The organism is Chryseobacterium sp. CBSDS_008, from assembly GCF_049959325.1.
In the GTDB taxonomy this organism is placed as follows: Bacteria; Bacteroidota; Bacteroidia; order Flavobacteriales; family Weeksellaceae; genus Chryseobacterium.
Genome location: NZ_CP188202.1, coordinates 3,803,551 through 4,034,236, shown reverse-complemented (window position 1 = coordinate 4,034,236; position 230,686 = coordinate 3,803,551). Strand labels below are relative to the sequence as shown.

The 230,686-nt window shown below is 37.5% G+C and carries 194 protein-coding genes, 7 tRNA genes, 9 rRNA genes and 2 pseudogenes (2 of these 212 running past the window's edge); 94 read left to right on the top strand and 118 right to left on the bottom strand.

Translation table 11 applies throughout. The features are described 5' to 3' along the window. The 18 genes from ACP3T3_RS18295 to ACP3T3_RS18210 all read left to right on the top strand — a co-directional run. Nucleotides 1-57, top strand: partial view of an NADH-quinone oxidoreductase subunit B gene (locus tag ACP3T3_RS18295; protein WP_002983540.1) — the 3' portion only. Its footprint begins 504 nt before the window's first position; the window shows 57 of its 561 coding nt (coding positions 505-561); the start codon falls outside the window, past its left edge; it ends in the stop codon at nucleotides 55-57. Nucleotides 58-63: 6 nt separating this feature from the next. Further along, complete coding sequence (locus tag ACP3T3_RS18290) at nucleotides 64-558, top strand: NADH-quinone oxidoreductase subunit C (protein WP_292013792.1); 495 nt, start codon at nucleotides 64-66, stop codon at nucleotides 556-558. 78 nt (nucleotides 559-636) lie between these two features. After that, nucleotides 637-1,860: an NADH dehydrogenase (quinone) subunit D gene (nuoD, locus tag ACP3T3_RS18285; protein WP_047096007.1), complete on the top strand. Its 1,224-nt coding sequence runs from the start codon at nucleotides 637-639 to the stop codon at nucleotides 1,858-1,860. A 106-nt stretch (nucleotides 1,861-1,966) separates the two neighbouring features. Next, nucleotides 1,967-2,476 (top strand): complex I 24 kDa subunit family protein, encoded by a 510-nt coding sequence (gene nuoE, locus ACP3T3_RS18280; RefSeq protein WP_062675585.1) that lies wholly within the window; start codon nucleotides 1,967-1,969, stop codon nucleotides 2,474-2,476. Nucleotides 2,477-2,578: 102 nt separating this feature from the next. Then, nucleotides 2,579-3,937 (top strand): NADH-quinone oxidoreductase subunit NuoF, encoded by a 1,359-nt coding sequence (nuoF, locus tag ACP3T3_RS18275; protein ID WP_426477192.1) that lies wholly within the window; start codon nucleotides 2,579-2,581, stop codon nucleotides 3,935-3,937. 5 nt (nucleotides 3,938-3,942) lie between these two features. Further along, a complete protein-coding gene (locus tag ACP3T3_RS18270; protein WP_426477191.1) occupies nucleotides 3,943-4,818 on the top strand; it encodes a hypothetical protein in 876 nt (291 codons plus the stop codon). Between the two features lie 41 nt (nucleotides 4,819-4,859). Next, nucleotides 4,860-5,858, top strand: a complete 999-nt coding sequence (locus ACP3T3_RS18265) for a 2Fe-2S iron-sulfur cluster-binding protein (protein ID WP_426477190.1) — start codon at nucleotides 4,860-4,862, stop codon at nucleotides 5,856-5,858. 92 nt (nucleotides 5,859-5,950) lie between these two features. Next, nucleotides 5,951-7,015 carry an NADH-quinone oxidoreductase subunit NuoH gene (gene nuoH / locus ACP3T3_RS18260; RefSeq protein ID WP_426477189.1) on the top strand — a complete coding sequence of 355 codons (1,065 nt, stop codon included), beginning with the start codon at nucleotides 5,951-5,953 and terminating at the stop codon, nucleotides 7,013-7,015. A gap of 124 nt (nucleotides 7,016-7,139) precedes the next feature. Then, on the top strand, nucleotides 7,140-7,697 hold the full coding sequence (locus ACP3T3_RS18255; RefSeq protein ID WP_040996950.1) for a NuoI/complex I 23 kDa subunit family protein: 558 nt from the start codon (nucleotides 7,140-7,142) through the stop codon (nucleotides 7,695-7,697). After that, nucleotides 7,697-8,194, top strand: coding sequence for an NADH-quinone oxidoreductase subunit J family protein (locus ACP3T3_RS18250; RefSeq protein WP_426477188.1), 498 nt, complete (start codon nucleotides 7,697-7,699; stop codon nucleotides 8,192-8,194). The genes ACP3T3_RS18255 and ACP3T3_RS18250 overlap by 1 nt, the downstream gene beginning before the upstream one ends. 4 nt (nucleotides 8,195-8,198) lie before the next feature. Continuing rightward, nucleotides 8,199-8,528 carry an NADH-quinone oxidoreductase subunit NuoK gene (nuoK, locus tag ACP3T3_RS18245; protein ID WP_002983557.1) on the top strand — a complete coding sequence of 110 codons (330 nt, stop codon included), beginning with the start codon at nucleotides 8,199-8,201 and terminating at the stop codon, nucleotides 8,526-8,528. 2 nt (nucleotides 8,529-8,530) lie between these two features. Next, nucleotides 8,531-10,444: an NADH-quinone oxidoreductase subunit L gene (gene nuoL / locus ACP3T3_RS18240; RefSeq protein ID WP_426477187.1), complete on the top strand. Its 1,914-nt coding sequence runs from the start codon at nucleotides 8,531-8,533 to the stop codon at nucleotides 10,442-10,444. After that, a complete protein-coding gene (locus ACP3T3_RS18235; RefSeq protein WP_426477186.1) occupies nucleotides 10,444-11,937 on the top strand; it encodes a complex I subunit 4 family protein in 1,494 nt (497 codons plus the stop codon). The genes nuoL and ACP3T3_RS18235 overlap by 1 nt, the downstream gene beginning before the upstream one ends. Before the next feature lie 158 nt (nucleotides 11,938-12,095). Next, nucleotides 12,096-13,475: an NADH-quinone oxidoreductase subunit N gene (locus ACP3T3_RS18230; RefSeq protein ID WP_426477185.1), complete on the top strand. Its 1,380-nt coding sequence runs from the start codon at nucleotides 12,096-12,098 to the stop codon at nucleotides 13,473-13,475. A 156-nt stretch (nucleotides 13,476-13,631) separates the two neighbouring features. Continuing rightward, nucleotides 13,632-14,213 carry a hypothetical protein gene (locus tag ACP3T3_RS18225; RefSeq protein WP_426477184.1) on the top strand — a complete coding sequence of 194 codons (582 nt, stop codon included), beginning with the start codon at nucleotides 13,632-13,634 and terminating at the stop codon, nucleotides 14,211-14,213. Between the two features lie 42 nt (nucleotides 14,214-14,255). Beyond that, nucleotides 14,256-15,371, top strand: a complete 1,116-nt coding sequence (locus ACP3T3_RS18220) for an SH3 domain-containing protein (protein ID WP_426477183.1) — start codon at nucleotides 14,256-14,258, stop codon at nucleotides 15,369-15,371. A 395-nt stretch (nucleotides 15,372-15,766) separates the two neighbouring features. Continuing rightward, nucleotides 15,767-18,232, top strand: coding sequence for a TonB-dependent receptor plug domain-containing protein (locus ACP3T3_RS18215; RefSeq protein WP_426477182.1), 2,466 nt, complete (start codon nucleotides 15,767-15,769; stop codon nucleotides 18,230-18,232). Between the two features lie 252 nt (nucleotides 18,233-18,484). Next, complete coding sequence (locus ACP3T3_RS18210; protein ID WP_426477181.1) at nucleotides 18,485-20,797, top strand: GAF domain-containing protein; 2,313 nt, start codon at nucleotides 18,485-18,487, stop codon at nucleotides 20,795-20,797. Between the two features lie 106 nt (nucleotides 20,798-20,903). Here the strand turns inward: ACP3T3_RS18210 and ACP3T3_RS18205 are convergent, their stop codons facing one another. The 3 genes from ACP3T3_RS18205 to ACP3T3_RS18195 are packed head-to-tail and all read right to left on the bottom strand — an operon-like array spanning nucleotide 20,904 to nucleotide 23,341. Then, nucleotides 20,904-21,413 carry a hypothetical protein gene (locus tag ACP3T3_RS18205; RefSeq protein ID WP_426477180.1) on the bottom strand — a complete coding sequence of 170 codons (510 nt, stop codon included), beginning with the start codon at nucleotides 21,411-21,413 and terminating at the stop codon, nucleotides 20,904-20,906. Further along, nucleotides 21,413-21,817, bottom strand: a complete 405-nt coding sequence (locus ACP3T3_RS18200; protein ID WP_426477179.1) for a hypothetical protein — start codon at nucleotides 21,815-21,817, stop codon at nucleotides 21,413-21,415. The genes ACP3T3_RS18205 and ACP3T3_RS18200 overlap by 1 nt, the downstream gene beginning before the upstream one ends. A 6-nt stretch (nucleotides 21,818-21,823) precedes the next feature. Then, nucleotides 21,824-23,341 (bottom strand): hypothetical protein, encoded by a 1,518-nt coding sequence (locus ACP3T3_RS18195; RefSeq protein ID WP_426477178.1) that lies wholly within the window; start codon nucleotides 23,339-23,341, stop codon nucleotides 21,824-21,826. Between the two features lie 127 nt (nucleotides 23,342-23,468). Between ACP3T3_RS18195 and ACP3T3_RS18190 the strand changes: the two genes are divergently transcribed. Continuing rightward, nucleotides 23,469-23,702, top strand: coding sequence for a helix-turn-helix domain-containing protein (locus ACP3T3_RS18190; RefSeq protein ID WP_426477177.1), 234 nt, complete (start codon nucleotides 23,469-23,471; stop codon nucleotides 23,700-23,702). 25 nt (nucleotides 23,703-23,727) lie between these two features. Here the strand turns inward: ACP3T3_RS18190 and ACP3T3_RS18185 are convergent, their stop codons facing one another. From ACP3T3_RS18185 to ACP3T3_RS18175, 3 genes are all read right to left on the bottom strand, one after another. Beyond that, complete coding sequence (locus ACP3T3_RS18185; protein WP_426477176.1) at nucleotides 23,728-23,955, bottom strand: bestrophin family ion channel; 228 nt, start codon at nucleotides 23,953-23,955, stop codon at nucleotides 23,728-23,730. Between the two features lie 109 nt (nucleotides 23,956-24,064). Further along, nucleotides 24,065-24,559: a bestrophin family ion channel gene (locus tag ACP3T3_RS18180; RefSeq protein WP_426477175.1), complete on the bottom strand. Its 495-nt coding sequence runs from the start codon at nucleotides 24,557-24,559 to the stop codon at nucleotides 24,065-24,067. Nucleotides 24,560-24,619: 60 nt separating this feature from the next. Continuing rightward, nucleotides 24,620-25,795 carry a Pycsar system effector family protein gene (locus ACP3T3_RS18175; protein ID WP_426477174.1) on the bottom strand — a complete coding sequence of 392 codons (1,176 nt, stop codon included), beginning with the start codon at nucleotides 25,793-25,795 and terminating at the stop codon, nucleotides 24,620-24,622. 26 nt (nucleotides 25,796-25,821) lie between these two features. Between ACP3T3_RS18175 and ACP3T3_RS18170 the strand changes: the two genes are divergently transcribed. From ACP3T3_RS18170 to ACP3T3_RS18160, 3 genes are all read left to right on the top strand, one after another. After that, entirely contained in the window at nucleotides 25,822-29,538 is a 3,717-nt protein-coding gene (locus ACP3T3_RS18170; RefSeq protein ID WP_426477173.1) for a metallophosphoesterase, read from the top strand. Nucleotides 29,539-29,951: 413 nt separating this feature from the next. Then, nucleotides 29,952-30,665: a hypothetical protein gene (locus ACP3T3_RS18165; protein ID WP_426477172.1), complete on the top strand. Its 714-nt coding sequence runs from the start codon at nucleotides 29,952-29,954 to the stop codon at nucleotides 30,663-30,665. Nucleotides 30,666-30,743: 78 nt separating this feature from the next. Continuing rightward, on the top strand, nucleotides 30,744-31,457 hold the full coding sequence (locus ACP3T3_RS18160; protein WP_426477171.1) for a hypothetical protein: 714 nt from the start codon (nucleotides 30,744-30,746) through the stop codon (nucleotides 31,455-31,457). Nucleotides 31,458-31,536: 79 nt separating this feature from the next. On the opposite strand, the gene ACP3T3_RS18155 is transcribed toward ACP3T3_RS18160, so the two are convergent. The 6 genes from ACP3T3_RS18155 to ruvX all read right to left on the bottom strand — a co-directional run bounded on the left by ACP3T3_RS18155 (nucleotide 31,537) and on the right by ruvX (nucleotide 35,927). Beyond that, entirely contained in the window at nucleotides 31,537-32,349 is an 813-nt protein-coding gene (locus tag ACP3T3_RS18155) for a hypothetical protein (RefSeq protein WP_426477170.1), read from the bottom strand. Nucleotides 32,350-32,378: 29 nt separating this feature from the next. After that, a complete protein-coding gene (locus ACP3T3_RS18150) occupies nucleotides 32,379-33,251 on the bottom strand; it encodes an SdiA-regulated domain-containing protein (RefSeq protein ID WP_426477169.1) in 873 nt (290 codons plus the stop codon). 55 nt (nucleotides 33,252-33,306) lie between these two features. Further along, nucleotides 33,307-34,074, bottom strand: coding sequence for a nucleoside triphosphate pyrophosphohydrolase (gene mazG, locus ACP3T3_RS18145; RefSeq protein ID WP_426477168.1), 768 nt, complete (start codon nucleotides 34,072-34,074; stop codon nucleotides 33,307-33,309). Between the two features lie 235 nt (nucleotides 34,075-34,309). Next, a complete protein-coding gene (locus ACP3T3_RS18140) occupies nucleotides 34,310-34,867 on the bottom strand; it encodes a DUF5606 domain-containing protein (RefSeq protein WP_426477167.1) in 558 nt (185 codons plus the stop codon). A gap of 74 nt (nucleotides 34,868-34,941) precedes the next feature. Next, nucleotides 34,942-35,514, bottom strand: a complete 573-nt coding sequence (def, locus tag ACP3T3_RS18135) for a peptide deformylase (protein ID WP_426477166.1) — start codon at nucleotides 35,512-35,514, stop codon at nucleotides 34,942-34,944. Continuing rightward, a complete protein-coding gene (gene ruvX / locus ACP3T3_RS18130; protein WP_426477165.1) occupies nucleotides 35,511-35,927 on the bottom strand; it encodes a Holliday junction resolvase RuvX in 417 nt (138 codons plus the stop codon). The genes def and ruvX overlap by 4 nt, the downstream gene beginning before the upstream one ends. A 115-nt stretch (nucleotides 35,928-36,042) precedes the next feature. Here ruvX and ACP3T3_RS18125 point away from each other — a divergent pair, with 115 nt between their 5' ends. Both ACP3T3_RS18125 and ACP3T3_RS18120 read left to right on the top strand, forming a co-directional pair. Further along, complete coding sequence (locus tag ACP3T3_RS18125; RefSeq protein ID WP_426477164.1) at nucleotides 36,043-36,519, top strand: SixA phosphatase family protein; 477 nt, start codon at nucleotides 36,043-36,045, stop codon at nucleotides 36,517-36,519. Continuing rightward, a complete protein-coding gene (locus tag ACP3T3_RS18120) occupies nucleotides 36,500-37,393 on the top strand; it encodes an archaemetzincin (protein WP_426477163.1) in 894 nt (297 codons plus the stop codon). The genes ACP3T3_RS18125 and ACP3T3_RS18120 overlap by 20 nt, the downstream gene beginning before the upstream one ends. A 308-nt stretch (nucleotides 37,394-37,701) precedes the next feature. Here ACP3T3_RS18120 and ACP3T3_RS18115 read toward each other — a convergent pair whose 3' ends face one another. After that, the gene (locus tag ACP3T3_RS18115; protein WP_426477162.1) at nucleotides 37,702-39,246 is read right to left on the bottom strand and encodes a serine hydrolase; all 1,545 of its coding nucleotides are present in this window, start codon (nucleotides 39,244-39,246) and stop codon (nucleotides 37,702-37,704) included. Between the two features lie 87 nt (nucleotides 39,247-39,333). On the opposite strand from ACP3T3_RS18115, the gene ACP3T3_RS18110 reads away from it, so the two are divergent. The 6 genes from ACP3T3_RS18110 to ACP3T3_RS18085 all read left to right on the top strand — a co-directional run bounded on the left by ACP3T3_RS18110 (nucleotide 39,334) and on the right by ACP3T3_RS18085 (nucleotide 42,791). Next, nucleotides 39,334-39,798, top strand: a complete 465-nt coding sequence (locus tag ACP3T3_RS18110) for a hypothetical protein (RefSeq protein ID WP_426477161.1) — start codon at nucleotides 39,334-39,336, stop codon at nucleotides 39,796-39,798. A gap of 57 nt (nucleotides 39,799-39,855) precedes the next feature. Beyond that, the gene (locus ACP3T3_RS18105) at nucleotides 39,856-40,305 is read left to right on the top strand and encodes a hypothetical protein (RefSeq protein WP_426477160.1); all 450 of its coding nucleotides are present in this window, start codon (nucleotides 39,856-39,858) and stop codon (nucleotides 40,303-40,305) included. After that, on the top strand, nucleotides 40,305-40,802 hold the full coding sequence (locus ACP3T3_RS18100; protein ID WP_426477159.1) for a metallophosphoesterase family protein: 498 nt from the start codon (nucleotides 40,305-40,307) through the stop codon (nucleotides 40,800-40,802). The genes ACP3T3_RS18105 and ACP3T3_RS18100 overlap by 1 nt, the downstream gene beginning before the upstream one ends. Before the next feature lie 102 nt (nucleotides 40,803-40,904). Continuing rightward, nucleotides 40,905-41,399 (top strand): Smr/MutS family protein, encoded by a 495-nt coding sequence (locus ACP3T3_RS18095; protein ID WP_426477158.1) that lies wholly within the window; start codon nucleotides 40,905-40,907, stop codon nucleotides 41,397-41,399. Between the two features lie 18 nt (nucleotides 41,400-41,417). After that, a complete protein-coding gene (locus tag ACP3T3_RS18090; RefSeq protein ID WP_426477157.1) occupies nucleotides 41,418-42,134 on the top strand; it encodes a DUF3822 family protein in 717 nt (238 codons plus the stop codon). Between the two features lie 84 nt (nucleotides 42,135-42,218). Continuing rightward, entirely contained in the window at nucleotides 42,219-42,791 is a 573-nt protein-coding gene (locus tag ACP3T3_RS18085) for an RsmD family RNA methyltransferase (RefSeq protein WP_426477156.1), read from the top strand. On the opposite strand, the gene ACP3T3_RS18080 is transcribed toward ACP3T3_RS18085, so the two are convergent. After that, on the bottom strand, nucleotides 42,788-43,135 hold the full coding sequence (locus tag ACP3T3_RS18080; RefSeq protein WP_426477155.1) for a winged helix-turn-helix transcriptional regulator: 348 nt from the start codon (nucleotides 43,133-43,135) through the stop codon (nucleotides 42,788-42,790). The genes ACP3T3_RS18085 and ACP3T3_RS18080 overlap by 4 nt on opposite strands. An 85-nt stretch (nucleotides 43,136-43,220) precedes the next feature. Between ACP3T3_RS18080 and ACP3T3_RS18075 the strand changes: the two genes are divergently transcribed. Beyond that, complete coding sequence (locus tag ACP3T3_RS18075; RefSeq protein WP_426477154.1) at nucleotides 43,221-43,820, top strand: nitroreductase family protein; 600 nt, start codon at nucleotides 43,221-43,223, stop codon at nucleotides 43,818-43,820. Between the two features lie 261 nt (nucleotides 43,821-44,081). Here the strand turns inward: ACP3T3_RS18075 and murI are convergent, their stop codons facing one another. The 5 genes from murI to ACP3T3_RS18050 form a co-directional block, all read right to left on the bottom strand. Beyond that, nucleotides 44,082-44,912, bottom strand: a complete 831-nt coding sequence (murI, locus tag ACP3T3_RS18070) for a glutamate racemase (RefSeq protein WP_426477153.1) — start codon at nucleotides 44,910-44,912, stop codon at nucleotides 44,082-44,084. Between the two features lie 61 nt (nucleotides 44,913-44,973). Continuing rightward, nucleotides 44,974-46,098: a radical SAM family heme chaperone HemW gene (hemW, locus tag ACP3T3_RS18065; protein ID WP_426477152.1), complete on the bottom strand. Its 1,125-nt coding sequence runs from the start codon at nucleotides 46,096-46,098 to the stop codon at nucleotides 44,974-44,976. Nucleotides 46,099-46,149: 51 nt separating this feature from the next. Then, nucleotides 46,150-47,100: a PorP/SprF family type IX secretion system membrane protein gene (locus ACP3T3_RS18060; protein WP_232722017.1), complete on the bottom strand. Its 951-nt coding sequence runs from the start codon at nucleotides 47,098-47,100 to the stop codon at nucleotides 46,150-46,152. Nucleotides 47,101-47,151: 51 nt separating this feature from the next. Beyond that, nucleotides 47,152-48,225 carry an RluA family pseudouridine synthase gene (locus tag ACP3T3_RS18055; protein WP_426477151.1) on the bottom strand — a complete coding sequence of 358 codons (1,074 nt, stop codon included), beginning with the start codon at nucleotides 48,223-48,225 and terminating at the stop codon, nucleotides 47,152-47,154. 73 nt (nucleotides 48,226-48,298) lie between these two features. Next, nucleotides 48,299-49,387, bottom strand: coding sequence for a PASTA domain-containing protein (locus ACP3T3_RS18050; RefSeq protein WP_426477150.1), 1,089 nt, complete (start codon nucleotides 49,385-49,387; stop codon nucleotides 48,299-48,301). A gap of 156 nt (nucleotides 49,388-49,543) precedes the next feature. Between ACP3T3_RS18050 and ACP3T3_RS18045 the strand changes: the two genes are divergently transcribed. From ACP3T3_RS18045 to ACP3T3_RS18030, 4 genes are all read left to right on the top strand, one after another. Beyond that, the gene (locus tag ACP3T3_RS18045; RefSeq protein ID WP_426477149.1) at nucleotides 49,544-50,527 is read left to right on the top strand and encodes a D-alanine--D-alanine ligase; all 984 of its coding nucleotides are present in this window, start codon (nucleotides 49,544-49,546) and stop codon (nucleotides 50,525-50,527) included. An 82-nt stretch (nucleotides 50,528-50,609) separates the two neighbouring features. Continuing rightward, nucleotides 50,610-51,074, top strand: a complete 465-nt coding sequence (coaD, locus tag ACP3T3_RS18040) for a pantetheine-phosphate adenylyltransferase (RefSeq protein WP_002983612.1) — start codon at nucleotides 50,610-50,612, stop codon at nucleotides 51,072-51,074. A 110-nt stretch (nucleotides 51,075-51,184) separates the two neighbouring features. Further along, nucleotides 51,185-51,820 (top strand): trimeric intracellular cation channel family protein, encoded by a 636-nt coding sequence (locus ACP3T3_RS18035; protein WP_413960411.1) that lies wholly within the window; start codon nucleotides 51,185-51,187, stop codon nucleotides 51,818-51,820. A 4-nt stretch (nucleotides 51,821-51,824) separates the two neighbouring features. Then, a complete protein-coding gene (locus tag ACP3T3_RS18030) occupies nucleotides 51,825-52,100 on the top strand; it encodes a hypothetical protein (protein ID WP_426477148.1) in 276 nt (91 codons plus the stop codon). A gap of 296 nt (nucleotides 52,101-52,396) precedes the next feature. Here ACP3T3_RS18030 and ACP3T3_RS18025 read toward each other — a convergent pair whose 3' ends face one another. Then, the gene (locus ACP3T3_RS18025) at nucleotides 52,397-52,966 is read right to left on the bottom strand and encodes a DUF2892 domain-containing protein (protein WP_426477147.1); all 570 of its coding nucleotides are present in this window, start codon (nucleotides 52,964-52,966) and stop codon (nucleotides 52,397-52,399) included. A gap of 75 nt (nucleotides 52,967-53,041) precedes the next feature. Beyond that, the gene (locus ACP3T3_RS18020; protein WP_426477146.1) at nucleotides 53,042-53,536 is read right to left on the bottom strand and encodes a dihydrofolate reductase; all 495 of its coding nucleotides are present in this window, start codon (nucleotides 53,534-53,536) and stop codon (nucleotides 53,042-53,044) included. A gap of 73 nt (nucleotides 53,537-53,609) precedes the next feature. On the opposite strand from ACP3T3_RS18020, the gene ACP3T3_RS18015 reads away from it, so the two are divergent. The 5 genes from ACP3T3_RS18015 (at nucleotide 53,610) to ACP3T3_RS17995 (ending at nucleotide 58,173) form a co-directional block, all read left to right on the top strand. Beyond that, nucleotides 53,610-54,215: a LemA family protein gene (locus ACP3T3_RS18015; RefSeq protein ID WP_066690947.1), complete on the top strand. Its 606-nt coding sequence runs from the start codon at nucleotides 53,610-53,612 to the stop codon at nucleotides 54,213-54,215. 2 nt (nucleotides 54,216-54,217) lie between these two features. Further along, nucleotides 54,218-54,646, top strand: a complete 429-nt coding sequence (locus ACP3T3_RS18010) for a TPM domain-containing protein (RefSeq protein WP_426477145.1) — start codon at nucleotides 54,218-54,220, stop codon at nucleotides 54,644-54,646. Further along, nucleotides 54,627-55,439: a TPM domain-containing protein gene (locus ACP3T3_RS18005; RefSeq protein WP_426477144.1), complete on the top strand. Its 813-nt coding sequence runs from the start codon at nucleotides 54,627-54,629 to the stop codon at nucleotides 55,437-55,439. Before ACP3T3_RS18010 ends, ACP3T3_RS18005 begins: the two co-directional genes overlap by 20 nt. 319 nt (nucleotides 55,440-55,758) lie before the next feature. Continuing rightward, nucleotides 55,759-56,280 (top strand): NAD(P)H-dependent oxidoreductase, encoded by a 522-nt coding sequence (locus ACP3T3_RS18000; RefSeq protein ID WP_426477143.1) that lies wholly within the window; start codon nucleotides 55,759-55,761, stop codon nucleotides 56,278-56,280. A 3-nt stretch (nucleotides 56,281-56,283) separates the two neighbouring features. Beyond that, on the top strand, nucleotides 56,284-58,173 hold the full coding sequence (locus tag ACP3T3_RS17995) for a monovalent cation:proton antiporter-2 (CPA2) family protein (protein WP_426477142.1): 1,890 nt from the start codon (nucleotides 56,284-56,286) through the stop codon (nucleotides 58,171-58,173). Nucleotide 58,174: 1 nt separating this feature from the next. On the opposite strand, the gene ACP3T3_RS17990 is transcribed toward ACP3T3_RS17995, so the two are convergent. Next, nucleotides 58,175-58,990 carry a GIN domain-containing protein gene (locus ACP3T3_RS17990; protein WP_426477141.1) on the bottom strand — a complete coding sequence of 272 codons (816 nt, stop codon included), beginning with the start codon at nucleotides 58,988-58,990 and terminating at the stop codon, nucleotides 58,175-58,177. Nucleotides 58,991-59,237: 247 nt separating this feature from the next. On the opposite strand from ACP3T3_RS17990, the gene ACP3T3_RS17985 reads away from it, so the two are divergent. Both ACP3T3_RS17985 and ACP3T3_RS17980 read left to right on the top strand, forming a co-directional pair. Next, nucleotides 59,238-61,379 carry a M3 family metallopeptidase gene (locus tag ACP3T3_RS17985; protein WP_426477140.1) on the top strand — a complete coding sequence of 714 codons (2,142 nt, stop codon included), beginning with the start codon at nucleotides 59,238-59,240 and terminating at the stop codon, nucleotides 61,377-61,379. A 232-nt stretch (nucleotides 61,380-61,611) separates the two neighbouring features. Beyond that, on the top strand, nucleotides 61,612-61,989 hold the full coding sequence (locus tag ACP3T3_RS17980; protein ID WP_426477139.1) for a YchJ family protein: 378 nt from the start codon (nucleotides 61,612-61,614) through the stop codon (nucleotides 61,987-61,989). Nucleotides 61,990-62,158: 169 nt separating this feature from the next. On the opposite strand, the gene ACP3T3_RS17975 is transcribed toward ACP3T3_RS17980, so the two are convergent. Both ACP3T3_RS17975 and ACP3T3_RS17970 read right to left on the bottom strand, forming a co-directional pair. Continuing rightward, nucleotides 62,159-62,659 (bottom strand): FKBP-type peptidyl-prolyl cis-trans isomerase, encoded by a 501-nt coding sequence (locus tag ACP3T3_RS17975; RefSeq protein WP_426477138.1) that lies wholly within the window; start codon nucleotides 62,657-62,659, stop codon nucleotides 62,159-62,161. A gap of 181 nt (nucleotides 62,660-62,840) precedes the next feature. Next, nucleotides 62,841-63,089 (bottom strand): VF530 family DNA-binding protein, encoded by a 249-nt coding sequence (locus tag ACP3T3_RS17970; protein WP_426477137.1) that lies wholly within the window; start codon nucleotides 63,087-63,089, stop codon nucleotides 62,841-62,843. A 121-nt stretch (nucleotides 63,090-63,210) separates the two neighbouring features. Between ACP3T3_RS17970 and ACP3T3_RS17965 the strand changes: the two genes are divergently transcribed. The 3 genes from ACP3T3_RS17965 to ACP3T3_RS17955 all read left to right on the top strand — a co-directional run bounded on the left by ACP3T3_RS17965 (nucleotide 63,211) and on the right by ACP3T3_RS17955 (nucleotide 67,799). Then, a complete protein-coding gene (locus tag ACP3T3_RS17965; RefSeq protein ID WP_426477136.1) occupies nucleotides 63,211-63,363 on the top strand; it encodes a hypothetical protein in 153 nt (50 codons plus the stop codon). A 191-nt stretch (nucleotides 63,364-63,554) separates the two neighbouring features. Next, nucleotides 63,555-64,760, top strand: coding sequence for a metallophosphoesterase family protein (locus ACP3T3_RS17960; protein WP_426477135.1), 1,206 nt, complete (start codon nucleotides 63,555-63,557; stop codon nucleotides 64,758-64,760). 3 nt (nucleotides 64,761-64,763) lie between these two features. Continuing rightward, nucleotides 64,764-67,799 (top strand): AAA family ATPase, encoded by a 3,036-nt coding sequence (locus ACP3T3_RS17955; RefSeq protein WP_426477134.1) that lies wholly within the window; start codon nucleotides 64,764-64,766, stop codon nucleotides 67,797-67,799. Nucleotides 67,800-67,877: 78 nt separating this feature from the next. Here ACP3T3_RS17955 and ACP3T3_RS17950 read toward each other — a convergent pair whose 3' ends face one another. Both ACP3T3_RS17950 and ACP3T3_RS17945 read right to left on the bottom strand, forming a co-directional pair. Next, a complete protein-coding gene (locus ACP3T3_RS17950; protein ID WP_426477133.1) occupies nucleotides 67,878-68,903 on the bottom strand; it encodes an LLM class flavin-dependent oxidoreductase in 1,026 nt (341 codons plus the stop codon). 226 nt (nucleotides 68,904-69,129) lie between these two features. Then, nucleotides 69,130-71,268 carry a DPP IV N-terminal domain-containing protein gene (locus tag ACP3T3_RS17945; RefSeq protein WP_426477132.1) on the bottom strand — a complete coding sequence of 713 codons (2,139 nt, stop codon included), beginning with the start codon at nucleotides 71,266-71,268 and terminating at the stop codon, nucleotides 69,130-69,132. 339 nt (nucleotides 71,269-71,607) lie between these two features. Between ACP3T3_RS17945 and ACP3T3_RS17940 the strand changes: the two genes are divergently transcribed. Beyond that, a complete protein-coding gene (locus tag ACP3T3_RS17940; RefSeq protein WP_426477131.1) occupies nucleotides 71,608-72,120 on the top strand; it encodes a YceI family protein in 513 nt (170 codons plus the stop codon). A gap of 79 nt (nucleotides 72,121-72,199) precedes the next feature. After that, nucleotides 72,200-73,027, top strand: a complete 828-nt coding sequence (ygiD, locus tag ACP3T3_RS17935; protein WP_426477130.1) for a 4,5-DOPA dioxygenase extradiol — start codon at nucleotides 72,200-72,202, stop codon at nucleotides 73,025-73,027. A 69-nt stretch (nucleotides 73,028-73,096) separates the two neighbouring features. Here ygiD and ACP3T3_RS17930 read toward each other — a convergent pair whose 3' ends face one another. From ACP3T3_RS17930 to hutH, 3 genes are all read right to left on the bottom strand, one after another. Next, entirely contained in the window at nucleotides 73,097-74,578 is a 1,482-nt protein-coding gene (locus tag ACP3T3_RS17930; protein WP_426477129.1) for a S8 family peptidase, read from the bottom strand. A 91-nt stretch (nucleotides 74,579-74,669) separates the two neighbouring features. Continuing rightward, nucleotides 74,670-75,116 (bottom strand): GNAT family N-acetyltransferase, encoded by a 447-nt coding sequence (locus tag ACP3T3_RS17925; RefSeq protein ID WP_426477128.1) that lies wholly within the window; start codon nucleotides 75,114-75,116, stop codon nucleotides 74,670-74,672. Nucleotides 75,117-75,208: 92 nt separating this feature from the next. Then, complete coding sequence (hutH, locus tag ACP3T3_RS17920) at nucleotides 75,209-76,696, bottom strand: histidine ammonia-lyase (RefSeq protein ID WP_426477127.1); 1,488 nt, start codon at nucleotides 76,694-76,696, stop codon at nucleotides 75,209-75,211. 130 nt (nucleotides 76,697-76,826) lie between these two features. Between hutH and ACP3T3_RS17915 the strand changes: the two genes are divergently transcribed. Both ACP3T3_RS17915 and uvrC read left to right on the top strand, forming a co-directional pair. Further along, nucleotides 76,827-77,588, top strand: a complete 762-nt coding sequence (locus tag ACP3T3_RS17915) for a hypothetical protein (protein ID WP_426477126.1) — start codon at nucleotides 76,827-76,829, stop codon at nucleotides 77,586-77,588. Between the two features lie 84 nt (nucleotides 77,589-77,672). After that, a complete protein-coding gene (gene uvrC, locus ACP3T3_RS17910; protein ID WP_426477125.1) occupies nucleotides 77,673-79,466 on the top strand; it encodes an excinuclease ABC subunit UvrC in 1,794 nt (597 codons plus the stop codon). Nucleotides 79,467-79,854: 388 nt separating this feature from the next. Here uvrC and ACP3T3_RS17905 read toward each other — a convergent pair whose 3' ends face one another. Genes ACP3T3_RS17905 through ACP3T3_RS17895 form a run of 3 tightly spaced genes read right to left on the bottom strand, consistent with a single transcriptional unit; the run spans nucleotide 79,855 to nucleotide 82,584 of the window. Next, nucleotides 79,855-80,598: a hypothetical protein gene (locus tag ACP3T3_RS17905; protein ID WP_426477124.1), complete on the bottom strand. Its 744-nt coding sequence runs from the start codon at nucleotides 80,596-80,598 to the stop codon at nucleotides 79,855-79,857. A gap of 11 nt (nucleotides 80,599-80,609) precedes the next feature. Continuing rightward, complete coding sequence (locus tag ACP3T3_RS17900) at nucleotides 80,610-81,692, bottom strand: PorV/PorQ family protein (RefSeq protein WP_426477123.1); 1,083 nt, start codon at nucleotides 81,690-81,692, stop codon at nucleotides 80,610-80,612. Between the two features lie 13 nt (nucleotides 81,693-81,705). After that, nucleotides 81,706-82,584: a DMT family transporter gene (locus ACP3T3_RS17895; protein ID WP_426477122.1), complete on the bottom strand. Its 879-nt coding sequence runs from the start codon at nucleotides 82,582-82,584 to the stop codon at nucleotides 81,706-81,708. Nucleotides 82,585-82,968: 384 nt separating this feature from the next. Between ACP3T3_RS17895 and ACP3T3_RS17890 the strand changes: the two genes are divergently transcribed. Continuing rightward, complete coding sequence (locus ACP3T3_RS17890; RefSeq protein ID WP_426477121.1) at nucleotides 82,969-84,597, top strand: acyl-CoA carboxylase subunit beta; 1,629 nt, start codon at nucleotides 82,969-82,971, stop codon at nucleotides 84,595-84,597. Nucleotides 84,598-85,367: 770 nt separating this feature from the next. Here ACP3T3_RS17890 and rrf (ACP3T3_RS17885) read toward each other — a convergent pair. The 12 genes from rrf (ACP3T3_RS17885) to ACP3T3_RS17830 all read right to left on the bottom strand — a co-directional run bounded on the left by rrf (ACP3T3_RS17885) (nucleotide 85,368) and on the right by ACP3T3_RS17830 (nucleotide 104,163). Further along, a 5S ribosomal RNA gene (gene rrf / locus ACP3T3_RS17885) occupies nucleotides 85,368-85,475 on the bottom strand. A 156-nt stretch (nucleotides 85,476-85,631) separates the two neighbouring features. Next, a 23S ribosomal RNA gene (locus tag ACP3T3_RS17880) occupies nucleotides 85,632-88,389 on the bottom strand. A gap of 153 nt (nucleotides 88,390-88,542) precedes the next feature. After that, nucleotides 88,543-88,616 (bottom strand) — tRNA-Ala (locus ACP3T3_RS17875). A gap of 91 nt (nucleotides 88,617-88,707) precedes the next feature. After that, nucleotides 88,708-88,781: transfer RNA gene (locus ACP3T3_RS17870), tRNA-Ile, on the bottom strand. 218 nt (nucleotides 88,782-88,999) lie between these two features. Beyond that, nucleotides 89,000-90,516 (bottom strand): 16S ribosomal RNA (locus ACP3T3_RS17865). The 16S, 23S and 5S rRNA genes sit together here with 2 tRNA genes alongside, the layout of an rRNA operon. A 1,410-nt stretch (nucleotides 90,517-91,926) precedes the next feature. Beyond that, on the bottom strand, nucleotides 91,927-92,286 hold the full coding sequence (locus ACP3T3_RS17860) for a VanZ family protein (RefSeq protein WP_426477120.1): 360 nt from the start codon (nucleotides 92,284-92,286) through the stop codon (nucleotides 91,927-91,929). Next, nucleotides 92,279-92,656, bottom strand: coding sequence for a glycine cleavage system protein GcvH (gene gcvH / locus ACP3T3_RS17855; protein ID WP_426477119.1), 378 nt, complete (start codon nucleotides 92,654-92,656; stop codon nucleotides 92,279-92,281). The genes ACP3T3_RS17860 and gcvH overlap by 8 nt, the downstream gene beginning before the upstream one ends. Nucleotides 92,657-92,762: 106 nt before the next feature. Further along, entirely contained in the window at nucleotides 92,763-99,794 is a 7,032-nt protein-coding gene (sprA, locus tag ACP3T3_RS17850; protein WP_426479985.1) for a cell surface protein SprA, read from the bottom strand. A 57-nt stretch (nucleotides 99,795-99,851) separates the two neighbouring features. After that, on the bottom strand, nucleotides 99,852-100,436 hold the full coding sequence (ruvA, locus tag ACP3T3_RS17845; RefSeq protein WP_426477118.1) for a Holliday junction branch migration protein RuvA: 585 nt from the start codon (nucleotides 100,434-100,436) through the stop codon (nucleotides 99,852-99,854). A 221-nt stretch (nucleotides 100,437-100,657) separates the two neighbouring features. Then, nucleotides 100,658-102,946, bottom strand: a complete 2,289-nt coding sequence (locus ACP3T3_RS17840; protein ID WP_426477117.1) for an NADP-dependent malic enzyme — start codon at nucleotides 102,944-102,946, stop codon at nucleotides 100,658-100,660. A 16-nt stretch (nucleotides 102,947-102,962) separates the two neighbouring features. Continuing rightward, on the bottom strand, nucleotides 102,963-103,814 hold the full coding sequence (locus tag ACP3T3_RS17835; protein WP_426477116.1) for a BadF/BadG/BcrA/BcrD ATPase family protein: 852 nt from the start codon (nucleotides 103,812-103,814) through the stop codon (nucleotides 102,963-102,965). Nucleotides 103,815-103,899: 85 nt separating this feature from the next. Next, nucleotides 103,900-104,163, bottom strand: a complete 264-nt coding sequence (locus tag ACP3T3_RS17830) for a hypothetical protein (protein WP_047429245.1) — start codon at nucleotides 104,161-104,163, stop codon at nucleotides 103,900-103,902. Nucleotides 104,164-104,520: 357 nt separating this feature from the next. Between ACP3T3_RS17830 and ACP3T3_RS17825 the strand changes: the two genes are divergently transcribed. The 7 genes from ACP3T3_RS17825 (at nucleotide 104,521) to ACP3T3_RS17795 (ending at nucleotide 114,544) form a co-directional block, all read left to right on the top strand. Next, nucleotides 104,521-104,979: a GtrA family protein gene (locus tag ACP3T3_RS17825; RefSeq protein ID WP_426477115.1), complete on the top strand. Its 459-nt coding sequence runs from the start codon at nucleotides 104,521-104,523 to the stop codon at nucleotides 104,977-104,979. A gap of 3 nt (nucleotides 104,980-104,982) precedes the next feature. After that, complete coding sequence (locus tag ACP3T3_RS17820; protein WP_426477114.1) at nucleotides 104,983-105,720, top strand: lysophospholipid acyltransferase family protein; 738 nt, start codon at nucleotides 104,983-104,985, stop codon at nucleotides 105,718-105,720. A 30-nt stretch (nucleotides 105,721-105,750) separates the two neighbouring features. Beyond that, complete coding sequence (locus ACP3T3_RS17815; protein WP_426477113.1) at nucleotides 105,751-107,196, top strand: MFS transporter; 1,446 nt, start codon at nucleotides 105,751-105,753, stop codon at nucleotides 107,194-107,196. A gap of 94 nt (nucleotides 107,197-107,290) precedes the next feature. Continuing rightward, nucleotides 107,291-108,247 (top strand): DUF3810 domain-containing protein, encoded by a 957-nt coding sequence (locus ACP3T3_RS17810; RefSeq protein ID WP_426477112.1) that lies wholly within the window; start codon nucleotides 107,291-107,293, stop codon nucleotides 108,245-108,247. A gap of 787 nt (nucleotides 108,248-109,034) precedes the next feature. Then, entirely contained in the window at nucleotides 109,035-110,549 is a 1,515-nt protein-coding gene (locus tag ACP3T3_RS17805) for a vitamin K epoxide reductase family protein (protein WP_426477111.1), read from the top strand. Between the two features lie 189 nt (nucleotides 110,550-110,738). After that, complete coding sequence (locus ACP3T3_RS17800; RefSeq protein WP_426477110.1) at nucleotides 110,739-112,934, top strand: peptidase domain-containing ABC transporter; 2,196 nt, start codon at nucleotides 110,739-110,741, stop codon at nucleotides 112,932-112,934. A 311-nt stretch (nucleotides 112,935-113,245) separates the two neighbouring features. Next, complete coding sequence (locus ACP3T3_RS17795; RefSeq protein WP_426477109.1) at nucleotides 113,246-114,544, top strand: HlyD family secretion protein; 1,299 nt, start codon at nucleotides 113,246-113,248, stop codon at nucleotides 114,542-114,544. 269 nt (nucleotides 114,545-114,813) lie between these two features. Here ACP3T3_RS17795 and ACP3T3_RS17790 read toward each other — a convergent pair. From ACP3T3_RS17790 to greA, 7 genes are all read right to left on the bottom strand, one after another. Then, nucleotides 114,814-114,887, bottom strand: a tRNA-Met gene (locus ACP3T3_RS17790). Between the two features lie 44 nt (nucleotides 114,888-114,931). Beyond that, the gene (locus tag ACP3T3_RS17785) at nucleotides 114,932-116,224 is read right to left on the bottom strand and encodes a TlpA family protein disulfide reductase (protein ID WP_426477108.1); all 1,293 of its coding nucleotides are present in this window, start codon (nucleotides 116,222-116,224) and stop codon (nucleotides 114,932-114,934) included. Between the two features lie 61 nt (nucleotides 116,225-116,285). After that, complete coding sequence (locus ACP3T3_RS17780; RefSeq protein ID WP_426477107.1) at nucleotides 116,286-116,498, bottom strand: signal peptidase; 213 nt, start codon at nucleotides 116,496-116,498, stop codon at nucleotides 116,286-116,288. Nucleotides 116,499-116,503: 5 nt separating this feature from the next. Then, nucleotides 116,504-118,474: a T9SS type A sorting domain-containing protein gene (locus ACP3T3_RS17775; RefSeq protein WP_426477106.1), complete on the bottom strand. Its 1,971-nt coding sequence runs from the start codon at nucleotides 118,472-118,474 to the stop codon at nucleotides 116,504-116,506. Between the two features lie 74 nt (nucleotides 118,475-118,548). Continuing rightward, a complete protein-coding gene (gene clpX / locus ACP3T3_RS17770; RefSeq protein ID WP_426477105.1) occupies nucleotides 118,549-119,736 on the bottom strand; it encodes an ATP-dependent Clp protease ATP-binding subunit ClpX in 1,188 nt (395 codons plus the stop codon). 66 nt (nucleotides 119,737-119,802) lie between these two features. Further along, entirely contained in the window at nucleotides 119,803-120,192 is a 390-nt protein-coding gene (locus tag ACP3T3_RS17765) for an HIT family protein (RefSeq protein ID WP_426477104.1), read from the bottom strand. 54 nt (nucleotides 120,193-120,246) lie between these two features. Beyond that, entirely contained in the window at nucleotides 120,247-120,717 is a 471-nt protein-coding gene (greA, locus tag ACP3T3_RS17760) for a transcription elongation factor GreA (RefSeq protein ID WP_426477103.1), read from the bottom strand. A gap of 109 nt (nucleotides 120,718-120,826) precedes the next feature. Here greA and ACP3T3_RS17755 point away from each other — a divergent pair, with 109 nt between their 5' ends. The 4 genes from ACP3T3_RS17755 (at nucleotide 120,827) to ACP3T3_RS17740 (ending at nucleotide 124,228) form a co-directional block, all read left to right on the top strand. Next, nucleotides 120,827-121,282 (top strand): hypothetical protein, encoded by a 456-nt coding sequence (locus ACP3T3_RS17755; protein ID WP_426477102.1) that lies wholly within the window; start codon nucleotides 120,827-120,829, stop codon nucleotides 121,280-121,282. 8 nt (nucleotides 121,283-121,290) lie between these two features. Further along, nucleotides 121,291-121,740, top strand: coding sequence for a D-aminoacyl-tRNA deacylase (dtd, locus tag ACP3T3_RS17750; RefSeq protein ID WP_426477101.1), 450 nt, complete (start codon nucleotides 121,291-121,293; stop codon nucleotides 121,738-121,740). Between the two features lie 7 nt (nucleotides 121,741-121,747). After that, nucleotides 121,748-122,350 (top strand): hypothetical protein, encoded by a 603-nt coding sequence (locus ACP3T3_RS17745; protein ID WP_426477100.1) that lies wholly within the window; start codon nucleotides 121,748-121,750, stop codon nucleotides 122,348-122,350. Nucleotides 122,351-122,569: 219 nt separating this feature from the next. Further along, nucleotides 122,570-124,228 (top strand): S8 family peptidase, encoded by a 1,659-nt coding sequence (locus ACP3T3_RS17740; protein WP_426477099.1) that lies wholly within the window; start codon nucleotides 122,570-122,572, stop codon nucleotides 124,226-124,228. Nucleotides 124,229-124,321: 93 nt separating this feature from the next. Here ACP3T3_RS17740 and ACP3T3_RS17735 read toward each other — a convergent pair whose 3' ends face one another. The 11 genes from ACP3T3_RS17735 to ACP3T3_RS17685 form a co-directional block, all read right to left on the bottom strand. Further along, nucleotides 124,322-124,834: a hypothetical protein gene (locus tag ACP3T3_RS17735; RefSeq protein ID WP_426477098.1), complete on the bottom strand. Its 513-nt coding sequence runs from the start codon at nucleotides 124,832-124,834 to the stop codon at nucleotides 124,322-124,324. Nucleotides 124,835-124,895: 61 nt separating this feature from the next. Beyond that, nucleotides 124,896-125,435, bottom strand: coding sequence for a hypothetical protein (locus ACP3T3_RS17730; protein WP_426477097.1), 540 nt, complete (start codon nucleotides 125,433-125,435; stop codon nucleotides 124,896-124,898). Between the two features lie 169 nt (nucleotides 125,436-125,604). Beyond that, a complete protein-coding gene (locus tag ACP3T3_RS17725; protein ID WP_426477096.1) occupies nucleotides 125,605-126,591 on the bottom strand; it encodes a DUF4153 domain-containing protein in 987 nt (328 codons plus the stop codon). Then, complete coding sequence (locus tag ACP3T3_RS17720) at nucleotides 126,564-126,974, bottom strand: hypothetical protein (protein WP_426477095.1); 411 nt, start codon at nucleotides 126,972-126,974, stop codon at nucleotides 126,564-126,566. The genes ACP3T3_RS17725 and ACP3T3_RS17720 overlap by 28 nt, the downstream gene beginning before the upstream one ends. A gap of 368 nt (nucleotides 126,975-127,342) precedes the next feature. Next, complete coding sequence (locus tag ACP3T3_RS17715) at nucleotides 127,343-127,828, bottom strand: Coq4 family protein (RefSeq protein WP_426477094.1); 486 nt, start codon at nucleotides 127,826-127,828, stop codon at nucleotides 127,343-127,345. A 10-nt stretch (nucleotides 127,829-127,838) separates the two neighbouring features. Next, on the bottom strand, nucleotides 127,839-128,165 hold the full coding sequence (locus ACP3T3_RS17710; RefSeq protein WP_426477093.1) for a hypothetical protein: 327 nt from the start codon (nucleotides 128,163-128,165) through the stop codon (nucleotides 127,839-127,841). A 5-nt stretch (nucleotides 128,166-128,170) separates the two neighbouring features. After that, nucleotides 128,171-129,010 carry a metallophosphoesterase gene (locus ACP3T3_RS17705; protein ID WP_426477092.1) on the bottom strand — a complete coding sequence of 280 codons (840 nt, stop codon included), beginning with the start codon at nucleotides 129,008-129,010 and terminating at the stop codon, nucleotides 128,171-128,173. Between the two features lie 19 nt (nucleotides 129,011-129,029). Further along, nucleotides 129,030-129,320: a hypothetical protein gene (locus ACP3T3_RS17700; protein ID WP_426477091.1), complete on the bottom strand. Its 291-nt coding sequence runs from the start codon at nucleotides 129,318-129,320 to the stop codon at nucleotides 129,030-129,032. Between the two features lie 65 nt (nucleotides 129,321-129,385). Beyond that, the gene (locus ACP3T3_RS17695) at nucleotides 129,386-129,676 is read right to left on the bottom strand and encodes a winged helix-turn-helix domain-containing protein (RefSeq protein ID WP_426477090.1); all 291 of its coding nucleotides are present in this window, start codon (nucleotides 129,674-129,676) and stop codon (nucleotides 129,386-129,388) included. Between the two features lie 91 nt (nucleotides 129,677-129,767). Beyond that, nucleotides 129,768-130,385, bottom strand: coding sequence for a hypothetical protein (locus tag ACP3T3_RS17690; RefSeq protein ID WP_426477089.1), 618 nt, complete (start codon nucleotides 130,383-130,385; stop codon nucleotides 129,768-129,770). A gap of 216 nt (nucleotides 130,386-130,601) precedes the next feature. Then, nucleotides 130,602-131,366, bottom strand: a complete 765-nt coding sequence (locus ACP3T3_RS17685; protein ID WP_426477088.1) for an enoyl-CoA hydratase/isomerase family protein — start codon at nucleotides 131,364-131,366, stop codon at nucleotides 130,602-130,604. A 255-nt stretch (nucleotides 131,367-131,621) separates the two neighbouring features. Between ACP3T3_RS17685 and ACP3T3_RS17680 the strand changes: the two genes are divergently transcribed. Together ACP3T3_RS17680 and ACP3T3_RS17675 are read left to right on the top strand one after the other, a co-directional pair. Then, the gene (locus ACP3T3_RS17680) at nucleotides 131,622-132,173 is read left to right on the top strand and encodes a phage tail protein (protein ID WP_426477087.1); all 552 of its coding nucleotides are present in this window, start codon (nucleotides 131,622-131,624) and stop codon (nucleotides 132,171-132,173) included. A gap of 37 nt (nucleotides 132,174-132,210) precedes the next feature. After that, the gene (locus tag ACP3T3_RS17675) at nucleotides 132,211-133,032 is read left to right on the top strand and encodes a T9SS type A sorting domain-containing protein (protein WP_426477086.1); all 822 of its coding nucleotides are present in this window, start codon (nucleotides 132,211-132,213) and stop codon (nucleotides 133,030-133,032) included. A gap of 87 nt (nucleotides 133,033-133,119) precedes the next feature. On the opposite strand, the gene ACP3T3_RS17670 is transcribed toward ACP3T3_RS17675, so the two are convergent. The 20 genes from ACP3T3_RS17670 to ACP3T3_RS17575 form a co-directional block, all read right to left on the bottom strand. After that, the gene (locus ACP3T3_RS17670) at nucleotides 133,120-133,806 is read right to left on the bottom strand and encodes an SMUG2 DNA glycosylase family protein (protein ID WP_426477085.1); all 687 of its coding nucleotides are present in this window, start codon (nucleotides 133,804-133,806) and stop codon (nucleotides 133,120-133,122) included. A 2-nt stretch (nucleotides 133,807-133,808) separates the two neighbouring features. After that, nucleotides 133,809-134,579 (bottom strand): DUF4241 domain-containing protein, encoded by a 771-nt coding sequence (locus tag ACP3T3_RS17665; RefSeq protein ID WP_426477084.1) that lies wholly within the window; start codon nucleotides 134,577-134,579, stop codon nucleotides 133,809-133,811. A 150-nt stretch (nucleotides 134,580-134,729) separates the two neighbouring features. After that, the gene (locus tag ACP3T3_RS17660; protein ID WP_426477083.1) at nucleotides 134,730-134,891 is read right to left on the bottom strand and encodes a bacteriocin-like protein; all 162 of its coding nucleotides are present in this window, start codon (nucleotides 134,889-134,891) and stop codon (nucleotides 134,730-134,732) included. 174 nt (nucleotides 134,892-135,065) lie between these two features. After that, nucleotides 135,066-137,561: a phenylacetic acid degradation bifunctional protein PaaZ gene (paaZ, locus tag ACP3T3_RS17655; protein ID WP_426477082.1), complete on the bottom strand. Its 2,496-nt coding sequence runs from the start codon at nucleotides 137,559-137,561 to the stop codon at nucleotides 135,066-135,068. 103 nt (nucleotides 137,562-137,664) lie between these two features. Continuing rightward, complete coding sequence (locus ACP3T3_RS17650) at nucleotides 137,665-138,492, bottom strand: alpha/beta hydrolase (RefSeq protein WP_426477081.1); 828 nt, start codon at nucleotides 138,490-138,492, stop codon at nucleotides 137,665-137,667. Nucleotides 138,493-138,551: 59 nt separating this feature from the next. Continuing rightward, nucleotides 138,552-139,130, bottom strand: a complete 579-nt coding sequence (locus ACP3T3_RS17645) for a transposase (RefSeq protein WP_426477080.1) — start codon at nucleotides 139,128-139,130, stop codon at nucleotides 138,552-138,554. Between the two features lie 88 nt (nucleotides 139,131-139,218). Then, nucleotides 139,219-139,812 (bottom strand): transferase hexapeptide repeat family protein, encoded by a 594-nt coding sequence (locus tag ACP3T3_RS17640; protein WP_426477079.1) that lies wholly within the window; start codon nucleotides 139,810-139,812, stop codon nucleotides 139,219-139,221. A 96-nt stretch (nucleotides 139,813-139,908) separates the two neighbouring features. After that, on the bottom strand, nucleotides 139,909-141,114 hold the full coding sequence (pcaF, locus tag ACP3T3_RS17635) for a 3-oxoadipyl-CoA thiolase (protein WP_426477078.1): 1,206 nt from the start codon (nucleotides 141,112-141,114) through the stop codon (nucleotides 139,909-139,911). A gap of 52 nt (nucleotides 141,115-141,166) precedes the next feature. After that, the gene (locus ACP3T3_RS17630) at nucleotides 141,167-141,862 is read right to left on the bottom strand and encodes a DUF6624 domain-containing protein (RefSeq protein ID WP_426477077.1); all 696 of its coding nucleotides are present in this window, start codon (nucleotides 141,860-141,862) and stop codon (nucleotides 141,167-141,169) included. Nucleotides 141,863-141,891: 29 nt separating this feature from the next. Then, complete coding sequence (locus tag ACP3T3_RS17625; RefSeq protein WP_426477076.1) at nucleotides 141,892-142,305, bottom strand: PaaI family thioesterase; 414 nt, start codon at nucleotides 142,303-142,305, stop codon at nucleotides 141,892-141,894. Between the two features lie 9 nt (nucleotides 142,306-142,314). Then, a complete protein-coding gene (locus ACP3T3_RS17620; protein WP_426477075.1) occupies nucleotides 142,315-142,623 on the bottom strand; it encodes a hypothetical protein in 309 nt (102 codons plus the stop codon). Nucleotides 142,624-142,712: 89 nt separating this feature from the next. Next, entirely contained in the window at nucleotides 142,713-143,846 is a 1,134-nt protein-coding gene (locus ACP3T3_RS17615; protein ID WP_426477074.1) for a 3-hydroxyacyl-CoA dehydrogenase NAD-binding domain-containing protein, read from the bottom strand. 93 nt (nucleotides 143,847-143,939) lie between these two features. Beyond that, the gene (locus tag ACP3T3_RS17610; protein ID WP_426477073.1) at nucleotides 143,940-144,740 is read right to left on the bottom strand and encodes an enoyl-CoA hydratase/isomerase family protein; all 801 of its coding nucleotides are present in this window, start codon (nucleotides 144,738-144,740) and stop codon (nucleotides 143,940-143,942) included. 127 nt (nucleotides 144,741-144,867) lie between these two features. Next, nucleotides 144,868-145,332, bottom strand: coding sequence for a 1,2-phenylacetyl-CoA epoxidase subunit PaaD (gene paaD / locus ACP3T3_RS17605; protein ID WP_426477072.1), 465 nt, complete (start codon nucleotides 145,330-145,332; stop codon nucleotides 144,868-144,870). An 82-nt stretch (nucleotides 145,333-145,414) separates the two neighbouring features. After that, complete coding sequence (gene paaC / locus ACP3T3_RS17600) at nucleotides 145,415-146,164, bottom strand: 1,2-phenylacetyl-CoA epoxidase subunit PaaC (protein ID WP_426477071.1); 750 nt, start codon at nucleotides 146,162-146,164, stop codon at nucleotides 145,415-145,417. A 90-nt stretch (nucleotides 146,165-146,254) separates the two neighbouring features. Beyond that, nucleotides 146,255-146,536: a 1,2-phenylacetyl-CoA epoxidase subunit PaaB gene (gene paaB / locus ACP3T3_RS17595; protein ID WP_002981782.1), complete on the bottom strand. Its 282-nt coding sequence runs from the start codon at nucleotides 146,534-146,536 to the stop codon at nucleotides 146,255-146,257. Between the two features lie 111 nt (nucleotides 146,537-146,647). Beyond that, nucleotides 146,648-147,586, bottom strand: a complete 939-nt coding sequence (gene paaA, locus ACP3T3_RS17590) for a 1,2-phenylacetyl-CoA epoxidase subunit PaaA (RefSeq protein WP_426477070.1) — start codon at nucleotides 147,584-147,586, stop codon at nucleotides 146,648-146,650. Nucleotides 147,587-147,701: 115 nt separating this feature from the next. After that, complete coding sequence (locus tag ACP3T3_RS17585) at nucleotides 147,702-148,787, bottom strand: 2Fe-2S iron-sulfur cluster-binding protein (RefSeq protein WP_426477069.1); 1,086 nt, start codon at nucleotides 148,785-148,787, stop codon at nucleotides 147,702-147,704. After that, entirely contained in the window at nucleotides 148,787-150,103 is a 1,317-nt protein-coding gene (locus ACP3T3_RS17580; protein WP_426477068.1) for a phenylacetate--CoA ligase family protein, read from the bottom strand. The genes ACP3T3_RS17585 and ACP3T3_RS17580 overlap by 1 nt, the downstream gene beginning before the upstream one ends. 241 nt (nucleotides 150,104-150,344) lie before the next feature. Further along, complete coding sequence (locus ACP3T3_RS17575) at nucleotides 150,345-150,923, bottom strand: TetR/AcrR family transcriptional regulator (protein WP_426477067.1); 579 nt, start codon at nucleotides 150,921-150,923, stop codon at nucleotides 150,345-150,347. A 367-nt stretch (nucleotides 150,924-151,290) separates the two neighbouring features. Here ACP3T3_RS17575 and clpB point away from each other — a divergent pair, with 367 nt between their 5' ends. The 8 genes from clpB to ACP3T3_RS17535 all read left to right on the top strand — a co-directional run bounded on the left by clpB (nucleotide 151,291) and on the right by ACP3T3_RS17535 (nucleotide 159,867). Continuing rightward, a complete protein-coding gene (gene clpB / locus ACP3T3_RS17570; RefSeq protein WP_426477066.1) occupies nucleotides 151,291-153,885 on the top strand; it encodes an ATP-dependent chaperone ClpB in 2,595 nt (864 codons plus the stop codon). A 136-nt stretch (nucleotides 153,886-154,021) separates the two neighbouring features. Beyond that, complete coding sequence (locus ACP3T3_RS17565; RefSeq protein WP_426477065.1) at nucleotides 154,022-154,174, top strand: hypothetical protein; 153 nt, start codon at nucleotides 154,022-154,024, stop codon at nucleotides 154,172-154,174. Nucleotides 154,175-154,371: 197 nt separating this feature from the next. Next, nucleotides 154,372-154,914, top strand: coding sequence for a hypothetical protein (locus tag ACP3T3_RS17560; RefSeq protein WP_426477064.1), 543 nt, complete (start codon nucleotides 154,372-154,374; stop codon nucleotides 154,912-154,914). Between the two features lie 28 nt (nucleotides 154,915-154,942). After that, nucleotides 154,943-155,587, top strand: coding sequence for a hypothetical protein (locus ACP3T3_RS17555; RefSeq protein WP_426477063.1), 645 nt, complete (start codon nucleotides 154,943-154,945; stop codon nucleotides 155,585-155,587). A gap of 32 nt (nucleotides 155,588-155,619) precedes the next feature. Further along, a complete protein-coding gene (locus ACP3T3_RS17550) occupies nucleotides 155,620-156,351 on the top strand; it encodes a sensor histidine kinase (protein WP_426477062.1) in 732 nt (243 codons plus the stop codon). Continuing rightward, on the top strand, nucleotides 156,348-156,989 hold the full coding sequence (locus ACP3T3_RS17545; RefSeq protein WP_426477061.1) for a response regulator transcription factor: 642 nt from the start codon (nucleotides 156,348-156,350) through the stop codon (nucleotides 156,987-156,989). The genes ACP3T3_RS17550 and ACP3T3_RS17545 overlap by 4 nt, the downstream gene beginning before the upstream one ends. Before the next feature lie 249 nt (nucleotides 156,990-157,238). Beyond that, nucleotides 157,239-158,243: a zinc metalloprotease gene (locus tag ACP3T3_RS17540; RefSeq protein WP_426477060.1), complete on the top strand. Its 1,005-nt coding sequence runs from the start codon at nucleotides 157,239-157,241 to the stop codon at nucleotides 158,241-158,243. A gap of 235 nt (nucleotides 158,244-158,478) precedes the next feature. Further along, nucleotides 158,479-159,867 (top strand): phosphatase PAP2 family protein, encoded by a 1,389-nt coding sequence (locus ACP3T3_RS17535; RefSeq protein WP_426477059.1) that lies wholly within the window; start codon nucleotides 158,479-158,481, stop codon nucleotides 159,865-159,867. 35 nt (nucleotides 159,868-159,902) lie between these two features. On the opposite strand, the gene ACP3T3_RS17530 is transcribed toward ACP3T3_RS17535, so the two are convergent. Continuing rightward, nucleotides 159,903-161,768 (bottom strand): M1 family metallopeptidase, encoded by a 1,866-nt coding sequence (locus ACP3T3_RS17530; protein ID WP_426477058.1) that lies wholly within the window; start codon nucleotides 161,766-161,768, stop codon nucleotides 159,903-159,905. A 106-nt stretch (nucleotides 161,769-161,874) separates the two neighbouring features. Beyond that, entirely contained in the window at nucleotides 161,875-164,244 is a 2,370-nt protein-coding gene (locus ACP3T3_RS17525) for an outer membrane beta-barrel protein (RefSeq protein ID WP_426477057.1), read from the bottom strand. 245 nt (nucleotides 164,245-164,489) lie between these two features. Between ACP3T3_RS17525 and ACP3T3_RS17520 the strand changes: the two genes are divergently transcribed. Together ACP3T3_RS17520 and ACP3T3_RS17515 are read left to right on the top strand one after the other, a co-directional pair. Continuing rightward, nucleotides 164,490-165,812, top strand: a complete 1,323-nt coding sequence (locus ACP3T3_RS17520; RefSeq protein ID WP_426477056.1) for a sensor histidine kinase — start codon at nucleotides 164,490-164,492, stop codon at nucleotides 165,810-165,812. Beyond that, nucleotides 165,802-166,488, top strand: coding sequence for a response regulator transcription factor (locus ACP3T3_RS17515; RefSeq protein WP_426477055.1), 687 nt, complete (start codon nucleotides 165,802-165,804; stop codon nucleotides 166,486-166,488). Before ACP3T3_RS17520 ends, ACP3T3_RS17515 begins: the two co-directional genes overlap by 11 nt. Before the next feature lie 3 nt (nucleotides 166,489-166,491). Here ACP3T3_RS17515 and ACP3T3_RS17510 read toward each other — a convergent pair whose 3' ends face one another. The 4 genes from ACP3T3_RS17510 to ACP3T3_RS17495 all read right to left on the bottom strand — a co-directional run bounded on the left by ACP3T3_RS17510 (nucleotide 166,492) and on the right by ACP3T3_RS17495 (nucleotide 171,186). Then, the gene (locus ACP3T3_RS17510; RefSeq protein WP_426477054.1) at nucleotides 166,492-167,319 is read right to left on the bottom strand and encodes an endonuclease/exonuclease/phosphatase family protein; all 828 of its coding nucleotides are present in this window, start codon (nucleotides 167,317-167,319) and stop codon (nucleotides 166,492-166,494) included. A gap of 376 nt (nucleotides 167,320-167,695) precedes the next feature. Then, entirely contained in the window at nucleotides 167,696-169,636 is a 1,941-nt protein-coding gene (locus tag ACP3T3_RS17505; RefSeq protein ID WP_426477053.1) for a M1 family metallopeptidase, read from the bottom strand. A gap of 82 nt (nucleotides 169,637-169,718) precedes the next feature. Further along, nucleotides 169,719-170,600, bottom strand: a complete 882-nt coding sequence (locus ACP3T3_RS17500) for an SDR family oxidoreductase (protein ID WP_426477052.1) — start codon at nucleotides 170,598-170,600, stop codon at nucleotides 169,719-169,721. A gap of 175 nt (nucleotides 170,601-170,775) precedes the next feature. Next, the gene (locus ACP3T3_RS17495) at nucleotides 170,776-171,186 is read right to left on the bottom strand and encodes a DUF1573 domain-containing protein (protein WP_426477051.1); all 411 of its coding nucleotides are present in this window, start codon (nucleotides 171,184-171,186) and stop codon (nucleotides 170,776-170,778) included. 149 nt (nucleotides 171,187-171,335) lie between these two features. Between ACP3T3_RS17495 and ACP3T3_RS17490 the strand changes: the two genes are divergently transcribed. From ACP3T3_RS17490 to ACP3T3_RS17480, 3 genes and pseudogenes are all read left to right on the top strand, one after another. Beyond that, on the top strand, nucleotides 171,336-172,589 hold the full coding sequence (locus tag ACP3T3_RS17490; RefSeq protein WP_426477050.1) for a sensor histidine kinase: 1,254 nt from the start codon (nucleotides 171,336-171,338) through the stop codon (nucleotides 172,587-172,589). An 11-nt stretch (nucleotides 172,590-172,600) separates the two neighbouring features. Further along, complete coding sequence (locus tag ACP3T3_RS17485; protein WP_426477049.1) at nucleotides 172,601-173,284, top strand: response regulator transcription factor; 684 nt, start codon at nucleotides 172,601-172,603, stop codon at nucleotides 173,282-173,284. A 76-nt stretch (nucleotides 173,285-173,360) separates the two neighbouring features. Further along, a pseudogene (locus tag ACP3T3_RS17480) lies at nucleotides 173,361-175,659 on the top strand (GH92 family glycosyl hydrolase). A 146-nt stretch (nucleotides 175,660-175,805) separates the two neighbouring features. On the opposite strand, the gene ACP3T3_RS17475 reads toward ACP3T3_RS17480, so the two are convergent. Next, complete coding sequence (locus ACP3T3_RS17475; protein WP_426477048.1) at nucleotides 175,806-176,753, bottom strand: tetratricopeptide repeat protein; 948 nt, start codon at nucleotides 176,751-176,753, stop codon at nucleotides 175,806-175,808. Nucleotides 176,754-177,087: 334 nt separating this feature from the next. Continuing rightward, nucleotides 177,088-178,425: a dihydroorotase gene (locus tag ACP3T3_RS17470; RefSeq protein ID WP_426477047.1), complete on the bottom strand. Its 1,338-nt coding sequence runs from the start codon at nucleotides 178,423-178,425 to the stop codon at nucleotides 177,088-177,090. A 101-nt stretch (nucleotides 178,426-178,526) separates the two neighbouring features. Here ACP3T3_RS17470 and ACP3T3_RS17465 point away from each other — a divergent pair, with 101 nt between their 5' ends. The 8 genes from ACP3T3_RS17465 to ribA all read left to right on the top strand — a co-directional run bounded on the left by ACP3T3_RS17465 (nucleotide 178,527) and on the right by ribA (nucleotide 185,572). Next, nucleotides 178,527-179,954: an oligosaccharide flippase family protein gene (locus tag ACP3T3_RS17465; RefSeq protein ID WP_426477046.1), complete on the top strand. Its 1,428-nt coding sequence runs from the start codon at nucleotides 178,527-178,529 to the stop codon at nucleotides 179,952-179,954. 148 nt (nucleotides 179,955-180,102) lie between these two features. Beyond that, complete coding sequence (locus ACP3T3_RS17460; RefSeq protein WP_426477045.1) at nucleotides 180,103-181,119, top strand: sugar phosphate nucleotidyltransferase; 1,017 nt, start codon at nucleotides 180,103-180,105, stop codon at nucleotides 181,117-181,119. Between the two features lie 105 nt (nucleotides 181,120-181,224). Beyond that, a complete protein-coding gene (locus tag ACP3T3_RS17455; RefSeq protein WP_426477044.1) occupies nucleotides 181,225-182,070 on the top strand; it encodes a DUF4292 domain-containing protein in 846 nt (281 codons plus the stop codon). Then, nucleotides 182,067-183,629: a peptidoglycan DD-metalloendopeptidase family protein gene (locus tag ACP3T3_RS17450; RefSeq protein ID WP_426477043.1), complete on the top strand. Its 1,563-nt coding sequence runs from the start codon at nucleotides 182,067-182,069 to the stop codon at nucleotides 183,627-183,629. The genes ACP3T3_RS17455 and ACP3T3_RS17450 overlap by 4 nt, the downstream gene beginning before the upstream one ends. Before the next feature lie 31 nt (nucleotides 183,630-183,660). Then, nucleotides 183,661-183,873: a twin-arginine translocase TatA/TatE family subunit gene (locus ACP3T3_RS17445; protein ID WP_426477042.1), complete on the top strand. Its 213-nt coding sequence runs from the start codon at nucleotides 183,661-183,663 to the stop codon at nucleotides 183,871-183,873. A gap of 14 nt (nucleotides 183,874-183,887) precedes the next feature. Beyond that, nucleotides 183,888-184,502: a DUF4254 domain-containing protein gene (locus tag ACP3T3_RS17440; protein WP_426477041.1), complete on the top strand. Its 615-nt coding sequence runs from the start codon at nucleotides 183,888-183,890 to the stop codon at nucleotides 184,500-184,502. Next, on the top strand, nucleotides 184,499-184,957 hold the full coding sequence (locus tag ACP3T3_RS17435; protein WP_426477040.1) for a hypothetical protein: 459 nt from the start codon (nucleotides 184,499-184,501) through the stop codon (nucleotides 184,955-184,957). The genes ACP3T3_RS17440 and ACP3T3_RS17435 overlap by 4 nt, the downstream gene beginning before the upstream one ends. Before the next feature lie 18 nt (nucleotides 184,958-184,975). Next, nucleotides 184,976-185,572: a GTP cyclohydrolase II gene (gene ribA, locus ACP3T3_RS17430; protein WP_426477039.1), complete on the top strand. Its 597-nt coding sequence runs from the start codon at nucleotides 184,976-184,978 to the stop codon at nucleotides 185,570-185,572. Between the two features lie 220 nt (nucleotides 185,573-185,792). On the opposite strand, the gene ACP3T3_RS17425 is transcribed toward ribA, so the two are convergent. Continuing rightward, complete coding sequence (locus ACP3T3_RS17425; protein WP_426477038.1) at nucleotides 185,793-186,341, bottom strand: hypothetical protein; 549 nt, start codon at nucleotides 186,339-186,341, stop codon at nucleotides 185,793-185,795. A gap of 114 nt (nucleotides 186,342-186,455) precedes the next feature. Here ACP3T3_RS17425 and ACP3T3_RS17420 point away from each other — a divergent pair, with 114 nt between their 5' ends. The 5 genes from ACP3T3_RS17420 to ACP3T3_RS17400 all read left to right on the top strand — a co-directional run bounded on the left by ACP3T3_RS17420 (nucleotide 186,456) and on the right by ACP3T3_RS17400 (nucleotide 191,437). Then, nucleotides 186,456-188,180: a glycoside hydrolase family 3 protein gene (locus tag ACP3T3_RS17420; protein WP_426477037.1), complete on the top strand. Its 1,725-nt coding sequence runs from the start codon at nucleotides 186,456-186,458 to the stop codon at nucleotides 188,178-188,180. A gap of 4 nt (nucleotides 188,181-188,184) precedes the next feature. Continuing rightward, nucleotides 188,185-189,333: an N-acetyl-alpha-D-glucosaminyl L-malate synthase BshA gene (gene bshA / locus ACP3T3_RS17415; RefSeq protein WP_426477036.1), complete on the top strand. Its 1,149-nt coding sequence runs from the start codon at nucleotides 188,185-188,187 to the stop codon at nucleotides 189,331-189,333. 28 nt (nucleotides 189,334-189,361) lie between these two features. Beyond that, the gene (locus tag ACP3T3_RS17410; RefSeq protein ID WP_426477035.1) at nucleotides 189,362-190,618 is read left to right on the top strand and encodes a DUF2851 family protein; all 1,257 of its coding nucleotides are present in this window, start codon (nucleotides 189,362-189,364) and stop codon (nucleotides 190,616-190,618) included. Nucleotides 190,619-190,699: 81 nt separating this feature from the next. Beyond that, nucleotides 190,700-190,921, top strand: a complete 222-nt coding sequence (locus ACP3T3_RS17405) for a PspC family transcriptional regulator (protein ID WP_027373948.1) — start codon at nucleotides 190,700-190,702, stop codon at nucleotides 190,919-190,921. Between the two features lie 3 nt (nucleotides 190,922-190,924). Further along, nucleotides 190,925-191,437 (top strand): GNAT family N-acetyltransferase, encoded by a 513-nt coding sequence (locus ACP3T3_RS17400; RefSeq protein ID WP_426477034.1) that lies wholly within the window; start codon nucleotides 190,925-190,927, stop codon nucleotides 191,435-191,437. 250 nt (nucleotides 191,438-191,687) lie between these two features. Here ACP3T3_RS17400 and ACP3T3_RS17395 read toward each other — a convergent pair whose 3' ends face one another. From ACP3T3_RS17395 to ACP3T3_RS17380, 4 genes are all read right to left on the bottom strand, one after another. Next, a complete protein-coding gene (locus tag ACP3T3_RS17395) occupies nucleotides 191,688-192,422 on the bottom strand; it encodes an SIMPL domain-containing protein (protein ID WP_426477033.1) in 735 nt (244 codons plus the stop codon). 84 nt (nucleotides 192,423-192,506) lie between these two features. Beyond that, complete coding sequence (locus ACP3T3_RS17390) at nucleotides 192,507-193,289, bottom strand: carboxypeptidase-like regulatory domain-containing protein (RefSeq protein ID WP_426477032.1); 783 nt, start codon at nucleotides 193,287-193,289, stop codon at nucleotides 192,507-192,509. Between the two features lie 41 nt (nucleotides 193,290-193,330). After that, nucleotides 193,331-194,149, bottom strand: coding sequence for a hypothetical protein (locus ACP3T3_RS17385; RefSeq protein WP_426477031.1), 819 nt, complete (start codon nucleotides 194,147-194,149; stop codon nucleotides 193,331-193,333). Further along, entirely contained in the window at nucleotides 194,150-194,896 is a 747-nt protein-coding gene (locus ACP3T3_RS17380) for a hypothetical protein (RefSeq protein ID WP_426477030.1), read from the bottom strand. 181 nt (nucleotides 194,897-195,077) lie between these two features. Here ACP3T3_RS17380 and ACP3T3_RS17375 point away from each other — a divergent pair, with 181 nt between their 5' ends. Both ACP3T3_RS17375 and ACP3T3_RS17370 read left to right on the top strand, forming a co-directional pair. Then, the gene (locus tag ACP3T3_RS17375; protein WP_426477029.1) at nucleotides 195,078-198,218 is read left to right on the top strand and encodes a UvrD-helicase domain-containing protein; all 3,141 of its coding nucleotides are present in this window, start codon (nucleotides 195,078-195,080) and stop codon (nucleotides 198,216-198,218) included. A gap of 136 nt (nucleotides 198,219-198,354) precedes the next feature. Beyond that, on the top strand, nucleotides 198,355-198,570 hold the full coding sequence (locus ACP3T3_RS17370; RefSeq protein ID WP_426477028.1) for a hypothetical protein: 216 nt from the start codon (nucleotides 198,355-198,357) through the stop codon (nucleotides 198,568-198,570). A gap of 81 nt (nucleotides 198,571-198,651) precedes the next feature. Here the strand turns inward: ACP3T3_RS17370 and ACP3T3_RS17365 are convergent, their stop codons facing one another. The 10 genes from ACP3T3_RS17365 to ACP3T3_RS17320 form a co-directional block, all read right to left on the bottom strand. Continuing rightward, on the bottom strand, nucleotides 198,652-199,161 hold the full coding sequence (locus tag ACP3T3_RS17365) for a ferritin (RefSeq protein WP_426477027.1): 510 nt from the start codon (nucleotides 199,159-199,161) through the stop codon (nucleotides 198,652-198,654). 126 nt (nucleotides 199,162-199,287) lie between these two features. Beyond that, a complete protein-coding gene (locus tag ACP3T3_RS17360; RefSeq protein ID WP_426477026.1) occupies nucleotides 199,288-199,737 on the bottom strand; it encodes a hypothetical protein in 450 nt (149 codons plus the stop codon). A gap of 186 nt (nucleotides 199,738-199,923) precedes the next feature. Then, entirely contained in the window at nucleotides 199,924-200,925 is a 1,002-nt protein-coding gene (locus ACP3T3_RS17355; RefSeq protein WP_426477025.1) for a hypothetical protein, read from the bottom strand. 139 nt (nucleotides 200,926-201,064) lie between these two features. Continuing rightward, entirely contained in the window at nucleotides 201,065-203,716 is a 2,652-nt protein-coding gene (locus tag ACP3T3_RS17350) for a 4-alpha-glucanotransferase (RefSeq protein ID WP_426477024.1), read from the bottom strand. Between the two features lie 126 nt (nucleotides 203,717-203,842). Next, nucleotides 203,843-205,009 carry a T9SS type A sorting domain-containing protein gene (locus ACP3T3_RS17345; protein ID WP_426477023.1) on the bottom strand — a complete coding sequence of 389 codons (1,167 nt, stop codon included), beginning with the start codon at nucleotides 205,007-205,009 and terminating at the stop codon, nucleotides 203,843-203,845. Between the two features lie 462 nt (nucleotides 205,010-205,471). Next, a 5S ribosomal RNA gene (gene rrf, locus ACP3T3_RS17340) occupies nucleotides 205,472-205,579 on the bottom strand. A gap of 156 nt (nucleotides 205,580-205,735) precedes the next feature. Further along, nucleotides 205,736-208,493: ribosomal RNA gene (locus tag ACP3T3_RS17335) — 23S ribosomal RNA — on the bottom strand. Between the two features lie 153 nt (nucleotides 208,494-208,646). After that, nucleotides 208,647-208,720, bottom strand: a tRNA-Ala gene (locus ACP3T3_RS17330). Between the two features lie 91 nt (nucleotides 208,721-208,811). Continuing rightward, a tRNA-Ile gene (locus tag ACP3T3_RS17325) sits at nucleotides 208,812-208,885 on the bottom strand. Nucleotides 208,886-209,103: 218 nt separating this feature from the next. Further along, nucleotides 209,104-210,620 (bottom strand): 16S ribosomal RNA (locus tag ACP3T3_RS17320). A gap of 872 nt (nucleotides 210,621-211,492) precedes the next feature. Between ACP3T3_RS17320 and ACP3T3_RS17315 the strand changes: the two genes are divergently transcribed. Continuing rightward, on the top strand, nucleotides 211,493-212,080 hold the full coding sequence (locus ACP3T3_RS17315; RefSeq protein ID WP_426479984.1) for an ISL3 family transposase: 588 nt from the start codon (nucleotides 211,493-211,495) through the stop codon (nucleotides 212,078-212,080). Nucleotides 212,081-212,562: 482 nt separating this feature from the next. On the opposite strand, the gene rrf (ACP3T3_RS17310) is transcribed toward ACP3T3_RS17315, so the two are convergent. From rrf (ACP3T3_RS17310) to folE, 9 genes and pseudogenes are all read right to left on the bottom strand, one after another. After that, nucleotides 212,563-212,670: ribosomal RNA gene (gene rrf, locus ACP3T3_RS17310) — 5S ribosomal RNA — on the bottom strand. A gap of 156 nt (nucleotides 212,671-212,826) precedes the next feature. Then, nucleotides 212,827-215,584 (bottom strand): 23S ribosomal RNA (locus ACP3T3_RS17305). Nucleotides 215,585-215,737: 153 nt separating this feature from the next. Beyond that, nucleotides 215,738-215,811: transfer RNA gene (locus ACP3T3_RS17300), tRNA-Ala, on the bottom strand. 91 nt (nucleotides 215,812-215,902) lie between these two features. After that, a tRNA-Ile gene (locus tag ACP3T3_RS17295) sits at nucleotides 215,903-215,976 on the bottom strand. Between the two features lie 218 nt (nucleotides 215,977-216,194). After that, a 16S ribosomal RNA gene (locus ACP3T3_RS17290) occupies nucleotides 216,195-217,711 on the bottom strand. A gap of 653 nt (nucleotides 217,712-218,364) precedes the next feature. Continuing rightward, nucleotides 218,365-219,117 (bottom strand): annotated as a pseudogene (locus ACP3T3_RS17285) (IS982 family transposase); the annotation flags it as partial. 798 nt (nucleotides 219,118-219,915) lie between these two features. Then, a complete protein-coding gene (cysS, locus tag ACP3T3_RS17280; protein WP_426477022.1) occupies nucleotides 219,916-221,382 on the bottom strand; it encodes a cysteine--tRNA ligase in 1,467 nt (488 codons plus the stop codon). A gap of 124 nt (nucleotides 221,383-221,506) precedes the next feature. Next, entirely contained in the window at nucleotides 221,507-221,938 is a 432-nt protein-coding gene (locus ACP3T3_RS17275) for a DinB family protein (RefSeq protein ID WP_426477021.1), read from the bottom strand. A 3-nt stretch (nucleotides 221,939-221,941) separates the two neighbouring features. Next, complete coding sequence (gene folE, locus ACP3T3_RS17270) at nucleotides 221,942-222,610, bottom strand: GTP cyclohydrolase I FolE (RefSeq protein ID WP_047376638.1); 669 nt, start codon at nucleotides 222,608-222,610, stop codon at nucleotides 221,942-221,944. A 101-nt stretch (nucleotides 222,611-222,711) separates the two neighbouring features. Here folE and ACP3T3_RS17265 point away from each other — a divergent pair, with 101 nt between their 5' ends. After that, on the top strand, nucleotides 222,712-223,863 hold the full coding sequence (locus ACP3T3_RS17265; RefSeq protein ID WP_426477020.1) for a hypothetical protein: 1,152 nt from the start codon (nucleotides 222,712-222,714) through the stop codon (nucleotides 223,861-223,863). A gap of 84 nt (nucleotides 223,864-223,947) precedes the next feature. After that, on the top strand, nucleotides 223,948-224,628 hold the full coding sequence (locus ACP3T3_RS17260) for a hypothetical protein (protein WP_426477019.1): 681 nt from the start codon (nucleotides 223,948-223,950) through the stop codon (nucleotides 224,626-224,628). 596 nt (nucleotides 224,629-225,224) lie between these two features. On the opposite strand, the gene ACP3T3_RS17255 is transcribed toward ACP3T3_RS17260, so the two are convergent. The 4 genes from ACP3T3_RS17255 to ACP3T3_RS17240 form a co-directional block, all read right to left on the bottom strand. Next, nucleotides 225,225-225,908, bottom strand: a complete 684-nt coding sequence (locus tag ACP3T3_RS17255; protein ID WP_426477018.1) for a hypothetical protein — start codon at nucleotides 225,906-225,908, stop codon at nucleotides 225,225-225,227. Between the two features lie 255 nt (nucleotides 225,909-226,163). Next, complete coding sequence (gene metF / locus ACP3T3_RS17250) at nucleotides 226,164-227,123, bottom strand: methylenetetrahydrofolate reductase [NAD(P)H] (RefSeq protein WP_426477017.1); 960 nt, start codon at nucleotides 227,121-227,123, stop codon at nucleotides 226,164-226,166. Nucleotides 227,124-227,130: 7 nt separating this feature from the next. Next, nucleotides 227,131-229,791 (bottom strand): methionine synthase, encoded by a 2,661-nt coding sequence (gene metH / locus ACP3T3_RS17245; RefSeq protein WP_426477016.1) that lies wholly within the window; start codon nucleotides 229,789-229,791, stop codon nucleotides 227,131-227,133. A gap of 1 nt (nucleotide 229,792) precedes the next feature. Next, nucleotides 229,793-230,686 carry the 3' portion of a fatty acid desaturase family protein gene (locus ACP3T3_RS17240; RefSeq protein WP_426477015.1) on the bottom strand. It continues 198 nt past the right edge of the window, so only the last 894 of its 1,092 coding nucleotides appear in the window; its start codon lies off the right edge, out of view — the gene reads right to left on this strand; its stop codon occupies nucleotides 229,793-229,795.

Genomic DNA, 230,686 nt, shown 5'->3' with positions numbered 1-230,686 from the left:
AGAAGAGATATGCCTGAATATCAGAAGTTATTAGATTCTTACAACATAAGCAACTAAACGGAAATGACAAACGAATTTGTATTAGAAGCCATCACAAGAGAATTTCCGGAATCTGTTATTTCAAGCTCAGAGCCTTATGGAATGCTAACGATTGAGGTGAAGAAAGAAGATATTAAGAAGATCATTCACTATCTGAAAGATTCATCACTGGAATTCAATTTCCTTACCGATATCTGTGGTATTCATTATCCTGAATTCCCTGAGAAGGAAATTGGTGTTGTATACCATTTGCATAATATGATGGCCAATTTCAGATTACGACTGAAAATCTTCATGTCCAGAGAAAATATTGAGGTAGATTCTCTTACGGATCTGTATGCCGGAGCAAACTGGATGGAAAGAGAAACGTATGATTTCTATGGGATTAAATTTAAAGGACATCCGGATCTTAGACCTATCCTGAATATGGAAGATCTTGGATATCACCCAATGTTGAAGGAATATCGACTTGAAGATGGGACAAGAACCGACAAGAACGATAGCATGTTCGGAAGATAAAAAATAAAATATAAATGATAAATGATGATAGATAAATGATTATCGATTATCAACTATCAATTATCAATTATAATACTTATGAAAGATAACTCATTATCTAATATACTAAACCAGTACGAAAGTAAGGAACAGATTGACGGACAATTATATACCCTGAATCTGGGACCTACCCACCCTGCTACCCACGGGATTTTCCAGAATATCTTAACGATGGACGGAGAAAGAATTCTGCATGCAGAGCAAACGGTAGGATATATCCACAGAGCATTTGAGAAAATTTCTGAAAGAAGAAACTACTCTCAGATCACTACCCTTACAGACCGTATGAATTACTGTTCTGCACCAATCAATAACCTAGGTTGGCATATGACAGTAGAGAAGCTGATTGGCGTAAAGGTTCCAAAACGTGTAGACTATATGCGCGTTATCCTGATGGAGCTGGCAAGAATCGGTGACCACCTGATCTGTAACGGGGTAACCGGGATGGACTCGGGAGCCATTACAGGTCTTACGTATATGTTCATCGAAAGAGAACGTATTTATGATATGTATGAGCAGATCTGCGGCGCCAGAATGACAACCAATATGGGAAGAATCGGAGGTTTTGAAAGAGATTTCACGCCTAAGTTTCATGAACTGTTAAAAGATTTCTTAAAAACATTCCCGCCAAGATTCAAAGAATTCTGTACTTTACTGGAAAGAAACAGAATTTTCATGGACAGAACGATTGGTACCGGAGCTATCTCTGCCGAAAGAGCTTTAAGTTACGGTTTCACAGGTCCAAACTTACGTGCAGCAGGTGTAGATTACGATGTAAGAGTTGCACAGCCTTATTCTTCATACGAAGATTTTGACTTCATTATTCCTGTAGGAACTTCAGGAGATACTTACGACCGTTTCATGGTTCGTCAGCAGGAAATCTGGGAATCAATCAAAATTATCAAACAAGCATACGAAAACCTTCCGGAAGGACCATTCCATGCGGATGTTCCTGATTTCTATCTTCCTGAAAAGGCAGATGTATATCAGAAAATGGAAGCATTAATCTACCATTTCAAAATTGTAATGGGAGAAACTGATGTACCGAAAGGAGAAGTTTACCACGCTGTAGAAGGTGGAAATGGAGAATTAGGTTTCTATCTTGTGAGTGACGGAGGAAGAAGTCCTTACAGACTTCACTTCAGAAGACCATGCTTCATCTACTATCAGGCATATCCTGAAATGATTACAGGTTCTGTAATTTCAGATGCCATTGTAACGATGTGCAGTATGAATATTATTGCGGGAGAATTAGATGCATAAAAAAGAAGATGTCAGACGTCAGATTTCAGATGTCAGACTCTTCGCTTTATACTTAAATTTAAAAATCTGATGTCTGAAATCTGACATCTGAAATCTTAGATAAAAAATGAGCGAAACAATAGCTTTTAAACCGGAAAGTTTAGCACAGGTACATAAAATTATCGCAAGATATCCTGAAGGAAGACAGAAATCTGCTCTTCTCCCTGTACTTCACCTGGCACAGAAAGAATTCGGAGGATGGTTAGATGTTCCTGTGATGGATTATGTTGCCGGATTATTAAGTATCCAGCCGATCGAAGTATATGAAGTGGCTACTTTCTATACGATGTTTAATATGAAGCCGGTAGGTAAATATGTTTTGGAAGTTTGCAGAACAGGACCTTGTATGGTGTGTGGAAGCGAAAAAATTCTGGATCATATCAGAACCAAGCTGAATATTAAGGATGGGGAAACTACTGAAGATGGTATGTTCACATTAAAGCCTGCTGAATGTCTTGGAGCATGCGGATATGCACCCATGATGCAGCTGGGGAAATTCTTTCATGAAAATTTAACGATAGAAAAAGTAGATGAAATCCTTGATCTTTGCAGACAGGGACAAGTTGCTTTGGACTAATAGAAATTTTAAATTCTACATTTTAGATTTTAAATTATTCACTTAACGTTTAATCATAATTAATGCAAGACGCCAAAAGCCAATTGCAATAAGCAAATAACAATGAGTAAAAAACTTTTACTTAAAGACGCACATATAGAAGGTATTCGCTACTTTGAAACATACCGTAAACAGGGAGGTTACACAGCTGCTGAAAAAGCCTTGAAAATGACTCCTGACGAAATTCTTGAAGAAGTAAAGGCTTCAGGACTAAGAGGTCGTGGTGGAGCTGGATTCCCAACAGGAATGAAATGGAGCTTTTTGGCGAAACCCGAAGGCGTTCCAAGACACCTTGTTGTGAATGCGGATGAATCTGAGCCCGGAACATTCAAGGACAGATATCTGATGGAGTTCCTTCCTCATTTATTGATCGAAGGAATGCTGATTTCTTCTTACTGTTTAGGTTCCAATACTTCTTACATCTACATCCGTGGAGAGTATTCATGGATTCCTGATATTTTGGAAGAAGCGATTGAAGAAGCCAAAGCAGCAGGGTTTTTAGGTAAAAATATTTTAGGAACCGGTTTCGATTGTGAAATCTATGTACAGAGAGGTGGTGGAGCATACATCTGCGGTGAAGAAACCGCATTGCTTGAATCCCTTGAAGGAAAAAGAGGTAACCCAAGGTTAAAACCGCCATTCCCGGCTGTAAAAGGTCTTTGGGAAAGGCCAACGGTAGTAAATAACGTTGAATCTATTGCGGCAATTGTTCCAATTATTGATATTACAGGTGCTGAATATGCTAAAATCGGAGTGGGAAGATCTACAGGGACAAAATTGATTTCTGCTTGTGGAAATATCAACAAACCTGGTGTATACGAAATCGACATGACGATCACCGTAGAGGAATTTATCTACTCTGATGAATATTGCGGTGGTATTAAAGACGGAAAAAAATTAAAGGCTTGTATTCCCGGAGGAAGTTCTGTTCCTATTGTTCCAGCTAATCTATTGCTGAGAACGGTGAACGGAGAGCCAAGATATATGAACTATGAGTCATTGGCAGACGGTGGTTTTGCTACCGGAACAATGATGGGTTCAGGAGGTTTCATCGTTTTGGATGAAGACCAGTGTATTGTAGAACACACTATGACTTTAGCGAGATTCTACAATCACGAAAGCTGTGGACAATGTACACCTTGCCGTGAAGGAACAGGATGGATGTACAAGATTTTAAAGAAAATTGAGAAAGGAGAAGGAAAAATGGAAGATATCGATCTTCTTTGGGATATCCAGAGAAAAATCGAAGGAAATACGATTTGTCCATTGGGTGATGCAGCAGCCTGGCCAGTTGCCGCAGCGATCCGCCACTTCAGAGATGAATTTGAGTGGCATGTGAAAAACCCGGAGTTATCTCAGACACAAAATTATGGATTGGCACATTACGCAGATCCTATTCCGGCTGTAGAAAAGAACGCATAAGTGAAATGAAAAAATTGTTGGTTGTCGGCTTAATGATGTCGAGTTTTGTTTTCGGACAAAACAAAGAAAAGGATTCTTTAATAGATAGAAGTTCAGATAAAGGAGCATTAGTTTCAAGGAAGAAACCTGAGCCTTTAAGCAAAAAAGGGCAGATGTTCGTTTTCTTTGGATGGAACAGAGCAGCGTTCAGTAATTCAGATATCCGTTTTACAGGAAATGGCTACGACTTTCAGCTGAATAATGTATCTGCGCAGGACAGACCTACCAAATTTGGTATCGTTTATATCAATCCGGGATGGTTTACTGTAGTGCAGTATAACTTCAGAGCGGGTTATTTTATCAAAGATAATTTAGCACTTGTTTTGGGAATAGACCACATGAAATATGTGATGAACCAGAACCAGACGGTTAATTTCAAAGGCCATATTTCAGATCCTGAATATGCAGCAATGGTACAGAACGGACAGGTAAACCTGACAGACGAGAAGTTCCTTACTTTTGAACATACAGACGGACTTAATTATGAAAACTTAGGTCTTGAAAGATATCAGAATCTTATCAACAAGAAAAATGTTGATTTGGTTTGGTCTTACGGAGCCGGTATCGGATTTATGTTCCCGAAAAGTAATGTAAAGCTTTTTGGTAACGAAAGAAGTGACCGTTTTCACGTTGCAGGTCTGGGAACCGACCTTAGAGCCAGTCTTAACCTTGTTCTTTGGGATCATGTGATGGTGAGATTAGAAGGTAAAGCGGGTTATATCAACATGTGGGATATTAAGACAACATTGAATAACAAGCCGGACAAAGCCCAACAGGATTTCGTTTTCGGACAGGTCCTTGCAGGAATCGGATATACATTTAATACTAAGAAATATAAATAACAAAGCCTATTGCTTAATGCATAAAGCTTAAAGCATACAATATGAGCGAAGAAGTTAAAAAATTCAAAATAACTATAGACGGACAGACTACCGAAGTTATGCCTGGTACTTCTATCCTTGAAGCGGCAAGACAAATCGGTGGGAAATCTGTACCTCCTGCTATGTGCTATTACAGCAAACTAGAAACCAGCGGAGGAAGATGCAGAACTTGTCTGGTAGAAGTTTCTAAAGGGTCTGAAGCAGATCCTCGTCCTATGCCAAAATTGGTAGCAAGCTGCAGAACTAATGTAATGGATGGGATGGAAGTAAAAAACCTTACTTCTGAGAAAGCTCAGGAAGGAAGAAAAGCGGTTACCGAATTCCTGTTGGTAAACCACCCGCTGGACTGCCCTATCTGTGACCAGGCCGGAGAATGTCATCTTCAGGACTTAGGATATGAGCATGGTGTGGAAAACACAAGAACAGAATTCGAAAGAAATACGTACGAAGCTGATGATCTTGGACCGAACATCAAACTGAACATGAACCGTTGTATTCTTTGTGCAAGATGCGTACTGACAGCTAACCAGCTTACAGAAACAAGAGAACACGGTATTCTTTTCAGAGGAGATCACGCTGAAATTTCAACGTATTTAAATAAAGCTCTAGACAATGACTTTATCGGAAATGTTATCGATGTGTGTCCTGTTGGAGCATTAACAGACAGAACAGCCCGTTTTGCCAGCAGAGTATGGTTTACAAAACCTATGAATGCTACTTGCAAATGTGATAAATGTTCCGGAAAAGCAGTAGTATGGTTTAAAGGAGATGAAATCGTAAGAGTTACTGCAAGAAAAGACCAGTGGGGTGAAGTAGAAGAATTCATCTGCGATACGTGCCGTTTCGAAAGAAAAGCGTTATCAGACTGGAACATCGAAGGTCCTAGACATATCGACAGACACTCTGTAATTTCATTGAACCACTACGAAAAACCTAAGGATGAGCTAAGAGTTTTAGACAATCCGATGGCTAAAGAAATCAGTGAAAAAGACGAAAAATAATCAATAAGACATCAGATTTCAGATACCAGACTTCAGACAATAAATTTTAAATCTGATATCTAGCGTCTGACATCTTAATATCTAAATAAAAAATGGATTTACTTACATTTAAACTTATACTTGTACTAGCACTTTTCCTGCTATCACTTACGATTGCAGCCTACTCTACCTGGGCAGAAAGAAAAGTAGCCTCTATCATGCAGGATAGAATTGGTCCCAACAGAGCAGGACCTTTCGGATTGCTGCAGCCTCTTGCTGACGGTGGAAAGTTTTTCTTTAAAGAAGACTTTACGCCTGCCAATGCAGAAAGATTCCTTTTCGTATTAGGACCAGCTTTGGTAATGTTTATTTCATTGATTACGGGAGCTGTTATTCCTTGGGGTAAAAGTTTAAATATTGCAGGTACTTCTTTTGATCTTCAGGTGGCAAACATTGACGTTGGTGTACTTTTCATCATCGGTATGGCTTCCATTGGGGTTTACGGAATTATGATCGGAGGTTGGGCTTCCAATAACAAATATTCATTACTAGGTGCTATCCGTGCTTCTTCTCAGATGATTTCTTATGAATTGGCGATGGGATTAGCACTTCTTTCTATCATTATGATGACAGGAAGTTTAGATTTAAAAGAAATTACTGAAAGTCAGACTACCGGGAAATTATGGGGCGTTATTCCTTGGGTTTCCGGTTTGAACTGGAATATTTTCTACCAGCCTATCGCTTTCCTTGTTTTCTTTGTAGCCGCTTTAGCAGAAACCAACAGACACCCGTTCGATTTACCTGAGTGTGAATCTGAACTGGTAACGGGATACTCTACAGAATATTCTTCCATGAAGTTAGGGTTATATATGTTCGGGGAATACGTGAACATGTTTATTTCCAATGCTTTCATGGTCGTTCTTTTCTTCGGAGGATACAACTATCCTGGTATTGAGTGGGTAACTCAGAACTGGGGTGAAAATGCTGCAGGAATCATCAGTATTGGTGCGTTCTTACTTAAAACAATCATTGGAATTCTGATCTTTATGTGGATCAGATGGACACTCCCAAGATTCAGATATGACCAGTTAATGCACTTAGGATGGAAAACATTAATCCCAATGGCATTGGTAAACCTATTAATTACAGGAGCTGTAATTTTAGCGTTTGGAAATTAAACTATCTAAACCTAACAGGTTTTAAAAACCTGTTAGGTTTGTGTAAATATTGAATATTAAAAATTAAGATAACAGACAAGATTAGTCTAAAATCTGGTGTCTAACATCTAATATCTATAATTAAATGAAATTAACTAACAGATCAAAAGTTGTTTCCAATAAAGAAATGACCCTTGCTGAAAAAATCTACCTTCCTGCCATCTTTACAGGGATGGGGATTACATTTAAGCATGCTGTAAGAACCGTGATAAAGGGTGCTCCCGCAGTATATTCGTATCCGGAAGTACAGAAGCCAAGAACCACCATCTGGAGAGGCCAGCACGTTTTGAAAAGAGACGAAGAAGGCAGAGAAAGATGTACAGCTTGCGGACTGTGTGCGGTAGCTTGTCCTGCAGAAGCCATTACGATGACTGCTGCTGAAAGAACAAAAGAGGAAAAAGGTCTTTACAGGGAAGAAAAATACGCTTCAGTATATGAAATCAATATGTTGAGATGTATTTTCTGCGGTATGTGTGAAGAAGCCTGTCCTAAATCTGCCATCTATCTTACAGACAGATTGGTGGACGTGGAAACCAACAGAGGTTCTTTCATTTACGGAAAAGATAAATTAGTTGAAAAAATAAATGAAAGGATTGATATCACGACAAGACAATCCGAGAAACAAAAAAATGCGGTAAAATAATGGATCAGTTTTTATTTTTCTTGGTGGCGTTTTTAGCAGTGGCAAGTGCAGTTTATTTTGTATTTGCAAAAAATCCTTTATATGCTATTTTGTCATTAATTGTTACGATGTTTTCAATTGCCGGAATGTACATTCTCTTAAATGCACAGTTCCTTGCAATTATCCAGATTATAGTGTATGCAGGTGCCATTATGGTACTTTTCCTTTACATCTTAATGATGCTTAACCTTAATAAAGGAGACGAAAGTAAGAAGAACAATACTTTAAAGTTTGTTGGAGTTTTTACTGCAGGTATTCTTTTAGTAGGTGTTTTAGGTGTTTTCAGAGGAGTAAGGGAAAACCATATTGTGGTTGATAATGTAGACAGAAGTATTGGTCTTACGAAAAATCTGGGTAGACTTTTGTTTAATGAATATGTTTTACCGTTTGAGCTTGCTTCCATCCTAATTCTGGCAGGTATTGTAGGCGCGGTATTAATCGGTAAAAAAGATTTATAAAATTATGGGAGAAGTAAATACATTTATACAAAGCATCCCTTTGGACTACTTCATCATTCTTTCATCAGTATTGTTCTGCCTGGGAGTAATGGGAGTATTGCTTAGAAAAAATGCTATTGTGATTCTGGGCTGTGTAGAGCTTATGCTGAATTCTGTAAACCTTTTATTGGCAGCTTTTTCAGCGTATAAAGGCAACGGCGACGGACAGCTTTTAGTTTTCTTCATTATGGTGGTAGCAGCTGCTGAAGTAGCGGTAGGTCTGGCAATTATTGCGATGCTATATAGAAACACCCGTTCTGTAGATGTGAGTATATTTAATAAATTAAGAGGATAAGAATGGAGAATCTAGTATATGCAATAGTACTTTTACCACTTTTAGGGTTTCTTATTAACGGTTTATTCGGGAAAAATCTTCCAAAAATATTGGTAGGATCTTTAGCTACAGCAATGGTTTTCGGATCTTTCTGTATTGCTGTAAGTCTTTTCATGAATTTCAATTCTGAAAGCCAGCCTGTAATCGTAAAAGCTTTTGAATGGTTTAGAGTAAATGGAGTTCAAATCAATTTTGGATTCCAGATTGATCAGCTTTCTTTAATGATGGTGATGATCATCACGGGTATCGGTTCATTGATCCACTTATACTCTATCGGATATATGAGTCATGATAAAGGATTTTATAAGTTTTTTACTTATCTGAACCTTTTCATCTTCTCCATGTTACTTTTAGTAATGGGAAGCAACTACCTTATCTTATTCATCGGATGGGAAGGTGTAGGTCTTTGTTCTTACCTGTTGATCGGATTCTGGTATACCAACGAAGAATACGGTAAAGCAGCAAGAAAAGCTTTCATCATGAACAGAATTGGTGACCTTGCGTTATTGATCGGTATTTTCATGATTGCTTCTCAGACCAATGCTGTAGATTATCTTTCTGTAGCAGAAAACGCTTCAAAATTTGAATTGGACGGAACAGTGATTATCTTTATCACAGCGAGTTTATTCATCGGTGCTACCGGTAAATCTGCTCAGGTTCCATTATATACATGGTTACCGGATGCGATGGCCGGGCCAACTCCTGTATCAGCCTTGATCCACGCGGCAACGATGGTAACGGCAGGGATCTATCTGGTAGTAAGATCAAACTTCTTATTTACTTTAGCCCCTACCGTGCAGGGAGGAATTTTATTCATCGGATTCTTAACAGCTGCATTGGCAGGATTCTATGCACTACGTCAGAACGACATCAAAAAAGTATTGGCATACTCTACTGTTTCACAACTTGGATTTATGTTCATCGCTTTAGGTCTTGGAGCCTATACTACAGCGATGTTCCACGTAATGACGCATGCATTCTTTAAAGCATTACTATTCTTAGGTGCAGGTTCTGTAATCCACGCTATGAGCAACGAGCAGGATATGCGTTTCATGGGAGGTCTTAAAAAATACATTCCTCTTACCCACGCTACATTCCTTATCGGAACATTAGCCATCTCAGGTTTCCCTTTACTATCAGGGATGATCTCTAAAGACGAAATTTTAGTAGCAGCTTTCGCTAAAAACCCTGTTTACTGGGTAATCTTATTTGTTTTAGCGGCAATGACTGCAACCTATATGTTCAGACTATACTATCTTACATTCCATGGAGAATTCAGAGGTACAGAAGAACAGAAACACCACTTACATGAAAGCCCGTCTAATATGACATTACCATTGATCGTATTGGCTGTTCTTTCTGTAATCGGAGGTTTTATCAACCTGCCACACTTCATCGGCCACGGGCATTATGCCAAACTGATGGAATGGTTAAAGCCTGTTCTTACAGAACAAAGCTACAGCCAGATGGAAGCTACTCTTTCAGGAGTACCTTTCAATACTGAAATGATATTATTAGCAGCAACAATCCTGATGTTCTTCTCTGTTTGGTTTATCGTTAGAAACACTTACGTAAAAAAGAAAAAGATGGCTGTTGCGGAAGAAAGCTATACCGGATGGGAAAAGCTTTCTGCTAAGAAACTATATGTTGACGAACTTTACAACGCATTGATTGTAAAAACTGTTGAAGGATTAGGACGCGGAGGAAAAATGTTTGATAAGGGTATCTTGGACCGTTTTGTAAACTTTGTAGGTGATGGTGCTGAAGACAGCGGAAAAGCTATGAAGCGTGTACAGAACGGAAATGTAGAGACATATATCCTTATCATGTCTTTAGCGGTGGGAATTATACTGATTGTTAACTTTATATTACAATAATGTCTGGTTTATTATTAACATTATTACTATTACCTCTAGTAGGTTCGGGAATAGTTTTTGCATGGAAAAATAGTTCCAGCAAATATTTGGCGCTTGGAATTGCATTGGTACAGATGCTCCTTACCTTCTATATGCTTTCGGATTTCAATTTTGGACCGACAGTAGACAGTAAGCTTCAGTACGAAATCACTTATCCTTGGTCTCAATTTATTAAAAGTTCTCTTCATTTCGGTGTTGACGGGATGAGCATGCTTCTTTTATTATTGACCAATATTCTGGCTCCAATCATTATTTTATCTTCTTTCAACGAAAATGTAAACTACAGAAATACATTCTACGGATTGATTCTGCTGATGCAGTTTGGTCTTGTAGGAGTGTTCACTTCTTTAGACGGATTGTTATTCTATATTTTCTGGGAAGTAACTTTGATTCCAATTTGGTTCATTGCCGGACTTTGGGGACAGGAGAATAAAAGGTTTGAATTCACTACGAAATTCTTCGTATATACATTCGTAGGATCATTATTTATGTTAGCCGGATTGATCTATGTGTACAATCACTCTGCATCATTCGCTTTAACTGATCTATACAATGCACAACTGAACGAAACACAACAGACTGTGGTATTCTGGTTTATTTTCTTTGCTTTTGCAGTGAAATTACCGGTATTCCCTTTCCATACATGGCAGCCTGACACGTATACCTACTCTCCTACTCAGGGATCCATGTTATTATCAGGGATCATGCTGAAAATGGCAGTATATGGTGTAATGCGTTATCTGCTTCCAATTACTCCCCTTCCGATAGCAGGAATTTCCGGGCAGATCGTAATTATTCTTGCCATTGTAGGAATTGTTCACGGTGCTTTGATTGCGATCATCCAGACGGATATGAAGAGAATCATTGCGTATTCATCTTTCTCTCACGTAGGATTGATGGTAGCCGGGATCTTCGCTTCTGCAGTAGTTACTCTTAGAGGAACTTTCAATGTGGAGGGAGCTGAAGGAGCATTGGTACAGACTTTTGCCCACGGTATCAACGTAGTAGGATTATTCTACTGTTGTGATATCTTATACAAGAGATTTAAATCAAGAGACATCAGACAAATGGGTGGTTTAGCTAAAGTAGCGCCTAAGTTTGCTGTATTGTTCCTGATCATTATATTAGGTTCAATGGGAGTTCCATTGACCAATGGATTCATCGGGGAATTTATTTTGTTGAAATCAGTTTATGATTTTAACGGAACAGCAGCGATAATTGCTGGTCTTACGGTAATTCTCTGTGCGGTGTATTTATTGAGATTCTACGGAAAAGCAATGTTTGGAGAAGGAGATGAAGCCGTTTTAAGTACAGCAAAAGATTTATCAGGTGTAGAGTTTTCTGTATTGGCAAGTTTAGCGGTTTTTGTGATTTTACTTGGTATTTTCCCACAACCGGTAATTGACATGGTGAGTAGTTCGGTGAAGTTTATCTACACGGCGATGGCCAACTAAAAATTAAAAGATTTAAAAATTAAAAAATTAAGAGGTTAGAGAAGAGTAAAAGATAAGAGGCAAAGAAATTAAAGACGGGAAACTAAACCTGAAACTTTAAACCCTAAACTTTGAACCTTGTACTTTAAACTTCAAATCTCACATCTCAAATCTATATTATGAGTGTTTTAATTATTGTTTTCCTAACGGCAGTTATTGCGTTATTTTCAGGAGTTTTTGAACAAGGAAAATTCGCAAGATACATTGGGATTTTGGGATTAATCATTGCATTGTATGTAAGTTTTATGCCGGAATGCTCGTTCTTCGACCATTACAAGCATATGTACGAATACAGTGACAATACTGCATTATTCACTAAAATAGCAATTGTAACAACTTTATTATTATTCTTCCTGGGAGGTTTTGCATTCAGCAATCACAGAAGCCACCAGTCAGAATTATATGCATTGATGCTATTTGCATTATGCGGAGGGATCATCCTTTTCGGATATCAGAACTTAGTGACGATGTTCCTGGGTGTTGAAATCCTTTCGATTCCATTATATGTAATGGCCGGAGCCAACAAAACTGATCTGAGATCCAACGAAGCTTCTATTAAATATTTCCTGATGGGTGCCTTTGCAACAGGTTTTCTACTGTTCGGTATTGCTTTCATCTACGGAAGTGCAGGAAGTTTTGATCTTTACAAGATTCATGATTTTGGAGTAGCCAATTCAGGGAATGTAATGTTCATCTTAGGAGTATTACTGATTCTTTGTGCATTGGCATTCAAAGTGGCTTTAGCCCCTTTCCACATGTGGAGCCCTGACGTGTATGCAGGTTCTCCTTCATTAATCACAGCTTTCATGGCGAGTGTGGTAAAAATCTCAGGATTCTTTGCCCTGTTCAGATTGATGACGCTCGGTTTCACTGGAGTAACTCATGAATGGATCAATGTTTTAGGAGTATTCCTAATCATTACTTTACTTTTGGCAAACGTTATGGGTCTTGCCCAGACGAACGCAAAAAGAATGCTGGCTTACTCTTCAGTTTCCCACGCAGGATACATCGGATTGGTGTTCTTCGGAATGACAAGCCTTTCTACGTATAACCTGGCGTTCTATTTATTTGCTTATTCTTTATCTACAGTAGGCGTTTTCATGTGTCTGATCTGGGTAGAGAAATTAAAGAGAGAAACTTCTTTCGGAGCCTTCAAAGGATTGGCGAAAACTGAACCTTTATTAGCAACAGTGGCAACGATCTCTATGCTTTCAATGGCTGGAGTTCCGCTAACAGCTGGTTTCATGGGGAAATTTGCTCTATTCTCCCAGGCCATGAATGGTGCCGCTTTCTTAGTATTGGTAGCTGTGTTAGGTTCTGCCTTATCTATCGCTTACTATTTAAGACTGATTATTGCCATGTTCTTCTTTAAAGAATCAACATTCAAATCATCAGAAAAAGTAACACTTACTTACAACATCATTGCAGTAGTTGTTATTGCCTTGATCATCATCCTCGGAGTTTTCCCGGATCTGTTTGCAAGAATGTTCGGATTATAAACGACCTTATAATAAATGATATTAAAAACCTTCCAGCTGACTGGAAGGTTTTTTTGTTAAGTACAATCATATTATTTTTTTTATCACTCATAGTAGAATTACTACAATTTATCTTTTCAAAATTTTATAGATTTACATTATGTGAAAAAAAAATTGATGATGAAAAAAGATTTTATCAAATATAAAGTCAAGCCAGATGATAGTCTCAGCTCTATTACATTTCGTATGAATATGAACAAATACGATCTAAAGGAGTTTCATAATCAAAACTGCGGGAAGATGGATAAGTTGTGGTTTGAAAGCCTGAAGGGAGTCGAATTTATTTTGATACCTACAGCCTATATATCTAAAGAAGAACAAGAGGACCAATTACAAAAAAGACTTCCCTTTGCCCAAGATTTAGCTTCATTTCATGCTGATGAATATAATATCACAGAAAATATACAGCAACTCAATAAAAGTGAACTAGAATTTAATTATAACGTTAATATTGAAATAGAACAGAAAGCAGCCCAGATTATTGCCAAAACGAGACAGAAAAATTTCAAAAAAAACAACTGCACACCGGATGATAAAGTAACCTCACTTGCGCTAGCTTGTATGGAAGCTGTCTCTCCTATTCCATTTATCATATCACCTCATGGAAAAATATCTTCATTTGCCGATCATAAAACTTTAGTACAAAAATTTAAAGATAATGAAACTTTAGAAAAGCTATTAATATCCTTTGGAAATTAGCTTGTAATATATAATAAAAGTGAAGCAATAACAAAAACACATATGAGAAAAGGGATTTTACTATTTATTCTATTTATTTTGTTGATTCATTGTTCTGAAAAGACACAACAAAATAAAGCTCCTTATAACTTGGTTGAAGAAGGTGATAATACTAAATTCAATTATGACAATCTTTCTCCGGATATTATTAATTATGGAGCTAAATCTTTAGAAAACCTCAAATATAAATTTCCTGATTCTGAATTATTTTCCAAAAGGATATCAGAAGTGTACGGGGTAAATATTGATGAATATACCAATAGGATTGTCGCTCTGAGAATGTCAGATTTTCCGGAAGTTGCAATAAAAAGTAAAGCGTATATATTAATACAGGATAGCGATTCTGATGCTAAATATTCTATCACACCGGATATTTTATATCACTATAATAAATTTATTTTTCATAAAGATAATACAGCGTTAAAAATCCTGAAAATGAGAGATCCTTATCTTACAAAAGATTTGGTTTTATATTACGGATATAATGAAGATAAAGATCTTGTAAGCTTTGCTTTCAAAGATTTCGATTTTTCAAACATAACATCTTTCCACGAATTAATCTTCGGAAGAAAAAATAAAAATCAACAATTTGTACTTAGAAACGGTATAGTAAATGATATTGAACAGATTGTTTATAAAGGCAAAACCAAAGAGATGCTTTCTGAAGCTAAGGAAGGAAACGGATATGATTCGTTGGGCGAAATTCTCAATATGATGTATAAAAATCAACTCGACTATGAAGAATGTGATAAAAGTATTGCTTTTTTATGTGAGAAGTCATTAAATGTAGGTGATATTGGAGATGTTCAGAGGTTTATCAATAAAAATAAAGGCTTTATTAAAAAGTTAGAACACAACAATTTTTATGGTAATGAAAGATTAAAAGTTTTTTGTGAAAACTTAGAAATATTCAATGGTCCGGATGACAATAAAATAATAAATGATCCCGATGGATATACCAATCTGAGAAAAGATAAAAATACCACTTCTGAAGTTCTACAAAAAATAAGATCAGGAGAACAGGTAAAAGTTTTAGATCAAAGCGGAGATTGGTGGCTTGTGGAAACAAAGGATGGCAAACAAGGGTATGTACATAAAAGCAGAATAAAGAATGAATAAATGCTATAAAATATATTACGAATAGTATCGTTTAGACAATTTCTTTTTTGGTATATTGTCGAAATATAAAAATGATACCCAATATATTAAACCTTCCAGCTGACTGGAAGGTTTTTTATTTTTGAATGCATACAAGTCATACTATAATTCACATCAATAAGACCTTTTGGAAAATCATTATTCTATACATTGAAAAAAAATTAATCAAAACAGACAATACCTAAAAATTATCAATTATCCATTATTAATTTATTAAAATTAAAAACAAAATAAACAATAACCGATTCTAAGACAAAATAAATATTAAAAAAAGTTAAAATACACAATATAAAGCAGTAAAATTATCAATACATTTGTTTTCAATTTCGAACTAAACACAAACAAAAACACTTACAATGATGAAGACAAACAGCAACATTGCTGCTGCATTCTTATTATGCACTATGGGCTTATTGCAGGCGCAGGAAAAAGATTCAATAACCTCAAAAAAACTGGATGAAGTCGTAATGGTAGGAACCAGAACGGCACCGAGATCAAGCATTTCTACTCCCCTTCCGATTGATAATATAGATGCTGCGGTCATTCAGTCATCGGGACACAGCTCAGTAAGCCAGGCTCTGCAGTATAGAATTCCATCTTTTAATTCTACCAGCGCGGCTGTGCAGGATGCCACCTCATTACTGGACCCTTTTGAAATCCGGAATATGGGATCATCAAGAACATTAGTATTGGTTAATGGGAAAAGAAAAAATCAGTCATCGTTAATTTTTACACAGAATACTATTGGTAAAGGAGAAACTGGTGCTGATTTATCAGCCATTCCTTCTATTGCAATTAAAAAAATAGAAATTCTGAGAGATGGGGCCTCTGCCCAATATGGTTCTGATGCTATTGCCGGCGTTATTAATATCATATTAAAAGATAAAATAAACTTCACAGAAGCAAACGCTAATCTGGGATTATATTCAAAAGGAGACGGCTTTACCCAAAATTTTAATGTTATTACAGGATCAACATTCAAAAACGGAGGTTTTGTGACTCTTTCGTCCAACCTCCAAAATAATGATTATGCCTATAGAAACGGAAAAGTAAACCCTTATTGGGAAGCACAGACATTTGGTGCCAGCCAAAATGAAGTAGACTCTTATCTGGCTAAATATCCTGATGCACAAAATAAAAATGCATATCCTAAAAAGAGCAGCATAAGTTTCCTGGTAAATGCTTCAGTTCCGGTATCTGAAAGATCTAATCTATATGCCAATGCTTCATTTGCGGCCAAAAAAGTAAGCAGCTTTGCCAACCACAGAACACCTTACTGGGTCAATCCGGCCAACGTACTGAATTCACCGGAAGGCTTCACTCCCACATTTATAGGCGATCTCACAGACTATGGAGCCACACTGGGATACAAAACAAAAACAGAGAGTGAATGGAATATAGATCTTAGCGCCACATTTGGAGGAAATAAAATTCTGTATACAGTCGGAAATACATTCAATGCCGCTTTAGGGGCATCCAGTCCTATTAATTTCAAGCCCGGAGGGTTCAGATTCAGCAACATTGTTGGAAATATTGATGTCTCCAAAAGACTGTCAGAACATATTGCCCTTGCATTCGGTACTGAAGCGAGAAGGGAAGAGTATGAGATTTATGCAGGTGATCCGGCTTCTTACTATCAGACAGGATCTATTTCTTTCCCGGGATCATCTCCTGAAAATTCAGGAATCTTTTCGAGATATAATATTGGGGTATATGCAGATGCAGCCTTTGATATTTCTGAAGCCACAACCTTTAATACCACTTCACGTTTTGAAAATTACAGCGATTTCGGAAATGCACTGGTATGGAAATTCAGTGCAAGACAAAATATTATCGGAAAAAAACTGGTTGCCAGAGGCTCTGTTTCTACCGGTTTCCGGGCTCCCTCTTTACAACAGGTATACCTTTCTACCATTCAGAATGTATTTACCAATGGTAACATCGCTGCGGAAGGGTTATTTAATAATGTAGGAAAAGAAGCTAAAGCAGTAGGTATCCCAACGCTGGAGGCAGAAAAATCGCTCAATTTTACCTTAGGATTGGGAATTCAACCCAATAAGAATTTCTCAGTGACCCTGGACGGGTATCTGATCAATGTGTACGACAGAATTCTGCTAAGTTCCAGGATGAGCGATAAAGCGACCATATTGGATCCATTAAGCAATATCGGGGTAAGCAACGTAACTGCAGCAAGTTTTTTTATAAATGGGGTAGACACAAGAACGATAGGACTGGATCTTGTAGCCAATTACAGAAATATAAAATTAGGCGGTGGCAAACTTGCCTTAAACCTCTCCATGAATATGAATCATTCTAAAATAATGAAAAATTCAGATAAGCTGGCCGGACTTAATCTTTCTGCCCCATTCAACAGAACAGAAGAAGCGTTGACCACCACTTCAAGACCTTCCCTGAAGGCAGTTTTCGGTCTGGATTATGCAATCCAGAAATGGAATATCTCTCTTAATAATACGTTATTTGGCAAAGCTACTTTTGCAAACAGCGGTATGCCGGGAGCCAACCTCGCCTGGAATGATCCCAATGCCGGATCACAATCTTATCTGAGATTTAAACCAAGAATGACTACAGATATTACCATTAATTATAACATCAACAGTAAAAATACAATCAATATCGGAGTTCTTAATGTTTTCAATGTTGTACCGAAATGGGAACTACGCAATCTGCCGGCAGATAAATCATACGACGAAGTTTATAATACGGTTACCTTCAACGGGAGATACCAGCAATCCAGTTATGATGCCCAGCATTTCAGCATCTTTGGAACCCAGTTTATACTTGGCTATAACATTAAATTCTAATATTATCCACATTTTTAATTACAAAGCTTCCTGTAACCCAGAGGAGGCTTTTAATTTTTAAAACTGTCCTGCTATTTTAAAAACATTCAGATATATTCATAAAAACAAACGGAGATTCACTAAATTCAATATACTTTTTAATAATTTCACTATAAAACAAAAATAAAACGAAAGAAAAGGTTATTTTCAACAATTAATAACAAATTTATAAATAGTGTTTTTTTCATAACTTTACTGTAAATTTTTCAGCTCTTGGCTAATCTCTATAAAAAAGACTCTCCCTTTCAGGTTTATATATCATTCAAAAAATATTTGGATGTCCTGGAGCACATCCGCTATAATGACAGGCTGGAATACAGGGTAAACTATGCAGAGTCATTGATTGAGAGCACCAGAAATTTTAAAGAGCTCCGGGAAGGCTTTCAGGACACTGCTCTTCTCGAAAAATATGAAGACCTCATCAGACTGCTTCTTGCTGATCTTTTTCCAACCGGGCTTACTAAAAATGAGATAAAAGCGGCAAGCATTCCTCTTTCCAATATCACATTCAATTATACGGAAAGGTTTAAAGATATTCTGAAAGATGCAGGAAAAGACTTCGAAATTGAACTGAGAAATATTTCAGATAATGAATTCTATGTGTTCTGCTGTTGTCTGATTCTTCAAAGCTACTTCAAAAAAGATATTAAAAGTACGCTTCCGTTTTATTATGACATTCCCAATAAACAGGGAATCATGAAGCATTATAAGATTACCGTCAATTCAGACTTTACAGAGATTATCCCTACAGAGGACGCCAAAATGCCATCTGATGATATTCTGGATATGCTCCTGGAAAACCTGGATGATTTTAAACTGTGGAAAAAATATTTCCCTTCCCAATCCTGGATATTGAGAGGGTTCACCATTATTTCACTGGTAGACTGTACTTCTGAGGTGGCACTTTCTGATCTGAAATCAAGTATGATTGAAATTGATCCTGAAGATTTGAATCCCAATGAAAACCTGACTGAAATCTTTAAATCCTATTTTGATGTCCCGGAACTCAGCTTTGGCCTGATGACCTTCAACAAAAAGGAACAGAAGCTGGATAAACTCCCGATTTATGAGAGTCTTCTCACCAATCATATCCTTGACTTCTGGATCAACGCCTTTGATGAAGATACCCGTAAAACCACTTTTAATAATTTAAATCATAATTCAAAGCCGGTGGTTGTTTCCAATGTAAACAATCTGGATGAGAATGTCAAAAAACTCCCTTCCTTTAGCATTTTAAAGGATAATAACGTGAATAGTTTCATGGTAATTCCAATCATGAAAGAAGGTGAGCTTCTTGCGATCATGGAGTTTACTTCTCCTATTGCCGGCAGTTTCAATGGATTAAAACTTAAAAAACTGGAGTTTTTCACCGATATGGTCCTATTCTCTCTGAACAGGTTTTATTTTGAGAAAAATTATCAGATAGAAGCCATTATCCAGCGTGAATACACAACCATCCATGACAGCGTGGTCTGGAAGTTCAGAAATGAAGCTGAAAAATATTTCACGGCATCCCTCGGAAAGAAAATATATACTTTAAAGCAGATTGCATTTAAAAACCTTACCCCTTTGTTTGGGGTTTCAGATATCCGTTCTTCTTCGGAAAAACGTTTTAATCTGATGCTGCAGGATCTTAATCAGCAGATTGAATCACTGAATGAAATTTTAACGCTCACCAATTCGGATTCAGAAAAGTTTCTGCTCGCATTGGATGTTTTTGAAAATGAGCTCAACAATGAGATTAAAGCTGATACTGAGCAGCGTTTCCAGCGGGTGTTAAGAGAAGAAATCCATCCTTTTTTACAGGGAAAACTGGAAATCAGGACCTCCAGAGAAATAAAGTCGAAGATCAAAGATTATTTTTCACACCTATTTACACCTACCGACCTGTTTTATCATCACAGAAAAAACCTGGATGATTCTATTACGCTGGTCAACAGGAAACTGGCGGATATGCTGGACGAAAGCCAGATAAAAGCACAGGAAATTTTCCCGCATTATTACGAAAGATTTAAATCTGACGGCGTGGAGCACAATCTGTATATTGGCCCTACCATTGCACCTGAACTGCATTATACCTCGAAAGTTGTCCACAAACTGAGATACTGGCAGCTGAAAACCATCTGTCAGATGGAACTTGATTTCCAGTCATTTAAAAAGGATCTTCCTGTACAGCTGGATATCGCGTCACTGATTTTTGTGTATAACGAAAAAATAGACATCCGTTTCAGGATGGATGAAAAACGTTTTGATGTAGACGGAGCTTACAATTCCTATTATGAAATTATTAAAAAACGTCTGGATAAAGCCCACGTGAAAGATTCTTCAGAACGCATCACAGCCCCCGGAAAAATCACCATCGTCTATTTCGGAATGGAAAACCAGAAGGAATACTTAGATTATATTTCCAAACTTCAGAAAAAAGGAGTTTTACAACATGACGTAGAATTCTTAAAAGTAGAGGATCTTCAGGGAATTACAGGGTTATTGGCACTGAGGGTTTCTTTTACCCTTCCGCAGGAATAAAAAATCCGGAATATACATCCCGGATGATTATTTATCGTTTCTCTTCAATAAAAATACTGATTTCAAATTCCTGTTTTACAGGATATTTATAAACTTTAGCAGAATACTAGTTGTCAAGTTCTTTTGATTGAAGTAAACGTTCTATTTCTTTCTTTGAAGCTTCATCTATATACCTTATGAAATCAATTTTTTCAATAGTATTTTGTTTTCCTATTGTAACGCGAACTCTGTTTTCTCCTTTCTGTGCATTGGCCTGAACCTTAAATTTTTCAAATAAGATTTTGCGGAAATTGTCTATTCCTGTCTTCAAACCTGCATAATTAGGTTCAAATAGCTCTATATCATCAATACAGTCCCCACTTATTTTCTGGCATTTTTCCAGGGATGTTACAGCTTCTGATTTTAATGAATCAATTGCTTTTCTTTCTTCTGATGTAGGTGGAAGTATTTTTATATTCTCTAATGTTGAAATATAATGAACTAATGGTTCTAATTTTACAGAGTGTAACGTATCATTTTTAATAACTTTTCTAGTATGTGCTACTCCTTTAATCTCTTTTGAAGATACTTTGGATAGAAAAAGAATTGAGTAAATCAACGTTAATTTCTTCATCATTAACGATATACTTTTATCCCTTTTATGATTTTACTTCCATAAAAATTTCTTTCTTCATTGGTGAATAAGGCATTATTTAATTCTTGGAAATATCTGGTTTCATGTCTTAAAATTGGAGTTTCCCATTCTATTGATAAAGTAACTACATTATGAAAAGAAGCTTCTTCACAAAAATTAAAATCAGTTGAAAAATTATAATATTTAGTTTTAAAATTTGGGACAGGCCAAACCGTTTTAGGTTGAATTTGTGTCATATCATTTAATAGCTTAGAAAAAGGCTTCCCAATATAACTTGTTTTATTAACTTCAAATTGCTTTAAATAATTCAACGTATCTAGTTGAGCAAAACTTTTAATGAATAGACAAAAAGTAATCATTAATAATATTTTTGATATTTTTTTCATTGGTAATTATTTTAAATTGCAGTCTATTGTTTCTTTATATATTATTTTTGTTGGGTCTGTTGGATCAGGTAATTCTTTCACATAAATTGGGTTAAAATTACCCGAACTGTCTTTTTTACTTATACCAATTCCCATTCCATATTTTCCTATTACAAAAGCTGTTGCAAGTTCCATTGATTCTTCATCAGATTTTTTTGAAACACTAAAAAAATAATTATATACTAAATTAAAGTCTTTTCCAATACTCATTGATGCATTCCAGTTTTGACTTGTCATATCAAAATAAGTAAGCTCGGGATAAGTTGTTGTAAAATTAGCAAAAGCCGTAGGATTTGTGATCGTATATACGTAAGTTGCTCCTGTATAAGCCCCATTAGTATAGTAATAATTAAAATTAGGATTAATATTATGAACTTTCCAAAACCAATAAACGTCTCCAGGGGAAGCTACATCATAAGTTACTGATGTGTGGTTATGTATACCTCCTTCCACAACAAAATCAGGATTTGTTGCAGGCATTGGTACACTAGCCCCAGAAGAGCTTCCTAAAATGATACTTGAAACTTTATAAATACCTGAAGGATTTTTACCAAAAGTAAAAGCTTTTTCAACAGTTGAAGTAGAAATACCTGACTTCATTGTATTATTTTGTAAATCAACTACAGATTCATTTAAAAGGGTTTTTGCTTTTGCATTTTCAGTAATAATTTTTTTACAAGGTCCACTAGGAAGCGGTAAATTTGGTATTGTAGGCGTACCATTATTATTTCCGCCTGATCCTCCAAAAGGTCCACCACCCCCACCGGTTCCATCATCGCCCAATTCTGTAGTAGCTGGGAGTGCTTTACATCTATGAATAACTACTGTTACCCGTGTGGAAGGCTGATCTGCTTTACAGGGACCTCCTTGTGTTTTTGGAAGCTCTCCATTGAAATGCTGTCCTTCACTGCAGGAAGTATAATAGGATTCTTCTACCCATTCACAGGAGATATCTGACTTCTCGACTAATCCACCATTGTAAGTTCCCGGATTAAGTTCTTCTACGGTCAGTTTTCCTTTTGTATCCACAGAGCCTCCATTGGCCAGAATTTGTTTTTCCTGTAGGGTAAAGTGATAAGTAATTAAAAGTTCTTTGTAAGTCCCATCAGGAAGTAGACTTAGCACAAGGTTTTCCAAAGGTGCATCCTCAGCAGCATTATCCCTTGTAAGATGAAAAGTATAACTGTGAACATTAGGCCCTCGTTCTATGTAAATCACATCATCTGTATTTACAGAAACCCCATTACTGTACTTCACAGCTTTCCCTGAAACATAGGTTTCTAATGTTTTAAATTTCTCATTGACTTTTTTTAGCTCAGGAATAAGATTAGTCTTGTGCTTACTTTCATCCAGTGAAATTCTTTTGTAAGTATACCGGAGAGCATTCCTGTCATTAGGATTCTCCTGCTGATCTGGGAAATAATCATTCCTGCAGGACCATAAAGTAGCAAATAGGGCTATCAATAAAGACAACCGGAGACTCATTTTTCTCTCATGTGTTTTTAATTTTTTGGGTGTTCAAATATATAAATTTTTCACAAACGTAAGAATAAAATTTAAAGTAGGCAAATTTGCCTACTTTAAATTTATAGTAAACCACAACCTTTGCTATGTGAAAGATTCGGATCAAATAATACTGAAGAAAATTGGTGAGCGTCTCCAAGAGGCTCGTCTGCAAAAAAATCTTACACAAAAAGAACTTGCTTTCATGGTAGATGTAGAAATTTCTCAAATTACAAGGATAGAAAGAGGAGTTATCAATACATCTGTTCTCAGTCTTATGAGAATTACAGATGCTCTTGAAATTTCAATAAGCGATTTTTTGAAAGATTTAGAAAAATCTTAATTCACAAAATAAGTATCAGGCTTCTTCAATTCACCTTGCGGAATTTCGGCCTGTTCAAAATAGAAAATTCAATAGTACGGCAGATGCTGTTCAGGGCAAGGTCATTTTCTTCCTCACCAAAAGGCTCAGCAATCTCCTGAATAATAGCATCAAGAGCAATAAAAGTGTAGCTGATCAGTAGAACAATTAAAGGCATCATCCATCCCAAAGAATCTACCAGCCCAAAAGGAAGCCAGAAGCAGTATAAATACACCGTACGATGCAAAAGAACGCTGTAAGCAAAAGGCAGCGGAGTGTTATAATTCTCTCACAGCCACCGGAAATATTAGAAAACTGATTCAGCTGATGATCCATAGAAGTCATCACAATAGTATCAATGTTTCCTTTTTTATTCTGTTCATTAAGCCAGTCGGCGATAAATCCAAGAATAATACTGGGAATAATTTTTTATGTTTCACCTGTTCCAATTGTTCAGGAGAAAGCAGTCTTTCAAGATGCTCTGTCCCAGTTTTATCCCTCAACTGAAAGTTCAGCGACCAGGAAAATGCAGAGATCAGCTTAATGATGTTCTGTTTTTCTTCCGAAGCTCCCGGAGAAGAATCATTCACTAATGATAAGATTTGTCTCGTCAAAGATCTCGTTTCAATCACAAGTAATCCCCAAAGTTTCCGTCCTTCCCAAAAACGGTCATAGCTCGCCGAATTACAGAAACCCATAAATATGGCAAGTGCCAGTCCTATCAATGTAAAAATTGTAGGATTAAGATGCACTTTATAATCAAAAATTCTCCCTTTGAAAAAATAAATAGCCAAAGAGAGAGCTGAACAACAATTTTCTTTAATACAGAGCCTCTCCATATAAATAACATTTTCAGCCAATTCGTTCGCTATCTGACTATCATTTGTATATATTTATAATTAAAGACTAAGAAAAGCTACCCCGAATGACAGAACGGAAATAATAATCCCGGCCATAAAAATCTTATAGGTAATGGATAAAAGCCTGTACTTCCTGTTAAGAACTTTCCCCAGGTAATACAAATCTTTCACCATAGAATCATAGATATAATCCCTGTCTTTGATCAGGTCTTTCATGGCATTATGATAGTCGTCAAACAACATCTGCTGAAAGTTACCGAAGAACAGCAGGTTTACTTTTCTGTTCACAATATCCTGAGAGGTAAATGTGGTTTTCGTCACATTCGGCTTGGTGGATAAAATTGCAAATATGATCGTCAGTACACTGGACAGCAGCAATATGAAACTGGGAAGAATCAGATGCGAATTTTTAGGAGCATCCAGCTTTGGAACCAGTACCGAAAGACAGACAGAAATAATAATTGCGTTTACAGATAAAAGAATATTGGCTTTGCTGTCTGCAATATCACTCAGTCTCGTATGGTTATTCAGCGTTACCCTGAATAAGGTATCCACACTTCTGTCTGATTTTTCTTTCTCCTTTTTGCTCTCTGGATTATCTTTTTTATTGTCTTTCTTCTCTTCCTCTTTTTCCAATTTCTTTTCGATCTTTTTAATGTTTTTCTTTTTCAAAGGTTCCCAGTTTTCTTTGGCATAATCCGTGTAAAAAGTGTGCTTATTCTTAAGCATGTCGAGATTTCCGGCATTCCATTCTTCATTGGAAAAACATCGAACATTGGTCAGTTCCCATTCTTTCCTCAACGCATCAGAAATATCACTGTAATCATGACCTGCAAAATGGCTGAAGTCAGCATCCTTTACAATTTTTTCCAGTAAATTCTGAGGCTCATAATGTATTTTCGTAGCGAGAATCAGCTTTTCAATATCTGCAATATAGTTTTCCGGATAATTTTCCTTGTGCAGAAAGTCTTTCATCACCTCTACACTACGCTCCTCATGATTCAGAGCACATTCTATATACCCTGTATCATGAAACCACAATGCAACGAGTACTTTCTCCTGATCCTCCTCAGAAACAGGGGTATTTTTCATAATTTCCTCCGCCTTATTAACAGTATAGGCAGTATGGATAAAATTATGATAAAAATATACCGAAGATAACTTATCTTTGAATAAGATTTCAACATAATTTTTAGCTTTGTGTAGAATGCTCATTCCTGAATTTTTGTTAATGTAAATTTATGAATTTATCCTTTAAAACTCATCTAAAAAATACTTCTATTGTTCTTAGAACAGTAATGTCAGCAGGAGTCCTTTATTCCTGTGCTACATATAACGTACAAAAGAGCAAAAACTTATTTGAAGTAAAAAATTCCGAAATAAAGTCAGAAAATGATTTTAAGCTTTTTCTGATTGGAGATGCAGGAAATGCGGATGAACCTCAGGCACAAAAAACGCTGGATTTACTGAAAAGTAAGCTGGATTCTGCCGACAGTAATTCTATGCTGATCTTTCTGGGAGATAATATTTATCCTAACGGAATGCCCAAAGAAACAGATAAAGAGTATGCTCCGGCAAAACAGAAACTGGAAAACCAGCTTGCTATAACCAAAAATTTCAAAGGAAAAACGCTTGTCATTCCCGGTAATCACGACTGGTACAACGGACTGGAAGGATTGAACACCCAGGAAGAACTGGTAAAAAAGTATCTTGACGACAAAAAAGCTTTTCTCCCCAAAAACGGCTGTCCTATTGATGATATCAATGTTTCTAAAGACATCAAACTTATTGCTATCGATACAGAATGGGTGATTGCCAACTGGGATAATTATCCGGGAATCAACAAAAACTGCAATATAAAAACCCGTGAAGATTTCTTCACAGAGTTTAAAGATCTTGTCATTAAAAATCAGGGTAAAAAAATAATTGTTGCGTTACACCACCCTATCATCAGCAGCGGAACCCATGCAGGCTTTAATTCTGCAAAATCTCACCTCTTTCCTTTAAAAAGTAAAGTTCCTGTTCCGGGAGTTGCCAGTATCATCAATATATTAAGAAGTTCCTCCGGCGCCAGCCCTGAAGATATTAATAACCAACATTATGCAGACCTTGCCGACAGGCTGAAAAGTATTGTTCAGGATAAGGAAAATATTATTTTCGTATCCGGACATGATCATAACCTGCAATACCATGAAGACGGTAACCTGAGACAGATCATCAGTGGTGCAGGTTCCAAAACAGATCCGTCCACGATCGTAGAACAAACTGACTTTTCCTATGGAGGAAGCGGCTTTGCCGTTTTAAATTTCAGAAAAGATGAAAGTACGGATGTTGAATATTTTTCAACTAAAGATACCCAGCTTAAAAAACTGACTCATATTTCGGTGATTTCCAAACCTGATGTATTTGTCAATAATTTCCCTAATTCTTTTCCGCCTACATTCTCTTCAACCATTTATCCGGTACAGCTTACTGAAAAAAGGAAATTTTACCGCTGGCTTTGGGGAGATCATTACAGAAGATATTACGGAATCCCTATTGAAGCGCCGACAGCCAATCTTTCAGAATTAAACGGAGGGTATATTCCTTTCAGAGAAGGTGGAGGAAACCAATCCAACAGCTTACGGCTGAAGTCTGCAGACGGACAGGAATTTGTGATGCGTGGAGTGAAAAAAAGTGCAATCCGCTTTCTGAACAATATGGCTTTCCAGAAAAGTACCCTGGGAGAAGAGCTTGCAGATACATTCCCTGAAAAATTCCTGCTGGACTTTTATACAACCAATCATCCGTTTACTCCATTTACTATTGGAAATATGTCGGAGAAACTGGGTATTTTCCACAGTAATCCAAAACTGTACTATATCCCCAAACAACAGGCCCTGGGAAGATATAACGAAAACTACGGAGATGAAATGTATATGATTGAGGAACGTTTTTCTTCAGATCCGAAAACGTTGGCTTATCTTGGCAATGCAACAGATATCGTTTCTACGGATGATGTATTAAAAAACCTCAATAAAAGTAATAAATATTCTGTTGACAGGGAGTCGTACATCAGAGCAAGGTTATTTGATATGCTTATCGGCGACTGGGACAGACATTCAGACCAATGGAAATGGGCACAATATGAAGAAGGTGACAAGGTCATCTATAAACCGATCCCGAAAGACAGAGACCAGGCATTCAGTAAATATGACGGAGCCGCATTCAGACTTATTATGAATGTTCCGGCCATCCGCCATATGAAAACCTTTACAGAAGACATCAGCAGCGTGAAATGGCTTGCCATGGAACCTTATCCGATGGATCTGGTCTTTTTAAAAAGTGCAGACCAGAGCGAATGGGAAACCCAGGCAAAATATATTCAGGAACACCTGACTGATGCAGATATTGATGATGCTTTCCATAATCTTCCTAAAGAAGTGCAGGATGACACCGTTGCTGAAATTCAGAGAAAGCTGAAAATCAGGAAAACAAAACTTCAAAGCTATGCAGCACAGTATTATGATGTACTCCAGAAAAAAGTTCCACTGGCAGGAACAGTAAATCCGGATAAGTTTGTCATCACCAAGAACGGCCATTCCGTGCTGGTACAGCAATATAAGCTGGATAAAAATAAAGATAAAAATGAACTGGTTTTTGAAAAGACCTATCATGATTCAAAAACAAAAGAATTATGGATCTACGGACTGGAAGATGATGACATCTATGAAGTAACAGGAACAGGGAACCCAAAGATGAATATCAGACTGATCGGAGGTTATAATCATGACACCTACACAGTTGGAGACGGAAGAAAGGTGAAGATTTATGATTTTAAATCTCAGAAAAATACTTATAACGCCGGCAATGCAACCAGGAATATCACTGATGATTATGATACTAACAGCTATAATTATAAACACCCTAAATATAATTCCGTTGCAGGATATCCAAATCTGGATTATAACCCGGATGACGGTGTTATTGTAGGAGTTCTGGCCAATTATACAGTGAATAACTTCATCCGCGATCCTTTTACTCAAAGACACAGCTTAAAAGCTAACTTTTATACAGCTACTGCAGGATTCAGTCTTACGTATAAAGGAATATTTAAAAAGGCAATCTCTGGTTGGGATATTAACCTTGATGCATTTTATACAACACCGAGATTCTCTCAAAACTTCTTCGGACTTTCCAATGAAAGTGAATATGATAAAGAAAATACAGAAAGAGAATACAACAGAGCCCGAATTTCCAAGTTTAATTTTGCTCCTTCCATCTCTCAGAAGAGCTGGATGAACCTCAGCCATCAGTTTCAGTTGACTTTTGAAGATAATAAAGTACAGAGAAAAGCTGACCGGTTCATCAACCAGTCACCGGACGTAAGGCCAGGCGTATTTAACAGCCAGCAGTTTGTGGGAGCCAATTATACATTTGGGTATAAAAATGCTGATAATACAGCCTTTCCTACTCTTGGACTGGAATTTATGCTTAATGCCGACTGGAAAGCCACGCTTTCTGATTTTAATAAGAACTTCGTGACTGTAAAAGGGAAATTGGCCGTTGACCACAGAATTGATAAAAAAGGAAAATTTGTATTTGCCAATTCCAGCAATGTCATGTGGATCAATAACAATAATTTTGAATTTTATCAGGCGGCATCCATCGGCGGCAATAACGGAATGAGGGCTTTCAGAAATGAAAGATTCGCCGGAAGGTCTTATTTTACCAATAACTCGGAAATCAGATGGGACTTTGGAAGGATAAGAAATAATATAGCTCCTGCTAACATGGGAATTCTCATCGGATATGATATCGGCCGTGTATGGAATGACAACGAAAATTCCAGAAAATGGCATCAGTCTGCCGGTGCCGGTGTATGGCTGAGTATTGTAGAAATGATGTCTGCCAGGTTGAATTATTTCTATGGTTCAGACGGTGGAAGAATTTCTGCCGGAGTGGGCATGAAGTTTTAAACTTTCCTATTCAAAAGAAACTATCTTTCGTTGTTATAATTAACGTTAAGATTTCAGAGCAAATATAAAACACTGTGAACAGTTTATTAAATTTTCGACTTACATTTTTACTGATAAAAACAAATATGGCTTTTAAATAAAAGCCATACTTTCAGCTATATAAAACAAGGCTATACATAGCTCAATCATTTATCACTTCTGTAAACAATGATCAGGTAGATATATATCTACAAAAAAATAAAAAAATCACAAAACAGGGATATTTAAAAAATATAATTAATCTACATAATTATTTCAAGTTTTCTTAATCCATATGAATCATCGTATTCACTCTATTATATTCACTTTTTTGCAAATCCAAGGTTATAAAAAATAAATAATTTTGTTGTCTAAAAACAACAAATATTTATTCTATGAGAAAAGAATTATTACTGACATTGTTTCTGATCATGTCATTTTTAGTCAATGCACAGGTGGGGATATTAACACCTACTCCCCAGAGAACACTGCACGTCAACGGTTCTTTACAACTGGTAAAAGAATTAAATGTAGGAGGATCTGAAAGTGTGCAGGGTACCGCAGGTAAGGACGGGGAGTTTTTAAGTTCCAACGGAGCCGGTGCAGCGCCCACCTGGAGAACGATAGAATCCCAAAGTTTTTTAAAGATGGTTTTTACGGGACAAAAAAACAATATCTCACCCAGTACAGGCAGCTATACCGGAAGCAACAGTGCATCAGACTATGAAGCACAGACCAAAAACTATATCTATAATATCGTTAATAAAATAGATAACAATTATATTTCCTACGATGCCAATACAGGGATATTTACTGCTAACAGAGCCGGATATTATAATATTTCAACTTATCTGTCATATAACTTAAGCTTAAACGGAACCAATCAGACGGCAGGAACAGCAATATCCAGAATTCAGAGCAGTTCAGATATGAGTGATTATATTTCAGCAATATCCACAGGACACGGAGAAAGGACAGACGGTATATATCACCAGTTGACAGGCATAAAATTTCTTAATTCCGGCGAAACCTTTTCTCTGAGATGTGTTTATACCCAGAATTTCAGATTAGCCTCAGGAAATATCAGTATTTCTTATCTGGTTCCTTAAAAATTATTACGATTCTTCACAGCTAATAATATTGAAAACAGAAATACTTACCACAATCAATAACAAATTCTCTTTCCAATGAAAAAAAAATTATTACTCCCATTGTTTCTAATCATGTCATTCTTAGTCAATGCACAAGTGGGGATCTTAACACCTACTCCCCAGAGAACACTGCACGTCAACGGCTCACTGCAAGTCGTAAAAGAACTGAATGTAGGAGGTTCTGACAGTGTACAGGGCACTGCAGGTAAAGATGGTGAGTTTTTAAGTTCCAACGGAGCCGGTGCAGCGCCTATCTGGAGAACGATAGAATCTCAAAATTTTTTAAAAGTAGTCTTTGTAGCCAATAAGGATAATATGTCACCAAGTACCGGCAGCTATACAGGAAGCCATTTAACCGGGACTTTTGAAAATTTTGCCCAAAATTTTATGTATAATATCGTCAACAAAATAGATAATAATTATATTTCCTATGATGCCAATACAGGGATATTTACGGTTAACAAAACCGGTTTCTATAATATAGCAACCTATTTCACATATGACCTAAGCCTCAACGGAACTAATGAAACAGCAGGAACAGCAACATCACAAATTCAGAGAGAGGCTGATACCCAAAACTTAATTTCAGCAGTATCAACAGGATACGGAGAAAGAACAACACAAATATATCATCAGCTTACAGGCATACAGCTTTTTAATACCGGGGAGACATTCAGGCTAAGATGTAAATACACCCAGGATTTCAGACTGTCAAAAGGTAATATCAGTATCTCCTATCTTACTCAGTAAACAATACCACCGTCAATCACTTCAATAATTCATCTATTTAAAAACCCTACAGAGAAATCTGCAGGGTTTATTTGGTATGTTATGGAAATGGAAAGTATAGTAATACCTGGCCATTCTGATCATAATTATAAGTCCATGTGGATTTGGATATTCCCGGCTGCGGAGGTATACCGGTATCAGGATAATCAGCATATTCTGTCACTGATTCCTTAGCTCTAAAATTATTTTTTGATAAACTCTTTTCATAAAAATCATCATTAATCAGAAATAATTTTTTAAATGGATTTTTAGCATTGTCAAAATCTGAATACACAGTAGTTGTGAACTGTTTATCCTTACCAGTGGCCTTTTCTAATGTTTCACTTTTAGAAAGATTACTATTTCCATCAAAATAATATGTTGTAAAAAACTCCTGATAACCACGCTTAGTATATACACTTATTGTATTGGATCCATACGTATAGGTTCTTGTCATCTCCAGTTCGGCAAAAGTTCCATTCTTATAATACTTTTCAGCCTTAACAGGTCTGTTATTTTCCATCAGATAAGAAATTGTTCTATACCCGGAAGTCGTTTCCGATTCAAGATAATCTATTTGTAAGTTATTGTTTGTATAAGTTAACTGAGTAACTACATCAGGATAAAAAACTTGGGTATTTGCTGTTACCAAATAGTTCCTTCCACGCATTTTCTGTAAACGTCCGTTTTCATAGAAAAACTGATAATATTTTTCCGGACTGCGTAGTGTTGTGCGCTGATCCATCTCAAAAATGTATCCTTTATCAGGCTGTAAATCTTCAGTTTGATTTTCATTTACAGTTATAGATTCATCATTAGTACTACTGCAAGAGGAAAAGCCTAGCACCAACAGGATATACAATATGTTTTTCATAGTTATTTAATCGGCTGTAAAGATAAAACTTATAATGAAAAACTGTACACATTTTCCCCTTCATCCTTCCCCTTCTCATCTGCAATCATTACTGTTTTATCATCAAGAAAAACAATAGCTTCCTTCTGGGAATTATGATTTAATGGAATTTTCTGAATTTTTGCTAAATTAAAATTATCAGCCGTAAATCCGGTAAGAACGTGAACATTTTTATGGGTTAACAAAACAATTTTATCTTTTGTATTGTTGATGGTGGCAGATGTAATAGCAGCATCATTATATCCGCCCTGAAGTTTTAATGTTCCTATTAATTTTGCTTCAAAATCCCCTTCTTTATTAGGCACCTGGAATACAAGAAAAGTTCCGTCAAAACCTTTACTCCTGTTTTTGGTGAATAAATAGAAATTCCCGTCCATTTCCACAAAAGCTTCACAGTCATACAACAGATATGATTTTTTGGGAGGAAACTCAGTCTGCCCCTGGTAATGAAACTTTGTAGTCTGAACAACTTTGGTAACGGTTTGTCTGCTGTCTTTCAAATCCGTTTTTAAAATAGCCAGATCCTGTCTGTTATTATCATTATTTCCAAAATCTCCGATATAAATATTTCCCTGAGCATCTGATATGATGTCTTCCCAGTCTGTATTTTCGGCATTTTCTACCGGTATTTTTGCCAGCATATCACCTTTATCACTCAATCCGTATATTGCACTTTTATTTCCTCTGTCTTCTATCACCCAGATTGTCTTCTTATCATTTGCCAGAGTAATTCCGGAAACTTCCTTCAACTTTTTGGGTAAAGAAAACTGGAGTTTCAATTCGTTTTCATTAGCAGGAGAATTCTGAGCTTTTGGATTACAGCTCAATAGAAGCAAAGCAGGGAATATAAGGAAACGTAACATATCTATTTTTATTTTTTAAACTGAATATAAAAAGCATTAATTGTTCAATCGGGAACTATAAAAGTTTTTTTGCCTTTTCCCAGAGAACATCCATTTCTTCCAGAGACATATCTGCCAGTTTCAAATCCTGTTCTTCGGCAAGCCCTTCCATTTTTTGAAATCTTGAAATAAACTTCAGATTGGTTCTTTCCAACGCAGAATCCGGGTTTATTCCTGAAATCCTTGCATAATTAATCAGCGAGAAAAATACATCACCCAGTTCCTGTTCTTTCTTATCCAGATCCGTCTCGGCATGGAACTCCTGAATCTCTTCATCTACTTTTTTCCAGGCATCTTCCGCATTATGAAATTCAAAACCGATTCCTTTTACCTTATCCTGAATTCTGTAGGCTTTTACCAAACTCGGCAGACTTTTAGGAACTCCGCCCAAAATAGATTTGTTCCCTTCTTTTAATTTTAATTTTTCCCAGTTTTGTTTCACTTCCTCTTCATCTTTCACTTCGGTATCTCCATAGATGTGAGGATGACGGAAAATGAGCTTTTCATTAAGAGAATTGATTACATCCGCGATATCAAAGCTTTCTTTTTCAGAACCTATTTTAGCGTAAAAAACCAGGTGAAGCAGGACATCGCCCAACTCTTTTTTTATTTCCTGTAAATCTTCCTGTAAAATAGCATCTGAAAGCTCATACGTCTCTTCCAGGGTAAGGTGCCGGAGTGACTGGAATGTCTGTTTCTGATCCCACGGACATTTTTCACGCAGATCATCCATAATATCCAATAGTCTTCCGAAGGCTTCCAGTTTCTCCTGTTTTGTATTCATAAATAATGGGAAATTCAATATTATACAAATGTAAGGGTTATTCAGGCATCATTACAAACGTTGGGAATAAAAGTTACGGAATGCAGAATCCAAATAGATTAGGTAATTAAACCTAACAGGTTTTCGAAACCTGTTAGGTTTTAGGATATAAACTCGCTATTACCTGCTGCCTGAAAACAAAAAGCCTTGTCCGTAATTTCCGGACAAGGCTTTGTATTTTTAATTCAAAAATGAATTATCCTTGTTTTCTGTGTGTGCTTTTCGGAGCTGATTTTGCAGCTGAAGTAGCTTTTACTTTCGGCGCAGCTGGTTTTTCTGCTTTTGGAGCTTTTTTAGCTTCTTTTTCAATGCTTACTTCTTCTGCAGCTGGTTCACCGTCTAAAGTTTCAGGTTCTGCTTTTACAAAGCTTTCAGGAGTAATATATCCAGCCTTATGAAGAATGTTGTACCACTGAGCCAGTTTCTTGATATCAGAAGCGTATACTCTTTCTGTATCATAGTTAGGAAGCGATGCCAGCATGAAGTCTTTCAGCTCAGCATCAGAAGATTTGTGAGAAATTGTTTCCTTATAATCGTTGTTTTTAGCAATATTTTCAAATACTTCAAACAAAGGAACTTCTTTCTCGAATGTAAACATGGCAATATTATCCAATAAACTTACCTGGCTTGAGTTTCCAATGCTTACTTTTTTCTTGTTGGTAACATCTTCAATGATAAATCCGTTTCTTAATTGAGAAACTAATTTGAAAAGTCCTGGTTTTCCAGAAATTGAAATTATTTTTTCTAACAGCATAATTTTATTTTTTGTAAATTCTGCAATCAGCACTAGCTTTTTGCTTTATATTATTCTTTTAATCCTTATTTAAATTATTTTGGAAATCTCATTTTGTAACCGATGTTTACGTCACCCTGAGAAATTTTTGTCAGCTTACCTTTTACCAGTTTCTTCTTCAGAGCGCTCAGGTGGTCGGTAAACAGAATTCCTTCAATGTGGTCATATTCATGTTGAATTACGCGGGCTCTAATATCGGAAAAAGTTTCTGTATGTTTCACAAAATTTTCGTCATAATATTCAATAACGATTGTTCCTTTTCTTTTTACATCTTCTCTTACATCCGGAATAGAAAGACAGCCCTCATTGAACTTCCATTCTTCACCTGATTCTTCAAGAATCTGGGCATTGATAAATACTTTTCTGAATTCTGCCAGCTCATCTTTGATATCTTCATAATCCTCATCTTCTGCAAGAGGTGTCACGTCTATGACAAACAGACGGATATCCAAACCAATCTGAGGCGCAGCAAGACCTATGCCATTTGCGCTGTACATAGTTTCGAACATGTTATCTATCAGTTCCTGTAATTCGGGATAGTCTTTGTCTATATCTTTTCCCACTTTTCTCAAAACAGGATCCCCAAAAGCTCTTATCGGTAAAATCATCTTAATCTTTGTTCTAAAAAATTCTGCAATATGATGGTTGCACTTACTTTATCTATTAATCCTTTTTCCTGCCTCTTTTTCTTACTTTTTCCACTTTGGGAAATAAAAAACGAAGCCATTTTGGAAGTAAATCTTTCATCAAAACGGTGAACTGCAATATCCGAAAATTCTTTTTTAAATTCTTCTATGAATTTTAAAATATCAGTTTCCACTTCTGAAACATTTCCTTTCAAATCTATGGGAAGCCCAATCACCACTTCATCCACCTTGTTTTCATTGAAATATTTTTTCAAAAATTCCATTAAAGAACGGTTCTCTACAGTCTCCAGTCCGCTGGCTATAATCTGCATATCATCTGTTGCAGCGATACCACAACGAGCCTTTCCGTAGTCTATTGCAAGGATTTGTCCCATAAGTCTGCAAATTTAGTAAAATTTACTGATTTTATTCATAACGCAGTTTTTTTATATAAATCATGTTTTATTCCATTATTTTTTTTATAATTTTAATCTTCCAAAAAACAATTATATGAAGAAACTCATCCTCGTAAGACATGCAAAAAGCGACTGGCCGGAGGAAACGGAGGACTTTGACAGACCTTTGGCAGACAAAGGTCTGGAGGATGCTATGCACATGTCCAGATTCCTTAAAAACAATAATATTTCCATTGATCATTTTGTATCAAGTCCCGCAGTGCGCGCACTGAATACCTGTAAAATTTTTAATCAGGCTTATCAGCTGAACTGTTCCACTGATGAAAAATTGTACAATCCTTCGGAAAGAAGTTTTGAATCTGTAATTTATGACCTGGATGACAACCTGAAGTCCGTTGCTTTCTTCTCTCACAATAATGGAATTTCCAATTTTGCCAATTCCATTTCTGAAGATATTTTCCATTTCCCAACCTGTGGAGTGGCCGGTTTTGAAGTAGACTGTGAATCCTGGTCCGAATTTGATGGTGCTAAAAAGAAACTGCTGTTCTTTTATGAGCCCGGGAAAATATAACTTTACTTTCTCATTTTTTTATGCTGCAATAATTACCCTTCTTTTCTCATGCCAGAAACAGAAGAATACTTACTATGAGTCTATCGCAAAGAATGACATAAAGCTTTCCTCTTCACCGAAACCCGGAAGCTGGCGCTATAATCATGATGAACATTTCCAGATATTTGAAGATTTTCAGAAGTTAAAAAAAATAAAACCCAAACCTGGAAAAAACACCATTTATCTTCAACCCATCGGAAAGTTTGATGAACTTCAGAAAAAAGAAATAGCACTTACCAAAGAGTACTTAAAAATATATTTCCAGCTGGAAACAAAAATACTGCCAGCTCTACCCAATACTATCTTTCCTAAAAAGGTGAAAAGAATTTCAAAAGAAGGGCAGGAACAGATTCTGGCAGGATACGTACTGGACAGCATTCTGATCAAAAGAAAACCTAAAGATGCTGTAGTATTGATGGGAATTACAGAGAAAGATCTTTTCCCCAAACCGGAATGGAATTATGTTTTCGGACTGGCTTCTTATGAAGATGGTGTGGGAGTAACATCGATGTACAGATTTGCAAATGGTCATTTAACCGATTCAAATTTCAATGAGAGCCTTTTAAGACTAGTAAAAATAAGTTCACATGAAATTGGGCATATGTTCGGGATCAGCCACTGCCTGAATGCCAACTGTGTCATGAATGGAACCAATTCTTTACCGGAAACCGATGATCACCCGGCCAGGGCCTGCTCACTCTGCCAAAGAAAATTGAATTCAAGCATCCATTATGATCATAAGAAAAGACTTCTTGAATTAAAAAATTTCTTTGAAAAACAGCACCTTAATACAGAACTTACTTTAGTAAATCAGGATCTGAATCTTGTACAATAAATAAACTAACTTTTCTTTTACCGACTGCATATTCCCCTCCACCGGAGGGGTGGCGAAAATTCAAAGAATTTTTGACGGGGTGGTTACTTTCGGCTAAAGCCATTATCACTCTAAACATGAAAAAACGAACTTCCTTCGTCTCCGCTCAGGATGATAGCCCGTTCCTATTGAATTATATCAGTTTTAATTTTCAATTATCATTAAAATTAGTGTTATTTGTGAACAGATTAGTGCCATTCGTGGTTAACCAACAAAAAAGAACGGACCAAAGCCCGTTCTTCATAGAATATCTTTTATGCTTTCGCTTTTTACTTCTTCTTCAAATCCAGATCATCAAAATCAAAACTGAAATCCGTCACATCAGAAATAGGCTTCAATTTTGCAGATTCTGCTTTTCCGTTTTCATCATAGCTGAAAATAATGTAGGCGTCTGCATCATAGCTTCTGTCGTCCCATTTAATAATAAAGGAATTATTGGAGTAAGGAAGCAATTCCCCTTTTAATCTTGGAGAGTTTTTACATGAAATTCTGTACGTATTTCCCTGCTGCACAATTTCTACATCACCAAACCAAACGTCATTATAGGTTCCCGTAAATTGCTCTGCTTTTGGCTGAAGAGATTTTTCTTTTTTGAAGGCTTCAGATTTTGCAAAGGCCTCTTTCTTCTGCTTGTTGAACTCAGCCTCCATTTTAGACATTCTGTCGCCATATGTTTTCAGCCAGTTTCTGTCTGCTACCCCAAGGTAAGAATCTTTCACGGTATTGGTAATAGTATTGAAAGCTGCTCCGGACTGCTGGTTTGTCAATACTACAATTCCCAGTTTCATATCCGGAATTAAAGTAAACTGTGTAACCGTTCCTATCAATCCACCAGTATGCTGTATTTGTTTATGTCCTTTAACATCGCTTAAAAACCATCCTAAACCGTATCCGTAAAAGCTTGTATCATATGGGTTTTTTGCTGCCACTTTGTCTGGAATCTGAAGGCTCCAAAGTTGTTGAACATTCTTATCAGAAACCAGTTTTTCCCCGTCTTTTGTGGTGAAGTTATTCAATAAACATTCTGCCCAGGTTGTCATATCCTTGATATTACTCATGATTCCTCCTGCAGCATTCCCTGTCTCATTCCAGTCATGAGGAACAGCAATTGCTTTTCCATCTACCGGAGCGTGTGCGTCAATTTTGTTTGCTGTAGCTTTTGCTCTGTTGTAGCTTCCGAAACTTGAAGTCATACCTACAGGCTTCATTATTCTCTGTTCAATAAATTCTGCCCAGCTTAATCCTGAAACTCTGTGAATCACCTCTCCGGCTACAATAAACATGATATTGTTATAATCCAATTTTGTTCTGAAAGGATTTTCCGGTTTCAGGTATCTCACATTATGAACAATATCATTAACAGTTAAGTTTCCTCCTTCAGGAAAGAACATAAGATCTCCCTGCCCTAGTCCTAATCCGGCTCTGTGTGTAATAAGATCTTTGATCGTTACATTTTGAGAAACGTAAGGATCATACATTTGAAATTCAGGAATATATTTTGAAACTTTATCATCCCAATTCAGTTTTCCTTCATCTGCTAAGATGGCTAATGCTGTACACGTAAAACCTTTAGAATTGGAAGCAATCCCCACCAATGTATTATCATCCATAGGTTCTTTAGTAGTAAGAGAACGTACACCCAAACCTTTGGAATAGATCGTTTTCCCATCTTTTACAATTCCTACTGACATTCCCGGCACATCAAAGGTTTTCAGGGTATTTTGGATCAGCTCGTCCAGTTTTTTTTCTTCAACCTGCGCATTGGCCAATCCTACGGTCAAAAGAAAAATGAAAAAAGAAAGTTTCTGTTTCATTGTTTATTTTAATTTTCCCAAATTTACTAAATATTAACGATGCTCATTTTAGCTATGTTAAAACTTTACAATAAATCAGTTGTATTCATGAAAAAGCCTATTTGTATCTGTATTTTCTCTTTTTTCGCTATCAGTGGTATCAAAGCCCAGGACAGAACTGCCAACCCTTTGCTTTTACAAACCTGGAATCTCAGTAAAATGGACACTTATATTTATACCTATGAGAAACAGGATGGATTTGAAGCAAGAAGAGAAGGAATCAGATTTCAGAAAAATGGAAAAATAACAGGAAATCTCATTAAATCTACCTTAAGATATGATGCTTTGGAAGAACCTGTGACTAAAAATGAAAAGCCAGACCGTTACATTGGCAGCTGGAAAAAAGCTTCAGATTCTACGGTGACTTTAATATTCCCTTCCAATACCAATATGACCGGTACTTTTATTATTTCAAAGCTTACGGAGAATCAGCTGAAATTAAAAAAGGTTTTCAGTGCAGATATAGAGAAGAAAATGGATTCTATCCGAAAAACAAAAAATATTACTGACTAAGATCTCATATGAATTGATGAAAGCTTCTTTATATTTGCAGTCTTAAAAAAAGTAAAAATGGTAGTAAACAGATTATTGACTTTCTTCTTATTGATCATAAGCTGTAATTTATATTTTTCCCAGGACGTAACCATTAAGGATGATAAAGTTTTGTTGGATGGAAAGCAGATCCTGAAGGCTGAAAAAATCAATATAGCCCAGTATTCATTTTTCTCCATGAAAAATGATGAGGAAATTCTTCTTTACCGGTATATAGACAATGAAACTCCAAGCTATGTAAGTGATGATTATTTTATCCTGAATTTCCTGCCTGAAAAAACGAAAGTAGAATCAACCGATATTGCCAAAATTGCCAATTTTATGAATTCTAAAAAAGGAATGGAAAAGCTGGTAAAATGGTTATTAAAAGAAAGAGTAATCAATCATGACGGAGAACTAAATCCCGACCGTGTAGCCGTATTCAAAGATAAATACCACGAAAATATCACCGAAAGAACCCTTAGATAATGACAAAGATCCTTCTCCTTTCCGACTCTCATTCTTACATAGATGACAGAATTCTGGAATATGCTTCTCAGGCCGATGAAATATGGCATTGCGGAGATTTTGGAAGCCTGGATGTGATTGAACAGCTGGAAAAAATAAAACCTCTGAAGGGTGTTTACGGAAACATTGATAATGCTAAAATTCAGGCAGAATTTCCGGAAGTCAACCGTTTCTTATGTGAAAAGCTGGAAGTTCTGATGATCCACATTGGAGGTTATCCGGGAAGATATACCCCACTTACTAAGAAAGAAATTACAGAAAAAGCTCCGAAATTGTTTATTTCAGGGCATTCTCATATTTTGAAAGCCATGTATGATGAGAAAAACAGTCTCCTTCATCTGAATCCCGGTGCCTGTGGAAAACAGGGCTGGCATAAAGTAAGAACCATGATGCGGTTTGTAGTAGATGGTGAGGAAATCAAAGATCTGGAAGTGATTGAACTCGGACCGAGAGTTTGATGAGTGAGAGGTGTAAGAGTTGGAGGGTTGGAGAGTTTGTTTTCTATACGTTTTACTTTTTACCTTTGCACAAATAATGGGTTCAGACAATTCTTAAAAAATATGAAGATTGGCGATAAGGTTTCGGTGGTAGATGAAGATTTAAGCGGAGTAATTACTTCCGTGAAGGGAAATATTGTCGTTTTTAAAGATGAATATGGCTTTACCCATCAATATCTTAAAGAAAAGCTGGTTCCGAAAGATACAGAGCTCTATGAAAATATAAGGATTATAAGAAAAGCAGAGCCTAAAAAAGTAATTTCTAAGAAACATCAGAAAAATCATTTGGTTTTAGACCTGCATTTTCATAATTTGGTGAAGAATCCCAATGACTATGACAGCTTTGAAAGATTGTTTATCCAAAAGGAAAAACTGATTGAAGTGATTGAGTTTTGCAGAAGAAACAACCTGAAGAGACTGGAAATTGTTCATGGCATTGGTGACGGGACTTTACAGAGGATGGTTCGCGACGTATTGGAAAGCCAGGTCAATATTGATTTTTATAATAAGGAAATACTTCACCATCAATCGGGTGCGGTAATGGTAGAATTTCACTAAATTTGCAGGAATTGAAATATGAACGTACTTAATTTACTTTTTACCAAAGACGGATTGATCTATCAGATTGTTAAAAACAAAAACATTCTGGAAGAAAAGTCTTATTTCGTTACTGAAGAGACACCAGCCAATCTTATTGAGCAAAAGCTGGATGAAGTTCTTATTAAGCAGCGCTATGACGAGATCCAGGTGATTTCCGCATTTAATCATTTCACCCTGATGCCGGAAGGTTTTTCTGAGCATGAAGCAGGGTTTGACCTGATTGCCTTCAACGCTCCTGCCGACAGAGAGAAGGAAGAGCTGATGCTTTCTATCAATAAAAAATTCAATATCCAGTTTTATTATACTTTCCCGAAAAACTATTATAAGAAAATAAAAGAGCTGGCAATTCCTGTTCATTTTAATTTCTCAGGAGAAAAATTTTTAAGTTCTATCAATAATAAAACCACCAAAGAAATTCACATCAATCTTTATCATAATCAGTGTGAGTTTTTTGCGATTGATAACAAAAAAATCATTCTTTATAACAACCTGGATGTCAATTCTGAAGTAGATTTTCTTTACTTCGTCATGTTTACATTAAGCAAGATCGGTTTCGGAATCAATGAAACCAGCTTTTACGCTTATGGAGAAACTACGGAAAATGAAACCTTCATTTCCGAACTTCAGAAATTTGTTAAAAACCTGAAAATCGTTTTTGACAATATTCCAAACAAGAATTTTATACTTAACTAGGTTGCAGGCTGCAGGGATTAGGAGTTAGTTCCCAGACACAGTCACCTGCCACCTATAATCTACAACCTAAACCCTAACAAAAATATGTTCAGAATCATATCAGGCAAATGGAAAGCCAAAAAAATTGCCGCTCCTAAAAACTTTGATGTAAGACCTACCACCGATTTTGCGAAAGAGGCTTTATTCAGTATTCTGGAAAACAAATACGACATGCAGTCGATTTCCGTGCTTGATCTTTTTGCCGGTATTGGCTCTATTACTCTTGAATTTGCTTCCAGAGGATGCCAGAATATTACTTCTGTGGAAATGAATCCAAAACATACTGCATTTATCAATACTACGGCTTCTGAGCTTGACATGGCACTTCAGATCAATGTGCAGAGAGGTGATGTATTTGACTGGCTTAAAAAATTCAGAAATAAAAAATCTTTTGAGATCGTTTTCTCTGATGCTCCATTCGAAATGGAAGAGAAAAAGTACCACGAGCTGATCTCTTTGGTTTTAAACAACAAATACCTGAAAGAAAACGGAGCTCTTATTGTGGAACACCAAAGCCGTATGAAGCTGGATCATCCCAATTTAATAGATACCCGAAAATACGGAAACGTAAGTTTCAGTTTTTTTGAACCGAATAAAGAAAATAATCAGGAACTTTAATTCCTGATTATTTTTTTGGAGATGACCGGAGCTTTTTCACCCCATTTTGTAATTGCTTCCAGAACAGGCAATAACGTTTTTCCAAAGTCTGTCAATTCATATTCCACCACTAAAGGAGGTTTTTCTGTAAAAACCTTTCTGTCAACAATTCCATCCTCTTCCAATTGTTTTAGCTGTAAACTCAATGTCCTTTCTGTAATCGTAGGAATTGATTTTCTTAATTCGTTATACCTTTTAGCTCCGCCAATAAGGTGGTGCAAAATTACTGCTTTCCATTTCCCTCCTATAAATTTCATGGTGACACTGGTGCAGCAGGGATAGGATTTATTATCTATTGTATACATTTTTTATACTATCATTTTTTACCGTTATTGCAAAGTTAGTGAACTTAAATTACTTTTGTAACTATAAAAATGATAGTATAAAATTATGAACTTTTTAGATCAAATGAAAAACAGGTATACTGTAAAAAAGTATAACCCACAGGGAAAAATCAGTGAAGAACAAATTGCAGCACTTCAGGAGATTTTAAATTTAAGTCCATCATCAATTAACAGCCAGCCGTGGAATTTTATTTTCGTAAATGATCCGGAACTGAAAAAGCAATTGGGTGACAAATCTTACTTTAATAAGGAAAAAGTGTTGGACAGCAGTCACATCATTGTTTTTCAGGTGATCAAAAATATTGAAAATTTTGAAAAGCAAATTGAAGAAAACCTTCCGGAAGGTTCTGTTAATTATTACCGCACGATGGTAAAACCTAAAGGAGAAGAGGCTATAAAATCATGGCTGGGACATCAGGTATATTTGTCATTAGGAGTATTGTTGTCTGCCTGTGCAGCAATGGGAATAGATTCTACCCCAATGGAAGGCATTGAACCTGAAGGATATGATGCGGTCCTGAATAATGAAAAATATGAGACCTTATTTGCAGTAGCCATCGGGGAAAGAGATGAAGCAGATGCCAATCAGCCTAAATTTAATCCGAAGAAAAGACTGAATGCTGAAAAGGTAATTGTGGAGGCATGATTTAAACACAAACTTCACGATCTCTTTTATAACAAACACAAATGGAGTTAAACATTATTTCCCCACAGATTTCACAGAGGACACAGATTTTTACTCATCTTTTAATTCTAAAAGCATCTTATCTGTGGAATTTGTGAAATCTGCGGGCACTAAATGAAGCATAAGGTTTTATCGAAAATAAATCTTTGTGCCACAAAAACTTGATTTCCTAATGACAAAATTTAATAAAAAAAAGTCTGCTCCGGATAGCAGACTTTTGGTTTATAATACTTTCAATTCCAAATCAATTGTTTTTCCGAAGAATTTCTTAGAGATTTTTTCAAAATTTTTGGTAAGGTCTGAAAGATAGAAATGATAATTCGGTTTGTGGTTGTTATCATTTAAAAGGTTGTACTTATCCAGGATAATCTTCAGATGATTGGCTACAATATTCGGAGAATCAATGACACGGACTCTGTTTCCATAATACTGCTTGATTTCATCTATTAAAAGAGGATAATGGGTACAGCCCAAAATCAGGGTCTCAATATTTTTTAATTTACTGTTACTTAAATAATTATAAATAATAGCATGGGTGATCGGATGGTTTTTAAATCCTTCTTCAATGGCAGGCACCAGCAATGGCGTTGCCAGCTCATCCACTTTGATCCATTTATTATGCTTTCGGATGCTTTTTTTATATAATCCTGAATTTACTGTTGCTTTGGTAGCAATAACCCCTACATTATTATGGATTTCATAAGATACTTTTTCAGCAACAGGATTGATAACGTCTATGACAGGAACCTTTCCTGCAACAGATTGCATCACTTCGTTCAAAGCATTAGCTGTGGCTGTATTACAGGCAATTACAATGGCTTTACAGTTCTGCTCCAGCAGAAAATTGGTGATCTTTGTAGAATATTCAATAATCGCTTCCCTGGATTTTTCTCCGTAAGGAAGGTGCTTGGTATCCCCAAAATAGATCAGATCTTCGTTGGGAAGAAGTCTTTTGATTTCTTTCGCAACGGTAAGACCTCCTACCCCGCTGTCGAAAATTCCGATAGGCTGGCTTGGTGAAAGATGTGAATAATCTTGTTTCTTAGTTTTCAAATGAACTGAAATTTTATACAAAAATAGTGAATTTTATGGCATATCTGTATACATATAAACATTATACAATAAACAAATCCGAAGCAATTCCATCTGCCATAAACCAATGTTTTTCAGGAATTTTTAAATGGTTATTTTCAATCATTAAAATACCTTCTTCTATTTTTGGTTTGAGTGCTGCTTGAAAGTGCTCCAGTTCTCTATCTGAGAATTTATTTTTTAGACTTTCAATATCTACTCCCCAAATGGTACGCAAGCCAATCATAATCATTTCATTAAACTGATCTTCCTTGGAAAGAATTTCTTCCTCTTTGGCTAATAATTGAGCATTAAGCTTTTTGATGTATTGCTGATTGTTGGCTACGTTCCAGCTTCTGACATCAAATCCGTTATAAGAATGCGCCGAAGGCCCTATTCCAAGATATTCATTGTATTTCCAATAGGCGGAATTATGGCGTGAATAGAAGCCGGGTTTTGCAAAATTGGAGACTTCATAATGTTCAAAACCGTTGTCTTTTAAAAAGTCTGACAAATAGTAGAACTCCCTGTTCTGCTCTTCTTCTTTGGGGCTTTTTACTTTTCCTTTTGAAATCCAGCTTTCCAAAGCTGTTTTGGGTTCTACCGTTAATGCATATGATGAAATATGAGGAACTTCAAGCGCTATTGTTTTATGTAAATTTTCTTTCCATATCTCCAGACTGGAAGTCGGTGAACCGTAGATCAGATCAATACTCAGGTTTTCAAAACCGAAATCCTGAGCCCTTTTGATGGAGCTTTCTGCCTCAGAAGCACTGTGAGCCCGGTTCATCAGTTTTAAATCTTCCTCAAAAAAGCTTTGAGTACCAATAGACAGCCTGTTTACCGGTGTTCCCGACAGCTGTTTTAAAAAATTTTTATCCAGATCATCCGGATTGGCTTCCAGTGTAATTTCAATATCTTTTTCAAAGCTGAAATACCTCAAGACTTCGTCTATTAAAGAACTGATCTCATCTACAGAAAGAATGGACGGAGTTCCTCCTCCAAAATACAAAGATTTCAGGTTTCTGTTCTGCAATTCATCTTTTCTAAGCAGTATTTCTGTTTTCATCGCACGAAGCATTTCATCCTTGAAATTCAGGGATGTTGAAAAATGGAAATTACAGTAACTGCATTTTTGTTTACAGAACGGAATGTGAATATATATCATAAAAAAAGCTCTGAAATTTTTCAGAGCTCAAATTTATTTAAATTAAATTGATTAGTATCTAAATCCTCTAACATTAATAAAGTTGTCGAAGTTATATCCCAGCCCGATCATGAAGCTGTTTCCACCATAGCTCTGGATATCAGACAATCCCAGGTTATAAGTAGCTCCGATCATGAATTTGTTGAATCTTACTTTTACAATTGGAGAGATACTCAGGTTCTGATTGTCAAATCTGTTCTGAACCGTTCTGTAGCTTACCCCGAAAGAGAATGCGTTGATATCATTAGAGAATGTCGCCATAAGGTTCCAGTCGATCATTCTTGTTGAGTTTGTATTAAGGTTGATCAATGCTGACGGTGCAATTGTAATATTATCAGCAATGTTCCAGTTATATCCTAAGTTTAAGAAGAATTTAATTGGAGAAGGCTCATAGTTGTTTACGATAGAAGCATCATTACTTAATGCGATATCATTGACGGAAACCCCTCCGAATAAACCTCTGTAGGTTGCAGCCAAACCGAAGTTGGCATACACCATGAAAATGTTACTTTCTTCACCTCTTAATAACGGGTCACCTCCTTCTTCAGTATTGATTTTTGAATAATCAAAATTCATGTTATAGAAGTTAACACTTGTACCGAAAGAGAACTGGTCTTTTCTGTCTCCTTCACTACTTAGCGGAATAAAATATGAAGCACCAGCCGTGATACCGCCAGCAGAGATAGGTCCGTTACTGTCTCTGAACACGGAAATACCAGCACCTACTCTATCAAAGATATTCGCATTAATCCCGATTGACTGAACATTAGGAGAATTACTGAATTTTGAAAATTGTTGTTGATAATTGGCGTTGAGCTGTACGTAATCTGTTTTTCCGTATTGAGCTGGGTTGAACAGGAACTCACCATCCAAAAGATATTGCTGATAGTATGGTAGTGATTCTTGTGCTTTGTATGCATTTGACAAAAGAGCTAAACATACGATAGCATATAGTTTTCTCATAACAAATCTTGATTTCAATTCAACAAATATAAAAAAATTCTCAATATATTTTTAGTTTTCTAAATAATTTCTCCATTTTTTTACAGCATCCGCCATATCTTTGGGCATTGGGCTCTCAAAATATAATTCCTTCTTTGTCGTCGGGTGTATAAATCCGAGGGTATGTGCATGAAGTGCATGTCTTGGCAAAATTTCAAACACATTTTTAATAAATTGTTTGTATTTCGGAAGATTCACCCCTCTTAAAGGAGTATGTCCTTCATATCTTTCATCATTAAATAAAGTATGTCCTATATGTCTGAAGTGTGCTCTGATCTGATGTGTTCTTCCTGTCTCAAGCTTACATTCCACCCAGGTCATATATTTGAATCTTTCCAGAACCTTATAATGGGTCACAGCATGCTTCCCCTGGCTGCCATCTTCATATACAGACATCTGCATTCTGTTTTTAGGATGCCTCCCGATATGGCCTTTTATTGTACCTTCTTCATCCTTAATATTTCCCCAGACAAAAGCCCAGTACAGTCTTTTGGTAGTTCGGTTAAAGAACTGTTTGGCAAGAAAGCTCAATGCATATTCATTCTTGGCAATCACCAGCAGTCCTGATGTATCCTTATCAATCCTGTGAACAAGCCCTACCCTGTCAAGATCAGATTTCTCGCCGTTCTTTTCAAAATGATATGCCAATGCATTCACCAGTGTTCCATCCCAGTTTCCGAATCCAGGATGTACCACCATTCCGGGTTCCTTATCAACAACAACAAGGTCATCATCTTCATAAATGATATTCACAGGGATATCCTGGGGAATAATGACATTCTCCCTCGGAGGATGGGTAAGCAGTACGGAGATCTGATCTCCCGGCTTTACCCGGTAGTTCTGCTTTACCGGAGCTCCGTTCACAATCACGTTTCCGGCTCTGCAGGTTTGTGAAATTTTATTTCTTGAAGAATTCTGCCTGTAGATTAAAAGGAACTTATCAATTCTTAACGGCTCCTGTTTGCTGTCCACAGTGATATTAAGATGTTCATATAATCCTTTATTTTCCTCATCAATATCAATATTTTCAATACTGTTGGAATCTAATAATTCTTCATCTAAAAAATCTTCGTTATCTTCTGACATTGTTTTATATTTTTTACACAAAAGGCCTCAACATTTTGCAGTTGAAGCCTGTATTTTTGATATTAATCTGATCTTATTCTACGACAACCTTCTTAGCTTTTGGCTTTTGAGCAGGCTGTTGTGTAGTTGTTGCAGCCGGTTTGGCTGTACTTCCTGCAGCAGGCGTTGTAGTAGAAGTTTTAGGCTTCTCTGCACCCTGACCTGCAGGTTTAGAAGTTGCAGTCTGGGTTTTTGGGGTCTCAGTTTTCGGAACTTCAGGTTTCGGAGTTTCCCTTTTAGGGGCAGGAGCCGGTACTATCGGAGCCTCATAACTTGGCTCACTGTGTACTTCTTCATATCGTACCGGAGGAAGTGAAGTATCCACTTTCATGCGATAGATAGAATTCAGCTGTTCTACTTTAGCTCTCAGCTCTGCCGGAGTTTTCTTACTTGCCCAAAGGTCAATCTGCATTCCCTGATCACGAACATCTCCCGAAGCAGGATCCTGATAATAAATAATATCAGACTCATCCTTACCGCCGTCTTCATATTCTACCAATCCTACTTCAAACATACTCTTGGTAATAACTGCTCTCGCCTCTTTTACGGTAAGGCCTACTACATTAGGAATAGAAATATTTCTCATCGGGCCGGAACCTACCACTACGTCAATTGTAGAGAACCTTGGTAAACGGGTTCCCGGGTTTACAGCATTTCCTTTATATAATATTCTTAAAAGGGCATCTTTCTGAATACTAGGTTCATAAATTGTATCCCCGATTTTAAGACCTACCTGGTCCAATCTCTGGAAAGCCAGACCGGAATACTTATTAATAACATTAGGAACCGCAATCGGAGCCCATGTTCTCGGATTTACTTTAAGCGTTACAGTTCTTCCGTCTTTTACACGGGAACCGGGTGCAGGATACACCTGCAACACCTGGAATGGCCTGTATTTAGGATCATAATTGGCACTGTCCACTTCATATTCCAATCCTGTATCGTCTAATATTTTAACGGCATCATGTACCGATTTATTTACAATATTGGGAACAGGAATTTCCTGACCGTGATTAGTATGATATTCCAGCCAGCGAAATGTGAGCCATACTAACCCAACGAAAACACCGATGGCTACTACTAAATTCAGTAAAACTTTCCAATTGAAAAGTGATTTAAGCATACTTAAAAATACTTTAATTATAACCGCAAATATAGCTAATAATTTTAGAATGGACTTTTTATTTAACACAATTCATTTTTGATTTTAAAATTTGCCGGTTTGCCATATTTCATTGCATAAAATGATTAAATTTGCCTTAATTGATACTATATGGTTATGAACAAAAAAAGTGTTGCCGTAGTAATGGGAGGCTATTCTGATGAATATGTTGTTTCTTTAAAAAGCGGACAATTGATCTATGATTCTCTGGACAGAAATCTCTATGAAGTATATAAAGTGGTAATCCTTAAAGATGAATGGTATTTTTTAGGAGAAAATGATAAAAAATATGAGATCAACAGAGGTGATTTTTCTGTGACGTTAGATAATGGAGAAACCTTACAGTTTGATGTCTGTTTCAATATTATTCACGGAACTCCGGGAGAAAATGGAATTCTTCAGGCATACTGGGATGCAATAGGTCAAAAATATACAGGCTGTGGTTTTTATCAGAGCGCTCTTACATTCAATAAAAAAGATACACTGGCTGTACTTTCAAAATACGGAATTCCTTCTGCGAAAAGTATTTATCTGAGAAAAGGGGAAACCATCAATGTGGATGCCATTGTATCAGAACTCAAGCTTCCACTGTTCGTAAAACCCAACCAGTCGGGATCTTCTTTGGGAATTTCAAAAGTGAAAGAAAAATCTGAACTGATTGCTGCTGCTGAAATCGCATTCAAAGAAGATGATGAAATCCTGATAGAAAGTTTCTTAGACGGAATGGAAGTTTCTGTAGGTGTTATTGATTTTAAAGGAGAGACCATTGTTTTAGGAATCACTGAAATTGTTCCCACCAATGAGTTTTTCGATTACGAGGCCAAATATGAAGGCGCATCCGAAGAAATTACACCCGCAAGAATTGATGCGGAAACTACAAAAAGAGTGGAAGAAATTGCCAAAAGAGCATACAATTCATTAGGAATGAGTGGCTTTTCACGAAGTGAGTTTATTTTGATGGACGGAATTCCTTACATGCTGGAAATGAATACCAACCCTGGATTCTCGCCAGCAAGTATCCTTCCTCAACAGGCAAAACATTATGGAATTTCCATTATGGATCTTTGTGGAAATGAAGTTGAAAAAGCACTGAATAAATAATAGAGAAGTTAGAAGTTAGATATAAAATAAATCTATAACTTTTAACGGGTAATTTACAATTCAAAATCATAACCCGTACAACATGAAAATTGCTGTTTTCCCAGGGTCTTTTGACCCGATTACACTAGGACATTACGACATCATAGAAAGAGCGGCTCCGCTATTTGATAAACTCATCATTGCTATCGGCCAGAACTCCCAGAAAAAATACATGTTCCCTCTTGAAAAAAGAATGGAATTCATACAAAATTCAGTAGCAGAATTTCCCAATGTAGAAGTAGATTATTTTGAAGGACTTACCGTTGACTACTGCTTCGAAAAAAATGCACAGTACATCATCAGAGGACTTAGGAACCCCGCCGATTTCGAGTTTGAAAAAGCAATCGCCCATACAAACCGGACTTTGGCTCATAAGAAACTGGAAACCGTTTTTTTATTAACCTCATCCGGAAAATCTTTCATTAGCAGCAGTATTGTAAGAGAGATTATTAACCATGGGGGTGAATATGAACTATTGGTTCCGGAATCCGTGAGAGTGGAGCGATAAAAAAATATAATTGATGAGCGATAAATGATAATTGATATAATGGCCAAGAATTTGCTTAAGCAGAAATCATTCATCAATTATCATTTATCAACAATCATTTATAATTATATATGCACGAACAGTTTAATTTTGCCATAGAAGTCCTTGGGACCATTGCCTTTTCCATGTCGGGAAGTTTTGCAGCAATGCAGAAACGGCTTGATCCTTTCGGGGTACTTATTATTGCATTTGTAACTTCTGTAGGAGGAGGAACTGTAAGAGACCTGTTACTTGATATTCCTGTATTCTGGATGCATGATATCCTGATGTGTACCCTGATTCTGGTTACCAGCATTTTTTCAATGATATTCAAATCTCTTGAGAAAAATTTTAAAGTAACTTTATTTATTTTCGACAGCTTCGGGCTTGGCCTATTTACCATTATCGGAGTTCAGAAAGGATTGAATGCAGGAATCCATCCTATGATCTGTATCGCATTGGGAACAATTACGGGCTGTTTCGGAGGGATTATCCGGGATATATTGCTCAACAGAATTCCTTTGATTTTCAGAAAGGAAATTTATGCCACAGCATGTATCGTTGGAGGAGCAGTATTCTTATTGATGACCAAATACTCTCTCCTTTCCTACACATTTGTACAGATTCTCACTATCCTCCTTATTGTCGCTATACGAACACTTGCTGTAAAATACCATTGGCAGATGCCTAAATTTTATGGCTATGACCATAACAATTCGGAAATGTAAATTCGTGAAAAAACCATTTTTTATCATTCTTTTACTTTCTTTATTCTCCTGCAAACATGAGAGTAAATTTGATCTGCATAAAGACATTTATCATTTTTCAGACAAGATGGAAAACGGAGATACTGTCAAAATAATAACTGATCTTTCAGCCTGCATGTTCTTCGCATCTGAGACATATACTTTTACCAAACAGAATGACACTCTGTTTCTTGAGAAGTACTCTGAAGTATCATCTCATAGTAAAAGAACACAAACATTACCTAAAGAATCTACAAAGTAAAAGCAAGCGATCCTCTATCTTTTGAAAGTTATCTTAAATTCCTGAATAAAGAAGATAAACCGCATGAGAAAGGAGATTTCCCGTTGGTCACTGTAATGTATAAAAAACAGAGTTGTAAATTTTATGATGATGGGCTCCGAGATAAATTTATAAAGCATGATAGCTTGTTTGCCGTAAAGGAAAACATTTACCCAAAAGATACTTTTTTTAAACAGGAAGCACCTCCACCTCCTCCCATCATAAAAAACAAAAAGTCCTGAAAATTCAGGGCTTTATATATTGTATGTTCAGGTTGATTAGAAGAATTTCCCTCTGTTTCTCATATTAGGATTGTGCATATGCTTCTGCATGGTCGGCATCTTCAGCTGTTCTTTCATCATTTTGATCTGATCAGTCATCATTCCTGCACTGTCTAATCTTTTTGCTTCTTCAAGCAGCTTCTGGCCTTCCTGCTTTCTTCCTTTAGAAATAGCTGCTGCTGCAAGATTTAAAGTAGCCATTGCTCTGTCATGCTTCATATTCAAACCATATTCCAGCGCTTTCTTCATGAAAGGTTCTACTTTTGCAGGATGGTCCTGAGCTTGAGTCAATCCTGATAAATAGTGGTAATATCCGTATTGAGTCTTATGAAGCTGGCCTTTATAATCTGTAATTTTTGATAACCATTCTCCGGCTTTCTCCATATTCTGTTTTCTCAATTGCCAGAATGCCAGCAAGATATATTCATTCTTAAAAAATAGTAAGATCGGAAATGCAGCCAAAAGGAAGATAACAATACCCCAGCCCAGATTTCTTGTGAAAATCATCATACAAAGTCCTGCCAGGATAAGAAGTGCTGCTATTGCAATTTTTATGTATTTATTCATTATTAAATTTTAGAAGTGCAAAGATAAATAAATTAGAGATTAGAAGCTAGAAGTTAGAGGTTAGAATTCCTGTAACTATTCGCTCTTTATTCTTTCAAACGTCTGGAAACAGAAATCATAGCCGTTTTTTTCATCTTTTTCATGGCAGATTTCGTTTGTCATTTTCCAGGTGTTAGGATCTATTTTCGGGAAGAATGTATCCGCTTCAAGATCTGCTTTCACCAAAGTAACCTCCAGTTTGTCTACTAGATCCATAGTCTGCTCATAGATGTTTCCGCCACCGATAACGAAAACTTCTTCATCAATTTTTTTTGCAAATTTCAATGCTTCCTTGATGCTTCCTACAATAAGAATTCCTTCTTCAAACCAGTCTTTCTTTCTTGAAACAACAATGTTGGTACGGTTTGGAAGAGGCTTTCCGATACTTTCGTATGTTTTTCTTCCCATAATAATCGGATGTCCTGAAGTAATATCTTTAAAATGTTTCAAATCTTTTGGAAGATGCCAAAGCAACTGATTTTCAAAACCAATTTCATTTTTCTCTCCCATTGCCACCACTATTGTTGTCATTCAAATAATTTTTTACAAAATTAGCACATAATTTGTATATTTGGTTAGCACAAAAAATTTAAAAAAATAAACTATGAAAAATAAAGGATGTCTGGGTGCAGGAACCATTGGTATTGCCCTTCTTATTATTGTTGCCGTACTGTTCTTCTGGGGAAAAAGCGGATATAACAGTTTTGTCAACAAAGAACAGACTGTAAACGCAAAATGGTCCAATGTAGAGACTGTATATCAGAAAAGAGCCAATCTTATTCCGAATCTGGAAAGAACCGTAAAATCGTATTCAAAATTTGAACAGGAAACGTTGACCCAGGTTGTGGAAGCACGTTCCAAAGCAACTTCTATCAATATTGATCCTACGAATATGACTGAAGCAGATTTGGCCAAATTCCAGGCGGCACAGGGAGAATTATCCGGAGCGTTGAGCAGATTGATGGCCGTGGTGGAATCTTATCCCAACTTAAAAGCAGACCAGCAGTATATCAACTTCCAGAGAGAATACACTGCTATAGAAAACAGTATCAGAACTGAAACTGTTTATTATAATGATGCTGCAAAGGATTACAATACTTCCATCAAAACTTTCCCGAATAATATTCTGGCGAATTTTACCAATTTTAAAGAAAAACCTTATTTCAAAGCTGATGCAGGAGCTCAGAAAGCCCCTGAAGTATTCAAATAATAATGGGTAATTTCCTAACAAATCAACAAATCGCTTCCCTTGTGGAAGCGATTCAGTCTGCGGAAGATCATTCTACGGGAGAGATCAGGGTACATATTGATTCCAATACAGAAAACCGCGATGCCAAAACTGCATTTGAAGTTTTCAAAAAACTCGGTATGGACAAAACCGCTGCCAGAAATGCGGTGCTTTTCCATGTCAATTTCGAGCAGAAATATCTTACCATTATCGGAGATATCGGAATCCATGAAAAAGTAAAACAGTCGTACTGGGATCATCTTCACGATTATATCACTGCTGAATTTGCCAAAGGAAATTATTATCAGGCACTGAAAAGTGCTATCCTGGAAACAGGACTTGAACTCAAAAAACATTTTCCTGTAGAAGGAGAAAATCCAAACCAACTCCCAAATGAAATTACGTTCTCTTAAAATAGTATTTTCATTTTTATTGCTCTGCTTTTACACTTTTGTATCAGCACAATATACTATTCCCGAAAAACCTGCAGTGCTGTATCCTGTTTTTGATGAAGCCGGATTGCTTTCCCAGCAGGAAAAAGATGCGCTTAATAATAAGCTGATCAAGTTTGCAGATTCTACCTCAACGGAGATTGAAGTAGTGATCATCCGCTCCACCAAAGGAGAAGATGTAAATTTTCTGGCAACCATGTTTGGTGAGAAATGGAAAATCGGGAAAAAAGGAGTGGATAATGGAGTGGTTTTTCTTGTTGCAACAGAAGACAGAACAATGTCTATCCAGCAGGGACGTGCTGTAGAACAATACCTTACCGCTTCAGTAGCAGGACAGATCCTGGATTATATCGTCACCCCTAATTTTAAGAAAGGACTTTGGTATGAGGGGATCAATGGAGGAACCTCAGCTATTATGGAAGCTGTTCAGGGGAAATTCAAACCTGTGGCAACAACGGCTCCTTCCGGTAACGGGAGTGCTTTTAAAGTTCTTATCATAGCTTTTATTATTTTCATCATTATTGCGATCCTTTTTGGTAACAGAGGTGGCGGACGTGGCGGAAATAATGACGACGACGATGATGTGATCATTACCCGAAGAGGACGCAGAAATTATCCTGGCGGTTTCTTCCCATTCCCCGGCAGCTTCGGCGGCGGCGGCTTTGGTGGTGGAAGTTCCGGCGGCGGTGGCGGATTCGGGGGCTTCGGCGGCGGCGGAAGCTTCGGCGGTGGTGGTGCTTCCGGAGGATGGTAGTTCTAGGGATTAAAAATCTATGGTAAAAATAGAAATCTTAAGACTACTTTTTAATCTGTTAATATTCTTTAATCTTCTCTATACTCATTTTTTCAACTCATTTCTAAAAACAAATTTAGTATTGAGCTCTTATCATTTTTTCATTAATATTATCTTCAATATTGAATGTTTTGTTTTTTTATTTAAATGATAAAAAAAACCAATGTTATTCACTTAATATTAACAATAAATTCAATTTTACATATTAAAAAAATAATAAAAGCGTTAAAAAACTCCCTTTTAGTCAATATTTTTTATTATATTTACTGAAAACAGGATAATGAAGAAGACGCTGGTAATATTTGCACACCCTTACCTGGAGCACTCCAATTCGAATGTAGAGCTTATCAATTTCTACGTTCGCCACCAGCATTATACCTTAAGAGATCTTTATGAAGAATATCCTGACTTTCATATAGCCGCTTTCAGAGAAAGAAAACGTCTTAAAAATTATAACCGGTTTATTTTCCAGTTTCCTCTGATATGGTTCGGAATGCCTCCACTTCTCAGATTATGGATTGATGAAGTTTTTGACAGAGACTGGCTCAAAGAAGGTGAACACAATCCACTGGAAGGAAAAGAGGTCTATATTCTGATAACCACCGGTGGAAAAGAACGGTCTTTCAGCAAAACAGGGACCTATCAATATACCATAGAAGAACTGATCAGCGGACTGATTGTTTCCTTAAGGGTTTTCAAAGCAGATATCAGGCACATCAAAATCGTGTACGAAGCCAATAAATTGTCTAAAAAAGAAATCATTTTACATAAAAAAGAATTTACAGAACTCCTCAATCAATAGCTTATGGAATCCAGCTTAGCGATGAATACATTAATTTTTCTGGGTGTAGCCATTATTATGGTTCCATTGGCCAGGAAATTAGGATTGAGCTCTGTGATCGGTTATATTTTGGGTGGCATCATTATAGGTCCGTATGTACTCAGGCTTACAGGAAAAAATGTAGATGACATCATGCATGCTAGTGAATTTGGAGTCATCATGCTGTTATTCCTGGTAGGGCTGGAACTGGAACCCCGGAAGTTCTGGGAAATGCGGAAAAAAATAATGGGTCTGGGACTTTCTCAGATGGCACTGACTATTCTTTTACTTTTCCTTGTGTTTATAAGTGTGGGCTGGAGGCTGGACAAAGCCATTACTATTGCCATGTGTTTCGCCCTATCCTCCACAGCAATTGTTCTGCAGACCCTGCAGGAAAATAACAATCTCAAAACTACAGCCGGAGAGGCCTCATTTTCTACCCTTTTGTTCCAGGACATCTCGGTGATTCCTATTTTGGCCATCCTTCCTATTGTAGCCAATTATAAAGCCAAGGCTCATGATAATGAGATTCAGATTCTGATCCAAAAGCTGCCGGAATGGCTTCAGGCCGGAACTGTAATCTTCGGAGTGGCATTGCTTATTTTACTGGGCAGATATATTTTTGTACCCTTCCTGCGCTATGTTTCAAAGTCGGGAATGACAGAACTTTTAACTGCCTCTTCTCTATTCCTCGTTATTGGGGTTTCAGAGCTGATGGTGGTTATCGGCCTTTCCCCTGCATTGGGGGCTTTCCTTGCGGGCGTAATGCTTGCCAACAGTGAATTCCGTCACGAGCTGGAAGCACAGATCAATCCGTTCAAAGGACTTTTATTAGCTGTCTTTTTTGTCAGTGTAGGATCAACCATCAACTTTAACGTTATTCAGAAAGATCCGTTATTTCTCTTCAGTACTGTTTTTGCTGTGCTGGCCGTAAAGTTTTCGGTTTTATACGCCATCGGGAAATTTTTCAGGATAGATACTTCTCAGAGTCTTTTTTATGCATTTGCGCTTTCTCAGGTGGGAGAGTTTGCATTTGTCCTGCTTAATTATGCATCCGATCTATATTTGTTAGGCCCCGAAATGAATGCCCAAATGATGGCTGTTACAGCAATTACAATGTGTATCACTCCTGTTCTTCTTATTATCAACGATAGATTTATTACTCCGAAATTCATTAAAGAAATTCCTGAAGAGGAGCATGATTTTAATATCCTGGGAAGTGATGTCATCCAAAAAAAAATCATTATTGTAGGTTTTGGACACTTCGGAAGTACAGTGGGACGTCTTTTAAAAGCCAATAAAATTCCCGCTACGGTCCTGGACCGGGACTCTGATCGGGTAAAACTGCTCAGAAGCTACGGCTTTAAAGTATATTATGGTGATGCTACCAGAATCCCCATTTTAAGAGCTGCGGGAATTGAAGATGCTGAAATTCTGGTTTTATGCCTGGATGATCCGGATGATAATAAGTTTATTGCAGAACTTGTGCGTGAGCACTATCCTGATGTGAAAATTTTTGTAAGAGCTAAAAACAGGATTGATGCCTATGATTATCTTAACACCGGCATTAATCATATTTACCGTGAAACATTAGGAACAGCGGTTGATATGGCCGTGGATGTGCTTCATGAAACGGGAATGAGAAAATATGCGGCAAGGCGTCTCGGGCAAAGATTTATGGCTATTGACAAGGCATCCATCAGAAAGCTGGCCAAAATGAAGGAAAATGATGATGATATTGCATTGTTTACTACAAAAGAAATCCTCCAGCGTGAGGAGGAATTATTAGCTTACGATAATCTTAATTTTGATAATAAAAACTGGGAAGGCTCCTCATCCGCTGATGAAGAAGATGAGGATGAATCCCAGGATTAGTTTATTGGATGTTTACGCTTCCACCGCTGCTTTCATCTTTTATTACGCTCTTAAGCTCTCCTTTTTTCGAGATATCCACGCTTCCGCCGGATGAAGCACCTGCATTCACACTGGAAACAGCGCTTATATGAATACTTGCTCCACTGGAAGCATCTGCTTCTACATTATCAGCGATAACTCCTTTCGCTGAAACACTGCTTCCTGAAGAAGCACTTACATCTACCTTCTTGGCTTTTCCTGAAAGATCAAGAGTTGATCCCGATGAAGATTCAATATCAAGGTTTACGGCCCATATTTTACCATCGAAGCTGCTGCTGCTGCTTATATTGATATCCATATCATTAGCTTCAAGATCTCCGGAAATACTTCCTGCACTTGATGCTTCGATATCTGTTTTTTCCTGGGTAAATTTATCTTTGATGATGATTCTTGCTGCTGAATCAGCCAGAAGTTTCTTAAAATCTTTCGCATAAATCTTCGCTGTCACTTTGGAGATATTCATCACCCTGATCCCCGGCTTATAATGAATATGCAGTTTTCCACCATCATTTTCTACAAGAATTTCATTGATGATACTTTGAGGAGCTGAGATTTCCACTCTTTCTGTTTCAGATTTTATGATTTCTGCCTCAATTGCCTGTGAAACCTGAATTTCATCAAACTCGCCGTTGAATTCTTTATGCTGCATCGGGCCGGTTTCTTTGCTTACTACTTTTTCTACCCAATCACTTGTATCTCTGTTTCTGTTCTCATGTTTATCATTACATGAGCCTAATGCTACTAAGGCTGAAAAAATAAATAAAGTCCTTGTTTTCATGCTTATTTCTTTTGTTAATTATTTTGTTTAATTAAATAACAACTAATTTATAAAAAATATTACATTTACATTTGAAAATACTGCAATTGTCTGCTATACAGATTTTTCAGAAAGACTTTTCCGGATATGCAGTACTCAACGTATTCATTAAAAAAACTCACAAGATGGTTTAAAGAAATACGTCCGCTAAAATAGATCCTATGATGCAAGTTTTTAATATCTTTATGCTTTAATAACAACTATATTTATGAAGAATATTTCATCGGTATTATTAATTTCTGCCTTGGCGTTCAATCAATCCTGTACTACAATGAAACAGACTGATATTCAACAGGAGCTTCCCGCCCCTGATCCATCACTATCTTCAAATCCTTTTATGAAGAAAAGCAAGCTTCAGTATGAAGCTCCCGAGTTTGATAAAATCAAAAATGAGCACTTCAAACCTGCTTTTGACTATGGGTTAAAACAGCACGAAGCTGAAATTATAAAAATTGCCAACAATCCGGCTGCTCCTACTTTTGAAAATACAATTGTTGCACTGGAAAAAAGCGGTGAAGTATTGAGAAGAGCACAAATTGTATTCTCAAATCTTACAGGTGCCAATACCAACCCTACTTTACAGGCTCTGGATGAAGAATACGCTCCTGTTTTTGCGGCACATTCTGATAAATTGTATCTGAATGAAAATCTGTATAAAAGAATACAGTCCATCAAAGAAGACGGCCTTGATTCTGAAAGTAAAAGACTTGTACAATTTTATAAGCAGAATTTTGAAATTGCAGGAGCAAACCTTTCTGCAGCGGATAAAGAAAAGCTAAAACAGATCAACCAGGAACTGGCTTCTCTTTCTACTCAATATTCCAATAAATTATTGGAGGCAAGAAAACAGGGAGGAGTATTTTTCTCTGATGCTCAAGAGCTGGACGGACTTTCCGCTGACGAAATTGCAGCCGCTGCATCAGATGCGAAAACAGCAGGACAACCAGGAAAATATCTGCTGGCTTTACAAAACACTACCCAGCAGCCCCTTCTTCAAAACTTAAAAAACAGAGCTACCAGAGAAAAGCTGTTCAAAGCTTCATGGACAAGGGCTGAAAAAGGAGATGCCAATGATACAAGATCAACAATCGAGCAATTGGCGAAACTGAGATTGAAGAAAGCTCAGATTTTAGGTAAGAAAAACTTTGCTGAATGGAAACTTCAGGATCAGATGGCCAAAACCCCTGAAGCAGCTACTAAACTAATGAATCAGATTGCTACTCCGGCAGTGGAAACAGCAAGACGTGAAGCAAAAGATATCCAGGATCTTATCGACCAGCAAAAAGGAGGCTTCAAAGTAGAGCCCTGGGACTGGAACTTCTATGCCGAGCAGGTAAGAAAAGCTAAGTTTGATCTTGACGAGAGCCAGATCAAGCCTTATTTTGAAATCACAACGGTTCTGGAAAAAGGTGTTTTCTTTGCCGCTGAAAAATTTTACGGCCTGACTTTCAAAAAGAGGACAGATCTTCCGGTTTACCATCCTGACGTAGTAACCTACGAGGTTTTTGATCATGATGGAAAATCCATTGCCATCTATTATCTGGATTTCTATACCAGAGATTCTAAAAACGGCGGAGCATGGATGAGTAATTTTGTTGAGCAGTCTTATCTATTAGGGACCAAACCTGTAATCGTTAACTGCTACAATTATCAGAAACCTGCTCCGGGGAAACCTTCATTGATCAGCTATGATGATGTTTCAACAATTTTCCATGAATTTGGCCACTCTATTCACGGAATGTTTGCCAGCCAGAAATATCCTTCTCTTTCAGGAACGAATGTACCAAGAGACTTCGTAGAATTCCCGTCTCAGATCAATGAGCACTGGGCTTTAGATCCTGTGGTACTGAAAAATTATGCAGTTCACTATGAAACAAAACAGCCTATTCCGCAGGCTTTGGTAGATAAAATTAAAAAAGCATCTACTTTCAACCAAGGTTACATGACTACAGAGTTGGTTTCTGCTGCCGAGCTTGATATGGATTGGCATACAGTAAGCAATGACAGCCAGTTTATTCCTGTTCTGGATTTTGAAAAGCAATCTTTAGCCAGCCATGGATTTAACCTGGCAACGGTTCCACCAAGATATCATACGCCTTATTTTGCCCACATCTGGGGAGGTGGATACTCAGCCGGATATTATGCTTATCTATGGTCTGAAACGTTGGATAATGATGCATGGGAGTGGATCAGTAAGAATGGAGGGTTAACCAGAGAAAATGGAGACCGTTTCAGAAAATACATTCTTTCCGTAGGAAATTCTGTAGACCTTAACCAGGCATTCAGAGACTTTACAGGACATGATCCGGATATCAAACCTTTATTAAGAAACAGAGGTTTTATTAAATAAAATCAATGGGAAGCATTCTTTAATCAGAATGCTTCTTTTTTTTATGTTTCGGCTGAAGCCGATGGATTTTTTTGTTTATTTTGAACGGGCTAAAGCCGTTCCTATTGAATATTCAATCATCAGGCATATTAATTTCAGCATTTATTACATCATCAATTATAAAACTTAAATATGCAGAAGCCGCTTCTATTGATATTCATTATTTTTGCATTTAACATTTAAAATACAATATATGGACTGTCCATGCTGTTCAGGAAAACCCTACGAAGAATGCTGTAAACCTTATCATACCGGAGAAAAACATGCTCCCACGGCTGAAGCTCTGATGCGCTCAAGGTTCTCTGCTTTTGCCATTCCGAATGGTGACTATCTGATGGAAACTACCCTTCCGGGAAAAAGAAAATACCATAACAAGAAAGATCTGCAGGAATGGGGAGAAATCAATCAATGGACAAAACTGGAAATCATCCGGACACCTGCTTCAAATCACGTAGAGTTTAAAGCTTATTATACAGATCAGGATGGTCAGCAGCAAATTCATCATGAGTTTTCTGTTTTCCAGAAAATGCATGAGCGCTGGTATTATGTTTCAGGGGAATTTTTAGACTAAAGCCACCCCGTCAAAAATACTTTGAATTTTCGCCACCCCTCCGGAAGATGGGAATGCCAAGCATTGAATAACTATTGTAACTTTATAAATAAAAATAAACCACAGAATTATCCGTGGCTTATTTTTTATCTAAAAAATGTCCGAAAAAACCGGACATTTATATTTTTTTTTAGTGAGCTTCGTTTCCGTCAATTCCGTGAGCGTGACCGTGTGCCAACTCTTCTTCCGTTGCCGGACGAGTGTTTAAAACTTCTACCTGGAAATCTAAAACTTTCCCTGCCATGGGATGGTTAAGATCTGCTACTACAACTTCAGGAGTAATTTCTACTACAAATGCCTGGAAGTTATTCCCCTGATTGTCTGATAAAGGTAAAATAGCTCCTACAGGCGGAAGTCCTGATTCTTTAAACATCTCCACTGGTAATTGTGCAATAGCATCCGGCTGTCTTTCACCGTAAGCTTCTTCAGGTTGAATGATAAAAGCGGCCTTATCTCCAGCTTTTAAACCTAGAATATTTTCTTCAAACTTTGGAATCATCATTCCCACACCATACAAAAATGTAAGCGGATTTTCTGTTGTTGTTTCTTCTACAAGAATCTTACTTCCATCTGGTTCTATAGTGTGAAGTATATACTTTACAGCTACAACATGATTGTTTTCAATTGTCATATTTTCTATTTTTTTCGTGAGTTTGTTTCACGATTAATGGTACAAATATACTGTTTTTGAAATGATTCAATGAGGCTGGATGCCGGGAGACGGAAGAAGGAAGCTATGAAAGGCATAAAGAAAAATATCTCTTCCTTTTTGCTTTATATTACTCTATAATCACTTCAGTAATTTCCAGCCTTTATTTTTTTCTGCCCTCCTCTCTTTTCTTCTGTCTAAGCATAAAGAGATACAGGCTTTCCACTTTCGTTCTTGCCCAGGGTGTTTTCCTTAAAAACTTCAGGGAAGAGTTGATGCTTGGGTTATCTGTAAAACATTTTATATTGATCTGTTCGCCAAGCCTTTCGAAGCCTTCATAGTAATCTACCAGTTCCTCAAGGATAGCGTCCAGTCTTTTTCCATGTAAAGGATCTTTGGACTGTTGTTCCATCTTTTTTTTACAAAATTAATTTATTATAAGTTTATACGAAAATCCAGCCAGTTCTTCTCTTTTTGTTTCTTATTTTTGAAGAAGCTATTTCTCTCCAATAAAAATATTCGTTACAGAAAATATGAGCAAAAACAACGAAGCAAACAGGAAAAAAAATAAAAAGAAAATTGATCAGAAAAAACGTAAAATACAAAATGCAGAAGCAGAAAGGAAAGTACGTTTAAAAAAAATCCGGGAAGATTTCAAAGCAAAAGAAGGTGATGGCCAACTATAAAAATCATTCTTAAAACGACAACATGATAGTTGCCAACACGCAGAATTGTTTGAAAATTTTGCCTGAATTAAGGGAAGCCTTATTTTTTAAAATCAGGTATTCTTTATATTTACATTTAAATATCTGCAAAATAATTACTAGGAAGCAAGCTGAAGATTATTCTGCACACTCTTTTTTATCAAATTTAAATTATGAAAATCCTCCACACTGCCGACTGGCATTTGGGTAAACGCCTCGACCGTTTTTCAAGACTGGAAGAACAGGTTTTGGTTATCAATGAAATTATTCAGATTGCTGATGAAGAAAACGTTGATTTAGTTTTAATTGCCGGTGATCTTTTTGATAATTTTAATCCGGGGGTAGAGGCGGTTGAACTTTTTTATAAAACGTTAAAACGTCTGTCCATGAATGGAAAACGCCCGGTAATTGCTATTTCCGGCAATCATGATTCTCCCAGCTTAATCAGTGCTCCTGATCCGCTGGCAAGAGAATGCGGCATTATTTTAATAGGTCATCCTAACACTGAGATCACTTCTTTCGGTACAGAACATTTCAATATTACCCACTCAAGAAAAGGTTTTATAGAACTGAAAATTGAGGGTATGGATTTCCCGGTAAGAATTCTTCACACGCCTTTCGCCAATGAAATCCGGTTAAAAGAATACTTCGGTGAAAATAAAGAGGAAGAAATCAACAAAGTTCTTTCGCAAACGTGGAAGGATCTTGCTGATCAGTTTTGTGATGATTCCGGGGTGAATCTTCTGACCGCTCATTTGTACATGAATAAAAGAGGCGCAGAAATTCTGGAAGAACCGGAAGGAGAAAAACCCATTAAAATCGGGAATGCAGATTTGATTTTTTCGGACAGTATTCCTGAGCAGATACAATATACGGCACTGGGACACCTTCATGGTTTTCAGAATATCGGAACGAAGGAAAAGCCTGTGGTTTATTCATCTTCTCCCTTGTGCTATAGCTTCAGTGAAGCCGGACAGACAAAATATGTTTCCATCATTGATGCGGAACCCGGAAAAGCAGTTACTTATGAAAAAAAGAGCTTAAAAAACGGAAGAACTCTGGTCAGAAAAACCTTTATAGCTGTAGAAGATACCGTTTTGTGGCTGAAAGAAAATCCAAATACTTTTATAGAGCTTACCCTGGAAAGTGAGACTTTCTTAACCGCTGATGAAAGAAGATTGATCTATCAGTCTCATAACGGAATTGTTCATCTTATTCCAAAAGTCAAAAACAGGGAGTTTGCTGAAGAACAAAGCCATGAAATTAACCTGAATCAAAATATTGAGCTGTTGTTTAAAGATTATTTTAAATCTAAAAACGGAGGACAGGAAGCCAATGAAGAACTGATGAATCTGTTTAACGAAATTTTAAATGCATAAGCCATGATCCCCGTTCAATTAACTATCGAAGGTCTTTACTCGTATCAGGAGCGTCAGACTATTGATTTCCGAAATCTAACTGCAGCCGGATTGTTTGGTATCTTCGGTGCGGTAGGTTCCGGAAAATCATCGGTGCTTGAAGCGATTTCGTTTGCCTTGTATGGAGAAACGGAACGCCTGAATATGCGTGATAAGAGGGCTTACAACATGATGAATTTAAAATCAAACAGTTCCTATATAGAATTTGATTTTGTGAATTATGAGAATAAGCTTTTCCGTGCGGCCCGTGATTTTAAGAGGAATTCAAAAAAATTCGAAGAGGTAAAGCCTAATGCGGTTACCTTTTACGAGCATATTAATGGCAAATGGGTTCCTTTGGATCACTCAAATGCAGAAATTATTATCGGCTTAAGTTATTCTAATTTTAAGCGCACCATCATTATTCCACAGGGACAGTTTAAGGAATTTCTTGAGCTGGGTGCTGCGGAAAGAACGAATATGATGAAGGAGATCTTTAATCTTCAGAAATTCGATCTTCAGAACAATGTTTCTGCGCTTAATGTAAAGAACAGATCTGAACTGGATCAGCTTGAAGGGCAGTTAAAAGGTTTTGAAGAAATTGATGAAGAGAAAATAAAAATTCAGAAAGAGCAGCTGGCAGAAGAGCAGAAAATGTTATCTGAATCAAATATAAAACTGGAAAAGGCTTCCTATGCGTATCAGCAGCTGAAAAATTTAAAAAGTGATTTTGATCGTTTACAGCAGAATAAAGAAAAATTCACCAGGCTCTCTGAAGAAAAGCCCCAAATGGATACTCTGGAAGCACAAGCGGAATTATACGACCGTATTTTCAGGCTCTTTAATCCGCTGATTACTGAGAAAAATAAGCTTTCAAAAGAAATTGCAGATAAACGGAACGAGAGAGAACAGCAGATTAAAACCTGGCAGGAAACTGAAAAGGCTTTTAATACCATAAAAGAACGGCTTACTGCTCTTGAGCCCCAGTTTAATGCATTGGAGCAATCCAGAATCCAGGAAAATGATATGAACCTCATCATTCAGATCCTGAAATTTTCTGAAGAGATCAAAGTTCTGAATGAAAGAACTCATAAAGGTTCTGAAAAAGTAAAAGAAGTAGACCTTCATAAAGAGAAGATTCAAAAGAAGATTGATGAACTGTCTTCACAGGTGAAGCTATTAAAGGAACAGAAGCTTGATTCTGCCCTGCTTTCTGAAGTAGGGAATTGGTTTATTCAGCAAAAGAATTTAAAAAAATCACAGCAGGAACAGGCTGAAAAAATTGAGAAACATCAGAAACAAATCGGAGAAATTACAGAAGAGTTAAAGCCGGCTGGTTATACTGAAAATTATAAGGAAGATTTCAGAATCAGAAAAGAAGCCTTAGAAATGAAGAAAAAGGAACTTTCACAGAAACTGGATCACCTTAAAATTCAAAAAGAACTTTCCCGTTTTGCCAGTGAACTTCATGACGGCGAAAACTGTCCTCTTTGCGGCTCTAAAGATCATCCTCATATGGTGGAATTTCATGATGTCAATGCCGAATTACAGGAAACTCAGGAGAAAATAACATCTATTGAGCAGGAAGTGGCCGGCCTTCAAAAACAGGAAGCTGAAATTGACAAAATTCTTGACCGCAAAAAAATCTTTGAGGAACAGTTACTTTCGGAACAAAAAATAATATCACAGATTCAGGCAGATATTGAAAATCATATCCTGAATTTCACCTGGAAACCGTTCTCTCCGGATCAGGAAGAGGAGTTTGAAAAAAAACGTTCAGACTCATTTAGGCTGGAAAAAAAAATTGAAGAAACGGAACGATCCATTGCGCAGGAAAGGGAGACGCTGGAAAAGGAAATGAAAACGCTGGAAAAGTATAAGAGCGCGCTGGAAGCCTTCAGGATAGAAGAAGTTTTAAAGCAGGAACAGATCAATATCAGCCGTTCTGCTCTTAAAATCCTCGACTGGAATCTGTATGCACAAAAGGAAATATTCGAGATTGAAGAAGCGTATCAGAAGCTGGTACAATCCAATAAAGAAACTGAAGAAAATTATCAAAAAGCGCTGCAGCAGGAAAAAATTCTTTCTCCAAAACTGGCAGAACAAAAAGCGATCGTCAGCCAATCTGAGAAACAGATTACAGAACTGGAGAAGGAAATTTCCGGCAATAACGCAGCTTTAACCCAAGCTCTGGCAGATCAGAATTTCACTGATTTTAAAGAAGTGGAAACTATTCTGCTTCAGGAAATTGATGTTCAGGCCGTGAGAACTAAAATTCAGCATTTCAAAATTGAATTTGGATCACTGAAAAAATTCATCGGCGAACTGGAATTAAAACTGAAAGGACTTTCATTCGACAACGAACAGTTTTCATTGGCTGAACAGCTGTTCAATGAGGCGCAAAGCGAGCAAAAGCAGATCAACGATTCTGTGGTAACAAAAACTGCAGAAATAGACCGTCTTGAAAAAGAGTTTGCAAAAAAGGAAGAACTTCTTAGAGAACTGGTAAAGCTTCAGAAACGTTCTGAAAATTTAAAACTTATGATAAATCTGTTTAAAGGAGCAGGTTTTGTACAATATGTCTCTTCCATTTACCTGAGACAGCTTTGTGATCATGCGAATGTACGTTTCCACAGGATGACCAGAAACCAGCTCAGCCTGCAGCTTAACGAAAATAACGATTTCGAAATCATTGATTACCTCAACGAAGGGAGAAGCAGGAGTGTAAAAACACTGTCGGGAGGACAAGCCTTCCAGGTGTCTTTAAGTCTTGCGCTGGCACTGGCGGAAAGTGTTCAGTCCAACGCACAGGCAGATAAAAACTTTTTCTTTATTGATGAAGGTTTTGGAACACAGGATACGGAATCTGTGAATATTGTATTCGAAACCCTTACCAATCTGATGAAAGAAAACAGAATTGTGGGAATTATTTCGCACGTTGAGGAACTGAAAGAAAAAATTCCTACAGCCCTCAATATTATCAAGGATGAGGAAAGAGGAAGTCTGATTGAGATTATTTGATTTTAAAAACCACAAAAGTCACAAAAGCTTTATTTAAAAAATACTTTTATGACTTCTGTGGTCAAATAATATCTGTAATTACAGGTTTTTAACCAATGGTTTTACTTCTTTCCCAAATAATTCAATAGATTTCATCATGATGTCATGAGCAGGATCTCCCACATCCATATGCCCGATAAATCTTGTGATTCCGAAAATTTCCTTCATATAAGCAATTTTGTTTGCTACTTCTGCCGGACTTCCGATAAATAATGCTCCGTCTTTGCTTCTTCCGCCCTCATACTGTGCTTTTGTGTAAGGTGCCCATCCTCTGGAAACCCCTATCCTATCCATTTGGGATTTATAATTATCGAAATATCCATCTACCACTTTCTGATCATCACTCACAAAAGTATGGGAATGAATTGCAATCTGCATCTTTGAAACATCATGTCCCGCTTTTTGATATTCCTGTTTGTAGAATTCGATCAGATTTCTAAACTGAACCGGCATTCCTCCAATAATGGCTACCACTAAAGGCATTCCAAGCTGTGCTGCACTTAAAACAGACTGCGGAGTTCCCCCAACAGCTCTCCAGATCGAAAGTTTCCCATCATTTTTTGCTCGTGGATAAACAGTTTGGTTCTCCATCGGAGCACGAAGTTTTCCGGACCAGCTTACGTTTTCTTCAGCATTTATTTTTAATAATAATTCTAATTTTTCATCAAATAGCTGTTCATAATCATTCAATGAATATCCATACAGCGGAAATGACTCTATGAAACTTCCGCGTCCCACGAAGATCTCAGCTCTTCCGTCTGAAATAAGATCCAGCGTAGAAAAATCTTCATATACTTTTACAGGCTCCGAAGAACTCAAAACAGTCACCCCACTGGCCAGTTTTATATTTTTTGTAATACTCGCCGCAGCGGCCAATACTATTTCCGGGGAAGAAACAGCATAATCCGGACGGTGGTGTTCTCCCATTGCGAATACATCAATTCCCACCTCATCCATCAATTTTACCTGATCCAGTATTTCACGGATCTTAATTCCTGCATCTCTATATTTTCCGGTAGACGGGTCAAAAGCCAGATCCCCGAACATTCCTATACCTAATTCCATATTGTTGATTTTAGTAATACAAAATTACCACTATGAAAAATCAAAAACATTGATGTTTGTTAAGATCGGAAAGTTGTATTTTTTAAACACAAATAACACTAATCTTCCACTAATAACACAGCATTGTCATTGCGAGCAACGCGAAGCAATCTCAATTGAGCATATGTGATAATATCAAAATAATATTCAAAAAAAATCCAGCCTGGTTTTTGGCTGGATTGTATTATTATTTCTTCAGATACAAATCAAAATAATCTGTGATCTTCTGCATCAGGTGAACTCTGTCTTTCCCGATCACATTATGCGGATGCCCCGGATACGTAAAGTAGTCCAGCTGAACACCGTTGTCAACAGCCGATTTGATGAATTTAATAGAATGCTGCCATACTACTACATCATCCTGTGCCCCATGAATCATCAGTAATTTTCCTTTCAGGTTCTGAACTTTATCCAAAAGATTTGCTGCAGCATATCCTTGTGGGTTTTCCTGCGGAGTATCCATATATCTTTCTCCGTACATAATCTCATACATGCTCCAGTCGATTACCGGTCCTCCGGCTACACCTACTTTGAATACATCCGGCTTGCGAAGCATAAAGCTTGTCGTCATAAATCCTCCGAAACTCCATCCATGGATACCCATTTTATCTCCATCTACGTAAGGAAGAGACTTTAAGTACTCCACTCCTCTCATCTGATCGTTCATTTCTGTAGTTCCCAGGTTTCTGAATACAGCCTGCTCAAACTTCAGTCCACGGTTAGAAGAACCTCTTCCGTCCATAGTGAAAATAATATATCCGTTCTGAGCCATATATTCGTACCAAAGATTTCCTGAAGCCGGGAAGCTGTTGGTGATCAACTGCAGGTGTGGCCCGTTATACAAATAAACAATAGTTGGATATTTTTTATTAGGATCAAAATTGGTTGGAAGAATGATTTTTCCGTACAAAGGAGTACCGTCGTCAGCCTTTAACGTTACATTTTTAATTTCCGGTCTCTGATAATTTTTTAATGGATTTTCAGAAGTAAGGATATTCGTCGTTTTTAAATTGGAAGTATTGATGATGTTGGCAACTCTCGGTGAATTGGCATTGCTGTAAGCATCATACAGATAGTTTCCGTCACTGCTTAATGTTCCGATGTGCATACCTTCCTCATTGTCCAGTCTTTGCATCTTGAAGTTGGTCCAGTTGATTCTGTATAAATGTCTTTCTAAAGGCGTTTCTTTTGTTGAAGTAAAGTAGATTTCCTTTTTCTTCTCATTGAATCCTAAAATATCCGTTACCAGCCAGTCACCTTTTGTGATCTGTGCTACCAGTCCTTTTTCTAAACTGTAATGGAATAAGTGATTATATCCTGTTCTCTGGCTCTGCCAGATGAAGTCTGTATTAGAATTCGGGAAGAAAGTAAGTGGATGCTGTGGTTCTACATATTTACTGTCTGTTTCTTCAAATAGCGTTTTTACCAATTCCCCTGTAACGGCATCGTATTGATTCATTTTCATATGATTCTGTCCTCTGTTCAGAACGCCTACAAAGATGTATTTTGAATCCGGGCTCCATGTAACGGCCGTCAGATATTGATCTTTTTCGCCATCAATTTTTAAGAAAGCAGTAGCTTGAGTTTTAATATTGAAAACCCCTAATGTTACCTGGTGAGAAGTCTGGCCAGCCATTGGGTATTTAATATTGTGGTTTACAGCAGGCGTTACAGACCAGTCGATGATCGGGTAATCTGCTACCATGCTCTGATCCATTTTATAGAAAGCTACACTTTCAGAGTTCGGAGCAGGGAAAATTCCGGTATCAATCCCGAATTCATTTCTGTGAACGGCCTGTCCGCTGATGATATTTTCGTTTGCTTCGTTGGTTACGGCAATGATTTTACCATTTTTGCTTACCAATAAATTATTCTTTACGGTGAAAGCAAAAGTCTGACCATCACCAAACATCTTTACGTTGGCTGCATCTTTATCAATTGTTGCCATACTTTTTACTTTCCAGTCGTTTCCTGACTTTTCAATCCAAGACATTTTACCATCTGTCGTAAAATAGCCAGTGGAATTTCCTGTAAATTTAATGGGAGGAACAGCCTTCAGCTTATCATTGGAAAAGTTTCTGTTCAGTTGGTTCAATGAGATCAGGGTATCCTGTTTATTGGTTTTCAAATCTGTGATCAGATAACCGCCTTTTACTGCCTGGATGTAAGATTTTCCGTCTGCAGCCCATGAAAACTGAGATATATTTTTCACGGCAAGGTTGGTTCTCATTCCATTGACAGCCTCTGCCATCGTAAACTTCTGGATCTGGGCAAATGCTGAAGTACCCACAACCAGCATCAATAAAGAAAATTTATGTAGTTTCATTGTATATAAAATTGAATCCACCAAAAATAAGAAATAAAAACCAATCGTTAAGAAGTGTTAAATTAAAACATTCATAAAATAGAATTCATGCACTAAAAGAAATTATTCCTTAACTTAATAGTAGAATTTTTAAAGGGAATTAGATTAGGTGAATTGTGAATAGTCTATCTGCTGCGCTTGTCAATTTTCAATATTGGAGAGGCATAATATTCACCATTTACTTGCGAAGCAAAATTGACAATTGACAAAAAGTTCATTTCTTATCCTATATCAATGACTTGTATAGGTACTCTGCCCTACATTTGCATCATTAATAACAAACAAAAAATACATAATACAATGGCAACAAAATGGATCTTAGACCCAACGCATAGTGAAATTACTTTCAAAGTAAAACACATGATGATCTCTAACGTAAAAGGAAGTTTCAGAACTTTCACTGCAGAAATTGAATCTGAAGATGAATTCTTTGCAAATGCAAAAACTACCGCTACTATCCAGACAGATTCTGTATTCACAAACAATACAGACAGAGATAACCATTTAAAATCTGCAGAGTTCTTCAATGCTGAAGCCCATCCTACAATCACTTTTGAATCTCAGGCATTAAATAATTCAATAGTTGGAAATCTTACCATCAATGGTATTACAAAACCTGTAACGCTTGATGTAGACTTCGGAGGAATCAACGTAGACCCATGGGGAAATACAAAGGCAGGTTTCTCTTTTGAAGGAAAAATCAGCAGAAAAGACTTCGGATTAAACTGGAATGCAGCTCTTGAAGCGGGAGGTGTAATGGTAAGTGACGATGTGAAAATAGCGGGTGAATTACAGTTTGTAAAACAAGCGTAGTAAATAACATATATTAATAAAAGGTTCAGGGATTTGTCTAAAGCCTTGAACCTTTATTCTTTTATAATCTTCAATATTTATGAACCTCAACGATCTTCAAAACATAAGCAATGGTTTCAGAAACACACAGAGAATGCCTGTTTTATTTCTTGGACATGGTTCGCCGATGAATGCAATTGAAGAGAATCAATTTGTACAGGGTTTCCGAAAAGCCGCATCAGAAATTCCGAAACCCAATGCCATTCTTTGCATTTCTGCCCACTGGTATACAGACGGAACTTTTGTAACAGCTATGGATATGCCGAAAACCATCCATGACTTTTATGGCTTCCCAAAAGCTCTTTTTGATGTGCAGTACCCTGCTCCCGGAAATCCGGAACTGGCAAAAGAAACGGCTGAATTACTTCTTCCTGTAGATGTGGAAGAAGACCACAGCTGGGGACTGGATCATGGTGCATGGTCTGTGATCAGGCATATGTATCCGGAAGCTGATATTCCGGTGATTCAGCTGAGTATTGATCATACAAAACCGCCTCAGTATCATTATGATCTTGCCAAAAGGCTGAATAAGCTTCGCGAAAAGGGCATTCTGATCATAGGAAGCGGAAATATTGTTCATAATCTCCGTCTCATCGACTGGAAAAATATAAATACAGTAGGTGCCGGCTGGGATTGGGCAATTGAAGCTAGGGAAAAAACCAACAACTGGCTTCTTGATGGTAATTTCCAGCATATTATTGATTATCAGAAACAGGGAACTTTCTTACAATATGCTGTTCCCACACCTGATCATTACCTGCCCTTATTATATACGTTAGGGCTAAAAGATCAGTCCGAAGAACTTACTCTGTTCAATGATGAACTTATCGGAGGTTCCCTGAGTATGACAAGCGTAAGGATTGGATAATATTGATATCACAATAAAGAGGAAATACCCGCTGAGATATTTCCTTTTCTTATATCAGTATTCTGTATTTTATTGTACAGCTTTTAAAACATTGATGTTTCCGTAGCCATAGCTTGAATTGACATTAGGGTAGTAAGTAGCCGACTGTCTCATTTTGGTAAGCACCTGCTCTCTCGTCCATGATGGATTTTTAGCCCAGACCAGCGCTGCAATTCCTGCTGTAGCCGCTGTAGCCACTGAAGAACCGCCCACATAATCTGCCTGACCGTTGTAATAACTCAATACAGGAACGGTATTTCCTGAAGGTCTCTCCATCTGGAAGGTAAAATCGATCTGGCTTCCTGAATGACAAACATCACATTTTTGATTGGATGTATTTTCTTTTACTCCTGTGACCGCCTGAGTTTCCGACATTGAAGCAGGGAAAATAACTCCAACGAAACTGGTAAAGCTGGTAGAAGTTCCTCCCGCACAGAAAATCAGTTTTCCTTTAGAATAAGCATATTTGACACCGTCTTCTATTTTTCCGACGGAGAAAATATGTCCCATCGACATAGAGATGATCTTCACATTGGTATTGTTCCCCAATTCTGTGAACGCTGTTTTTACAGCAGTCTGCTCACTGGAAGTTTCCAGTACAACGTTTTCTGCTGCCCTGTATGCAATCAGGTTGGCATTATAAGCGACTCCTACAGGTAAACCTGAAGTATTTCTTGGAGCAGCCATTACAGAAGCCATTTTTGTTCCGTGCCCGCACTGATCTCCGGATCCGTCTGAGTTATACACTCCCAACTTACTGATCGTTCTCCCTGAAGAGGCACCGTTATTAAAGCTTCCTCCCAGTAAAGTCTGTTCCGGCGAAACGCCTGTATCGATAAGTCCTATTGTAACCCCTGCACCTGTACTGTAGCCCCAAGCTTCGGGAATATTGTGTTTGGTAAAAGCCCAAGGAATTTTTGCACTTGGTGTTGTGGATGTATAGTCTGCGGTATTTAATGCTGATGATGAAAATCCGCATCCTGATGAACCACTTCCGGAAGATTTTGCAGCTGCAGTATATTGAGCTTCAAATTCAAAATAATGATAGTCTGCCGGCTCTACATATCGGATGCTTTTCATTTGCCGGAGAGCGGTAATGGTTTCCTCATTCTCAATAACAACATCCATTTGGTTAAGATACTGATCTGAAAGAAGAAGGAAATTTCTTTCATCTTTTCCCTCATATTTTCTGATGACAGAAAGGACTTCCTTTTCCATATCGTTGCTGTTTGGAGATTTACTTCTGTCAAAATCGTCTTTAGAAGCTCCGTAACCGATAGATACCATTTTGTTTCCGCGGAAAATAGCACTCCAAACGAAATGATCGGATTCATTCTTCCAGTTAAAAGTTCCATCCGTTTTAATCGCCTGATTGATCCTTTCATTGATCTGTTTTGCAGTCAGCGGATCTTTCTGAGCCATTTCCGTTTTTACATTTTCGTTCTGAAGTTCTTCTCTGGAACATAAGTGTAAGGCAAAAAATATTGCCAGTAGGAATACAGTTTTTTTCATATGTTATAATTTTGGTTGGAACCACAATATAACACTTTCAAGGGAATTAAAAACTGTGAAAAAATGAATTTAGCATTATATGAATATTAAATTACAATACCTTTTCGTAACATACACTTTGCTCTATTCCAATGTATTGCCCATAATTAGGGATTCTGTGAAATCCTTGTCTCTCATATACGGATATTGCACTTTTCAGATCCTGAGACGTTTCCAATACTGCTTTTTTAAAGTTCAATTCTACGGCCCAGTTTTCAAGTTCTTTTACAATGGCTGAACCCAATCCTTTTTTTCTGAATTCCGGATGGGTAAACATTCTTTTTATTTCTACGGTATCTTCTGAAAATGGTTTGAATGCCCCACAGGCTGCAGGAATATCATCGATATAAGCTACGACACAGTTTTTGATGGTATCAATTGTATTGAACTGAGCAAAGAAATCATCATTCTCTCCATTATGTTCGGATAAAGCAGCATCTAGGGATTTGACAAGATTTTGAAAATCTATATTGGTGGAATCTGTTCTGAGGGTGTGCATTTTATTTAATTTAAAGATTTAAAAAATTGAAGGATTTAAAGATTAGTAGAAACAAAAAAGCTCCCTCTCGGAAGCTTTTATTTTATTTTAGACTAGTTGACAATAAACTTTCTCTGATTGATTAATTCTGCGATTGCAAGCATATCTTTCCCGATCAGTCGGTCATCTTCAAGCTTGGCAACTTTAGAACGAAGAATCGCGAAGTTTTCTTCAATCACTTTAGAGCATTTGGATGGTCTTCTGAATTCGAGCCCCTGGGCCGCAAACATCAGCTCAACAGACAGAATATTCACAAGATTCCCAAGAACCTGATTGAATTTTCTTCCTGAAATGCTTCCCATAGAAACATGGTCTTCCTGGCCCAAGCTTGTAGGAATAGAGTCTGCAGATGCCGGGAAACATAATGTTTTATTCTCTGTAACCAAGGCTGCAGAAGTATACTGAGGAATCATAAATCCGGAATTCAGTCCTGAGCTTTCCGTCAATAATCTCGGAAGTCCGTATTTTCCTTCTAATAATAAGTAACTTCTTCTGTCTGAAATATTCCCCAATTCTGCGGCGGCCAGTGTAGCATAATCCAAAGGCAGAGCCATCAGCTGTCCATGGAAGTTTCCTCCTGAGATAGATTCTTCAGCACTTAATACAATCGGGTTGTCTGTTACGGAGTTGAGTTCTGTTTCCGCCATATTTCTAAGGTGTTCAAAAGCATTTCTGCTGGCTCCGTGAACCTGTGGTACACATCTCATGGAGTAAGGATCCTGAACTCTCTCACAATCTTCGTGAGCTTTCATATTTTCTGAACCTTTTAAGAACTTAAGCATTCTTGCCGCTACTTTTTTACTGCCTTCAAAAGGTCTGATCTCGTGAAGTTCTTTTTTGAATGGGCTTGCAGAACCTCTGTAAGCCTCAAGACTCATGGCAGCCGTCATATCAGCAAGGTCTAATAAGTATTCAAATTTTTCAAGTCCTTTGATCGCATGAGCAAGAATAAACTGAGTTCCGTTGATCAGTCCTAATCCTTCTTTCGGACCTAAAGCTAACGGCTCAAGATCATGTTTTTTCAGAACTTCCATTGTTTCGAAAACCTGGTTTCCCTCCCAGACTTCACCTAAACCAAGTAAAGGCAATACCAGATGGGCTAACGGAGCAAGATCTCCTGATGCCCCTACAGATCCCTGTTCAGGAACCACCGGAATGATGTCTTTTTCCAGCATCAGGATCATTCTTTCAATGACCTCCAGAGAAACTCCTGAAAACCCTTTTGAAAGGGCGTGAACTTTAGCAATCATCATCATCTTGGAAAGTTCCTTATCAATAGGCTTTCCAACTCCTACCGCATGAGAAATAATCAGGTTATACTGTAACTGAGCGGTTTCATCAGCTGATATTTTGGTATCACATAAAGGTCCGAATCCTGTATTGATGCCATATACACATCTATCAGATTCTACTATTTTCTGTACATTTTTCTGGGACTTTAAAATCTGGTCTTTTGCAGCTTTATTCAGCTTGGCTTTATTAGGCTTTTTACATATTTCCAGAACATCTTGGAAAGTAAAAACATCTACTCCGTATATCATTTCTAAAAAATTTTCTTAAAATTACGCATTTAACAATGATTAGAAAAACTAATTTTTAATCTTCTACATTTTTATAAAACAAGTGAATTTATTTACTACTTTTAGCTCCGAAAATTAAAAACAATAATTCATGAGACTAAAAACTCTACTCCTTGCTTTATGTGTAGCAAGCACAACCGCTTTCGCCCAGAAAGTAAAATATTCTAAAGAGGATATCAAAAAAATGGAAACTTACCTTTTCAATGAAGGTTTTAATACGCCATCTCCTAAGAAAACATCTACAATCATCTTAAAAGACGGAACTACCTACAAAGGTTTCTGTAATAAGATTGAAACCAAAAAAGGACAGATTTACGAGGTAGCTATTAAAGACAGTGTAACCAAAAAGAATGCTACGTTCAATGCTGATCAGATCAATGAGATGTATGTATACCCAAGCAATGCAGAAAAGATTGCTAAGGTGGCGAAATACATGGGGAATATCAGGAACTTCGGAACTAAGAAGCTGACGAAGAACACCAATAACGACAGGATTTATTTTGTAAACCAGACTGTTTCTTTAAAAAATAAAAAGGATGATAAAGAATTCCTGATGCAGGTTATCAATCCTGGTTTTGATGATATTATTTCAGTATACCACGATCCCAGGGCTAAAGAAACAACAGGTTTTTCTGTAATGGGTTCTCCACAGCTTGGAGGCGGGGTGATCAAATCTTATTATGTAAAAAAGGGTAACAAAGTGATGTGGCTGCATAAAGATGATTTTGAGGACAATTATGATTTTCTTTTTGGAGACAATCAGGATTTCATGAAAAAATATCCTAAAAATTCTGTGGAGTGGGATTACTTCAGTTTTCTTGTAAGTGAATACACGGCAATGACAAACGGATAAAATACTTTCAACAATAATAAAGCCTGTAGAGCCGTCTGCAGGTTTTTCTTTTTTAAATAGGGAAAGTTTCCTTAATTTTGTTACATGAATCCTTCTTTAGAACTACAGCTCAAAACTTTACCATCCGAACCGGGCGTTTATCGTTATTATGATAAAAACGAACACCTATTGTATGTAGGGAAGGCTAAAAATCTTAAAAAGAGGGTTCTGTCCTATTTCAATAAAAATCTTCCCGGCTACAGGACCAAAATAATGGTCAGCAAAATCCAGCGCCTGGAAACGACAATTGTAAACAGTGAGTATGATGCGCTTTTACTGGAAAATAATCTGATCAAGGAGCATCAGCCGTTTTATAATGTGATGCTGAAGGATGACAAGACCTATCCGTGGATCTGTATTAAAAATGAAGATTTTCCACGAATTTTTCTGACCAGAAATGTGATTAAAGACGGATCAGAATATTACGGTCCTTATGCAAAAGTGCGTCCTGCAAAAATATTGCTGGATACGATCAAACATATTTACAAACTCAGAACCTGTAACCTGAATCTTTCTCCGGCCAAGATTTCAGAAGGAAAATATAAAGTCTGCCTGGAATATCATATCAAAAACTGCGAAGGTCCGTGTGAAGATCTTGAAAGTAAGGAAGAATATGATGAAAAGATAGATGCCATTCGTGGAATTATCAAAGGAGATTTCCGGAAAGCTAAGGATTTCCTGGTGAATCAGATGATGAAACTGGCCTCCGATCTCCAGTTTGAAGAAGCGCAGATCATTAAGGAAAGACTCGATATTCTTGAGGATTATCAGGCTAAAAATACTGTAGTAAACCCGAATATTGATGATGTGGATGTCTTTGGAATGACCAGTGACGAAACTGCGGCATATGTCAATTTCTTTAAAATCAGAAACGGAAATATCATCCAGAGTTTCACCACAGAAATTAAAAAGATCCTTGAAGAAACGGATGAGGATATTCTGGAGGAAGCCTTAATAGAAATCCGTCAGAAGTTTTCTTCAGATTCTAAAGAAGTCCTGCTGCCTTTCCATTTGTCTGTAGAGATTCCCAATGTGAAACTGATTGTTCCAAAAGTAGGAGACAAGAAAAGAATTGTAGAGCTTTCTGAAAAGAACGCTAAAGAATACCGTCTGGAAAAGCTGAAACAGGTTCAGATTATAGATCCTGAAAGACATACCAACAGAATCATGGCGGAAATGCAGAAACTTCTGAGAATGCCTGTAGAACCAAGGCATATTGAAGGTTTTGATAACTCAAATATCCAGGGAACCAATCCTGTCTCAGCATGTGTTGTTTTCAAAGACGGCAGACCGAGTAAGGCAGATTACAGAATTTTTCATCCTAAAACAGTGGAAGGGCCTAATGATTTCGCAACGATGGAAGAAGTCATCTACCGCCGTTACAAAAGGATGCTCGATGAAGGTGAAGATCTTCCCCAGCTGATTCTGATAGATGGAGGAAAAGGACAGCTGTCTTCTGCGGTAAAGAGCCTGAGATTACTGGGCCTTTACGGAAAAATTACTATTGTAGGGATTGCCAAAAGACTGGAAGAGATTTTCTTCCCTGAAGATCCTATCCCTTTGTACCTTGATAAAAAATCTGAAACGTTAAAAATCCTTCAGCGTGTTCGTGATGAAGCCCACCGGTTTGGGGTAAAACACCACAGAACAAGAAGAAAAAATTCTACTATAAAATCTGAGCTCGAAGGAATTCCTGGTGTAGGAGAAAAAACTATTGAACTGCTGCTGTCTAAGCTAAAGTCTGTAAAACGTATCAAAGAATCCAATCTGGAAACTCTTGAAGAAATTTTGGGTAAAAGCAAAGCTAAGGTGGTTTGGGATTTTTTTAATGCCAATTGATATTCTGACATCCGGCACAGCGCAATGGCTAAATTTCCACAACAAAAGAGCCACCTATAACGAAATTTCGTATGAATTTTCTATTTTATCAATATGAGACAAAAACTAGTATTTCCTTTAATACAAAGAAACATTACAATAAAAAACGATAGAAAATAAATATTTTACTAAAAAATAACATTATATGTATTTTTTTCATAAATTAGTATTATCAACTAGTAACAATAATACTATGAAGATTTTTCTCTTTTTATAATTTTTTTCATTTACGGTTAAGTTATCTGTAGGAAACCAATCATTCCCGCCAATTTTCAAAATGAAAAACACATCAACATATATATTATAAAAGGCTCTTTTCAGAGCCTTTTGTATTTATTATTTGTATTATTTATTTTGCTGCAAAAACTTCTTTAGAATATCTTCCATCTGTCTGCGGAATATCTATTACGATATTTCCATTTTCAAAATATCCGATGGTTGTATTTCCATCAGCGAGTTTTACAATGAAAACAGAATTCTTAGAAGTTGCTTTGAAAATGGCAAACGGTACTGAGCTCCCAGACTTTGCAAGAATAAACTGACTGGAATCAATCTGTATTTTCTGAAGATCTAATTTTCCGTTTGAATAATTACCTGCATCCGGAGTTACCGAAGAGCTTACAGATACAACAGGTTCAGGAGATGTATGTTGAGTACTATTATTGGATGCAGGTAACAATGCGGCCGGATTGGAAACCGGGATTTTTATCAATGCTTCTTTTAATGCATCTTGCAATCCCTCTTCAAATTCTTTAATTTTTGAAACTCCTTTAGATTCCAGTATCAAATTATTATTGCAATCTTTAAACTGTACTATTAGCTTATTTTTAAATAAGTTTTTATCATTAAGGATATCAGCCATCACTACATTACAGAAATTACTTTTAGCTTCTGAAGGCCAATTATCTTTAATGATGGGAAGAATAATATATTTTTTACCCGTCAAAGCCTTGGTGAAAAAATTTTTTAATCCATAATCTTCATTAAACGTTTCAAGTTTTTCAGGAACTGCAACATATTTATAATCTGAAACCTTCTGTGCAAAAGCAATTGTCGAGCATATTGCCAGCATCAGTATTGATATTTTTTTCATTTTATTATTTTTTAATCGTTTCTGAATGCTCCCATATCCAATTTCAACGAGAAGAAGTTGGAATAGAAATTAGATCCGCCTATTCCTGAATTTGTAATCGCATAATCCAGTGTAAGCCCTCTGTATCTGATTCCAAGACCCGCACTTGGCTGAAAAGAAACTTTTCTTTTAAGATCCTCTATATCTGTAATTGATTGGAATCTGTTGATCCCCAATCTTACAAAAATCATTTTCTGATACCCTAACTCAGCTCCTGCATACGGGCTGATACTTGCAAAATCAGTTGAAATCAACGAAGCCGTTTTAGCAAAATCTACATTAAGACCTGCTTCCGGTAATACATATACACTGCTGTTGATTTCAAATAATTTACTGGCACCTACATTAAGCTTAGGCATTGTAAGTTCCATTTTATCTTTCGGTGCCGGGTTAAATTCTTCCCCGTTTACAACCGTTGAAAGTTCTTTCTGATTTACAGTCCAGAAGTTTACGGTAGTCGTGATATCTCTCACCATTCCTCCGAATTTCCATCCGTTATCTGCTTTATAAATTGCTCCTACATCAAAACCAAAACCATAGCCATTCGCAAATTTACCTACATTTCTATAAACAATTTTCGCGTTGATCCCAACATCCAATTTTGGATTTCCTCCCGGTCTGAAAGCATAGGAAAGAATAGCCGCATAATCAGATTGAGAGAATTTCGTGATTTTATCATAATCAATATTCCCTTCCGAATCAATCATCTGGGTAGTATTCAAAATATTATCTACACCAAGTCTCACCACTGAAACACCAAAAACACCTTCTTCAAGCACCTTTGCATAGGCCAGGTAGTCATATTTTGCAATGGACTCGAAGTATTCCGCGTGCATTGCCGCCCCCTGCCAGTCTCTTTCAATAGACATCAGGCCTGCAGGGTTCCACATGGGAGAATACACATCATCCTGGTTGGAAATAACGGCTCCTCCCATTGCAAGTCCTCTTGCTCCGGCTCCGATATTTAAGAATTCATTGGAATATTTCCTGATAATCTGAGATTGAGAAAGCCCAAACAGCAGTGAAAATGCAAGTAAAAAATATTTTTTCATCATATAAATTTGATGCTTAGTTTAAGTTTTTAGTTTTTCTGGCTTTAATTAATCCATTTGCAATGATTGCCAGTATCATAACACCCGAAGCAATATAAAATATAGGGCTCATATGTTCTGATTCCCCAAAGATAAAAAAAGCTAGTATAATTCCGTAAACCGGTTCTAAATTAACTGTTAAAATTAAAGTAAAAGGGGATATATACTTCATTAAATTTACTGATTCCAGCATTGGGAAAGCAGTGAAAACACTGGATAACAAGCATATTAACGCCAGATCCCGATAGTTTATTTCATTCATCTGAAAAATTTGTCCCGAAAGCAAATAAAATAACATTAAAATAAACCAACCGCAGAAAATCTCATAAAAAATGATATTTCCTGAACTTGTTTTACCAAACATCTTACCATTAAAAACAGAAAAAATAGTTCCGAAGACAGCACACAGGATTCCGTACATAATCCCTTCTTTAAAATGAAATTCTGTCTTAAAGATTAATAGTATACAGGCAACAATGACTGTTCCCATCACTACTTCTGATATATCAATTTTTCTTTTGAAAATAACAGGCTCCAGGATAGAAGCAAAAAGTGTAGATAAGGAAAGACAGCTCAATGCAATAGAAACATTGGAGACTTTAATAGAGTAAAAAAAACAATACCAGTGGAGTGCCATAGCAAAACCTATAGCCGCCAGCTGAAAGAATATTTTTTTCGAAACTTTTATACTTTCTTTTTTAAAGACACGAATGAATACAAAAAGAAAAACAGAGGCAAACAACATTCTGTAAAAAACAAGGATCTGAGCATTGGCATGAATCAATTTTCCTAAAATTGCAGTGAACCCCCATAAAAAAACTATTAAATGCAACCTGAAAAGTGCCAATTTATGCATAACCTATCCCCTTTTAATTTTTACCCTGCAAATTTACAAATCACAATCCCAATTATTGAAAAAAAGATAAGTTTAATCTAAAAAAAGTTAACAAAAATTAAAATATAACTTCATTCATAAAAAAACCCTGAAAATTTGTTAAACTTTCAGGGCCTTCAAATAATAAACTATTAAAAAAATAAACTAGGAACTTAGAGTATTTAGCAGAGAATATCACCTCTGTTACTCTAGTGTAAAGTTAGAAAAAATATAAATTATTTAAAAATATTTTTTAGTTAAAAATTTCACAATTTACTATAAACCAAACTATTAAACACTTGTTTTACTTCCAATTCATATTCCTCATAAAAATAGTATCTTTAAGCGTAAAAAATTGAAAATTTTATGGACATCGAATTCAATAAACGAGAAGATCAGAACAGATTAAAATTATCAGAAATAAACCGCTTACTCACTGAGATCAAAAAAGGCGGAGGTGAGAAAAGGCTTCAAAAGCTTCGTGATGAAGGAAAAATGACGGCAAGAGAAAGAATAGATTATCTTCTCGATAAAAATTCAGATTCCATAGAAATAGGAGCATTTGCAGGATACGATATGTATCATGAGCATGGGGGATGCGCTGGCGGAGGAGTTGTAGTTGTTATGGGCTACGTTTCCGGAAGACAGTGTATTATCGTTGCTAATGATGCTTCTGTAAAAGCTGGTGCGTGGTTCCCTATTACAGGAAAGAAAAACCTGAGAGCTCAGGAAATAGCGATGGAAAACAGATTGCCTATCATTTATCTTGTGGACTCTGCTGGTGTTTATCTTCCTATGCAGGACGAAATATTTCCGGATAAGGAACATTTTGGAAGAATCTTCAGAAATAATGCTAAAATGAGTTCCATGGGAATTATTCAGATCTCTGCCGTTATGGGCAGTTGTGTGGCTGGAGGAGCTTATCTTCCCATCATGAGTGATGAGGCTATGATTGTGGATAAAACAGGGTCTATTTTTCTTGCAGGAAGCTATCTGGTAAAGGCGGCTATCGGAGAAAGTATTGATAATGAAACGCTGGGAGGAGCTACTACTCATTGCTCTATTTCAGGAGTGACTGATTATAAAGCTAAAGATGATAAAGATGCTCTGAATAGAATCAAAAATATCATGAAATCTATCGGAACTACTGAAAAAGCAGGTTTTGACAGAATAGAAAGTTTCCCGCCAAAAGAAAATCCTGAAAATATTTTCGGAATTATGCCGGTTTCAAGGGCCGAACAATATGATACCGCTGAAATTATCAAATGTATTGTAGATAACTCCGAATACGAAGAATATAAACCAGACTATGGTAAAAGTATTATCTGTGCAACAGCCAGAGTTGATGGCTGGTCTGTAGGTATTGTTGCCAATCAGAGAAAACTGGTTAAAAGCGGTAAAGGAGAAATGCAGTTTGGTGGAGTGATCTACTCTGATTCTGCAGATAAAGCTACACGATTCATTGCCAATTGTAATCAAAGAAAAATACCTTTAATCTTCTTACAGGATGTTACCGGGTTCATGGTAGGTTCCAAGTCAGAGCATGGCGGAATTATCAAAGACGGAGCTAAAATGGTAAATGCAGTTTCCAACTCTGTAGTTCCTAAATTTACAATCATTACAGGGAACTCTTACGGAGCAGGAAACTATGCCATGTGTGGAAAAGCTTATGACCCAAGACTAATTGTTGCATGGCCTTGGGCTGATCTGGCCGTAATGGGTGGAGCACAAGCAGCAAAAGTACTGGCTCAGATTCAGGAATCAACGTTAAAAAAACAAGGAAAAGAAATTTCCGAAGAAGAGCACAATGAAATTCTGGATTCAATTTCAAAAAAATATCAGAAACAAACTGAATCTACCTATGCAGCAGCAAGATTATGGACAGATGCCATCATCAATCCTGCAGATACAAGAAAATGGATTTCTATGGGAATTGAAGCAGCTAATCACGCTCCTATTACAGAAAAATTCAACCTTGGGGTAATACAGGTATGAGACACTGATAAATAAGAAAATAAATACGGCTATTTCCATTTGAGATAGCCGTGTTTTATTTATATTTATATCTTTTCGGATCTGCTTTTTATAAAATACTATTTTTTCTATACATGGTGAAATTTGATGAAAATTATTACTTAGAATTATATGAAAATTGTAGGTATTAATTTATTAAACAACTGTTGGTATTTCAGGAGCTTCATCCCGCTATTCATTCATACTCCTCGCGCCTGCGCTGTCACCCTGAGCGAAGTCGAAGGGTCTCCACGCCTGCTGCGGGGTAACCATTTCTATCGGGGCTAGGGGATAAGTGATAAGATAATTGATGATTGATGATTGATGATTGATGAGATTCGGGTTTCGGATATGAATATTCACATTCTATATCTTCAGCACATTATTTATATGGAATGAGAACAAACCATACTCCTGCCTTTTAGCCGAAACCATCCTGTTTTATCAAACACATAATCATTATATGCATAATCATCTGTGTCAATCTGTGCCATCTGTGGTTAAAAATAAAAACAATTCAGCAGGAACGGGCTTGTAGCCCAAACTTATAATTGGGTTAATCCTATTAACCGAAGAAAAATAATAAGTACAATAATGCCAGTAAAGAATGGAAGCTGGAAGAAGATGGATGTATGAGCCTGGATTATTCATTACTCATTACCCATTGCCCATTAAGTTGGGGGTTTGGGTTGAGTATAAGCCAAAAAAAATCCTTTATCACTTAAGATAAAGGATTTTAAAAATAAAATAAAAACTGGCGGCGGCCTACTCTCCCGCGTTAGCAGTACCATCGGCGCTGGTGGGCTTAACTTCTGTGTTCGGAATGGGAACAGGTGAGCCCCACCGCTAAAACCACCCTAAAGAAGGTATATAAGATATCAGAGGCTGGATTTCAGATTTCAGACTTTAAGTCTGCTATCTGAGGTCTTATACCTGACATCTGGTTTATCGATAAAAACTTTCACAAAGACAAAACCTTCAATGCACATAAAGCACCTGGTTTAATAGTAACCATAGACTATAAATCTACGGGTAATTAGTACTACTTGGCTATGACATTACTGTCTTTACACCTATAGCCTATCAACGTCGTCATCTACAACGACCCTTAAAAGATGTCTCATCTTGAGGCGAGTTTCGCACTTATATGCTTTCAGTGCTTATCTCTTCCAAACGTAGCTACTCAGCGGTGCACCTGGCGGTACAACTGATACACCAGAGGTTTGTTCAATTCGGTCCTCTCGTACTAGAATCAAGCCCTCTCAAACATCTAACGCCCGCAATAGATAGAGACCGAACTGTCTCACGACGTTCTGAACCCAGCTCGCGTGCCACTTTAATGGGCGAACAGCCCAACCCTTGGGACCTTCTCCAGCCCCAGGATGTGACGAGCCGACATCGAGGTGCCGAACCTCCCCGTCGATGTGAGCTCTTGGGGGAGACTAGCCTGTTATCCCCGGAGTACCTTTTATCCTATGAGCGATGGCCCTTCCATACGGAACCACCGGATCACTATGTCCTGCTTTCGCACCTGATCGACTTGTAGGTCTCACAGTCAAGCACCCTTATGCCATTACACTCTACGCACGGTTACCAAGCGTGCTGAGGGTACCTTTGAAAGCCTCCGTTACTCTTTTGGAGGCGACCACCCCAGTCAAACTACCCACCACGCAATGTCCTTCTGAAAGAAGTTAGGCTCCAAGTAAGTAAAGGGTGGTATTTCAACGTTGGCTCCACAAACACTAGCGTGCCTGCTTCAAAGCCTCCCACCTATCCTACACATTACTTACTCAAAGTCAATACGAAGTTATAGTAAAGGTTCACAGGGTCTTTTCGTCCCATTGCGGGTAATCGGCATCTTCACCGATACTACAATTTCACCGAGCTCGTGGCTGAGACAGTGCCCAGATCGTTACACCATTCGTGCAGGTCGGAACTTACCCGACAAGGAATTTCGCTACCTTAGGACCGTTATAGTTACGGCCGCCGTTTACTGGGGCTTCAGTCAATGCCTTCGATTTAACTCTAAGCACCTTCCTTAACCTTCCAGCACCGGGCAGGTGTCAGACCCTATACAGCATCTTTCGATTTAGCAGAGTCCTGTGTTTTTGATAAACAGTCGCCTGGGCCTCTTCACTGCGGCCACCATTGCTGATGGCGTCTCTTCTTCCGAAGTTACGAGACTATTTTGCCTAGTTCCTTAGCCACGACTCACTCGAGCACCTTAGGATTCTCTCCTCGACCACCTGTGTCGGTTTTGGTACGGGTTGCTTCACTTCGGCTTTTCTTGGATCAGATTACACTACAGCAGCTTCGCCCGAAGGCTAGGCCTTGACTATTCCGTCAGTCTTTAGCAGCTACATCCAACCGTCCCCTTTTTAGTGTGAGCAAGTATGGGAATATTAACCCATTGTCCATCCACTACCCCTCTCGGGTTCGCGTTAGGTCCCGACTAACCCTCAGCTGATTAGCATGGCTGAGGAAGCCTTGGTCTTTCGGTGAGCAGGTTTCTCGCCTGCTTTATCGTTACTTATGCCTACATTTTCTTTTCTATCCGCTCCACAATACCTCACGATACTGCTTCGGCGCAAATAGAATGCTCTCCTACCAGATATATTTTAAATATAAATCCATAGCTTCGGTAATATGTTTATGCCCGATTATTATCCATGCCGGACCGCTCGACTAGTGAGCTGTTACGCACTCTTTAAATGAATGGCTGCTTCCAAGCCAACATCCTAGCTGTCAATGCAGTCCAACCGCGTTGTTTCAACTTAACATATATTTTGGGACCTTAGCTGTTGGTCTGGGTTCTTTCCCTCTCGGACATGGACCTTAGCACCCATGCCCTCACTGCCGCAGAACATTTATTAGCATTCGGAGTTTGTCAGGAATTGGTAGGCGATGAAACCCCCGCATCCAATCAGTAGCTCTACCTCTAATAAACTTTGTTGCGACGCTGCACCTAAATGCATTTCGGAGAGTACGAGCTATCTCCCAGTTTGATTGGCCTTTCACCCCTACCCACAGGTCATCCGAAGACTTTTCAACGTCAACCGGTTCGGTCCTCCACTCTGTGTTACCAGAGCTTCAACCTGCCCATGGGTAGATCACAAGGTTTCGCGTCTAATCCTACTAACTATGCGCCCTATTCAGACTCGCTTTCGCTCCGGCTCCGGTACTTAATACCTTAACCTCGCTAGTAAAATTAACTCGTAGGCTCATTATGCAAAAGGCACGCCGTCACAGCTTTACGCTGCTCCGACCGCTTGTAGGCGTACGGTTTCAGGTTCTATTTCACCCTTCTATTCGAAGTGCTTTTCACCTTTCCTTCACAGTACTTGTTCACTATCGGTCTTTCAGGAGTATTTAGCCTTGGAGGATGGTCCCCCCATATTCAGACAGGATTTCACGTGTCCCGCCCTACTCATTTATCATCAAAATATGCCTTTCATATACAGGGCTATCACCTTCTACGGCTGTCCTTTCCAGAACATTCTATTAAACATATAACGACTTTTGGGCTAATCCGCTTTCGCTCGCCACTACTTACGGAATCTCTTCGATTTCTTTTCCTCCGGGTACTTAGATGTTTCAGTTCTCCGGGTTTGCTCCTCCTAAGAGGTGACATATCTTCAATATGCCGGGTTGCCCCATTCGGACATCTGCGGATCTATTCGTGTGTGCCAATCCCCGCAGCTTTTCGCAGCTTACCACGTCCTTCTTCGCCTCTGAAAGCCTAGGCATCCGCCATACGCCCTTAACGATTTCTTTCCTATTGGTTACTCAAGCGCTTTATGCGCTCGGTTTTCTCTTTGTGATGTCTTTACCGTTAATGTCAATGATCTTAATGTCTTTCTTTTGGTTTAGTAAACAATTGTTGTTTTTGGCTCCAATCGTCACTTTCAAACTAAACCTCCAAAACTGTGGAGAATAAGGGAGTCGAACCCTTGACCTCCTGCGTGCAAGGCAGGCGCTCTAGCCAGCTGAGCTAATTCCCCCTCTAGTTGAGTGGGTGAGTGAAGGTCTTAGAGCGTTTGAGCCTTAAACCCTTATACTCTAATACTATCAAACTCCTGTACTCAAAATTAGTAGTCTCGGGCAGGCTCGAACTGCCGACCTCTACATTATCAGTGTAGCGCTCTAACCAGCTGAGCTACGAGACTTCATTATTAATTTTAAATTTTAAATTGAAAATTTTAAATGATTATTTAAATCTAAAATCTATAATTTATAATCTAAAATCTCTCTATCCCTTTACTAATTTCTAGTGGGTTTTGTATTTTTTAATATAACCAACCAAACAAAAAACTAAAGCTTTACTTTAAGTAAGTACTTGTATCTTGCGATACTAATTTTGTTTATCGTCCTAAAAGACGCTCTAAAATGAGATGTTCCAGCCGCACCTTCCGGTACGGCTACCTTGTTACGACTTAGCCCTAGTTACCTGTTTTACCCTAGGCAGCTCCTGTTACGGTCACCGACTTCAGGTACCCCAGACTTCCATGGCTTGACGGGCGGTGTGTACAAGGCCCGGGAACGTATTCACCGCGCCATGGCTGATGCGCGATTACTAGCGATTCCAGCTTCATAGAGTCGAGTTGCAGACTCCAATCCGAACTGAGACCGGCTTTCGAGATTTGCATCACATCGCTGTGTAGCTGCCCTCTGTACCGGCCATTGTATTACGTGTGTGGCCCAAGGCGTAAGGGCCGTGATGATTTGACGTCATCCCCACCTTCCTCTCTACTTGCGTAGGCAGTCTCACTAGAGTCCCCAACTTAATGATGGCAACTAGTGACAGGGGTTGCGCTCGTTGCAGGACTTAACCTAACACCTCACGGCACGAGCTGACGACAACCATGCAGCACCTTGAAAAATGTCCGAAGAAAAGTCTATTTCTAAACCTGTCATTTCCCATTTAAGCCTTGGTAAGGTTCCTCGCGTATCATCGAATTAAACCACATAATCCACCGCTTGTGCGGGCCCCCGTCAATTCCTTTGAGTTTCATTCTTGCGAACGTACTCCCCAGGTGGCTAACTTATCACTTTCGCTTAGTCTCTGAACCATAAAGCCCAAAAACGAGTTAGCATCGTTTACGGCGTGGACTACCAGGGTATCTAATCCTGTTCGCTCCCCACGCTTTCGTCCATCAGCGTCAGTTGTTGCTTAGTAACCTGCCTTCGCAATTGGTGTTCTAAGTAATATCTATGCATTTCACCGCTACACTACTTATTCCAGCTACTTCAACAACACTCAAGACCCGCAGTATCAATGGCAGTTTCACAGTTAAGCTGTGAGATTTCACCACTGACTTACGAGTCCGCCTACGGACCCTTTAAACCCAATAAATCCGGATAACGCTTGCACCCTCCGTATTACCGCGGCTGCTGGCACGGAGTTAGCCGGTGCTTATTCGTATAGTACCTTCAGCCAGATACACGTATCTGGGTTTATCCCTATACAAAAGAAGTTTACAACCCATAGGGCCGTCGTCCTTCACGCGGGATGGCTGGATCAGGCTCGCACCCATTGTCCAATATTCCTCACTGCTGCCTCCCGTAGGAGTCTGGTCCGTGTCTCAGTACCAGTGTGGGGGATCACCCTCTCAGGCCCCCTAAAGATCGCAGACTTGGTGAGCCGTTACCTCACCAACTATCTAATCTTGCGCGTGCCCATCTCTATCCACCGGAGTTTTCAATATCAAGTGATGCCACTTAATATATTATGGGGTATTAATCTTCCTTTCGAAAGGCTATCCCCCTGATAAAGGCAGGTTGCACACGTGTTCCGCACCCGTACGCCGCTCTCAAGTCTCCGAAGAGACTCTACCGCTCGGCTTGCATGTGTTAGGCCTCCCGCTAGCGTTCATCCTGAGCCAGGATCAAACTCTCCATTGTATGTTTGTCTGACTCACTCAAAGTTTTTTAACGCTTTAGTTTTTCCTTACTTGGTTGTTATATTGTATGTCAATGATCTTTTTATCTTTCGCTTTTCAACGAAGCACTCTTCTCTGTCAGTGGCGCTCCGCATTTGCGAGTGCAAAAGTAAAACTTTATTTTGATTTGACCAAATGTCCTGAAAGAAAATTTTAAAGTTTTTTAAGTAACCTTAACCCCTTCCATAACCCTCAATCGCTCTCTACTCCTGCGCTCCCTGTTTGGGACTGCAAAGATACAAACTCTTTTTTAACCCGCAACTTTTTTTGTGAAAAGTTTTTGATGTTTTTTTCGTCTGTTTCTTTTTGGAAGTAATATCGTCTCTGCCTATCTAAAGGCTCTTCTGCGCTACCGAATCTCTCTCGTTTTTCAGTGGGGCAAAGATAGCAACTTCTTACAACGCAAAACAAATTTATTTAACTTAAATTTCATATTCCCTTCATATGGAACCCTAACCAGCTGAAATAAAGTGAGAAAAATTTTAAACATTTGTTTGGAATGGGAGGATGGTGGGTAACAGGGTATGAGAGTGGGAGCGTTGGAGAGGGGTTGGGTGGTATAGGTTATAGCTGACAGGTTATAGGTTATAGGTTATAGGTAACGATAATGGGTAATGGTAATTATATTATATTATATATATGAATATATGCTTAACAATATAGGGTTGGGGTAAAGCCTAGAGGGCGGGTGCTTCTGGGGGAGACCGGGCTTGCTTCGTAAACTGGCGTTTGCAACCTGGCTGGGTATGCCAAGAAGGGTAGCCCGCTCTTATTGGATGTTTTTGTTGTGATGGATATAGGATGATATGGGTTTCCCGCAGATCACACGGATTTCACAGATATAATGTATATATAGAGGTATATAAAAAGAGAAAGCCTTTTTGAGGAGAACCTGATGAAGCTTGCTGCTATTGTTTTTATTGATAATGAACCACAGATTACACAGATGTTCACAGATGATGATGGATATATACAAGCTTTTTTAATGTAAAAGGATAAAGCCTCCTTATAAAATATAAAAAACTGATGATGATACAGAATGAGATATTCCGGAACCCGGAACACGAACCCGGAAACTTCATCATTCATCAATTATCATTTATCAATTATCATTTATCATTCATCAACAGCTTCTTCCCTAGCCCTGATAGGAATGGTTACCCCGCAGATTGCGGTGGGAGTTGGAGGGGGTGAGCGCAGGACAGCGCAGGCGCGAGGAGTAGGAATGGATAGCAGGATTAAGCTCCTAAAGATAGGTGAGAGAGTTACAGAGTTGGAGAGTTGGAGGGTGAGAGGGTTGGAGGATTGAAGTGTCAAACTGGTGTTGGAAGAATGGAAGAAATATGAAACGAGTAACTGTTCAAAGGTGTGATCAGAAAAAACGTTTGATTACTATCTTATAGGTATAGAATCCTAATAGGCATCCTATAGTATCTGCTACAATATCCAATGTCTCCATGGATCTGCCCAATCCCATTTCTTCCTGCAGGATTTCAGTAAGGAATGCATAGAGAAGGATGATCTGAAAAAAGTATGAGAATTTTATTTTGGGGAATGTGGCAATGAAAGAGAAGCCCAACGCAGCAAATATACTCAGATGCAAAACTTTATCGATACCGCTGAACATAAACCAATATTCATGGTTCTCTTCTCCCGGCTTGAGAAGCATATAAGTAAGAAATGCCCAATAAATGGGCAGTATCTTACTAAATATTTTTGAAATCTTATCCAATGATCGCTTTGTAATCGTCTGCAGAAAGTAACTCTGACTGATCTGCCCCATCAGCAATCTCCAATTTGATGATCCATCCATTTCCATAAGGATCTGTATTTAACAGTTCAGGCTGATCTTCTAAGTCTGAATTAAATTCAATAACCTTTCCTGAGATAGGCAAGAAAAGATCTGAAACAGTCTTTACCGCTTCTACACTTCCGAAAACGTCTCCTCCATTAAGTTCATCATCTACAGTATCTACATCTACGTAAACGATATCTCCAAGTTCTCCCTGAGCGAAGTCTGTAATACCAATTGTAGCTACATTACCTTCGATCTTGATCCATTCGTGATCTTTCGTGTACTTTAATTCTGATGGTGTGTTCATTTTTTAATTTTTATTTTGTACAAATGTATTCAAAAATATAGTAGCTTCAAATATTGGATATAAAAAAAGTCCTTCAAAACTGAAGGACTTTTAAGGTTTATATATTTTAGAATCCGCCACCGGATTCACCGAATGTAAATGTGGCTGAAATACCTGCTCTGATCGTAGACAGCGGGAATGCTGTGGAAATCTTATATTTTGAGGTCATCTGTTCGTAGAATACCCTCAGGTTCAGGTTTTCGGAAACATTATAGTCTGCTGAAAGTTTAATGTTCATCAATCTTTGTCCTCCGGTAACCTGTGCATCATTCAGCAGAATATTCATAATAGATGTTTTACTGTCTCTTAATGAAATATCTCCTCTGATGTTAAGGTCACTTCCTTTTCCTCTTGTTCCTCTGCCCCGGATATTGGCTGTTCCTAATCTGAAGTTTCGGACAATATATCCAAGTCTTACTACATATTCTGTATTAGCATCTTCGGTAAGCGTCTGGTTCACCAATCCCAATACCATCATTCTGGTTTTGTTATACTGTATTCCGAACTGCATATTGTTTCTCATGGTAACATCTACTCCAATAAGCGGTGAGAAAGATTCTACATAACCCACCTGAGCAAATGTATATGGATTGATCTTGTCGCCATCATTTTTAATTACATTACCCGCATCATCTACGGTCTGATAATATCCGTTCGGGTTGCCATGATAATCGACATTACTCTGAATACCCGTTGCGGTGTAGGTAGCGGTATAGGCATGTGAGATATCGAACTTCGTAAACTGACCACTGATTATCGGAATATTTTTTAATCCTGAATATGTAATCCTCCAGTTTGGTAACGGGAATCCTGCTTTTTTAGGATTGGTCATCGGTGTTACTGATTTCCCTTCCATGGCTGCTCTAAATGCAGGGATCAATACATAGGCATTTCCGATACTGTAATGCTTCGCAAATCCACTATTATCCAATACGGCTCCCGGGCCTCCCAGCTGCTGGGAAAGAGCTCTTGCATTTTCCCTGATCGCCTGGTAAACGGCCTTCCCATCTTTAAATGATGTTCCAAGAAGCATTGTTGTATTGGAATACGTTATCATTTCGCTGGCAAACGTAAAATCAGTATCAGGAACTCCACCATTGGTATAGTTGAATCCTGTATGTGAGAAGTTACTGTTAAAGGTATGCAGCACATTAAGATCAACTCTTAAATCGTTCATCGGCATCACCTGTAAGTCTGCTCTCAATTCTTTGGTCGACATTCTTACATACGGATCTGTCATATAATTGGAGCCACTCACCCATCCGTTTTCCATGACGGTTCTTCTGATATCTGCCTGTGATCCTAAAAGGAAGCCAAGTGTTGGCCCTCCCAGCGTCTGTCCGTATCCATACCAGTTTGGCGCTGATATCAATCCCGGAAGTACTGTACCATTTGTTTCATTATAACTTACATTCAACTGTTTGAAGGAAGTCAGCAGGAATGCAGCACTTTGAAGCGGAGTAAGCCTGTTTTTAAATTTATATTTCTTGTATCTGTATCTGTTTTTCTCCCATTGCTTGGTATATACATTGTTCAGAGAGTCCATCTCCTGTCTGCGCTTCTGAAGTTTGGCATTGATATTCTTGAAATAGCTAAACTGGCCAAAGAACTTCGGAAGATCTGCTGAAGCTGTTGCCTGAATCACGTTGGTATTCTGCCCCACAGATCCTAAACTTGCTGTCTGATTCGTCTGAGGATCAAAAAATCCAGTCAATGAAGTAGATCTTGCCGCCCAATTGTATGTAAATCCGTACCCTATTTCTGCATCAATAAAATCCAGATAAGGCAGATACTGGAACGGCAGTTTATAATTCAGCTGCGCTCTGTGGTTATACAATACCGGTCTTCCCGCTCTGAATACGTTTCCGAAGATCGATTTGCTGTCCATTGAATTCACGTCCAGATTATCATTAAGCGTTCTTGTTGCAGAATTAATCTCCAGTTTTAATGATTTTGTGAAATTAAACCCTAAACCGTACTGCCATCCAAAGAAGAAGTTTCTGTTTCTGATGGCATCGAAATTATTATTCATGTCACCGTTCAGGATAGCTTCCACATTTCTGAACTCAAGTTCATTGTAGTTTCTGTCGATTTCAGTTCTGAAAGAGATTCTTGTAGGAATTGGGTTAATATTGAATTCTTTTACCCATCTCAGATACTTTGTAGATTTTGCTGTATCACTGATCATCTTGTTGAAAGGCTTAAGCACCCACGGTTTAAATGTGTAGTTATAATCAATATACCCTCTCAGATACTGTCTGTAATTTCTCTTGGTATAGATATCTCTGAAATAGTCATCGTTATAAACAGCAGTTACTGATACGTTTTCAATATCATAAAACTTAGGCTTTTTATTTGGATTTACTCTTTCTTTATGCATGTTAACGACACCAATACTTCTCTGTTGGGTATACGTTCTCGCTACTTTTTTCAACTGATCCTTGTTCGGAGCCTTATTGAATTCCACGTCGGTATCCAGAGGATTGTACTTTGGATCTTCAATAGTCTGCGAATAAGAATAGTTTAAAGGAATTTTCACTCCTGTTTTTTCCGGAAGGAATTTATCTACATTGATCGCCGTATTGATACTGAATGCAGATTGAGTAGACTGTGTTCTTTCTGCAGGTTTTGAATCGATATTCCCGAAACCAACTGAGGTATAAGAGGCATTGGTATTCACTGTTGCCAGGTCTCCCATATTGAAGTTTAAGCTGGCATTTCCTGCATACCCTCCATCATTTTCTATTTCAGAAAGACGGATTTCGTTTACCCATAGAACTCTTGTTATAGCAGATCCACCTCTTGTGTCAGAATTTCTCACCCCAATCATAATGGTGGTAATATTACCTAAACTTGGTCTACCTTTGATATAAATATTTTTATAAGGTTCCTGATATCCCAGATCCACTGTTCTATTCGTAATGGCAACCCCTGATTTATCTCTTCTGATTTTAGCATCTACAAAGTTCTGAACATCAAAATCGACCTCATTTTCCATTGGCCAGATCTCCATAGGGGCAGTGGCTGTAGTAGGAGTCATTTTTAAAGATGATTCATACTCATAATAGTTATCTGTAGCATCGCTTCCGAAACGAATAAAGAATTTTGTTTTCTCATCAATTCCAGTAATAACATTGGATGGGTCGTGAGCATGTACAAAAAGCTTAAGTTTTTTGTATCTTCTCATATCCAACGTTGTATTTTTGAATACTCCTCTTGCTTCCGTCTTAAGATCTTTTACTTTCATGTAAAGTGAAGCTTCATTCTGTCTTTGAGCACCCGCATTTCCACTTAACACTTGTCTGTCAATTCCCGGAGGCAATACATATGGAGGTTGATTCAATGCATTCTCTTCAATGTTCACACTTCCTACCTCAAAATTCGGGTCTGTAACAACGCCTACACCCTCTCCTGAACCTGGGATATTTGTGCTGGCAATGTTACTAGTATATTTTCTCCAGTCTGATCTTACAAGATCCATTGTTCCGAATCTCAGAGTAGAGGTCTGATCAAATCCTGCCAGCATCAATCTTGCAAACCTTACATTATTCAATACAGATGGCTCTGCTGTCCCTTCAGCTGGATCATAATTCGCTACAGGAATTCTAAACAGGTACCATTTAACATCTGAAGACTGTCCGTTCTGGAATGTTGCTTTTACTGTTTTTACATCTACAATATTATTCGTTCCCAGTGACAAACTTGCCTGATCAAGCTTTATAACATATTGGTTATAATTTTCAGTCTGATCCAGGTTGTAATCTTTATTGATATCTTCAGCATCTGGAGTTTGAGAAGCAACGTTCAGAGAGTTTGCTTCTGAATTTCCTTCCGGGTTTCTGAAATATTTGTAACGTTCCACCACTGAAGCAGCCTGGCTTCCTGTAAATTTATCCGAAAGATAGAATACAAAATCATCTACTGCAGGGTCTGCAATATTGGTTACCGGGTTTACAAAAGTATTTCCGAATCTCATAGCTTCCTGATCAGAAGTAAGACCATCATATCCGGCATCCTGCACTTTTCTGTCCTCTCCTTCTGTAGAGAATGCATATAAAATTGGCGGCTGTTTTGGCTGTACTCCCCAATTTGAGTTCGTTGTAGAAGATGGTGTCCCTGGAGTTGGCAATCCGTTTTCATACTGCATTTTTCCGTCCTTCAGAACATCTTCGGAAACGTTTCCTAAATGAAGTAAAAGTTTTGGATCAGTACCCAAAGTTTTACCATCTGCATAAGGATCCATCATCCAGAATTCAACGTATTCAATGTTTGAAGTAATAAAGTTCGGAACACTGATTGATCTCATAATCCCAGCCCATCTGCTTTGTGCCTGTTCTGTTAATGGATTTACGTTGTAAGGTCCTTTTTCTTTAGGGAAGTAAGAGATATCGAATGTATTGGTAAAAGTTTGTTCTCCCGCAACGAAATCTCTGTTGTTATAAATCTCTGAATATTGTACTCTTCTGGAAGCGTGGTTGGATACAGACTGTGGTGTAACTCCCGCAGGAGCTTTTCCTCCTACACCCCAGAATCTAGGGTCTATATTATACCATGTCAATAATCCTCTTCCATATCCACTGGTTAAATCATCATTTCCCGGCACCGTATTAAACGGCGGCAGCTTATTTTTCTCCGGCCTTGAAGCTAAACTCCATGCAGCGGGTTCTTTTAATGATATTTTAGAAGTTGTTTGTTCAAAGTCGTCAATATAAGACTGGTTATTTGTTCCTTTATTTAACCCCGGTAATAAATAGGCAGCTTCCATCTTGAAATTTAAGTTGGATGGAGCTTCGGTTTTTACCATTGGAAGTTTATTGGTAAGCCTTGTCAGGTAAGGAGCCTGATTGTTGTACATCAGGTTGATTCCTGCCATGGTATTATTTACCGCTTCCTGTCCGAAATTTACTTTCTGGGTCAATGGAGATTCGGAGTAATTGATTACTGTTCCTCCCAGGATAAAGTTTTCACTGAATCTTCTTTCTAAATTTAATCCTAAGAACCTTTTTCTTTGGGTATTAAATGTCAACTGGTTTTCCAGTGAAATATTGATGGCCTGTCCGGACTGTTTTACATTTTCATTGATGATGGTAACTGTACCCAGCATGTAGTCTACCGTATAGTCTACTCCTTCTGTAAGCTGTACTCCGTTTGCTGCCACTTTTACTGATCCCTGAGGAACGTTTACGGCACCCAGAGAAATACCTTGTCCCTGAACACCTTTATAACGGCCTTCCATGGTATACCTTTGTGTAAGGTTACTCTGGGAAGCTTCTTGTTTTTGTTTGGTATAAAGATCCTGAAATACATATTGAGGATCACTTGTTCCTAATTTTGCTTCCAGAAATTTACCGAAAGGCTGTACTTTGGTAAAGATAACTCTTCCTGTTTCCGGTCTGATAGTAATCCCATTGACAAAGTCGAAAATACCATCTCCTTTACTTCCGTCTTTGTTATTCTGGATATCGCCATTCATATTCAGGCGGTCCCAGTTAAATAACTTCAGTAAGTTCTGATCTTTTACAGGAGTGTCCGGAAGATAGTTTACTTTACCTCCTGTTTTTGGATCTCTGTAATATACATTAAGAATAAATCCATCCGGAGATACCTGTCCTGCATCCATAGAATAGATATTCTTCATCATCAGATCCCACATCGGAGATTGAGTGTTCACTTTATTATTTACTCTCAATACTTTTGTGATCAGTACAGGGCTTTCTTCAGAAAATTCCCCTACTTTATATACTTTATTGCTTCCGTTAACCGTATATGAGTAGGAAACGGCTAAAAGCTGCTGGTCATTTAGTTTCTGATTTAATGAAATATATCCCAGTTGCGGCTGAAAAGTAAATTCATTAGCATTCAGCTTTCTCGCTTTTGTAGCAAGAACAAATTCTTCTCCGTTATTGTAGGGAGTTGGTGTTCCGGGGAAGATATGTCCTTGAAAAAGAGCATTGTAATTTTTCCCTGCTTCCCTTGTTCCGGCCACTTTTGATACTTCATCATACAACCCGTTCAGAGAGTTATCCGGTAAAGTAACACCTCCAGGACCTTCTCCAATGTCTCTGATCCCGATAATACTTTTCTGATACGACAGGTTACTGTTCCCCTGATCCAATACCCAAACTTCCATTCTGGTAATATTGATGGTTGAGTTGATCTGTGGATAATTAAGCAAAGCATCATCATACTTGTTTAAGAAATAATGCCCTATAAAAAAGTGCTGGTTTTCTTCATAATCAATTGCGTTGACCTTGAAGTTGTTCATCACACCACCGCCCTGCACTACAATATTACGGGCTTCACCCTGCTGCTGGGAAAGGACAACGGTTCCGAATGTTTTTCCCAGCTGGAACTCCGTTTTCACCCCGAACAGTGATTGTGAACCACGGATAAGGCTGGTTGAAAGCGGCATATTTACATTACCGAATTCAACTCTTTTGATGATTTTATCTTCTCCTCCTTCATTAGGTTTATCCACATTTCCGAGCCCTTTGCTCTGAAGATCTTTCCAGCTTCCTTTTGCCTGCCAAACTAGATTCATTCTGTTTTCGAAAGCAAAGCCACTCTGGGTATCATAATTGGCTTTTAACTGAAGATTTTCCCCTACTTTACCTAATAATCCCAGCTGTATTCTCTGATCGATATCAAAAGTAAAGCTGGTTCTGTTTTGAGGCAGGATCATCGGGTTATCTATCTTCTGATAAAGTCCCGCAAAATCCAGGGAGGCATATCCTGAAGGAATAATTTCTATTTTATTGCCCCCAAAAATCGTTTCGAAAAGTCTGTTGTTGATCAACAATGAAGGGATAAGTCCCTTTTTCCTTGCGTCTGATCTGTCTTTTCTGAAGAGAAGATTATATTTATCAGATTTATCTTTGTAATAGGCTTTTGTCTGGCTGGCGAGCATATATTCTTTATACTCTTCCGGAGACATGGCCGTAGGAGGACCGGTGATTGTATTTCCGATTTTGGGGTACACATAGTACATCCCGGTTTTTATATCGTAATAGGCTTCATACCTCGTAGGGTCAGCCACTTCATATTGTTTTCGTATGATTGCTGTATCTTTCTGTGCCTGCGCAAAAGCACTCACAGACATACACAGGAACGACAGGAACAAAAATATGTTAAGATGCTTACTATTCGCCACCAAATGTTAAATGTTTTTTAAGATTTGTTTAACCAATTCTTCTACCGAGATGCTTGGATTTTGTTTTATAATTTTATCCGCAATCTTTTCACTCGCCCGCTTAGGAATGCCTAAAACTTCTAATGCAGATAACGATTCTTCCTTAATTTTATTATCCACCATCACAGAAATATTCGCGTTCGGATCACTGAATTTCTGTACTTTATCCTTAAGATCCACAATAATTCTTTCAGCAGTTTTAGCACCGATTCCTTTTGCTTTTTGAATCAGCGCACTGTTTCCTGAAACTATGGCGGAAGCAATCTCATCAAGCGTCAGGGTTGATAGTAAAATAAGTGCTGAAACAGCGCCTACTCCGTTAACGCTTATTAACAGATTGAACATTTCTTTTTCTGAACGTGTGTTAAATCCAAAGAGAAGATGAGCATCTTCACGAATGATCTGCTGAATAAATAAAAAGGTCTGCTGATTCAAAACCAGCGTCTGTGAGGTCATCAAACTGATCCCCACATAGTAACCAACTCCTTGTACATTGATGACAGCGTAGGTAGGCGTAAGTTCTTGAACAGTGCCTTGTAAAGAAAATATCATTATTAATTTTTAAAACTCCCAAATATAGCAATTTAAAGTAATTAATGTTTTCATTTGACGTACGAATGATTTTTAACTTAAATTTCAAATAAGAATTCAATGAATTAACATAAAAACAAAAGACTCCAAAATATGGAGTCTTTTTAATATCTGAACACGGTTTAAAGTGTCATTTAAATAACAGTAATAAATTATTGATTTGCGTTTACATCTTCAATATTTTATTGTTTTTTTTCTCTTCTTTGAGCATCAAGAACAGCAATCGTAGCAAGGTTTACGATCTCATCTACGCTTGAACGCATCTGAAGTACATGCACCGGCTGCTTTAATCCCATTAAGATAGGTCCTATTACCTGTGCTACTTTCATTCCTCTCAGGATTTTGTAAGAAAGGTTGGCACTTTCCAGGTTCGGGAAGATGAACGTGTTTGCCGGTGTTGTTCCTAATTTTGAGAAAGGGTAATCGCTCAGGTGATCTGCATTCATTGCAAAATCCGGCTGAATTTCACCATCCACAATCATTTTAGGATATTTTTCATGAAGAATTCCTACGGCTTTTGCCACTTTCTTGGAAGTTTCGGAGATTGCTGCAAAGTTTTCAAATCCAAGCATTGCAATTCTTGGTTCTATGGCAAAAGATTTCACTGTAAATTCTGCCATCTTAGCAATATTCACAAGGTCTTCAGCTGTCGGGTTCTGATTGATGGAAGTATCTGCGAAGAAAATAGGTTTCTTTTCAGACAGGATCATCATCATGGCCGCTACTTTGTCTACTCCTTTATCTTTTTCAATAACTTCTAAAACAGGACGTAAAACGGAAGTATAGTTTTTAGAGAATCCTACGATAAGACCGTCAGTATCGCCATGTCTCAGCATCAAAGGTCCGAAATAATCTCTCTGGCGGACATATCTTTTGGCCTTGTACTCGTTCATTCCTTTTCTCTGACGAAGTTTCCAAAGGGTTTCTCTGTATTTTTTTCTGTTTTCTTTCTGATCATCATCACTTGGATCAATAATTGGAACATCCAGGGTAATTCCGTAACGCTCCATCTGCTCCTTGATGTATTTTTTGTCTCCTAAAAGGCTTGGGTAAGCAATTCCTTCTTCATAAAGAATCTGGGCAGCTTTCAATACATTATATTCTTCAGCATTTCCCAGGGTGATTCTTTTCGGATTGGATTTTGCACGGCTCTGCATCATTCTTACCAATCTTTCATCTCTTCCCATTCTGTCTAAAAGCTGGTGCTCATATTCTTCGAAATCCTTAATGGTTTTTCTTGCAACCCCGCTTTCAATAGCTGCTTTTGCAACAGCACTTGATACTTTTGTGATCAGTCTGTTATCAAATGGTTTTGGAATGAAATATTCTCTTCCGAACTGAAGGTTCTGAACGTTGTAAGCTAAAATTACAGCTTCCGGCACCGGCTCTTTGGCAAGATCAGCAATGGCATGTACGGCTGCCAGTTTCATTTCTTCATTAATTCCCATAGCCTGTACATCTAATGCTCCACGGAAGATATAAGGGAATCCCAGTACATTGTTTACCTGGTTAGGATAATCACTTCTTCCCGTTGCCATGATCACATCTTTACGGGTATCAAGGGCAAGATCGTAAGCAATTTCCGGGTCAGGATTAGCCAGAGCGAATACGATAGGATTTTCGTTCATGCTCAACAGCATTTCCGGAGTCATTACATTTCCTTTTGACAATCCCACAAAAACATCAGCTCCTTTTACAGCATCATCCAATGTTTCAATATCTGTCTGGGCAATGAAATCCAATTTTTCAGGAGTAAGATTTTCTCTTTTATGATTAATTACTCCCTTACTGTCACACATCAGGACGTTTTCTTTTTTCAATCCTAATGAAATATAAAGCTTGGTACATGCAATAGCTGCAGCACCGGCTCCGTTCACCACCATTTTCACCTTATCAATATCCTTATTGGCAATCTGCAAAGAGTTAATCAGGGCAGCAGCTGAGATAATGGCAGTTCCGTGCTGGTCATCATGCATCAAAGGAATATTCAATTCTTCTTTCAGCCTTTGTTCTATATAGAAAGCTTCAGGTGCCTTGATATCTTCCAGGTTGATTCCTCCAAAAGTAGGCGCAATACCTTTTACGATTTCAATAAATTTATCCGGATCTTTTTCGTCGATCTCAATATCAAAAACATTGATATCTGCAAAGATCTTGAATAAAAGTCCTTTCCCTTCCATTACCGGTTTTGAAGCTTCAGCACCGATATCTCCCAGTCCAAGTACGGCAGTACCGTTAGAAATTACTGCAACCAGATTTCCTTTTCCCGTGTAATCATAAACAGTTTCCGGCTTATCATGAATTTCCATACAAGGAACTGCTACTCCCGGAGAATATGCCAGAGACAGATCTCTCTGAGAAGAGTGCGGTTTTGATGGGATTACTTCAATTTTTCCTTTAGGTTCTGCTTTATGATAATCCAGCGCGGCCTGGCTAAAGTTCTTTTCGTCACGATTGTTGTTACTTGACATAAAATTTTGTTTTTTGTTAAAGTATATATTTAATGTGGTAATCTACTAAGCTTTCAATTGGTTTCTGCACAACATGTCCCACATTTAAATTAAGTTCTGCAGCTACAGAACGTAGTGTATTTTCATAATAATAAGCAATGGAACCGATAAAATTGATCTCGGCATCATGTGCTTCCTCATATGGGAGAACCTGATATTCGAAGAAGCTTTTCATTTCTTCAAAAACCATATCCCTGAAATAAGGATGATCTTTTCTTTCGATTACAAATTTGGTAAAATTTGCCAGGTATGCATTTGGTCTTGGCGTGTGATACATATTTTTCAATGCATCTTCTACGGTAAGCTGATAATCAGCTTCAAATTCTTCATGAAGGTCTGCAGGCAGTTTTTTCATGAAATACCTGCGCACCAACTGCTTTCCGATGGCACTGCCGCTTCCTTCATCGCCGATCAGGAATCCCAGCGAGGGCAATTCTATCTTTACATTTTTACCGTCGAAAAAGCAGGAATTTGATCCTGTGCCAAGAATGCACACGATGGCTGGCTTACCACTATATGCCGCATATGCTGCAGCCATCAGGTCTTCCTTAACAATAATCTCTGCTTTTCCAAAAACTTTTTTCAGCTCTTCTTCTATAGTTTCGCAGTTTTTTTTGACTCCGCATCCGGAACCATAAAAAAAGACTTTGGTAATTGAATTTTTAACTGATATCAGATTGCTATTTTTCTGTATCTCAGGAGCGATGAGCTCTCTGTTGATAAAATTCGGATTGAAACCGATGGTTTCTGTTTTCAGAAAAACTTTTTTAAAGTCATCAAGAATTACCCAATCCGTTTTAGTAGAACCACTATCTACAATAGCAACCATATTTTAGATTTTAATTTAAGGGTGCTAAATTATGAATTTATCTTCAATTAGCATTTAAAAACAATCTGGAAGCTGTCTAAAATCATTAATGTTTAATTTGTGTTTTTTTTTCGTTGAATTGTAAGAGCCAGTCTTCTATTTCATCTTCCAGATAGGAAGTCTGTAAGACCATTGCATTGATAAAATCATCAGGCACCGGTTCTCCGTTGGAGTTTTCAAGATTCCATAATTCGTCTGACATATTTTCATATTCGGAATACACTCTTTTGAAGCGGGAATTTTCTTTCTCAAGCGCCTCAATATTTTTTTGTTGAAGCTGGAATTTTCTGTATTTGTTTTGACGTTTCATACAAATATTATTAATAATTGGGTCATAAAATGTGGAGTATATGCTCTTAACCGCGCACTACAAGATAGAAAAAACCATCAACACAAGGAGTTGAAAACGAATTTATTATCAGGTTTTATTACATCATTCTGAATATTAAAATTAGACATATTTTTTATTAAAAAAAATATTTTAACAACTTTTTTCAGTGTTTAACATATAGTTATAAATTTGCATATTCATATTGTGAAGCTCTGCAGTAATTGCCATTTTAAAAAGTGTTATTCCGGCAGTGCTTCGGTAAGGCGTTTATCTGCTGAGATATAAATCATTTCAGCACACGTTACAATATGTACAAAAATTTTAGTTTTATACCACATGAAAGAAATACTCTTACGCCAGAAACAGGTTTTGTTCTTCATTATTGCAGGAGGGCTAAGTGCCATTGTGGAAATAGGCAGCTTTAAGATGTTCAGCACCTCTCTTCCGCATTTCTTTGCAAGGGAAACCAATTTCTATGGTGTACATTATCCCTTAAGTAATATTTTTTCTACCAGCTGCGGAATTATTACCAATTACTTTCTGAGTATCTGGTTTGTGTTTGAAAGGGGAAAGCATTCAAAGAAAAAGGAATTTGTGTATTTTATGGTGGTATCTTTCTTTTCAACATTGCTCAGCTTAGCATTTTTCCAGATATTCTACAGTTTCATTTTTAAGGATAATATCAATTTATTTTTTTATACCTTGAGCCCGGAAATGGTCAGCAAAATTGCAGCAATATTGCTGGTTTCCATTCTGAATTATTCGGTCAAAAAGAAAGTAATTTTTAACGGTTAAGCGGTGACGAAAATTTTAAATTATCTCTGGAGGTTCTGGCTGCTTCTGCTGGCATTTTTTCTGACAGTAAGTATCGGAATCCCGGTCTATATTTTATCCTTTAATAAAAAACATTATAAGTACGCCTATAAACTTATCAGGCTATGGTGTTTCGGAATATTCTACGGAATGGGCTTCAGATATGACCTTATCAGGCTTTCCAAACAGGAAAAAGACAAAAATATGCCCTATGTTTTTATCTCCAACCATACATCCATTATGGATATTATGCTGGCCTGCATTCTGTTTCCGGATCATCCGATATGTTTTGTAGGCAAGAAAGAGCTGGTAAAGATTCCTATTTTCGGAACTATATATAAAAGGATATGTGTAATGGTGGACAGAGCAAGCGCAAGAAGCCGTGCTGATGTATACCGCAGATGCGCTGAGAAGATGGAAGAAGGCAACAGTATTGCTATTTTTCCTGAAGGCGGCGTTCCTGATGACACTTCTATTATCCTGGATGACTTTAAGGATGGAGCTTTTATGCTGTCCTCAAAGCATCAATCCCCTATCGCTGTTTATACCTTTATCGGTCTCAAGGAGATGTTCCCGTTTGACAATTCAAAAGGCTATCCCGGAAGAGTAAAGGTTTATTTCAATGGAATTATTGAACCTACCGGCTCGCCTAAAGAACTAAAGGCAGAGGCTTATGAGGAAATAAAAAAAACTTTAATCAGCTATTCCGTTGAAAGTAAATAGTTATATTTGTTTGTGAAATCTATAATAAATATGTCAAATTATTCTAAACAAACCAATTGGGCCCAATTCATTCCGTTGGTTACTGTATTCTTCTTTTGGGGATTTGTAGCAGCCAGTAATGATATTCTGATCCCGGTTTTTCAAAAAGCCTTCAATCTATCTCAAACTGAAAGTATGCTGGTGCAGATATGCTTTTATGTAGCGTATACTGTAGGTTCCTTAATTTATATGATTGTATCAAAGAGCCTCAAACAGGATTTGATCAACAAAATCGGGTATAAAAACGGCCTTATTGTGGGGCTTCTTATTTCCGCATTGGGAACTTTATTGTTTTACCCGGCCGCCAATATGCATTCTTTCCCTTTAATGATCTCCGGGTTATTTATTGTAGGTTTAGGATTTTCTCTTCAGCAGATTGTAGCCAATCCTCTTGCTATTGAGGTAGGCCCTACGGAAACGGGATCTCAGAGATTAACAATGGCCGGGGGAATTAATAACCTTGGAACCACCATCGGACCGCTTATCGTTGCATTTGCCATTTTTGGTTCTGCAAGCGCCGCTAATACGGAAGCGAGCATAGAAAGTGTAAAAGTGCCTTATCTTATACTGGGAGCAGCCTTTGCTCTTGTAGCTTTAATGCTTAAATTTTCTTCACTTCCTGCTATAACTCCAACTAATGTTGAGGATACCGACGATAAAATGCCTGGTGAACACAGAAGTTCCGCATTCCAGTATCCTCAATTGGTCATGGGAATGATCGCGATCTTCGTGTATGTAGGAGTAGAAGTTTCTACAGCAAGTAACCTTCCTGCTTATATGGAGAAGAGCCTGGGATTTGAAACGAAGGAAGTAGCACCTTACATATCTTTATACTGGGCATCATTAATGATTGGCCGTTGGACAGGTGCTGTAGAAGCATTTGATGTGAATGCCGGATTCAAAAAGATCTTAAGATTCTTAGCTCCTTACCTTGCGTTCGGTGTATTTTTATTCGTAAACGCTATTGCCAACCATGATCTGTCTCCATTCTATGTATATGGATTCATTATTATTGCAATGATCATCTGTGATATCTTAAGTAAGGGAAACCCTGCAAGAATGCTTTTAATCTTTTCTTTAGCAGGAATTACGGCATTGCTTATCGGAATGTTTACTAATGGAATGGTATCTGTATATGCATTTACCAGTGTAGGTCTTTTCTGTTCTACTTTATGGCCATGTATATTTGCACTGGCAATCAACGGACTTGGAAAGCATACCAACCAGGGGTCCGGATATCTGATTATGATGATTATGGGTGGAGGTATTGTAAGCTTTATACAGGGATATATCGCAGATATTACGAATATTCATTTCAGTTATATCGTAGGGGTTATTTGTTTTGCTTATCTTGCATTCTATGCGATCCGTGTCAGTGGGATTCTAAGAGCCCAGGGCATTGATCTTGATAAAATATCTAAAGGCAGTGGTCATTAATATAACAAAAACAATATATAAGAAGAAAAGGTTTTGGGCAGGTGTATTACTTGCCCAATTTCTTTTGTTTTATGGTTTCTCAAAATCCAAAGCGATGGTAACTTTTTTTGAATGTTTTTTTGAACTTCAGAAAGAAGCTCATCAGATGCTGTTCAGCTGGATTCCGTTTTCTGTTGGAGATTCGATTTATATTATATCAGGTATCTTTCTTTTATACTATTTCATTACTCTATTCAGTAAGCAGCGAAGAAATCATTCTATAATTAAAATTCTGATCATCATCAATATCTTTTATTGTGTTTATCAGATTTTCTGGGGAATGCTGTATTTTCAGACTCCTATTATTCAAAAACTTTCAAGCCAGGAAGCACCCAATGTAAAAAAAGCAAAAAAGCTGGCTCTTATCTATCTTGAAAAATGTAAGCTCAGCCGCCAGTCTGCCCAAGAAAACAATCAAGGGGTTTTTATCATTACTGACCTTGCCTCTATACAAAAAGAAATTCTGAGCCAGCAGGCAAAATTACCTTCTTATATTTCGAACAAAAAAGCACCTCAGATACCGGACATCAAACCCAGTATATTCAGGAATATAATGAGCTTTACCGGCATTCTTGGATATTACAATCCCTTTACAGCAGAAGCTCAGTATAACTCCGGGCTCCCCTCTACTTTCATTCCTTTCACAACGGCTCATGAAAGTTCACACCAATTAGGCTTTGCAAGAGAACAAGAAGCTAATTTTGTGGGATATTTAACAGGAGTTCAATCCAGCAATCCGGAACTGAGATACAGTACTGAATTTTTCACTTTAAAAAGTCTTTTAAGATTCATTGCCGAGGAAGATCCTGAGTTTGTAAAGAATATTCTTCATCATTATTCTCCGGCTATGAAAAGAGACCGGGCATATGAAAAAAATTTCATCCTCAGTCATCAGGGATGGCTGGATGATTTCTTTGGATTTACCAATAATCTGTTTTTGAAAAGCAACCAGCAGGAAGGTTCTGTTACCTATTCTTATTTTATAGATCTTCTCTTAAACTACGAAAAATAGATAAAAAAAAGAATCGTATCAGGCGATACGATTCTAAAAACACAAATGATGAAAAAAAATTTATTACCTTGACTTGTTCCCTCATTCAAGGCGATGTAAAAGTACGACATATTTTATAAATACAAAAACAATTCTACTATTTTTTAAAACTTTATGAAAACTTTATGACTTTTTAAGTTTTTTTGAGTTCATTACAACCTGTAACAAATTATATAGAATAACGACATTTAATAAATAAAATGAGGTTTAAAAGGGATTTAAGCTGTAAAATCTTCACAAAACCCAACATTTATTTAAATAAAGAATATTGCGTTTCCACCTTTTTTTTCTTATTTTAAAAGTTGGAGTTATCCTCTAAATTTTATAAGAAATTTCTAAATTTCACCTCTGAAAAAGCAAGGAAAAACAAACCTATTTTTAAATCAATTCCTTCCATTGTCTCAAAATAAGAATTTACACTGTCATTATTAATTAATCGCTAGTAATTCTTCAGCATCAGCTGTGGTTGCAAACACAAGTCAGTTCCGGTTTCATTATTCATCTGTTTCAAAACATCAGAACGCCTGTTATCTTTAGAATAATGCAGGTAAATTTATTCCGAAAAAACATACAACTCATCTTTTGTAAACAGTACCGAGCTATAAGGTCCGTCCCCGATTCCAAATTTTATATAATAAAATACTGAAGATCAAATAAAATCTACCAGCATTCGTTTATATCTCACTAATAAAGGAGAATTTTTTTTGTATATTTAAAACATCTGTGTATTTTAGATAAAAATATTAATATGATTTTTGACAAACTAATTAACCATCTAAAACTCGATAAACAGGAATTTATTTTCCAGTTCAACTCACATCCCAATTATCCGTCTGCACTGGCATTTAGTGACACACTGAACTTTATGGGGGTAAAAAATGATGCTTATGAACTTGACAAAGAATATTGGGACGAACTTCCTGAAGAATTCATCGCTATTGTTGAGAATTCATTTTCGCTTGTCAAAAAATCCGGGAGCAATTATTCAGTATATTCAGAAAAAGCAAAAACATTCGGTAAAGAAGAACTATATAATAAATCTACAGACTTCGTGCTTCTGTTTGAAAAAACGGAAAATGCGGAAAGCAAGCTGGCATTCAATTTCAAACCGGTTTTGTATATCATTTTTGCTGCTGTTCTGGTTTATTCCCTGATAAGCCAATCTATTTATGAAGCTTTGTTCAATCTTCTTTCATTAGCAGGAGTTTATATCTCCCTGGAGATTTTTAATCAGAAATTCGGAAATACATCTACTGTCATCGGAAGTATATGCGGAGGCGGTGGCACTGCTGCAAACCAGACAGCCAACTCATGTGATAAAATTATAAAACAGGATAAGACCAGTATTTTAGGATTGAAATTTGCAGATTTTTCTCTGATCTATTTCACAGGACTTGCTGTATTGGGGCTGTTTTTACCGGCTACAGCGTACATAGTAAAAGGATTTACATTTGTTTCTGTACTTGCCATCGGATACTCTTTATACATCCAGGCATTTGTGGAAAAAACATTCTGCAGAGTATGTCTATTGATTATTTCAATCCTTGCAGGACAAATTATAATAAGCAGCTTGTTTTTCGAGAATCTGTCTTTCAGTGCAGGAATACTTTTACTGACTGTTATTCTATGGGCACTTGTATTTTCTGCTGTTATTTATTTCAACACGCTTCTTGAACAAAAAGAATCCCTTCAAAAGTCGAATGCGAAAAACCTCAGATTCAAAAGAAATTATGAGCTTTTCAAAAACCAGATGGAGCAGAATCCAAAAATTGAATTTCAGGATACAGAGACTTTTGCTGTTGGAAAAAAAGATGCTAAACTTCGTATTTCTATCGTCTCCAATCCATATTGCGGTTTCTGTAAAGATGCGCATAAACTGGTAGAAGGCCTTCTGGAGAAATACCCGGACAATATCTCCTTACAGATGAGATTCAATTACAGTCCTGACAGAGCCCCTGAAAAATATACACAGCTTATTTCAGACTTAACTCATATTTACCATAACAAATCTGAAAAAGAATTTTTACACGCAGTAGAAGAATGGTTTGAAACTAAAGATGAAAGCAAGATCAATGCTCTTTCCGGAGGAAATGTAACATCAGAAAATCTGAATCCGCTGGTTGAAATGTCTAAGGAAAACAGTAATGCAGGATTAAGCTTTACTCCTATCTTTATCCTCAATGGATATCAGTTTCCGGACAAATATGACCGTGAGGATATTTTGTTCTTTATTGATGAATTAATAGAGGATGATGAGATTTAATAAATAAATCTTATTGATTTAAAAATTTCACTATCTTAGGAAAAACAAAATAACCATCTGAAAAGATGAAAAGAGTAGAAAAACGGTGACAAATGGGACTATTTCCAGTTTACCATTTCATTGAATTATAATTGAATTAAAGTAAAAATGTCGCCATCCATTGGCGGCATTTTATAATGAGTAGTAGTTTTGAAAAAAAAGTTTCCTTTTTATAAGCAACCAGATACCAAAGACTGCGGACCTACATGCCTCAGGATCGTAAGTAAGTATTATGGTAAAAGTATATCCCTGCAGCAGATTCGTAACCTTTCCGAAACAACACGTGAGGGAAGCAGCCTTCTCGGGCTGAGCGATGCCGCAGAAAACCTCGGGTTCCGGTCAATGGGAGTCCAGATCGATTTCAATACCCTAACCGAAGAAGTTCCTTTCCCTTGTGTAGCGCATTGGAATAAAAATCATTTTGTTGTAGTATACAAAATTGACAAAAACAATAAAGTATATATTTCAGACCCCAGCTATGGCCTGATTACTTATACAAGAGAAGAATTCATCAGATTCTGGATCGGAGAAAACGCAAACGAAAATACAGAAGAGGGAATTGTCCTGATTCTTGAAACCACTCCTTCATTTTTCCAGACAGAATTTGATGCTGAAGAAAGTAAGGCCAGCTTTACTTTTCTTTCCAAATATCTCCTTAAGTATAAAACACTTGTTATACAGCTGGCCGTGGGGCTTTTAGGAGGAAGTTTACTTTCCCTGATATTTCCGTTTCTTACCCAAAGTATTGTAGATGTCGGGATCCAGAACCAGGATATTAACTTTATCTATGTGGTTTTACTTGCACAGATCATGCTGTTCTTGGGAAGAATGGGAATTGAGACCATCCGAAGCTGGATTCTTCTCCATCTTTCGGCAAGGATTAATATTTCGATCATCTCCGATTTCTTCATCAAACTGATGAAGCTTCCTATAAGTTTCTTTGATACAAGGATGACCGGAGATATCATGCAGAGAATTAATGACCACCACAGAATTGAGCAGCTTCTTACAAGCTCTTCATTGAATACATTATTTTCGCTGGTCAACCTTATCATTTTCAGTATTGTATTATTATTCTATGATTACAGGCTGTTCATTGTCTACCTTGTAGGAGCCGTATTATATATTGGCTGGATCAGTTTCTTCCTGAAAAAAAGAAAAGAACTTGATTATAAAAGATTCTCTCAGGTATCTCAGGAACAGAGTAAAGTGATTGAGCTTATTAACGGAATGCAGGAGATCAAAATGCATAACGCTGAGAAACAAAAACGATGGGACTGGGAATTTCTTCAGGTAAAACTGTTTAAAATCCGAATAAAATCTCTTTCATTAGAACAGTGGCAGTCGGTTGGAGGTAACTTTATCAATCAGATGAAAGATATTCTGGTGAGCTTCCTTTCTGCAAAGCTGGTACTAAGCGGAAATCTTACTTTGGGGATGATGCTTTCTGTACAATATATCATTGGGCAGTTAAACAGCCCGCTGCTACAGCTTATCGACTTTATCAAGCAGACTCAGGATGCTAAAATATCCCTTGAAAGACTGGGAGAAATCCACGATAAAGATGATGAAGAAGACAAAAATGAACAATACGCTATAGACATTCCGAAAAAAGACATCGAAATCAAAGATATGTCATTCCGGTATATTGGTTCCGATGTTCCGGTTTTTGAAAACTTAAACCTCACGATACCTTACCAGCAGACAACAGCTATTGTAGGCGCCAGCGGAAGCGGGAAAACAACTCTGTTGAAGCTGTTGATGAAGTTTTATGATCCTGACAAAGGTGAAATAAGAATCGGAAATACCAATATGAAAAATATTTCCCCCAGATACTGGAGAGATCATTGCGGAGTGGTAATGCAGGAAGGCTATGTATTCAATGATACAATTGCCAATAATATTGCTGTTGGTGAAGATTATATAGATAAACAAAAATTAAGACGTGCAGTAGAAATTGCCAATATTAAAGAATTTATAGAAGGTCTCCCATTAAGTTATAACACGAAAATCGGAAATGAAGGAGTTGGAGTCAGTGGAGGTCAGAAGCAGAGACTTTTCATTGCAAGAGCCGTTTATAAATCTCCGGAATATATTTTATTTGATGAAGCTACCTCTGCGCTGGATGCCAATAATGAGAAAGTGATTATGGAGAATCTTGAGCAGTTCTTTAAAGGCAAGACAGCTGTGGTTATTGCCCACAGGCTTTCCACCGTAAGACATGCTGATAAAATTATTGTACTTGATCAGGGAAGAGTGGTAGAAGAAGGAAGCCATGCTGAATTGGTAGACCTAAGGGGAGAATATTACAGACTGGTAAGAAACCAGCTCGAATTAGGAAGTTAACCCATATCAATATCACAATATAGCGGAATCTGAAAAGCTTACAGAGTAGGAAATGTATAAACTAATATTATCATGAAAAATCTAAAAAAACTTTCGAGAAAAAATTTGACATTTGTCAGCGGAGGCGTAATTATTCCGGACAATGACTGCTGTGGATCCTGGTGCCTTGGCAGCTGGGTATCATGCCGCATAAAGCATTTTGAATGCCCACCGGATGCAGACACTTCGCCACCATCTTGGTATGACGGGAACTGCCCAATTATTTAAATTATATTCCCCATGAAATATTGGGAAATTTTTACCTCAGAACAATGAAAGAAGACGTTTTAGACAATATTGAACTCCGCTCAGAAAGCGTACAGGATATTCTTACCCAGCCGCCACATTGGATGATCCGCTGGGGAAATACCGTTATATTTGTTATCCTCCTGTTTATTCTCTTGATGAGCTACATTATTAAATATCCGGAATTTGTACCGGCTCCCATTATTGTAACTTCCCAGAATCCTCCGGAGAAAATAGAAGCAAGGACCAGTTCCAAAATTGAAAAAATATTCATCAAAGACCATCAGGAAGTTAAAAAGAATGATGTTCTGATGGTGATGCAGTCAGCTGCCAACTATAAGGACATTTTAGAACTGAAAAAACTGATAGATTCCATTACACCCGATAAATTGTATGCCTTCCCTATTGCGCAGGCTTCAAGATTTAAACTGGGTGAATTACAGGGTGAATACAACAGTTTCGCAAAAGCATTTCAGGATGAAGCTCTTTTTACAAGGCTCCAGCCGTATGCACCAGAAAGCCTGGCCGCCAATCAGAGTATTTCTGAATATAAAGTAAGGATTGCAACTTTAAAGCAGCAGAAAAATATCGAGTCTATAAAATATGACCTGACCAAGAAAAATTTCAACAGATCTCAGGAACTGTTCAATCAGGGTGTTATTTCAGCGATGGAACTTGAAAACGAAAAGATCAAGTATCTTCAGGCCCAGCAAAATCTTGAGAATATCAAAATCTCAATATCGCAAATGGATGAAGGTATTTCCAATCTGAATAAGACCAAAAGCGGAACTGCCATTAATACAGAAAAAGACAGAATTACATACTCTTCACAAACCTTACAGCTTCTTGAACAGCTGCGGAAATCTCTAAAACAGTGGGAACTGAATTATCTTGTTATATCATCTACCGACGGTGTTGCCAGCTTTCAGCAGTTTTTTGGCGAGAATCAGTTTGTAAAGGTAGGTGAACCTATCCTTTCCATTCTTCCTAGAAACAAAGAACAATTAGTGGGCAGAATGTCTGTTCCTACTACAAACTCAGGAAAAATAGTTCCAGGTGAAAAAGTACTGATTAAACTGGATAATTACCGGTTCCAGGAATATGGTATCATCGAAGGGAAAGTACAGAATATATCTCTGATTCCTGACGATAAAGGAAATTACTATGTAGACGTGATTTTACCAAAAGGATTAAAAACAAGCTACAATAAGACACTTACTTTTGATAAAGAACTTAGAGGCAGTGCAGAAATTGTAACACAGGATCTGCGACTGATTGAAAGATTCTTTTATCAGATCAGAAAGCTCCTTGGATATCAGGTTTGATGAACATACAAAAAAACTGAAGGCCGTTTTACAGATTGTAAGACGGCTTTTTTTATGAAGTACAACAAAAAATAATAATGTAAACCAATCTCAAAAGCAAATACTTAAGAAATCTGATATGTTGAAAAAAATAAAATTATTCCCTTAATTTTTCATCGGGATATCGAAATCTGTGAAAAGAAAAATCTTTTGAAGGGATTAAAAGATAAAGCAACCATCTTTTTAAAATTAAAAACCGCAATCATTGATGTAATGATTGCGGTTTATTGTAGCGAAGACGGGAATTGAACCCGTGACCTCAGGGTTATGAATCCTGCGCTCTAACCAACTGAGCTACCTCGCCGTTTTGGTGGTGCAAATATAGAAAATATTTCTTTACCTCCAAAATTATTTTAACTTAAAATATTCTAAAACATCGCCAACATGATCTGGTTTATTGATTATCTTATTGTTAGCATCTAAAATAAAATACGTCGGAGTTGCATGAATATTATACGTATCTGTGTAGCTACTGTTCCATCCTCTCAATTCTGAGTCATTCACCCAAGGAAATGCAGCAATCTTTTTGGCATAAGAATTCTTATCTACATCTAAGGATAAACCTACGATCTGAATATTTTTTGACTTAAGATCGTTATATTTTTCCAGAAGTTTCGGAAGTTCTGTTTCACAGTGTGAACATGTGGATGACCAGAATACTACAACCTTTTTATCGGCCTTAATATCATGTAATGATTTCGCCGTGGTATTAACAGGTGACTGGAACTTATAATTAGGAAAAACAGCCCCCATTTCAATGTTCGCATTCGATTTCAATGTAGAAGCAAGCCTATCAGTAATGGTACACTTAAGGTTTTTGGCAAGAGACAGATATTTGCTCTTGTATTCATCCATCTGATAGACATCAAAAATATCAATCAATTCTGACAAAACCGTCTGCCCTCTTGGTGTCTCTACCTTTAAACGGTCTAGCAGCTTATCAACAGAAGCCGTAACATTTGTATTCCCTCCTGAATTCAGATAAGCAACCAAGACAGGTCTCAATAATGACGAACTTTCAAGCATATCTCCTGATTTGTCCAGAAAGTTGATTATTTCCTCCTGATCTACCTTTTTGGTTGAATCGGGTGAGCTGGAAATAAACTTGCTATAATTCGTATTATAATAAGCAATAAAAGGGTGTTGTGCTGCATCAATAGAGCCTGAAGCACCAGAAAGCCTGTCAATCTCTGTTTTCAAAGCCTTTCCAAAGTCTGTATTGTCTTTATAATATTCTTTAATCTGTGCTAATGCCGGCAAAATTAGCTCCTTCTTTTGTGAGCCTTCCTGTTGTTTGCTCATCAGGTTATTGGCTTCATCCAGATAAATAACATCCTTAACTTTGTTATTCTGAATATCCAGTTTAAAGTTGACATTCTTATTTTCAGAAATAAAACTTACCGTATTATTGGAACCCGGGAAGTATACTTTCATCATTCCCATATAGTTATTGGGATATTTAAAAGTCCATATACTATTCTTACTTTGTTCTTTGGTAACAATAATATCTTTTGATCCGTTTAGTGTATATAGAATGGCATCCTGATCTTTAAAATCTGCCGGAGCCTGAATGGTAACTGTAAATTGAGCCTGCAGGGCAAATGCAGCCAAAACCGCAGATATCGTATAAATCTTTTTCATAGAGTAAAAATAAAAAAACTCCCTGACTAATCAGAGAGTTTAATATTATTTTAATAAAATTTTATGCTTTTACAGTTTTGTACTTTTTTGTAAAGTAAACAATAAAACCTATTGCTACAATACCGAGTACATATACATACATATCAATTGGTGAAGCTGGTGATCCGGTACCATTTCCTCCACCTCCGCCTCCTCCCGGGATTGGTGGAGCGGCATTTGCTAAAGATATAGCAAATAGAAAAAATGTCAGGACTAGTTTATTAATAGTTTTCATGTGATTTATTTTAAGATTTTAGTGTTAACAGTTTCTCCCTTATCAGAAACGATTTTTACAACATATGAATTCTTAACTGAGCCATCAAGCTCGATTACAAAATCTCTGGATGTTTCAACCGCTTTTTTAGAGATTACCAGTTTACCGCTCATATCATAAACTTGAATGTCCGCTTTTTTCCATTTTGGATCAAATCTAACAATGTAATTGGTAACGGATGGATCGTAAACAACAAGTGTTCTGGAAACACTAGGAGCTGTTTTATCTACAGCCAGAGTAATATTACTTGGCTCACCATAATACAAGTTAGCTTCTTCATTGGTTACAGGTACAACATCTCCTTGTTTAGCCTGTATTAAATTTCCATTTTCTGCTTTATAATAGAAACCAATTCCTGAAGATAACTGGTGTATACCAGCAGGAATAAGTTCCGAATTTTCTCTGATCTCGAACTTATAAGATTTAACCTGATCAAGCTTATAGTTAACTAACTTAACATTTTTACCCTGGAAGTTATTCTCATTCGCTTCGTTAATATATAACCAATAGTTCGTATAATTATTATCATATCCACCATTTAATGATTCTTCGTAAGTACCAATGATTCTAGTACCGGCTGAAGCCTGAACAGTTGTAGCTGCAGAAACCTGGTGTCCTGTTGTAGATGATGGAGAAACCACGTAATACGTTCTGGAAATCTCATTACCATTAGCATCAAGACCGATTACTCCAAGCTGTTTCACTGTATTAGCTGTATTCTTACCAGCCATTCTAGCTGCATTTACACCGTTAGGAGTACTTGCTGCTCTTGCTGTTGATTTGAATCTTCTCAGGGTATTAAAATCTAAAGTCTGAGCTGTATTGTCTCTTAACTTTATTTTAAATGATTGCATAGGCTTGATAACTGCTAAATCTACATCTCCAACTGCCGGAGCAACTCCGTCACCTGTAGGTAAGAATGTAATTATCTTATTTCCTGTAGCGTAAGTAGAACCTCCGGGAAGTGTAACAATTGTACCTGGGTCATACTCAACACCCCAGATATTTTTCACAGCATTTCCGTCTGATCCGGTAACACTTTCAGTATACCCAATATTAGATAAATCTAAATTAGTAAAGAAGGGGTTTCCGAACTGATACCAGTTCTGACCATATGTCGCTGTCCAAGGATTTAGAGTAAATTCAAATACATCCTGAAGATACGTGTTATACTTCTCATTGTAAGCATTCACTGCGTTACCGCCTGCACCGAATACGACATTAGAAGGTCCCAAATTAGATTTTCCTGCATTCTGCAATGAAGCTGTCCCAGCGAACGGGGCATATGGTTTCCCGTTAATATTGAATACAGTTCCGGTTGCAGGTGTACTTGGATTCCAGTCGTTGTTGGTAACCTTCAGCATATAATATCCTGAACCATCAGAGGTTGTAGTTGATAAATTTGCAAAATGATTGGAAACAGCATTCGCATTATCCCATTTCAGAATCGGGTTACTATATCTGCCCGTATTGAAAGTCTTACCGACTTCCGCAGATAATGAACTTAAAACTTTACCATAGAAAGGTAAAGCAACTTGCTGGAAATAATTTCCACTACCATTACTTGTTGTTCGGTATTCTTTCGTTACAATACCTGTAATGTTGGACTGGGATAGTCCGTCGATGTACAGCTGTCCGTACGTGGAAGTAGCAAAAGAAGCAGGGGTATTAAGTCTTAGGATAATATTTCCGCCATCGGTTTTATCAGAACCGGCTGCATCTATTGTCTTAAAACCATCTGTAGCAGATCCTACAACCATGATATTTCCATGCACGTCCAAAAGGCCATTACCTTTTGTTTGTACACCTCCACCACTATAAACTAGGGTGCCTTCGCTCACATACATATTAGCATTAGTGTCAACATGACATAGTATCTGCGCCTGAACAGAGTAACTAATTGCTAAAAGACCTATAGCAAATAAACTTTTTCTCATTGTATAAAATATTTGTGTGTTAATACAATCTTCACCCGCAAAGGTATTATTATTTTTCTTAAAAAAAAAATTTTTTATCTATTAATCAAAACATTATCTTCTGTCAGGATGATCTCTTTGTCCTCTCCTATTGAAAACATATAGTCTTCTAGAACTTTTTCGGTGGTACCTCTCAATCCTCTTGCGCCTAATCCTTTTTCAATAGTTTCCTCTACGATTTTTTCAATTGCTCCGTCTGTAATTACCAAATCTGTGCCATCCATTTTGAAAAGCTCCACAAATTGATTGATGATGGAGTTTTTTGGTTCCTTCATGATTCTTACCAAAGTCTCTTTTGTGAGTTTATCGAGGTAAGTGATGATTGGAAATCTTCCTAAAAGTTCCGGAATTAATCCGAAAGTACGAAGGTCAATGGCATTAATATTTGTTAATATATATTCGTCTTCATCTGTTTTATTGATTTTTTCAGAGCTGAAGCCGATTGCCTGCTTATTCATTCTTCTCTCAATAATTTCTTTGATCCCGTCAAAAGCTCCTCCTGCAATAAACAGGATGTTTTGGGTATTCACCTGGATATATTTCTGATCCGGATGTTTTCTTCCTCCCTGCGGCGGAACATTCACGATACTTCCTTCCAGCAGTTTCAGTAATCCCTGCTGTACACCTTCTCCCGAAACATCTCTTGTAATGCTTGGGTTGTCTGATTTTCTGGCAATCTTATCAATCTCGTCAATGAAAACAATTCCTTTTTCAGCTTTTTCCACATCATAATCCGCTACCATCAGAAGTCTTGAAAGGATGCTTTCAACATCTTCTCCTACATATCCTGCTTCTGTTAAAATAGTAGCATCCACAATACAGAAAGGAACATTAAGTTCTCTGGCAATTGTTTTTGCCAAAAGAGTTTTACCGGTTCCCGTCTCTCCGATCATGATAATATTTGATTTTTCAAGCTCCACTTCCCTGTTTTCATCCTGAGCGTGAAGCAATCTCTTATAATGATTATATACAGCAATTGAAAGCTGTTTTTTTGCCTGATCCTGCCCGATTACGTACTGATCAAGGAATTCCTTGATTTCTTTCGGCTTTTTAAGCTCTTCCATGCTGTCTGCAGGCGAGTATCCGGTTTTTGATGCACTGTCTTTTACAATAGTATGTGCCTGCTCTATACAATTTTCACAAATAAAACCATTCTGCCCAGAAATCAGCATTTGTACTTCATTTCTTTTTCTGCCGCAGAAAGAACATTGGTTTGAGTTCATATGATATAATATATGTATATGTTAAAGAAAATCGTAAAAAATTACTTTTTTACGATTTTCTGGTTATTAAGAATTAATAATTGAGTTTTGAATCTCTGTATATTCTTCGTTCGTTAATTTTAATCTTTCGTTTCTGAAATTCATATCTTCCATCTTGTTTAAAGGAATCAGATGGATATGTGCATGAGGAACTTCAAGTCCTACCACCGCTACTCCCACTCTTACACATGGAATTGCAGTTTTGATCTTCCTGGCTACCTCCTGGGCAAATCCCCAAAGGTTTTTGTATTCTTCACTTTCAAGATCAAAAATCAAATCCACTTCTTTTTTAGGAACTACCAGAGTATGCCCTTTCACCAAAGGCATTGCGTCTAAGAATGCGATAAAATCTTCATTTTCTGCAATCTTATAAGAGGGAATTTCGCCATTGATGATTTTTGTGAATATAGTGCTCATTTTATCAGAAGTTTGGGTTAGATATTAGAAGTTTAGAAATAGAAAGGTATCAGACTATAAAGAAATATCCAATACTTCAAAAGACAGTTTGTTTCCGTTTGGTAAAGTAATCTCGGCAGTTTCGCCAATAGCTTTTCCTAACAGACCTTTTGCGATAGGTGTGTTTACAGAAATCTTTCCTGCTTTCAGGTCGCTTTCGTTATCCGGTACCAATGTAAATACCTGCTCCTGCTTGGTAGCATTATTTTTAAGTTTCACTGTTGTTAAGATAGAAACTTTTGAAGTATCTAATTGGCTTTCGTCTATAATTTTAGAAGTAGAGATTACGTCTTTCAGCTTGGAAATTCTCATTTCAAGCATTCCCTGAGCCTCTTTAGCCGCATCGTACTCTGCATTTTCCGATAAATCTCCTTTATCTCTTGCCTCTGCAATCTGTTGAGTAATTTTTGGTCTCTCCACAGTTTCCAACTGTTCAAGCTCAGCTTTCATTTTCTCCAGGCCCTCCTTAGTTACATAGCTTGCCATAATTTTCAAAATTTAGTTTTAGTATAAAAAAATAATCCGACATTTGCCGGACAATGTTTTCGTGTTGTAATCGTTTAATTTTTACAAATATATAAAAATTTAAATTGAAATGAAAAAAACTTTTTCAATCTTATCTATTTTCAGCTTATTGATTTTCAGTAATTTAACCATAAACTCATGCGGAAGCAGAGAAGATACCGTGAACTGCTTCCCCAATGTTCCTATCAATGTATCACTTAATCTAAACCTGCCGGCTTACTATGCTTTGAACAATATCAACGGCTGGATTTATGTCAACGAGCAGCAGTCCGGAACAAGAGGGTTGATTGTTGTACGGACAGCAAACGGATTTAAAGTATATGACAGAAATGCTCCACACATATGTCCTGACAGCAATACGACTCTTGAGGTAAAAGACAACATTGCCATTATATGTCCTCAGGATAACACAAGATGGATTTTAAGTACGGGCCAGCCGGAATCAGGAGCTAAAACATCACTGCCTCCCAAGACTTATCCTTACAATTATGATGCACCCAGCAAAACTTTAACTATTTATTATTAGAATATAGAATGAAGATCGTTATACAAAGAGTATCTGAAGCCAGTGTAAAAGTAGACGGAAAAACTGCCGGCGAAATCGGTAAAGGATTAATGCTGCTGGTAGGCGTGGATGAAAATGATGAGAAAACGGATGCAGACTGGCTTGTTCAGAAGGTTTTAAACCTGAGAATCTTTGGAGATGAAGATGATAAGCTCAATCTTTCTGTGAAGGATATATCCGGAGACATTCTTTGCATCAGTCAATTTACTCTGATTGCCGATTATAAAAAAGGCAACCGCCCATCTTTCATAAAAGCGGCAAGACCTGATAAAGCAGTTCCTCTTTTTGATTATTTCAAAGAAGAAATCGCTAAATCCGGATTAAAGACGGAAAGCGGAATCTTCGGGGCAGATATGAAAGTATCTCTGATCAATGACGGGCCTGTTACTATTGTTATGGATTCTATGACCAAAAGCTGAACCGGATATGAATAATAAAAATATTGTCATTGCTTATCTGGCGTTGACTTTCATTTTTCTGTTTGGAGTTATATTAAGTTTTAATCATTACAGTTTTGCAGGATATTATACAGACAAAATAATTAACTGGCTGTGGCTGGCCATGACCGGTTTTATCATTATCCGGTTTTGGAAGAAAAAAGTGATCAAAATATACTTTGGTGTTTTAATATCCGGAATTGTTCTGAGCATTTTACCTATGATGATTCCCTTTTTTGGTATTCTCCTTTATTTTTCTACAGTTGGATGTGACCAGCAGATTTCGCTTGATGATACTTACAGAATGGAAAGAGGCCGTCCCGGGGCACTGTACAATCCTATGATTATGATTTACAAAAAAGAAGGACTTTTCGAAAAGCAAACCTCCAGGATTCTTTATACCGATATCACAAAAAACGTTTTACCTCCTTCTCTCCAAAAAATTACAGATGAAAAAAAACTCCCCATTCAGGATGCAAAGGTGGTGAATGTCAATCAGGACAGCATCGGTATTGAATATCGGATTATGGATAAAAAGAAAGTTATTTATCATAAGAATAAACTGAACTGGTTTGATGATTTTAAAGATTAAACCCATAGACCTCAACGATACCATTCAGCAACTCTGGGTGGTATTTTTTTTAATTGCCCTTAATGATCTGCATCTTTTTTATAAAACCTCAATGAAATCTTCAACATAAAAGCTAAAAAAAAATTTAAACAATAAATTCACAAAAATGTGATTTGTTTTCATTTTATTATTATTTTTGATGTCAATAAAAACTGATTCACACCCATTTAACAAAATAATATGAAAGCAAAAACCAACCTTTTCGCATTGTTTGCGTTCTGTTCTTCCCTGTCTTTTGGACAGGACACCCAGCACAAGATGGCCCATGATGAAAATTCAATTATTTATGTATGCTTTTCAAAAGGTATCAATTCAGAAAAAACGGCTTTCAGCAGAAATGCTGAACTGGAAAGGTTTTCAAGAGAAAATCATATTTCGTTTAAGTATGATCTCGATTTTACAGACCGCAAACTTGATGAAATGTCCAGAAGCAGTAAAGCAATCGGCAACTCCAGTGAATCTGTGGAAAAGCTGAGAAGAATTTATAAGGCTGATCTTCCTATGCAAAACAAGGAAACCGCAGAAAAGATCATCCATACGCTTGAAAGATTTCCAGAAATAGAATATGTATCTGTTATGAGTGCATCTCCTATTGAACCTCCTTTAGTAAATGCTTTCGTGGCCACTCCTGATTTAGAAAGTCTTCAGACTTATCTTAATGATAACCCGGGAATCAATGCCAAATACGCATGGTCCAGAGGAATCACAGGACAGAATATCCGTGTAAGGGATGTTGAATATGGCTTTTACAAAACTCATGAGATGCTGTCTAACCAAAACTCTATACAGCTTGAACCCGGATATTCCCCGAATGCAGGTCTGTCCAATAATAATTATCGTGACCACGGGACTGCAGTAGTGAGTATTTTAGGTTCTGTAAAAGATAATACCGGACTTACAGGTGCGGTTTACAGCACTTCTGAAATAAAAGGATATATGGAATGGACGACGGTAGGATATAACAGAGCGTCTGCAGTGAGCAGATCTATCAATGCATCTCAGTCCGGCGATATTATTTTATATGAAATGCAGACTGGCGGAAAAGACGGCCAGTATTGTCCTGCTGAGTATGATAAAGTAATCTGGGATCTTACCAAAGCGGCTACTGATTCGGGGATTATTGTCATTGCCGCTGCTGGTAATGGAAACCAGAACCTGGATGATCCGTTTTATGCAACATATCTGGCCAGAGGAAACAGCGGTGCCATTATTGTAGGGGCAGGATCTCCCAATACAACCCACTCGAAATTAAGTTTCAGTACTTACGGAAACAGAGTGGATGTTCAGGGCTGGGGAAGCAGTGTGCTGGCTGCAGGGTATGGATCGTATGCGAAATATGACAATGATAATAACAGAACGTATAATTATTTCAGCGGTACCAGTTCTGCAACACCTGTAGTGGCTTCTGCCGCTATATTAATTCAGTCTTTCTATCGTCAGACAACAGGTCAGAATCTGACACCAGCTGCAATGAAAAACCTTTTAATTTCTACCGGAATTCCCCAGGGAGGAACTGTTACCGGCCAGAAGATCGGGCCTTTTCCCAATGTGAAGAATGCCATTCTTCAGCTGGAAAGTAATGTTGTTGCACCAATCAAAACATTATCTCCGCTGGAGGTTAAAATTTATCCTAATCCATCCAGTAGTTCTATTGCTATTCAAAGTGCGGAAGATCAAAAACTGGATGTAGAAATTATTAATCTTCAGGGGCGTACCGTGATCAAAAATTCGGTTTTACCTAATGATAAAATTGATATTTCACAACTTCCGACAGGGCAATACATCATCAATATTAATGAAGGCCAGAGAAGAGTTGTTGAGAAACTGACAAAGCTATAATTCAAAAAGATTTTTAATTACATCATTTTACTTCACATCAAACCCTCTTTCAGAATACTGAAGGAGGGTTTTTATTATCAATTTTTATCCGTTTTATTGTGCAGGAACGCTGTTGAAATTAAGCGCTACTTTTATATTCATATCTGAAGATGTCTGATTCTTCAGTTCATAAACTGTTCTTACAGTCAATCCTGAACTTTTTACAATTTCATCAAGAAATCCTGTATCATTCAGATCCAGATTCAGACTGGATGAATTGGTGGCGATATTGGAACGTGATGCAACCAATCTTTCTCCTGTTCCGTTAGATGAAACGTATATCTTAAAGGTTTTGAATGCACTCAGATTTCCTCCTGAAGGGGATGCTACAGAGATTTTTGCATCTGATATTCTTACGTCTTTAATTTTTGCATTGTTATTTCCTCCAAACCATGTCTGTACATTGGTAGCTGTTGCAGTGGAAGAAACTTCTTTATCTGCAGGAACTCCTGTAGACACTAAAACATTTGCTGTGTATGGAAATGTATTCTGAACCAGCGACTGTACGGTTCCGCAACTTACGAGTACAGCTGAAGCGGCCATTGCTGTTAGAACTATATTTTTCATAATTTTTATATTTTAAATTTCAGAGTATAGTTTGCAGAAATTGTACCAAATTGATTTGGCCTTACTCCACAGTTACCGTAAAACTTCCTTTGGTATTTCCGGAAGCCATATTACTTTTCCCGATGATAAGCCATACCTCACCTTTTCCTGGAGTGTCATAGGTGATTTCTCTTCCGAAAGGGCCGTCATAGTCTCCGTTGGGAACTTTGATCTGATTGAAACGGATATTGAAATCTTTTTCTTTTGTAGAAATTTTTGCTTTGATATCCGGACGGTCGTAATGGGTCAGTTTTAAGACCAATTCCTGCCCTTCTTTTGTAAATTCTTCTCCAATAGTGAAAGGAAGCTGGTTTGCGTCTGCTGTTCTAATGATCTGGCCTTCTTTTTCATTTCTCATTACGCCTTTACGCAGCACCTCTTTAGTAGCCGGAGCATTATTAATGATCGAATCCCGTTTTCTCAATGCTGCAGAATCGGCTTTCACAGCAGAATCCGGCATTTCTGTTACTACTGTAGAGTCCTTATTCTGAACGGCGTCCACAGCAGGTTCTTTTTTACAGGCAACAATAATTAAAGGGATTAACAATAAGCTTTTTTTCATAATAATTAATTTTAAGAATGGATCTGCATTCGTTCTGTTGAGCTCAATTAAATGCTAAAATTGTTCCAATCCGTTTAATGATTTATTTTCCTGAGTCAATTCTTTCTTTTCATTTGTATAACATAAAAGAGAATACCATTTATGATATAAGTTAAGTTTTATGATCTGTTTATTTTATTGTCTGATAATAAATAATCTTTGAAAGGAATGTCTTCGACATTTCGTTTTTCACCTTAGCCTGCAATGTTCTTTTAAGTTTCTGATCATTTTTTTCATCGGCATATTTCAGGAGTGCTTTTTCACTGAAGTTGATGGAAGTTAAATGATAATTGACTGCAAAATCTTTCCGTTTCATATTCTGAGAAGTAATAAAACCACCCCAATTGAAGTAACTGCACATGAGAACAGTTCCATAAAAATACCAGATCATGGTATTGACAAGAAATATATTTTTTTTCTGTTTCTGAATTTTTATAAACGTCAAAGCCAGGCCAATTAATGATAAAAGAAGGAATGCAAAAACTCCTAATCTTTTATAAGTAAATGCATAATTTACGATATACTCATAATTTTTAAGGGCGGCGGAAACTACAAGAATGGCATTGAGGAAAATCCAGATTTTGGCTAGAATTTTCAACAAACCTGCTTTTGGATCAAAATTAAATCCGGATTTAAAGTAAAACATGATCACCAGAATAGCCATTATAATAGACATAATTACCGCATTCACTCTTTCATGGGTTTCTTCGGAAAGCTGGACAGGTGTTTTTACGGCTTCATAAAACTGTCCATAATTGTAAGTGATAATGAAAAAGACCAGTAAAATATTGAGCAAAACAAAGGAGATGACTCCACTCATTCTTTCGGCATCAAGATCAAGGAAGGAATAGGTAGCCTTTGGAATCCGGGAGTCTTTCCGGAATTCGTTGTCCAGAACATGATTGTTTTTGTAGATCAGTTTCTCCACGGCATAGTTCCAGTAATTAAAGGCAATAAAGAATCCTAACACGGAGAGACAGAATACCTGCCAAAGATTAAGATCCAATTCATAATCAGTAAAAAGGGCTGCAAAATGGTCACTTCCTGCGGAGTAAATTCCAAAGAAAACGGAAACCAGTACCAGCGGAATTAAAATAAAGCCAGTGTTTTCTGCCATAATCCGGGAACATTCTTTTTGGGCAGCCATTCATCAAAATTGAAAAAACGACAGAAGGATGTACAGCAGTTTATGACAAAAACGGGAATCAAAAAGAGAATCTTCAACCTCCTGTTCTTTGATTTATATCCCAGCAAAAGCAGTGAACCTGCAACGGCAATAAAGGATGGAAAATCTCCAAACCAGGCAAATGCAATACAGGACAGTATACTTGTCACAAAAAGAGTATAAAATGTTCTGGTCTTATTTTTTTCCGGTGTTCTAAACAGGGTTAGCACAGCATAGATGGCTCCCAGAATTCCAAGATTCAGCCCTACTTCCTGATCGTAAAAGACCATGACAAATAAAAAAGCTGTAAGAAATATATAGTGATGTGTTTTCATGATGTTAATGATTTATTATTTAAAGATTTAAAAATTTGAAAGGATTGAAAGATTTGAGAGATTTGAGAGAAATTCAAAGTATAACGTGAGATAGATTAAAGTAATAGGGATGTTGAGTAACAGAAGAAGTACAGCATTTCCGTTTCTTTTCTTTTCGGAAACATCACTCAGATATTCCATAAGTTCATATAAAGTGATCAATAAATTTACAACTGCAGCAATCACCACATAATAAAACCCGAATATGATCAGAAACCTGCCTTTGTGATCCAAAACAAAAGGAGTAAGGATGTGCCCAATAAAAATGAGATTAAAAATGTTTTTTCTCCCAACGGACTGAATTTTATTTTTCCCACTATCATTAGTTTTTAATAAAGAACTGTTGTTTCTTTCTGTTGAATAAAATCTTTCACGTGCTCATAATTCTGCCATAACAGCTCTTCAAAATCCCAATGATGGAAGGCTCTCATATTCTGGCCTTTTTTATAGGCTTTGATATAAACTTTCACATACTCAGGCAGAATAACTGTTCCTAATACGATTGCAGCCAGCAGGTGTGCATTGAGTTTTCCATTTCCGAGAAGCAGATACTGCATGGCAATTTCATCTTCGAAGTTTGTTCCACAGCCGGTAATCAGATGGTGTACGTCATGGTTTTCCATTTTTGGAATCATTGAAAAACCATGTTTCCTGTAAAACTCTCCAAGTTTTCGTCCCAGGGAATCTTCCTGAAATTCCAATAGCTGCTTTTCATTGAACTGCCATTGCCTTTTTTTCTTTTTGAAATATTTTCTGTATAATTTCTGAGTCTTATCATACACAAAAAGCAGAAACTGAACCCGTATTTTTTTCATAATAATTTATTTATTGTAGATTATTGACTCCTATGACCGCATAAAGAACAGCAATGGGTATATTGATCAACAGGATACCAATTGCTTTCAGACATTCATTTAATCTTGGCTTATACACCCAACCATAGATCAATAATCCCAGTATCACCAGTATATTGAAAAATGTTCCGAATATTAGCAGCATATATCCGCCGACTGCAAATTCCACAGCTTTTGTCAGCAGCTGGCCGAAGAAGCAAATACTCCCCAAGATGAAGCATAAGCCAAACAAAGACTTTGCGAAGTATAAAATTTCCGAACCTTTCTTTTTTGATTGGGTGATTTGTGAATCATTCATAATTATTAAGCCTGAGTTAAGGTGAAAACAGTAATTTCCGGGCGAACCATAAATCTTACCTGAAAAGAATGTCCTATTGCCCGATTGATGTAAAGCATTCTTCCATCTTCCAGATTGATTTCTCCTGACACATACTTTTTATTTTTTACAGGAAGAACCGGAGTAATAATACCGGGAATCCGACATTGCCCGCCATGAGTATGTCCGCTTAAAATCCATCCCTGATAGCTGTTCCAAATATCCAGATCACAGGCATCAGGGTTATGGCACAATACAATATTGGCCTTTGAGATATCATATTCACTCATGATATCTGAGGGATAAAAATTGGGCGACCACAGATCTTCAAGTCCTATAAAATTAAGTCCATGAATTTCTTTCTGATCATTTCTCAGCATTGTAACACCTTTTTCTTCAAGAATTTCACAGATACTGTCTGAGCATGTGATATCTTTCCAACTTTTACCATAATCATGATTCCCGAGAATTCCGAAAGTGCCTGATGATCCCAAAACACAATTTCCCATTACTGTTTCAAGTGCTTTTTGCTCTTCTGGTGTTCCCTTGTTTACATAATCACCAGTGTACACCACAAAATCAGGTTTAAACTGTTGGGCCTTCTCAAACGATTCAATCAGAAAATTCCAGTTGAAACGATTTCCCACATGCAGATCTGAAATCTGCATCAGCTTCTTTCCTTCAAGAATGTCTGGCAGATTCTTAACAGGAAGTTTTCTTTGAACAAATTCTACCCAAAAAGGTTCTACCTGCCACGAATACAATGCTGGAAAGACACCCATCACCGAAAGACAGGCTAGTCTTTTAATGAATTCTTTTCTTGTCATAATGCTTAATACACCTGTTTTAGCTTCCCGCAAACGGGCTTCCGAAAATCCCTACTGCCAGTTCGATCCAGATCAAGGCAAGAGCCAGCAAAATGAAAATGCAGATCATCACTTTCTGACTTTGTTTTTTAATTTTATTTCTAACCAGATTGATCAAAAAAGCGGATGTAAACAATAAGACTCCAGCGATCAGAAAATCTGATGGCGACCAGTTAACTTCCTTAGAGAAAAGATTTCCAACCAATGGAATATTGAGTAAAACCAATGGAAATGCATAAATTGCAATTGTTTTTTGTTTTTGTGTCATCATTTTATTTAATTATAATTTATAAAGTACTTTGCAATTCAAAGTTAATTTTCAAAAAAAATATAGGTCTATCGTCCTAATAATTTTTCCAGGGCATCCAAATGTTCGGTAAATGCCTGTCTTCCGCTCTGTGTCACCCGGTAAGAGGTTTTGGGCTTCTTCCCTACAAATTCTTTCTTCACTTCAATATATCCTGCTTTTTCCAGAGCATTGCTGTGACTGGCCAGATTTCCATCTGTAATTTCGAGCAGGCTTTTCATTTCAGAAAAATCAACCCAGTCGTTGACCATAAGAACGGACATAATACCCAGTCTTACGCGGCTTTCGAATTCTTTGTTGAGTTGATTTATATTGATCATTTTACTTTTATCTTATTTATTCAGCAATCATTGCTAAAGGCAATACCTATGCTGATTTTGCTATTGAATAGCAAGATTATATCCTCATCTATTATTTATACTTCTTATGCATGATCAATCCATACACGATATGCAAAACTCCAAAACCAATTGCCCAGAACAACAATCCCCATCCTAAAAAGAATAAAGAAATAAGTCCCAAAATGATCTCAAGATATCCTAGATACTTTACATCTGTTAATGTATACCTTTCTGCTGCTACCAGAGCCAACCCATAAAAAATCAAGGTAGCGGGAGCAATGAAAACAAAAAGATGATGATAAAGAAGTGCCAGACAAAAGATTCCTCCTGCTACCAAAGGTATTGCAAAAGTAATTAAAAGACGTTTTGTAGTAACATCCCACATCTTCAATCCCTTCTTTTTACTTTTATGGGCCGTAAAAATATAACCACTCAGAACAGCAACCACCAAAATAGCGATTCCTATCAGAACAAGTTCTTTAACCAGAGCGGGTCCCAAAATATTTCTGTCTCCATCAAAATAACTGATTCCCTCCCTCTGAAAAACGAAATATACGTATACAGCTCCAATAATAGCTGTTAAACCCGCAACAACTCCGGATAAACCACTTAAAGAAATGAATCTGGAAGAGCGCTCCATCATAGAGCGGATATGGGATAAGTCTTCGTGATAGTTTTTTGAATCCATATAAAGAACTTTGAATTACAAAGTTATAATTTATTTTCAATCTGCCAATTATTTATATTAGATTTTTGAAAATGAATCCAATCACTTAACAATGAATAGCTTTTAATATGACTGTATTTGAACAGAATAGAGCAGAAAAAAATCCGGAGAAACAAAATGTTTGTCCGGATCATATATGGATTAAAATCCAACTATTTTTAACAATTAAGAGGAAAATTATTTTGCTCTCAACCTTTCTTTAATAGACTCAATATTTTTCTTTGCGGAATCTTCAAGGATAAGACTTGCACTCATATGAATTCTTGCAGGCATTAATTCATTGAAATGATCTGTTCCTTCCCATGAAACCTTTTTTATTAATGCTAAAGCATCACTGCTTCTTGAAGCCAGCGTTTGTAAAAATTTCTCCAATTTCTGATCCATTTCCTGAATATTCTCTGAAACGGAATGGTAAATATTATGCTGCTCAGCCCATTCGGCAGATCTGAAATCCGCATCAATTGCCATTGCAGAGAATTGTGATTTTCCGATTTTTCTTTCCACATACGGACCGATAACAAAAGGGCCAATTCCAAGATTGACTTCAGTAAGAGCCAGCGCTGAATCTTTTGTTGCAAAACAGTAATCTGCCCCGCAAGCAATTCCAACTCCTCCACCTGTAGTTTTACCCTGAACTCTTACTACTACGATTTTTCCGCAGTTTCTCATCGCATTTAAAACTTTAGCGAAACCTCCGAAAAATTGGGTAGAAGCTTCGAGTTCCTCAATCGCTAAAAGCTCATCAAAGCTTGCCCCGGCACAAAATGCTTTCTCACTTGCACTTTTTATCAGAATAGCTTTTACTTCATCTTTTGCTCCTTCTGCAAGGATGGTTTCTGCCAGTTTTTCTAAAACCGCTCCCGGAAGAGCATTACTTTTAGGGGTTCCGAAGGTGATCTCGGCAATATTATTTTTAATTTCTGATGCTACAAATTCGCTCATTTTATTTTTATTGGATTCTTACAAAAATACGAAATACAGCTCGTTCAGAGAAACTTAAAGTCTATATTTTCTTTTTAAACATGCATATTTCAAGACATATACTACGTAGAAATACGGGGTTTTTAATTTGGTATTTTCTACGCTAGTCCCTGCATGGTATTAATCGTTCCTTTGACTAAGAATTAATAACCAACAGGCGGAGTCTGAAAAGCCTGTAAAAAGAGTAAGAAATTAAAAACTAAAAAACATATTATCATGGACGAGTACATTGGAATTGTAAAATTATTTGCAGGAAATTTCGCACCCAGAGGCTGGATGTTTTGCGACGGAAGCCTAATAAGTATTTCCAGAAATTCTGCCTTATTCTCAATTTTAGGAACAACTTATGGCGGAGACGGCATCTCTACTTTCGCCCTGCCCAACTTAAAAGGGCGTATGGCTTTAGGAGCAGGAAATGTAAATTCCAACGAATATTATCCTTTGGGAGTTGTGGCAGGTACTGCACAAAATACACTTCTGGCCTCTAATCTGCCAAGTGTAGGTGCCGGATTTCAGCTTAAAGTAGCTAATAAGAATGCAAATTCATCTACTCCTACAGCTACCTCAACAATTGCTATTTCGGGAACACAGGTAGGAAGAGATTTCAATGTAGTATCCAGTTTTGTAAATGACGCTAATCCTGATACGGTTATTAATAATCAAAGCATTGCCTTCATGGGGCAAAATATTCCTGTGAATAACATGCCGCCTTATCTTGGCTTAAATTATATTATTTGTGTTGAAGGAATTTATCCGCCAAGGGATTAATATCCATACAATACCCTGACATTTAAAACAAAAAATCATGAAAAGCACTACTTTTTTAATCATCTGTAGTCTGCTCATTTCAACTTTTTCATTCGGGCAGACCAGTACAGAACAATTTGAAACGGAATCGAACGGAAGTACAAGCTTCACCGATAATGGAGTCATTTTCAATATCATTTCACACACAAGTGTTTTTGACATTCAGGGAAATTTCCCGGGAACAGGCTGGAGTGGAACAGGAAATGACAACAGATACATTGATAATTCCAACGATACTCAGTTTCCACCATCATTCAGTATTAAAACCACTTCCAACTTGTTTAAAGTAAACAGGTTCTGGATGTATCTTTCTGCACTGAATCTGGATCTCAATGTGGCAGGAACACTTACCGTTACCGGAAAACTAAGCGGGGTAACCAAATTCGCCCAAACAAAAACTACCGGATTTGCTACAAGCCTGGGCAGCACAAATGGATATACCCTGATTGATCTTACCAACTTAAACGGGCAAAATTACTCCAACATCATTATTGATGAGCTGCAAATAACAGCTAACGGAGCTTTCCGATATGTAGGTCTGGATTCTTTCACATGGGTAAAAGACACCAATCTGGTATTAGGCACACCAGAAGCTAAAAGCACTCAAAAAAACCTGACTGTTTATCCCAACCCAACCAATGGACCTCTTTCTATTACAACTGAGAAAGCCGGTGACGCTAAAATCTACAGTACAGATGGTAAAATGCTGAAAACAGTGTCAACTCAGAAAGGAAATAACGAAATCAATATTTCAGAGCTTCCAAAAGGAGTTTACCTGATTAAAACAGCAACGGAATCCACCAAGGTAATTAAAAACTAAACTTCAGGAAAATACGCATACGTCCCACATTCCCTATAAAGATTCTAATTCATGAATGACGAAATCCCTTTCGACGAAGGGATTTCGTCATTTTTTTAATGCCAAAATGTATTTATCTATATAAAGCTGTTTCTCTTTTGATTTGTATTGCTGGATATATCTTGGATGCTCCAGAATGTTCATTTTATCGAACAGCCTTGCTTCTTTATTTAATTTCGAAATAAAATCAGCATTTTTCTTACCCAAGATAAAAACTTCTGAGGTATCAAGATTAAGACTGATATGTTCTTTCAGAGATTCGATCATAAAATCCTTCACAGCTTCAAACAGGTCTTTGTCATCATAGTAATTGGCATTAAGCCACCCGTTTTTTGTTTTTCTCACAATAGCCAGCGGAAACGGGGAATTGATATAAACCTCTTTATAGAAAAGATCCGCACCACCATATTCTTCAATCATATTATACATGAAAACAGAGGAAACTTCATGGGTATGGGCAGATTTCATTGTTATTCCACAAACACTTTCCAATCTTTTTGTATCAGTAAAAGGAACTCCCGTGACACCGGCTCCGTGACGGCTTGGATTGATTCCGATCATGAATTTCCTCTGAAAAGAATCATCATAATATTTGTGATAAAACTTTTGCATGACCGTCAATGTTTCAGGATTATCCAGGTATGGATTCAGGACTTTAAAACCTTCGGGAAGGCTTCCTTTATAGCTGAGATTTTTATTGAACTCAATGACATGATCTGCAAAAGTTATATCCATATTTAGTTTTTAAGGAAAACAAAATTTTCAGGCTGGTCATCCTCATCGTCTTCTTCCTCATCATCATCACTTAAAGCCAATTCGACATCAATAAACTGAATGTATAAACCACATATTTCTTCATTAGCATCATAAGCAAAGTACACCGGATAGGTACCATCACCAAAGCCACTTGCAAACATTGGAATCTGATAATCTGTATTGGGAACTTTCCAATTGATCCAATCCCCTGCTTCTCTCTGATTGTCGGGATTGTCTTTATAGCTTTGTGAGAAAAGTTCTGCAAAATAATCGTCATAAATATTATCGACATTTATTTCATCTATAAATTGATCTACAAAAGAAAGCGCTTCTTTATCTGCAATACAACCTAAACCTGCATCTACTCTGAAACCAAAAAAATCGTCTTCGGCTACATCCTCTAATTCTTCAATTCCAACTAAGGCTTCTCTGTAAATAACTGGTTTTTCTTTGGTAAATTCAACTTTTACAACAGCATATCTGTCGCCCCAATCTTCAGATTTCACTACTGCAATGGTCACAGGAAAATTTCCTTTCGGAGCCTGAATAAAATAAGGCGACTGATTCGCATTCAGAGAAACCAGCGGATCTCTTACCACCACTTTTCCTGAAGGAAGAGAAACATTTCCAATTTCCATCGTCTCCATTTTCTGTCCCAGAATTTCATTTGAAGTAAAATAGGTTTCCAGGTCGGTAGGACAAACCAAAATATTTTTCACTTCTTCCCATTTTTGCATCCAGCTTTCGTTCATACTATTATTTTTTTGAATTGTTTACAGGTTTGAAAGTAAGGAATAAATGTAAAGCCGTCAAGTATGTCAGAATTTTTAACAAAAGATTATAAAAATAAAGCCGCAAATCCCGTGATTTGCGGCTTCAGGTATTGTATTAAGTTTTAAAATCTAAGAATCAGCGCATATATAACATGCTCTGGCAATGTCTGGCCATCTTCCGGGAAGACAACAGGTTCCTGGAGGACAAGGATTAAGGACGCAGGACCAGTTTGGCCCACCACCTTTAAGAGATCTCAACTCATGTCTTGAAAGTTTTTTTAAGTTTTTCATAGTGGTTTGTTTTGATGTTCTTTCCTACTCTATATGCTTTTCGGATTTCGCCTATTAAAGTTAATCATTTTTTTTCTGATCCTTGTCAAGGGTTTGAACCTTGACAAGGGTTATCATCCATTAAAAAATCCCTTTCAATTACTGAAAGGGATTTAAAACTTATATTTTCCTGAATTAAATCAATCCAAACTGCTGAAAGTGATGGGTAAAATGCTTTTTGTGCATCAGTTCCCACATTTCTTTATTCAGTTTTCCGAAAACGTAATTCATGTGTTCTGCCTGTGGATTTTCTTTGTAATAGATTACAAATTTCTTCAGGTTATCCATAAACGACTGCTTGGCAGCTTCTAGATTCTTGTGCTTTTGTTCCGGAAGTGAACCGTCTTTAGGAAGGAACGGAGCGGTAAATTCTTTAGGCATTGCTCTGTGGTTGTAAAGAGAATCCTGCCATTTTTCAAGATGTTCTTCAGGCGTGAAGCATTGTTCTGCTTCCGGTTCTCCAAAGCTTACCAATACTGCATGCTCAAGATGTTCTATCATTTGCTGTGGAGACATTTTCCCCCAAAGAGAAGGCGTATTTTCCGTTAATCCATTCAATATTTTCTGAACATTTTTCACATTCAGATCAATGAAAGGGGATTGTTTTGCTACCAATGTTAAGATCGTTGCTACACAAACCACCTCATCTCTTTGGTTGATTACTTCAACCAGCCATTTTACAACACCGGAAGGAATATTTCTTCCTTTTACGCCTCTGTTGATTTTTTCTTTTGCTGTTAAATACACTGTAATGGTATCTCCGGCATATACGGGCTTGAAAAAGCTGCAGTCTTCCAGTCCGTAATTGGCAATAACAGGTCCTTTTTTCCCTGAAACAAATAATCCTGCTGCCGCTGAAAGAATGAAATATCCGTGAGCTACCGTTTTATCAAAGATTGTACCTGTTAAGCTTGTGGCATCCGTATGCGCATAGAAATGATCCCAGGAAACATTGGAGAAGTTAACGATATCTGCATCAGTAACCGTTCTTCCTGCTGTCTCTAAAGAGTCTCCTACTTCAACTTCCTCAAAATACTTCTGGAAAGGATGCTTGTCTGAGAATTTTTTCTCTGCTCCCTGCTGATAGATTTTAGTAATTGCTTTCAGTACATCCGGTGACCCCTGGATTGCTGTTTTCTGCAGGAAGAAATGAAGACCGCTCAATCCGCCCATTTCTTCTCCGCCACCTGCTCTACCAGGACCTCCGTGCATCAATGTAGGAAGTGGTGAACCGTGACCTGTGCTTTCTTTTGCGTTATCTCTGTTCAGGACAAAGATTCTTCCGTGCTGGGAAGCCATTTTCCAGGAAGTTTCTGCGATAAAGTTTTCGTCGTAAGATATGATAGATCCTACTAAACTGCCTTTTCCTCTTTTTGCCAATGCAGCCGCTTCTTCAGCATCTTTATACGGCATCAATGTAGATACAGGCCCGAAAGCTTCTACATCATGAGAGATAATTTTTTCGAAAGGCCTGTCGTTCAGGAATAGTTTCGGGCTCATAAATGCTCCGTTTTCATAGTTGGCATCTACCAGCTCATGTTTTCCGTCATAGACAAGTTCTGTTTCTGATTTTAATAGGTTTACTTTTCTCAGAACTTCCTCATACTGCTGTCTTCCCACCAAAGATCCCATTTTGGTTTCCCTGCTTAATGGGTTTCCGATTTTCGTCTGATCTAAAGCTTTAGACAAAGCATTCTGAACATCCCCGATTAAGTGCTCAGGAACGATAATTCTTCTGATCGCCGTACATTTCTGTCCTGCTTTTGTCGTCATTTCGTTGCGAACTTCTTTGATGAATAAATCAAATTCTGGAGTTCCTGGTTTTGCTTCCAATCCAAGGATTGAACAGTTCAATGAATCTGCTTCCATATTGAAACGCACAGCATTTCCAGCAACAGAAGGAAGTGATTTTAATTTTCTACCTGTATGGGCAGATCCTGTGAATAAAACAGAATCTCCGTCCTGTACGTAATCTAAAATATTCCCTGGCTCTCCGCAGACTAACTGCACGGCACCTTCAGGCAATATTCCACTTTCAATCATATCCTGGAATACCGCATTGGTAAGGTAAGAACCGAAAGGAGACGGTTTTACAATGGAAGGAACACCCGCTAATAAGGAAGTGGATAGTTTTTCCAACATTCCCCATACCGGAAAGTTATAGGCGTTGATCTGTACAGAAACACCTTCACTAGGGGTTAAAATATGGGTTCCCAAGAAAGTTCCGTTAGCAGAAATCTTCTGAGTGTCTCCGTCTACCCAAAATGAAGTATTGGGAAGCATTCTTTTTGCCAATCCGGAATAGGTAAAGAACGTTCCGAAACCCCCTTCGATATCCACCCATGAATCCACGTGAGTAGCCCCTGTTTTGTATGATAATTCGTAGTATTTTTTCTTTCTTTCCAAGAGATAAAGTGCTACTTTTTTCAGCATTTCACCACGGTCGTAGAAAGTCATTGAAGAAAGGTTTTTATATCCTACGGTTCTCCCGTAGTCAAGAGCCTGTTCAAAATTAAGCCCTTCTGTATCGGAAACAGCTACCTGCTCTCCTGTAACGGCGTTGTACAAAGGAACTCCGGTTCCGGTTCCTTCTACCCATTGTCCGTAGATATAGTTTTTTAACTTTTCCATAAAATATTTAATTTATCAATGTAGCAGTGTAACAATTTACCAATTATTGGTTATTACGGATTTATTGTACACTGTTACATTAGTATATTGTTACATTTATCTTTTATTTCGGTTCCTGATAGGGAAACATTTTCACCAATCCTTCATATAAACTTCTGTGAAGAATGGTTGCGTGATTGTCTGTTTCCATCATTTTATATTCTAATGTCCAGTTTTTCTTTCCTGCTTTTTTCAAAACATCATAGAAAGCTTCAGCATCTTTTATCATTACAGGATGTTCTCCTTTTCCTACAGAAACATAGACAAACTTTTTCGTATCCGGAGATTTTGAAAGTAGTTGTGGAGCCTGTTTTAAAAGACTCTCATCATCCCACCACAAACTTGGACTGATGATAAAATAGTTATTGAACATTTCCGGTTTTTTTAAAAGGATTTCTGTTGCCAGAAGTCCTCCCAAAGACTGACCGAAAAGGTATTTATCTGTGGTTTTAAACTGACTTTCCACATAAGGTTTTAATTCTTTTTCAAGGAACGTTATAAACTTTTCAGAGTGTCCTGTTGTAGGATAATCTTTCTGCAGGTCTTTTAAATCCGTATGAAAAGTAAAATCTCTTTTTCTGTCTATATTAGCAACTCCCACTACGATGGTTTCCGGCATGGAATACATCTGATTAAAGAATTGTACTAATCCTGTAACGTGAATAAAATCTTCATTCATGCTTCCATCTAATAAATAGATCACCGGATATGATTTTGTTTTGTCATAACCCTGTGGAAGATAAATATTCAGCGTTCTGTCTTCATTTAATGTTTTGGACTTAATGGTCCTCACTTCTCCTATTGTAAGCGGTTTTGTAGTAACCGTCTGTGCTGACAGCGTACTACCTACCGCAAACATTATGCTGCATGCCAATGCAATTTTTTTAATCATATTTATTTTTTGTTAAACCTAACGGGTTTTAAAAACCTGTTAGGTTTGATTATTAGCAATTATTCAAAATTTAAAAAGTCATATTCAATTGTAGACTGATGATAATTTTTAAAAACTTCTACCGAATCAAAATACTGCATGATATCCTCTCTATTCAATTTACTTTCTTTTTCAGGATTTAAATATGATTTGTAAGAAGAATGTTTCCATTGATCAATTTTATTTACAAATCCGTGATTAACCGGATTATTATGGATATAATGCAAAACTTTCAATAAATATTTCTCATCTGATATTTTCTTTCGTTTTACCGCATTCAGAAAAAGAGCTCCATTTCTATTATATTTTTTATTGTAAGCTTTAGCATAGGCATTCAATAAATTACCAAAATGTTTCATTAAAAACTGATGCTCATTTCCACTATTCACATCATCAAAATCCTTAAATCTCAATAACAAATGAAAATGATTAGGTAACAGACAGTAGGCATAAATATCACCGACCGGAAGAATATATTTTTCTACCTTTTCCAGAAAAAACTGATAATTTGATGGTTCACGAAAAATAACTTCAGTCCCATTTACATGAGAGAAAATGTGATAGGTACCTTCAAATTCAAAATTTTCTGTATTAATCATTTTAAATCTTGTGTTTTAAATTTAAACCAAACGGGTTTTAAAAACCCGTTTGGTTTAATTATCGCAATTATTCAAAAAAGTTATACTATTATTTTATATCATCCCAGATGCTGTAATCAACAACTTTAGTTGGGATCTGCTGAACATATTCTGTAAAAGGTTCACAAGGAAGAATGGCTTCTTTTCCTTCTCTTGCCAGTTCCTGATATAATTTTGTTCCTTCTGTTTTCCAGTGAATCATTTCGTCAGAAACATCACGGATCACTTTTGCAGGACTTCCTACCACCAGTTTTCTTGGCTCACATCTGAAATTAGCAGGTACAAAAGCCAATGCTCCGACGATACTTTCATCACCGATATAGGCTTTGTCCATTACCACAGCGTTCATTCCGATCAGGCAGTTTTTCCCAATATGTCCTGAATGAATAATCGCGCCATGTCCGATGTGTGCAGATTCTTCCAGTATGGTTTCTATATTCGGGAAAACATGAAGGGTACAGTTTTCCTGTACATTGGCTCCGTCTTTAATGATAATTTTCCCCCAGTCACCACGGATTACCGCATTGGGACCAATATATACTTCTTCACCTATTTCTACATTCCCGATAATGACTGCCTGCGGATGAATGTAAGCAGATGGTTTTATAATGGGACGAATCCCGTGGTATGAATAGATGTTCATATTTTTTAATTTGAAAATTTGAGAATGAGTTAATTTGAAAATTAATTATGTCTTTAAACATTTTCAAATTCTCAAATTAACTCACTTTCAAATTAATTATACTTTTTCAATGACCATTGCATATCCCTGTCCGACACCGATACAAAGGGTACACAATGCATATTTTTTATCCTGCTTCTGTAGTTCCATTGCTGCAGAACCTACAATTCTTGCTCCGGAAACTCCCAGCGGGTGGCCAATTGCAATAGCACCGCCGTTCGGGTTTATTCTTGAATCATCATCTTTCAACCCTAAGCTTCTGGTTACTGCCAGTGCCTGCGCTGCAAATGCTTCGTTGAGTTCAATGATATCCATATCTTCAAGAGAAAGGTTTAATCTTTTTAACAGCTTTTGAGTTGCTTCCACCGGTCCGATTCCCATGATTCTTGGTTCTACACCTGCTACGGAAGATCCCAAAATTTTTGCTTTTGGTTTCAACCCATATTTTTTAACGGCTTCTTCGCTTGCCAAAATCAAAGCAGCAGCTCCATCATTCATTCCTGAAGCGTTTCCTGCAGTTACCGTTCCTTCTTTTCTGAAAGCCGGACGAAGTTTTGCCAATCCTTCCATTGAAGAAGTAGGTTTAATGAATTCATCTTTTTCAAAAACGATTGGTTCTCCTTTTCTCTGAGGGATTTCAACTTTTACAATTTCTTCTGCCAGCCTACCGCTTTCCTGTGCTTTTGTCGCTTTTTGCTGAGACCAAAGGGCAAATTTATCCTGATCTTCTCTGTTGATCTGGTGCATATCCGCCAAATTTTCTGCTGTTTCTCCCATTCCGTCAACCCCGTACATTTCTTTCATTTTAGGATTGATAAAACGCCATCCGAAAGTAGTATCAAACATCTGGCTGTCTCTACCAAAAGCTGCACTTGGTTTTGACATCACATAAGGAGAACGTGTCATATGCTCTACTCCTCCTGCAATATAAATTTCACCTTCTCCGGCAGCAATGGAACGGAATGCATTCGCTACCGCAGACATCCCTGATGCACAAAGCCTGTTAACGGTTTCCCCTCCGATTTTGTAAGGAAGGCCCGCCAGTAAAAGTCCCATTCTTGCAACGTTTCTGTTATCTTCTCCCGCCTGATTAGCACATCCGAAAATGACATCTTCAATTTCCTCCACAGGAACTTCAGGATTTCTTGCTACTACTTCTTTGATTACAATAGCAGCCAAATCATCGGCTCTTACTTCTGATAACCCTCCCTGCAGTTTTGAAATGGGAGTTCTGACATAGTCTATGATGTATACGTTGTTCATAATGCTATTTAATATAACAATCTAGTAATGTAACAGTGTAACAATACCGGATTTAGTTGTTTTTATTTCTTAGTTCTAAAACCTGTTTTAAAGTATAGGGTTCATATTTGAAATCCTTTCCAAACATTCTTTTGGCATTTTCTTCAAGGGTAGAATCGAAGCCTGCTTCTTTTCTTCTTTTATTTACATTTTTAAGATCTTTTACAGGCCATACAAAATTGACAAAGATTTGTTTTCCGTCTTTATCTTTTGTCATTTCTCCTTTTCCCTGTGTTCCATAGATCTGTTCTTTGTCCTCATCCATCAGAGATCTATCTTCCATCATGGCAACCCAGGTAAACGGAATTTCTTTCTTTTTTCCGGCTTCTTTAATGAGAGGAAGATATTTTCCAATCTTGTTTGAATGCTGGATGACATACCAGGCTGCCTGATTTGTAGGTTCTCCCACCATTGTTTTCCCGGGATAGCCATATTGAGAAATAATCTTTTCAATTTTCTGCATGTTCAGACTATCGTGTTCCGCTACCAACAGCCAGTTTTTCTTTTTGAATTCTTCTTTGTCAATATTCAGATCTTTTAATAGCTGTTCTTTTTTCTCCGGAGTTATTTCGGTATCAAAAAGCATTCTGTATCCCTGATCTACCTTCATGATTTCATCAAGCTCTCTTTTCAAAGCTTCGTTCACTTTCTGCTGGGCATTGATGAGAAGGGTTGAAATTCCAAAAAGCAATACAATTATTTTTCTCATTTTGTTTAATCTGATGGATGGTGTTAGTTTTATAAGTCGGTTACTTTTTTGCCGATTTTGTAGACTGTGCCTACAAATTTTGCAACCAGCTCCTGATTTTGATTGGTAATCTGAATGTCATAAACGGCTGTTTTTCTCGTGTCATTCACCAACATACTTTCTGCTCTGAAAACATCACCTTCTTTTCCTGCTTTGGTAAAATTGATAATACAATTCAATGCTACAGCAGCATCTCCTGTATTGTTGGAAGAAAATGCGAGCGCAGAGTCTGCAAACGCAAAGGTAACTCCGCCATGAACTGTCTTAAGACCATTCAGCATATCTTTCTTGATCGGCATTTCTATTAAACAGTAATTTTCTTTTACTTCAATCATCTTAATATTCATCCACTGGGAAAAATAATCCTGATTGAACATATAATCTGCTACTTGTCTTGGATTCATTTCTATTAATTATATGTTTGTTATTTCTTCATACAGCTCATCGGATAACCTGTCGTAAACATTCATGGTCTTTCCCAGAATGATTTGCCCGTATGAAAGATTTTCTGAGTCTGATGAATTTTCAGAGGGATATGATTCATTTAAATCAATTCCGTTTTCATTGGCTAATCTTTTGATCAGCTCTTTATATTTTTCATTAAACTTTCCTAATAGCTCAAGTCTTTCCTGCTCATCAACTGAGGAAGCTTCCTGAGTTAAATACTGTTTCTCAATTAAAAGCCTGGTCTCCAGCTCTTCTCTGAATTCATCTATATCCATAATATTAATTTGAAAATTAAATAAATTTGAAAATTTGAAAATGAAAACCTGTTATAATCAATTTTCAAATTGGCACATTTTCAAATTATCTAATTCATTTTACGGAGCAAAGGACTTTGTCTGTATCTTTCTTCCTGATATTCTTCGTAAAGGTTCTGAAGGGTTTCGGAAATTTTTGCATACCCGATTTCTTTCCCCCAGCTTAATAATCCTTTCGGATAGTTGACCCCTTTCTGCATAGCGAGCTCGATATCTTCATCATTGGCAACGCCTAATCTTTTGGCCTCAACCGCTTCGTTGACCAGCATGGAAATGATTCTTAAAAAGATCTGCTGGTATAGAGCATCGTCTTTCTGAGCAACAGGTTTTTCTGCTCCTTCGGTGTAATTGTAGAAACCTATTCCTGTTTTTCTGCCGTGAAGTTTGGCTTCAGACATTCTTTGCTGTAATAAAGAGGGCTTATATTTCGGATCGTAGAAATAATCTTTGTAAACGGTTGTTGTTACGGCAAAATTTACATCTACTCCGATAAGATCCATCAGTTCGAAAGGTCCCATTTTGAAATTCCCCAGGGTTTTCATAGCCTCATCCACCTGTTCCGGTGTTGCGATGTTTTCTTCAACAATTCTTAAGCCTTCTCCGTAATAAGGTCTGGCAATTCTGTTGACAATGAAGCCGGGAATATCTTTGGCAATAACAGGAGTCTTCCCCCACTCTTTCATGAGGCTGTAGAGTTTTTCTGCTAATGTTTTTTCTGTTAATAAGGATGGAATAATTTCCACTAAAGGCATCAATGGAGCCGGATTAAAAAAGTGAATTCCGATGAAACGCTCCGGCTTCTTTAGTTCTGCACCAAGGGAGGTGATAGAGATAGATGAGGTATTGGAACTAAGAATACAGCTTTCTGAAACATAGTTTTCAAGCTCTGTAAACACTTTGGTTTTGATCTCTTTGTTTTCTATGATGGCTTCAATGATGAGCTCACAATCTTTGAAATCCTTCAATTCTGTAGCAATGGAAATATTAGCTAAAATTTCAGTCATTTTCTCTCCTGAAATTTTTTGTTTATCAACTAATCTGGTTAATGTTTTTACCAAACCTACCGTGGCCGTTTCTACTTGCTTTGCGTTGGCGTCATACACCCAAACTTTACAACCGTTCGTTGCGGCTACTTGTGCAATGCCGATTCCCATTGTTCCGGCACCGATAATTCCAATATTCATTTTTTATTTGTACAATGTATTAATGTAAAATGTATTCATGTAAATCGTTTTAAAATCATTAATACATTTTACATGAATACATTAATACGAAATTTATCTTCCTTTATAATTAGGTTTTCTTTTCTGTAAAAAGGCGTTTACTCCTTCAATAAAGTCTTCTGTTTCTGCAGCTTCCTGCTGTAGATCTCCTTCCAGCTCAAGCTGTTCTTTCAATGTGTTGTTATAAGAATTGGCAAATGCTTTTTTCGTAAGCTTGATTGCTGCTGTCGGCATGTTTGCCATTCTTTCAAGAATTTCCATAGACTTTGGAGCGAATTCCTCTTCACTGAAAACTTCTGCGACAAGACCATAAGATTTAGATTCTTCAGCAGATAATTTTTTACCTGTAAATGCCAAATAATTAGCCAATTGTCTACCTAAAAGTTTCGGTAAGAAATAAGTTCCTCCTGTATCAGGAATTAAACCGATATTTGAAAATGCCTGAGCAAAATATGCTTTCTCGTTAGCTAAAACGAAGTCAGAGATCAGAGCCAGCATCGCACCAGCGCCAACGGCAGGACCATTTACCAAAGCAATAACCGGTTTTTTGCAACGGGTAACTTCCAATACTAACGGGTTGTAATAGTCTACCACAATTTTCCTGATGATGTCGTGATCATGGTGTTCTTTACCTACCACGAAAGCTTCATCCAGATTCTGACCTGAGCAGAACGCTCTTCCTCTTCCGGAAATGGCAACACATCTTACGGTTTCGTCTTCGCTGCATTCTTTTACAAAATCTTTAAGATCTGCTAAAGCCGGCTTGGTAAGGGCATTCATTGTTTCCGGTTGATTAAGATAGGCGATTTTGAGCTTCCCGTCAAAATGCGTTTCAATATCGAGTTGTGTATACATAGTTAATTTTTTATGATTTCACTAATTTAGTTATAATGTAACAATTTACGAGTCTAAAAATGTAACAATTATAATGTAGTGCTGAACAAATTGTTACGCTGATTCATTGTTATCCTGTGACATTTACTTAGTGACATTTAAAATAATCAAAAGGTTCCAGACAGTCTAAACATTGATAAGAGGCCTTACAAAGAGTAGACCCGAATCTGCTGATCTGCTTGGTATGCTCGGAACCGCAGCGCGGACATTTTTTCGGTTTCCCGATGTGATGTTCATCTGCTCCTTTTTCGGGAGGTGTAATTCCGTAAACACGAAGTTTTTCTCTTGCTTCATCCGTTAACCAGTCTGTTGTCCAGATTGGAAACATCTTAGTGACCACTTTCGCATCCCACCCGTTTTCTTTCATGATTTTCATGATGTCTTCCTCAATGGTAAACATAGCGGGACAGGCAGAATAAGTGGGCGTAATTGTTACTTCACAAGAATTTTCGCTGGTAATTTTCGCTTCTCTTACAATACCCAATTCCACGATATTGATTACCGGAATTTCCGGATCGGGGACTAATTCTAATATTTCTAAAGGATCTTTCATTTTTAAAATGTACCAATTTGTCAATCTAACAGTCTAGCAATTAATTGTTACATTGTTAAACTGCTATATCATTACATTTGAACTACCACGTACACCCCGGATATGCTCTCTGCATATACTGAAGCTCACAAAGAATAAATCCGAAATATTCGGTATGATATCCCGTTCTTGATTTGGGCTGCATAAAAGGATTTGATGGATATTCCAACCCGAAATCTGCAAAATCTTTCTTCGTAATGGCAATGAATTCTTCGTAAACAGCATCTGCATTCGGAACGATATTCAAAGCAATAAGATCGTCTTCACCTTCTGTTTTAGCAAAAAGGCCTTTCGTATATTCCCAGATATTTTCAATAGCTTTTACCAAACGTCCACGGCTTTCTTCTGTTCCCTGAGCAAAGATTTCCATCCATGACGCAGCGTGAGTATAGTGATATCTTACTTCTTTTAATGATTTCTGAGCAATGGCAGCCAATTCTTCATTCGCAGAATTTGACAATGCTTCATACATCAGTTTCTGATAGACAGACAATACATATACTTTAAGAATAGTCTGTGCATAATCTTCATTGGGAAGTTCTACCCAATGGGCATTCACATATTCATGTTCGTATCTTAAAAATGCGATATCATCTTCACTTTTCCCGTTGTCAATCACTCTTGCGGCATACACGTAGAAGTTATTAGCCTGCCCCAGTTCATCCAACGCAATATTTGTCAATGCAATATCTTCCTCTAAGTAAGGACCTTCACCGCACCACGCAGACAAACGCTGTCCCATAATGAAACTGTCGTCTGCTAGTTTTAATAAATAATTATATAATGGGTTCATTGTTTAGTAGATTTCAGATTTCAGACACTAGATTTCAGATTGACAAAAAAGTCTGGCATCTGAGATCTCACATCTTGAAGTCTTTATTAATTACATATTTTTTACGTCGTTAGGAATCTCGTAGAAAGTTGGGTGACGGTATAGTTTATCATCAGCCGGATCGAAGAAAGCTTCTTTATCCACCCCTTCTGAAGTCACAATATATTTACTTGGGACTACCCAAACAGAAGTTCCTTCTTTTCTTCTTGTATAAACGTCTCTTGCATTCTGCAAAGCCATTTCTGCTGTTGGTGCCTGTACAATTCCAACGTGTTTGTGAGATAATCCCGGTTTAGTCTGAATAAACACTTCCCACATATCTAAATTTGCCATAGTCAAATTAATTTAGCAATGTATCAATGTCCCAGTTTACCAATGAGATGCTTCGGCAAGCTCAGCATGACAATGATTGTTACATTTTTACATTGGTATATTGTTACATTATTATATTACTTCTTTTTGTTGTTTTTCGGCAAAAGCTATCGCTGCTTCTTTTACCCAAGAGTTTTCTCTTTGCGCTTTTCGTTTTGTTTCGATACGCTTTTTATTACAAGGACCGTTTCCTTTTAAAATTTCCATGAATTCATCCCAGGGAAGTTCTCCGAAATCATAATGCTGTCTTTCCTCATTCCATTTCAGGTCTTTATCCGGAATCGTTAGTCCTAAGAATTCAGCCTGGGAAACAGTAACATCAATAAATCTCTGGCGAAGACTGTCGTTACTTTCTCTTTTTACTCTGTAGTTCATAGAGATTTTAGAGTTTGGTGAACTATCGTCGTTTGGTCCGAACATCATCAGAGCCGGCCACCAGAAACGGTTTAATGAAGCCTGGGCCATTTCTTTCTGCTGTTTTGTACCGCGGCACAATGCCATCAGGATCTCATAGCCTTGTCTTTGGTGGAAAGATTCTTCTTTACAGATCTTCACCATAGCTCTTGAATAGGGGCCGTAAGAATTCCCCATCAGCATTACCTGGTTCATAATTGCAGCACCGTCTACCAGCCAGCCGATGGCACCGATGTCAGCCCAACTCAAAGTAGGATAGTTGAAAATACTTGAATATTTTGCTTTTCCTTCCAGCATATCATCATAAGTAGCGTCTCTGTCTGCTCTGACAGTTCCGTTTCCTAACGTCTCAGTGGCAGAATAAAGGTATAAACCGTGACCCGCCTCATCCTGAACTTTTGCTAAAAGAGCCATTTTTCTTCTCAATGAAGGAGCTCTGGAAATCCAGTTGGCTTCCGGCAGCATTCCTACAATTTCAGAATGGGCGTGCTGTGAAATCTGACGAACCAGGAGTTTTCTGTAATCATCCGGCATTACATCTTTTGGTTCTACTTTATTTTCGTCATGTACGTATTGTACAAATTTTTCTAAGTCCATCTTTTTTTGAATTTGAAAATTAAATAATTTGGAAATTTGAGAATTAGGCAATTTGGAAATTTAAACACGATAATGACATTTTCAAATTAGCACATTTTCTCATTTTCAAATTGTCTTAAACATCATAATTAAGCATCACCACATTCGTTGTAGGGTGACATTGGCAGGTAAGAACGAAGCCTCGGGCTACTTCTTCTTCGGTAAGTGCATAGTTTTTCTCCATGAAAACCTCTCCTTCCAGAACCTGCGCCTTACACGTACAGCAAACGCCTCCTTTACATGCGAAAGGAACCGGAAGCTGATCTTTCAAAGCTTTATCTAAGATACTCTCTTTTTTAGAATTAAGGTGGAACGAATATTCATCATCATCAATGATGACCGTTACCATACTTTCAATATTGGCAATCGCCTTGAATTCATCACTCATTTCCTCTGTATTTTCTTCATCCGGAGCGGTGAAATACTCAAATAACACTTGAATAGCGGGTACTTTCTTATCTTTTTTCAGATAGTCTGCAATTCCCTTGATCATTTCTGCGGGTCCGCAAATGAAATAAGTAGCCTCTTTTACATCAATATCTGTATATCTTTCAAACAGCTGCTCTAATTTTTCTGATGAAATTCTTCCTTCAAAAATCGGGTCTTCGTGTTTCTCCCGGCTTACTAAATAAACAACTTTCAATCTGCCGTTAAAAGATTCTACCAGCTTATCGATTTCAGCTTTCTTCATCACATGATTCATGCTTCTGTTGCTGTAGAATAAATAAGCATTTGAATTCGGCTCCTGATAAAGACTTTCTTTGATATTGGATAAAACAGGAGAAATTCCGCTTCCTGCAGCCAGACCAACATAAGTTTTTACATTGCTTGGGTGATAAGAAGTATTAAAGCCACCCATCGGAGGCATTACCTCCAATACCTCATCCATATGAAGATGTTCATTGAAATAACCTGATACTTTTCCGCCTTCAAGCAATTTCACCAATACTTCCAGCGTATTGCTTTTTTCACTTGGAGCGTTGCAGATAGAGTAAGAACGTCTTTCTTCATTTCCGTTGATCATCATTCGGAAATTCAGATACTGTCCTTGTTTGAACCTGAACTTATCTTTCAGTTCTTCAGGGATTTCCACCGCTACATTCACTGCTTCGGAAGTATCTTTCTGAACTTTAACTGTTTTAAGTTTATAAAATGAATTCATTATTTTTTTAGTATTCTATTAATTTTTCCACCTTCGCACTTCGGCAAACTGTCCTGGGCATGAACTTTTACTTTCGTAGTAATTCCTACCCTCTTTTTTATTTCGTTTTCTATATTTTTTCCGAAGCTGCCGACAAAATTAAAATAATCATCGGTATGGGCTTCTATTTTCTGAGACTTTACCAGTTCATCGTCTATTTCGACATCAATATCCAAAGCAATACACATATGCTCTTTCTCTACAGGTGTCAGATAGTAGTTCGGAACCACTCCTTTTACATAAGAAAAAGCATCTTCAATCTGACTTGGGTATACATTCACTCCTCTTACAATCAGCATATCATCTGCTCTTCCGACAATGGGTTTCATTTTCACCATTGTTCTTCTGGCATTTTTATCGTAGTAAAGACTGGTGATATCATTCGTCCAATACCGTAAAAGCGGCATTGCTTTTTTTGTTAAGGTTGTGATCACCAATACTCCTTCTTCTCCAAAAGGCACCGGCTGTTTGGTTACCGGATCTAAAATCTCAGGATAGAAATGATCTTCCCAGATATAAGCTCCACCTTTCTCTTCAAAATCCTCCATGGAAACTCCCGGACCGATAATTTCACTCAATCCATAGATATTGGTTGCATGAACACCTAATCTTTCTTCAATGTGACCTCTTATAATCTCCGTCCATGGTTCTGAACCTAATACTGCATATTTAAGGCTGATCTCCTCTGCTGATATTCCTCTTTTTGCAAATTCATCAGCAATCGTTAAAGCGTATGAAGGAGAGCAGCAAATCACTTCCGGTTTAAAATCCACAATCAGGTCTACCTGTCTTGCCGTCATCCCTCCGGAAATAGGAAGAACACTCATTCCCAGTTTTTCAGCCCCATAATGAAGTCCTAAACCTCCTGTAAAAATTCCGTAGCCATAAGCATTATGCAGCTGCATTCCCGGTCTTGCTCCTGCGGCATGTAAAGATCTTGCCACCACTTCACTGAAAAGGTCTACATCTTCTTTGGTATAGCCTACTACCGTTGGTTTTCCCGTAGTTCCGCTTGAGCAGTGGATACGCTGAAGCTCATTTTTAGGAACGGTAAATAACCCGAACGGATAGTTATCTCTTAAATCCTGCTTGTAAGTAATAGGAAGTTTCGTGATATCTTCAATCGACCTTATATCCTGTGGAGATATTTGCAATTCATCAAATTTCTTTTTATAAAATTCCGACTTCTCCCCCAAATAGCTGATCAGGCTGATCAACCGGCCGGATTGAAGCTGTCTCAACTGACCCAACTCCAGATATTCAACTGAAAAATCCATAAAACTAACTAACATTTGTTAGGTGTAAATTTAAAAAGATTTTGCCAGTTGACAAAATTTTTATGACTTTTGTCATATTTTGAATGATTCTAAATAAGGAAGATAGTTAAAATTATTCCCAATGTCATTCTGAGCACAGACTGCAAGTCTGCGAGTGTAGTCCAGAAGTGTAGAGAAGAATCTTTTAAAATTCTAACAATCTGTCACGAGATTCTTCCTTCGTCAGAATGAAAAGAACTGTTTATTTATTTTGATTTCCCAGTAAGCCGAAAAGAATCTTTTCTCTTATTTCTTCGGTAATTTCATCCGTAGAATCACTGCTTCTTTTGAACCAGAAATAGGAATTGTTTAAAGTATGAAGGATAAATCTTGTAGTAAATGATGGTGATTTCAGCTCCCAATGTTCAGCTTCGTAGATCTCAGAAATAAGCTGTTCAACTTCCTGCTGATAGTTCTTTCTTAATTTCACAAATTCGGGAAGCTTTTCTTCAAGATGCTTCCATTCATTGGAATAAATGTGGGTAACATCCCGGTTTTTAAGAACCACAGATAAGTGTTTATCCAATAATAAATTCAGCTTTTCTCTCGGAGCAATATCTGTATTTTTTACTTCCTGAAGCTTATCGAAAAACTCCTGAGCAATGCCAAAACAAATCCATTCCAGAATTTCTTCCTTTGAACGGATATGCGCATACAGTGAAGCTGCCTTGATATTAAGTTTTGTAGCCAGGTCTCTTACAGAACTCCCCATATACCCTTTCTCTTTGAAAAGTTCTACTGCTACGTTTAATATTTTTCTCTGTTTTTCTTTTAATTCCATCTGGTAAAATGCAAAAGTAATTATTCTGAATTAAACCACTCGTTTTTTGATCATAAAAAGAAAAGATGCTTTATGTTATCTTTAGCTTCATCATTTTTATTTTGATGTGACTATATGTTCATAGATTTTAAAGGAACAATTGCGAAATCGGAAATTTTGTCAAGTTAAATTTCCGTTAAAAATACAATATCCGGAAAATTTGTCCATTTTTTTTGTAAATTTAATAATTGAACAGTTTTTGTGATACAGTCATCGATTAAATGATTAAATAATTGATGGCATTAAGAAACTGAGCCTTAAAATTTGGTTTCTTGGTGTTTTTTTTAAACTAAGCTTTTAAACGAATCATTACCAAAAATATACAAATATGAACTTAAACCAATATACTGTAAAATCACAGGAAGCCATCCAGGCAGCTCAACAGGTTGCTATGGAACTGGGCAACCAAAGTATTGAGCCTCAACATCTCCTTGAAGGAATTTTTCAGGTAGATGAAAATATTTCACCTTTCCTGCTAAAGAAATCTGAAGCAGATGCTGCTTTAGTGAGAGAACGTAACCGTGAAAATTTAGAAAAACTGCCTAAAGTACAGGGAGGAAACATTTATCTTTCACAATCTGCCAACAAAGTATTGCTGGACGCACCCAATATTGCTAAGAAAATGGGTGATGAATATGTAACGATTGAACACTTATGGCTGTCTCTTTTGGAAACCACTTCTGAAGTATCCAAAATGCTGAAAGATATGGGTGTTACCAAAAATCTGCTGGAAGGCGCTATCAAAGAATTAAGAAAAGGAAGCAAAGCCACTTCTGCAAGCTCAGAGGAAACCTATCAGTCCTTAAACAAATATGCTAAAAACTTCAACGAACTGGCAGCGGAAGGAAAACTGGATCCTGTCATCGGCCGTGATGAAGAAATCAGAAGGGTTCTGCAGATCCTTTCCCGAAGAACCAAAAACAACCCGATTCTCATTGGTGAGCCCGGTGTAGGTAAAACTGCGATTGCTGAGGGAATTGCCCACAGAATTATCAGCGGTGACGTTCCTGAAAACCTGATGGATAAAACATTGTTCTCATTAGACATGGGAGCTTTGATCGCCGGAGCAAAATATAAAGGTGAATTTGAAGAGCGTTTAAAATCTGTAGTGAATGAAGTCATCAAGTCTGATGGGCAGATTATTCTTTTTATCGATGAGATCCACACTTTAGTAGGAGCCGGTGGTGGCGAAGGAGCCATGGATGCGGCCAATATCTTAAAGCCAGCTTTGGCAAGAGGAGAACTAAGAGCTATCGGAGCTACTACGCTGAACGAATATCAAAAATATTTTGAAAAAGACAAAGCGTTGGAAAGACGTTTCCAGAAAGTGATGGTGGAAGAGCCGGATACTGAATCTGCAATTTCTATCCTTCGTGGTATTAAAGATAAATACGAGGCTCACCATAAAGTAAGAATCAAAGATGAGGCAATTATTGCGGCGGTGGAAATGTCTCAAAGATATATTTCAGACCGTTTTTTACCGGACAAAGCTATTGACCTTATTGATGAAGCTTCTGCAAAACTGAGAATGGAAATCAATTCCAAGCCGGAAGAGCTGGATGTTCTGGACAGAAGACTGATGCAGCTGGAGATTGAGTTAGCTGCTATTTCAAGAGAAGGTAATCAGACAAAAATTGATCATCTTAAAGAAGATATTGCCAAAATATCCGAACAGAGAAACGAGATCAATGCTAAATGGCTGAAAGAAAAACAAAAAAGTGAAGATCTTACCCAGATCAAAAAAGATATTGAATCTCTGAAATTAGAAGCAGAAAGGGCTTCCAGAGCCGGAGATTATGCAAAGGTAGCGGAAATCCAATATGGAAAACTTCGTGAAAAGGAAGAAGATCTCAGCAAAATGGAGCTTGAGATGCAGAATCATCAGAATGAACTGATCAAAGAAGAGGTTACGGCAGAAAACATCTCTGAAGTAATTGGTAAATGGACAGGTATTCCTGTGACCAAGTTATTACAGTCGGAAAGAGAAAAATTATTAAACCTGGAAACTGAACTGCACCACAGAGTGGTAGGACAGGATGAAGCTATCCAGGCGGTTGCTGATGCCATCAGAAGAAACAGAGCCGGGTTGAGTGATGATAAAAAACCTATCGGATCCTTCTTATTCCTTGGAACAACAGGGGTAGGTAAAACCGAGCTGGCAAAAGCACTGGCAGAATTCTTATTCGATGATGAAAACAACATGACCAGAATTGATATGAGTGAATATCAGGAACGTCACAGCGTTTCCAGATTGGTAGGAGCGCCTCCGGGATATGTAGGATATGATGAGGGAGGACAACTGACTGAAGCGGTAAGAAGAAGACCTTATTCCGTAGTACTTTTGGATGAGATTGAAAAGGCGCATCCGGATGTTTTCAATACTTTGCTTCAGGTTTTGGATGACGGACGTCTGACAGATAATAAAGGAAGAGTGGTTAATTTCAAGAATTCAATCATTATTATGACTTCGAATTTAGGTTCACACCTTATTCAGGAGAATTTTGAAAACCTTACCGAGGAAAACCAGGATGAAATTGTGGATAAAACAAAAGAAGAGGTTTTTGATCTTCTGAAACAGACTTTACGTCCGGAATTCCTGAACAGAATTGATGAAATTGTACTGTTCCAGCCTTTAAGAAAAAAAGAAATCGGAAAAATCGTTCAATATCAGTTGAGAGGTTTCAATGAAATGTTATCTAAAAGAAACATCATTATGACCTTCACTCAGGATGCTGTAGATTATCTGATGGATAAAGGCTATGATCCGGCTTTTGGAGCACGACCATTAAAAAGGGTTATCCAACAGGAAGTATTAAATAAACTGTCAAAAGAGATTCTTGCAGGAAAAGTAAATGATGGAGACAGAATTACCCTGGATTATTTTGTAGAAACTGGGCTGGTTTTCAGACCTACCGAACAATAAAATAGTTTTTTTTCATATACATTATTTGTGTGAATAAGTGCTGTAGAATGATCTGCAGCACTTATTTTTTACAAATTATCCTTATCATGTGAAATATTATTATATTTACTAAACTAATAACTAAAACAAATTCAGTATGAAAAAGTTAAAAAGAAAAGATTTAAAGAGAATCAATGGCGGGCTTATCACTCCCATTATTATGTGTGATGAAAATATGAACTGCCCTATCAATCTTTGCTGTACAGCAGGATATATTTGCAGAGACTGGAGAAAATATCCATGTATTTAAAGAAAACGGAGAAATTACTTTCTCCGTTTTTTATAGAATAAATTCGCAATCATGCTAGTATAAGTTTCTGCGGTACATGCAATCCGTAAAAACACGGTAAAAATAACAGTGTAATTCCCTATTCAAGAATATATTTTCTACCATATTTTTTCCGAGATTTGCATACTAATTGAGTTTTATCTGCAAAACACTAAGCTATGAATACAGAATCAAACAATCCACTACAACCTGGAACAATGTCAAACAGTCTTATCCAGGCTCTGATCGACAATTACCGTCAAAATCACCTCAATGCTATTAATACGGCTTTGGGAATACAAGACGCTCATTCCATCTGGTTTGACCTTCCGAAATTGAAAAATTTCATTGCAAAAATCGAAGAAGAGGCTGCAAAAGTGAATCCTGCCGCTACCGGAGATGATCTGGGAATCAGATTTTATTATGCTACTTATCCGAAACAAGAAAACTGGTCGATTATGGACTCCCACCCTGTTCCAACGGAATATGCAGGAAGACATACTTTAGTGATGGTACCGACTTTGAAAAAAGCCAACGAAACAGGCGAGCTTATTGATTATGATTTTAACCCTTTTCAAAGTGCTGAAGGAAAATCTTTAGCTTTAAATGCACCCGGCGTCAACATGTCTGCTAAAGGGATGGGAGAAGATGATGATACCAGCCTTGGAGAAAACAATGGAGTACTTATTCCACCAAAGGCTCCTTTTGGTGAGTCTTTTTAATAGTAATATATATTATACTTAACACTGTATGACAGAGTTCCAGGAATTTGCACAAAAAAGTCTGCTTTGGGCTGAAGGACTTACTGCAGTCATAGCACTTTTCCATTATAACCGCTTAAAAGAACAACATTGGAAACTTTTTGTGCTTTATCTGGTATTTATTTTTCTTGGGGAAGCTTATGGCAAATGGGGAAGTTTTATTCATTTTACCAAAGCTCAGTACTATAACTACCTTTTAATGCCAATACAATTCATATTCTTTTACTGGTTATATGCTGCAAAATCTTTAGGAAAGCCCAAATTATTTTGGATATTATCAATTCTATATCTGCTTTCATTTATTCCCAATGAATTATATTTTTCCAAAAGTAAAATTGTATTTGCATTCAACTATACTTTTGGCTGCCTTATTTTGATGCTTTTGGTAATAATGGAGTATTACAAACAAATTACTTCACAAGAGATTCTCAATTTCAATAAAAACAAAATGTTTTATATTAATCTTGGGATTACACTATCATATATAGGAACATTACCTTTCATGGCATTTTTATCACTTCTGGTAAAATACAAGGAAATATGGGATATATATTTTAGTTATTTTCTGATCTCAGTATCAGTGATGTATATCTTATTTGCAAGTTCATTTATATGGGGGAAACAGAACTCTTAATAGTTATCATTCTATTTAACATACTCTTTGTAATGTTTGTAACGGCAGTTTTAGTCTATATTCGAAGTTACAGACAGCGCAAAAAAGAATATCTGAATGAGATTGAGATGAAAAATGAACTTCATCAGCGAGAGCTTCTGGCTACCCAGCTGGAGATTCAACAGGCCACTATGCAGCAGATTGGCCGTGAGCTGCATGATAATATTGGCCAGAAACTTACCCTGGTGAGCCTCTATGTACAGCAGATGCTTTATGAAAATAAAGTACCCGAAGCCAGTGAAAGAATTGATCAGGTTTCCCAGATTATCAATCAATCCTTGCAGGATCTCCGGAGCCTGTCAAAGACATTAACGGATGATAATATCAACCAGAAGGAAATTGTAACTTTGATACAGGAAGAAGTAGACAACACCAATTCTTTTAAGAAATGTCATGTAAGCTTTGAGCACAATTTTAAACAGCTGGATTTAGGTTTTGTTCATAAAAATATGCTGCTCAGAATCACTCAGGAGTTTATTCAGAACAGCATAAAACATTCCCGCTGTAAAAATATTTTTATCACCCTGAATACGTCTGAAGATATCCTTTGGGAACTTGATATCCGTGATGACGGAATCGGGTTTGATACTTCAGACATCAAATCCAATGAAATAGGTCTTACCAATATGAAAAACAGAGCTGAAATCATAGGAGCTAACTTTCGTATGGAAAGCCAGAAAAATGCGGGGACCCAACTTAATATTATTTTAAGAAAACAGTCATGAAAAAAACTATTGTAATTGTTGACGACCATATACTCATCGCCAAAGCCCTGGAAGGCATTATCGGTAATTTCAATGAATTTGAAGTGATTTATGTCTGTGAAAACGGCAAAGACCTCATCGAAAAATTTGAAGAGGGCAATACAATTCCGGATATTATTCTGCTTGATATCAGCATGCCGATTATGGATGGTTTTGAAACTGCAGGCTGGCTTACGAAAAATTATCCCGATATTAAAATCATGGCCCTCAGCATGCAGGGAGATGATAACAGTGTGATTAAGATGATCAAGAGCGGAGCAAAAGGCTATCTCCTAAAGAACACCCATCCGAGAGACCTGGAAACGGCACTTACCCGGCTGAATAGTGATGGTTTCTTCTATCCGGACTGGGCATCCAAAATCATTTTCTCCAACCTTAATAAAGAAACAGAATCTGAAATTGCAATAAAGATTTCTGACCGGGAAAAAGAGTTCCTGAAATATACGGTAACTGAACTCAGCTATAAGGAAATTGCAGACAGAATGTGCTGCAGCCCAAGAACAGTAGAAAGTTATCGTGACCAGCTTTGTGAAAAGCTGGATCTGAAAACCCGTGTAGGGCTGGCTGTTTTTGCTATTAAAAACGGTTTTGCAAACTAAGGCTTTCGATTAAAAAATTCTTTAAAAAATAAATTTAAACGAAAAATATTCACATAAAACAAATAAAAAATAAAAACACTTCATTATATTTTTTAAAATTAGCTAAAATTCAAAACATATTGGATAACATTAAACAATAAGTAATTAAACTGTTTAATTTTTAACACTTTCGTAAAGAAATTGAAAAAATATTTGCATATTAATTTCAAATAATATAATTTCACATCCTCAACCTAAATGAATTTTGATATGAAAAAACTATTATTTGGAGCTTTTATGCTCAGTGTAATGGCTGCATGTAACAATGACAGCATCTCCAATCAAAACGAAAATGCAACTGACGAAACGGTAACTGCCGCAGGTTTCGCTCAAAGAGGCTGTGCTTCTGAGGAAATCAGACAGGAGGCATTGAAAAAAAGTCCTGAACTTCAGCAAAGGTTTGCTGCATTAGAAACCAATACAGAGAAATTTGCCAATGATCTGAAATTTGGAAAAGTTCTTGCTGATGGCACTGTGGAGATCCCTGTTGTTGTGAATGTTGTTTACAAAACTACAGCTGAAAATGTTTCTGACGCAAGAATTGCTGAACAAATTGATGTTTTGAATGCTGACTATTCAGCTACTAACAGTGATGCCAGCAAAATCCCGGCTGAGTTCCAAACAGTAAGCTCCGGCGATATAAAAGTAAAATTCAGACTGGTAAATACCGTTAGAAAATCCACTTCAAAAACAAGCTGGGCAACTAATGATGACATGAAAAAAGCATCCAAAGGAGGAATTGATGCAACTAATCCTACCAATTATTTAAATATCTGGGTTGTAGGTAAAATGACCAGCCAGGGCCGTACTATTCTTGGATATGCTACTTTCCCTGAATCTGCAGGATTATGGAATGATGGTGTTGTAATTGGTGCTCCGTATTTCGGAAAAACTGGAGCTTCTTCCCCTTTTAACCTTGGAAGAACAGCAACACATGAAGTGGGCCATTACTTAAACTTAAGACACATCTGGGGAGATGCTAATTGTGGAAATGACCAGGTAAGCGATACTCCTACACAAACTACAGCAAATTATGGTAAACCTTCCTACCCATTATACAATACCTGTACCGGTGTCCAAAGATCTGTAATGTTTATGAACTACATGGATTATGTAGATGATGCAGCCATGTTTATGTTCTCTGCCGGACAAAAAACAAGAATCCAGTCTGTAGTAGCATCCTCTGGTGCCAGATCAGGATTAAGAGTTTACTAAAATAAAATCTTTTTAATATCTATAATCTATCTCAAATTTGAGATAGATTTTTTTTGATCCAGCCAATTTAATCTTTATAAAGCATTAAAATAAAGATAACAATGCAAGAGCTGGATTTAAATAATCAACAATTTCAGTTAGAGTATTAAAAAACATTAAAAAAAAAATCTGTCTCAGAAGCTGGGATAGATTTTTTTAATACTTTTACACGACTTAAAAATTCAACAGCACAACGATGAAAAAAATAGCATTAGCATCAGGAATACTATTGCATTTATACTGTATTAAAGCACAGGATACGATTCAATCCAGAAATCTTAGTGAGGATCTCGCATTAATCAATTCTTCGGGTTATATGTTCCAGGAGAAAACTCCGTTTTTTCAAAAAGAATGGGTTAAAAAATCCGTAGCGCCCGCCCTCCTTTTTACGGCTGCTGCTGCAACATGGGGAGAAAAAGAGAATATCCGTGAGGTTAGAAACCGTTATCTTCCCAACTTCAAGGTCAAATATGATGATTATCTGCAGTATGCTCCTGCGGCGGCTGTTTACGGATTAAAACTCGCAGGGGTAAAAGGCCGGAATAATATAGGAAGAGCAACCTTATCTTATGGTACCAGTTTAGCTATTATGGCAATTTTAGTCAATTCTATTAAATATACAGCAAAAGTTGAACGGCCGGATGGATCCAAAAACAATTCTTTCCCATCAGGACATGCTGCAATGGCTTTTACCAACGCTACTTTTCTACACAAAGAATATGGTTTAGTAAACCCTGCCTATAGTATTGCAGGATATGGGGCTGCCACCCTTACAGGCCTTGGACGAAATTTAAATAACAGACATTGGGTTCCGGATATTCTTGCCGGTGCCGGGATCGGGATTATATCAACAGAGCTCGGATATTTCTTTATTGATAAAATTTATAAAAACAAAGGAGATAATTTAAGTCTCTTATCCAGAATACAGGGAAACGATTACCCATCTTTTCTGTCTCTGAAAATGGGTACTGCATTTGGTACAACGAACTTCCTGAAAGAATCAGAGCTGGATGAAAAAAAACAAACCGGTTTTGAGGGCGGACTGGAAGGGGCTTATTTCTTTTCAAAAAAATGGGGCGTAGGAGCAGATATAGCTTTCAGCAGCTTTCCTATTAAATCTCAAAGAATAACCTTTGATGACGGACAGGATTTTGGTGATCATGAAATTAAAACACAGTCTATGGGTTTTCTTGCTGCAGGCATCGGCCCATATTTTTCTCATGAATTATCTGATAAATGGCAGCTTACTTTAAAACTAACAGGAGGATATGCTGCAACTGCAAGTGGAAAAGTATTTGTAAAGGGAAATGATATTAATGCTCCTGACAACGAACTTCAGATAGCCACATACAAGCCGAAACCCGCTTTCCGCTGGAACACAGGAGCTTCCATGACCTATAAATTCAATCCGGGGCTGGGCCTTACCTTTTATGCAGATTACAATAAGATCAACTCTACAATCCGGTATCACTTCAGCAATGAGATTAAGGAAAGTGCAGAACTGGATCAGGAGCTTAACAACCTGACAGCCAAAGAAAAAATCAATTATATTACATTAGGCTTAAGATTAACTGCCTATTTTTAAAATACAAAAGCCTTCAGATTTTGAAGGCTTTTACTTTATAGGTTTTTGCGGTTATCTTCCGGAGTATAGTCCATAAAGATATCTCCATCCAGCTGTACAGATTTTACTTTCTTCTTGATAGGAATTACCAGATCAGTCATCTTCTGATCTTTTTCCCAAATGGAGGGTGAGAAATGCAGTTTTTCTGTAGCACCATCTTCATAAGACAATATTGCATCAAACGGAATGGCAAAACCACCTACATTTGAAACGTTTACAGTTAGCATATCATTCATCTGGGATGCTCCTGTTACTTTTAAATCAATATAATTATTGGTATAAAACCAATTCTGGAAAAACCAGTTCAGATTTTTTCCCGCACCCGTACTCATCGAATTGAAATAATCCCATGGCACCGGATGTTTTCCGTTCCAGTTATTCATATAATGATGTAATGCTTTTTTGAACAGTTCATCACCCAGATAATCTTTCAGAGCCAGATAAGACAAAGAGGCTTTTACATAAGAATTATTTCCGTATCCGGCGCCGCTCACCTGGGTACTCATTGTGATCACCGGCTGATCCTGCTCTGAAGACGGGTCATTGATCCATCTTTTAACACGGAAATTTTTATAAAATTCTTTAGCGGCAGCTTCTCCGTTTTCATCAATTCCTATAAGATATTCCAGCGTGGTAGCCCAGCCTTCATCCATAAATGCGTATCTGGTCTCATTGATTCCCATGTAAAAAGGGAAATAGGTATGGGCAATTTCATGATCTGCCGTCAGCCTTGCATCCTGAAGGTCAGCAGGAATACTGGTATCATTGATCATCATTGGATATTCCATGTCTGCATATCCCTGAATAGCCGTCATTACGTTGTAAGGATATTCTACTCCGGGCCAGTTTTTCGAAAACCAATCCAGGTTATAGCGCATCCAGTCTACATAATGTTCAAAATCTTTCGCACCGTTTTTATATCCTGCCTGAACGCTCGCTCTTTTGGATTTTAACTGAACACTTGCGGCATCCCACACATAATGGCTGCTCATTGCAAAACAGAAATCGGTGATGTGGCTGGCTTTAAATTTCCATACATTCCATTTATTCTGCCTGGTTACTTTCCCCGACTTCATTTCCTGTTCTGTAGCAATACGCATTACTTTATCGCTCTTTAATGAAGCTTTATATCTTTTTAAATATTCCGGCTGAAGTGCAGCTTCCGGGTTCAGAAAATCTCCTGTTGCCCAAACTACATAATTTTTTGGTGCGGTGATCGCAAAGCTGTAGTCATTGAAGTCATTATAAAACTCCTGCCTGTCTGAATGCGGAAGCATATCCCAGCCATTGTAATCATCATACACGGAAATTCTTGGAAAGGAATAGGCTACGTAGAAGGTCTCCGGGTCAATCTGCCCTTCTCTTCCACTCTGTACTGAGAGCGGATACTCCCACTCTATTTTTACGTCAGCTTTTGATTTAGGCTTTAAAGCTGATTTCAATTTCACTTTTTCAACAGTACTCCAGTCGTCACTGTTGATATCATATTTTTCACCATTTACGATGAAAGATTTAATTTTAAGCCCTGAGGACAGAAAATCCTTAGATACAAACCCAGATCTTGGTGACTGCGGCTTGTGAAGGTTATTTACAAATCGTATGGCCAGTTCGTTCAGGCTATCCGGGCTATTATTGGTATAGACAATCGTTTCTTTTCCGGAAACCACTTTGGTGCCGGCATCCACTTTCACCTCTACATTATATACTCCTTTGTTCTGCCAGTAATTTTTACCGGGTGCACCGGAGCTGTCACGGGTTCCTCTTTCATATGCTTTTTTGATGTTCCTCGGCATATACAATTCCTGTGCAGATAATTGCAGTAAAGAAACTGCGATCAGCATTACGGAAAAAATTTTCTTCATATCGATCTATTTAAAGATAGGCATCAAAATTAATGAAAATGTGCCATCAGACGATCATTCTTTTGCAATAATGTTTTACAGTAATTAACTTTTGTATTAAAATATTCTACAATCTATCCTGTTCGGCTGTCTTCTTAATTGTTTTTGCATTTTTCACAGACTGGTTTCCAAAGTTGAATTTCAATAAAAATGATACTCCCTGAGTGTCCGTATAATCAAGAAAATAGTTATCCTGATTCGCATATTTTGTACTCACTTTCTGACCTGTGGTTCTGAAAATATCGCTGAAAACAAGACTTGCATCCAGCTTTTTATTAAAGAATTTTCTGTTCATTACGAAGTAGGCTGACCAGAGAGAAGAAATCCTGAAAGTTCCCTGTATCCCCGGAGAGTAGTAGCGGTGTCCCATTTCCATTTTCCAATCGCTGTTTTTATCCAGCGTAAAGCTTGTGGAAATATTGGAAACCCAGTTCCAAACCTGGTTTTTATATAACAACCTATCGTTTCCCTTGAAGTAATTTTCGTTGTGTTCAAGGTTTTCGGACAGGATAATATTCCACCAGGGTTTCACCTGGAAACTTTTATATAAGCTTAATCCAAAGGCTTCTCCTTTTTCAATATTGGTAAAATAATAGATCAGGCTGTTGGTACTCGGTTCCTGATAGGAGATTTCCATGGACGGATATATTTCTTTCCTATAGTATACATCCAGATTCCAGTCTCTCCAGGAATAGGTAAGATTGAGGTTATGGGCGATTGTCGCTTTTAATTTTGGATCTCCCTGATAATATGAAAAGAGATTATAATACGATTTTGCAGGATTCAGCCATGAATAGGAAGGCCTGCTGATTCTTTTTCCATAAGAAAAACCAAATTCCTGTTTATTTTCTGTGGTATATTGTGCATAAAAAGTGGGGAAAAATTTCCAATAATTGCTTTTATTCAATTCATAAGGTTCGGAAACTACTCCTTCAAGATCTGTCATTTCTGCACGGAGTCCTCCTTTGAAACTCCATTTCCCGATATTGTAGGCTAAGGAAGAATACAGGGCAAAATTGTGTTCTTTATAATCAAAAATACTGCTTTTTTCAGGTCTGTATTGCAGAGTTCCATTTTCGTTATCAGAAAAATCAAGTGTACTGCTTGTCTTTACAAAACTATATTTTGCTCCGGATTCCAGCTCCAGTTTATCCCCTTTCCACTGATAATCGAATTGCGTAGAATATAGCTGAACATCTGCTTTATTCTGGGTAAGAAAATTATCTTCTTTAGGAGGCTGGCCTGCAAAATTCAGGTATGTGATTACATTCTGATATTTATTGGCATTATTTCCTGTAAAATAGTTGATCCATGAAAGGCTGCTTTTTTTATTCAGCTTCCGGTCTATCTGAAAACTCACAGCATTGTTGGTGGAACGTGACCGATGATCATTGATGGTGATATAATCAGATTCTACTATATCCTGCTGATTATAGATCAGCGTAGGGACATTGTAGACTCCGAAGGATTTTGGAGAAAAATACCCTGAGTAGTTGAGGCTTACATTGGTCAAACTGTCCAATTCATATTCCGCATTAAAATTCAGGGTATTCTGGTTATTGTTTTTATCCTTCCTGTTCATCGTACTTACCCATCGGGTTTGGCTTTCCGGATAGTTTACATAGTCTGTTCCTTCCCGGTAGTACGTTCCGAGCCCTCTATAATAGCTTCCCATAACGGAAAGTTTATCTTTTTTATAATATTGGGAAAGCCCAAAAACGCCTTTCGCATATTGTGTCTGCACATATTTGGATGAGAGAATTCCGCGGTAACCTTCAATTTTATTCTTTTTCAGAACGATATTCAGTACAGCGCTTCCAGAGGCTTCGTATTTTGCAGGCGGATTGGTAATTACTTCCACTGATTTCACCTCATCTCCCTGGGTATTTTCAAGAAGATTTTTAAGCTCATCCCCTGTCAGCATTACTTTTTTATCATTAATAGTCACCAGAATTCGGGTGCTTCCCTTTACGCTCAATACACTATTATTGACAATGACGCTTGGTGTATTCTTTAGGATCTCCCAGGCATTGAGTGAAGAAATGTTACTGTTTTCCACATTAAATTCCAGCCGGTCAACTTTTCTTTTCACCAAAGGATTGCGTTTCGTCATTATGATTCCCTCTATTTCCTTTGATTCCTTTCTAAGAACGATATTCAATGGTTCAGGTTCATTCAAATCCAGTTTTTTCTCAAATAAAGAATATCCCTGATTTTTAACAACCAGTTTTACATTCTGCTCTGAAATACCCTCCAATATAAAATTCCCTTTCTCATCCGTTTTTACTTCTTTGATTAATTGATCGTGAGCATTATACACTTCCACCTTTACGGATGAAAGCTTTTCGTTTTCGCTGTTCACAACTGTTCCTCCTAGTTTCTGTTTCTGGGCAAAAATCAAAACCGGAAAACACAGACAAAAAAGAATTTTATACATGGCTATTTTTTTATCCTTTCAAACAACACCTATGTTCTGTTCTACAGGTACAAAATTCTATATTGAAAAGGAGAATTTCGGTTAACAGATGGTTAATGATGGGTTAATGTATTTTATACCACCAGAATTTCAGTTCCGGATCGACGGAGCAAAGACTTTTTCAAAGGTCCAAAACTTTGGTTAACGGAAGGTTAATGATAAAATAATGATTTCCGTAAAATGGCTAAAGTTCTATCTTTGTTTCAATGATAGCCAAGAGTAAAATTCTGATTTCGGTTTTTGCCGCTCTGTTCCTGCTTTTACTGGGAATACAGATATATTTTATGTATAAAACCTATCAGGTAAAAGAAAGGGATATCTACAGATCCGTGAATGATGGGCTTACCAATTATACAGATAATCTTGAAGATATCCAGGAGGTCAAAGAAATGAAAGATGATTCTCTTCATGAAATTATTATAAAGTATCATAATAAGGAGATCAGCAAAAAGGATTTTCTTCACTATTTCATAGAAAACAGGAAATCTGCCAGAGAAAGACTGATCCATTATATTGAGAGCCGTTACCAGCAAGACGGTTATGAAATTTCGGCAAGAATACGATATCTTTCTATTATACATCTTCCGGACAGCGCAAAAGTAATTACTGAACCTATTGTCATTTTTCAAACACAGGATAAGATTAAAAATCCCCGTATTGCAAGTAATGGAAGCTGGGAAACCTCAACATCTAAAAGAGATGATTCGGATGAAGGGCAGGTTGAAAAAAGAAATACTTTTCTTGTTAAAACCCAGACCGATTTTGAGATTAAAAATATAAAGAGTATTGTTTTCAAAGAGCTTACTTTATTAATCATTTGTTGTGTGATTCTTCTTTCCGGAGTTCTTCTGCTTTATATTTTCACGATTAGAAATCTGATCCGGCAGCAAAAGCAGGTGGAAGTTCTCCACACCATTGTGGATAACATTTCGCATGAGTTTAAAACGCCTATCGCTACTTTAAAAATAGCTTCCAAAGCATTAAAAAAAGAATGGAATCCTGAAACGCTTCCTCTTATTGACAGGCAGATTTCCCGGCTTGAAAATCTGATGTTTCAGCTTCACAAGGATGAAATACCGGATGAAATGACCGCTATACAGCCGGAGGACTGGAGCTTTTTCATACAAGATCTCTCGGTTACTCATCCAAACATTGATTTTAACCTTGAAAATTCAGTTTCACAAAAGCTTCCTTTTGATAAAAATCTGATGGAAACGGTCATTAAAAACCTTTGTGAAAACAGCGTAAAATATGGAGCTTCTGCTGTGAAAATAAATATCCAAAACAGTTCTCAACAATTGGAAATCGAAGTTTCTGATAATGGTCAGGGCATGGAAACGAAAGAGCTCAACAACATTTTTGAAAAATTCTACCGAATACAGAATAACAATATTCATAACAGCAAAGGGCTTGGACTGGGGCTTTATTTCGTGAAGAAAATCATTGCCAATTATAGCGGCAAAATAGAGGTTTCCAGCCAACTCAATACGGGCAGTTCTTTTAAAATATCAATTCCTTATGAAAACTAAAATCCTTCTGGCAGAAGATGATCCGGATTTCGGAATGATCCTGAAACAGTATCTTGAATTGGAAGATTTTGAAGTCAGCTGGTTTCAAAATCCTGAAGATGTAGTACCATTGCTTCAGGCTGATTTTCCTTTTCAGATAGGAATTCTGGATGTAATGATGCCTAATATAGATGGTTTCTCGCTGGCGAAAATGATCATCAGGGAAAGAAATAATTTCCCTTTGTTATTTTTAACAGCCAAAAATCAAAAAATTGACCGATTGACCGGGTTGAAAATAGGTGCAGACGATTATATTGCTAAACCCTGCGATCCTGAAGAACTTGTTTTACGAATTAAAAACATTCTGAAGAGAACGCTTCCTGCCGTTGCGGAAAGTCAAATAAAAATCGGAGAATTTTCACTGAACACGACCAAACTTCTGTTGTCTCATCCTAACGGAAACAACCGGCTGACCATACGGGAACAGGAGCTTCTTCTGTATCTTCTGAAGCATAATCGTACTATTATTACACGAGATAATATTCTGGATAATCTCTGGGAAACCAATGATTATTTTACCGGAAGAAGTCTTGATGTGTTTATCAGCAGGCTTCGTAAGTATTTCCACAGCGATCCTCAAATAAAAATCCAATCCCTGAGAGGAATTGGATTTGAAGTTGATTTTCCAACTAACTGATTTTTATAGAGAAAGATTCACAATCACCGGAAAATGATCAGACGGATACAATAGATTTTCTCTTCTGTCATTAATGTGTCGGTGAGATCTGATCTTAAAGCCATTTGTAAAAATATAATCAATCCTGTCTTTCGGAACTTCATTCACGTTGAAACCTGTGAAAGTTCCTACCGGACCATAATGTTTGGTTTCGGAATGATAAAAAGTATCTTTCATATTCTGGGAAAGAATTTTAATAGGTTCTGAATCATCTGTCAGGTTAAAATCTCCGCTCAGCGTTACCGGAAGGTTTTTCGGATTCAGTTCTTTGATTTTTTTCAGGATCAGTTCGGAAGATTTTACTCTTGCTACATTTCCTACATGATCGAAATGAAGATTCATCGCCAGAAATTCTTTCTTCGATTTTTTATCTTTGAATAGGGCATAGGTACAGATTCTGTTCAATGCTGCATCCCAGCCTTTTGAAGGTTTCTCGGGAGTTTCGGACAACCAGAACGTCCCCGATTTTACCACTTCAAGTTTATTTGTATCATAAAAAATAGCAGAAAACTCTCCTTTTTCTTTGCCGTCATCTCTTCCTACTCCAATATAATCATAGTTCTTTAATCCTGTTTTAATATCTTTCATCTGTTCCGGAAGCGCTTCCTGCACTCCGAAATAATCAGGATGGTAATAGGTAAGCAAATCGGCAACATCCTGCTTTCTGTTTGGCCAGGCATTGTCTTTATCCGACTCTACATTCAGCCTGATATTAAAACTCATTACGGTAAGGTCCTGTGAAAATCCCAATGCAAAAAGCATCAGAAACACCATTGAAAATCTGAAATTCATATGTTATTTTATCAGTAAGAGACAAAAATAAAACTTCTCCGCGACAGAAAAGCTTTATTGATGTGATTATATTGTTAAATTATCTTTTTCTTATTCTATAGATATAAAATACTCCTGAAATTCGGATACCAGAATTGGCTGCGTTTCAAGTTTTTTAAAATTTATATCTTCCTTTAAAACTGCGGGGTAAGTGTTCCCTGAAGAATAAAAGCCTGAACTTACGATGATAAGCTCAGGCTTTTGTAATATTTGCTGATGAGGCTGTACGAATATGCTTATGGTTAGAAAGAATCAATGAAGTTGGTGCCATCTTTGCTCCCTTAAAATTCAGCATTAACCGTCAATCTCCGTTTTAATTCAAATAGATTCAATATTTCTATGCCGGCGTTTTACTGTTGTTTTCCAGATTGACATCAGGAACTACAGAATCCGGATCCAGTTTTACTTCGTTTATTTCCTTTTTAGAATCTACTTTGAATGTCCATTCTGTATTTCTTTTCCAGACCTCAACAGGAATTTTTACCGCCTGTGCTGTTCCATCTTTGAATCTGATCTGTACAGTTGTAGGCATTGGCAGCTGACCAATATTCTCAACAGTGATCTGAACTCCGTTTTTAAAATCTCCGTTGATGTATTGTACGTTTTTAACAGCCTGATCAATTTTCCATTTATTAAAGAACCATCCTCTCCAGAACCAGTTCAGTTCTTCTCCTGAAACATTTTCCATCGTATGGAAGAAATCCCATGGTGTAGGATGTTTGAATGCCCAGCGGTCTATATACGTTCTGAATGCTTTGTCAAACTTGTCAGGCCCGAGAACAGCTTCTCTTAAAACAGACAAACCGGCTCCCGGCTTGAAGTAAGCCAAAGCTCCTATACTTCTTTCCTTCATATTATCCGGTCCTACCATAACAGGTTCCAGATTGTCGGTCATCAAATAACTTCCTGAACGCGCAAGATTTGGTTTACGGTAATATTCTCCTTTATTGAAAGCTTCCGTTGAAAGTCCGTTAATGAATGTATTAAATCCTTCATCCATCCAGGCAAATAGTCTCTCATTAGATCCTACAATCATAGGAAACCAGTTGTGCCCAAACTCGTGATCTGTAACACCCCAAAGCTCTTCTCCTTTGGAATCCATATGGCAGAAAACAATTCCAGGATATTCCATTCCGCCTTCATTTCCTGCTACGTTGGTGGCAGCCGGATACGTATATTCATACCATTTTTTTGAATAATGCTCTATGGCAGCCTTTGTATATTCTGTAGACCTTCCCCATGCTTTTTCACCGGCACTTTCTGCAGGATAAGCCGAAATAGCCAAGGATTTCTTTCCACTAGGCAAGTTAATTTTTGCAGCATCTACAATAAATCCGGCAGAAGATGCCCACGCAAAATCTCTGGCCTGCGTGATTTTGAATTTCCAGGTTTTTGTACCGGAAGCTTTATTTTTACCGATTTCAGATTCAGGATGGATCATTACTGTCTTATCACTGGTTCTTGCCTCATTCCATCTGCTGATTTCTTCTTTGCTGTACACCTCTTTTTCATTCAGAAGTTCTCCGGATGCCACTACATAATGATTGGCGGGAACGGTAATATTGGCTGTAATATTTCCATACTCTAAATAGAATTCCGAAGCTCCAAGGTATGGAAGTGTATTCCATCCTAAAACATCATCATACACACACATTCTCGGATACCATTGTGCTATGGTAAATATTTTACCATTTTTAGTATCCTGGATTCCCATTCTGTCTGAGCCATAATCAGGGGAGACAAAAGAATATTCAATTTCTATTTTGGCAACTCCTCCATTGGCTTTCAGTTCTTTTGGAAGATCAATCTGCATTCTTGTATCGGTAATGGTATATTGTACTTCTCTTTTTCCGTCAAGCTTTACCGACTTAATTTTATATCCTCCATTAAATTCTTCACCATGCGCTCCATTTCTGCTTCCTGAAAGCGGGACTACCCCATTTCCTCTGGAATCTTTCGCAAAAAGGTTCTGATCCAGCTGCAGCCAAAGAAAACCTAATTTATCCGGACTGTTGTTGGTATAGGTAATCTGTGCTGTACCGGTAATCTCTTTTTTATCTTCATTCAGGCTGACGTTCAAATGGTAATCTGCTGAATTCTGCCAGTAAGCATGTCCCGGCTGCCCGCTTGCAGAACGTGTCGCCGTGCCTGTCTGGGGATAGAAAAATGGTTTAAATGCTTCTACATAATCATATTTCGGAGTTTGCTGTGCATATACAGATCCTGAGAACAGGACCACTGCAAGGGTCGAAACAAGGGTTGGAAGTTTACAATTCATTTGAAAAATTATTTACTGTATAGGTAAAAAAAATTCCCGGGTTTGTTACACATCCGGGAGTTTTTTTTAATAACAAGTTTAATTAATTGGATTTCTTTGATTTAATCATTGCTTCCAAAGCATCCCACATTTCGCCGGGAATTGCTTCAAGCATATTAAATTCTCCGGCTCCCTGAAGCCATTCTCCACCATCAATCGTTACCACTTCCCCATTCATATATGCTGAATAATCAGATACGAGATAAGCGGCAAGGTTGGCAAGCTCCTGATGTTCTCCTACTCTTCTCAACGGAACTTTTTTCTTCATATCAAATTTCTCCTGAAGATCACCCGGAAGAAGTCTGTCCCAGGCTCCTTTTGTAGGGAAGGGTCCCGGAGCAATCGCATTGAAACGGATTCCGTATTTTGCCCATTCTACCGCCAATGATCTGGTCATCGCCAAAACTCCTGCCTTTGCACAGGCGGATGGTACTACATAGGCAGAACCTGTCCATGCGTATGTGGTTACAATATTCAGTACAGTTCCCGGAGTTTTAGAATCTATCCAGTGTTTTCCTACCGAAAGGGTACAGTTTTTTGTTCCTTTTAAAACGATATCAAGGATAGAGTCAAAAGCAGAGTGAGTCAGCTTTTCTGTGGGAGAGATAAAGTTTCCGGCAGCATTATTCAATAAGATATCTATCTTTCCAAATTCTTTCAATGTTGCTTCTTTCATTGCTTCCACCTCATCCCAGTTTCTGACATCACAAGCTACACAAAGTACTTTACCTCCTGTTTCATCTTCCAGTTCTTTAGCTGTTGTCTGTAGTTTTTCCAGATTTCTGGAAGTAATCACGACTTTGGCACCCAGTTCAAGAAAGTATTTGGTCATTGCTTTTCCAAGACCGCTTCCGCCGCCCGTTACAATCGCTACTTTATCTTTTAGTGCACCTTCGCGCAGCATAGGTTGTGTATATAGATTCATAAAATATTTTTTTCTTAAAAATACTAAATATTGACATGCAATCCCTTAAAATAGGCTGATAAATAATGCTACAAATAATTATTCTCTACCCGTTTTTTAAACTGATCGTTTTTTTTAAAATAAAATAGCCTGATAATTACTTACCAGGCTGTTTTTTATTTTTTAAAACAATGTATTAAGCTGTAACCACTCCTTTAAATGAAAGCGTTTTAGGAGTTTTACTGTCGCTTGTAGTAACATTTACAGTCTTCATAAACGGACCACTTGCTGCTGCATTATAGCTGGCTTCTACAAATCCTTTTTTTCCCGGCTGGATAGGCGTTTTTGTATAATCTGCTGTAGTACATCCGCAAGAAGGAGCTACATTTTGTATAATAATCGGTTTTGAGCTTGTATTGGTGAATTCAAATCTGATCAATTTTGGTTTTCCCTGAGGGATATTTCCTACATCTATAGATTCTGATTTCCATTTAATACCATCAGCTACCATTTTTACAATAGATGGAGCATCTGCAGTAATTACATTCGCATAAAAAGGAGAGAATGCCAACACTGCCAAAAGGGCTGTAATTTTTAGTTTTTTCATGAGTATAAATTTTAATATTAAATTTCTTTCGATATAGCAAATGTAAAGCAGACAGTGATTACAACTTGTTAACCGCTGTCAAACATTTGTTAACGAGTTGTTAATAATAAAAGATAAATAGATATTTTTGGATAATATTGTTTCAGGAAATGAAAATAAAACAACTCAATATTATCATAACCCTGGGATTTGTTGCTATTATCGGAATTTTAATAGCACAGCTGATGTGGACCCGCCAGGCTTATAATCTTGAAGATAAAAAATTTAATCAGAAGGTCAATATTGCCTTAATGGAGGTTGCAGAAAAGCTCTCCGGTGGAAAGACATCCTATACAGAAAACCCTGTTCAGAACATTACCAATGACTATTACGTGGTTAATATCAACAATGAATTTCATCCCGTAGTGCTGGAATATTATCTGAAAACAGAATTCACCCGTTTTCAGATCAACACAGATTATGTGTATGCACTATACAACTGTCACAGTGATAAAATGGTGTACGGAAAATATATGACTTCCCATCAGGAAAGCCCCGGTAACAAGATGATCAATTTTCCGAAACACAAAAATCTGATCTATTACTTTTCTATCCGTTTTCCGGATAAAACAACGTATCTGATCAGTTCATTACGGTTCTGGTATCTCCTTACTTTTGCTCTTATTATCATTCTGCTGGTTTATGTATATTCTATTTACACGATTATCCAGCAGAAGAAATTTTCGGAACTGCAGCGTGATTTTATCAACAATATGACTCATGAATTTAAAACACCTTTATCCTCAATACTTCTAGCTTCAGAAGCACTCAATAAGCAGGAAATGGTAATGGAGAATTCCAAACTGCAGACTTACACCTCCATTATCATCAATCAAAGTCACAAGCTCAATAATCATATTGAGAAAATATTGAATATTGCCAAAAACGATGCTGCCGGACTTTCTTTAAAACCTCAAAAAATATTGCTGTTTCCTTTTATTCAAGAGATTGCAGATAACATACAGCAAAAAAATAAAGACCTCAGCATCGAGATCTATATTGAAAACAGCACTTCAGTAATGGCTGATGAATTTCACTTTACCAACATCATTTACAACCTTTTGGATAATTCCATCAAGTATTGTGAAACTAACCCTGTCATTAAAATTTCAGCCCATAAAGATTCAAAAGGGCTATATTTAAAGTTTAAAGACAACGGAATGGGGATACCTGCTAAAAATATTCCTCATATTTTTGAAAAATTTTACCGGGTACATACCAAAAAAAGTGAAGAAGTGAATGGTTTTGGACTGGGATTATTTTATGTAAAAAAAGTAGTTCAGCAGCATCACTGGAAAATTTCTGTGGAGAATAATGAAGACAAAGGAATTACCACAACGCTCTTCTGCCCGTTTTCAAATTAATCATGTGTAATATGGAGAAATCTAAAATTTTATATGCCGAAGATGATAAAACAATAGCTTTTCTGGTGGAAGACAGCCTGGAAAGCTATTATGACATCAGCTGCTATCCTGATGGTGAATCCGCATTGGAAGCATTTAACAGCAGGGATTTTGATATTTGTCTGCTGGATATTATGATGCCGGGCATAAATGGATTTGAGCTTGCACAACAGATCCGCAGTAAAAATTCTGACATCCCTATTATTTTCATTTCTGCAAAGGCTTTAAAAGAAGACAGAATCAAAGGGCTTAAAATAGGTGCGGATGATTATCTGGTAAAACCATTCAGCATTGAAGAACTGATGCTGAAAATTGAAGTTTTCTTGAAACGTACAAAGAAAACAGATACAGCTCCTTTAAAATATAAGGTTGGAAAGTATGATTTTGATCCTAAAAACTACACCCTGCAAGGGATAGATAACAAAATTACCCTTACCCAAAGAGAATCTGATCTCCTTTTATATTTTATCCGTCACAAAAATCTGGTGGTCAAAAGACAGGACATTTTGAAGGCTATCTGGGGCGATGATGATTATTTTATGGGGCGAAGTCTTGATGTATTTATTTCCCGGTTGCGAAAGGTACTGGCCGACGAACAGAATGTTCTGATAGAAAACCTGCACGGAATAGGTTTCCGCTTTTCCGAAAAAGAATAAATAATATTCAAATTATCTAAAACACAACAGCAAATGATGATTTTAATTAATTTTAAACTTTGAAAATTTGTCATTAATGAAAAATCACAGATCTACTGTTTTTCTATTTCTTTTATGTGTAAGTACACAGTTTAAGGCTCAAAAATCTGAAAAATTAATACATTATGTCAATCCTCTGATCGGAACCGAAAAGATGGGCCATACGTATCCCGGAGCTACGGTTCCTTTTGGCGCCGTACAGCTAAGCCCTGAAACAGATACCATTTCTTATGCGCTTAATGGAAAATACAATGGTGAAGTTTATAAATACTGTGCCGGCTACCGTTATGAAGATAAAACCATTGTAGGTTTCAGTTCTACCCACTTCAGTGGAACAGGACACTCTGATCTGGGAGATTTTCTGGTGATGCCTACTGTAGGAAAACTTCAGTTGAATCCGGGAACAGCTTCCAATCCGGAAAGTGGTTACAGAAGCAGGTTTTCACATCAGAATGAAACGGCAGAAGCCGGATATTATAAAGTAAAACTGGATGACCACAATATTCTGGCAGAGCTTACAGCAACACCAAGAGTGGGAATTCACCGCTATACTTTCCCAAAGTCTGACCAGTCTCATATTATTCTGGATCTGATGGCAGGCATCTACAATTATGACGGAAAAAATATATGGACATACGTGCGTGTAGAAAACGGAAATACCATCACAGGTTACCGTCAGACGAACGGCTGGGCAAGAACCAGAACAGTTTATTTTGCCATGAAGTTTTCAAAACCTTTTAAATCTTATGGTCAGCAAAATTATGATGAGAAGCAGGTTTACAAAGGATTTTGGCGAAAATTTGACCAAAATCAGAATTTCCCGGAGATCGCAGGTAAAAACCTGAAAATGTATTTTGATTTTGACACCAATAAAAATGAAGCGATTGAAGTAAAATTGGCCATTTCACCGGTAAGCCAGACCAATGCTTTGGAAAACCTGGAAAAGGAAGCCGGAAATATAACTTTTGATCAGGCTAAGGCTCAAGCTCAAAACAATTGGTATAAGGAATTAAATAAAATTGTCATCAAAGGTTCTGATACTGAAAAGACGAATTTTTATACGGCCATGTATCATACCTTTATTAATCCCACCACTTATATGGACGTCAATGGAGAATATAAAGGGCTGGATCAGAATGTTCACAAAGCAGATGGTTTTACCAATTACACAACCTTCTCTCTGTGGGATACATACCGTACGCTGCATCCTTTCTTTAATATTATCCAGCCTAAACGAAATGGGGACATGGTAAAATCTATGATGGCCCATTATAATCAGTTTTCAATGAAAATGCTGCCTATCTGGTCCCATTATGCCAATGACAACTGGTGTATGAGCGGATATCACAGTGTAAGCGTTGTAGCTGACGCTATCATTAAAGGAAGTTATGACGGTGATCCTGAAGAAGCCTTAAAAGCGTGTATAGAAACTGCTAACAAAAGAAATTACGAAGGCATTGGTCAATATATTGATCTTGGCTACATTCCGGCAGAAAAAAACGGAACTTCAGTTTCCAACACACTGGAATATGCGTATGACGACTGGGCAATTGCCCAACTGGCAAAACATTTAAACAAAACAGAAATCTACAATCAGTTTATCAAGCGGTCTGAAAACTGGAAAAATAATTTCGACAAAACCATCGGGTTTATGCGTCCACGTCTGGCAGATGGAAGCTTTAAAAAGGATTTTGATGTGTTAAGTACTCATGGACAAGGCTTTATTGAAGGGAATTCATGGAACTACAGCTTCTTCGTTCCGCAAAATCCTGATGAGCTGATCACTCTGATGGGCGGAAAGAAAAAATTTGCATCCAAACTGGATGAGCTGTTCACCATGCACTTACCAGACGAATTTTTTGCAGAAACTGAAGATATTACCCGCGAAGGAATTATCGGCGGATATGTTCACGGAAATGAACCTGCCCACCACGTTGCTTATTTTTATAACTGGGCAGGACAGCCATGGAAAGCACAGGCACAGATCCGACGTATTCTGGAAATGCAATATAAAGCAACACCGGACGGACTGGGAGGAAATGATGATGCAGGACAAATGAGCGCCTGGTATATTCTAAGTTCATTAGGATTTTATCCTATCGCTCCAGGTTCGGAAGATTATGCTATCGGAAGCCCTGCGATTGATAACGCAGTATTGAATCTGGAGAATGGAAAAACTTTTGAAATTGAAGCCATTAATCAGGGGCCCGAGAACGTATATGTTCAGAAAATTATTTTGAATGGAAAGGAAATTAAAAATTTCACATTGAAGCATTCTGAAATTATGAATGGGGGGGAAACTCACATTTTATATGGGAAGTAAAGCGAAAAGGTAAAATATTCTCGCAGATTTTTCGGATTGTGCAGATGATCGGGTTTAAAAATCTATGTAATCTCTCAGATCTGCGAAAGTCGAATAATAAGCTTGGGCTAGAGCCGATGGAGATCTACAAAAAGAGCGGGCTAACGCCGCTCCAATTGATTATTTCTCTGAACATTTTTCGTTATATAATTTGGTTCCTTCAGTTTGCTCCAGATCTTTTAATTTTTTTAATGCAGTACATGCAACGTCTGTTTTGTTTTGTGCTGTTGCAATTGAAGCAACGTTGTACAATGCTTCTGTATTTGTATTATCATCTTCATGAGCCTTATTGAAAAAGTAAACTGCATTATCAAATTTTTGATTGTTGATAGCTTTTAAACCTTTATTAAAATTTTCTGCAGAAACAAACCTATCTTTTATATTCACCACAACTCCTTTGTCTTCATGATAAGGAATCAAGTTATAAAAAGCGAGGCTACCAGAACCTTCTTCCATTTCGCTCTTCAATCGGTAAGGAATAATAATTTTTTCAAAGTTCTCATAACCTGTTATATCCCATAATTTATAATCCTTTTGTAAAGTTACCTTAAATAAATCAATACTTTTTTGATTGTCTTTATTCTGTTTCTTATTATCTGTTTTCACTTCAATCTCTTGTTTTTTGGGGAAAATTCTAATTTCTCCATCTACAATAAAATTGTGTACATACTTTTTCTTCGAATACATTTCCATCATTTCAGTAATTATTCCTTTTGTCAATGTTGGAGTAATATTTCTCGAAGTAATTATAATGGAATCGCCTGCTGATTCATTTGTAAAATTCCTGACAAGAATAGATGTTTTGACAAACTTCATCCTTCTTATTTTATCAGGAAAAGTTATCCCATCCACTTTCTGTATGACAATTAATGAGTCTGGTGTTAGTGTTTCAATTTCATAAGCAGACTTGTCTGATAGTTTCATCAAGTTCTTTTCAAATTTAAAATCCTTGCATTTTGTTCTTTCTATAGCCCAAGGGTCAATACATTCGCATATGTTATTTCCTTCAATCTTCCATACCAAAAATCGATACGCCTCTCGTGATAAATCTCTACTTCCATCTAACATAATAGATTTCACATGTGTCCATGAAGAATTTGAAAGCAATTGTGTATTGATTTGTGAACTAAGATTTAATGAAATTGATAGAAATAGCAATAAAAAGAGCTTGTACATAGGTATTAATTATTTTTTGCACGAAGCTACATAAATTTAAAGTATCTTGAAACTTAAAGAGTATCTAACTTAATCATTCGTCAATCTTTAATAATCTTACAGCTTAGTTTTGGCTGAAGCCAGTGGCAGATTTTAAAATAAGAAAGCGGGCTAAAACCCACTCCTATCGATTATTATAGTTTCTAAGAGAGTTTTTGCAATTTTATGATTTCGCTTTTTTGTCTTCTTAATCCCTTGCTTCAAAAAGCAATCGCTCTCCAAATTTCTCCTCAGCAATTGTACCATTATCATACACCAGATGTCCATTAACAAAAGTGTGGGTAACTTTAGAATGGAAGTTCATCCCTTCCAATGGGCTCCAACCGCATTTATACAGCAAATTGTCTTTGGAAACCGTCCAGTCTTGATTTACATCTACTAAAACCAAATCCGCTTTATATCCTTCTCTCACAAAACCTCTTTTTTCAACTTTGAAAAGAATTGCCGGGTTATGACACATCTTTTCAACGATTTTCTCAAGGGAGATTTTACCGTTTTTATAGTTTTCAAGCATCACTACCAGCGAATGCTGTACTAACGGAGCTCCTGAAGGGCATTTTGTATATACATTGTTCTTTTCTTCTGCAGTATGTGGAGCATGATCTGTAGCAACCACATCAATTCTGTCATCCAGCAAGGCTTCCCAAAGGGCATCTTTATCTTTCTGAGTTTTTACCGCTGGATTCCATTTGATAAGTCCGCCTTTTGTTTCATAATCATCATTGGTAAAAGTAAGATGATGAACACATACCTCAGCGGTGATCTTTTTATCTTTTAACGGAATATCATTTCTGAAAAGCTCCATTTCTTTTGCTGTTGAAAGGTGAAAAACATGGAGTCTCGCACCTGTTTTTTCGGCAAGTTCAATAGCTTTGGATGAAGATTTATAACATGCTTCTTCGCTTCTGATCAGGTGATGGAATTTTACAGGAATATCATCCCCATATTCATCCATATATTTCTGAGTATTGGCTTTGATGGTGGCTTCATCTTCACAGTGAACCGCAATCAGCATTTTGGTATTGCTGAAAATATTCTCCAGTGTTTCCGGATTATCCACCAGCATATTTCCTGTAGATGAACCTAAGAATAATTTGATTCCCGGAACATTTCTCGGATTTGTTTTCAAAATTTCCTCCAGATTATCATTCGTTCCTCCCATCATAAAACCGTAGTTGGCATACGCTTTTTGAGAAGCGATCTCATATTTGTCTGCCAGCAGTTCCTGAGTAACCGCATTGGGCACCGTATTGGGCTGATCTATAAAACTGGTCACACCGCCTGCAATGGCTGATCTTGATTCGCTTTCAATATCTCCTTTATGGGTAAGTCCCGGTTCACGGAAGTGCACCTGATCATCAATCACTCCCGGAAGAAGATACTTTCCTGAACCCTCAATGATCTGATCTGCATCTTCAGAAATACCGGCAGCTATTTTAGATATTAAGTCATTTTCTATCAGGATATCGCTTTCAAAGACTTTTCCTTCGTTGACGATATTTACGTTTTTTATAAGAACTTTCATTTCAATTTATTTCTCCGTAAAATTAAGATTTTAAGTTTTAATTAGCCCCAAAATCGCAAAACGAATGCTTAAAGTTTTACATTTGCAAAAAAAATTCGACTTTGTATAAGAAACTATTAGGACAGACAATCATCTACGGAGTAGGAGCAATAGCACCAAGAATCATTCTATTCATCCTTAATCCACTTTTGATCTATAAGATTCCCAATGAAGGTTTTGCAATTTTCACGCAGCTTTATGCGTGGATATCATTCGTTAATATTATCCTTTCGTTTGGTTTTGAAACAGCATATTTCAGATTTTCAGCCGAAGAGGATAACGAGAAAAAAACGTTCAATACCTCATTCTGGTTTTTATTTTCTACCTCCACTATTTTCCTTGCATTGTGCTATGTATTCAATCAGCCTATAGCAGATTATGCAGGATACCATGACAACCCTGAATACATCAGATGGTTTGCATTGATTGCCTTTTTTGACAATTTATTGGTAATCCCTTTTGCATGGCTGCGTTTCCACAATAAACCTATCAAATATTCTGCAGTAAGAATTGTTCAGTCTGTATTTCAGGCCATTTTTACAGCAGCATTATTCTTCTGGATTCCATCAAGTGTATCAAAAAGTATGGGACTAGACCAAAATGTGGACTTTCCGTTCTTCAGTAATCTTGCAGGAAGCGTATTGGGCTTTTTATTGCTGTTTCCTATTATATTGAAGGTAAGGTTCCAGTTTGTTACCTCTTTGTTTAAGCGCATGATCAAATATTCCTTTCCGCTTATGCTGGCAGGTTTCGCATTTATGATTAATGAAAACTTTGATAAATCTATCCAGAGAAATTATATTTCAGATGAAGAAGCCGGTGCTTATGGAGGCTGCTATAAGCTGGCTGTACTGATGACACTGTTTGTTACTGCATACCGAATGGGGATCGAACCTTTCTTTTTTAAACAAATGGATAAAGGCGACGCTAAAAAAACGTATGCGAAAGTAGCTGAATATTTTGCCTTTTTTGCATGCGCTGTTGCCTTAGGAATTATTGCCAATATATCATGGCTGAAGGCGGTTTTCATTCCTAATAAATCGTATTGGATCGCTATAGATATCATTCCAATTATTGTCATTGCCAACCTTTGCTTCGGAATATATTACAACTTTTCAACATGGTATAAAGTAACGGATAGAACCAGTATGGGAACTGTTATTTCATGGCTCGGAGCAGCGATCAACATTGCGCTCAACCTGTTAGCATTAAATTACTACCACAGCATGATGGGTTCCGCATGGGCAACTTTCGGAGCTTATGTTATTATGATGATTGTTTCTTATCTGCTGGGCCAAAAATATTATCCTATCCCCTACAGAATGAAGAAAATGTCTTTTTTTCTGATCCTGCTTGGAATTTTCAGCCTCATCATTGTAAAGTATCTTAACTATAATATCATCACAAGTAATCTATTATTTTTAATCTTTACCGGAATTTTGATTTATTCTGAAAAAAACTTGATTTTATCAAGAATCCGAAAGAATTAAACTTTGGTCTTTATTTTGCTAGTAAAAAAACCTATTGTTAACAACAATATTAAAAAGATATAAATCATAACCCATCAAAGGTTTTAATTATTATCTTTAACCTTATTATTTAAAATAACTAATAAAACATCTTTTATATATATAATTTATGAAAATTATTGTTCCTATGGCTGGACGTGGTTCCAGATTACGTCCACATACACTGACAGTTCCAAAACCTCTTATTCCTATTGCAGGAAAACCTATCGTACAGAGATTGGTGGAAGATATTGCTAAAGTTGCGGGTGAAAATATTGAAGAGGTAGCTTTTATCATCGGAGATTTTGGTCCTGAGATCGAAAGATCTCTTATTCAGATTGCTGAAAAGCTGGGAGCAAAAGGAAGTATATATTATCAAAACGACCCTCTCGGAACCGCTCATGCGATCAAATGTGCGGAGCAGTCAATGCAGGGAGACATTGTTATTGCTTTTGCAGATACTCTTTTCCGTGCAGACTTCCAATTGGATAAAAATTCGGATGGAGTAATCTGGGTGAAAAGCGTTGAAGATCCATCTTCTTTCGGAGTAGTTAAATTAGATAATTACGGCTTCATTACCGACTTTGTTGAAAAACCGACGACTTACGTTTCAGATCTTGCCATTATTGGTATTTATTACTTCAACAGTGCTGAAAAGCTAATGGAAGAAATCAACTATATCATGGACAATGATATTAAAAACGGAGGTGAATATCAATTGACAACTGCCCTTGAAAATCTTAGAGCCAAAGGCGCTAAATTTTCCCTTGGAAAAGTAAACGACTGGATGGATTGCGGTAACAAAAACGCTACTGTAGAAACCAATAGTAAAATCCTTGAATATGAAAGAGAGGCAATGAAGAACTATCCTGCTTCAGCAGTGATTGAAAACTCTCTGATCATCCAACCGTGCTTTATTGGTGAAAATGTAAAAATCTCCAATTCTAAAGTTGGACCTGGCGTTTCATTAGGAAACAATACTACTATTGTCAATTCTAATATTGAAAATTCCCTGATTCAGGAAAATACAAGAATCAATCATGGAAATCTATCCAATTCTATGATCGGTAATTCGGCACAATATTTCGGAGTTGCCAGAGAGATTTCTTTAGGGGACTATTCCGTTTTAGATTTTTTATCTAAATAAAACAGAAAATATTGATATTAAACAAAACCTATCATCAGACCACACAAAATGCTTTGTGTGGTTTGGCGTTAATATTGCAACGTATTTTTAATTAAAGATAAATACATGAAAAATTGGATCCCTTTTCTTTTATTGCTTCTCGCTCTATCATCCTGTAAGACCCGTAACACTGCTCAAAGTGACACAGATCATACACGGGACAGCATTAATACTACAAAAGATAACGGAGATCCAAAAGATGCCAATGAAGCCGTAAGGGATAAACTCACTTTTTATGAGCATGTATTGATTCCGCCAAAATTTGAACAAATCAAAATAGACAGCAAAGTAAAAGTGGAAACAGGAAGCTATGTTCCTACACTGGATGCTACCATCTATATTGAAAATGATAAAAAGGTATGGATGAATCTCCGCGCTTTGTTCATCAACGCTGCAAGAGGTATTGCCACTCCGGAAGGAATAAAAGGACAGGATAAAATCAATAAAACTTATATAGATTCCGATTTTGATTATCTTAATAATTTACTCAATGTTAATTTCATTGATTACAAATCATTGGAAAAAATCCTGTTAGGAAGAACCTTTATTAAAATCAACGACAGACAGTTTGATCTGACACAAAATGCACAGGGATTTAAAATGGTTTCCAATACCAATCAGAAGATTATAACGGATGAAAAAAAGAGAGAGTATAAAGTTGCCATGCAGTATGACACCAATTACGATTTATTAACCGTTAATCTGAAAGATATTCTGTCATCGGACGAGCTGGAAGTTTCTTACAGCGACTGGAATGACTACGAAGGAATCCGCCTTCCTAAAAATGTTAAAATAATTATAAAAGGCTCAAAATCTAGTCAGATTTTACTGGAAAACACGAAATTTGACTTTTCGAGGATGGAAACACCTTATTCTGTACCATCCAGTTATAAGAAAATTGAGATTAAATGATTAAAAAATTTAGCTTTTTAATAGGTGTTTTGATGTTCGGACTGCACCAGGGACAGCAGAACAAAGAACAGCTGCAGAAGCAGAATGCCGAACTTAAAAAACAAATTGCACAAATAAATACCGATTTAGCCAAAACCAGAAGTGAGTCTAAACTTTCTGTTGCCTACCTTTCCAGTGTTAACCAAAAACTGGTTTTAAGAGAACAGGTATATAATAATACCCAGAAAGAAAAAAGATTCATTGAAGATGATATCTATTTACGTCAGCTGGAAATCAACCGCCAGAACAAAGAACTGGCCGTTTTAAGGAAAAACTATGCTGAGGTTTTGGTGAATGCTTATAAAAACAAAGGAGTACAGAACAAAGTAACCTTTATACTTTCTGCTAAAAATCTAGGAGAAGCCATACGAAGAGTTCAGTACCTGAAACAATACTCAGACTACCAGGATAAAAAAGCAGCTGAAATCACAGATGCTGCCAATCTGATCAAAAAAACCATCGCCCAAAAACAAAATTCTGTAAAAGCCAAAGAAAATCTTTTGGTAAACCAGCAAAAAGATTTGGCAACCATCAACGCTGAAAGAGCGCAAAAAGAACAATTGGTAGCCGAATTCAAGAAAAACGAATCCAAGCTGACCGCTGAGCTGAAGCAAAAACAAGTTCAGTCCAAAGCATTGGAAGGACAGATCAGGGCAATTATTGCGGAAGAAATCAGAATCGCCAAAGCGGAAGAAGAAGCCAGAAAAAAAGCGGAAGCAGAAAAAATACGTCTGGCAAAACTGGCTGCAGAAAGAGAAAAGGCAAGAATCGAAGCCGAGGCCAAAGCAAGAGCTGAAGCTCTTGAAAGAGAGAGAAGACTCGCAGAAGCTGAAGCTAAGAGAGCAGCAGATCTGGCAGCAAAAAGAGCTGAAGAAGAAAGAAAACGTAATGAAGAAGCAGCAAAAGCCGAAGCCAATGCCAAGGATGAAGCCAGAAGAATAGCAGCTAAAAAGGCATCAGATGAAGCTAATGCCAAAGCTAAAGAGGCTGCAGATAAACTGACTGCAGCAAGAGCCGCAGAAGCTGCCCTTACAAAAAGAAAAGAGGAAGATAAAAAAGCTGCTGAAACAAAGGCTATGACAAGCTACGGAGTTTCCACCGCTACCGGAAACAGTTTCGCTGATAACAGGGGAAGACTTGGATATCCTGCGGACAGGGCCGGACAGATCACGCACCGTTTCGGAAGACAGCCACATCCGGTTTTTAAAAATATTACTGAAGAAAACAACGGAATTAAAATTTCCGTGCCTTCAGGTACACGGGCAAAATCTGTATTCCCGGGATCAGTATCTTCGGTACTGGCCAACAATGACGGAACAAAGACAGTAATCATCAAGCACGGAAGCTATTTTACCATTTATTCCAATTTAGGAAATGTAAATGTTTCAAAAGGACAGCAGGTTTCCTCAGGAACTCCGGTTGGAACAATAGCCCAGGATTTTGATGGTGCTTATACGCTTGATTTCCAAGTATGGAACGGAAGCACACCAGTTGATCCATTAGGTTGGATTTCATATTAAAAAAAGTGTAACTTTGCAAAAATTTTAAGAGATGAATACACTAACAATACTTGCCTTATCTTGGCAGCACATCCTTATCGTAGCAATACTTTTGGTATTACTTTTCGGAGGAAAGAAAATTCCGGAATTAATGAGAGGAGTAGGTTCAGGAATCAAGGAATTTAAAGATGCAGTAAAAGAAGAAGATAAACCAGGTTCTGAAAATAAATCTTCTTCCAACAACAATAATTCTTCAAGCAACTAAAATTCTTAGAATTAATGAAATTTACTGAGACTGCATGGAAAGTCTTCAATCAAGCTATTGAAGACTATCACGTGTCTGATGACGTTAACACTCTAATTAATAACCCGTTCGAAAAAGATAGTTTGGAACGGATTTTGTATGCAAAGAACTGGATTGATACCGTTCAATGGCATTTGGAAGATATAATTAGAGATGAAAATATTGATCCGGCTGAAGCTCTTCAACTCAAGAGAACAATAGACGCCTCCAATCAGAAAAGAACTGATCTGGTAGAATATATTGACGGCTGGTTCCTTAATAAGTTTGAAAATATAACTCCTAAACCTGAAGCAAAAATAAATACAGAAACTCCCGCTTGGGCAGTAGACAGATTATCAATTCTTGCATTAAAGGTTTATCATATGTCGTTAGAAGCTCATAGAGAATCCGCTTCTGAAGAACACAGAAACAACTGCCAGGCTAAACTGGATGTTCTGCTTATTCAGAAAGAAGATCTGTCAACTTCTATTGATCAGTTGCTTACTGATATTGAAAACGGTGATATTAAGATGAAAGTGTACAAACAAATGAAAATGTACAACGATGAAAGTCTTAACCCAATCCTTTATCAAAAAGGGCAACAAAAATGAAACGACTATTTTTCTTTGGAGTACTTATCATATTAACATCTTCCTGTGCAACGGAAAAGCTTAATCTTTCTCCCTTGTCAAATAATTTTTATAGTGATGCTAAAGGTTCTGATTCAGACAGAGGCTCAAAGAAGAATTTTAATATCAATATAAAGCAGAATGTAAATGCCTCTGAAATTTCAAATATGATCTCCACTTTTCCCAAGTTTAAAAACAACGGACTGAATGATGAGATTACCAGCTTGAAATACAGCCTTCAGAACTATTTATATGCCATCGATGCCAGTAATTCTGCAGGAAAGAGCAGAGCCCTTAAAAGCTTCGAGAAATCCTACAAAAAAATTCAAAAGCTAAGGCAGAATCTTGACAGAGACGACGATGAAGTTCTTAACAGATATCTGGTTCGTTTAAAAACCAATATTTCTGTTATTGAAGATGCTTTGCCAGGAAGTTAAAAACTAATTGAACTATCAATGATTAAAATTCAGGCGGAAGCCAATGTTCCCACAGAGCACGGTACTTTCCGAATGATCGCTTTCTCCGAAAATGAAAACGACTGGATGCCCCATATGGCCATCGTTGCTGAAAACACAGATTTTTCAAAACCGGTCAATGTTCGTTTCCATTCAGAATGTATTACCGGAGAAGTTTTCCATTCAAAAAAATGTGAATGCGGCCAACAATTGGATGCTGCAATGAAATATATCCATGAAAACGGTGGAATAATCATCTACCTTCGCCAGGAAGGCAGAAACATCGGGATCATCAACAAACTGAAGGCATACTCGTTACAGGAAAAAGGATTGGATACCGTACAGGCCAATCTGGAACTGGGACTTCCCGCAGATGACAGAAACTTTGGCGTAGCCATTGAAATTCTTAATCTATTGGATGTAAAAGATATCAACCTTCTGACCAATAATCCTGAAAAGGTAAAATATGTGGTAGACAGCAATATCCACCTCAATTCAAGAATACCGCTACAGATCCCAGCTAATGAAATCAGCAAAGGATATCTGCAAACAAAAAAAGATTTCTTTGGTCATCTTCTGGATGACAATGATAACTAAATACAATAAAAGCTTCGGAAATTCTGAAGCTTTTTCATTTTTAATATAGCTCATTTGAGATACGGAATACACGTTTATTCTGATTCTCAGAAATCATCATTAATCTTTTTTAAAGCATTATTCTTTTGTACTGATGTACTGATCCTCTTATAAGTCAAAAGCCCCGGAAGATATTCTTCCGGGACTTTTTTAATTATAAAAAACTGAAAAGATATTCTAATTATTTAGTCTTAATTTTAGACTCGTCAATATTGTAATATTTAATCACGCTATTGTAATCGTTATAGTCTACTACATTACCTTTAGCTGCTTTTGCACCACCTGTTCCTGTTCCATTGGCAGGAAGAATAAGAACTCTGAATTTTTTATTCTGATAGTAAGATGGATTAGCTGTTAGGCTAAATGTATTGGTAGAATTAATATTAATAGTAGCAGCATATTTACTGAAATCAAAAATATAGTCTACAGCATCATTATTTGCATTACCCACATAAGATGTATATGGAAGAAGTTTCCACACAGGAGAATCCCCATCAGTCCCATTCTGCATATAAATAAGAACCATATCGGATTGAACTAGTGGACTGTTAAAATCATCACTCCATCTGTAAAGATTGTCGGTAACTTTTGTAAAAGTAGGGCTTATATCAAACGACTGGTTTATTGTATCATAATCTGTTCCCTGTACTACAGTATCATCACTATTATCACAGCTATAAGCAGTAAAACCTACAGCACCCAGGAATAAGAAGAGAAGTATTTTTTTCATTTTTAGTAAAGTTTAGTTATTATTTATATTGCGTATTCAAATCATATACCAAAAATCTCAAAAACTTTGTTTTCCTCACTTTTTTAATTGTATTTTTGTTCTTATTCAAAAGTCATGAAGAAATTATTATATACTTCACTCTTTATTGCCGCGCTGATAAGTTCTAAGCTGAACGCCCAGTATCAGCCCAAAAATGCTTCTAAGGAAGATCTGAAAAAAGCTCAGCAATGGGTTGATACCACCTATAAAAATCTTTCTCAGGATGAAAGACTAGGACAGCTTTTTATTGTGGCATTATATACCAATAGAGGAGAAGACTATATCAGCCAGGTAAGAAATATTGTTACGAATGATAAAATAGGCGGTCTGATTTTAATGCAGGATGATGCCGCAAGGGAAATCAACCTGGTGAATGAATTTCAGCAAAAATCAAAAGTTCCCTTAATGATCGGTATGGATGCAGAATGGGGACTCTATCAGAGAATTGCAACGGCTCACAAATTTCCATGGGCAATGACGCTGGGTGCTATCCAGGATAAGAATCTGGTGTATCAGATGGCGGCAAAAATTGCTGAAGATTGCCATAGAATGGGAATCAACTGGGATTTTGCCCCAGTAGTGGATGTCAATACCAACCCTGACAATCCAATCATCGGCAACAGAAGCTTTGGATCTGAAGTAAACAATGTAATCAGTTCTGCCCTATCCTATTCCAACGGCCTTCAGGATAACAATATATTAGCAGCCATTAAGCATTTTCCCGGACATGGAGATACCAGTACAGATTCCCACCTTGATCTTCCTGTGGTTTCCCACTCGATAGACAGGCTTAATACGGTAGAATTAGCACCATTCAAAGCACTGATGGACAAAGGAATCGGTGGCGTGATGGTTGCCCACTTATATGTTCCAAGCTTAGAATCAGAAAAAGGGGTTCCGGCTTCTGTGTCTAAAAATATCATTACAGGATTACTTAAAGATAAGCTGAGCTATAAAGGTTTAATTATTACAGATGCCTTAAACATGGGTGCCGTAGCTAATAAATACAACCCTGGTGAGCTGGATGCTATGGCATTCAAGGCAGGAAATGATATTATGCTATTCTCACAAGGCGTTTCTGAAGGTAAGAAACTGATCCAGAAAGCTATTGATAAAGGGGAAATTCCTCAATCGAGAGTGGAAGAAAGTGTGAAAAAGATTTTACTGACCAAGTATTTTCTTGGATTGAATCAATACACTCCTAAAAATCCTGAAAATATCAATGCTGATCTGAATAATGATTCTCATACCCAATTGGTGCAAAATCTTTATTCCAATGCGCTGACTTTATTAAAGGATGAAAAAAAATTGCTGCCTCTTACAGGCAAACAAATTTATTATGTTCCTCTTGAAGAAGCTCCTTATCAGACTTTTGCCAACAGATTAGGCAATACAGCCATTATCAAAAAAACCGGAGAAATTAATACTATTCCAACAGGTTCCACAGTGATTGTAGGTTTTCATAAAGATAATTCAACAGCTTACAAGCCTTACAAAATTTCTGCAGAATCAAAAAAAGTGCTTTCTGATCTTACCAAAAATCAAAATGTTATTCTGAATGTATTTGGAAGCGCGTATGCCTTAAAAGACATTGATATTTCAAAAGTCTCAACAGTTCTTGTTTCTTATGAAAACAATGATGATTCTATGAACGCTGCAGCGGATGCTTTAAACGGTAAAACAAAAATATGGGGAAAACTTCCTGTATTGGTAAATGATCAGCTGAAACCGGGAATGGGCATAGACTTTAGTCCAGCAACTCAGCAAACATCAAATAATACAACATCAAAACAACAATAATCTAATGAAAATAGGCATACTTTGCTATCCTACCTATGGAGGAAGCGGAATTGTAGCAACAGAACTAGGAATGTCCCTTGCCAATAAAGGATATGAAGTACATTTTATAAGCTCTGCACTTCCTGCAAGATTAGACATTACCAACCCGAATATTTTCTTTCACAGGGTAAATGTTCAAACCTATCCCCTTTTTCAGTATCAGCCTTATGATATTGCGCTCAGTTCAATGATCTACAGGGTTGTCAATCTTTATAAACTGGATCTTCTTCACGCACATTATGCCATTCCTTATGCATATGCCGCTTTTACGGCAAAACAAATGCTTAAAGAAGACAATAATGATATCCCGTTGGTGACTACATTGCATGGTACCGACATTACTCTTGTTGGCCAGCATCCAAGTTATAAACATGCCGTAGAGTTTTCAATCAACCAGTCTGATGCTATTACTTCGGTTTCTGAAAGCCTGAAAAAAGATACTCTTCAATTTTTCAACATCAAAAAAGAAATTCAGGTGATTACCAATTTTATTGATAATTCTGAATTTGATGACTGTTCTGAATGCCAGAGAACACAGTTTGCCAATCCGGATGAAAAGATCCTGATTCATGTATCCAACCTTCGCCCTGTAAAGCGTGTGGACGAAGTATTGCAGATCTTTAAGAATGTGGAGAAAAAGGTAAAATCCAAACTGATCATCATTGGCGAAGGTCCTGATATGGAAAAGGTAAATCAGTTTCTGGAGGAAAATCCTGATCTTATTTCCAAAATCCGTCTCTTAGGAAAAGTGAATGACCTTTATAAAATCTTACAGCTTTCGGATGTATTTCTTCTGCCTTCGGAGCAGGAAAGCTTCGGTCTTGCAGCTTTGGAAGCAATGGCAGCCTATACACCTGTGATCAGCTCCAATGCCGGGGGAATTCCTGAAGTGAACATCCAGGGAGAGACCGGATATCTTGCTGAAATAGGAAATGTGGAAGCCATGAGCAACTACACGATTAAGCTGTTGAGCAATGACGAACTTTTAGCCAAAATGAAGCAAAATGCGAAAGATCAGGCGATAAAATTCGATTTGAAAAACATTCTTCCTATCTATGAGAAAATGTATAGAACAACCATAGAAAACTTTAATAAGGAGCTGACGAAAGTATAATATTTCTATTATATTTATCGTCATACTTATGACGGAAAAACTACTTCAATATCTTTGGAACTATAAGGTTTTCAAAAATTTTGACTTCAAGGATATTGAAGGAAATTCTGTTGAGATCATCCATTTTGGGAAATGGAATAAAAATGCAGGCCCGGATTTTCTGGACGCTAAAATCAAAATCAACGGCTTACTGCTCGCAGGAAATATTGAACTGCACGTCCGTTCTTCAGATTGGATTTTCCACAATCATTCCCAGGATCCCAATTATCAGAATATCATTCTCCATGTCGTATTTCAACACGACATAGAAATTCCTGAACTTACTGGAAAACATGTTCCTACATTGGAACTGGAAAATTATATCGATAGAAATATCCTCTGGAAATATGAAAGACTGATCAACGGTAATGAATTTATCGCCTGTGAAAACCTCTTTGATCCGGAAAAAATCCCGGTCAGCTTCCATGAAGAAAATATTCTGAAAAAGCTGGATGAAAAAGCTTCAGAGCTTGAACAGAGTTTAAACCGATACAAAAATAATTTTGAGGCTGTTTTATTTCACAGCTTTGCCTATTCATTTGGATTAAAAGTAAACGCTCCTATTTTCCGGCAGATTGCGGAAAGTATAGATTACAGCAGTATTCATAAAATCCGTCAGAACCCTCTTCAGCTTGAAGCTCTATTATTCGGGATTTCAGGATGGCTTGATGATCCAAAGGATGGCCAGATGAAAATATGGAAAAGAGAGTTTGATTTCATTAAGACCAAATTTTCTGTTTCTGATTTAAAATTTTACCCCAAATTTTTAAGATTAAGACCTCCCAATTTCCCAACCATCCGGTTATCACAATTAGCAGACCTGTACAAACACCAGAATTTATTTTCAAAGATTATGGAAGCCAAAAATGCAGATCAGGTGTACGATATTTTCAAATCAGTAAAAGCGTCCGAATATTGGGATTTTCATTTTAATTTTGGAAGTATTTCCAAAGTACACCCTAAAACCCTGAGCAAAGAGTTTATAGATCTACTTATTCTAAACACAGTGCTTCCTTTAAAATATGCATATCACAGATACCATCACGAAGAAATTGCAGATGAAGTTATTGAACTGTACAGGTCTATTCCTGCTGAGAAAAACACTATTATTACCAGCTGGAAAAAACTTGGGCTGGAAGTTACCAATGCCCTGGAAAGCCAAAGCCTTATTTATCATCATAAAACCCATTGTGAATTAAAAAACTGTTTAGCCTGTTCTGTTGGATTCAAGCTTTTAAAAGAGTAATTGTATCGGTAATGCTTATTGCATTAAAAAATCTTTATCAAAAAAAATCCTTAACTTTAAACTTTAAATAACAATCTGGAAATGCTGAGTAATATCCGTCATAAAATGGAAAGAGAATGGTTTGGTGTACTGACAAGAATGGGTGCCAAGCTGGGAATTCCTGTTTCTAAATTGAGAATTTTCTTTATCTATTCTACTTTTGCAACAGCCGGCTTTTTCTTCCTGATCTATCTGGGACTGGCATTTACGCTTTGGATTAAAGATATTTTCATCACCAGAAGGCCAAGTGTCTTTGATTTATAAATTATGGAATTTTTACCGATTACTTCTGCTGAAGATCATAGAGTTCAGGAAATCTATGCTTCTTACACCACCACTTTTCCTGTAGATGAGCAAAGGGATAAAGAACAGTTTGTGGGCTTATTTTCAAATCCACATGTAAAATTTATGTCTGTTATCCATGAAGCGGAAGCCGTTGGATACCTCATCCTCTGGGAGCTGAGTTCTTTTGTTTTTGTAGAACATTTTGAAGTGTTTGAAGCGTTCAGAAGTAAAAAGCTGGGATCTCATATTATGAATCATTTGTCAGAAAGTTATCCAAGCATTATCCTGGAAATTGAACCTGCAGAGCTGAGTGAAGATGCTTCAAGACGTTATTCTTTTTATCAAAAAAATAATTTCAGCCTGATAGATACCACTCACATCCAGCCAAGTTATGGAGAAGGAAAAAAATCTTTGAATTTATGGCTGCTTGCCAATTACACTCCTGAAAATGTAGAGGAAGCAAAAAAAGAAATTTATGATATTATTTATCATTAAATATAAAATGCCGGAATTGTTTTCCGGCGTTTTTCTTTTATTATTAACCACAGATCTGCGCAGATTTTCACAGATGTTTGTGTTATAATTTGGTTAAGCTTTAAGCTTAATTCTAAAGCTGTTTCATCTTAGGTGAGCTTAGCAGAGGTATCATTTTAAACTTACTTAAGTGGACTAAAGTGTTTTAAAAATGAATGCTTTTGTAGCTTTTGTAGCTTTTGTAGTTTTGTTTATTAGAAATTTTCTTCTGTTAATTTACTTCGTATTCAAGTTTTATTGTAATACTGGCTTCTTTTTCTTTGGAAGAGGTATTGAAGGTTCCGCCGTAAGAATAGTCTTCATTGGAATTCGGAGCTGTAATCTGAATAACTCCCATTGTTGCTTTCTTTAGGTTTCCCAGACTGCTTCCTGAGTTTTCAGCAATTTTTTCAGCACGTTCTTTCGCATCTTTGGTGGCACCGGCAATCATTTCCTGTTTCACCGTGGCCAGCTTGGTGTAGAAATAAGCGGGTGAAGAAGAAGTGAATTCAATTCCGCGATTGATAATTTCTGTAATATTTCTGGACAGGTTTTCTATTTTTCCCACTTCCTTACTTTCAATAGAAACTTTTTGGGTAAGGTTGTAGCCCGAAAATTCTCCCTGCACATAATTCCCGTTAGCATCATTATAACTTCTGAACTGCTTCTGAATATCTACGGAAGAAAATACAATCTCCTTCTGCTGTATACCTTTTGAAAGCAGATAATCATTGATCACTTTTCTGTCTGTTGCCAGTTCATCATAAGCAGATTTAAGATCAGCATTATTTTTGGAAAAACTTCCGGACCATGTGATCAGGTCTGAAGTAAACTGTTTTGTACCAAGGCCGGTCACAGAAATTGTATTTTCAGATTTGTTTCTGTTTTTAATGGCATTTCCTAAAAATCCAAGGCCGATAACGAAACCTAGCGCAGCAATAGCTACTGCAAAAATGTTTTTATTCATAAAATTTGTGAATGGAGTTGTTTGTTACAAGAATGAATGTATCAATTTCTATTCCAGTATTTTAAGATTTATTTAACATTCATATTACTTTTGATCCTGTTTCAATCTTTCCATAAACAGAGGGACTGTTTCTTCCAATCTCAGCATTACACCGGAAAGATTTCTTGCTTTTACATACGTCCGTACCTGCGGTTTCGCTAAAAATGAAAATTGAATAAATTCTGAAATTCTGTTACCCGGAATTCCCGCTTTAATAAAGTATTCATCATCTATCCTGTCCCGGACCCAGGCAATATGTTCCTGGAGATCATCATATTTATATTGCCTTTTCTGTCTTCTGGCCTTACCGCTTATCAGATCATACACGCCCTGAACATTCAGATTTCCTAAGAGTATAGGCAAAAGGACACTTTTCACTTCTGCCGGCTTTTCTCTCATTTTCCCCACCGGCTGCGGAAGCCCTACGGCATCTCTTACCTGTTCTCCTTTATCTGCTTTGGCGACAATCCTGGAATCTGCTTCCAGATCTCCGGTGAGCCTTTTTACGATCTTTACTTCACCTACATCTTTCGGAATCTGGTAAAGAGTGATAAACAGCGGTGTATTGATGCCGTTGGTAAGAACTCTTCTGGATGTCCTGTTGAAATCTTCTTTTACAAATCTCAATTCATCATTAGGATTAGCCTCAATAGAAAATATTCCTTCAGCATCAGAATACACTTTCTTATCGGTAGACATGTTGATAACGATTACTTTACTCAGATCTTCACCGGTTTCATCTACTATTTTACCCGTCACGGTCTGCTGGGAAAAAACAAAAGCACTGCACAGAAGCATAAGGAAAAGAACAATTCTTTTTCCCTTCAATGTCTCAATATTTTTAGTGAAATAATTCAATTTTATAAAAGTTATTCTTTAGTTCCTTCCAGTTTATTCAGTTTACTGTATTCCCCGAAAGCTATTTTAAGTTCATATTCTACCACATCAACATGAAAGTCTTTGCGGTATCTTTTTGCCAGTGAACGGGTTTTATCGGCATAAAGAAGGAAGGTATCAATCTGCTCCTCATCCATCCCATGTTTTTTCAGGAAATTCAGGTTGACTTCATTTCTTACTCTTCTGAGGAAATCTTGGGTTTCATTATAATTAGCTTTGGTGATTTTAGGCTTTGTTGCTTTCTTTACCAAACCTGATACAGCATTAAATACGCCAAAGAGATCCACCTGTCCCACATTAAAGTCATGGCCTGAAAAAGTCTTTGATATGGTGTTATTAGGTAAAGGCTCATTCAATGGACTTTTCATATAATCCTCCATATCTGATTTCAATGACTGAAGTTTTCTGGATTCATTCAGATGCTGATTATCTTTTGCAAGATTTCCTGTAGGTTTATATTGAATTTTCACTTCCGGAATCTGGATCTCTATCTTTTTCAGAATGATATTTAGTGGAGAACTGATGTCTTCTCTGGTAATTTTCTTGTCAACCCGATAATATCCTTCTTTTACAAATCTGATCTCATCATTTTCTTTAGCTTCGATCTCAAATTTTCCATACATATCACTTAATATGCTTTTGTTCCCTGACATATTAACGATAAGTACCGGCGCTAAATCCAGCTCATCACCTGTGATAACCCTCCCTGATATTTTTTGCTGTCCACACAATCCTGCAGCAATACAAAAAAGCACAAAAAGAAAACCTCTTTTGATATATCTTATTTCCATTTATCTTTGAGTTTGTGGTGCACGATAGGATGAAATTCTTGTGAGAACGAAACGCTGAAACCTATTCAGATCTGCATCACTGCAGAATCCGTATTTCAGTATTTTTTTCCTTTCAAAACCACCTGCAAAAACATAATAAATAAAATGCTCTATCAGAGGCTTCTCTATTTTAAGACTGGTAAAATAATCGTCACCAAGGCTTGCTCGGATGTATTTCATTACATCCACATCATCCCATTTATCTTTCACTTTTCCAATAGAGAATCCCTGCCCTTTCGGCTGTACAAATTCTCCGGGCTTTGCGGCCAATATTCTGGGATCTGATTTTTGAGCAATATACCGATCCATATCTTTGAGCAGTTTTTCAACCTTTTGGGGTTTGTTATAAAGTTTTGAATCAATTTTAAGGTTTCCGGTAAGCCCTTGTTTTACTTCTACTTCAGGAATCTGAATAGTCTGGCGCACCATACTTATATTCATCGGAGACTGTGTATTTTCCTTGGAAACGATCTTGGTGATACGCTCATACCCCGTTTTTATAAAACGCAATTCATCTCCCTGCCTTCCTGAAATCATAAAGTGACCATCCCTGTTTGAAACTATGATCTCATCAGTTCTGATATTGATTACATTTACATCCTGCATTTCAATACCGTCTTCGGAAGTGATCTTACCAAATATATAACTTTGGGCATGGGTACGGAGAAAAAGAGTAAAGGATAAAAAAAAGAATAATTTAAGTTTCACGGGCCATTTTTATAAGGCAAAGCTAAAATTATTTTTAATGTATACCATAAGTTTAACCACAGTTAACGCGTTTTAATATTTCTTTTTAATTTTTGCCCTGTAAACTGTTAAATAGCCCGATTAAATTGTTAAATTTTCTTTTAAATTTTAGCTAACTTGCAGTCTCAATTCTCTTTTAACAATGCAAAATTCTTACACAGTCATCAATGCTTCTGCCGGATCCGGGAAAACTTATGCCCTGGTCCAAAGGCTTCTGATGATCTGTCTCCGATATCCTAACCAACAGCAGTCGATCAGGAATATTCTCGCCCTGACTTTCACCAATAAGGCAGCTAACGAGATGAAGGAAAGAATTTTATCCTGGCTGGGAAATTTTTCAGCTAAAGAGTATGCTGAAAATACAGATCTGAAGAACATCCAGAAAGCATTTGAGGAACAGGGGTTGAAAATTACAATTGATGATCTTCATCAGCGTTCTAAAAAACTGCTGGATTACGTTCTCCACAATTATTCCACATTGAATATCGGAACGATTGACCGTTTTAATTCAAGACTGGTAAGAAGCTTTTCCTATGAATTGGGACTTGCTAAAAATTTCAATCTTGAAATTGAAGCTGAGCCCTTTTTGATAGAAGCCGTTGATAAAATGCTGGACCAGATCGGTGAGAATGAAACCATCTCCAATTCTTTCATGGATTATGTAGACTACAGTCTTGAAAACAATGAAAGGATCAATCTTAATAAAAACCTTTATGATTCTGCAAAGGAATTTGTAAAGGATATTCACTATGAACATCTTAAAAGCAATAAAAGTTTTGATGATGCCAATTATGAGAATATAAAGAATACCCTCCGTAAAGAGATCGTACAGAATAAAAAGCAATCTGCAGAACTGGCTGCCGCTTCAATTGAATTATTCCAATCAAGAAATATAGAGATAGAAGATTTTGCCCAGGGTAAAAACGGAATCGGAGGTTTCTTTACTAAAGTCACAGATTTTTATCAGCAAAAAAGACCGGGTTTCCCTTTTCCTACCACTCAGGAAGAATCTGTTATCAGCAATTACAGAAAAGGAGCTTCCTCAAAATCAAAACATAAAGAGCCTGAGATTTTCGAAATTCTTGATCAGCTGCTGGAAAACAGAATGAAACTTATCCTTCTGTATATTGAAACCCAAAAGAAAGAGAAAGTTTTGTCAGCGCTTCTTCCTTTAAAAGTAAACAAGGACATTCAGGATGAGCTTCAAAAAATTGAGGAGGAAAATGATCTTGTTCTTCTTTCAAAATTTAATATTCTGATCAATGAAAATCTTAAAAATGAGCCTTCTGCTTTTATTTATGAAAAGGTAGGTTCACAGTTTCAGCATTATTTCTTTGATGAGTTTCAGGATACTTCGGAGTTGCAGTGGCAGAATTTTGTTCCGCTGAGAGATCATAGTGTTTCTACAGAATACACTTCTTTTACATTAGTTGGTGATCCCAAGCAGAGTATTTACCGCTTCCGTGGTGGAGAAAGTAAACTGATGCTGGATATTATCAACAAAAAAGAATTCTCACCAAAAGAAGCAGATCTTCTGGTGTTAAAAGATAACTGGAGAAGTGCCAGAAACATTGTACACTTCAACAATCAGCTGTACCGTTTCCATTCTGAAGGGCTTCTGGAAGAGCATAAAAATATTTTCGGGGCGGATGCTGAGCAAAGTCCCCAATCAAAAATTGATGGGCGTGTAAAGGTAAATCTGATCGAAAATCTTACGAATGAAGATTTTTATACCGATACTTCCGAGCGAATGCGTAAAGATATACAGGAATGCCTGGACAATGGCTTTAAATTCTCTGATATTACCATTCTTTGCCGTGGAAATTTTGATATTTTCAGCTATTCTCAAAAACTGGGAAGCTTAAAGGTGAACTATAAAGGTGAAGAAACCAATATTAAAACGATCTCCGATAAAGGTCTTACGCTGGAGCTTTCCAATACGTTAAAAGCGGTTATTGAGTTTCTGCGGTGGGAACTCAATCCTAAAAATAAGCCCTGTCTGATCATGATGATGTATCATCTGAATACACTGGGAAAAATTCATATGCCGGATTTCACGTTGGAGATGAAGGAAATTCTGGATATCGATGGGCATGAAGAAATTCTGCATTTTATCCAGCAAAAATATTTGCTGCATCTTAAACAGGACAACTTCCCGAGATTCAATCTTTATAATTTTATTGAATATTACATCAACGAATTTTCTGTTGAAAACAAAGAAACGGACTTCTTACTGAACTTCCTGGAAATGCTTTTCAATTTCACCCAAAATGCAGGTGCCAGCACCAAAGAGTTTCTGAAATATTGGGATGAAGAAGCTTCTTCATATACTATTCAGGCTTCAGAAAACATTGATGCTATCCAGATCATGACCATTCACAAATCTAAAGGGCTGGAATTCCCCGTTGTTTTTATTCCTATGATGAACAAAAACCGGGACAGTGAATTTACCAACTGGTTTGACACCAATGAAAATGAAACGTTAAAATCAGTCAATATCAATCAGTTCAGTAAAAACCTGGAAGCTTATGATGATGAAATTCTTTTTTTTAACACTAAAAACTCTTATAAAAATCTAATCGACAGGTTATGCCTGCAGTATGTTGCTACCACAAGACCGGTTGAACAGCTATTCTTCTACCTACAGAAAGCGAATAAGACTTCTAACAATCTTGAGCTTTTAGAATTTCTTCAATCAAAAAATCTTGAACAAGCCGATGAATTTGATGTGTACGATGTGAATCCTGAGATGCTGAAAAAATATTCGAAAGATAAAAGTTCCTCTTTTAAAACCCAGAATATCCGGAATCTGAAGAATATCAATGAGAAGAGTACTTCCATCAAGATTGCCACGCCGTCTAAAAATTATCAGGTACGAAATGAAAAAGTAAGGATCGGACTTTTTGTGCATGAGCTTTTATCAAAAATCAATACTGAAAAGGATATAACCAAGGTATTGGAAGGATATGCTCTGGAAGGGCAGATTACGATGGAGGAAAAAAACGAGATAGAGGTTACACTACAGGAAATCATCTCAACTTATGCAGAATTCTTTGATGAAAAATGGGAAGTGATCAACGAAAAAGATATTATGATTTATGAAAGAGGAGAAAGTCATATATTCAGGCCTGACCGTATTTTAAAAGATGAAGAAGGCTATATTATTGTAGACTTTAAGACTGGTGAACCAAATGTAAAGGATGAAGCACAGGTAGAAGGCTATAAAAATATTCTCGAACGGCTGGGTAAAAAGGTTCTCAAAACCCAGATTATTTATTTATAGAATCACTCATCAAAGATTTTCACAAGGTTAATATAATAATTTTGCAAAAAAACCTTCAAAATATAAAAGGTTTTATTATTTTTATTCAACATGAATACAATATAGTCTTTTGATTATATTTTGAAGAAAGCTAACCATGAAAATATATTTAAGTTCCTTTGTAATAAGCCTTATCATTATGCTGATCTCCACAGTAGTCACATATAATTTTGTTGATTATCTGGATCCACCTCTTACAGAAGACGAACATCGTTATATGCCTACCGAAAATATTGTAAAATCTTTATTTCTGAATTTTATTTTGGGAGCAGCCGTTTTTATTTTTGCCGTGAGAATACAGAGGGAAAAATAAAAGAATAATGATGCTGTCATGATAAAATAAAAACCGCTATTCAAAAAGGCAGCGGTTTTATATTTTGAAAAGACTTCACTCTTAAGCTTTTGTATCAGGAGTAAACACCCGTTGAGACAATTCCTGATCAAAAAGGTACAGTGCTGATGGATTATCGCATACCATTTTGATTTTAGTTACGTATTGAGAAGCGCTTGCTTCTTCTTCTACCTGCTCATTGATAAACCACTGCAGGAATGATGTTGTTGCAAAATCACCTTCTTCATTTGCATTTTTTACAATATTGAAAATACTTTTAGTTACAACTTTCTCATGCGCTAATGCTTTCTCAAAAATATCTGTTGCATTTTCGAACTCATGCGGAGGTTTTGGAATTTCTCCGATGATAATTTCCCCTCCGACATCATTCAGATAATCAAACATTTTATCGGCATGCATCAATTCTTCTTTGCTTTGTACTCTGAAATAGTTGGCAATTCCATCCAGATCTTTTCCTGAAAACCATGCAGACATTGAAAGATAATATTGAGCGGCATATTGTTCGTGGGCAATTTGTTCGTTAATTAATTTTGCAATTTTTTCGCTAACCATAAGTATAAATTTATAGTCAAAAATAGGGAATAAAAGCCCAAAATCAAAGGTTTTAAAGAAAATTAATACAAAAAGGATGGAAAAACATCCATCCTTAATACATTAAAAAACTAAAATTACAAACTGTTATTTTGCTTCAGCAGTTCCTGTATTCATTGGCTTTTTCATCATTTTTCTTTCTTTCATACCCATTTTAATTTTTTCTGCTTTTGCTTTTCTGTCAGCCTGCCATTTATCATATTGATCAGGAGTAAGAATTTTTTTCATATCAGCATCCATTTGTGCTCTTTTGGCCTGCATTTCCTGCATTTTAGCTTGTCTGTCACCTTTATTTTTCTCGAACTCAGCTTTCCTTTCAGCATTTTTTTTATCCTGAAGATCTTTTATCTGAGCTACCTGAGATTGGTTCAGGTTAAGGTCTTTTTGCAATTCTGCAAGACGTTCCTGTTGTTTCTGCTCCATTTTCTGCTTCATTTCAACAGCTCTTGCCTGTCTGTCTTGTGGAGTTGTTGTCTGCTGTGCCATTGCAAAGCTTCCCATTCCGATAAATGCTATTGCTAAAACTAATTTTTTCATCTTTTTTAAAATTTAATTAATTGTTATTTTGTTATATATCTTTTTGATAATGAATTAAAACAGAAGTTAAATTAACAAATTCATAAATAACGTTAAATTTTAATAAAAATAAATTAATAAAATAACAAAAAAAGGACAGATTATAAAAACCTGCCCTTCACACCACTTAAATATAATATATGAAAATTAATTCCTTACTAAGCTGCCTCTAAAGCCCCCTCCATTGTTACCATGGCTCTCCTGTTTCGGAGCAGACCTTTCTCTGAATCCTCCGCCGTTATTTCCTCTGAAGCCGCCATTATCTTCTCTCTTAGGAGCTTCTCTTCTTACTTCACTGTTTCCTCTAAAACCCCCTCCATTACTATTCCTAAAGCCTCCGTTTTCGACATTTCGTCTGTTGCCTCCATTATCAGAATTTCCTCTGAAACCGCCACCATTGCTGTTTCTGAAACCTCCGTTATTGTCACTATTTCCGGTATTTACACCATTACTGCTTCTAAAACCTCCATTATTATCACGATAGCTTCCTGATCTTTCTGTGGTTCGTGTATTTCTGAAACCGTTGTCTGATCTGCTGTCTCTTCTGATAATATCAAAAGTAGGATTATCCATTCTGCGGAATCTTGATCTGTCTACTCTGTAAATATTGATATTGATATTTCTATATCTTGGCATTACAGCATATCTCGGTACATAATATGATCTTCTGTAATTCTGGAAATATACGATGGGGCTGGAACCTCTGTAGTAGTTATTCTGAAAAACCACAAACACTCTTGGCCCTAAGATTCTTTCCAGTGCATAAAACCTGTCATAGTACCATCTGTCCGGATTATATCTGTAGAAATTATTCCATGCCGTAAAACTTGCATACAGATTATTAAGTCTCATAATCTGATCTACCTGCCATCTGCTTAATCTGTTCTGTACGAAAAATCCGTTCCAGTCGATATTAATAATACTTCCTCTGTAGTCGTTATAATAGCTTTGGTAGTAATTACTTGGATAATAATCCTGAGGATAATTGTAATAATAATCATCAGGAAAATAATTTCTGTCATCTTCATCGCTGTAATAGCCTCCACCATTCTGATAATAACCATCATCATCCCAACCATTATTCGGATACTGCTGCGCAGACGTCAAAACGCCTAACCCAAAAGCTAATCCCAAAAATATTTTTTTCATTTCTATAGTTGTTAATTGGTTAAAATATAGCAGAATATCTTAATTCTATCTTTTTGATATAAATAAAAAAAAGAAGTTAAATCCTAAGATCAAACTTCTTTTAAAATATTATTAACTAACTGATAATCAAGTGTTAAATTTATACTCTTCCACTATCTTTTATCCAATGAGCAATTTTTTCATTGAAAGATTTCTTTTCCTTCAGGTCTTCCAGTTTTATATGCATTCTGTAACGCCAGTAATGTGGAAAAACTGCAGGATTGTTAATTCTTTCATTGTCAGTTTTATTATTGGTAAGCTCTGCATCTGTTGCCAGGAACTCCTGAATGGGGAAAATAGCCAGCATAGCCTCATTATACAGATGTTGTTTCATAATTATCCCGGCAAGATGTGGATTAAGATCTTCGGGAGCCTTTCCATACTGTATCAGCTGTTGATTGTAATATTTCTGTGTAAGTACAGGATCTTCTTTCCACCATTGCCTCAACGTTGAGCTGTCATGGGAAGAAGCTGTCACTACATTCATATAATCTGCTGTCCTGGGATTATAGAAAGGAATATTTTCAGAAGGCATCCGCTGTACTTTCAGGGCTATTATGGCTAATTCATCCATTACAACCGGTACACATGCAGGGACCATACCAAGATCTTCTCCGCAGATCAGCATTTTGGTCGCATTCAGAATTACCGGAAGCTTTTCCATTGCTTTTTCATACCAAAGGTGATCCTGTCGTCTAAAGAAGTAGTCATGATACAAGTCATAAATATTTTTCTGATCCGATTCCGGAAGGTATTTGTAAGATTCTGTATTGTATACATTGAATCTCGGATGATAAACCGTTTTGCCGTTTCTTTCTTCCGTTAAAAATAGAACATTGGCGCATAAAGCAATTAATTTTTCTTCAAGCGGACCGTATGATTTTTTATTAAAAAAATCAGCGAGCTTTCTCTGGGTATCAAATTCTTCTTTGAATGTATAGGTACCGTCTTCATTACGATCCATAAACTCAAGAGCCTTTTCACTTTCTTCTCCAAAATAGTCCCATAAGATATTATTGTTGATAAAAGGCTTACAATACCTGTCAAAATTGAACGGAATCTGCCAGGCCTTAAATTCATCAGGAACGATAGGAACAGCAGGATAAAAATATCCTAAAATTCCCTGTACAGCAGAAACAGGCATTCTCCATATTCTGAAAAACCCCAGGATATGATCAATTCTCATCGCATCAAAATATTGTTCCAGTGCTTTGAATCTGTTTTTCCACCATCTGTAATCGTCTGCTTTCATAGCTTCCCAATTGTAAGTTGGGAACTCCCAGTTCTGCCCCAGTTCTGTAAACTGATCCGGTGGTGCCCCGGCCTGAAAATCCATTCCGAATAATTCCGGCTCTGTCCATGCTTCCACAGAATATCTGTAAATACCAATCGGAAGATCTCCCTTCAACGAAACTCCCAGGTTATGGGTATACTCTACTGCATCTTTGAGTTGTATGTGTAATTGATACTGTACCCATGCATGAAGCATTGAGATATCATAATCTTTACTTTTTGTGGTAAAAAACTGAGAGATCTTTCCTGCAATATATTTTTTGTGAGTTTTCCACTCGTTGAAATTGGGTGTTTTATACTTATCTCTCAAAACACAAAATGCTGAATAGGGAACAAGCCAATATTCATTATCCTTGATGAATTTTTTAAAGTTTCTGTCTTTATAAATCTTGTCCTTTTCCTTATTGAAAACAGCCGTAAGATATTTCCATTTACCTTCGATCATTTTTTCATAATCAATCAGATCTAAATTGTTTAACTGCTCTTTTTCAGACATATATTCTTCCACTAATTCTTTCGGTAAAGAATAATCAAGGTTTTCCAAAGAGATATATTGTGGATGCAGAGCGTAAACCGATACTGCAGCGTAGGGATAGGAATCTGTCCAGGAATAATTTGCTGTTGTATCATTGATCGGAAGAATCTGAATGATACCCAGGTTGGTTTCTTTTGTCCAATCTGCCAGCTTTTTAATATCAGCAAATTCCCCTACTCCGAATCCGTCTTCACTTCTCAAAGAGAATACCGGAACCGCCACTCCGGCATCATGATACATCTGATATCCTTTAAATTTAAAATAATGATTGGAAACAATCTGCAGCACATCACTCAACGGATTCGCAACTGTAAATCTGTTTTCTCCGGTTTCTACATCAATAACCCTGTTTTCTTTGGTATCGTAAATACAATACTTAAATTGGATAAATTCATTTTCAGGAATCTCAACAGAAGCTTCCCACATTCCAAAATCAGTCTGATGCAAATGAACAACCTTATCATAATTCCAGTGTCCCAAGGATGCTGTACTTCCAAAAAGAACAATTTTCCAGTCCGGATTATAAATAGGGGCTTCTATCCTGAATAAATGCGTATGCTTTTTTAAGACCGTTATTTTCTCGGGAACAAAATCATGCAGCTTATTGTAAAGAATTTTGTTGTTTAAATAATTCTCAGGAAAGTTTTTGTTATTCCATTCGTCAAAAATTATAAATTCCTTATAATTGTGCGGAAAATTGAGATGATGCGAAACGAATTCTTCTCTTAAGACATTTCCTTTTTCATTTATCACCCGGTACTGATAAGAAATAGATTTTGAGAAATAGTCTACTTCACATTTCCACAACCCATTCTCTGCATAAAACATAGTATGGATATGTAAGGCATTCTCATCTTCACCAAACACCAGCTGCAAATTTTCTCCGGCCTTTACAATATATCCTACATTAAAGTATAGTTTCATCTATATTTTTTTATAAAAGTACATTTTAATATCGAAAAATAAAACTTATTGAATATCAAATAATCATTAAAAAACCTTCTCAAAATAATTTGAAAAGGTCTCTATATTCTGAGTAATAGCACTCTATTATCTTGTTACAAGAATCTTTTTATTAAATATTACTTTTCCTGATTCTTCAGCAATATTTACAATATAAGCTCCGGTCAGTAATCCTTTAAGATATACTTTTTCATCTAATGATCCATCTTTAACTGATAAATTCTGAGTCATTACATTTTTACCTGCCATATCAAAAATATTCAGTTTAATAGTACCTTTTATATTGTTAATAATATGAACGTTGATATAATGGTCATCAACTTTTGTTGGGTAAATATCAAGATTACTGGTCAGAGTGTTTAAAGTCGAAGATTTATCATTCACAAAATACTTACTTGCCAAATCATAAATATGCAGTCCCTTTTCACCTGGAAGTTCTTTTGCCTGCAATGTTATCAGATTTAACTCGTATAGAGCTCCTCCTTTTGCACTCGCTATTACAACTTTTCCCTGAGCATTTACTGCAGAACCATTCACAGAATAGTTGTCAGGAATACCTGCAATCTTACCAATAAATTTAGCTTTTAATTCTTTAGTCAGAACTTTGAAAACATTTCCTGAAGCTGCAAAAACGTAGAAGTTGTTCTCTGCATCAGCAATCATATCTCCTCCAAATCCAGTTTCCATTGCGGTAAATGAATTTCGGGCATTCGAAGCATCATCTTTAATGATACCCAGATCATTTACAACGTATTCTCTACCTTCTTTACTGATTTGCAAAAACTGTGTTCCTGCGTTATTTATAGCATAAATTTTCCCGTTGTATCCGGTTGCCATTCTGGTAATATGAGAATTAATATCACATGATGATACCCTTGCTATATTATTTTCTACTAAAGTAATCTCGTTTGTCTGTGAATTCAAAACATAGATATTTGAAGAAAACATAGGCATATATACCAGGTTATTATTCGAAGAATCATAGGCCAGGGCAGCTAAAGTTACTGCCTGAGAATTGCTGTAAGAATTTCTGTCTTCCGCTACTACATCTTTTCTGGTTTGTGAAAATACTTTTGCTGATGAATCAGCTGTAAAAAATTTTTCTCCTGAAGTTCCGTTAGTTCCATCAATTGCGCGAAAATCATTGAAGGTAATACTTTGAGTATCTTTTCCTGTAATTGCAAATAAATCCTGTTGTGCTTGTGCATTTACACCTAAAAACAGTAAAAATAAAGGAAATAAATGTTTTTTCATACTATATATTTTTAGATTCGTAATCATTTTAATAGTACTAAGTTACATAATTTTTGAATTAAAAATAAAAAATCCCTGCTATTTGAATAAAATTTAAATAGAAACACTTGAGAGATGACTCATGATGAATGATAAATAACCTTTCTTTATATTCACTAGCAGCGACTATCATCCTGAGCGAAGCCGAAGAAAGCCCGCTCTCATCAAAAGCTCCATTACCACCTGGCTTGTAGCCCAAACTTATAATTGAGTTAATCCTATTAACCGAAGAAAAATAATAAGTACAATAATGCCAGTAAAGAATGGAAGCTGGAGGCTGGAAGCGGGAAGAAGATGGATGTATGAGCCTGGATTATTCATTACTCATTACCCATTGCCCATTAAGTTGAGCGGTTTGGGTTGGGTATAAGCCAAAAAAAATCCTTTATCATTTAAGATAAAGGATTTTAAAAATAAAATAAAAACTGGCGGCGGCCTACTCTCCCGCGTTAGCAGTACCATCGGCGCTGGTGGGCTTAACTTCTGTGTTCGGAATGGGAACAGGTGAGCCCCACCGCTAAAACCACCCTAAAGAAGGTATATAAGATATCAGAGGCTGGATTTCAGATTTCAGACTTTAAGTCTGCTATCTGAGGTCTTATACCTGACATCTGGTTTATCGATAAAAACTTTCACAAAGACAAAACCTTCAATGCACATAAAGCACCTGGTTTAATAGTAACCATAGACTATAAATCTACGGGTAATTAGTACTACTTGGCTATGACATTACTGTCTTTACACCTATAGCCTATCAACGTCGTCATCTACAACGACCCTTAAAAGATGTCTCATCTTGAGGCGAGTTTCGCACTTATATGCTTTCAGTGCTTATCTCTTCCAAACGTAGCTACTCAGCGGTGCACCTGGCGGTACAACTGATACACCAGAGGTTTGTTCAATTCGGTCCTCTCGTACTAGAATCAAGCCCTCTCAAACATCTAACGCCCGCAATAGATAGAGACCGAACTGTCTCACGACGTTCTGAACCCAGCTCGCGTGCCACTTTAATGGGCGAACAGCCCAACCCTTGGGACCTTCTCCAGCCCCAGGATGTGACGAGCCGACATCGAGGTGCCGAACCTCCCCGTCGATGTGAGCTCTTGGGGGAGACTAGCCTGTTATCCCCGGAGTACCTTTTATCCTATGAGCGATGGCCCTTCCATACGGAACCACCGGATCACTATGTCCTGCTTTCGCACCTGATCGACTTGTAGGTCTCACAGTCAAGCACCCTTATGCCATTACACTCTACGCACGGTTACCAAGCGTGCTGAGGGTACCTTTGAAAGCCTCCGTTACTCTTTTGGAGGCGACCACCCCAGTCAAACTACCCACCACGCAATGTCCTTCTGAAAGAAGTTAGGCTCCAAGTAAGTAAAGGGTGGTATTTCAACGTTGGCTCCACAAACACTAGCGTGCCTGCTTCAAAGCCTCCCACCTATCCTACACATTACTTACTCAAAGTCAATACGAAGTTATAGTAAAGGTTCACAGGGTCTTTTCGTCCCATTGCGGGTAATCGGCATCTTCACCGATACTACAATTTCACCGAGCTCGTGGCTGAGACAGTGCCCAGATCGTTACACCATTCGTGCAGGTCGGAACTTACCCGACAAGGAATTTCGCTACCTTAGGACCGTTATAGTTACGGCCGCCGTTTACTGGGGCTTCAGTCAATGCCTTCGATTTAACTCTAAGCACCTTCCTTAACCTTCCAGCACCGGGCAGGTGTCAGACCCTATACAGCATCTTTCGATTTAGCAGAGTCCTGTGTTTTTGATAAACAGTCGCCTGGGCCTCTTCACTGCGGCCACCATTGCTGATGGCGTCTCTTCTTCCGAAGTTACGAGACTATTTTGCCTAGTTCCTTAGCCACGACTCACTCGAGCACCTTAGGATTCTCTCCTCGACCACCTGTGTCGGTTTTGGTACGGGTTGCTTCACTTCGGCTTTTCTTGGATCAGATTACACTACAGCAGCTTCGCCCGAAGGCTAGGCCTTGACTATTCCGTCAGTCTTTAGCAGCTACATCCAACCGTCCCCTTTTTAGTGTGAGCAAGTATGGGAATATTAACCCATTGTCCATCCACTACCCCTCTCGGGTTCGCGTTAGGTCCCGACTAACCCTCAGCTGATTAGCATGGCTGAGGAAGCCTTGGTCTTTCGGTGAGCAGGTTTCTCGCCTGCTTTATCGTTACTTATGCCTACATTTTCTTTTCTATCCGCTCCACAATACCTCACGATACTGCTTCGGCGCAAATAGAATGCTCTCCTACCAGATATATTTTAAATATAAATCCATAGCTTCGGTAATATGTTTATGCCCGATTATTATCCATGCCGGACCGCTCGACTAGTGAGCTGTTACGCACTCTTTAAATGAATGGCTGCTTCCAAGCCAACATCCTAGCTGTCAATGCAGTCCAACCGCGTTGTTTCAACTTAACATATATTTTGGGACCTTAGCTGTTGGTCTGGGTTCTTTCCCTCTCGGACATGGACCTTAGCACCCATGCCCTCACTGCCGCAGAACATTTATTAGCATTCGGAGTTTGTCAGGAATTGGTAGGCGATGAAACCCCCGCATCCAATCAGTAGCTCTACCTCTAATAAACTTTGTTGCGACGCTGCACCTAAATGCATTTCGGAGAGTACGAGCTATCTCCCAGTTTGATTGGCCTTTCACCCCTACCCACAGGTCATCCGAAGACTTTTCAACGTCAACCGGTTCGGTCCTCCACTCTGTGTTACCAGAGCTTCAACCTGCCCATGGGTAGATCACAAGGTTTCGCGTCTAATCCTACTAACTATGCGCCCTATTCAGACTCGCTTTCGCTCCGGCTCCGGTACTTAATACCTTAACCTCGCTAGTAAAATTAACTCGTAGGCTCATTATGCAAAAGGCACGCCGTCACAGCTTTACGCTGCTCCGACCGCTTGTAGGCGTACGGTTTCAGGTTCTATTTCACCCTTCTATTCGAAGTGCTTTTCACCTTTCCTTCACAGTACTTGTTCACTATCGGTCTTTCAGGAGTATTTAGCCTTGGAGGATGGTCCCCCCATATTCAGACAGGATTTCACGTGTCCCGCCCTACTCATTTATCATCAAAATATGCCTTTCATATACAGGGCTATCACCTTCTACGGCTGTTCTTTCCAGAACATTCTATTAAACATATAACGACTTTTGGGCTAATCCGCTTTCGCTCGCCACTACTTACGGAATCTCTTCGATTTCTTTTCCTCCGGGTACTTAGATGTTTCAGTTCTCCGGGTTTGCTCCTCCTAAGAGGTGACATATCTTCAATATGCCGGGTTGCCCCATTCGGACATCTGCGGATCTATTCGTGTGTGCCAATCCCCGCAGCTTTTCGCAGCTTACCACGTCCTTCTTCGCCTCTGAAAGCCTAGGCATCCGCCATACGCCCTTAACGATTTCTTTCCTATTGGTTACTCAAGCGCTTTATGCGCTCGGTTTTCTCTTTGTGATGTCTTTACCGTTAATGTCAATGATCTTAATGTCTTTCTTTTGGTTTAGTAAACAATTGTTGTTTTTGGCTCCAATCGTCACTTTCAAACTAAACCTCCAAAACTGTGGAGAATAAGGGAGTCGAACCCTTGACCTCCTGCGTGCAAGGCAGGCGCTCTAGCCAGCTGAGCTAATTCCCCCTCTAGTTGAGTGGGTGAGTGAAGGTCTTAGAGCGTTTGAGCCTTAAACCCTTATACTCTAATACTATCAAACTCCTGTACTCAAAATTAGTAGTCTCGGGCAGGCTCGAACTGCCGACCTCTACATTATCAGTGTAGCGCTCTAACCAGCTGAGCTACGAGACTTCATTATTAATTTTAAATTTTAAATTGAAAATTTTAAATGATTATTTAAATCTAAAATCTATAATTTATAATCTAAAATCTCTCTATCCCTTTACTAATTTCTAGTGGGTTTTGTATTTTTTAATATAACCAACCAAACAAAAAACTAAAGCTTTACTTTAAGTAAGTACTTGTATCTTGCGATACTAATTTTGTTTATCGTCCTAAAAGACGCTCTAAAATGAGATGTTCCAGCCGCACCTTCCGGTACGGCTACCTTGTTACGACTTAGCCCTAGTTACCTGTTTTACCCTAGGCAGCTCCTGTTACGGTCACCGACTTCAGGTACCCCAGACTTCCATGGCTTGACGGGCGGTGTGTACAAGGCCCGGGAACGTATTCACCGCGCCATGGCTGATGCGCGATTACTAGCGATTCCAGCTTCATAGAGTCGAGTTGCAGACTCCAATCCGAACTGAGACCGGCTTTCGAGATTTGCATCACATCGCTGTGTAGCTGCCCTCTGTACCGGCCATTGTATTACGTGTGTGGCCCAAGGCGTAAGGGCCGTGATGATTTGACGTCATCCCCACCTTCCTCTCTACTTGCGTAGGCAGTCTCACTAGAGTCCCCAACTTAATGATGGCAACTAGTGACAGGGGTTGCGCTCGTTGCAGGACTTAACCTAACACCTCACGGCACGAGCTGACGACAACCATGCAGCACCTTGAAAAATGTCCGAAGAAAAGTCTATTTCTAAACCTGTCATTTCCCATTTAAGCCTTGGTAAGGTTCCTCGCGTATCATCGAATTAAACCACATAATCCACCGCTTGTGCGGGCCCCCGTCAATTCCTTTGAGTTTCATTCTTGCGAACGTACTCCCCAGGTGGCTAACTTATCACTTTCGCTTAGTCTCTGAACCATAAAGCCCAAAAACGAGTTAGCATCGTTTACGGCGTGGACTACCAGGGTATCTAATCCTGTTCGCTCCCCACGCTTTCGTCCATCAGCGTCAGTTGTTGCTTAGTAACCTGCCTTCGCAATTGGTGTTCTAAGTAATATCTATGCATTTCACCGCTACACTACTTATTCCAGCTACTTCAACAACACTCAAGACCCGCAGTATCAATGGCAGTTTCACAGTTAAGCTGTGAGATTTCACCACTGACTTACGAGTCCGCCTACGGACCCTTTAAACCCAATAAATCCGGATAACGCTTGCACCCTCCGTATTACCGCGGCTGCTGGCACGGAGTTAGCCGGTGCTTATTCGTATAGTACCTTCAGCCAGATACACGTATCTGGGTTTATCCCTATACAAAAGAAGTTTACAACCCATAGGGCCGTCGTCCTTCACGCGGGATGGCTGGATCAGGCTCGCACCCATTGTCCAATATTCCTCACTGCTGCCTCCCGTAGGAGTCTGGTCCGTGTCTCAGTACCAGTGTGGGGGATCACCCTCTCAGGCCCCCTAAAGATCGCAGACTTGGTGAGCCGTTACCTCACCAACTATCTAATCTTGCGCGTGCCCATCTCTATCCACCGGAGTTTTCAATATCAAGTGATGCCACTTAATATATTATGGGGTATTAATCTTCCTTTCGAAAGGCTATCCCCCTGATAAAGGCAGGTTGCACACGTGTTCCGCACCCGTACGCCGCTCTCAAGTCTCCGAAGAGACTCTACCGCTCGGCTTGCATGTGTTAGGCCTCCCGCTAGCGTTCATCCTGAGCCAGGATCAAACTCTCCATTGTATGTTTGTCTGACTCACTCAAAGTTTTTTAACGCTTTAGTTTTTCCTTACTTGGTTGTTATATTGTATGTCAATGATCTTTTTATCTTTCGCTTTTCAACGAAGCACTCTTCTCTGTCAGTGGCGCTCCGCATTTGCGAGTGCAAAAGTAAAACTTTATTTTGATTTGACCAAATGTCCTGAAAGAAAATTTTAAAGTTTTTTAAGTAACCTTAACCCCTTCCATAACCCTCAATCGCTCTCTACTCCTGCGCTCCCTGTTTGGGACTGCAAAGATACAAACTCTTTTTTAACCCGCAACTTTTTTTGTGAAAAGTTTTTGATGTTTTTTTCGTCTGTTTCTTTTTGGAAGTAATATCGTCTCTGCCTATCTAAAGGCTCTTCTGCGCTACCGAATCTCTCTCGTTTTTCAGTGGGGCAAAGATAGCAACTTCTTACAACGCAAAACAAATTTATTTAACTTAAAAAATACAAAGTGGATAACTATATTTCTATATATTTGTTATTCAGATAATTAATTACAATTTATACTTATCCACAATGCTTACTTATAAATGTATATGATTAAAATAAAATACATAAATTTCTGATGGATTGAAAAACATTAAGTAATTACTTATGTAGACACTAACCCAGCCTCTCAAAACAAGCAAAGATTTTATAGAATATAATTGAAAATATATTAAACTATAAATCTATTGGGTAATAAGATTCAAACGTGAATTGATTGAAGATAAATTATAAACATTATAGAATGTACTAGCAATGCAGCACTTTATATCATGTACAAAAATACAAGCAAGTCTCTAAGAGAGGTATGATTCGGGATGCGAGCTAGTTTCGGAACTTTAAGTATTCGCATTTTTATCTTCAATAGGACCGGGCAATCATCCTGAGCGAAGCCGAAGAAAGCCCGCTCTCATCAAAAGCTCCATTACCACCTGGCTTGTAGTCGAAGCCATTGAAGGAGAAAATAAAGCCATCAAAGAATCGGCAGAAGGAAAAGATATAGAATGTATAGAAGTTTTTGAAAACGGAGACTCCCGGAAACAGCTTCTGGCAAGAAGCCGGTATCTGCTTTATAAAAGTCACAGTAAATGGAGTGAATCTCAAAGAAAGAGAGCTGATCTTCTTTTCAGGGAATATTCTGATCTGGAAAAAGCATATCAATTGACTGATGGACTTAGGAAAACTTATAACCAACATATTTCAAAACCTGCAGCAATGACTAAGCTGGCACACTGGTTCAAAGAGGTGGAAGAGTCAGGATTTACTTCTTTTGAGACTCTTAGAAAGACCATAATAAATCATTATAGAGATATTCTGAATTACTTTGATCAAAGAAGCACCAACGCGGCGGCTGAATCTTTCAATGCGAAAATAAAGAACTTTAGGATGCAGCTCAGAGGCGTAAAAGACAGAACATTTTTTCTCTTCAGATTAACCAAACTTTTTGCTTAGTCCCCAACTTGTGCGCTTGATCCATAATAAGGTTTAAAGGACTTAAATAGCACCATAAGTTAAAGATAATTTAGGTTTCGGATATGAATATTCACATTCTGTATCTTCAGCACATTATTTATATGGAATGAGAACAAACCATACTCCTGCCTTTTAGCCGAAGCCAGCCTGTTTTATCAAACACATAATCATTATATGCATAATCATCTGTGTCAATCTGTGCCATCTGTGGTTAAAAATAAAAACAATTCAGCAGGAACGGGCTGTAGCCAAACTTATAATTGGGTTAATCCTATTAACCGAAGAAAAATAATAAGTACAATAATGCCAGTAAAGAATGGAAGCTGGAAGAAGATGGATGTATGAGCCTGGATTATTCATTACTCATTACCCATTGCCCATTAAGTTGGGGGTTTGGGTTGAGTATAAGCCAAAAAAAATCCTTTATCACTTAAGATAAAGGATTTTAAAAATAAAATAAAAACTGGCGGCGGCCTACTCTCCCGCGTTAGCAGTACCATCGGCGCTGGTGGGCTTAACTTCTGTGTTCGGAATGGGAACAGGTGAGCCCCACCGCTAAAACCACCCTAAAGAAGGTATATAAGATATCAGAGGCTGGATTTCAGATTTCAGACTTTAAGTCTGCTATCTGAGGTCTTATACCTGACATCTGGTTTATCGATAAAAACTTTCACAAAGACAAAACCTTCAATGCACATAAAGCACCTGGTTTAATAGTAACCATAGACTATAAATCTACGGGTAATTAGTACTACTTGGCTATGACATTACTGTCTTTACACCTATAGCCTATCAACGTCGTCATCTACAACGACCCTTAAAAGATGTCTCATCTTGAGGCGAGTTTCGCACTTATATGCTTTCAGTGCTTATCTCTTCCAAACGTAGCTACTCAGCGGTGCACCTGGCGGTACAACTGATACACCAGAGGTTTGTTCAATTCGGTCCTCTCGTACTAGAATCAAGCCCTCTCAAACATCTAACGCCCGCAATAGATAGAGACCGAACTGTCTCACGACGTTCTGAACCCAGCTCGCGTGCCACTTTAATGGGCGAACAGCCCAACCCTTGGGACCTTCTCCAGCCCCAGGATGTGACGAGCCGACATCGAGGTGCCGAACCTCCCCGTCGATGTGAGCTCTTGGGGGAGACTAGCCTGTTATCCCCGGAGTACCTTTTATCCTATGAGCGATGGCCCTTCCATACGGAACCACCGGATCACTATGTCCTGCTTTCGCACCTGATCGACTTGTAGGTCTCACAGTCAAGCACCCTTATGCCATTACACTCTACGCACGGTTACCAAGCGTGCTGAGGGTACCTTTGAAAGCCTCCGTTACTCTTTTGGAGGCGACCACCCCAGTCAAACTACCCACCACGCAATGTCCTTCTGAAAGAAGTTAGGCTCCAAGTAAGTAAAGGGTGGTATTTCAACGTTGGCTCCACAAACACTAGCGTGCCTGCTTCAAAGCCTCCCACCTATCCTACACATTACTTACTCAAAGTCAATACGAAGTTATAGTAAAGGTTCACAGGGTCTTTTCGTCCCATTGCGGGTAATCGGCATCTTCACCGATACTACAATTTCACCGAGCTCGTGGCTGAGACAGTGCCCAGATCGTTACACCATTCGTGCAGGTCGGAACTTACCCGACAAGGAATTTCGCTACCTTAGGACCGTTATAGTTACGGCCGCCGTTTACTGGGGCTTCAGTCAATGCCTTCGATTTAACTCTAAGCACCTTCCTTAACCTTCCAGCACCGGGCAGGTGTCAGACCCTATACAGCATCTTTCGATTTAGCAGAGTCCTGTGTTTTTGATAAACAGTCGCCTGGGCCTCTTCACTGCGGCCACCATTGCTGATGGCGTCTCTTCTTCCGAAGTTACGAGACTATTTTGCCTAGTTCCTTAGCCACGACTCACTCGAGCACCTTAGGATTCTCTCCTCGACCACCTGTGTCGGTTTTGGTACGGGTTGCTTCACTTCGGCTTTTCTTGGATCAGATTACACTACAGCAGCTTCGCCCGAAGGCTAGGCCTTGACTATTCCGTCAGTCTTTAGCAGCTACATCCAACCGTCCCCTTTTTAGTGTGAGCAAGTATGGGAATATTAACCCATTGTCCATCCACTACCCCTCTCGGGTTCGCGTTAGGTCCCGACTAACCCTCAGCTGATTAGCATGGCTGAGGAAGCCTTGGTCTTTCGGTGAGCAGGTTTCTCGCCTGCTTTATCGTTACTTATGCCTACATTTTCTTTTCTATCCGCTCCACAATACCTCACGATACTGCTTCGGCGCAAATAGAATGCTCTCCTACCAGATATATTTTAAATATAAATCCATAGCTTCGGTAATATGTTTATGCCCGATTATTATCCATGCCGGACCGCTCGACTAGTGAGCTGTTACGCACTCTTTAAATGAATGGCTGCTTCCAAGCCAACATCCTAGCTGTCAATGCAGTCCAACCGCGTTGTTTCAACTTAACATATATTTTGGGACCTTAGCTGTTGGTCTGGGTTCTTTCCCTCTCGGACATGGACCTTAGCACCCATGCCCTCACTGCCGCAGAACATTTATTAGCATTCGGAGTTTGTCAGGAATTGGTAGGCGATGAAACCCCCGCATCCAATCAGTAGCTCTACCTCTAATAAACTTTGTTGCGACGCTGCACCTAAATGCATTTCGGAGAGTACGAGCTATCTCCCAGTTTGATTGGCCTTTCACCCCTACCCACAGGTCATCCGAAGACTTTTCAACGTCAACCGGTTCGGTCCTCCACTCTGTGTTACCAGAGCTTCAACCTGCCCATGGGTAGATCACAAGGTTTCGCGTCTAATCCTACTAACTATGCGCCCTATTCAGACTCGCTTTCGCTCCGGCTCCGGTACTTAATACCTTAACCTCGCTAGTAAAATTAACTCGTAGGCTCATTATGCAAAAGGCACGCCGTCACAGCTTTACGCTGCTCCGACCGCTTGTAGGCGTACGGTTTCAGGTTCTATTTCACCCTTCTATTCGAAGTGCTTTTCACCTTTCCTTCACAGTACTTGTTCACTATCGGTCTTTCAGGAGTATTTAGCCTTGGAGGATGGTCCCCCCATATTCAGACAGGATTTCACGTGTCCCGCCCTACTCATTTATCATCAAAATATGCCTTTCATATACAGGGCTATCACCTTCTACGGCTGTTCTTTCCAGAACATTCTATTAAACATATAACGACTTTTGGGCTAATCCGCTTTCGCTCGCCACTACTTACGGAATCTCTTCGATTTCTTTTCCTCCGGGTACTTAGATGTTTCAGTTCTCCGGGTTTGCTCCTCCTAAGAGGTGACATATCTTCAATATGCCGGGTTGCCCCATTCGGACATCTGCGGATCTATTCGTGTGTGCCAATCCCCGCAGCTTTTCGCAGCTTACCACGTCCTTCTTCGCCTCTGAAAGCCTAGGCATCCGCCATACGCCCTTAACGATTTCTTTCCTATTGGTTACTCAAGCGCTTTATGCGCTCGGTTTTCTCTTTGTGATGTCTTTACCGTTAATGTCAATGATCTTAATGTCTTTCTTTTGGTTTAGTAAACAATTGTTGTTTTTGGCTCCAATCGTCACTTTCAAACTAAACCTCCAAAACTGTGGAGAATAAGGGAGTCGAACCCTTGACCTCCTGCGTGCAAGGCAGGCGCTCTAGCCAGCTGAGCTAATTCCCCCTCTAGTTGAGTGGGTGAGTGAAGGTCTTAGAGCGTTTGAGCCTTAAACCCTTATACTCTAATACTATCAAACTCCTGTACTCAAAATTAGTAGTCTCGGGCAGGCTCGAACTGCCGACCTCTACATTATCAGTGTAGCGCTCTAACCAGCTGAGCTACGAGACTTCATTATTAATTTTAAATTTTAAATTGAAAATTTTAAATGATTATTTAAATCTAAAATCTATAATTTATAATCTAAAATCTCTCTATCCCTTTACTAATTTCTAGTGGGTTTTGTATTTTTTAATATAACCAACCAAACAAAAAACTAAAGCTTTACTTTAAGTAAGTACTTGTATCTTGCGATACTAATTTTGTTTATCGTCCTAAAAGACGCTCTAAAATGAGATGTTCCAGCCGCACCTTCCGGTACGGCTACCTTGTTACGACTTAGCCCTAGTTACCTGTTTTACCCTAGGCAGCTCCTGTTACGGTCACCGACTTCAGGTACCCCAGACTTCCATGGCTTGACGGGCGGTGTGTACAAGGCCCGGGAACGTATTCACCGCGCCATGGCTGATGCGCGATTACTAGCGATTCCAGCTTCATAGAGTCGAGTTGCAGACTCCAATCCGAACTGAGACCGGCTTTCGAGATTTGCATCACATCGCTGTGTAGCTGCCCTCTGTACCGGCCATTGTATTACGTGTGTGGCCCAAGGCGTAAGGGCCGTGATGATTTGACGTCATCCCCACCTTCCTCTCTACTTGCGTAGGCAGTCTCACTAGAGTCCCCAACTTAATGATGGCAACTAGTGACAGGGGTTGCGCTCGTTGCAGGACTTAACCTAACACCTCACGGCACGAGCTGACGACAACCATGCAGCACCTTGAAAAATGTCCGAAGAAAAGTCTATTTCTAAACCTGTCATTTCCCATTTAAGCCTTGGTAAGGTTCCTCGCGTATCATCGAATTAAACCACATAATCCACCGCTTGTGCGGGCCCCCGTCAATTCCTTTGAGTTTCATTCTTGCGAACGTACTCCCCAGGTGGCTAACTTATCACTTTCGCTTAGTCTCTGAACCATAAAGCCCAAAAACGAGTTAGCATCGTTTACGGCGTGGACTACCAGGGTATCTAATCCTGTTCGCTCCCCACGCTTTCGTCCATCAGCGTCAGTTGTTGCTTAGTAACCTGCCTTCGCAATTGGTGTTCTAAGTAATATCTATGCATTTCACCGCTACACTACTTATTCCAGCTACTTCAACAACACTCAAGACCCGCAGTATCAATGGCAGTTTCACAGTTAAGCTGTGAGATTTCACCACTGACTTACGAGTCCGCCTACGGACCCTTTAAACCCAATAAATCCGGATAACGCTTGCACCCTCCGTATTACCGCGGCTGCTGGCACGGAGTTAGCCGGTGCTTATTCGTATAGTACCTTCAGCCAGATACACGTATCTGGGTTTATCCCTATACAAAAGAAGTTTACAACCCATAGGGCCGTCGTCCTTCACGCGGGATGGCTGGATCAGGCTCGCACCCATTGTCCAATATTCCTCACTGCTGCCTCCCGTAGGAGTCTGGTCCGTGTCTCAGTACCAGTGTGGGGGATCACCCTCTCAGGCCCCCTAAAGATCGCAGACTTGGTGAGCCGTTACCTCACCAACTATCTAATCTTGCGCGTGCCCATCTCTATCCACCGGAGTTTTCAATATCAAGTGATGCCACTTAATATATTATGGGGTATTAATCTTCCTTTCGAAAGGCTATCCCCCTGATAAAGGCAGGTTGCACACGTGTTCCGCACCCGTACGCCGCTCTCAAGTCTCCGAAGAGACTCTACCGCTCGGCTTGCATGTGTTAGGCCTCCCGCTAGCGTTCATCCTGAGCCAGGATCAAACTCTCCATTGTATGTTTGTCTGACTCACTCAAAGTTTTTTAACGCTTTAGTTTTTCCTTACTTGGTTGTTATATTGTATGTCAATGATCTTTTTATCTTTCGCTTTTCAACGAAGCACTCTTCTCTGTCAGTGGCGCTCCGCATTTGCGAGTGCAAAAGTAAAACTTTATTTTGATTTGACCAAATGTCCTGAAAGAAAATTTTAAAGTTTTTTAAGTAACCTTAACCCCTTCCATAACCCTCAATCGCTCTCTACTCCTGCGCTCCCTGTTTGGGACTGCAAAGATACAAACTCTTTTTTAACCCGCAACTTTTTTTGTGAAAAGTTTTTGATGTTTTTTTCGTCTGTTTCTTTTTGGAAGTAATATCGTCTCTGCCTATCTAAAGGCTCTTCTGCGCTACCGAATCTCTCTCGTTTTTCAGTGGGGCAAAGATAGCAACTTCTTACAACGCAAAACAAATTTATTTAACTTAAATTTCATATTCCCTTCATATGGAACCCTAACCAGCTGAAATAAAGTGAGAAAAATTTTAAACATTTGTTTGGAATGGGAGGATGGTGGGTAACAGGGTATGAGAGTGGGAGCGTTGGAGAGAGTTGTGATGGGAATAGGTTATAGCTGACAGGTTATGGGTTATGGGTAATTACATTATATTATTATATATGATTACGTCTAATCATAAATTGGTCACATAATTGCGAAAACAGGGTCTCGATCCTCTTTCTCTGTTTTTTGAACAAATAAAATTGAGGTCTGTAATCTTTCTGATTCAGTCTTCTAGGCGCTTCTAATTCTATATTTGCATAATTGAACAAATCAATTTGAATTTCAGATGACAAATATCCTTTGTCTCCGAGTAATGTACAATCTGATAATTGCTCTTTAATATCTTTTAAATAGTGAATGTCGTGAACAGAGGCTGGACTTAAATCTATACTTTGAAAAATACCACTTATGGAACAAACCGCATGAAGTTTGTAACCATAAAAATGCATTTGCTCAGAGGCACAAAAACCTCTGTTTGGATAACAATATTCAGCATCTTTACAAATTTTCGAGGTGTGGCTTCTGGAAAGTTTGCAAACTTCTACAGGCATACTATCAATGATGAAGAACTTCTCATATTCATTAAAACTTATGGCTAGTTTCATTCGTATTTCATTAATCTTAGTAGCCAATCTACGTTTGCGCCGATTGTAGACACTTCGATCTATTTTTTGCCCAATTGTATCGGGAATATGTCGAAAAAGATGATTTTCACTATCAATACCCATAAATTCAGCGGTTAAGGCAAGACTAATCAATTCCAAATCCTTTAACTTGGGAACTCGTCTTTGATAAGACAGTAGATTCTCATTTGATATTTTTCGTAAAACTTCCAAAATTCTTTCGTAATTTGCATTCAAGTTGTTCATTGTAAATGTTTTATTGCTAATACATTTTACTGATTTTCAATCAAATGAACAACTTTTTCTCTTTTAATTCATAATGCACAACGGGTATGAATATATGCTTTAACAATATAGGGTTGGGGTAAAGCCTAGAGGGCGGGTGTTTTTGGGGGAGACCGGGATTGCTTCGTAAACCGGCGTTTGCAGCCTGGCTGGGTATGCTCAGGAGGACAGCCCGCTCTTATTGGATGTTTTTGTTGTGATGGATATAGGATGATATGGGTTTCCCGCAGATCACACGGATTTTCACAGATATAATGTATATAATAGAGGTATATAAAAAGAGAAAGCCTTTTTGAGGAGAACCGGATGAAGCTTGCTCCTACTTGTTTTTAATGAACCACAGATTACACAGATGTTCACAGATGATGATGGATATATACAAGCTTTTTAATGTAAAAGGATAAACCTCCTTATAAATATAAAAAACTGATGATGATACAGAATGGGGATATTCCAGAACCCGGAAACCGAACCCGGGAACTTCATCATTCATCAATTATCATTCATCAATTATCGTTCATCAATTATCATTCATCAATTATCAACAGCTTCTTCCCTAGCCCTGATAGGAATGGTACCCCGCAGATTGCGGTGGGGTGTTGGAGGATGAGAGGGTTTGAGAGATGGAGGAGTAAGGAATATAGAGAAAGAATCTGAATCTGACCCCGGATATATTTTCCGGAGTATATAAAAACATTCCGTAAGAATCCTAATAATATAAGTGACTCCTACGGAATGGGATAAAACGAAGTTATATTTTTAGTTAAGAACGTATGATGTTCCGTCTCTTCCGTCTTTTAATTCGATTCCTTCTGCAAGCAGTTTGTCTCTGATCTGGTCTGAAAGCTCGAAATTTTTTGATTTTCTTGCCTGATTTCTCAATTCGATCAATACTTTTAAGGTCTGATCCAGCTTTTCATTGTTGTTTTCCTCTACAGTTTGCAATCCTAAAACATCAAAGATAAAGGCATTGAGTGTAGTTTTTAAATCTTCAAGATCCGCCGTTGAGATTGTTTCTTTACCATCGTTTAAAGCAAAGATGTATTTCACTGCTTCAAACAGGTGGGCAATCAGGATTGGCGAATTGAAGTCGTCTGTTAAAGCTTCATATGCTTTATCTTTCCATTCTTTCAGGCTAAAACCGGATTGTTTTGTATCGTCAGGAGTAATAGAATTCAATATTTTTACAGCTTCCATTAATCTGATGAATCCTTTTTCACTGGCCATCATCGCATCGTTTGAAATATCCAGAACACTTCTGTAATGTGCCTGCAGGAAGCAGAAACGTACGATTGAAGGATGGAAAGGTTTTTCAAAGAAGTCATTGTCTCCGGTAACCAACTGCATTGGAAGAATGTAATTCCCTGTAGATTTACTCATACGCTGAGAATTCATCGTCAGCATATTGGCATGCATCCAGTAATTCACCGGTGCTGCATCGTTGCAAGCTTTTCCTTGTGCAATTTCACATTCGTGGTGTGGGAATTTAAGATCCATTCCTCCTCCATGGATATCGAATGTTTCACCCAGATATTTCGTGCTCATTGCAGTACATTCAAGGTGCCATCCCGGAAAACCTTCTCCCCAAGGGGAATTCCATCTCATGATGTGAGCCGGAGATGCTTTTTTCCACAATGCAAAATCCTGTGGGTTTTTCTTTTCTCCCTGCCCGTCCAGGTCTCTGGTATTGGCAAAAAGTTCTTCTATATTACGTTTTGAAAGTTCGCCATAGTTCAATCCTCTTCTATTGTATTCCAATACATCAAAGTACACTGAACCGTTGCTTTCGTAAGCGAAACCTCTTTCAATCAGCTTTTGAGTTAATTCGATCTGCTCTACAATGTGTCCTGTAGCGGTAGGTTCGATATTGGGTGGCAGCAGATTGAACATATCCAGTACTTTGTGGAAGTCTACGGTATACTTCTGTACAATTTCCATAGGCTCCAGTTTTTCAAGTCTGGTCTGCTTTACGAATCTGTCGTTATCTACATTTCCATCGTCGGTAAGATGTCCCGCATCAGTAATATTTCTTACATATCTTACTTTATATCCCAAATGCATCAGGGTACGGTAGATAAAATCGAAAGAAAGGAAAGTTCTTACATTTCCCAAATGCACATTGCTGTATACAGTAGGTCCGCAGACATACATTCCGACATTTCCTTCTAAGATAGGTTTGAATATTTCTTTTTCTGCTGTAAGCGAGTTATATATTTTTAATTGCATTTATTTTTAAGTTAAAAGATTTAATAATTGTAAAGATTCAAAATGAGTTAAAAAATACTTTTGTCACAACAAATAATTGTCGTGATAAAAATTTTATCTGAAACTTTTTTAAATTTTATCATAATTAAATCGCTTTTAAATGATGCTGCAGATGATCTACATAATCATTGATAATAAACTCCAACGTATACACCCGAGGTTCTGTTTTCGTAGTATCGCAGGCTCTTTGCAATGCTTCATCGGGAATATTTTCAACTACATGAACGATCTGATAGTTCAAAGACTTCCACAGGTCAATAAGATCTGAGATAGGAACATTCTGATAATCCTGTGCTTTTACCCAGAAATTCTGGTCATAAACAATATTCTCGTTTTCTTTATATTGGGTTACAACAAATCTACGGATATTTGTAAAAGCACTGTCACAAAGATGACCAATAATTTCTTTTTTAGACCATTTTTCCGAAGAACTTTTATATGACCATTCTTCTTCAGGGATATTTTGCAATCTTTGAAGCTCGTTGTCAATAATATTTTTAAGGATTTGGTAGTTCATTATTTAATAATCCAGTTTTGCATGACTTCCTACGTAATGTAAGAACTCCTGTCTTGTAATAGGGTTTGTTCTGAAAATACCACTTAATTCTGCAGTAATGGTAGAACTTGCGGTATCTTTTATTCCTCTGCAGTTGACACAAAGGTGTTTTGCATCAATGATACAAGCTACATCTTTTGTTCCTAAAGCTTCTTTCAAAGCGTCCACAATCTGCATCGTAAGTCTTTCCTGAACCTGTGGTCTTTTTGCATAGTAATCAACAATTCTGTTAATTTTTGAAAGACCAATTACTTCTCCATTGGAAATATAAGCAACATGGGCTCTTCCAATGATGGGTAAAAAGTGATGTTCACAGAATGAATATACAGTGATGTCCTTTTCCACCAACATCTGGCGGTATTTATATTTATTGGAGAAAGTGGAAATTCCCGGTTTGTTTTCAGGAAGAAGCCCTCCGAAAATTTCATTCACATACATTTTGGCAACACGTCTTGGAGAGTCTTTCAGAGAATCATCGGTCATATCCATTCCCAGCGTTTCCATAATCTCACCGAAAAGCTCAGTAATTTTTTCAATTTTTTCCTGTGGCGATTTATCAAAAGCATCTTTCCTTATAGGCGTATGTTCTTTTCCAGTGAAAATATCATCGTCGTTATCAGTAAAATCAACCATTTTTATTTAATTTGCAGCAAAAATACGGATAATATCTTTTTCTCTATTTCAAATAAGATGAAAAACATTATCTTTTATAACCAGCTCTGATTAAAAAACCTATGATTATTGCCGAAGAAGTACAAAACCAACTCCATAAAAGGGAATTTCTGGAATTCCCGGCCCGCCTTTATCAACATGACAAAAATTATATCCGCCCTTTAGATAAACATATTGAGGAGATTTTTGACCCTGAAAAGAATAAATTTTTTAAAAACGGAGAATGTAAAAGATTTCTGTTTAAAAAGCACAATAAAACGGTTGGTAAAGTAGCTGTTTTTATCAATGGCTGCTATGAGCAAAAGCAGCCTACGGGAGGAATTGGTTTTTTTGACTGTATCCATGATCAGGAAACTGCCAATTTTATTTTCGACCATTGTAAAAACTGGCTTCAGGAAAGAGGAATGGAAGCTATGGACGGGCCTATTAATTTTGGAGAAAGGGACAAATTCTGGGGACTTTTGATTGAAGGGTTTATTGAACCTTTATTTGGAATGAATTACAACTTTCCTTATTACAAAGATCTTTTTGAAAATTATGGGTTTCAGATTTATTTTGAACAGCTTTGTTTTACCCGACCTGTTTTTGCAGAAGTTTCGCGAATCTTCACAATTGCCCATGAAAAGAACAGAAGAAACCCGGCAATTTCAGCCCAGCCTATGAAAAAGAATAATCTGGCCAAGTTTGCAAAAGATTTTACGGAGATCTATAATAAAGCTTGGGCTTCTCATGGGGAAGGAAAACACCTGGAAGAAACCAAAGTTCTGAAAATGTTCAATACGATGAAACCTATCATCAATGAACATATTTCGTGGTTTGTATATGAAAATGAAAAACCGATTGCCATGTGGATCAATATTCCGGACCTCAACCAGTGGTTTAAATATGTCAATGGAAAGTTTGGTGTGTTTGAAAAGCTCAAATTTTTGTTGTTGAAACGTTTTAAGAAGAATGAAAAAATGGTGGGACTTGTTTTTGGTGTAGTTCCGGAATGGCAGAAGAAAGGTATTGACGGCTATATGATCTGGGAAGGAACCCAGCATTTGAGAAAGCATACAGATTTTAAGATTACAGAATTACAGTGGATTGGTGATTTTAACCCTAAAATGATCAAGATTGCAGAAACTCTGGATACAACGGTTACCCGAAAACTGGCTACGTACCGGTATCTGTTTGACAGAAATAAGGAGTTTGAGAGACATCCCATGTTATAGTTAATAGTTAAATAAATTTCACTACTGAATATTAGTTGTATTTTTGAAAGTAAATTTTTAATAACCTAAATAAAACCATATACAATGAGAAAAATCATTATAAGTATCTTATTAGTATCATTCATTCCTCTTTCTGCACAGCAGATGACTACATTGAGTTATGACGGATCACGATTACTAAATCACACGTTTTATCAGAATGGAGATTCAACCGGTAAAGGAATCAGCTATGATGACATACAAGGCAGTCCTTACTATGATAAAGCATTTTCACCTGCTAAATTTATTGTTGCTGACAGAGCTGAAACTGCTGTAGCACGTTATAATATGTACTTTGATGAAGTAGAGTTCAAGAAAGATGAAGAAACGTATTCTTTAGTTTCAGACAGCCCTTTTACCAGAATTGAATTTACAAGAACAAAAGAAGTATTGGTAAAACTTGATACTGGTGATGATCTAAAGGGATACTTTTTTGAACTTGTAGGTGGTAAAAATACACTTTATAAAAAAGTAAAAACAGAGTTTAAGAATGCTTTTACCGCCCGAAATTCATATGAAATGGATAGACCGGCGAGCTTTAATGCACTGGATCCTGTTTACTATATCAAAACAGAATCGGGATATATTAAAAATCCAAAGAAAATAAAAGAGATAACAGAAGCTTTTCCGGCGAAAAAAGATGATATTGAAAATTTCGTAAAATCAAATAATATTAAAATAAATAAAGAAGGAGATCTCATTAAACTGGTTAAGTTCTTAAACTGACTAGTCTTGAAAATCTGATATAGATTATAGGACAAAAAAATAATTAAACCAAAGCAACTTTTATTTTGCTTTGGTTTTTGTTTTTATAGGGTTTCATTTTAATTATTTTTAAATGTCATCGCTTTTAATGAATCCTCCATAACGGGTTGTATGTATCAATATTTAAGGACCTGACACCTGATTAAAAAGAGCTGTCTCAAAAGTGACACAGCTCCTCTTAATTTGTTATTTTTTCCACAAGTATTTTCTAAGTAGAAAAAAGAAAAGTGATATAAATAAAACAATAGCAAAAGGCCATAAAAGCAGATTGGCTACTATATATAAAGTTACAACAGCTATAAAAAAAATAATAATAATGGTTAAGAATAATCCTTCTTTTCTGAAATTCTTCAAAAAATGATATATAAAGAACATGGCAAATCCGAAGAAAGCAAATTGTCCAAAATTATTCCTCAAATAATCGTAATTTGAAATATCATTATAAGATGTACTCAACCAGGTGTAGCCAAAGAATAATACTCCTAAAAAGGAAGTAACCATTATTATGGCATTCTTTAATTTGTATGATTCCATACCAAGTTTTTTAGTGAAGTTAATTAACAGCCAGCTGCTTCAAGACAATCCACAGCTCCCCAACCGGCACTTGCAAAACCAATAACAGCACCTGCCCATCCAGAATAAAGACTTCCTGCTCCGCCTCCAAGTATACCTCCTGCAACGGCACCAAAGATTGTTGAAGCAATCATTCTTGGCTTCCATTTTTTCACACATGCCTGACATGCAGCAAGATTTCTGTTTGCCGTTTGATTATCTATTTTTGCACAAGCCTCATCCACAATATACTGGATAAATTCTCCGTTGCTGCCATCATACCGCAATTCCGGATATTTTTCCAAGACGTTTGTCAGCTTTTTATCAATATTTGTTAGAGCATACCCTACCTGATCATTTGTATAACCAGTTAATTCTAAAAAATACTGTTCTTTCCCAGCTTCAAAATCTTCATCTTTGTAGTTAGCAAGGAATTGATCCTGATTAGGAATATCAGAAATAAAATTAATAAGGTCGTTGCCCAAACCGATAAAATCTTCATCCTTAGACAAAATATCTATCAGTTCTTCAGATGTCACAGCCCTTCCTGCAACATTAGTGTGCTTTTGAAATTGTTCCTGTGGAACATCATTATTAGACTCCAGCTCGCCACTACAAGCGAAAAAAACGGTTAAAAGTGCTACCGCTGAAACAAACAAATTAATTTTCGTGAAAATGTCTTTTCTCATGTTTTTAAGCTTTTATTGTTGATTATTAATTTTTTGTACGATAAATTTAAAAACAATTTCTCTTTTCTAGAAATAAATTATTTTTATAATAATTATTTATATTTTCAATTAGTCATAACAGTTTTTCTTCTAAAGCCTGATATATCTGCAGAACAACAAGGAATTGTAAAGTATGCTGGCAATGCCCAATTATCTCATAATCACAAAAAAAAAGACTGCCCTTTTGGGACAGCCTCCTTCATTTTGGTACTTTTATTAGAATAGCTCACCGGCTATTTTTTTGATATTATCACTCTTACCCATTGAGTAAAAATGCAGAACGGGAACTCCGAAATCCAGAAGTTCTTTACATTGAGCAATAGCCCACTCTACCCCGATCTGCTTTACAGCTTCATTATTTTTTGCATTTTCCACTTCATTGATCAGTTCTTCGGGAAGATCTATTTTGAATACCTGTGGCAGGATTTTCAAATGTTTCTTTGTTGCGATAGGTTTGATTCCCGGAATAATTGGAACTGTAATTCCCATTTCTCTTGCTTTCTGAACGAATTCTATGTACTTTTTATTGTCAAAGAACATTTGGGTAACGATATAATCTGCTCCGGCATCTACTTTTTGTTTCAGCCACTTCAGGTCATAATTCATGGAAGGGGCTTCCATATGTTTTTCCGGATATCCGGCAACACCGATGCAGAATTTATTTAATTCATCACATATCTGTTCTTCGTTATGAAGGTATTTTCCTCTTCCCAGGTTATTAATCTGGTTCACAAGATCCATCGCACTCGGATGTCCTCCCTGAGTAGGTTCAAAATACTGGTGTCCTTTCATGGCATCTCCCCTTAAAGCCATTACATTATCAATTCCAAGGTACATACAATCTACCAGAAGATATTCTGTTTCTTCTTTCGTAAAGCCTCCGCAAAGAAGGTGTGGTACTGTATCTACATTATATTTATGCTGAATAGCGGCGCAAATTCCCAGAGTTCCGGGACGCATTCTTGTAATACGGCGTTCCATGAGGCCATTTCCTTTGTCTATATAGATATATTCTTCCCTGGATGTCGTAACATCAATGAAAGGTGGCTTGAATTCCATCAACGGATCTATATTCGTATAAAGGTCTTCAATTCCGATTCCTTTCTGTGGCGGAACAACTTCTAAGGAGAATAAAGTTTTTCCATTTGCATTTTTAATGTGTTCTGTTATCTTCATGTCAATGTTAATCTGCTAAATTGGGTGACAACCATTTTCTCGCTTCCTGGATACTACAACCTCTTCTTGCTGCATAATCTTTAAGCTGGTCTTCTGTAATTTTTCCTAATCCGAAATATTTGGCATGCGGGCTTCCGAAATAATATCCGGAAACAGATGCTGTCGGGAACATGGCAAGGCTTTCTGTAAGGAAAACTCCTGTATTTTCTTCTACTTTTAAAAGATCCCAGATTGTTTTCTTCTCCAAATGATCAGGACACGCCGGATATCCGGGAGCCGGACGGATACCTTTGTACTTTTCGGCAATAAGTTCTTCGTTGCTTAAGTTTTCCTGATTGGCATATCCCCAGTATTCGGTTCTTACTTTTTTATGTAAGAATTCGGCATAGGCTTCTGCAAAACGGTCAGCCAGGGCTTTTACCATGATGGAATTGTAATCATCATGAGCCTTTTCATATTCGCTGGACAGTTCATCAGTTCCAAATCCGGTGGTTACACAGAATGCTCCCATATAATCGGTTTTACCTGAGCTTTGAGGTGCAATAAAATCACTCAGAGCCAGATAGTCTTTGCCTTTTGATCGCTGAGCCTGCTGTCTTAAGGTTAGAAACCTCGCCTGCTCGTTATTATTTTCATCAAAAATTAAAATATCATCAGATTCATTGGAATTGGCTTTAAAGATTCCGAATATGGCCTTTGCTGTTAACAGTTTCTCATCTAAAATTCTCTTCAGAATAACCTGGGCATCTTTGAATAGTTCTTTTGCCTGGGCACCTACTACCTCATCTTCTAAGATATTCGGATATTTCCCGTGGAGATCCCAGCTTCTGAAAAACGGAGACCAGTCGATGAAAGGGACTAATTCGTTCAAATCCTGATTTTTGATTACTTTTATTCCTATAGTATTCGGAGTGAAAATCTCTTCATTTTCCCAGTCAATTTTAAAACGATTTTCTCTTGCTTCTTCAATGGAAACATAATCTTTATCCACCTGTCTGTTCAGGAACTTTTCCCGGAAATCGGAATAGTCATTCTTTAAATCAGAAACGTATTCTTTATTTCTGTCACCTAATAATGAACTCACAACATTTACAGCTCTTGAGGCATCATTTACGTGAACAACTGCATTTTTATATTTTAAATCAATTTTCACGGCAGTATGTGCTTTGGAAGTTGTAGCACCACCGATCAATAAAGGAAAATCTAAGTTTTGTCTTTCTAATTCTGAAGCGATGTACACCATTTCGTCCAAGCTTGGTGTAATCAGGCCGCTTAACCCTATCACGTCTACTTTTTCTTCAATGGCCGTCTGGATAATCTTTTCAGCCGGAACCATCACTCCAAGGTCAACAATTTCATAGTTGTTACAACCCAGAACAACGCTCACAATATTTTTACCGATATCATGAACGTCCCCTTTTACTGTTGCCATTAATATTTTTCCGTTGGCAGGTTTTGAGCCGTCTTTTTCAGCTTCAATGAAAGGCTGTAAATAGGCAACTGCTTTTTTCATGACCCTTGCAGATTTCACTACCTGAGGTAAGAACATTTTTCCGCTTCCGAATAGATCTCCTACAACTCCCATTCCTGTCATCAGATTAATTTCAATGACATGAAGCGGTTTTGCAGCCACTTGTCTTGCTTCTTCTACATCTTCTTCAATAAAACGGTCAATTCCTTTTACCAGGGCATAGGTAATTCTTTCCTGCAATGGATTATTTCTCCATTCAAGGTCTTCTGTTTTTTCTTTTTTTACGGATTTATGCTTTTCTGAATAATCAAGAAGCCTTTCTGTAGCATCTTCCCTTTTATCCAGAATTACGTCTTCTACAAGCTCCAGTAATTCTTTATTGATCTCATCATACACTTCCAGCATCGCCGGGTTTACAATACCAATGTTCATTCCTGCCTGAATGGCGTGGTAAAGAAAAACAGAGTGCATGGCTTCTCTTACGGTATCATTTCCGCGGAAAGAGAAGGAAACATTACTTACTCCTCCACTTACAGAGGCATAAGGAAGATTTTGTCTTACCCAGCGTGTCGCTTCAATAAAATCGATGGCATTTCTTCTGTGTTCATCCATTCCTGTCGCTACCGGGAATATATTTAAGTCGAAAATAATATCTTCTGCCGGAAAGCCAAGCTGGTTTACCAGAATATCATAAGACCGTTTTGAAATTTCGATTCTTCGTTCAAAACTGTCAGCCTGCCCTACCTCATCAAATGCCATTACAATAACTGCCGCGCCATATCTTTTAATGGCTTTGGCATGTTTGATAAATTCTTGTTCACCTTCTTTTAAGCTGATAGAATTCACTACACACTTTCCCTGGGCTACCTGAAGACCTGCTTCAAGGATTTCCCATTTGGAGGAATCAATCATAATCGGAATTCTTGCGATATCCGGTTCGGAGGCAATTAAGTTCAGGAATTTGATCATGGATGCTTTTCCATCAATCAGTCCGTCATCGAAGTTGACATCCAGAATCTGGGCGCCTCCTTCTACCTGATGGCGGGCAATATCTAATGCTTCAGAGAATTTTTCCTCTTTGATCAGTCTTAAAAATTTTTTGGAACCGGCAACATTGGTTCTTTCACCAACATTGATGAAATTACTCTCCGGTGTTATGATAAGAGGCTCAAGGCCTGATAATCTTAAATACTTCATTTTATTCTTCTAAAATATAATAGGCATTATTGGCATTCTGCCGCAATAAATCCCTGTGCTTGCTTAAAGCTGTAATCAGTGGAAACCTTTTATATGCTAAACCATGTTCTTCAGCAAATTTCTCAATCTCCTCTGTGATCTCGTTGTAATACATATAACTGTAATTGGGAAACAGGTGATGGGCCACATGAAAATTAAAATTCCCCAGTATATTTCTTACCAACCAGTTATTTTCTTTTAAATCATTGGTCACTTCAAACTGATGTCGAAGCCAGCTGAACGGAAGACCTTTTTCTTTATTTAATATTGGAAAGGCATTATCAGGAAGCGGATGCAAAGGCAGTAAAACAAACAATGCAAAAATACTTGCTGAAATCACCTGTAAAAACCACGCTCCTAAAGCCAACCCTATTGATACTTTAAAGAACATTACAGGAACCACAATCTGATAAAAGAAATAGAACAGTTTATAGCTTATCATTTTCACTTTTTCAATAGCGGGTATTTTTCCCTGGGTTTTTAAAATCACTCTTTCTTTGTCAAAGAAGTCTCTGAAGTCTCTTATAAACATCCAGTTGAACAAATACAACGGATATACTAAAAAGAAGAACTTATCCTGATACTTCTGTACTCCTTTCGCTTTGATCCACGGTACGATTAAAAGTAATCCGCTCTGTTCGATATCTGTATCCCATCCATCTACATTCGGGTAGGCATGATGGCTTGCAATATGTCTTTTTTTCCAGATATAGGAATTGGCTCCTACAAAATCAAAGATGTGAAGAACCAGCCCGTTCAGCTTTTTACTTTTATAAATATTATTATGAGCCGCTTCATGAATGAGATTTAAATAAATTAAGACCAAAGAAATTCCCATCAAAACAAAACTCAGAAT

Excerpts from the sequence above, each read along its gene's own strand:
- ACP3T3_RS18290 (WP_292013792.1), top strand. The coding sequence starts at position 64 with ATGACAAACGAATTTGTATTAGAAGCCATCACAAGAGAATTTCCGGAA.
- nuoD (WP_047096007.1), top strand. The coding sequence starts at position 637 with ATGAAAGATAACTCATTATCTAATATACTAAACCAGTACGAAAGTAAG.
- nuoE (WP_062675585.1), top strand. The coding sequence starts at position 1,967 with ATGAGCGAAACAATAGCTTTTAAACCGGAAAGTTTAGCACAGGTACAT.
- nuoF (WP_426477192.1), top strand. The coding sequence starts at position 2,579 with ATGAGTAAAAAACTTTTACTTAAAGACGCACATATAGAAGGTATTCGC.
- ACP3T3_RS18270 (WP_426477191.1), top strand. The coding sequence starts at position 3,943 with ATGAAAAAATTGTTGGTTGTCGGCTTAATGATGTCGAGTTTTGTTTTC.
- ACP3T3_RS18265 (WP_426477190.1), top strand. The coding sequence starts at position 4,860 with ATGAGCGAAGAAGTTAAAAAATTCAAAATAACTATAGACGGACAGACT.
- nuoH (WP_426477189.1), top strand. The coding sequence starts at position 5,951 with ATGGATTTACTTACATTTAAACTTATACTTGTACTAGCACTTTTCCTG.
- ACP3T3_RS18255 (WP_040996950.1), top strand. The coding sequence starts at position 7,140 with ATGAAATTAACTAACAGATCAAAAGTTGTTTCCAATAAAGAAATGACC.
- ACP3T3_RS18250 (WP_426477188.1), top strand. The coding sequence starts at position 7,697 with ATGGATCAGTTTTTATTTTTCTTGGTGGCGTTTTTAGCAGTGGCAAGT.
- nuoK (WP_002983557.1), top strand. The coding sequence starts at position 8,199 with ATGGGAGAAGTAAATACATTTATACAAAGCATCCCTTTGGACTACTTC.
- nuoL (WP_426477187.1), top strand. The coding sequence starts at position 8,531 with ATGGAGAATCTAGTATATGCAATAGTACTTTTACCACTTTTAGGGTTT.
- ACP3T3_RS18235 (WP_426477186.1), top strand. The coding sequence starts at position 10,444 with ATGTCTGGTTTATTATTAACATTATTACTATTACCTCTAGTAGGTTCG.
- ACP3T3_RS18230 (WP_426477185.1), top strand. The coding sequence starts at position 12,096 with ATGAGTGTTTTAATTATTGTTTTCCTAACGGCAGTTATTGCGTTATTT.
- ACP3T3_RS18225 (WP_426477184.1), top strand. The coding sequence starts at position 13,632 with ATGATGAAAAAAGATTTTATCAAATATAAAGTCAAGCCAGATGATAGT.
- ACP3T3_RS18220 (WP_426477183.1), top strand. The coding sequence starts at position 14,256 with ATGAGAAAAGGGATTTTACTATTTATTCTATTTATTTTGTTGATTCAT.
- ACP3T3_RS18215 (WP_426477182.1), top strand. The coding sequence starts at position 15,767 with ATGATGAAGACAAACAGCAACATTGCTGCTGCATTCTTATTATGCACT.
- ACP3T3_RS18205 (WP_426477180.1), bottom strand. The coding sequence starts at position 21,413 with ATGATGAAGAAATTAACGTTGATTTACTCAATTCTTTTTCTATCCAAA.
- ACP3T3_RS18200 (WP_426477179.1), bottom strand. The coding sequence starts at position 21,817 with ATGAAAAAAATATCAAAAATATTATTAATGATTACTTTTTGTCTATTC.
- ACP3T3_RS18195 (WP_426477178.1), bottom strand. The coding sequence starts at position 23,341 with ATGAGTCTCCGGTTGTCTTTATTGATAGCCCTATTTGCTACTTTATGG.
- ACP3T3_RS18180 (WP_426477175.1), bottom strand. The coding sequence starts at position 24,559 with ATGGAGAGGCTCTGTATTAAAGAAAATTGTTGTTCAGCTCTCTCTTTG.
- ACP3T3_RS18175 (WP_426477174.1), bottom strand. The coding sequence starts at position 25,795 with ATGAGCATTCTACACAAAGCTAAAAATTATGTTGAAATCTTATTCAAA.
- ACP3T3_RS18170 (WP_426477173.1), top strand. The coding sequence starts at position 25,822 with ATGAATTTATCCTTTAAAACTCATCTAAAAAATACTTCTATTGTTCTT.
- ACP3T3_RS18165 (WP_426477172.1), top strand. The coding sequence starts at position 29,952 with ATGAGAAAAGAATTATTACTGACATTGTTTCTGATCATGTCATTTTTA.
- ACP3T3_RS18160 (WP_426477171.1), top strand. The coding sequence starts at position 30,744 with ATGAAAAAAAAATTATTACTCCCATTGTTTCTAATCATGTCATTCTTA.
- ACP3T3_RS18155 (WP_426477170.1), bottom strand. The coding sequence starts at position 32,349 with ATGAAAAACATATTGTATATCCTGTTGGTGCTAGGCTTTTCCTCTTGC.
- ACP3T3_RS18150 (WP_426477169.1), bottom strand. The coding sequence starts at position 33,251 with ATGTTACGTTTCCTTATATTCCCTGCTTTGCTTCTATTGAGCTGTAAT.
- mazG (WP_426477168.1), bottom strand. The coding sequence starts at position 34,074 with ATGAATACAAAACAGGAGAAACTGGAAGCCTTCGGAAGACTATTGGAT.
- ACP3T3_RS18140 (WP_426477167.1), bottom strand. The coding sequence starts at position 34,867 with ATGCTGTTAGAAAAAATAATTTCAATTTCTGGAAAACCAGGACTTTTC.
- def (WP_426477166.1), bottom strand. The coding sequence starts at position 35,514 with ATGATTTTACCGATAAGAGCTTTTGGGGATCCTGTTTTGAGAAAAGTG.
- ruvX (WP_426477165.1), bottom strand. The coding sequence starts at position 35,927 with ATGGGACAAATCCTTGCAATAGACTACGGAAAGGCTCGTTGTGGTATC.
- ACP3T3_RS18125 (WP_426477164.1), top strand. The coding sequence starts at position 36,043 with ATGAAGAAACTCATCCTCGTAAGACATGCAAAAAGCGACTGGCCGGAG.
- ACP3T3_RS18120 (WP_426477163.1), top strand. The coding sequence starts at position 36,500 with ATGAGCCCGGGAAAATATAACTTTACTTTCTCATTTTTTTATGCTGCA.
- ACP3T3_RS18115 (WP_426477162.1), bottom strand. The coding sequence starts at position 39,246 with ATGAAACAGAAACTTTCTTTTTTCATTTTTCTTTTGACCGTAGGATTG.
- ACP3T3_RS18110 (WP_426477161.1), top strand. The coding sequence starts at position 39,334 with ATGAAAAAGCCTATTTGTATCTGTATTTTCTCTTTTTTCGCTATCAGT.
- ACP3T3_RS18105 (WP_426477160.1), top strand. The coding sequence starts at position 39,856 with ATGGTAGTAAACAGATTATTGACTTTCTTCTTATTGATCATAAGCTGT.
- ACP3T3_RS18100 (WP_426477159.1), top strand. The coding sequence starts at position 40,305 with ATGACAAAGATCCTTCTCCTTTCCGACTCTCATTCTTACATAGATGAC.
- ACP3T3_RS18095 (WP_426477158.1), top strand. The coding sequence starts at position 40,905 with ATGAAGATTGGCGATAAGGTTTCGGTGGTAGATGAAGATTTAAGCGGA.
- ACP3T3_RS18090 (WP_426477157.1), top strand. The coding sequence starts at position 41,418 with ATGAACGTACTTAATTTACTTTTTACCAAAGACGGATTGATCTATCAG.
- ACP3T3_RS18085 (WP_426477156.1), top strand. The coding sequence starts at position 42,219 with ATGTTCAGAATCATATCAGGCAAATGGAAAGCCAAAAAAATTGCCGCT.
- ACP3T3_RS18080 (WP_426477155.1), bottom strand. The coding sequence starts at position 43,135 with ATGTATACAATAGATAATAAATCCTATCCCTGCTGCACCAGTGTCACC.
- ACP3T3_RS18075 (WP_426477154.1), top strand. The coding sequence starts at position 43,221 with ATGAACTTTTTAGATCAAATGAAAAACAGGTATACTGTAAAAAAGTAT.
- hemW (WP_426477152.1), bottom strand. The coding sequence starts at position 46,098 with ATGATATATATTCACATTCCGTTCTGTAAACAAAAATGCAGTTACTGT.
- ACP3T3_RS18060 (WP_232722017.1), bottom strand. The coding sequence starts at position 47,100 with ATGAGAAAACTATATGCTATCGTATGTTTAGCTCTTTTGTCAAATGCA.
- ACP3T3_RS18055 (WP_426477151.1), bottom strand. The coding sequence starts at position 48,225 with ATGTCAGAAGATAACGAAGATTTTTTAGATGAAGAATTATTAGATTCC.
- ACP3T3_RS18050 (WP_426477150.1), bottom strand. The coding sequence starts at position 49,387 with ATGCTTAAATCACTTTTCAATTGGAAAGTTTTACTGAATTTAGTAGTA.
- ACP3T3_RS18045 (WP_426477149.1), top strand. The coding sequence starts at position 49,544 with ATGAACAAAAAAAGTGTTGCCGTAGTAATGGGAGGCTATTCTGATGAA.
- coaD (WP_002983612.1), top strand. The coding sequence starts at position 50,610 with ATGAAAATTGCTGTTTTCCCAGGGTCTTTTGACCCGATTACACTAGGA.
- ACP3T3_RS18035 (WP_413960411.1), top strand. The coding sequence starts at position 51,185 with ATGCACGAACAGTTTAATTTTGCCATAGAAGTCCTTGGGACCATTGCC.
- ACP3T3_RS18025 (WP_426477147.1), bottom strand. The coding sequence starts at position 52,966 with ATGAATAAATACATAAAAATTGCAATAGCAGCACTTCTTATCCTGGCA.
- ACP3T3_RS18020 (WP_426477146.1), bottom strand. The coding sequence starts at position 53,536 with ATGACAACAATAGTGGTGGCAATGGGAGAGAAAAATGAAATTGGTTTT.
- ACP3T3_RS18015 (WP_066690947.1), top strand. The coding sequence starts at position 53,610 with ATGAAAAATAAAGGATGTCTGGGTGCAGGAACCATTGGTATTGCCCTT.
- ACP3T3_RS18010 (WP_426477145.1), top strand. The coding sequence starts at position 54,218 with ATGGGTAATTTCCTAACAAATCAACAAATCGCTTCCCTTGTGGAAGCG.
- ACP3T3_RS18005 (WP_426477144.1), top strand. The coding sequence starts at position 54,627 with ATGAAATTACGTTCTCTTAAAATAGTATTTTCATTTTTATTGCTCTGC.
- ACP3T3_RS18000 (WP_426477143.1), top strand. The coding sequence starts at position 55,759 with ATGAAGAAGACGCTGGTAATATTTGCACACCCTTACCTGGAGCACTCC.
- ACP3T3_RS17995 (WP_426477142.1), top strand. The coding sequence starts at position 56,284 with ATGGAATCCAGCTTAGCGATGAATACATTAATTTTTCTGGGTGTAGCC.
- ACP3T3_RS17990 (WP_426477141.1), bottom strand. The coding sequence starts at position 58,990 with ATGAAAACAAGGACTTTATTTATTTTTTCAGCCTTAGTAGCATTAGGC.
- ACP3T3_RS17985 (WP_426477140.1), top strand. The coding sequence starts at position 59,238 with ATGAAGAATATTTCATCGGTATTATTAATTTCTGCCTTGGCGTTCAAT.
- ACP3T3_RS17980 (WP_426477139.1), top strand. The coding sequence starts at position 61,612 with ATGGACTGTCCATGCTGTTCAGGAAAACCCTACGAAGAATGCTGTAAA.
- ACP3T3_RS17975 (WP_426477138.1), bottom strand. The coding sequence starts at position 62,659 with ATGACAATTGAAAACAATCATGTTGTAGCTGTAAAGTATATACTTCAC.
- ACP3T3_RS17970 (WP_426477137.1), bottom strand. The coding sequence starts at position 63,089 with ATGGAACAACAGTCCAAAGATCCTTTACATGGAAAAAGACTGGACGCT.
- ACP3T3_RS17965 (WP_426477136.1), top strand. The coding sequence starts at position 63,211 with ATGAGCAAAAACAACGAAGCAAACAGGAAAAAAAATAAAAAGAAAATT.
- ACP3T3_RS17960 (WP_426477135.1), top strand. The coding sequence starts at position 63,555 with ATGAAAATCCTCCACACTGCCGACTGGCATTTGGGTAAACGCCTCGAC.
- ACP3T3_RS17955 (WP_426477134.1), top strand. The coding sequence starts at position 64,764 with ATGATCCCCGTTCAATTAACTATCGAAGGTCTTTACTCGTATCAGGAG.
- ACP3T3_RS17950 (WP_426477133.1), bottom strand. The coding sequence starts at position 68,903 with ATGGAATTAGGTATAGGAATGTTCGGGGATCTGGCTTTTGACCCGTCT.
- ACP3T3_RS17945 (WP_426477132.1), bottom strand. The coding sequence starts at position 71,268 with ATGAAACTACATAAATTTTCTTTATTGATGCTGGTTGTGGGTACTTCA.
- ACP3T3_RS17940 (WP_426477131.1), top strand. The coding sequence starts at position 71,608 with ATGGCAACAAAATGGATCTTAGACCCAACGCATAGTGAAATTACTTTC.
- ygiD (WP_426477130.1), top strand. The coding sequence starts at position 72,200 with ATGAACCTCAACGATCTTCAAAACATAAGCAATGGTTTCAGAAACACA.
- ACP3T3_RS17930 (WP_426477129.1), bottom strand. The coding sequence starts at position 74,578 with ATGAAAAAAACTGTATTCCTACTGGCAATATTTTTTGCCTTACACTTA.
- ACP3T3_RS17925 (WP_426477128.1), bottom strand. The coding sequence starts at position 75,116 with ATGCACACCCTCAGAACAGATTCCACCAATATAGATTTTCAAAATCTT.
- hutH (WP_426477127.1), bottom strand. The coding sequence starts at position 76,696 with ATGATATACGGAGTAGATGTTTTTACTTTCCAAGATGTTCTGGAAATA.
- ACP3T3_RS17915 (WP_426477126.1), top strand. The coding sequence starts at position 76,827 with ATGAGACTAAAAACTCTACTCCTTGCTTTATGTGTAGCAAGCACAACC.
- uvrC (WP_426477125.1), top strand. The coding sequence starts at position 77,673 with ATGAATCCTTCTTTAGAACTACAGCTCAAAACTTTACCATCCGAACCG.
- ACP3T3_RS17905 (WP_426477124.1), bottom strand. The coding sequence starts at position 80,598 with ATGAAAAAAATATCAATACTGATGCTGGCAATATGCTCGACAATTGCT.
- ACP3T3_RS17900 (WP_426477123.1), bottom strand. The coding sequence starts at position 81,692 with ATGATGAAAAAATATTTTTTACTTGCATTTTCACTGCTGTTTGGGCTT.
- ACP3T3_RS17895 (WP_426477122.1), bottom strand. The coding sequence starts at position 82,584 with ATGCATAAATTGGCACTTTTCAGGTTGCATTTAATAGTTTTTTTATGG.
- ACP3T3_RS17890 (WP_426477121.1), top strand. The coding sequence starts at position 82,969 with ATGGACATCGAATTCAATAAACGAGAAGATCAGAACAGATTAAAATTA.
- gcvH (WP_426477119.1), bottom strand. The coding sequence starts at position 92,656 with ATGAACACACCATCAGAATTAAAGTACACGAAAGATCACGAATGGATC.
- sprA (WP_426479985.1), bottom strand. The coding sequence starts at position 99,794 with ATGTCTGTGAGTGCTTTTGCGCAGGCACAGAAAGATACAGCAATCATA.
- ruvA (WP_426477118.1), bottom strand. The coding sequence starts at position 100,436 with ATGATATTTTCTTTACAAGGCACTGTTCAAGAACTTACGCCTACCTAC.
- ACP3T3_RS17840 (WP_426477117.1), bottom strand. The coding sequence starts at position 102,946 with ATGTCAAGTAACAACAATCGTGACGAAAAGAACTTTAGCCAGGCCGCG.
- ACP3T3_RS17835 (WP_426477116.1), bottom strand. The coding sequence starts at position 103,814 with ATGGTTGCTATTGTAGATAGTGGTTCTACTAAAACGGATTGGGTAATT.
- ACP3T3_RS17830 (WP_047429245.1), bottom strand. The coding sequence starts at position 104,163 with ATGAAACGTCAAAACAAATACAGAAAATTCCAGCTTCAACAAAAAAAT.
- ACP3T3_RS17825 (WP_426477115.1), top strand. The coding sequence starts at position 104,521 with ATGAAAGAAATACTCTTACGCCAGAAACAGGTTTTGTTCTTCATTATT.
- ACP3T3_RS17815 (WP_426477113.1), top strand. The coding sequence starts at position 105,751 with ATGTCAAATTATTCTAAACAAACCAATTGGGCCCAATTCATTCCGTTG.
- ACP3T3_RS17810 (WP_426477112.1), top strand. The coding sequence starts at position 107,291 with ATGGTAACTTTTTTTGAATGTTTTTTTGAACTTCAGAAAGAAGCTCAT.
- ACP3T3_RS17805 (WP_426477111.1), top strand. The coding sequence starts at position 109,035 with ATGATTTTTGACAAACTAATTAACCATCTAAAACTCGATAAACAGGAA.
- ACP3T3_RS17795 (WP_426477109.1), top strand. The coding sequence starts at position 113,246 with ATGAAAGAAGACGTTTTAGACAATATTGAACTCCGCTCAGAAAGCGTA.
- ACP3T3_RS17785 (WP_426477108.1), bottom strand. The coding sequence starts at position 116,224 with ATGAAAAAGATTTATACGATATCTGCGGTTTTGGCTGCATTTGCCCTG.
- ACP3T3_RS17780 (WP_426477107.1), bottom strand. The coding sequence starts at position 116,498 with ATGAAAACTATTAATAAACTAGTCCTGACATTTTTTCTATTTGCTATA.
- ACP3T3_RS17775 (WP_426477106.1), bottom strand. The coding sequence starts at position 118,474 with ATGAGAAAAAGTTTATTTGCTATAGGTCTTTTAGCAATTAGTTACTCT.
- clpX (WP_426477105.1), bottom strand. The coding sequence starts at position 119,736 with ATGAACTCAAACCAATGTTCTTTCTGCGGCAGAAAAAGAAATGAAGTA.
- ACP3T3_RS17765 (WP_426477104.1), bottom strand. The coding sequence starts at position 120,192 with ATGAGCACTATATTCACAAAAATCATCAATGGCGAAATTCCCTCTTAT.
- greA (WP_426477103.1), bottom strand. The coding sequence starts at position 120,717 with ATGGCAAGCTATGTAACTAAGGAGGGCCTGGAGAAAATGAAAGCTGAG.
- ACP3T3_RS17755 (WP_426477102.1), top strand. The coding sequence starts at position 120,827 with ATGAAAAAAACTTTTTCAATCTTATCTATTTTCAGCTTATTGATTTTC.
- dtd (WP_426477101.1), top strand. The coding sequence starts at position 121,291 with ATGAAGATCGTTATACAAAGAGTATCTGAAGCCAGTGTAAAAGTAGAC.
- ACP3T3_RS17745 (WP_426477100.1), top strand. The coding sequence starts at position 121,748 with ATGAATAATAAAAATATTGTCATTGCTTATCTGGCGTTGACTTTCATT.
- ACP3T3_RS17740 (WP_426477099.1), top strand. The coding sequence starts at position 122,570 with ATGAAAGCAAAAACCAACCTTTTCGCATTGTTTGCGTTCTGTTCTTCC.
- ACP3T3_RS17735 (WP_426477098.1), bottom strand. The coding sequence starts at position 124,834 with ATGAAAAATATAGTTCTAACAGCAATGGCCGCTTCAGCTGTACTCGTA.
- ACP3T3_RS17730 (WP_426477097.1), bottom strand. The coding sequence starts at position 125,435 with ATGAAAAAAAGCTTATTGTTAATCCCTTTAATTATTGTTGCCTGTAAA.
- ACP3T3_RS17725 (WP_426477096.1), bottom strand. The coding sequence starts at position 126,591 with ATGGCAGAAAACACTGGCTTTATTTTAATTCCGCTGGTACTGGTTTCC.
- ACP3T3_RS17720 (WP_426477095.1), bottom strand. The coding sequence starts at position 126,974 with ATGAAAACACATCACTATATATTTCTTACAGCTTTTTTATTTGTCATG.
- ACP3T3_RS17715 (WP_426477094.1), bottom strand. The coding sequence starts at position 127,828 with ATGAAAAAAATACGGGTTCAGTTTCTGCTTTTTGTGTATGATAAGACT.
- ACP3T3_RS17710 (WP_426477093.1), bottom strand. The coding sequence starts at position 128,165 with ATGAATGATTCACAAATCACCCAATCAAAAAAGAAAGGTTCGGAAATT.
- ACP3T3_RS17705 (WP_426477092.1), bottom strand. The coding sequence starts at position 129,010 with ATGACAAGAAAAGAATTCATTAAAAGACTAGCCTGTCTTTCGGTGATG.
- ACP3T3_RS17700 (WP_426477091.1), bottom strand. The coding sequence starts at position 129,320 with ATGATGACACAAAAACAAAAAACAATTGCAATTTATGCATTTCCATTG.
- ACP3T3_RS17695 (WP_426477090.1), bottom strand. The coding sequence starts at position 129,676 with ATGATCAATATAAATCAACTCAACAAAGAATTCGAAAGCCGCGTAAGA.
- ACP3T3_RS17690 (WP_426477089.1), bottom strand. The coding sequence starts at position 130,385 with ATGGATTCAAAAAACTATCACGAAGACTTATCCCATATCCGCTCTATG.
- ACP3T3_RS17685 (WP_426477088.1), bottom strand. The coding sequence starts at position 131,366 with ATGAGCGAATTTGTAGCATCAGAAATTAAAAATAATATTGCCGAGATC.
- ACP3T3_RS17680 (WP_426477087.1), top strand. The coding sequence starts at position 131,622 with ATGGACGAGTACATTGGAATTGTAAAATTATTTGCAGGAAATTTCGCA.
- ACP3T3_RS17675 (WP_426477086.1), top strand. The coding sequence starts at position 132,211 with ATGAAAAGCACTACTTTTTTAATCATCTGTAGTCTGCTCATTTCAACT.
- ACP3T3_RS17670 (WP_426477085.1), bottom strand. The coding sequence starts at position 133,806 with ATGGATATAACTTTTGCAGATCATGTCATTGAGTTCAATAAAAATCTC.
- ACP3T3_RS17665 (WP_426477084.1), bottom strand. The coding sequence starts at position 134,579 with ATGAACGAAAGCTGGATGCAAAAATGGGAAGAAGTGAAAAATATTTTG.
- ACP3T3_RS17660 (WP_426477083.1), bottom strand. The coding sequence starts at position 134,891 with ATGAAAAACTTAAAAAAACTTTCAAGACATGAGTTGAGATCTCTTAAA.
- paaZ (WP_426477082.1), bottom strand. The coding sequence starts at position 137,561 with ATGGAAAAGTTAAAAAACTATATCTACGGACAATGGGTAGAAGGAACC.
- ACP3T3_RS17650 (WP_426477081.1), bottom strand. The coding sequence starts at position 138,492 with ATGATTAAAAAAATTGCATTGGCATGCAGCATAATGTTTGCGGTAGGT.
- ACP3T3_RS17645 (WP_426477080.1), bottom strand. The coding sequence starts at position 139,130 with ATGATTAATACAGAAAATTTTGAATTTGAAGGTACCTATCACATTTTC.
- ACP3T3_RS17640 (WP_426477079.1), bottom strand. The coding sequence starts at position 139,812 with ATGAACATCTATTCATACCACGGGATTCGTCCCATTATAAAACCATCT.
- pcaF (WP_426477078.1), bottom strand. The coding sequence starts at position 141,114 with ATGAACAACGTATACATCATAGACTATGTCAGAACTCCCATTTCAAAA.
- ACP3T3_RS17630 (WP_426477077.1), bottom strand. The coding sequence starts at position 141,862 with ATGAGAAAAATAATTGTATTGCTTTTTGGAATTTCAACCCTTCTCATC.
- ACP3T3_RS17625 (WP_426477076.1), bottom strand. The coding sequence starts at position 142,305 with ATGAATCCAAGACAAGTAGCAGATTATATGTTCAATCAGGATTATTTT.
- ACP3T3_RS17620 (WP_426477075.1), bottom strand. The coding sequence starts at position 142,623 with ATGGATATAGATGAATTCAGAGAAGAGCTGGAGACCAGGCTTTTAATT.
- ACP3T3_RS17615 (WP_426477074.1), bottom strand. The coding sequence starts at position 143,846 with ATGAATATTGGAATTATCGGTGCCGGAACAATGGGAATCGGCATTGCA.
- ACP3T3_RS17610 (WP_426477073.1), bottom strand. The coding sequence starts at position 144,740 with ATGTATACACAACTCGATATTGAAACGCATTTTGACGGGAAGCTCAAA.
- paaD (WP_426477072.1), bottom strand. The coding sequence starts at position 145,332 with ATGAAAGATCCTTTAGAAATATTAGAATTAGTCCCCGATCCGGAAATT.
- paaC (WP_426477071.1), bottom strand. The coding sequence starts at position 146,164 with ATGAACCCATTATATAATTATTTATTAAAACTAGCAGACGACAGTTTC.
- paaB (WP_002981782.1), bottom strand. The coding sequence starts at position 146,536 with ATGGCAAATTTAGATATGTGGGAAGTGTTTATTCAGACTAAACCGGGA.
- paaA (WP_426477070.1), bottom strand. The coding sequence starts at position 147,586 with ATGGACTTAGAAAAATTTGTACAATACGTACATGACGAAAATAAAGTA.
- ACP3T3_RS17585 (WP_426477069.1), bottom strand. The coding sequence starts at position 148,787 with ATGAATTCATTTTATAAACTTAAAACAGTTAAAGTTCAGAAAGATACT.
- ACP3T3_RS17580 (WP_426477068.1), bottom strand. The coding sequence starts at position 150,103 with ATGGATTTTTCAGTTGAATATCTGGAGTTGGGTCAGTTGAGACAGCTT.
- ACP3T3_RS17575 (WP_426477067.1), bottom strand. The coding sequence starts at position 150,923 with ATGGAATTAAAAGAAAAACAGAGAAAAATATTAAACGTAGCAGTAGAA.
- clpB (WP_426477066.1), top strand. The coding sequence starts at position 151,291 with ATGAACTTAAACCAATATACTGTAAAATCACAGGAAGCCATCCAGGCA.
- ACP3T3_RS17565 (WP_426477065.1), top strand. The coding sequence starts at position 154,022 with ATGAAAAAGTTAAAAAGAAAAGATTTAAAGAGAATCAATGGCGGGCTT.
- ACP3T3_RS17560 (WP_426477064.1), top strand. The coding sequence starts at position 154,372 with ATGAATACAGAATCAAACAATCCACTACAACCTGGAACAATGTCAAAC.
- ACP3T3_RS17555 (WP_426477063.1), top strand. The coding sequence starts at position 154,943 with ATGACAGAGTTCCAGGAATTTGCACAAAAAAGTCTGCTTTGGGCTGAA.
- ACP3T3_RS17550 (WP_426477062.1), top strand. The coding sequence starts at position 155,620 with ATGTTTGTAACGGCAGTTTTAGTCTATATTCGAAGTTACAGACAGCGC.
- ACP3T3_RS17545 (WP_426477061.1), top strand. The coding sequence starts at position 156,348 with ATGAAAAAAACTATTGTAATTGTTGACGACCATATACTCATCGCCAAA.
- ACP3T3_RS17540 (WP_426477060.1), top strand. The coding sequence starts at position 157,239 with ATGAAAAAACTATTATTTGGAGCTTTTATGCTCAGTGTAATGGCTGCA.
- ACP3T3_RS17535 (WP_426477059.1), top strand. The coding sequence starts at position 158,479 with ATGAAAAAAATAGCATTAGCATCAGGAATACTATTGCATTTATACTGT.
- ACP3T3_RS17530 (WP_426477058.1), bottom strand. The coding sequence starts at position 161,768 with ATGAAGAAAATTTTTTCCGTAATGCTGATCGCAGTTTCTTTACTGCAA.
- ACP3T3_RS17525 (WP_426477057.1), bottom strand. The coding sequence starts at position 164,244 with ATGTATAAAATTCTTTTTTGTCTGTGTTTTCCGGTTTTGATTTTTGCC.
- ACP3T3_RS17520 (WP_426477056.1), top strand. The coding sequence starts at position 164,490 with ATGATAGCCAAGAGTAAAATTCTGATTTCGGTTTTTGCCGCTCTGTTC.
- ACP3T3_RS17515 (WP_426477055.1), top strand. The coding sequence starts at position 165,802 with ATGAAAACTAAAATCCTTCTGGCAGAAGATGATCCGGATTTCGGAATG.
- ACP3T3_RS17510 (WP_426477054.1), bottom strand. The coding sequence starts at position 167,319 with ATGAATTTCAGATTTTCAATGGTGTTTCTGATGCTTTTTGCATTGGGA.
- ACP3T3_RS17505 (WP_426477053.1), bottom strand. The coding sequence starts at position 169,636 with ATGAATTGTAAACTTCCAACCCTTGTTTCGACCCTTGCAGTGGTCCTG.
- ACP3T3_RS17500 (WP_426477052.1), bottom strand. The coding sequence starts at position 170,600 with ATGAATCTATATACACAACCTATGCTGCGCGAAGGTGCACTAAAAGAT.
- ACP3T3_RS17495 (WP_426477051.1), bottom strand. The coding sequence starts at position 171,186 with ATGAAAAAACTAAAAATTACAGCCCTTTTGGCAGTGTTGGCATTCTCT.
- ACP3T3_RS17490 (WP_426477050.1), top strand. The coding sequence starts at position 171,336 with ATGAAAATAAAACAACTCAATATTATCATAACCCTGGGATTTGTTGCT.
- ACP3T3_RS17485 (WP_426477049.1), top strand. The coding sequence starts at position 172,601 with ATGGAGAAATCTAAAATTTTATATGCCGAAGATGATAAAACAATAGCT.
- ACP3T3_RS17475 (WP_426477048.1), bottom strand. The coding sequence starts at position 176,753 with ATGTTAGATGGAAGTAGAGATTTATCACGAGAGGCGTATCGATTTTTG.
- ACP3T3_RS17470 (WP_426477047.1), bottom strand. The coding sequence starts at position 178,425 with ATGAAAGTTCTTATAAAAAACGTAAATATCGTCAACGAAGGAAAAGTC.
- ACP3T3_RS17460 (WP_426477045.1), top strand. The coding sequence starts at position 180,103 with ATGAAAATTATTGTTCCTATGGCTGGACGTGGTTCCAGATTACGTCCA.
- ACP3T3_RS17455 (WP_426477044.1), top strand. The coding sequence starts at position 181,225 with ATGAAAAATTGGATCCCTTTTCTTTTATTGCTTCTCGCTCTATCATCC.
- ACP3T3_RS17450 (WP_426477043.1), top strand. The coding sequence starts at position 182,067 with ATGATTAAAAAATTTAGCTTTTTAATAGGTGTTTTGATGTTCGGACTG.
- ACP3T3_RS17445 (WP_426477042.1), top strand. The coding sequence starts at position 183,661 with ATGAATACACTAACAATACTTGCCTTATCTTGGCAGCACATCCTTATC.
- ACP3T3_RS17440 (WP_426477041.1), top strand. The coding sequence starts at position 183,888 with ATGAAATTTACTGAGACTGCATGGAAAGTCTTCAATCAAGCTATTGAA.
- ACP3T3_RS17435 (WP_426477040.1), top strand. The coding sequence starts at position 184,499 with ATGAAACGACTATTTTTCTTTGGAGTACTTATCATATTAACATCTTCC.
- ribA (WP_426477039.1), top strand. The coding sequence starts at position 184,976 with ATGATTAAAATTCAGGCGGAAGCCAATGTTCCCACAGAGCACGGTACT.
- ACP3T3_RS17425 (WP_426477038.1), bottom strand. The coding sequence starts at position 186,341 with ATGAAAAAAATACTTCTCTTCTTATTCCTGGGTGCTGTAGGTTTTACT.
- ACP3T3_RS17420 (WP_426477037.1), top strand. The coding sequence starts at position 186,456 with ATGAAGAAATTATTATATACTTCACTCTTTATTGCCGCGCTGATAAGT.
- bshA (WP_426477036.1), top strand. The coding sequence starts at position 188,185 with ATGAAAATAGGCATACTTTGCTATCCTACCTATGGAGGAAGCGGAATT.
- ACP3T3_RS17410 (WP_426477035.1), top strand. The coding sequence starts at position 189,362 with ATGACGGAAAAACTACTTCAATATCTTTGGAACTATAAGGTTTTCAAA.
- ACP3T3_RS17405 (WP_027373948.1), top strand. The coding sequence starts at position 190,700 with ATGCTGAGTAATATCCGTCATAAAATGGAAAGAGAATGGTTTGGTGTA.
- ACP3T3_RS17400 (WP_426477034.1), top strand. The coding sequence starts at position 190,925 with ATGGAATTTTTACCGATTACTTCTGCTGAAGATCATAGAGTTCAGGAA.
- ACP3T3_RS17395 (WP_426477033.1), bottom strand. The coding sequence starts at position 192,422 with ATGAATAAAAACATTTTTGCAGTAGCTATTGCTGCGCTAGGTTTCGTT.
- ACP3T3_RS17385 (WP_426477031.1), bottom strand. The coding sequence starts at position 194,149 with ATGGAAATAAGATATATCAAAAGAGGTTTTCTTTTTGTGCTTTTTTGT.
- ACP3T3_RS17375 (WP_426477029.1), top strand. The coding sequence starts at position 195,078 with ATGCAAAATTCTTACACAGTCATCAATGCTTCTGCCGGATCCGGGAAA.
- ACP3T3_RS17370 (WP_426477028.1), top strand. The coding sequence starts at position 198,355 with ATGAAAATATATTTAAGTTCCTTTGTAATAAGCCTTATCATTATGCTG.
- ACP3T3_RS17365 (WP_426477027.1), bottom strand. The coding sequence starts at position 199,161 with ATGGTTAGCGAAAAAATTGCAAAATTAATTAACGAACAAATTGCCCAC.
- ACP3T3_RS17360 (WP_426477026.1), bottom strand. The coding sequence starts at position 199,737 with ATGAAAAAATTAGTTTTAGCAATAGCATTTATCGGAATGGGAAGCTTT.
- ACP3T3_RS17355 (WP_426477025.1), bottom strand. The coding sequence starts at position 200,925 with ATGAAAAAAATATTTTTGGGATTAGCTTTTGGGTTAGGCGTTTTGACG.
- ACP3T3_RS17350 (WP_426477024.1), bottom strand. The coding sequence starts at position 203,716 with ATGAAACTATACTTTAATGTAGGATATATTGTAAAGGCCGGAGAAAAT.
- ACP3T3_RS17345 (WP_426477023.1), bottom strand. The coding sequence starts at position 205,009 with ATGAAAAAACATTTATTTCCTTTATTTTTACTGTTTTTAGGTGTAAAT.
- cysS (WP_426477022.1), bottom strand. The coding sequence starts at position 221,382 with ATGCAATTAAAAATATATAACTCGCTTACAGCAGAAAAAGAAATATTC.
- ACP3T3_RS17275 (WP_426477021.1), bottom strand. The coding sequence starts at position 221,938 with ATGAACTACCAAATCCTTAAAAATATTATTGACAACGAGCTTCAAAGA.
- folE (WP_047376638.1), bottom strand. The coding sequence starts at position 222,610 with ATGGTTGATTTTACTGATAACGACGATGATATTTTCACTGGAAAAGAA.
- ACP3T3_RS17265 (WP_426477020.1), top strand. The coding sequence starts at position 222,712 with ATGATTATTGCCGAAGAAGTACAAAACCAACTCCATAAAAGGGAATTT.
- ACP3T3_RS17260 (WP_426477019.1), top strand. The coding sequence starts at position 223,948 with ATGAGAAAAATCATTATAAGTATCTTATTAGTATCATTCATTCCTCTT.
- ACP3T3_RS17255 (WP_426477018.1), bottom strand. The coding sequence starts at position 225,908 with ATGAGAAAAGACATTTTCACGAAAATTAATTTGTTTGTTTCAGCGGTA.
- metF (WP_426477017.1), bottom strand. The coding sequence starts at position 227,123 with ATGAAGATAACAGAACACATTAAAAATGCAAATGGAAAAACTTTATTC.
- metH (WP_426477016.1), bottom strand. The coding sequence starts at position 229,791 with ATGAAGTATTTAAGATTATCAGGCCTTGAGCCTCTTATCATAACACCG.